The organism is Stappia indica (assembly GCF_001696535.1).
In the GTDB taxonomy this organism is placed as follows: Bacteria; Pseudomonadota; Alphaproteobacteria; order Rhizobiales; family Stappiaceae; genus Stappia; species Stappia indica.
This window is the reverse complement of sequence record NZ_MBQE01000005.1, coordinates 168,381-394,360: the sequence shown is the minus strand read 5'-3', so window position 1 is coordinate 394,360 and position 225,980 is coordinate 168,381. Positions and strand designations below refer to the sequence as shown.

Here is a 225,980-nt window from a genome sequence, read left to right as displayed (position 1 = left end):
ATCGTGCGCCAGCAGGACGCCTTCCTGGTGCACGGGGTCCAGCACCTGCGGCCGCTGAACCTGCGGACCATCGCCGAGGCGATCTCGATGCACGAGTCCACCGTCAGCCGCGTCACCTCGAACAAGTACATGGCGACGCCGCGCGGCATCTTCGAGCTGAAGTATTTCTTTTCCGCCGCCATCGCCTCCGCCGGAGGCGGCGATGCCCATTCCGCCGAAGCGGTGCGCCACCGCATCAAGGTCCTGATCGACGCGGAAAACCCCGACGACATCCTCTCCGATGACACGATCGTCAAAATGTTGAAGGACGAAGGGATCGACATTGCCCGCCGAACGGTTGCAAAATACCGGGAGTCCCTGCGCATCGCCTCCTCCGTCCAGAGACGGAGGGAGAAGAAGGCAGGCAGGGGCTGAAACCAGCGCGCACGCCGCAGCCGCGGCGTCGGGCCGGGGCGGCAGGGAAAGGCAGGGTGGCAATGAAACCCTTGTTTCTTCAGGCACTTGGAGAGGCCGTCGGCCTCCGGGCCGGCCACTGCCGCAGCTCCGTCAGCCGGACTCCATTTGACTTAACGCAGCCGCACGCTTATAGACCCGCGCTCATGCGTGCCGGAAACGGCAGGCATGGTCGTATCGCGCGCAAGGATGGCGTCTTCGACGCGATCCGGGCGCGAGAGGCGGCCGGCAGGCGACACGCCGCAAGGCATCGCTCTGCAGGCAGGACCCCGAACCGGGATGCAATAGGTCGGGTTGCGGATATCAATTCGGAGCCCGGTTTGTCACAGTGGGGTCGCCCATGATGAAACTGGCGGGAATCACGCCATATTCGGGCATGGGTCGGTACGACCAGAACAAGAAGAGGTTCTCATGACACTGCGGATATCGGGAAAGAACGTCGATGTCGGCGATGCTTTGCGGACGCATATCGAGGATCGCGTCGCTGAAGCCATCTCGAAATATTTCGACGGCGGCTATACCGGCCACGTGACGGTCGGACGCGAAGGATCCGGTTTCCGCTCCGAATGCCTGTTGCACCTCGACACCGGCATCGATCTGCAGGTGTCGGGCGACAGCCAGGACCCGCGCCAGAGCTTCGATGCCGCCGCGGAGCGGATCGAGAAGCGTCTGCGCCGCTACAAGCGCAAGCTCAAGGATCACCACGCCAATGGCGCCGCCAATGGCCGCGAGGTGTTCGAGGCGACCTCCTACGTCCTTGCTTCCTATGAGGAGGAAGAGGAGGTTCCGGCCGACTTCACCCCGCTGGTGATCGCAGAGACCGCCGCCAAGGTGAAGACCATGACCGTCGGCATGGCGGTCATGCAGCTCGATCTGGCGGAAGCACCCGTGGTGGTGTTCCGCAATGCCGGCAGCGGGACGGTGAACGTCGTCTACCGCCGCAAGGACGGCAATTACGGGTGGATCGACCCGGACAACGCAGCCCGATAGGCCATCAACGCAATCCGGCCCGCCGCATCCCCTCAGCGGGGTGCGGCGGCGCGCCGGTTGCTTTCCGTTTCTCGAACCAAGAGTCGCCTTATGGATCTCAACGATCTCATCACATCGAAAGCGATCGTTCCGAGCCTGAAAGCGAACAGCAAGAAGCAAGCGCTCCAGGAACTCGCCGCCAAGGCAGCGGCCGTCACCGGCCTGCCCGAACGGGATGTGTTCGACACGCTGTTGCAGCGTGAACGCCTCGGCTCGACCGGGGTCGGCAACGGCATCGCCATTCCCCACGGCAAGCTCGTCCGCCTGGACAAGCTCGTCGGCCTGTTTGCCCGTCTGGAGCGTCCCATCGATTTCGATGCGCTGGACGACCAGCCGGTCGACCTTGTGTTCGTCCTGCTCGCACCGGAAGGTGCCGGCGCCGACCACCTCAAGGCACTCGCCCGCATCGCCCGGCGCATGCGCGACCCCGGTACGGTCGCCAAGCTGCGCGCCACCAGCGATGCCGACGCGCTCTATTCCATTCTGACCCAGCCGGTCGCCTCCAACGCGGCCTGAGGGCCGCGAGAGCGCCTGCCATCCGGATATGAAAAGGCCCCGGTTCCGCCAAGGAGCCGGGGCCTTTCGCATCATGGGCCTTTCGCGTCATGGCTCACGCCAGGGCGGTGTCAGTGCAGCGCCACCGTGTGGAGCTGATGCTCGGCCGCGTTGGCCAGCGCCGTCTCGCGGCTGTCGGACAGCATGATCGGCGTTCCGTCGGCGTTGAGCAGCACCCACAGGTTCAGGCCCGGGCGCATGCGCGGCGCCTGCGGGAACAGCGTCGTCAGGTCGTCCGAGGTCATCGGCTTCACATAGGCGATCTCGCCGGTGCCGAGGGCCTGGAACTCGCCGGGCTTCATGGTGAAAGTCTGTTCGTCACACGTCATGGCATCGCTCCTTTCGCGTGGCCGGCAATGCGCCGCACCACCGCTCCGGTCCGTGCATCGTCGGGCTCGGTTGCGGGATCAGTCCCGCGCGTCGATCTCGATGCGGCGCACGATACGCTCGGGCTCCGGGCGGATGAGATCGATGGAAAGCAGGCCGTCCTTCAGTTCCGCGCCGAGGATCTCGATCCCTTCGGCAAGAACGAAGGCTCTTTGAAACTGCCGGGCCGCGATGCCGCGATGCAGGAACTGCCGCGTCTTGTCGTCTTCCTGCCGTCCGCGGATCACGAGCTGGCTCTCCTCGACGCTGACGTCGAGCTGGTCGCGGGTGAAGCCGGCGACCGCCAGGGTGATGCGGATGATCTCGCCGCGGGTCTCGGTCTTGGGCAGACGCTCGATATTGTACGGCGGGTAGCCGTCGTTCGAGCCCTTGCTGACCCTGTCGAGCATCCGTTCCAGATCCTCGAAGCCGAGAAGCAGGGGAGAGGAAAACGCAGACATGCGCGTCATATGTTCAAGCCCTTTTTCAAAGCGGCCCAATTCCAAACGATCCGTCCGCCGGCTGACCGGCCCGACCGGAGCGTCCAACACGCCGGACCCTGACGGCATCCGGCCGGAACACACGTTCCGTCTCGTCATATATGGCGAGACCGGCAGGCGAGTTCAAGAAAGGGCTTTCCGGGTCCGCGTGCCCGGAGACCGCAGACAGGCGCCCTGCGGCGGGCGCATGCGGGCGCGCGCAAGGCCGGAAACGGGCACGGAACGGGTGGTGGATGGGCAGCAGACGGGGCACCGCTGACGCCGCGTCGGCAGCCTGTGGAAGACCTGCAAACTGTCCCAAGGTCAGATCTTGCGAATCAATGCAACTTTTGAATTGCACAATTTCTGGGCAACAACCTGGCAAGTCATTGTTTCATTTATGCAAAAATAATAATGCACCACCTAAAGGTTCCTTTAACCCGGAAAGCGGAAGCCTGAGGCGATCCGATTGTGGACAGGAGCCCTTCATATGCGACGCCTTGCGGGAATTTTCTTGTTGTCGTCCCTCGCGGTGAGCGGACAGGCGGCGGCCGAGCCGCCGGTACCCGACATCAAGGCGCTGGTGGATGATGCCTTCATCGCCCAGACCCGCGAATGGCTCGCCAATCCGATCGTCCCGCTGTCCATCAACGCCCAGAACGAGCTGCGCGGCAATCTCAGCCAGGCGGAAATCGACGCGCTGGATCAGCAGTGGGTGACGGAGCGCGAGAGCAACGACAAGCCGCTGATCTCGGCGACGCTGTCGGCGCCGCTGTCGATCTACCTGCTCCGCGTCCAGGCCAAGACGCTCGGGCTCTACACCGAGATCTTCGTGATGGATGCCAACGGCCTCAATGTCGGCCAGAGCTCGATCACCGGCGACTACTGGCAGGGCGACGAGGCGAAGTTCCAGAAGACCTTCCCCAATGGCGCCAATGCCGTGTTCCTCGACGAGCCGGAGTGGGATGGCGACCGCAAGATCTGGGTCGCCCAGCTCAACCTGACGATCGCCGACGACACAGCCAAGCCGATCGGTGCCGCCACCGTCGAGGTCAACCTTACCGAGCTCGCGCGCCGCGCAGCTCCCGCCAGCTAAGTCCGGGACGGATCTCATGTTCGCCAAGCTTTCTGTTTCGACCAAGGGCGCAATCGCCTTCTCGTGCCTCGCGCTGATCGGCGCTGTCGGCGGCGCCATCACCTGGTCCAAGACCATTTCCGCCGCCGATGCGGTCACCCAGGCCGAACAGGTGACGGCGATCTCGCGCGATGCCGACGAACTGCGCGGGGCCGTTCTGGAGCAGGCCTTGTGGGTCAAGAACTTCCTGCTGACCGGCAACCGCGACTGGGTGGGCAAGGTCGAGGGACAGACCGATACGATTTCCGGCCGGATCGACGAGCTGAAGGCCGGTCTCGCCGCGCTCGACAGCGGACTTGCCGGCCAGGCCGACGCGATCCGATCCGCCTGGAGCACCTGGCATGACGACTTCGCCAGCGAACAGATCCGCCTGATGCGGGTGCCGGAGACGGTCGACCTCGCCCGTGCGATGGAACTCACCCCGACCGGTGCCGGCCTGCTCAGCGCCACGTTCGACGGCGTGACGCAGCTGCAGTCCTCGCTGCAGGCACGCGAAAGCGCGCTGCTGGCCGGCCAGCGCGCCGAGCTCGCCTCCGCGAAGATGATCGCGCTCGGCAGCGGCGTGCTGATCACGCTGTTCGCCGCCATCCTCGGCTATCTCAACTTCGCCATCGTCTCGCGGCCGCTGGCAAGGCTTGCCGACGTGGTCCGCAAGCTCGCCGACGGCGACACCAACGAGGAAATCGACCTGGGCAACCGGGCCGACGAGATCGGCCGCATGGGCAACGCGCTCGGCGTGTTCCGTGCGAACCTGATCCGCACCCGCGAGCTGGAAGCCGAGACCGAACAGGCCCGCCTGGACGCCGCCGAGCGCCGGCGCATCGAGATGGAGCGCGTTGCGGCGAGCTTCGAGGAAACGGTGATGACCATCACCCGCGAGATGATCGGCGGGCTGGAGACGCTGAACGGCACGGCCGGCGCGCTGGCCGACATCGCCGAGGGCACGACGCGCCAGGCGCTGTCGGTCTCCTCCGCCTCGCAGCAGGCGACGGAGAACGTCAACACCGTCGCCAGCGCGACCGAGGAGCTGTCCGCCTCCATCGCCGAGATCAACGAGCAGGTGCACGCCTCCTCCAAGGTGGTGAGCGAGGCCTCGACCGAGGTCGAGCGCTCCAACCAGGCCGTGAGCAAGCTGCAGCAGGTGGTGGCGCGGATCGGCGACGTGACGAAGCTGATCACCGACATCGCCGAGCAGACCAACCTGCTGGCGCTCAACGCCACCATCGAGGCCGCCCGCGCCGGCGAGGCGGGACGCGGCTTCGCGGTCGTTGCCTCCGAGGTCAAGGCGCTGGCCGAGCAGACCGCCAAGGCGACCGAGGAGATCGACACGCAGATTTCCGAGATGCGCCACGCGGCCGACGATTCCATCGTCGCCACCGGCTCGGTCGCCGAGATGGTCCAGACCATCCGTCAGCGCACCTCGGCGATGGCGGCCGCAACGGAGCAGCAGAACGCGGCCACCAACGAGATCGCCCGCAATGTCGCCGAGGCGGCCCAGGGCACGCGCAGCGTCAGCGGCTCGATCGTCGAGGTGAGCAACCAGGCGAACCAGACCGGCGAGCTCAGCAACGAGATGCGCGAGTCGATCCGCGACCTGCACGACCGCTCCACCCGGATGCAGGCGGCGATGAACGAGTTCCTGTCGACCATCCGCGCGGCCTGACCGGCCGGCGGCGGCAGACGCCGCAGCTTTCGAAAAACAAGACGCCCGCGAGGAAGCTCCTCGCGGGCGTCTGTCCATCCGGCGTCAGGCCGGGCACCGGACGCAGGACAATCCAGATCGGCGGCGGCTCAGCGCTCGATCAGCTCCAGCACGACCCCGTCGCCGGGATTGCGCAGGTAGGCGATGCGCTTGCCCTTGTTCGGGCCGGCGCTGACGACCACCACATCGCCGAGAAGGTCCAGCGACCACTCGGCGCAGCGCTTCAGCATCTCGTCCATGTCGTCGACATCGAAGCCGAGATGCAGCGAGCCGAGATCGCAGGGACGCGGACGGAAGTCACCGCGCTCCTGCGGCGCCGAGTAGCACAGCAGCTCCACCGTCGCGGTGCCGTTGCGCATGTAGGCGATCTCGACCTCGCAGCCGGCGACGCCGATCACCCGCGAGATGGTGTCCGGGTCGCGCGGCGCGCGCGAGATCGTCTCGAAGCCGAAGAGATCGCGGAACATCGCCTCGGACCGGTCGAGGTCGGCCACCGTGATGCCGGTGTGGTTTTGCGTGACGGACATGGATCCTCCCATAATGTCGTCAGTGGGCGAGATAGCCGCCGTCGACGGGCAGCACATGGCCGGTGACCATGGCCGCCGCCGGGGCGCACAGATAAAGCACGGCCGCGGCCGCGTCACGCAGGGTGGCGAAACGGCCGAGCGGCATGGACGCGAGCAGCGGTTCGGAAACGCCCGGCTGGTCGAGGAACGCCCGGTTGAAGTCGGTGCGGATCCAGGTCGGCGCAACCGCATTGACGCGGATGCCGAGCGGCCCCCACTCCATTGCCAGCCCGCGGGTCAGGTTGACCATCGCGCCCTTGGACGCGTGGTAGGAGGCGATGGGATAGAAGCCGCCGCCCGACAGCGCCATGATCGAGGCGATGTTGACGATGGCCCCACCGCCCTTCGCGGCCATGCCGGGCTGGACGAGACGGCTCAGCTCGAAGGCAGCGTCCAGATTGACCGCCATCGCCTGCCGCCACATGTCGGGCGTCAGCTCGGTCGCCGGCACGCGCTGCACCAGCGCGGCGTTGTTGACCAGGATGTCCGGCGCACCGGCCCAATCCGAGACTTCCTCGACCACGGCAGGCAGGCGCGCCGGCTCGGCAATGTCGGCGGTGACGGCAAGACAGCGCACGCCGCCGGCCCGAAGGTCGGCCGCGGCCGCCTCCAGCGCCTCCCCGTCCCGGTCGACAAGCGCCACGGCGGCGCCTGCCTCTGCAAGCAGCCGTGCGCTCTCCAGCCCGATGCCGCGCGCGCCGCCGGTGATCAGCGCGACGCGGCCGCCGAGGTCGAACAGTTCCTCCAGCATCGCCATCTCACGAGGCCAGCAGAAGCGGCGTCTCGATCAGCGTCTTGAGCTGCTGCAAGAGCTGCGCGCCCACCGCGCCGTCGATGGCGCGGTGGTCGACCGACAGCGTCAACCGCAAGCGCTGGACTTCGACCGCCTGGCCGTCGCGCAGCGCCAGCTCCGTCTCGGTGGTGCCGACCGCAAGGTTCATGCTCTGCGGCGGATTGATGATCGCCGAGAAGGCACTGACGCCGTACATGCCGAGATTGGACAGACCGGCAAGGCCGCCGGAATACTCCTCCGGCATCAGCCGGCCGGCACGGGCCCGGGCGATGGCATCGCGCGCGGCCTGCGACAGGGCGCCGGGCGACAGCCGCGCCGCATCGCGCAGGATCGGCGTGATCAGCCCGCCCTCGAGCGCCACGGCCAGGCCGATATCGACGCTGGTGTGACGCACCAGACCCGCCTCGCTCCAGGTCACCATGGCATCGGGCGTGCGGGCGATGGCCAGCGCATAGGCCTTCATCACCAGATCGTTGACCGTCAGCTTCGCATCCGACCCGGAAGCCGCCAGCGCGGCGTTCAGCTCCTTGCGCAGGGCCAGCAGGGCATCGGCCTCGCAGCGAACCTCCAGATAGAAGTGCGGGACGGTCTGCTTGGCCTCGACCAGCCGCTGGGCGATGGTCCGGCGCATCGCCGTGTGCGGCTCCACCTCGCCTCCAGGGACTGCCTGCGGAGCAGGCGTGGCAACAGGGGCAACGGCGGGTGCCGGCGCAGGTGCGGGTGCGGGCCGCTCGGCCGCCTCGCGGATGTCGGCGGCAAGGATCCTGCCCTTCGGGCCGGTGCCGCGCAGGCCGTCCGTCTCCACGCCCATCTCGCGCGCCAGACGGCGTGCCAGCGGCGAGATCCGCCGCGGCGGCGCATCAGGATCGACGGCCGGAGCAGCCGCCGCGGCCGCGGCCGGGGCCGGAGCCGGGGCAGCAACAGGAGCCGGTTCAGGGGCAACAACGGGAGCCGGCGCCTGAGCCGGTTCGACTGCCGGTTCGACTGCCGGCTCGGCCACGCCGCTGGCCAGGATCCCGATCGGGGTCTCCACCGGCACGTCCGCGGTACCGCCCGGCACGAGGATCGTCTCGAGCACGCCGTCGGCCGGGGCCTCGATGTCCATCGCCGCCTTGTCGGTCTCCAGCTCGGCGAGAATGTCGCCCTGCCGCACCCGGGTTCCGGGCTCGACATGCCAGCGCACCAGCTTGCCCGAGGTCATCGAGGGCGAGATGGCCGGCATCAGGATGTTGACGCTCATGGCTCAGGCCCCCGCAAGATCGCGGTGGCACATGCGGCGCACCGTTTCGGCGATGCCGGCGGCGCTCGGCATCACCTCGCGCTCGAGCCGGTCGTTATAGGGCATCGGCACCTCGGCCGAGCCCATGCGCTCCACCGGGGCATCGAGCCAGTCGAAGGCCTCCTCGGTGATCTGCGCGGCCATTTCCGCACCGAGGCCGCCGGTGCGCCAGGCCTCGTGCACGACGAGGCAGCGGCTGGTCTTCTTCACCGAGCGCACGAAGCAGTCCATGTCGAGCGGACGCAGGCTGCGCGGGTCGATCACCTCGACGCTGATGCCCTCGCGGGCCAGCGTGTCGGCCGCCGACAGGGCGCGCTCGACCATCGCCAGCGTCGCGATGACGGTCACATCCGTGCCCTCGCGCTTGATGTCGGCCTTGCCGATCTCGATCTCGTAGGGCGCTTCCGGCACCGGAGAAGCGCCGCCGAGATAGAGCAGCTTGTGCTCCAGGAAGACGACCGGGTTGTCGTCGCGGATCGCCGCCATCAGCAGGCCCTTGGCGTCATAGGGCGTGGACGGCGCCAGCACGGTGAGGCCGGGAATGTGGGCGAACCAGGCTTCCAGCGACTGCGAGTGCTGGGCCGCCAGGCGGATGCCGCCGCCCTGGGGACCGCGGAACACCACCGGCACCGAGGCCTTGCCGCCGAGCATGAAGCGCAGCTTGGCGGCCTGGTTGACGATGGGGTCCATCATGAAGGTGACGAAGTCGAAGATCTGGATCTCGGCGATGGGCCGGCGACCGGACAGGGCCGCACCGACGGCCGCGCCAGAGATCACGCCCTCGGAGATCGGCGTGTTCATGATGCGGTCGGGACCGAACTTGTCGAACAGGCCGCGGGTGACGCCGAAGGTGCCGCCGACCGGGCCGACATCCTCGCCCATCAGGAAGACGGTGTCATCGCCCTCGATGGACTGGGCGATGGCCTCGCGCACCGCCTCGGTATAGGTGATCGCGCGCGCGCCCGGCGCGGGCGGTGCCGGCGGGGTGCGGCGCGGCGCCAGCACCTTGTCGAACAGCATCGGCAGCTCGGGCTCGGGCAGGGTCTCGGCCTTGGTGATCGCCGTTTCGATCTCCTCGGACGCCTCCGCCTCGAGCGCGGCGAACTCCTTCGCATCGACGTCCCAGTCCTCGGCAAGGCGGCGGGCCAGCCGGGTCAGCGGGTCCTCGTCCAGCCACTTGCGGATCTCGTCGTCGGTCCGGTAGCCGAGCAGGTTGCCGCGCACGGAATGGTCGCCGTGGCGATAGGTCAGACCCTCGATCAGGGTCGGCCCCTCGCCGGCGCGCGCCCGGGCCAGGGCCTCGGAGACGGCCGCATAGACCTCGACCGGGTCGTTGCCGTCGATCCGCTCGCCGGGAATGCCGTAGGCCGCGGCGCGCGCCGCCACCGATCCGCCGGCCGTCGCCTGCTCGAAGGGCGTCGACATGCCGTAGAGATTGTTCTCGCAGAAGAAGACGATTGGCAGCTTCCACAGGGCCGCCAGGTTGAGCGCTTCGTGGAAGATGCCCTCGTTCGAGCCGCCGTCGCCGAAGAAGGCGATGCCCGCGTCGTCCGAGCCGCGCTGCTTGGCGGCGAGCGCCGCACCGACGCCGAGCCCCATCGAGGCGCCGACGATGCCGTTGGCGCCGAGGATGTTCAGCTCCACATCGGCGACATGCATCGAGCCGCCGATGCCCCCGCAGATGCCGCCGAGCTTGCCGCACAGCTCCGCCATCATGCCGTCGATGTCGGCGCCCTTGGCGATGCAGTGGCCGTGGCCGCGGTGATGGGTGGTGATGAAGTCGCTGCGGCGCAGCGGCAGGCAGGCACCGGCGGCAATCGCCTCCTGCCCAGCCGAGGAATGCGCGGTGCCCTTGATGACGCCGGTCTTGAACAGTTCCTCGGTGCGCGTCTCGAAGCGGCGGATCCGCAACATCGTGCGGGCGAGCGCCAGCATGTCGTCGCGGGTCGGCTCGGGAACGTTGCGATTGAGGCGCTTGGGCGTGTTCTTGCCGACAGGCAGGGTCAGGCTGCCGCCGGCGGCCGAACGGGCGTTTGTTGCCACGGATTTTTCCTCCCGGGATTGGCAGGCCGGCACCCGCGGGATGCGGCCTTTTCCGGGGAAAGCAAGCATGTTCGCGCGCACAGGACAAAATCAATGCGCATATGTCTGGAATAACCTGATGTTATGTCTGTGAATTCAAGATCAGTTTAATCTATGCCCAATGGCCGCCGACGCGGGGTCAGTCCGCAGAAATCCTCGCGTTTTGCGCGAAGTCAGTCCTCCGGGGGCAACTCGGCGGTGATCCAGACCCCGTCCGCCGCCAGCCGGCGGGCATGGCCGAGCAGAAGATCGGTGAAGACCCGCATGGCAGCGGTGCGCGGCCGGTCGCGCGAGGTCGCGATGACCCAAGGCCAGGTGACGCCGGCAACCGGGGCGATGGAAATCTCGCCCCGCGTATAGGCCTGATGGCAGGCGCTATAGGGCAGGATGCTGTGCAGACCGCCGCGCGAGACCAGATCGACGATGATCGAGTTGGTCTCCACGATCACCGGCGGATTGCGCAAGGTGGCCGACGGCGGCAACAGGTCCTCCACCACCCGGCGCAGGCCGTTTGGCGAGGGGGTCAGCACCAGATCGAGCCCGACCAGCGAGGTGCTGGGCACCGGCGCATCCATGCGCAGGCCCGCCGCAGGCGACGCGAGCAGCACCAGCCCTTCGGAGCACAGCGCCTGCCGGTTGAGCCCGCGCGAGGCGCCATGATCGGAATAGATGGCAAGGTCGACATGGCGCGTGACCAGCTCCTCGCGCACGTTGATCGACACGCCCTCGTGGATCTCCAGATTGACCTGCGGGTAGAGGCGGTGGAATTCGGCGACCACATCGGCGATCAGCAGCCCGCGCAGGGAATAGGCGGAGGAAATGCGCAAGGAGCCCGCCGGCATGGTCTCCGCCGCAATGATGTCTTCCTTAATAAGCTCGACATTCTGCATCAGGGCGCGCACATGATCGGCGAGCCGCTGGCCGGCCGGGGTCAGCGCCACGCCGCGCGGCCGGCGGTCGACGAGCCGGGTGCCCAGTTCCTCCTCCAGCAGCTGCACCTGGCGACTGAGAGCCGGCTGCGAGACATTCGCCCGCTCTGCCGCATGGGTGATGTTCAGCGTGTTCACCACATGCATGAAATACTCGAGTTGCCGGATTTTCATCGCCTTGCCTCCCCGCGTGCCGTCGGCGTGAAATGTCTTTTAATTATGGTTTGCATGTCAATTATCTATTTTACACATGCCTTGCGCATCCCTAGCGTTCGTCGGGCAACGGCTGGGGTCGCACCCGCGACACCCCGCCCAAGCCAAAGCGCAAGTTTCGGGAGCATCTGCGCACCCCCTCGCGACACAAGGCAATCCGCTCAAGGGCGGCAGGGAGCCGAGGACTTCCCGCCGGACCAGCCGATGCGCCTGCATGCTCGCGAGCCTGAAACGGGAGGAAACACGATGAATAAGGTTTATGGCCGCATGTTCGCCCTGATGGCGAGCACTGTGCTGACGATGCCTGCCCTCGCGGACGAGGACCAGGTCAAGATCGCCCTGATGACCGATCTGGCCGGCGCGACCGCCGACTACGGCGGCCAGGGCGCCATCGAAGCGGTGAAGATGGCGATCGAGGACTTCGGCGGCACGCTGAACGGCAAGCCGATCCACGCCGACTTCATCGACCACCAGAACAAGCCGGACATCGCCGTCACCAAGGCGCGCGAGGCGTTCGACAGCGGCACCGACATGGTGATCAACCTGTCGAACTCGGCCGCCGCGCTCGGCGTGATGGAGATCGCCCAGTCCAAGGACAAGGTGGTCGTGGTGACCGGCGCCGGTTCCGACCGCATCACGGGCGATGCCTGCTCGCCCAATGCCGTCCACTTTGCCTTCAATTCCTACTCGCTCGCCAACTCGCCGGTGAAGGCGCTGGCGGCGAACGGCGTCAACAACTGGTACCTGATCGTCTCCGACTTCGCCTACGGCCTGTCGGTCGAGGCGGCGGTGACCGGCGCCATCGAGTCGTCCGGCGGCACGCTGTCCGGCAGCGTCAAGCATCCCGCCTTCATGGCCAGCGACTTCTCGTCCTACGCCCTGCAGGCGATTTCGTCCGGCGCCCAGGCGATCGGCCTGTCGAACTCCTCGTCCGACACCACCAACAGCATCCGCGCGCTGAAGGAATTCGGCCTCGGCGGCGACCAGCAGATGGTGGCCTTCACCCTGCTGATCAACGAGATCCACGGCCTCGGCCTCGACCAGGCGTCCGGCCTGCTCTTCGCCGACGGCTTCTACTGGGATCGCACCGAGCAGACCCGCGAGTGGTCCAAGCGCTTCTATGAGCGTGTCGGCAAGATGCCGAACATGGTCAATGCCGGCGACTATTCCGGCACGCTGCACTATCTGCGCGCGGTCGAGGCGGCCGGCACCACCGATGCCAAGACGGTGCTCGCCAAGATGCGCGAAATGCCGATCAACGACATGTTCGCCGAGAACGGCAAGATCCGCGAAGACGGCATGATGGTGCACGACATGTATCTGGTGCAGGTCAAGACGCCAGAAGAGTCGCAGTACGACTGGGACTACCTGAAGGTGCTCGAGACCATCCCGGCGGAGGAAGCCTTCCTGCCGCTCGACCAGAGCAAGTGCTCGCTGGTCAACAAGGGCTGAGCATACAGTCCATGACCCACATCCTGGAAACGGTTGGACTCTGCAAGGAGTTCCGCGGGTTCCGGGCGGTCGATGACGTCTCCCTGCGGGTCCGGGAGGGCGATATCCACGCCCTCATCGGGCCCAACGGGGCCGGCAAGACGACCGTCTTCAACCTGCTGACGAAGTTCCTGTCGCCCAGCGCGGGCAGGATCGTATTCGATGGCCGGGACATTACCCGCGAGAAACCCGCCGCCCTCGCCCGCCAGGGCATGGTGCGCAGTTTCCAGATCTCGGCCACGTTCCCCCATCTGACTGTGCTGGAAAACGTGCGCGTGGCGCTGCAGCGGCGCCACGCGCCGACCTATGCGTTCTGGCTTCCCGGGAGCGTGCTGTCGCGCCTCGACGCCAGGGCGATGGACCTGCTGGAGCAGGTCGACATGCAGGACTTCGCCCAGACCAAGGCGGCCGACCTTCCCTACGGGCGCAAGCGCTCGGTGGAGATCGCAACGACCCTGGCGATGGAACCGCGGCTGATGCTGCTCGACGAGCCGACACAGGGCATGGGCCACGAGGACGTGGAACGTGTCACCCAGCTCATCAAGCGGGTCTCGGCGGGGCGGACGATCCTGATGGTGGAACACAACATGAAGGTCGTCGCCGGCATCTGCGACCGCATCTCGGTCCTGCAGCGCGGCGCGCTGCTCGCCGAGGGCACCTATGCCGAGGTCTCCGCCGACCCGCGGGTCCTGGAAGCCTACATGGGCAGCGAAACCGAGCTGGAGGGGGCACACTGATGGGCGAGACCGTCCTGTCCCTGACGGGAGTGAACGGCTGGTACGGCGAGAGCCACGTGCTGCATGGTGTCGACCTGTCGGTCCGCCGCGGCGAGGTGGTCAGCCTGATCGGCCGCAACGGTGCCGGCCGCACCACGATCCTGCGCGCCATCATGGGCCTTCTCGACCGGCGCGACGGCCGGCTGGAGATCCGCGGCCAGGACATGAGCACGACGCCGGCCTACCGCATCGCCAAGGCCGGGCTCGGCTACTGTCCGGAAGAACGCGGCATCTTCGCCTCGCTGAGCTGCGAGGAGAACCTGCTGCTGCCGCCGGTGACCCGGACCGACAGCGGCATGGCCATGTCGCTCGACGAGATCTACGCGATGTTCCCCAACCTGAAGGAACGCGCGCACAGCCCCGGCACCCGCCTGTCCGGCGGCGAGCAGCAGATGCTGGCGATCGCCCGCATCCTGCGCACCGGCGCCGACATCCTGCTGCTGGACGAGATCTCCGAAGGCCTTGCCCCGGTGATCGTGCAGACGCTCTCCAGGGTGATCCAGAATCTCAAGGCCCGCGGCTTCACCATCCTCATGGTCGAGCAGAACTTCCGCTTCGCGGCCCCGCTCGCCGACCGCTTCTTCATCATCGAGCACGGCCGTGTGGTCGAGGAGATCGCGCAAGCCGATCTTGCCGCCCGCGCCGACGACATCCGCACGTATCTGGGAGTGTGACCATGACCGAGATCTTCGGCGTTCCCGCCCCCGTGCTCTACGGCCAGCTGCTGCTGGGCCTCGTCAACGGCAGCTTCTACGCGCTGCTGTCGCTCGGCCTGTCGCTGATCTTCGGCCTGCTGAACATCGTCAACTTCGCTCATGGCACGATGTACATGCTGGGCGCGTTCCTCGCCTATCTGCTGCTGCAGCCGCTCGGCCTCGGCTACTGGTGGGCCGTGCTGCTGGTGCCGCTGATGGCGGCGGGCCTCGGCATCGTCATCGAGCGGACGATCCTCAAGCGCATCTACAAGCTCGACCACATCTACGGCCTGCTCGTCACCTTCGGCCTGACCATGGTGATCGAGGGCTTCGTGCGGGTCTATTTCGGCGTCTCGGGCCTGCGCTACGCGGTGCCGCCGTCGCTGCAGGGCATGGTCGACCTCGGCTTCATGCGCCTGCCGATCTACCGCATCTGGGTGATCGTCGCGGCGCTCGGCCTGTGCCTCATCACCTGGCTGGTGATCGAGCGGACCCGCCTCGGCGCGACCTTGCGGGCCGGCACGGAGAACCCGAGCCTGGTGCAGGCCTTCGGCGTCAACGTGCCGCTGTTGGTCACCCTGGTCTTCGGCTGGGGCGTCGGACTTGCCGCCTTTGCCGGCGTGCTCGCCGCGCCCCTGATGCAGCTCACCCCGCAGATCGGCCACTCCATCATCATCACCGTCTTCGGCGTGGTGGTGATCGGCGGCATGGGCTCGATCCTCGGCTCCATCCTCACCGGTCTCGGCCTCGGCCTGATCGAGGGGCTGGCGAAGGTCTATTACCCGGAGGCCTCGTCCACCGCGATCTTCGTCCTGATGATCCTGGTCCTGCTGGTTCGCCCGCACGGCCTGTTCGGAAAGCAGTGAGGACAGGCCATGCTCAACACCCGCACCCTCATGATCGTGCTGGCCGTCGCGGCGCTCGCCGTCGCACCGGCTTTCATCTACCCGATGCTGATCGTGAAGCTCCTGTGCTTCGCCATCTTCGCCTCGGCCTTCAACCTGATGCTCGGCTATACGGGGCTGCTGTCCTTCGGCCACGCGATGTTCTTCGGCTCGGCCGGCTATGCGCTCGGCGTGACGATGAAGCATCTCGGCTGGCCGCCGGAACTCGGCATCCTCGCCGGCGTCGCGGTGGCGGCCCTGATCGGCTTCCTCGCCGGCTCGGTGGCGATCCGCCGCCAGGGCATCTACTTCGCCATGATCACGCTGGCGATCTCGCAGCTGATCTACTTCGTCGCCATGCAGATGGAGTGGACGGGGCGCGACGACGGCTTCCACGGCATCCCGCGCGGCACGCTGTTCGGCATCATCGACCTGCAGGACGACATGGCCCTCTACGGCCTGGTCGCCGCCTGCTTCCTGCTGGCGCTGTTCGCGATCCACCGCATCGTCACCTCGCCTTTCGGCCAGGTGCTGACCGCGATCCGCGAGAACGAACCGCGCGCCATCTCGCTCGGCTACGACGTCGACCGCTACAAGGTGCTGGCCTTCACCCTGTCGGGGGCCCTGTCCGGGCTGGCCGGGGCGCTGAAGGCGCTGGCGCTGTCCTACGAGTCGCTCAACGACCTGCACTGGGCGCTGAGCGGCGAGGTGGTGATGATGTGCATCCTCGGCGGCCTCGGCACGCTGGGCGGCCCGGTGGCCGGCGCCTTCTTCGTGATCCTTCTGCAGAACTTCCTCGCCGACAAGGTGGGCGAGTGGCTGTCGGTGATCATCGGCGTCGTGTTCCTCACCTGCATCCTCGCCTTCCGCAAGGGCTTCGTCGGCGAGATCGGCGACTGGATCGAGAAGATGCGCGCCCGCAAGGGCGAGTCCGCCGCGAAGCAGGAGGGCAACCGATGAAGGGGCGTTCCGCCATCGTCACGGGTGCGGCCCGGGGCCTTGGCCAGGCCATCGCCCGCAAGCTGCTGGAGGAAGGCGCGCGCGTTGCGATCTGGGACCAGGACGGCGAGGCGGCGCAGGACAGTGCCGAGCAGCTCTCCGACATCGGCCCCACCCACTCCTGCGCCGTCGACATCACCTCGCCGGAGGAGGTGGCGACCGCGCTGGCCGCCACCCGCAAGATGCTCGGCGAGATCTCGATCCTGGTGTGCAACGCGGCCATCCCCGGCCCCAATGTGCCGGCGGCGGAACTCGCCAGCACGGACTGGGCGCGGGTGATGGAGGTCAACGTCACCGGCACGCTGCTGTGCTGCCAGGCGGTGATCCCGGACATGGTGTCGCGCGGCTACGGCCGGATCGTCACCATCGGCTCGGTTGCCGGCAAGGAGCCGGGCCCGCGCATCGCCGCCTATGCGGCGAGCAAGGCGGCGGTGATCTCGCTGACCAAGACGCTGGGGCGCGAACTCGCCACCACCGGCGTCACGGTGAACTGCGTCGCCCCCGGCGCGATCCGCACCCGCATCTTCGACGGCTGGCCGGAAAGCTATGTCCAGGAGCTGCTGGCGAAGATCCCGATGAACCGCTTCGGCACGCCGGAGGAACTGGCGGAAATCGTCGCCTTCGTCGCCTCGCGGCGGGCGTCCTTCTCCACCGGCGCGGTGTTCGACATGTCGGGAGGCCGGGCGGACTACTGACCGCCCGCAAAGGCTCACGCCTCGTGGAGCGCGGCGGCCGTCTCGAGGTCGCCGCCTCCCGCCATTCCTCGCATCGCCTCGATGGAGCGCGTGTCGAGGATGGAGGCAATCGCCTCGCGAACCTCCAGCATGGTCAGGCGGACGGAACAGGCGGTCTCGTCCGGACAGTCGCTGCACCGGTGATAGGCGGTGCGGCTGGCGCAAGGGATCGGCGCAAGCGGCCCGTCCAGAACCCGCAGCACATGGCCGACCATGATGTCCTCGCCCGGCCGGGCGAGGCAGTAGCCGCCGGCGCGACCCTTGCGGGCATGGACGAAGCCGGCATTGCGAAGGTCGGCGAGAATCGTGTCGAGGAACTTCTTCGAGATCGCGTTGGCCTCGGCGATCTCCGACGACTGCGCCATTTCGCCGGCCGGCAGTCCCGCCAGATGGCACATGGCCTTCAGCCCGTATTTGCCCTTCATGGATAGCATGGAAGCCCGGTCCCCGGCCTGTGCTGCGAACGATCGTCCACTTCGGCGCTTGCCCGGATAGACGATTTGCGGGACGCGCGCCAGCCGGAGGCAGGGGCGAACCTGCCCCCAGCAGATGATTTCAGGCTTCAATACCCCAATTGTATATTTGTCTGATATATTTATATGGCGAACCAGGACTGCCGCGCGGCCTGCCTCCGCAGACCATTCCCCCGGACGGCCGCTTGGCTTAGGGTCGCACCCAAGGTCGAACGACCGACCTCACAGGAGATCCGCGTGCTCTCGCAGAAGACCCAATATGCACTGAAGGCCGTGATCGCCCTTGCCCGGGCGACGCCGGACGAGGTGCGCATGACCTCCGAGATCGCCGAAGCCCAGAACATCCCGAAGAAGTTTCTCGAGCAGATCCTGCTCGACCTGAAGCATCACGGCATCGTCGTCAGCCGCCGCGGCAAGACCGGCGGCTACATGCTGCGCAAGTCGCCCGACCTCATCACCTTCGGCGAGATCCTGCGCATCATCGAAGGCCCGCTGGCGCCGCTGTCCTGCCTCAGCCGCACCGCCTATCGCCGCTGCGACGGCTGCACCGACGAGACGAGCTGCGAGATCCGGCGGGTCTTCGCACGGGTCGCGGAGGCCAATCGCGCCATCCTGGACACGACCACGATTGCCGACTGCCTCGCCCCCCAGGGACAGCTGCAAACCACCCTCGCATCCATTCCTGGATAATTTTTCTCCAAAGGAGCCTTTATTCCGCCTCTGGTTTGTTTTTAAACTCGACTAAATCGATAGAGATTAAAAACGTTGAAACCAGGAGGCATCCATGACCCGCATCCGAAGTCTGAAGACCGCCCTCGCGCTGTCCCTCGCCCTCGGCCTCACCGCCCCTGCCGGCGCGGCGGACATCACCATCCTCAACGTCAGCTACGATCCGACCCGCGAGCTCTACAAGGAGTTCAATCCGGCTTTCGCCGCCTTCTGGAAGGAAAAGACCGGCGACACCGTCACGATCCAGGTCTCCCATGGCGGCTCGGGCAAGCAGGCGCGCTCGGTCATCGACGGGCTGGAGGCCGACGTCCTGACGCTGGCGCTCGAAGCCGACATCAACGCCGTCGCCGAGGCGACCGGCAAGATCCCGGCGGACTGGCGCGGCAAGCTGGAAAACAACAGCGCTCCCTACGTCTCGACCATCGTCTTCCTCGTCCGCAAGGGCAATCCGAAGGCCATCGCCGATTGGAGCGACCTGGTGAAGGACGGGGTCGAGGTCATCACCCCGAATCCGAAGACCTCCGGCGGGGCGCGCTGGAACTTCCTCGCGGCCTGGGGCTGGGCCCTCAAGGAGTTCGGCGGCGACGAGGCGAAGGTGCGCGACTACGTCTCCGAGCTCTTCCGCCACGTTCCGGTGCTCGACACCGGCGCCCGCGGCTCCACCACCACCTTCGTCCAGCGCGGCATCGGCGACGTGCTGCTCGCCTGGGAGAACGAGGCCTTCCTCGCCCTGGAAGAGCTCGGCCCCGACCAGTTCGAGATCGTCGTGCCGGCCCTCTCGATCAAGGCCGAGCCGCCCGTCGCCCTGGTGGAAGAGAACGCCAGGGCCAAGGGAACCACGGAGGTCGCGAGCGCCTATCTCGACTTCCTCTATTCGGAGGTCGGCCAGTCGCTGGCCGCCAAACACTTCTACCGCCCGGCCCGCCCTGAACTGGCGAACGCGGAAGACCTGAAGCGCTTCCCGGATCTGGAGCTGGTCACCATCGACGACTTCGGCGGCTGGGCCAAGGTGCAGCCGGAGTTCTTCGGCGACGGCGGCGTCTTCGATCAGATCTACCAGCCGGCACGGTGATCCTCCCATGACCGCAGTCGCCTCTTCCGGCTGGCGGTTCCGGCAGCCGAGCGTGCTTCCCGGTTTCGGGCTCACGCTCGGCTACACGGTCGCCTACCTGACGCTGATCATCCTGATCCCGCTCGCCGGGCTGGCCTGGCGCTCCGCCGGGCTCGGGCTCGACGAGTTCCTGCGCATCGCCGGCGATCCGCGCACGCTCGGCGCGCTGCGCGTCAGCTTCGGCGCCGCCTTCGTCGCCGCCCTCGTCAACCTGGTGTTCGGCCTCGTCGTCGCCTGGGTGCTGGTCCGCTACCGGTTTCCGGGACGCCGCATCATCGATGCCGTCGTCGACCTGCCCTTCGCGCTGCCGACCGCCGTCGCCGGCATCGCCCTTACCGCCATCTACGCGCCCAACGGACCGCTGGGCAGCTGGTTCGCCGGACACGGCATCCGCATCGCCTACGCCTTTCCCGGCATCGTCATCGCGCTCGTCTTCATCGGCCTGCCCTTCGTCGTGCGCACGGTGCAGCCGGTGATGGAGGATCTCGACCGCGAGGTCGAGGAAGCGGCGGCAACGCTGGGTGCGGGGCGCTTCGCCACCGTGTTCCGCGTGCTGCTGCCCGCCTTGATGCCGGCGAGCCTCACCGGCTTCGCCCTCGCCTTCGCCCGGGGCGTCGGGGAATACGGCTCGGTGATCTTCATCGCCGGGAACATCCCCTTCGTCACCGAGATCGCACCGCTGCTCATCGTCATCCGGCTGGAGGAGTTCAACTACTCCGCCGCCACCGCCATCGGCGCGCTGATGCTGATGATCTCCTTCGCGATGCTGCTCGTCATCAATCTCATCCAGGCCTGGAGCCGCAGGAGGTACAGCAATGGCTGACGTTGCCCCGTTCCCGCGCCGGCTCACCCGCGCCAGCGCCACCAGCGAAAGCCCGCTGGCGCGCGCCCTGCTCATCGCGCTGGCGCTGGCGTTCCTGTCCGTCGTCCTGCTGCTGCCGCTGCTGGCCGTCTTCAGCGAGGCGCTACGCAACGGCGTCGCCGCCTGGGCGGCGGCGTTGATCGAGCCCGACGCCCTTGCCGCGGTCCGGCTGACGCTGATCGTCGCCGCCTTCGCGGTGCCGCTCAACCTCGTCTTCGGCGTTGTCGCCGCCTGGGCCATCGGCAAGTTCGAGTTCAAGGGCAAGGCCTTCCTGATCACCCTGATCGACCTGCCCTTCTCGGTCTCGCCGGTGATTTCGGGCCTCGTCTACGTGCTGCTGTTCGGCTCCGGCAGCCTGCTCGGCCCCTTTCTCAAGAGCCACGGGATCGAGGTGCTGTTCGCCGTGCCGGGCATCGTGCTCGCCACCGTCTTCGTCACCTTCCCCTTCGTGGCGCGCGAACTGATCCCCCTGATGCAGGAACAGGGCACCGCCGACGAGGAGGCGGCCCTGAGCCTCGGGGCCAGCGGCTGGCAGACCTTCTGGCACGTCACCCTGCCCAACATCCGCTGGGGCCTGCTCTACGGCGTGCTTCTCTGCAATGCCCGCGCGATGGGCGAATTCGGGGCGGTTTCCGTCGTCTCCGGCCATATCCGCGGCCTGACCAACACGATGCCGCTGCATATCGAGATCCTCTACAACGAGTACAATTTCGCTGCCGCCTTCGCCGTCGCCTCGCTGCTGGCCGCGCTCGCGCTCGTCACCCTCGTCCTCAAGACCGCAATCGAACTGCGCTACGCCGGCCAGATGGCGGCGGTGCGCGGACATTAGGAGATCCGTCCATGGAGCTATCCATCCGCAATGTCCGCAAGGACTTCGGCGCGACCCCGGCCCTGCACGAGGTTTCGCTCGACATCCGCTCCGGCGAGCTGATCGCCCTGCTCGGCCCGTCCGGCTCCGGCAAGACGACCCTGCTGCGCCTGATCGCCGGGCTGGAGGCGCCCAGCGCCGGCACCGTGTTCTTCGGCGAGGACGATGCCTCCCGCCGCTCCGTCCAGGAGCGCCAGGTCGGGTTCGTCTTCCAGCACTACGCCCTGTTCCGGCACATGACCGTGCTGGAAAACATCGGCTTCGGCCTGTCGGTCCGCCCGCGCGCCCAACGCCCGGCACGGGCGGAGATCCGGCGCCGGGCGGAGGAACTGCTCGACCTCGTCCAGCTCTCGGGCCTGGGCCAGCGCTATCCGGCCCAGCTTTCGGGCGGGCAGCGCCAGCGCGTCGCGCTGGCCCGGGCTCTGGCCATCGAGCCGCGGGTGCTGCTGCTGGACGAGCCGTTCGGCGCGCTCGACGCACAGGTGCGCAAGGATCTGCGCCGCTGGCTGCGCGAGATCCACGACCGCACCGGCCACACCACCGTCTTCGTCACCCATGACCAGGAAGAGGCGCTGGAACTCGCCGACCGGGTGGTGGTGATGAGCCAGGGCCGCATCGAGCAGGTCGGCACCCCGGACGAGGTCTACGACCGGCCGGCCGTGCCCTTCGTCCACCGCTTCATCGGGGAATCGTCGCAGGTGCCCGTGCGCATCGCCGACGGCCAGCTCTGGCTCGACGACCGGGCGCTCGGCCTGCCGGCCTCGGGCAGCGGCGAGGCGGTGCTGTTCTTCCGCCCGCATCAGGTCGAGGTGCTCTCGGGCTGCGGCGGTTGCCTTGCCGGCACGGTCACCGGCAGCCGACGGCTCGCCGGCACGCGGCGGCTGGAGCTGGAGCTGGGCGGCGGACGCCACCGGGTGGAGATCGACGTGCCGATCGAGCATCCGGCAGCGACCCGCAGCCAGATCTCGTTCCGCCCCAGAACCTGGCGGGTCTACCCCGCAGCCGGCGACGGGTCCGCCGCGACCGCCGCAACGCCTGCGCCCGAGCCGGAGCAGACGGCAATCGCGCCCCTTGCGCTCTACAGCATCCGCTGAGCAGCGCACGAAAGGACGCGGCCATGCAAGGGACCCCGCGGCAGGACAGGCACGCGACGGCCGAAAGCGGCCGACCGGCCGCCGTGCCGCGGGTTCTCGCGCTCGCCAGCACCAGCCCCTGGCAGCGAGAGCGCACGCCCGACACGCTGATCGGTGAGGTGCTGTCGGCCTTCCGGCATGGCGGCGGCCTCGTGCGGCTCGCCTCGCCGCGCAACTTCCTCATCTGGTACTCGTGCATTGCCCATGGCGACGTGCCGGGACTGGTCGTCCTGCCCAACACCGATTGCGGCCTGACCGCGCCCGAATGGGATGTCATCGCCTGCCATCTCGTCGCGGCAGCCACTCCGGCAGCGACCGAACCCGGCGCCGACACCTTCCCGCGTCCCCAGCCGGAGGAGATCGGGCCGATCCTTGCCAAGATCCGAAATGCCCTCGCCGGCAGCTGGGTCCGCGAGTAGGCTCCCGCACAGGGCTTGCGCCCGACGACACCGGCTCAAGAACAGCAGTCGAGGACCACGGCCGACGTGACGCTGGATCAGGCACTTCTTCTGGCATTGCTGGGCGGCCTGCTGGCCGTCTTCGCGCTCGACCGCTGGCGGATCGAGACGGTCGCGATTGCCGGACTGTCGCTCGCCTGCCTGCTCGGCCTCGTTCCCCTGCGCGACGCGCTGTCCGGCATCGTCCATCCGGCGGTGCTCACGGTCGGCGAGGTGCTGCTGATCGTGCAGGCGCTGCACGGCAGCCACGCGGTCGAGCGGATCGGCCGCTGGATGACGGCGCGCCGCCTGCACGACTGGCAGATCCTGTCCCTGCTCTGTCTGCTCGGCGCGGTCCTGTCGTCGGTGATCAACAATATCGGCGCGCTCGCCCTGCTGGTGCCGGTTGCCTTCGCCCTGTCGCGCAGCGCCGGTCTCGACCCGCGCGGGCTGCTGATGCCGCTCGCCTTCGCCACCCTGCTCGGCGGCCTGTGCACCGTGGTCGGAACGCCGGCCAATCTCATCGTCAGCTCCGCCCTTGCCGGCGCACGGGGCAGCGGTTTCGCGTTTCTCGACTTCCTGCCGACCGGCGCGCTGGTCGTCGTCGCCGGCATCGCCGCGCTCGTTTTGTGGAGCGGGCAGATCTTTCCCTTGCGCGCGGCGGATGCCGCCGGCGCCCCCTCCACCGGGGGCCCGCGCGAGCGGCTCATCTGCGAGGCGGTCGTCGCCGACACCCCGCCGAGCGTGAGCGACCTGGAAGAGCGCCTCGCCGGCCGGGTGGTCTCGGCCTGGCGCGGCGAGAAGCAGCTCTTCCCCCTGACAGACCGGACCATCTTGCAGCCCGGCGACCGGCTGCTGGTGGACGGCGGCGCGGAGGAGCTCGCCCGCCTTTTCGCCGGCGGGCAGCTTCGCGAGCACGAGACCCGGGAGGCGGCGGCCGCCGACAGCATCCGCGTGCGCGCAGCCGTGATGCCGCACAGCAGCCTGCTCGGCTCGCGCCTCGGATCCATCGGCGATGTGGAGGAGCTGTCCATCGACATCCGGGGCCTCACCACCCGCGCGGACCATCACGACAGCACCCTCGCCGACATCCGGCTCACGGCCGGCGACATCCTGCATCTCTCCGGCCGGGCGGAGGCGATCCGGATGCTGGTGGACGATCACGGGCTGCTGGCGATCTCGCAGGACCCGGCCGCAGCCCCGTCCGGTCACCCGGCCTCGGCCCCGACGCTCGCCATCATCCTGGCCGGCATCGGCATCGCCGCCCTCGGCCTGCTGCCGCCGGAGATCGCGCTCGGGGCGGCCGTCGCCGTTCTGGTGGTGACCGGCCGGCTGGACCTGCGGGCGGCGCTGCGCGATCTCAACTGGCCGATCGTGCTGGTGCTGGTGGCGACGCTGCCGCTCGGCACCGCGATCGAGACCACCGGCACGGCCGGGATGCTGGCAGGGGGGATCGCCTCACTGCTGACGCCCGGCGATACCATGACGGCGGCGGCTGTCCTGCTCGGCGCCGCGCTGGTGATGACACCGCTCGTCAACAATGCGACGACCGCGGTGGTGCTCGCCCCCATCGCCATCGAGACGGCGGGCGTGCTCGGCGTGGAGCCGACCGCGCTGCTGATGGCGGTGGCCATCGGCGCCTCGCTGGATTTCCTCACGCCCATCGGCCACCACAACAACACGCTGGCCTACGGGCTCGGCGGCTACCGCTTCATCGACTTCCTGCGCGTCGGCTGGCCGGTGACGCTGGCCACCGTCGGTGCCGGCCTTGCCGGCCTCGCCCTGTTCTGGACGTGACGGAGCGCGAGGTTCCCTTGCCGGGCGGCCTCAATCGGCTTCGCGCAGCCGGTAACCGACCCCCGTTTCCGTCGTGATGTATTGGGGCTCGTCGGAGCTCAGCTCGATCTTCTGGCGGAGTTGGCGGACATAGACGCGAAGGTACTGCACATCGGCGGATCCGCCCCAGACCTCCTCCAGCAAGTGCCGATGGGTGATGACCTTGCCGGCGTGCTGCACGAGAACGCGCAGGATGTCGTACTCCTTGGGCGAGAGCTTCACCTCGGTGTCGCCGACCCGGACGATCCGCTTGACCAGATCGACGGCGAGCGCGCCGGTCCGGAAGATCGGACGTTCCCCCTGTTGCTGGAGCTTGTGGCGCAGTGCGACGCGGATGCGCGCCACCAGTTCCTTCGTGCCGAAGGGCTTGGTGACATAGTCGTCGGCGCCGAGCTCGAGCGCCCGGACGATGCCGGCTTCGTCGGTCCGGCTCGACAGGATGATGATCGGCAACTCGACCTGTTCGTTGCGCCATCTGGCCAGGAGATCGTGCCCTGGAATGTCGGGAAGACCGAGGTCCAGGATGATCAAGTCCGGCTCGCCTGCCGCGACGCTCGCCATCGCCTCGCTGGCATTCATCGCCTCGACGACCCTGTATCCCTCGGCCGAGAGACCAACGCGCAGCAGCTTGCGGATCGGCACCTCGTCGTCGACGACGAGTATCCTGACGGCGGGGCTGGTCATCGTACGTCATCCAATCTTGGCAGGTCAGCGGGAACCGGCATCCGGATCGTGAAGACGGCGCCGCTGCGGTCGGCCCGGTTGGCAGCCGTGATCGTGCCCCCCATGGCCTCGACGAACCCCTTGCATATCGAGAGCCCGAGGCCCGTGCCGGCGAGGACGTGATCCCGCTTGCGGGCACGATGGAAGCTGTCGAAGACCCTTTCCAGATCGGCAGGGGGAATGCCCTGACCCTCGTCCAGTATCTGGATCATCACCCAGCGCCCATCCTCCCAGGCGCGGATCCGGACTGCGGTTTCCGGCGGCGCGTATTTCGCAGCATTGTCGAGGAGGTTGAAGATCACCTGCTCGAACAGGACAGGGTCCACCTTGAGCATCGGAAGGTCGGGAGGAACATCGGTCCGGACCTGATGGCGCGACAGGATCTTCTTCGCCCGGCGGAGCGCCGAGCCCACCATGTCGTCGAGATAATGCAGGGAGGCGTTGGGCTCCATCGCTCCGGTCTCGATCCGGGACATGTCGAGGAGATTGGCGATGAACCTGTTCAATCGCTCCGATTCATCGACGATGGTGGACAGCATCTCCGTACGGTCGGTTTCCGGAAGTGCCGTCGAATAGTCGCGAAGGTTCCCGGCCGCCCCGAGAATGGCCGCAAGCGGTGTCTTGAGATCGTGCGATATCGACGCAAGCAATGCGGAGCGCAGCTTGTCGGCTTCCGCGGCCAGCTTTGCCCGGTCGACATCCGCGACAAGCTGAATGCGCTCGATCGCGACGGCCGCCTGGTCGGCCAGCGCGTCCAGCAGACGCTGTTCCTCGGGCGTGAGCAGCGGGCCTTCCCTGTCGCTGTCCAGGCCGACGACACCCACCGGCGTCTCGCCCGTCGTGAGAGGAACATAGAGACGGGAAGCGCCCGGCAAGGTATCGGCGCCTCGCCCGGCCGGACGGTTGTTCTCCCAGGCCCACCGCGCGGCGGCGATATCGGCATCGACCAGCGTATCGTCGGGCGGCACACCCGCCCTGACGGCCACGGTGCCGTTCTCGGGCAGCAGGATGACGACATGCAACCTGAGCATCGACGCCATCTGGTGGGCCGACGCCCACAGCACGTCGTCCAGCGTACCGGCCCCGGCCAGCTTGCGGCTGAAGGAGTAGAGAGACTCGGTCGTTCGGGCCCGCGCCTTGGCGGCAACCGTCTGCGCTCGCGCGCGGGCGGCGACATTCGACACGATCACCGCCACGATCGTGAAGAAGACGACGGCGACGATCTCGCGCGGCCGTGAGATCAGGAACGTATGGTACGGGTCGGTGAAGAAGAAATTGTAGCAGGCAGCCGACAGAACGCTGGCGTAGAGCGACGGCAGCAGGCCGAACCAGACGGCCACGGTGACCACGCCCGTCAGGAATATCAGCGCGACGTGTTCGACGCCGAGCCAAGGCCAGAGCGCCATGCCGAAGCCGATCGCCGCGGCAACAACCATCGTCGACTTGAGATAGGCTTTCCAGTCCGGACGCCAACGCGCCTCCGCGGCGGCGACGGTGGCCCTCGACGCCAGGATCCGGGTCGGCTTGCTCCCGGCCACCACATGGACGCTGATGTCGCCGGCGTGACGGACGAGCTCGTGCACCACGGAGCCGTGCAGGATCTCGAACCAGCGGGACCGACGGCTCTTGCCGATGACGATATGCGTGATGTTGTTGGCGCGGGCATAGGCGACCACATCGGCCGAGATCCGGCCGTCGCCGCCGGGAACGGTTACGGCCTCCCCTTCCAGATGCTGCGCCAGCCGCAGCGCCTCGGCAATGCGGTCGCGGCCGTCGTCGTCCAGGCTCTGAGTGCGCCGCCCCTCGACATGCAAGGCAACCCAGGGCGCATGCAGCCGGTCCGCGAGCCTCTTGGCATACCGGACCAGCCCGGCCGACCGGGGATCCTCGCTCACGCAGACGAGAACGCGCTCGCCGGCCGGCCACGGCCCCTCGATGGCGCTCTGGCGCATCTGCGAGAGCAACTGCTGGTCGACCCGCTGGGCGGTCTGGCGCAATGCCAGTTCGCGCAGCGCCGTCAGGTTGCGCGGGGAAAAATAGTTTTCGATCGCGCGCTTGGCAGTCCTCGGCACATAGACCTTGCCCTCGTTCAGCCGTCTGATCAGATCGTCCGGCGTAATGTCGATGATCTCGACGTCGTCCGCCTTCTCGAAAACGGAGTCCGGCAACGTTTCCCGCACGCGGATGCGCGTGATCTGGGCGACGACGTCGTTGAGGCTTTCGAGGTGCTGGATATTGAGCGTCGTGTAAACGTCGATGCCCCGCTCGAGAAGTTCCAGGACATCGAGATAGCGCTTGGGGTGACGGCTGCCCGGCGCGTTGGTGTGGGCCAGTTCATCGACCAGCACCAGCGCCGGATTGCGTTCGAGCACCGCGTCGAGGTCCATCTCCTGAAGGACACGGCCCTTGTAGTCGATCCCGGTCCGCGGAACGACTTCGAGACCGCGCACCAGCGCCTCGGTTTCCTTCCGGCCGTGGGTCTCGACCACGCCTATGACGACATCGTCGCCGTCGGACTTGCGGGCGCGGCCGGACAGCAACATCTCGTAGGTCTTGCCGACCCCGGGCGCGGCGCCAAGGAAGATCTTGAGACGGCCGCGTGTCTCCTGCTCCGCTTTTTCCAGCAGCGCGTCGGGAGAGGGCCGTGATGTGTCGCGCGTCAAGTCTTCCGAACCCATGTCGCCATTTCCGCCATGCCGAGGCCATCAAAGGCAAGAGCCCGACAGTCCAATAGCCTATCGGCCGTTTCGCCGCTCGAATTCCCGATCCGGTCATCCTGCTCCGAAACACCGCCTCCGGGCCGGCAAAGCCTGCGCCGGAGGCGGCTGTCATGGATGGGGCGCCCGATGGGCACGGCCTCCTGGCTCATCGGCCAGACTGCTGCCCAATGAGCGCTTCCCCGTCAACGTCCTGACGTTCGCTCCATCGCGTCGAGCGCGAGGTTGAGCTCGAGGACATTGACGATGCGGCCCGGCGTCAGGACGCCGCCCGGCGAGACTGCCGCCCCACGGACGAGCTTCTCGACCGGCGCTGTCTCAAGGCCGCGTGCGGCAGCCACGCGGCCGGCCTGATAGAGTGCGCCCTCCTCGGAGATATGCGGGTCGAGACCTGCTCCGGACGCGGACACCAGATCGGCCGGGACCGGGTTGTCCAGCGTCGCGCCGTAGCGTTCCGCCAGCTCGCGGCCGCGGTTCGCGACCTCGGTGCTCGTCGGCGACTTGTTGCTGCCGCCGGCGCCCGCGCCATCATAATCGACGGCGGAGGGCCTCGGCCAGAAGTAGCGCGGTTCGGTGAAGGCCTGCGCCACCTGGCGACTGCCGACGACCGCACCGCCCTGTCCAACGATCAAAGACCCATTGGCCGTGTCCGGAGCGATGGCCTGGGCCAGGGCCCAGACGGCGGTTGCATACCCGGCGACGCAGATCAGCATGGTCGCTGCGGCGATGCGGATGCTTGAGACGAGAAGGTGCATCTTTCCAGACCCCATCAGTTCATGAACATGACGTGTTCGGCAATCGGGCCGAGCGTCGCTGCCGGGAAGAAGGTGAGCGCGCCGACCACGAAGATCGTCGAGGCGAGCATCGCGGCGAAGACGCCGCTTTCGACGCTGAGCGTGCCGCTCGACTCCGCGCTGCGGCGCTTCGACGACAGCGAGCCGACGATCGCGAGCGGCAGGATGATCGGAATGAACCGCGCGAGCAGCATCACGATCCCGGTTGCGATGTTCCAGGGCACGGTGTTGTCGCCGAGACCCTCGAAGCCGGACCCGTTGTTGGCGCTGGCCGAGGTGAACTCGTAGAGGATCTCGCTGAAGCCATGCGGCCCGACATTGTTGAGCGTGTCGGCGCCCCATGGCGTGGCCGCGAAGATCGCCGTGCCGCCCAGGATGAAGAGGCCGTGCGCCAGCAGCGCGAACAGGGCGAGCTTCACTTCCCGCGCTTCCACGCGCCAGCCGAGATATTCCGGCGTCCGGCCGATCATCATGCCGGCGATGAAGACGCCGACGACGATGTAGAGGAACATGTTGATCATGCCGACGCCGACGCCGCCGAAGGTGGAGTTGAGCCACATGCCGACCATCGGCATCAGGCCGGTCATCGGGTTGAGACTGTCGTGCATCGAACCGACCGAGCCGTTCGAGGTCGAGGTCGTCAGGATGGACCAGAGCGGCCCTCCGGTGGCGCCGAACCGGAGCTCCTTGCCCTCAAGATTTCCGACAGTGCGTTCGATCGGCAGATCGGCGAAAGCCTGAGTCGGAGCGGACTCGAAATAGACGGCCCCGGTGATCTTGACCGCGATGAAGCCCAGCATCACCGCGGAGATGACGCCGGCGTGGCGCAGGCGGCCGACAATCCGGCCGAACATCCACACGCACGCCATCGGGATGATGATGATGGCGAACATTTCGAGGATGTTGGTCCAGAAGCCGGGATTCTCCAGCGGATGGGTCGAGTTGGGACCGAAGAAGCCGCCACCGTTGGTGCCGAGCTGCTTGATCGAGACGAAGGCGGCGACCGGCCCGCGCGCGATGGTCTGCTGCACGCCTTCCAGCGTTGTGGCGAGGACCGCGCCTTCGAAGGTCATCGGCACACCGCCGAGGACCAGCAGGATCGCCACGATGAAGGCGACCGGAAGCAGCACGAGGAACGAGGCCCGCTGCACGTCCATGAAGAAGTTGCCCAGCGGACGCCCCGCCAGACCGCGGGCGAGCGCGGCGAGCGCGGCGATGCCGGTCGCCGCCGACACGAACTGCAGCCACATCAGCCCGGCAAGCTGCGACAGGTAGCTGAGCGACACCTCGCCCGAATAGTGCTGGAGGTTCGTGTTCGAGGTGAACGAGGCAGCCGTGTTGAAGATCAGGCTGCCCTCCAGGGCGCCCTTGCCGTCCGGGTTGAGCGGCAGGTGCTGCTGAAGCGCCAGAATGGCGTAGGTGACCAGGAACATGACCACGTTGAAGGCCAGCATGGCGAGCATGTAGCGCTTCCAGGTCTGGTCCGGCGCCGCGAGGGAACCGGCCACGATCCGCATGACGCGGGTATTCCAGCCGGCGAGACCGGCCGACGGATCGGCAGGGTCCATCGCCCATTTCATGTAGCGGCCGAGCGGCCAGGAGATGAGCGCCGTCCCTCCGACAACGAGGGCGACGAAGAGCAAGGATTGCATCAGCATCGAATTGGCTCCGAGATCGCTGGAAGGTCAGGCCCGGTCGACGGCATTGGTCATGACGAGCAGAAGCCCGAAGACCGCCAGGCCGAGAAGCAGACAGAAAACAGTCATGGGATGAGCTCCTGTCAGGCGAGGCCGATGGCGGTGATGGCGATGTCGATGGCCTTGATGCCGATGAAGGGCACGATCAGGCCGCCAAGCCCGTAGATGAGAAGATTGCGCTTCAGCAGCCCGTCCGCCCCGATGGCCTTGTAGGCGACGCCCTTCAGAGACAGCGGGATGAGCGCGATGATGATCAGCGCGTTGAAGATGATCGCCGACAGGATCGCGCTTTGCGGCGTCGCCAGCCCCATGACGTTGAGCACGCCCAGTTGCGGATAGAGCGCGACGAACATGGCCGGGACGATGGCGAAATACTTCGCGACGTCGTTGGCGATCGAGAAGGTGGTCAGCGCCCCGCGTGTCATCAGAAGCTGCTTTCCGATCCCGACGATCTCGATCAGCTTGGTCGGGTCGGAATCGAGATCGACCATGTTGCCGGCCTCGCGCGCGGCCACCGTGCCGGTGTTCATCGCCACCCCGACATCGGCCTGGGCCAGCGCGGGAGCGTCGTTCGTGCCGTCGCCGCACATGGCAACGAGCTTGCCCTTCGCCTGCTCCTCGCGGATCAGCGTGAGCTTGTTTTCCGGCGTGGCTTCGGCGAGGAAATCGTCGACGCCCGCCTCTGCCGCAATGGCTGCTGCCGTCATCGGGTTGTCGCCGGTGATCATCACGGTGCGGATGCCCATGCGGCGCAGCTCGGCGAAGCGCTCGCCAATGCCACCCTTGACGATGTCCTTGAGCTGGATGACGCCGAGCAGCCTTCCGTCCCTGACCACCGCCAGAGGCGTGCCGCCGCTCCTGGCGATGTCCCTGGCGATCGTGTCGAGTTCGCGTCTGCTCTCGGCGCTGGCGCGGATCGATCCGTTCGCGGCGGACGCCTGTTCGACATGCTTGAGGACTGCGTCGACCGCCCCCTTGCGGATGGACGACCCGTCGAGGTCGACGCCCGACATGCGGCTTTGCGCGGTGAACGGCACGAAGGTGGCGTGAAGCGATTGCATGTCCCGCCCGCGAATGCCGTATTTCTCCTTGGCGAGCACGACGATGGAGCGGCCTTCCGGCGTCTCGTCGGCAATCGAGGCAAGCTGAGCCGCGTCGGCCAGCTCGCGTTCGGTGACGCCTTTTACCGGACGGAATTCGGTCGCCTGGCGGTTGCCGAGCGTGATCGTGCCGGTCTTGTCGAGCAGCAGCGTGTCGACATCGCCGGCCGCTTCCACGGCGCGGCCGGACATGGCGAGCACGTTGAAGCGCACCAGACGGTCCATGCCGGCGATGCCGATCGCCGAAAGCAGCGCGCCGATGGTGGTCGGGATCAGCGTCACGAACAGCGCCACCAGGACGATGATCGGGATGGATCCGCCTGCATGGGCGGCGAAAGCGGGAATGGTGGCAGTCGCCATCACGAAGATCAGCGTCAGGCCGGCGAGCATGACGTTCAGCGCGATCTCGTTCGGCGTCTTCTGGCGCTCTGCGCCTTCGACCAGGGCGATCATGCGATCGATGAAGGTGGATCCGGCCTCGGCCGTGATCCTCACCTTGATCCAGTCCGACAGCACCTGCGTGCCCCCGGTGACCGCCGACCGGTCGCCGCCGGATTCGCGAATGACCGGCGCGGACTCGCCCGTGATCGCCGCCTCGTTGACCGAGGCGATCCCCTCGATGATCTCGCCGTCGGACGGGATGATATCCCCGGCTTCGACCAGCACCACGTCGCCCGTCTTCAGGCTGGTACCCGGCACGAGCTTCGCCTCCCTGCCTTCCGGGTCGGAAAGGAGCTTGGCTTGCGTCTGCGTGCGCGACCGGCGCAGCGCATCCGCCTGTGCCTTGCCGCGCCCTTCCGCGACCGCCTCGGCGAAGTTGGCAAAGAGGAGCGTGAACCAGAGCCAGAGGACGATCTGGAAGGAAAAGCCGAGATCTCCGGCGCCGGTCGCCGCGTCTTTCACGAAAAGCACCGTCGTCAGAACCGAGACGACGGCGACGACGAACATCACCGGATTTTTCGCCAGCGTGCGTGGATCGAGTTTCTTGAAGGCTCCCCCAAGTGCGGGGACGAGGATGCGAGCGTCGAACAGGCTCGCGGACTGTGACTGGCTCATGAGTGGCTCCAGTTTGTTGCCTGGTGGCACGGCTAGGCGCCCGGGACATGCCCGAAAGGCTGCATCGGAAGGCAAGCGACGCGCACAAGCGGCACCGCCCCCGATCATGGCGGGGAGGATTTGCGACGCCCGGAGCGGCTGCATGCCTTCGGGATTTCGGGATTTCGGGTCGCGGATGACGAATTGGCGGATCGGGCAGGACCGGGTTCCGCGAATTCAGAAGCGCTCCGGCCGAAGCAGCGCGTAGATCAGATAGGCGGCGACCAGCAGCGTCACCGCTCCGCCAAGAAAGTACTCAGCCGTCATTTGGCACCCCTTCTCACATGCGTGCGGGGCCTGTGCGTGCCCCGCGCAGTCCGATGCGGGTGATCGCCGGGCAGTCGGGGCTGTGCGAACGTCTGGCAGCCCCGTTTCCGCCCCGGGCGGTCACCGATGGTGCCGAGACTGTGGCGCGAAACCGCATAAGCGTTCGAGAGAGAGGGGAAGCCCAAGAAATAAAAATCTCATAGGAAAAACGTGCCGTTGCGGTCGCACGTGCCGCCTGCGTCGCGCACGCAAGCAACCGGTTCACAGGATGATCATGTCCTCCTTCGAGGTCAGGAACTCCCGCACCTCGAACGGGATCTGCGGATCATTGCGGTCCAGCACCGTCGAGCGCTTCAGGTCCTCGCGCTGCAGCAGCCCCTCGCCGCGATACTGCAGCACCACGCGGGTCGAGAACGGCTGGCGCAGCATCGTCGCGGCGATGCCGTTGGTCACGCCGAACAGGTAGCGCCGCGGCGAGCGGTCCTGCGAGGCGAAGATCGACATGGTCAGCTCGTTGCGCTGGGCGCTCTCGTAGTCGATCGCGAAGATGCGCCCCGCCAGCGGCATCGTCATCCCGTGATACTTGAAGACATAGTCGGCCTTGCCGGGCGTGTCGTAGGCGGGGAACCGCTCCACGTAGTAGTGCATCAGCAGCGAACCGTGCCGATAGATGCAGAAGGCCGCCCGCAGGATCCGGCCGGGATAGATGCTGGAGAAGTGATAGCGGTCGTACCGGCCCGGAAGGTCGCCGCCCTGCGCCCCGTCTCCCCTCACCGCGTGATCGAGAAAATCCATCGCCTTGGGGGCGCTGCGCAATTCGTCGAGCACACGGTGAGAGTTGCCGTCCATCAGCGAGACGAACTGCTCGTGCGGCATTTCCAGCATCGGCGGCGCCACGCCGAAATATTGCGCAATCCGACGCAGGTTCGCCGCGGACGGCCTGTGCTGCCCCGCCAGGTACTTGTTGAACTGTTGGCGGTTCACTCCCGTTGCGCGGCAAACATGCGAAACGGACCCCTTGCTGTCGCACAGGTAACGGAGGTTTCGAGGCAGTCCGTCCATCTTCCCGCCATCGCTCACGATGCCTCACCCCGCCGCTCGAGAATGCGTCACTTCGCGTCAGATTATCTGCAAGTGCGAAATTGTCGACAGGCCGGGCTGTCGGCACACTCGGCCGACGGGATGGATGCAGGCGGCCGCGGGGAGAGCAGATCCGATTGCGCGAGGCGGCCGACCACAGGAACGCTGACGGCGCCGCCGCCTGCCATCTCCTGAAAAAACGAATCTATCGCTTGAAACGAAGACGCTGATTTTGGGGAAGGAAACAGACATGAGCTTGCAGGACACCGGGCCCTCGCTGACCTGGCCGGAACCGTGCGACAGCGTGCAGACATGCGCACCGCTGCCCGGCTTCGAGAAAGGCTCCGCCTTCATCGACGGGCGCATCGTCCCCATCGAGGAGGCGCGGATCCCGCTGCTCGACTGGGGTTTCCTGCGCTCCGACGCGTTTCAGGAGACCGTTTCGGCGTGGAACGGCAAGGTGTTCCGCCTCGACGATCATCTCGCCCGCTTCCGCCGGTCCGGCGAGCGGTTGCGCATGCCGATCCGCTACGAGCCGGCGCAGATCCGCGAGATCATCCACGCGCTGGTGCGGGTCTGCGGCTACGACAAGGCCTATGTGCAGATCATCAACACGCGCGGGCGCCCGCCCATCGGCAGCCGCGACCTGCGCCTGTGCGAAAGCCGCTTCCAGGCGTTCTGCATGCCCTACATGTGGCTCAAGCCGCCGGAGTTGCAGTCGCTCGGCATGAGCCTGCACATTTCCTCGCGCCTGCGCGTTCCTCCCGCCTCCGCCGACCCGATGGTCAAGCACTATCACTGGCTCGATTTCGAGATGGGCCTGCTCGACGCCTATGACGCTGGGTGCGAGACCGTCGTCCTGACCGACAGCGACGGCAATGTGGCGGAGGGGCCGGGCTTCAACATCTTTGCCGCCGTCGACGGCACGCTGGTGACCCCGGCGCGCAACATGCTGGACGGCATGACCCGCCGCACGGTGCTGGAGCTGGCGCGCCGGCTCGGCCTCCCGGTCGAGGAGGCGCCGCTGTCGCCCGAGATGGTGCGCGGTGCCTCGGAAGTGTTCCTGACGACCACTGCCGGCGGCGTCGTTCCGGTGACCTCGGTCGACGGCAAGGCAGTTGCCAACGGGGCGCCGGGCAACTTCACCACCCGACTCCACGCCGCCTACTGGGCGCTGCGCGAGGAAGGAGCCATGGGCGACCCCATCGACTATTCGGCCGCAACACCCGAAGAGTGGCTCGGCTGAACATGACTTGCGGGGCGCGCGCCATGCCGCGCCCCGATCGCCGACGGCTGCGGGACGATTTCTCGGCGCGGCGAACGGGATCCCGACGGCGCAAACGGCGTGATCAGGCGAACAAGCGCCTGCGCCAACATATTCGATGTACGGGGATTTTCATCTGGAGGGGAAGACTGGTGGAGCCAAGGGGAGTCGAACCCCTGACCTCTTGAATGCCATTCAAGCGCTCTCCCAACTGAGCTATGGCCCCGTCTTCCAGTGTCTTGTCCGAAGATCCTGGCCCCGATTTTCCGGGACCGCTTCGCTTCGAACTGTCCGGCGACGCTTGGGTTCGTCTTGCCGGTGCGGGCGGAAAATACGTCTTCCGCCCCTCAAGTCAAGCGGAATAATCCGCTTTTCCCGACAGGCCCTGAGGAAAAGTTTCAGGGCCTGTGGACAACGCCGTTTTCAGCGGTCGGTATCCTCGTCGTCGCGCTCGAGCACGATGCCCGGCACGTCGTCGTCTTCCTCGTCTTCGTCGTCGATGAAGACGTCGTCGCTGTCGTCGTCGCCGATTTCCTCGTCGACTTCGTCATCGTCGATCGCGACGGCGCTCTCGCCCTCGGTCTCCGCGTCGGCTTCCTCGAGGCTCACCATCTCGGCGCCCTCGTCTTCCAGCTCGACGTCGTCCTCGTCCTCTTCGACCACCGCCGCAGCCTTGGCCGCGGTCTTCGCCCGCATCGCCTGGGCCACGATGAACACCGTACCGCACTTGGGGCAGGTGATCGGATCGCGATTGAGGTCGTAATATTTCGTGCCGCAACCGCCGCACAGCCGCTTGGTGCCAAGTTCGGGTTTTGCCACGTTTCCAACCCTTGTCTGCAGATAATCGGGCGTTCGCATAAAGGCTGCCCGGCTTCCTGTCAAAGCCTAATCCGCCCTGCTTCGTCAAACGCTTTATGGACCTGCCCCTTTGCCGTCTCCGGCATGTTCGCCGGGCCGCGTCCGACGGGGCCGCTACGGGACCTTCGCAGGACCCTCACAGGGGGCAACACCCACGGTGACGTATCGGTTCCAGCATGATACGAGGTGCAACGCAACAGTCGGCTTCAAGCTTTCGGAATCCAGCATGTCCCACTCCACCGCCGCAAGGCCGCTGACGGCCCGCTCCGGCGCCGCGCTCAAGGGCCGGGTCACCGTGCCCGGCGACAAGTCCATTTCCCACCGGGCCCTGATGCTCGGCGCGCTGGCCATCGGCCGGACCACGGTTTCGGGCCTGCTGGAATCGGAGGACGTGCTCAACACCGCCGCCGCCATGCGCGCCTTCGGTGCCCGCATCCAGCGCGACGCCAATGGCCTGTGGACAGTCGACGGCGCCGGTCTCGGCAGCCTGGTGGAACCGGAGACGGTGATCGACTACGGCAATGCCGGCACCGGCGTGCGCCTTGCCATGGGCATTGCCGGCACCCACCCGATCGCCGCCACCTTCACGGGCGATGCCTCGCTGGTGAAGCGGCCGATGGGCCGCGTGCTGGAGCCGCTCAGGATGATGGGCACGCGGGTGATCTCGCGCTCCGGCGACCGGTTGCCGCTGTCCATCCACGGCCCCGGCACCCCGGCGCCGATCAGCTACCGCGTCCCCGTGCCGTCGGCGCAGGTGAAGTCGGCGGTGCTGCTGGCCGGCCTCAACGCGCCGGGCCAGACCACCGTGATCGAGCCGATCCCCACCCGCGACCATACCGAGCGCATGCTGGCCGGCTTCGGCGCGACCATCCAGGTCGATCACGACGACAACGGCGGGCGGGTGATCACCGTCACCGGCCAGGGCGAGCTGCAGCCGCAGGACGTCACCGTGCCGGCGGACCCCTCCTCCGCCGCCTTCCCCATCGTCGCCGGCCTGATCGTGCCGGGCTCCGAGGTGATCGTCGCCGACGTGCTGCTCAACGAGCACCGCACCGGCCTGCTGACCACGCTGCAGGAGATGGGCGCGGATCTGGAGATCACCAACATTCGCGAGACCGGCGGCGAGCGCCTCGGCGATGTACGCGTGCGCCATTCGCAGCTGAGGGGCGTCGAGGTGCCGGCGGACCGCGCGCCCTCGATGATCGACGAATATCCGGTGCTGGCCGTCGCCGCTGCCTTCGCGCAGGGCACCACGACCATGCTCGGGGTGGAAGAGCTCAAGGTGAAGGAATCGGACCGGCTTGCGGCGGTCGCCGCGGGCCTGCGCGCCAACGGCATCGAGTGCGAGGAAGGCGAGAGCACCTTGCGGGTGCACGGGCGCAAGGGCCCGATCGGCGGCGGCACCGTCACCACCCATCTCGACCACCGCATCGCCATGACCTTCCTTGTGCTCGGCCTTGCCGCCGACCGGCCGGTCACGGTCGACGACGGCGGGGTGATCGCCACCAGCTTCCCGACCTTCGAGGCGCTGTTCGCGGAGCTCGGAGGCGACATCAGCGAAACGGGAGAGCAGGCCGCATGATCATCGCCATCGACGGGCCTGCGGCCTCGGGCAAGGGCACCCTGGCGCGCCGGCTGGCCGACCATTACGGACTGCGCCATCTCGACACCGGCCTCACCTATCGCGCGGTCGCCGCAGCCCTGCTCGCCCGCGGCCTGCCGCTCGGCGACGAAGCGGTGGCGGTGGCGACGGCGCGCAATCTCGACCTGTCCCGCCTCGACCGCGACGTGCTGTCGGCGCACGAGATCGGCGAGGCCGCCTCGCGGATCGCCGTGCTGCCGGGCCTGCGCGAGGAGCTGGTGCGGCTGCAGCGGCGCTTTGCCCAGGAGCCGCCGGGCGCCGTTCTGGACGGGCGCGACATCGGCACCGTGGTGTGCCCGGATGCGGACGTGAAGCTCTATGTGGTGGCAAGCGCTGCCGAGCGCGCGCGCCGGCGCACCCAGGAGCTCGTCTCCAAGGGACAGGACGCGGAATACGCTCGGGTGCTGGCCGATCTGGAACGCCGCGACCAGCGCGATGCGGGCCGCGCCGTGGCGCCGCTGAAACCGGCCGACGATGCGGACTTGCTCGATACGTCGGAAATGGATATAGAAACCGCGTTCAAGGCGGCTGTGGATATCGTCGATAGCGTGCACGCAAGGTAGCGGTCACGAGATCGGCGCTTTTTCGCATCGCGCCCGAGCCGGATGCCTGCCTTCGCGTGCCGACATCCGCGCCCATTGGCCTCATGGTCCGGCTCGCCCGCGACCGGCCGGGCGAAGACTGGCGGATCGCGGACATGTTTTTCCCCTTTCGGTGAAGAACGGCCACGCATTTCCCGCAAGACATGACTGAGCGTGCGGTTTCGCCTTCCGCCTCGCCGGCCTGCGCAATCCTGTTGCCAAAGGGCAGATGGAGCGCGCGGATGCAGCCCCCCAGACAAACGCGGGGTTGCCGGATGGAGGAGCCGCCAGGACCAACACAAACCCGCCGGCGACGAGCCAGACTTGGCTGCCAGGAGTTTCGATGAGCAGTTTGAACCCTACCCGCGATGAATTTGCCGCCCTTCTCGAGGAAAGCTTCGAGCAGCAGGAGCTGTACGAAGGTTCCGTCGTCACCGGCACCGTGATCGCCATCGAGAAGGATCTCGCGGTGATCGACGTCGGCCTGAAGGTCGAAGGCCGCATCGCGCTGAAGGAATTTGGCGTCAAGGGACGTGACGGCGACGACGCCGGCGTCTCGATCGGCGACAAGGTCGAGGTCTATCTGGAGCGTGTCGAGAACGCGCTCGGCGAGGCCGTCCTGTCGCGCGACAAGGCTCGCCGCGAAGAGAGCTGGGTCCGTCTCGAGGTCGCTTTCGAGGCGAACGAGAAGGTCACCGGCCAGATCTTCAACCAGGTCAAGGGCGGCTTCACCGTCGACCTCGACGGCGCCGTGGCCTTCCTGCCGCGTTCGCAGGTGGACATCCGTCCGGTGCGCGATGTCGCCCCGCTGATGCACACCCCGCAGCCGTTCCAGATCCTGAAGATGGACAAGCGCCGCGGCAACATCGTCGTGTCGCGCCGTGTCGTCCTCGAGGAGACCCGTGCCGAGCAGCGCTCGGAGCTGGTCCAGAGCCTCGAGGAAGGCCAGGTCATGGAAGGCGTGGTCAAGAACATCACCGACTACGGTGCGTTCGTCGACCTGGGCGGCATCGATGGCCTGCTGCACGTCACCGACATCGCGTGGCGCCGCATCAACCATCCGAGCGAGGTCCTGTCGATCGGTCAGACCGTCAAGGTCCAGATCATCCGCGTCAACCAGGACACGCACCGCATCTCGCTGGGCATGAAGCAGCTCGAGGCCGATCCGTGGGACGGCATCGAGGCCAAGTACCCGGTCGACGCCAAGTTCACGGGCCGCGTGACCAACATCACCGACTACGGTGCGTTCGTCGAGCTGGAGCCGGGCATCGAAGGCCTGATCCACGTGTCCGAGATGTCCTGGACCAAGAAGAACGTCCATCCGGGCAAGATCGTCTCCACCTCGCAGGAGGTTGAGGTGATGATCCTGGAAGTCGATCCGGTCAAGCGTCGTATCTCGCTCGGTCTCAAGCAGACCCTGCAGAACCCGTGGGAGGCCTTCGCCGAGAAGTTCCCGACCGGTACCGAGGTCGAGGGCGAGGTCAAGAACAAGACCGAGTTCGGTCTGTTCATCGGTCTCGACGGCGACGTCGACGGCATGGTCCACCTCTCCGACCTCGACTGGAACCGTCCGGGCGAGCAGGTCATCGAAGAGTACAAGAAGGGCGACATGGTTCGCGCCGTCGTGCTCGACGTCGACATGGAGAAGGAGCGTATTTCGCTCGGCATCAAGCAGCTCGGCGGCGATCCGTTCGACACTGCTGCGGCCGGCGAGCTGCGCAAGGGTGCGATCATCACCTGCGAAGTGGTCGAAGTGAAGGACGGCGGCCTCGAGGCCAAGATCGTCGACACCGACCTGACCACCTTCGTGCGTCGTGCGGACCTGTCCCGCGATCGTGCCGAGCAGCGCCCCGAGCGTTTCTCGGTCGGCGAGAAGTTCGACGCCCGCGTCACCCAGTTCGACAAGAAGACCCGCCGCGTGTCGGTCTCCATCAAGGCGCTGGAAATCGCCGAGGAGAAGGAAGCCGTTGCGCAGTACGGTTCGTCGGACTCGGGCGCTTCGCTCGGCGACATTCTCGGCGCGGCCCTCAAGGCCCGCGAGACCGACGACTGATCGCCAAAAGCGACATCGCGAAAAACAGAACCCCGGCCGAAAGGCCGGGGTTTTTTCGTTTCGGGGGCCTTGCGGCACCTCAGGCGATATCGGCGCCGCGTTCGGCCAATAGCTCGCGCAGCACCGAGCGATGGCAGCGCGCCTCGTCCTCGCAGTAGCAGCCGAGCGAAAACGCACCCGAATGCGACAGCACCGCCAGCGTGTCGAGCAGGTGCGAAGGTCCGGGCGCTGCCATCTCCTTGCGGAACGCCTTCACGAAAGCTGCCCACTCCGCCTCCGACTGCGCGGCCCGCGCGCTCGCCACCAGCTCCGCGCTCGGCGACAGCTCGGGCAGCCAGGTGTCGTACCAGTTGCCCGAGGCATAGTCCTCCTTGCGCACGCCGCGCGGCGGCCGGCGCACGGTGCCAAGCCTTGGCCCCTCGCCCGCACCGCGGTCTGTCCCCAGCCGCACGATCCGAACGCTCATCCCGCCCTCCTCGCAATGCCTGCTGCGATCCGTGCGCGAAGCATGGCACATCCGCTCCCCTCCCCGATAGCCGGCAGGCGGCCCCCTCGCTTGATGCAAGAGAGCGCGCAAGGCGCGGGAACGGACAGCGCCCGGCTGCGTTAACGGTCGGGCGCGGAGACTGAATCGGTGTTCGCGTCCAGCGTGTTAAGGGTGATTTGCGCGATGGTTCGTCAGTCTCCCGCAGACCTGTTATCCTGCACCGCAACACGACATGGCGTGCCCGCAAATGTCCGGGAGACGCGGCGTCGGGCGGAGCTGGAGCGGCGGTCCGGCCGGGCGTTTGCTGCAGTTCGGGCTTTTCAACCGGGGCGCTCCCATGTAGCGATAGGCCTCCCTAAAACGGGAAGAGCGAAAGGTTTGGCCCATGGCCCTTGATGCGGATGCGCTGGTCGACCGACGACGGCTGCGCCGGAAGGTGATGTTCTGGAGGGCGTTCGCCGTCCTGCTCGCGATCGTGGCGATCGGCGGGATGCTCGCCTGGGGCGGCGCATTCGGCTCGCTCGAACGGCGCGGCGATCACATCGCGCGACTGCCTGTCGGCGGGCTCATCGTCGACGACCGCGACAGGGTCAAGCTGATCAAGGCGCTCGCCGAGAACGACCGGGTCAAGGCGGTGATCGTCGACCTGAACTCGCCCGGCGGCACCACCGTGGGCGGCGAGACGCTCTACATGGCCCTGCGCGAGCTGGCCGAGAAGAAGCCCGTGGTCGGCCAGATCGGCACGTTGGCCGCCTCTGCCGGCTACATGACCGCCATCGCCACCGACCATATTGTCGCCCGGCACACCTCGATCACCGGCTCCATCGGCGTCTACATCCAGTACGGCAATTTCGGCGGCCTGCTCGACACGATCGGCGTCAAGTTCGACGTGGTCCGCTCCGGCCCGCTCAAGGCGGAGCCGAACTTCCATTCCGAGACGCCGCCGGCGGTGCGCGACAATCTGCAGGCGTTGATCAACGACAGCTACGAATGGTTCGTCGCCCGGGTGGCCGAGCGCCGCGGACTGGACACGGATGCCGTGCGCTCGGTGGCGCAGGGCGGCGTCTATTCCGGCGAGGCGGCGCGCGATCTCGGGCTGATCGACGATCTCGGCGGCGAGGAAGCCAGCCTGAAATGGCTGGAAACCGAGCGCGGCATTGCTCCCGACCTGCCGGTCCTGACCTGGCGGGTGCAGCGCGAGAGGGAGGGCGGCCTGCCCTTCATCGGCCGCATGGCCCACTGGTTCGGCTCCGGGGTCGCCAGCGGTGCGCTCGAGGCGGTGGCAGGTGCCGGCGCCATCATCCCGGACGGGCTCGCGCTTGACGGTCTTGTGTCCGTTTGGCACGCTCGCAACGCGGCGGAAAGTCTCGACCGAACAGGGGGACGCGAATGATCAAGTCGGAACTGGTGCAACGGATCGCCGAACAGAATCCGCATCTCTACCAGCGGGACGTGGAGAACATCGTCAACGCGATCCTCGACGAGATCACCGATGCCCTGCGCAGCGGCAACCGGGTCGAGCTTCGCGGCTTCGGCGCCTTCTCGGTGAAAAACCGGCCGGCGCGCACCGGGCGCAACCCGCGCACCGGGCAGAAGGTCGACGTGGAAGAGAAGTATGTTCCCTTCTTCAAGACCGGCAAGGAGATGCGCGAGCGGCTCAACGACGGGGACGGTTCGGAGGATCCCGACGACGACGATTGAGATGCCCCGAACGCCGTCCCGAACTCTGCCCCGGATCTTGTCCCGGCCGCTGACCTGACCGGCGCCGGGTGGCCGCGGGCGGATCGGACAGGACTTACGGGGCCCTTGGGGCTGCGCGCGGGCACGGCCCGTACAGGAGACTGGAATTGACGCGCTTTCTGAAGAACCTCGTGCTGGTGCCGATCGCCATCGTGCTGATCGCGCTGGCGGTCGCCAACCGGCATGTCGTGACGCTGTCGCTCGACCCGTTCAACCGTGTCGACCCGGCACTCAGCATCGACGCGCCGCTGTTCTGGATCCTGTTCGCGGCCGTCGCCTTCGGCGTCTTCATCGGCGGCGTCGCCTCCTGGGCCGCCCAGGGCAAGTGGCGCAAGGAAGCTCGCGTCAAGCGGCGCGAGGCCGACCGCTGGCATTCCGAGGCCGACCGGCTGAAGGCGCAGCAGGAGGGCAGCACCGGCGGCGGCAAGGCGATCACCTCCCGCTCGGCCGCCTGACCGACGCCAAGAATTCGACACTCCGGATTTCAGCCCGCCGCGTCGCTCGACGCGCGGGCCGTTTCGTTTCAGATGGTGTTTTCAGGCGGCCCTCAGGGCTTGTCGGATGGGGGCGTATCGGGCGGCGGCGTATAGGCCGGCAGGTTCCAGCCCCGGATGATCGCCCCGCCGCGCAGCACCAGCGCGGCCGCAGCCCCGGCCATCGCCGCTGGCCAGGCCGGAACGCCGCCGAAGGTGAACAGGCCGACATAGACACCCGCGCCGACAAAGGCCGGCGTCAGATAGAGCTCCGGCTTGACCAGTGCCGAGGGCTGGTCGGCAATCGTGTCGCGGATGATGCCGCCGAAGGTGGCGGTGGCGACGCCCATCAGCACCGCAACCGTCGGCGGATGGCCGAGGGCCAGCGTCTTCGCCGCGCCCATCACTGAATAGGCGGCAAGGCCCATCGCATCGGCCCAGCGCAGCGGCTTGCTCATCCGCTCCACCAGCGGCGTTGCGAACCACATCAGCGCGCCGATGGCGATGCAGACCACGAGATAGATCTCGTTCTCGACCCAGAAGACCGGCGCATCGAGCAGCAGGTCGCGCAGCGTGCCGCCGCCGACGCCGGTGAACACGGCGAAGAACACGAAGGCCAGGCAGTCGAGCCGCAGGCGCGAGGCGACGATGGCACCCGTCACCGCGAAGACGGCAACGCCGAGAAAATCGAGGATCTGGAGCATGGTCGCCATGCGGCGATGCTAGGCCGTAACCCGGCGCATCCGCAACGGCCGAAGTGGCGCGCGCGCCCGCTGTCCCCGGTGTTGCGGCAGGCGCCGAGGTCTTGACTTCGCGGGGCGCAGCTTTCCAATACCGGCATGACCCTGCCCAAAGCCCTTGCCGACTGCCTGATCATGAACACCGTGGCGACCTCGCGCGCGCTGCTGAAGCGCTGGGACGCAAGGCTCAAGCCCTATGGCGTCACGGTCCAGCAGTTCTTTCTTCTGGCGGCGATCCGCTACCTGCCCGGGCAGCCGGTCATGGGCCTTGCCGAGCGTATCGCCCTCGACCGCACCAGCCTGACGCGCAATCTCGACCTCCTTGCGAAGAAGGGACTTGTCCGGCGCGTTGCCGGCCTGCCGGGAAACCAGCGCGTCTGCGAGCTGACGGCGGAGGGCAATACCCTCCTCGATCCGATCCTGGAGGAGTGGCCCGGCGCCTATGCCTCGGTGATGAAGGACATCACGGAAGAGGAGGCGGCGATCTATCTCAGCGTCGCCCGGCGGCTGGCGGCGCCGTGAAAGCCGGATAGGCCCCCTTGTGCTCGCCTTCTTATGTGTATATGCACACTAAAGATCTTACCAAGGAGGCTTGCATGTCGGTTCCCATCGTCGTCACGGGTCTGGGGGCGGTATCGCCGCTGGGCGCCGGTATCGAGGCGAACTGGCGACGGCTGATCGCCGGTGAGAGCGGCATCGTCGCCAACACCCGCTTCGACACGGCCGGCTGGAAATGCGGCATCGCCGGGCTGGTTCCCTCCATCGCGGACGATGCGGACGGCTTCGATCCCGAGCGCTGCATGGATGCCCGCGACCGGCGGCGGAACGACCTGTTCATCCAGTATGCCATGGCCGCGGCCACCGAGGCGCTGGATCAGGCCGGCTGGCACCCGGAGGATCCCGCACAGCGGGCGCGCACCGCGACGCAGATCGGCACCGGCGTCGGCGGCGTTCCGGCGATCACCGCGGCCAGCGAGCTGGTGCGCACGGAGGGGCCGCGCCGGCTTTCACCCTTCGTCGTTCCCTCGTTCCTTCCCAATCTCGCGGCGGGCCAGGTGTCGATCCGCTTCGGCTTCAACGGGCCGGCCGGCTCTCCCACCACGGCCTGCGCCGCCTCGGCCCAGGCCATCGGCGATGCCATGCGGCTGATCCGCTCGGGCGAGGCGGATATCGCCCTGTGCGGCGGCGCGGAAGGCTGCGTCGATCCGGTCGCTATCGGCGGCTTCACCGCGGCCAAGGCGCTGTCCTTCGGCTACAACGACGATCCGCAGCGCGCCTCGCGCCCGTTCGATGCGGACCATGACGGCTTCGTCCTGTCGGAAGGCGCGGCGATGCTGGTGATCGAGCGGCTGGACCATGCCGAGCACCGCGGCGCCCGTCCCCTGGCGGTCCTCTCGGGCTACGGCACGACCACGGACGCCCATCACGTGACGGCCGGCTGGCCGGACGGCCGCGAGGCCGCGCGGGCGATGGAGATCGCCATCGCGATGGCCGAGATCGAGGCCGCGGAGATCGGCTATGTCAACGCGCATGCCACCTCGACGCCTGTCGGCGATGCGGCGGAGCTGGCAGCGCTGGAGCGGGTTCTCGGCGCTGCCCGCGGCCGCGTGCCGATCAGTTCCACCAAGTCGGCAACCGGTCACATGCTGGGGGCAGCAGGGGCCATCGAGGCGGTGTTCTCGGTTCTCGCGCTCCGTGACAACACCCTGCCGCCAAGCCTGAACATCGCCCGCCCGATGGCGGAGGCAGACGGCTTCGACCTGATTTCTGACGGTGCCCGGTCGGCGCCGGTCGACCATGTCCTGTCCAACGCCTTCGGCTTCGGCGGGGTGAATGCCGCGCTGGTCTTCAGCCGCTACAGCTGACCCGGGCACAAACACAAAAGGCGCGCCCCGGGGCGCGCCTTTTTCGCAAACCATAAGACCGGGCCTCGTCCGAGCCCCGGAAAGACGTCGTCAGGCGGTGCGGTCGACCGTCGAGCCGGGCTCGCCCGCCGGGGCCTCGCCCTCGGGCTCGCGCTCCTTCGGCCCGCCCTTCGACACGCCGACAAGCGCCGGACGCAGCACGCGGTCGCCGATCACGTAGCCGGCCTGCATCACCTGCACCACGGTGTTGTTCGGCACCTCGGTGTTCGGCACCTCGAACATCGCCTGATGGAAGTTCGGATCGAACTTCTCGCCGGCCGGGTCGATGCGGCGCACGCCATGCTTTTCGAGCTGGTTGAGCATCTCGCGCTCGGTCATCTCGACGCCCTCGATCAGGCCCCGCATGCTGTCGTTGGCCGCATCGCGCACCTCGGCGGAGATCGCCTCCAGCGCCCGGCGCAGGTTGTCGCCGACACCCAGCATGTCGCGCGCGAAGCTGGCCGCCGCGTACTGCTTGCTGTCGCGGATTTCCTTCTCGGTACGCCGGCGCAGGTTCTCCATCTCCGCCATGGTGCGGAGCATGCGATCCTTCAGCTCGGCGTTTTCCGCCAGCAGCGCCTCGGTCGGGTCGAGCGCGGCCTGCGCCTCGCCGCCGTTCTCGGCCTCATGACCGGAAACGGCATCCTCGGGGTTCATATTGGTCTTGTCGTTGCTGTCGTTCATGGTCTTCCCGGCAATGCTCGGCGTCTTCAGAAAAGGTCTGGTCCGACCGGCGGGCCCGTCCGCCTCCCCCGCAGGAGAGGCCCGGGTCTCGCCGGTGCGTCAATGCCGGCCGGACTGTCGTCCACCCGGCATCGCACGCAAGACGCACCGATCCGGCAAGCCTTCGAAGGCAAGCCGGACCGGCGTGATTCGGTTCAGGGTCCGCCCGGGACCGGACGGCGTCAGATCGCGGTCTGGATCCAGGCGGCCAGCTTGTTCTTCGGCGCGGCGCCAATCTGCGTGGAGACCGGCTGGCCGTCCTTGAACAGGATGAGCGTCGGGATGGAACGCACCCCGTACTTCATCGCCATGTTCTGGTTCTCGTCGATGTTGAGCTTGGTGATCTTCACCTGCCCGCTCATCTCTTCGGAGATTTCCTCAAGAGCCGGTGCGATCATCTTGCACGGACCGCACCACTCGGCCCAGAAATCCACCACGACGGTGCCGGACGCCTTCAGGACGTCGGTTTCGAAGCTCTCATCGGTCACGACTGAAGTGGCCATCTCATGCCCTTTCCAAAAGCTCGCGGATGCGACGCATCCTTTCGTTGCCCCGAACGTAGGAAGGCGACCCGCCCGCGTCAAGCAAGCGATCGTCCGCATCTCCCCTCACGCAGTCTCCGTCACGCGGGCGCAAGCGCGGCCACCGCCGCATCCATCGCCTCGCCCGGCAGCTCGACCAGCTTCGGCCCGGCCGTATAGACCAGCGCGGCCCGCACCGCGCGGCCCGGCCAGATGTCGGCGAGCAGCCGGCGATAGACCGCAAGCTGCACCACATAGGCCTCGCCGATCTCCTGCGGCCCCTCCGGCACCCGCCGATCGGTCTTGAAGTCGAGGATCCACACCGCGTCCTCGTCGACGCGCAGCCGGTCGATCTGGCCCGACACCTCGTAGGCCGAGCCGTCGGCAAGGCGCAGCGTGCCGGCCAGCGGCACTTCCGCGCGCGCATCGGCGGAGAAGACCGCGGCAAAGCCGGGATGTTCCAGCACGCCGAGCGCCTCGCTCAGGAGCTGCTCTCCCCGTGCCGCAAAGACCGGGGTCAGGGCATGGGCGAGATAGCGCGTCCCGGCGGCGCGGCGCTCGGCCGGCGGCAGCTCGGGCAGCAGCTGCAGCAGCCGGTGCAGGTGGCGGCCGCGTTCCAGCGCGAAGTCGGGCGCGGCCCGCGCTTCCGCCAGACGGTCGGTCGCCGGCACGGGTTCGGTTCCTTCCTTCGCCTCCATCTCGTCGAAGGCCTCGGACGGGCGCAGCCGGCGCGGCCGCTCCGGCGCGGCCACCGGGGCGAACAGCCAGGGCGGCGCGGGTGCGCCCTCTTCCTGTGCCGTCTCCTCTCCCATCCGGGCAAGGCGCGGTGCCGGCGCCGTGGTGCCGGGGCGCTGCCAGATGCGGCAGGGCCCGCCGTCTCCCGCTTCGCCGTCACGGGCGTCCGGCTCCAGCGCCCGCGCCACCAGCGCGTGCCAGCAGTCCTCCGACTGGCCGCGCGCCGGCATCCAGCCGCAGACGATCAGCCGGTCGCGGGCGCGCGTCATCGCCACATAGAGCAGGCGGCGATATTCGTCGGCCGCCGCCTGGCGCAGGGCATCCAGCCGCTCGCCGTGCCAGGGGCTGCGCTCGGCCTTGACCGGGTTCCAGACAAGGCCGGTAACCTCGCCGAGATTGCCCGGCATCGCCCGCTCGATGAACACCGGATCGTGATGAGCGCTGACGGGCGCTGCCCCCCCGTCGACCAGCACGACAAGCGGCGCTTCCAGCCCCTTCGCCCCGTGCACGGTCATGATCCGCACCACGCCACGCGCGGCGTTCAGCTCGCGCTTCACTTCCGTCGGCGCGGCCGCGAACCAGGCGAGGAAGCCCTCCAGCCCCGGCACGCCGGTCTGCTCGAAGGCCAGCGTCACCGCCAGAAACTCGTCCAGCACGTCATCGACTTCCGAGCCGAGGCGCGCGCGGAAGGCCCGGCGGCCCCCGTCGGCGCCCAGAAGGCGGGAGAAGAACTCGAAGGGCGGCATGAAGTCGGCGCGCGCGCGCCAGGTCTCGATCCGCTCGCGCGCCCGCTCGAACGCCGGATCGCCCTCCGCCTGCCGGCGCAGCGACTGCCACAGCGTGCCGGAGCGAAGGTTCGCCCCGTCCGGCCGGGCGAGGCGGAACAGCGCGTCATCGTCGAGGCCGATCAGCGGGCTCTTCAGCAGGCAGGCAAGCGACAGGTCGTCCTCGGGCAGCAGCAGGAAGCGGCCCAGCGCCAAGAGGTCCTCCACCGCGATATGCTGGTTGAGCACCAGCCGGTCGCTGCCGGCCACCGGCACGCCTTCGCGCTTCAGGGCTCGCGTCAGCGCATCGACGAAGGGCCCGCGCTTGCGCACAAGCACCAGCACGTCGCCGGGCGCGGCCTCGCCGGTCTTCCACCAGCTGCGCACCGAGCGCGCCAGCCGGTCGGCCAGCCGCAGCATCGGGCTGTCGGCACCGATGCGGTCGACCGGCGCGGTCCAGTCGTCCGGCACCTCCTGCTCCACCGGCTCCTCCGGCGGCCAGATCTCCACCATGCCGGGGTCGTTGCGCCGCACCGCTTCATGGATCGGCGCGCCTGCCTCCTGCGACAGGCCCGCATGCATGTCGGGCGCCTCGAACACGGTATCGACTGCCGAGAGCACATCGGGGCGCGAGCGGAAGGAGAGCGTCAGCTCGACCCGCGAGAAGTCCACCTCGGCCTCGCGGGCGCGCCGCTCGAAGTAGCGGCGCATATCGGCGAAATAGGCCGGCACCGCACCCTGAAACGAATAGATCGACTGCTTCTCGTCGCCGACGGCAAAGAGCGTGCGCACGCGCTCGTTCGCCGAGGCACCGGCGAAGAACTCCTCGGCCAGCGCCTGCACCACCCGCCACTGATGCGGGCTGGTGTCCTGCGCCTCGTCGACGAGGATATGGTCGAGCCCCTGGTCGAGCTTGTACTGCACCCACAAGGCCGCGTCCGCGCGCGACAGCAGCGTCGCCGTGCGCACGATCAGGTCCTCGAAGTCCATGAGCCCGCGCCGGGTCTTCTCGCGCTCGTAAATGTCGAGCATCGCATCGGCGAGCCGCAGCGCCGCCTCCGTACCGGCCAGCGCATAGGCGATCCGCCGCCGCTCGAGCAGCCCCAGGAGGCGCTCCTGCTCGGCGTAAAGCCGCTCGACCACTTGCGGAAAATTCTCTTCCACCTTCTTGGTGGCCAGCGCCTTGGTCGGCGCCAGGTCCTTGTTGAGGAAGACCCGGTGCCAGACCTCCCACCACTCGTCCGGCCTGTTGCCCGCGAGCCGGGCCGCCAAGCGCAGCCGCTCGGCCCGCTCGTTGTCGCGCGATCCGCCGCTCGCCAGCGCCTCGGCATATGCCAGCGCCTCCTGCGGCGAGATCGAGACCTCCTCGCGCAGAGCCGCATCGAGGCGCGCCAGCGTTTCGCCTTGCGAAAGGCCGAAGGCACGGGTCAGCTGCGCCAGCGCCGCATCCATCGACCCGGCATCCTGCAGCCAGCGGCGCAGCGTGTCGCGGCGGGCGATCAGGTCGGCCAGCGCCGCCTCCACCGTCTTGTCGGGGAGTTCCGAGACCAGATGCACCAGCGCCCGGCCCAGCGGGCTTTCCGGGTCGCTCTCGGCCAGCGACAGCACCCGCGCGCGCGCGCCGGCAAGCAGGTCCGCCGCCTGCCGGTCGTCCAGCACCTGGAAATGGCCGGCGACATTCGCCTCCAGCGGAAACTGGTGCAGGATCGCCTCGCAAAAGGCGTGGATCGTCTGGATCTTCAGCCCGCCCGGCGTTTCCAGCGCCACGGCGAAGAGATGGCGCGCCCGCGCCAGTCCGCGCGCGTCCGGCCGCCGTCCCTCGATGACCTCCAGCTCCTTCGCCAGCGCCTCGTCGGTCAGCGAGATCCACGAGCCCAGCGTCTCGAAGACGCGGGTCGCCATTTCCGAGGCCGCGGCCTTGGTGAAGGTCAGGCAGAGGATGCGCGAGGGCGCGGTGCCGGCGAGCAGCAGGCGGATCACCCGCCGCGCCAGCACGAAGGTCTTGCCGGAGCCGGCATTGGCGCTCACCCAGGCCGAGCGGCGCGGGTCGGCGGCCAGCGCCTGCTTCTCGCGCGTCGCCAGCGGGATCTCGAAGGTGCTCATTCCTCCTCCCCTCCGCTCAGCGCCCATTCTCGCACCCGCGCCAGATGGTCGTACGGGCCGGACATCTCCGCTTCCTTGCGCACCCTGGCGCGCGACAGATAGCCCTTTTGCGGATTTTCATAGCCGGCAAAGAGCTTCACCGTCCGGCCCAGCGCCTCGTCGGCAAGCTCGTCGACGCTGGTGTTCTTCGGCGTCCTGTCCTGCCACTCCAGCGGCGTCCGCCCGCCCGTCAGACGCATATAGGCGAGCGTTGCGACGGGCGCCGCCCGGTCCACCTCGCCAAAAGCACCGCGACCGATCATCGCCACTTCCAGCGGCAGCTGCGGCGCCAGCAGCGCGGCGACTTCCTTGTCGCTCGGCGCCTGCCCGGTCTTGTAGTCGATCACCGCGAGGCTCCCGTCGGCCATCGCGTCGATGCGGTCGGCGCGGGCCGACAGGGTGACGCGCCCGCCGGGGGCAAGATCGAGCTCCAGCGCCCCGGAAATCTCCAGATGGCGGCCGGCGATCAGATCGGCGCGCGCCGCCTCGTGGCGGATGAAGGCGGCGGCGATCCGCTCGAAGCGCAGCCACCACACCGCCCGGATCGCCGGGAAGGCATCGAGCGGGGCGAACTGCGCCCGGCCGATGGCGATGAGATGCGCCAGCGCCGCCTCATCGAACGGCCCGGTCCAGCTGTCCAGGAACTCGGCCAGGCAATCGTGGATCAGCGTGCCCTTTTCCGCCGCGCCCGGATCGCCGCCGATCGGCTCGACCGGGTCCAGCACCAGCACCTTGCGGGCATAGAGCGCGTAAGGGTCGCGGATCAGCAGCTCCACCTCGGTCACCGAGATCCGGCGCGGGCGGGCGGCTACGGGCGGCGCCGGTTCCGGCCTTGCGACCGGCGCAGCTCCTGCCTCGATCCGGTCGAGATGGGCGGCGAGGTCCAGCATCGTGCGGCCGCGCGCCTGCATTTCGGCGGTGACGTCCTCGCCCAGCAGCGTCGTCAGCCGCAGCAGCCAGCGCGAGGCGACGGCCGGCGCGCCGCCCGAGCGCTCGGCCCGCGACAGGATCACCCGGTCCGCGCCGAGCGCCTGCGAGAAATCGTGGGCGGCCGCGCCGATGCGACGCTCCGGCGGGTCGAGACCGAGCCCGCCCTTCATCGGCCGGTTGAGCCAGGGGTCGTTGCGCGTCGCCTGCGGCCAGTTGCCCTCGTTCAGCGCGCCCAGCACCAGGATGTCGAAATCCTGCAGCCGCGCTTCCATCGGGCCGAAGATCGCGATGCGCGGATCGCCGGGCAGGCAGCGGCGGACATTGAGGCCGGACACCAGCGCGATGAACATGTCCGGCCAGTCGGCGGGCGGCGCCTCCAGGCCGGAATCGCCCGCGGCGATCATCTCGGCAAAGGCGGCGGCCAGCCCCTCGCCGGCCTCGCCGGCATAGAGCTCGTCGGAGCTGCCGTCCTCGTCGCGGGCAAGGTTCAGCAGCACCGCCTCGTGATCGGCGACCAGCTGCACCACGTCCACCGGCGAGCGGGTCTCCGCATGGCGCTCCAGCGGCGCCAGCGCCTCGGCCAGCCTGTCGACGAGGTCGGCGACGTCGTCCCAGTCGTCCTCGTGGAGCTTTTGCCAGCGCGGCAGACGCGGCGGGGTCTCGCTCTCGGTCGCCAGATGCCGTGCAGCGGCAACTGCGTCGCGCAGGCCCTGCGTCCCGGCCCTTGCGCGCGGTCCGCGCAGCACGGCACGCTCCAGTGCGCGGGCGGCGGCGCGTATCTTGTTAGACGGCAAACCAAGCCGCGTCAGCGGGTGTTTCAGCAGCGCCAGCAGCGCCACCGGCTCCAGCCCGTCCAGCGCCAGCCGCGCAGCAAGCCGGGCCAGAACGCCGGGCGCCGTCTGGTCGAGCGGGCGTCCGGCGCTGTCGTCCGACTGCAGCCCCCAGCGCGACAGCTCGACGGCGACCCGGCGGGCCAGCGTCCTGTCCGGCGTCACGAGCGCCGCCGTCTTGCCCTCCTCGATGGCCGAGCGCAGGGCGGTGGCAACAGCCAGCGCCTCCTCCGCCTCGTTGCGCGCGACCATCATCGCGACATCGGCAAAGGCGCGGGCCCGCGCCTCCTGCGGGATCTCGCCAACGATCCTCGGCCACACATCCGTCGTCTCGGCCGGACGCAGAGCTTCCGCGACCAGCCTGTCGCGCAGCCGCAGGGTCTCGCTCGCGCCCATCGCCAGCGGCACCACCTCGTCGCGGGCGATCTTCAGCGCGCCGGCCAGCCGCGCCATGCCGTATTGCGGATGGCTGGGGCTCCCCGAAACGCCCTCGCCGCCAAGGATCGCCTGCCAGCTGCGCTCATCCATCCCCGCATCGAAGCCAGGCAGCACCACCGCGCCGCGCTCCAGCCCGGCAATCACGGCCAGCAATTCGGCAATCGCGGGAATGGAGCCGGTGGCACCGGCCGCGATCACCGGACCGCGCGGCGGGCTGTTGCGCAGCCGCTCCGCCTCGCGCCGCAGCAACATCGAGCGCCGCGCCTTCGGGTCGCTCGCCTCGCGGCTTGCCAGATAGGCCGGCCAGTGCTCCATGGCGATCTTCAGGAAATCCAGCGTGATCTGCCAGTAGCGGGCGTGGTCCTCCGGCACGAGACCGGCAAGGCCCGTCCACGGGATCTCCTCCGTCGCCATCTCGTCCATCAGGGCCAGCAGGTCGCCGGCCAGCCACGCGGCATCGGCGGCGGAGGCAGGCGAGCGCAGCACCGCACCGGCGGGCAGGCCCAGCACCTCGCGGCGCAGCGCGCCCTCCCAGGCCTGCACCAGCCGGGTCATGGCAAAGCGCCGCTCCATCTCCGGCAGCGCCGGCGGCAGCCCGTCGGCCCAGGCCTCGACCTGCAGCAGCTGCAGGTCCTCCTCGACATCGCCGAGCGGACGGATCGAGGGCAGCAGCACGGGCGCCCCGCCCAGCTTCTCGCGGATCAGCGGCGCGATGGAGCGGGCGGCGCGGCGGGTCGGCAGATAGAGCGTGAGATCGGCCAGCGCCAGCGGATCGGCGCGCGGGTCGAGCCCGGGCACCAGCCGCCCGTCGAACAGGGCATCGACCAGCGTCCTCAGAAACGGCGCCGAGGGCGGGATCGTATAGACTCGCGGGCTTGCCTGGCTCGTCTTGGCCTCCCCCGTCCTGGCCTCGCCCGTCATCGGTCTCCGCCTCCCCTTTTGCCGTCGGACCGCACGCGGTCAGGCAGCGCTGTCGCGGATGGCGCGCTCGGCAGCATCGATCGCCTCAGGCGTGCCGACATGCAGCCAGATGCCTTCCATCAGCACCCCGAACAGCGTGCCGCGCTCGATCGCCACGTCGAACAGACGGTTGAGCGAGAAGGCCCCTTCGGGCGCGCCGTCGAACAGCCGCGGATGCAGGATCGCGCCGCCGACATAGGCGAAGGGCGAGACCTCGCGCTCAGCCCTGCGCGCAAGGCGTCCGTCCGCATCCATCACGAAGTCGCCCTTGCCGTCATAGCCGACGGCGGAGACGAGACCGGACAGGAGCAGCAGGCCGTCCATCTTCTGCGGGTCGAAATGTCTTGCCAGATGCTCCAGGTTGGGCCGCACGCCCTCGATCCAGGTGCTGTCGGAGTTGAGCAGGTAGAAGGGCTCCTCGCCCAGCAGCGGCAGCGCCTTGACGACACCGCCGCCGGTTTCCAGCAGCTCGGCGCGCTCGTCGGAAATCAGCACCTTCGGCGGCGCCGGCCAGCGCAGGGCATGCGCCTCGACGAGGTCTGCAAGGTAGTGCACGTTGACGACGACGGTCTCGACGCCGGCGACCACCAGCTTGTCGAAGGCCCGGTCGAGCAGCGTCCGCCCGGCGACGGGGACCAGCGGCTTGGGCGTCGTCGCGGTGATCGGGCGCATGCGCTTGCCCATGCCGGCCGACAGCACGATGGCCGTCTTCGGTCCCTTTGCCCCTGCCCCGTTTTCCGTGTCTGCTCCTGCCTGCAAGTCCGCCTCTTTTCCGTTGGTTTGGCCGGTGTCCGGGCCCGCGCCGTCTATCCGGTCTCGCCGAGGCGGCCGTCGAACCAGCCGGCCAGTTCGGCCAGCTCCGGATGGCGCAGGCAGCGGGCCAGATACTCGCGCACGCGCGGCAGATGCACAAGGTAGCCGGGCTTTTCGTCCCGCACCGCAAGCCGGGTGAAGATGCCGAGGATCTTCGTCGCCCGCTGCGCGCCCATGATCGCGTAGTCGCGGCGGAACGCCGCCTCGTCGAAGCCCGGCGAAGTCTCGTGCCGCCGGGCGACATAATGCTCCAGCACCTGCCGCTCCAGTTCCTGCGGCACATCCACGCGCGCATCCATCGCCAGCGAGGCGACGTCGTAGGCGGCCGGGCCGATCATCGCGTCCTGGGTGTCGACCAGGGCGATGCGGTGATCGCCGCTCTCGCCCTCGCGCCAGATCAGGTTCGGCGAATGGTAGTCGCGCAGCACCCAGTTGCTGTCCTGCGCGGCGCGCTCGAACAGCGGCTGCCAGCACCCGGCGAAGGTTTCCGCCAGTCCGTCCGGCACCTCCCCGCCCATGCGCGGCAGATACCAGTGGAGGAACAGTTCGGCCTCCACCAGCATCGCCCGCGGGTCGAACCGCCACAGCCGGTAGCTGCCGCCGCCGCAGTCTTTCGGGATCGGCAGGTCCGCCTGCGGCGGGGCGCCGTGCAGCCGCGCCAGCACGCCGGCCGCGGCGAGATAGCGCTCCGCTACCGGCTGGCCGCCGTCCAGCACCTTGCCGCGTCCCAGATCCTCCTGCAGCACCAGCCCGCGCGCGATATCGGCGCCGTAGGTGCGCGGTGCGCAGATGCCGCGCGCCCGCAAGGCCTCGGTGACCGCGACGACCGCATCGACGCCGTCGGCCAGATGCACCAGCTGGCGGTAGGTCAGCCCGTCGCGCAGCACCGGCTGATGCTGCGGCGGCGGGGTGGAATCGATCAGGATCGCATCCGCGCCCGAGACCCGCACGGTCTCGAAGCGGCGGGCCGAGGCATCGCCCTGGAAGCGGCGGCGCAGAGCGCCTGCAAGCGCCGTGTCCTCGATCAGCCGGCGGATCGCCAGCGTGCGCTCAAGGCGGGCGCGCCAATCCTCGTCCGGCGGAAACAGGGCGATCTTGCGCGCCTGCGGCGTGTCGCCGGCGGTGATGCGCAGGACGAGGCGGTTTTCCGGCAGCCGCGAGGCGCCGCGCTCCGGCCATTCGATCAGCGCCGCGCCGCTTTCCAGGATCTCGTCGAGGCCGAGCTCGTCGAGCTCCTCCTCGTCCTCCAGCCGGTAGAGGTCGAAATGGGCGACCGGCATCGGCTCGAACGGGTAGGACTGGACGAGGGTGAAGGTCGGGCTCGGCACCTCGAGCTCCGGATCGTCGGCCAGCGCACGCAGCAGGGCCCGGGCAAAGGTCGACTTGCCGGCGCCCAGGTCCCCGACGAGGCACAGGCAGTCGCCGGGCTGGAGCATCACGGCGATGTCCTCGGCCAGGCGGACGGTCGCCGCCTCGTCAGGACAGTCGAGCGAAATTCCGCCGGCAAACGGCTCCGCATCCCGGGACGGCGATGCAGGGCTGGTGTCGCTCATGGGAGGTGCCGATCACTCGGCGGCGTGCTGGAGGGCGTCGGGTGCGAAGGGAAATCGGCAGACGACATAAGTGCCGACCCCCTCTTCCGATTCGATCGAGACCGTGCCGCCATGCAGCTCGACGAAGCTCTTGACGATGGACAGGCCGAGCCCGGCGCCGCGGCGGCGCTGGCCGGCATCGCGTCCGACGAAGCGGGCGAAGACCTGGTCGAGCATGTCCTCGGGAATGCCGCAGCCATGGTCGCGCACGTGGAACTCGATGGCATCCGCCGTGCGCAGGCAGCCGACGTCGATGGTGCCGCCGACATCGGAGAAGCGCAGCGCGTTGGAAATCAGGTTGAACAGCACCTGGCGCAGGCGCCGCTCGTCGGCCTGGATCACGCCGACATCCTCGGCCACCGTCAGCTTCAGCGCGATGCCGCTGTCGGCGAGGCGGTCCTTCAGCCCCTCCACCGCCGCCTGCACGGTCCTCGCCACGTCCACGGAGGAAATGTCGAGCTCCATGATGCCGGCATCGATGGTGGCGAGGTCGAGAATGTCGTTGATGATCGCCAGCAGCGCCGAGGAGGAGGAGAGGATGTAGTCGACATACTCTCCCTGCTTCTCGGTCAGCGGCCCGAACTTCGGGTCGGACAGCAGCTGGGCGAAGCCGATGATGTTGGTCAGCGGCGAGCGCAGCTCGTAGGAGACGTGCTGGATGAAGGCGTTCTTGAGCTGGTCGGCCTGTTCCAGCGCCTCGTTCTTGTCGAGCAGCGCGCGCTCGACATTCACCGAGTCCGTCACGTTGACGAAGGTCACCAAGGTGCCGCCGTCCGGTAGCGGCACGGTGGCGTAGTCGATCGCCTCGCCGCTCTCCCGGTCCAGCCGCCCGGACACCGGCTCGCGGTTGTCGGCCAGGCTGGTCACCGCCGTCACCAGCTGGCGCCAGGTCGCCGTCTCTTCCGGCTCCAGCATCTCCATGTCGACGATGCGGGTGATGTGCGGGCTGTCGCCCAGCCGGTCGTCGGCGAGGTCCCAGATGTTCTCGAAGGCCGGGTTCCACAGGCGCAACCGCCCGTCCGAGCCGAACACCGCCACCGCCTCGGACAGGTTGTCCAGCGTCTCGCCCTGGACGCGGATCAGCGAATTGTAGCGGCTTTCCAGGTCCAGCCGCTCGGTGACGTTCTCGTAGATATAGGTGACGCCGCCCTGCGGATGCGGGTTGGCGATGACGCGCAGCGTGCGCCCGTCCGGCAGGTGCCACCAGAATTCGCGCGCATCGAGCGAGGTGTAGGTTTCCAGCAGCTTGTTGCGCCAGCCGCGATAGTCGGCCTGCTCGGGCAGCTTGCGCGCGGCGCGCAAGGCATCGAGCAGCGCCCCGTCGCTCGGGTTGCTCTCTAGGAAGGAGGCGTCGAGATCCCACAGGGAGCGGAAGGCGGCGTTGTAGAACTGCAGCCGCCGGTCGGCGCCGAAGATCGCCACGGCGGTGGCCAGCTGGTCGAGCGTGCGGGCGTGGAAGTCGATGGTGCGGCCGAGTTCCTGGCGCACGTTTTCCAGCTCGCTGACATCGATGGCGATGCCGCCGGAGCCGGACTCCACGGAGATCTGGGTGACGTCGAAGATGCGCCGGGCGCCGGCCGCCACCGCCGGCAGGCGGGCGCGTGACTGGCCGCTCTCGTCGCGGCCGCGCTCCATCTGGCCGCGGCCCTTGGCGTCGAGGAACTCGACCCGCGCGTCGATGGCCGCCTGGCCGTTGTCGGTTTCCACCGCCCGCGCATAGGCGGCATTGACCCAGACCAACGCGCCTTCCTCGTCGCGCAGCCAGGCGGGCGAGGGCACGCCGTCGAGCAGCGCGCGCAGGGTCTGCAGCTCGCGGGTCATGGCGCTGTTGCGCTCGGCGGTGAGCGCCTGCGACTTGCGCTCGCCGGTGAGATCGCGCAGGCGCAGCACCGGCGCGCTGGCGGTCACCCGGCCGCAGATCTCGACCATGCCGCCGGTGCGGGTCGGCAGCGTCATGCGGAAGGCTTCGCCGTGCTGGCGCAGCCGGTCGACCGCCTGTTCCAGCGCGCCGGCCGCGCGTGCCTCCAGCCAGGTGCCGAAGGCCAGCAGACGGGCGGGCGAGCGCGGCACGCCGGAGCTTTCCTCCAGCATGCCGGCGACGAAGGGTTCGTCCTCTCCGGGCTGCCACATGACGATGCGCTGGTCGTCGGAGGCGACGAGGCTCTCCAGCCGGTCGAGCCGCGCGGCCAGCCGGGCGCTGGTCTCGGTCGCCGTGCTCAGCGTGCCGGAGCTGGCGCGCATGTTGCGGATGAGGGTGACGGCGGCGGTCACCGCGAAGGTCACGGCGCCGCCGACGGCGGCCATCCAGACGACCTTTTCAGGGGTGAACGTGCCGGAAAACAGCGGATGGGTGGCTCCGGGGACATCGTTGGCAAGGCACAGGCCGGTGGAGGCGACCCAGGCCAGCGGCGCGGTCGACAGACCGAGCCGAGCCTTGCGACTCACTCTCCGCCATGCGGCGCGGTCGCGCCCATGTTCCCAGCCGTCCGCCGGCATCCGCTCTTTCCCCTGTCGCCCTGTCCGGGGCACCCGCATCGGGGCGCCCGCATCAGGCTGCCGCACCGGGCCCGCCGCAACGCGCGGACCCTTAGGCAGTTCTGCCTTACGAACCGCCTGATTCGCAAAGACCATAACGCAAACGCGAATCGCGAAGAAGTGTCGGTTACCGAAAAGTAAACGGGGGCCGTGTCATCCACAGCCCCCGCTTCGGGATCGCTCTACGATCGTCATGCCGCGGTTTTCCGCCACTCTCCGGCAGGATCATGCCCGACGGAGAGCGGCCGGACCGGCGCAGCCGATCAGTAGCGGTAATGTTCCGGCTTGTACGGGCCGGTGGTCTCCACGCCGATATAGTCGGCCTGGGCCTTGGACAGCTCGGTCAGCTCGACGCCGAGCTTGGCCAGGTGCAGGCGGGCGACGCGCTCGTCGAGATGCTTCGGCAGGACGTAGACGTCCTTGTCGTAGGCGTCCGGACGGGTCCACAGCTCGATCTGCGCCAGCACCTGGTTGGTGAAGCTGGCGGACATCACGAAGCTCGGGTGACCGGTGGCGTTGCCGAGGTTCAGCAGGCGGCCTTCCGAGAGGAGGATCATCCGGTTGCCGCCCGGGAACTCGATCATGTCGACCTGCGGCTTGATGTTCGTCCACTTGAAGTTGCGCAGCGCCTCGACCTGGATCTCGTTGTCGAAGTGGCCGATGTTGCCGACGATCGCCATGTCCTTCAGCGAACGCATGTGCTCGATGGTCACCACGTCCTTGTTGCCGGTGGTGGTGATCACGATGTCGGCGGTCGGGGCGGCCTTCTCCAGGGTGACGACCTCGAAGCCGTCCATGGCGGCCTGCAGGGCGCAGATCGGGTCGATCTCGGTCACCTTGACGCGGGCGCCGGCGCCGCGAAGGCTGGCGGCCGAACCCTTGCCGACATCGCCATAGCCGCAGACGACGGCGGTCTTGCCGGCCATCATCACGTCGGTGCCGCGACGGATGCCGTCCACAAGGCTCTCCTTGCAGCCGTACTTGTTGTCGAACTTCGACTTGGTGACGCTGTCGTTGACGTTGATCGCCGGGAACGGCAGCAGGCCCTTGGCCTTGAGCTGGTACAGACGGTTGACGCCCGTGGTGGTCTCCTCGGAGACGCCGCGGATGTCGTCGCGCTGCTTGGTGAACCAGCCGGGGCTGGCGGCCATGCGCTTGCGGATCTGGGCGAAGAGGATCTTCTCCTCCTCCGAACCCGGGTTGGAGAGCACGTCCTCGCCGGCTTCGGCGCGGGCGCCGAGCAGGATGTACATGGTGGCGTCGCCGCCATCATCGAGGATCATGTTGGCCGTGCCTTCCGGGAAGAAGAAGATGCGGTCGCAATAATCCCAGTACTCTTCCAGGGTCTCGCCCTTCTCGGCGAAGACCGGGATGCCGGCGGCGGCGATGGCGGCAGCGGCGTGGTCTTGGGTCGAGAAGATGTTGCACGACGCCCAGCGGACCTCGGCGCCGAGCGCGACCAGCGTCTCGATCAGCACGGCGGTCTGGATGGTCATGTGCAGCGAGCCGGCGATGCGGGCGCCCTTGAGCGGCTTCTTCTCGCCGAACTCTTCGCGGCAGGCCATCAGGCCCGGCATTTCGGTCTCGGCGATGTCGATCTCCTTGCGGCCGTAGTCGGCCAGGGAGATGTCCTTGACGTAGTAATCGGTTGCGGTGGTCATGCGTATCGTCCGCTCGCTTTTCGTTTGGAACAGCACTCGCCCGTCCGGCACGGGTCCGGGACGGGAATTTCGCGAAAGGGCCGCCGGCAGTCTCCGGTCTCGCCCCCGACAGGGTCGCTTCTGCGGTGTCGTGTCTGGCGCCGGGTCGACCCTTTCGGCCCGCGTCCGGCGCGGATAACGGTTTGCGCCGGATGCAGGCACCCGGCGAATGCCCGGTTTATAGGCCGGAAACCGATACAAAGCAATAAGGATATAAAGATTTCTTTATGTCTCTTTCGGTCGAAACACCGTTGCTTCGGCGCTTCATCCTCTCCTCGCGTCGTTGCGGGCAAGACGACCCGAGAGGGAAGAGCAGCGTCGGCAGGTGGAGGCGAGGCAGCGCCACTTTCTCTGGGTGTCGTCCCGGTTTCGGCGCAGCCGAAGACCGGGAACCAGTACCCCCCGAACGGTTCGAGCGAGTCCCCAGCGCTGCCACCGAAACGCCGGTGGCTGCTCCCTGCGCGTGCCCTCTGCCCCGGCGGATACTGGACGCCTGCCTGCGCAGGCGTGACAGTCGAGAGCGGGGTGAGCGTCTTCCGCCTCACACCTGCCGAGGCGGAAGGTGCGGGCCACCCTCACGTCATTCCGGACGGCCTGCGGCGCAGCCGCATGGCCAGATCCGGAATCCAGCGCATCAGCCGCGCCGAAGGCGCACAACCTGTTTCCTGATCGGAAGCGCGGGCTACGCCCGCAACAGATATCTGGATGCCGGATCACGCCCGGATCACGCCCGGATCACGCGATGACGCTGCCGCGTCCCGCGGTCCGGCATGACGGGTGTGAGGGTAGCTCCTGCGCTCCGCCCTCCCCTTACGTCTTCCCGGACGAGGCCGAAGGCCGACGATCCGGGATCGGGGAGCCACGGCAGCTGCGGTGTCGGACGGGAGCGTGCCCCATAGGCCCTCGGCTCTCCGGTCCCGGGTCGCGCTTACGCTTGCCCGGGATGACGACCCGAGAGGGAAGAGCAACGTGAGCCGGAGGGGCCTATTGGCAACATGAGCGGTTGCGAGAAAAGCGCGGCAGCATGGCTGCGCGAGAGACGCCTCAGTCGGTCTCGCCGAAGCCGCTTTCCACCAGCTCGGCGATGGCGGCGAGGGCGTCTTCCGCCTCTGCGCCGGTCGCGGACACGCGGATCGAGCAGCCGGGGCTGGCCGCCAGCATCATCAGGCCCATGATGGAGTTGCCGCCGACCGACTGGCCGTCCTTCATCACCACCACCTCGGCGTCGAAGGTTTCGACCAGCTTCACCAGCTTGGCCGAGGCCCGGGCGTGCAGGCCGCGCCGGTTGACGATCTTCAGGTTGCGGGTCAGCCCGGCCGCTTGCATCTGGTCCATCATCCCGTCCCCGCTACCCTTGGCTCTCACCCCTGGCCCGACAGAACCTGGCTGGCAACGGAGATGTATTTCTGGCCGGCCTTGCGCGCCTCGTCCACCGCTTCCGCGATGGCGCTTTCGCCGCGCACGCTGGCCAGCTTGATCAGCATGGGCAGGTTGACGCCGGCGATCACCTCGATGCTGGTGCCGTCCATCACGGAGATGGCAAGGTTCGACGGGGTGCCGCCGAACATGTCCGTCAGCAGCACCACGCCGGAGCCGTCGTTGACGCTCTCGACGGCCGCCAGGATGTCCTGCCGGCGCTGCTCCATGTCGTCGTCGGGACCGATGCAGATCGTCGCCACCCGCTCCTGCGGGCCGACGACATGCTCCAGCGCCGACTTGAATTCTTCCGCCAATCGTCCGTGCGTAACAAGTACGAGACCGATCATGCCCTGTCCGTCGTTTGTCCGTCCGTCCGGTCCGCCTACGGCGTCCGGAATGATGCCTGTCGCAGCGGGTGCTTGCCGGATATCCACCGGTCCGACGACCGATGCCGATACCACTGCCCGTTGCGGCCTTGCACCGCTGCGACCCGCGAGCCGCACGCGACGGAACGCTCCCCGCCCCCGGTCGTTCGTTGCCGGGCGCCCAATGTCGGCAAGGTGACGCTGCAGCGCAAGAAAAATCGGACCCGGCCCCCGGCTTTTTCGCAAGGGCGCTTGCGGCAAGAAGCAGCAGCCGTGGCGCAATGCCGCGGCTCAAGCCCCGCCCGAGGCCCGGCCTTCCAGCACCGCCAGCACATCGAGCGTCGCAGCGCTCCCGCTCTCGCAGGGCACGGCCAGGCGTGCGATCTCGACACCGCACAGCTCGACCCGCATGGCGCCCGGCTCCGGCATCCGCTCCAGCTCGCCCCCGGGCACCAGGTCGACCACCAGCCGCACCACCGCGCGCGGCTCGGCCGCAACCGGCACGATCCCCTCGCCCCGCCGCTCCCAAAGGCCGAAAAGCTGCGCCGGGCAACTCGCGATCAGCCGGCCCGAGCGGGCGGCAAGCGCCACCCGGTCGTCGGCCACCGCCAGCGCCAGCAGCCCGCGCAGGCGCGCCTCGCCGAGGATCCGCTCGCCGAGGCGCGACTTGCCCGCGCCCGAGCGGCCGCGGATCAGGATGCCGGCGCTGCCGACCAGGATGCAGGAGGCATGGACCGTGTCGCCGCCGCTCATCCCCGGCTCTCGGCCGGCAGGCGCACGGTGAAGCGGGCGCCGTCGATACGGACCTCGCCGGTCTTGGCGTCCGTGGTCTCGCGGTTGGCGACCGAGATCGTGCCGCGATGCGCCTCGACGATCTGTCGCGAGATCGACAGGCCGAGGCCGGAATTGTTGCCGAAGCCCTCGGACTCCGGCCGGTCGGTATAGAAGCGCTCGAAGATGCGCTCGCGCAGCTCCGGGCGCACGCCCGGCCCGTCGTCGTCCACCGTGATCTCCACCATGTCGGCGGTGCGGTTCGCCGTCACCCGCACCGTTCCGCCGGGGGGCGAGAAGGAGCGGGCATTGTCGATCAGGTTGTTGACCACCTGACCGAGGCGGCTGTCATGGCCGAGCACCCGGTAGGGATGGTCGCGGCGCGAGGAATTGATATGCACCTCGACAGGCGCTTCGCCCGCTCCCGCCCGTTCGTTGGCCAGGTCGCACACGCCCAGCAGCAGCGTCGAGATGTCGATGGGCTCGGCATCGGCGCGGGCCAGTTCCGCATCCAGCCGCGAAGCGTCGGAAATGTCGGTGATCAGCCGGTCGAGCCGGCGCACGTCGTGCTGGATCACCTCCATCAGCCGCTCGCGCGCCTGCGGCTGCTTGGCCAGCGGCAATGTCTCCACCGCGCTGCGCAACGAGGTCAGCGGGTTCTTCAGCTCGTGCGCCACGTCCGCCGCGAAGGTCTCGATCGCGTCCATGCGGTTGTAGAGCGCGTTGGTCATGTCGCGCAGCGCGCTCGCCAGATGGCCGATCTCGTCGCGCCGCTCGGAGAATTGCGGGATCTCCTCGCGCGACTTGATGCCCCGGCGCACCCGTTCGGCCGCCGCCGCCAGCCGCCGCACCGGGCCGGCGATGGTGCCGGCCAAAAGGATCGACAGCACCATGGTCACCGTCGCGGCGACCAGGAACACGCGCACGATGCCGATGCGCTCGGCCCGCACGATGGCGTCGATGTCGCCGCCTTGCGTCGACAGTAGCAGCGAGCCCAGCACCGCGCGGAAGCGCTGCACCGGCACCGCGACCGAGACGATCAGCTCGCCGCGCGAGGACACGCGCACCACGCTGGCGGGCGAGCCGGCGAGCGCTGCCTCCACTTCCGGATAGGCCCGCCCGTTGCCCGCGCCGATCTCCTCGTAGAGCGGCAGGTCGCCGCGGCGGAACCACAGTTTCACGTCGGCCCAGATCTGGTCCCACAGGCCCGGTTCCTCGGTGGTCGGCGGCGGCAGGTCGAAGCGCAGGATCTGGCCGCGCGCGTAAAGATGCCGGGAATCGAGGATCAGGATGCCCTCGGGATCGTAGATCCGCGCCCGCGTGCGGGTCGGCGAGATCAGCCGGCGCAGCACCGGTGCGACGCGCTCGGGATTGATAGGAAAGTCGGTCAGCCGCGAGCCGTCGGTCGGCGACACGCTTTCGCCCGCCTGAAGCTGCAGCAGCTGTTCGGGATCGACCATCAGCCCGTCCGTCTCCACCGTCGCCGAGGCGGCGATGGCGCCGGCGATGATCTCGCCCTGGGTCAGAAGGCTCTGGACGCGGGCGTCGATCAGCCCGGCGCGGAACTGGTTGAGATACAGGATGCCGCCGACCAGCGCGCACAGGCCGGCAAGGTTCAGCACCAGGATGCGGCGGGTCAGCGAGGAGGTGAGATAGGGCGAGATCGAGCCGGCGATGCGCGACAGGATGCGCCTGCGGAAGCGGCGCTGGCTGTTGGGACCGCGGGCAGCAGCCGGCGCGCCCCCGGCTTCGGCCGGAGGAGACGTCCGCCGGTCGGCCTCATGCTCGGCACGCCCGTTCGTGTCCACCTCAATCGCCATTCGTCTTTCCCGGCCGGAGTTTCCGGCCACGCCTTTCCGGCACGCCGCCCCGCCTGCGTCGCGCATCGACCGGGCGGGCGCGGCGCTGCCGTCAGCCCTCGCGGAAGCGGTAGCCGACGCCGTACAGCGTCTCGATCATGTCGAAGCTGTCGTCGACCAGCTTGAACTTCTTCCGCAGCCGCTTGATATGGCTATCGATGGTGCGGTCGTCCACATAGACCTGGTCGTCATAGGCCGCATCCATCAGGGCGTTGCGGCTCTTGACCACGCCCGGACGATGGGCGAGCGCGTAAAGGATCAGGAATTCGGTGACGGTCAGCGTCACCGGCTGGCCCTTCCACATGGAGGTGTGGCGCTCCTGATCCATGATCAGGTCGCCGCGTTCCAGCAGCTTGTCGCTTTCCTGCTTGCTCGTCGCCGGGTCGCGCGGCTGCACGCGGCGCAGCACCGCCTTGACGCGCTCCACCAGCAGGCGCTGGGAGAACGGTTTGCGGATGAAGTCGTCGGCGCCCATCTTGAGACCGAACAGCTCGTCGATCTCGTCGTCCTTGCTGGTCAGGAAGATCACCGGCAGGTCCGACTTCTGGCGCAGGCGGCGCAGCAGCTCCATGCCGTCCATGCGCGGCATCTTGATGTCGAAGATGGCAAGATCCGGCGGATCGGTGATCAGCCGGTCGAGGGCCGAGGAGCCGTCCGTATAGGTATGGACCCTGTAACCTTCGCTCTCCAGTGCAATGGAGACCGAGGTCAGGATGTTGCGGTCGTCGTCTACGAGTGCGATCGTCGGCATGTTCGAAAGCCCTGAACCCGTTCTTCTTGTTCGCTCGTCTTGGTTTATCAGCCTTGCGGGTGCAAATGCGCATAAATTATGGCGATGGCGACCGGCAATCGCCAGCCGCTACAGCGGAACCACCGGCGCGAGGCGGTGCATCGCGCTCTGGCGCGCGAAGCGCCAGGACAGGCCGGCGAAGGAGACGAGGATGCCGGCGATCAGCCCGCCGATCAGTCCGCCCGCGCCCACCGCCAGCACGATCGCCATCACATAGGCGACCGGGATCGCCACCAGCCAGAACGCCCCGATCTGCCACAGGGTCGGCCACCACACGTCGCCGAGGCCCCGCAGGGCGCCGATGGTCACCGCCATCGACGCATCGATCGACAGCATGAAGCCGGCGACGAAGAGCGCCTGCGCCGCCGCCTCGACCGTGCGCGGGTCGGAGGTGACGGCCCGCGCCGCCGTTTCCGGCGAGATCAGGAACAGCAGCGCCACGGGCACCGGCCAGACCGCGCCGAGCGCGATACCGCTCCACCCGGCGCGTCCGACATTGGCCATGTCGCCCTCGCCGAAGGCCCGGCCCACCCGGATCGCCGTCGCCCCGCCGGTGCCGATGGCCATCATGAAGGTCAGCGTGACGAGGCTCATCGTCGTCTGGTAGGCGGCGAGCTGCGCGGTGCCGAGCCAGCCGGCCATCATCACCACCGTCGCGAAGGCGGCGCTTTCCACGCCCTGGGCAAGGCCCATCGGCAGGCCGAGCCGGCGCAGCAGGCGTGCGTCCGGGTCCGCCCACAGGCCGACCGCCGCCGCCCCGGCCGTGCGGCGCGGCAGGATGCGGAACGTGTCGTCGCGCCGGGCCTGCAGCGCCAGGATGGTCAGGATGCTGACCCCGGCCAGCGTGCGGGCGATGGTGCTCGCCAGCATGATGCCTTCCGCCCCGCCGGCGGCGAACCAGCCGCCCCAGCCGTAGCCGAGCAGCGCGTTCAGCGGCACGTTGACGAGGTTGGCGGCCAGCATGATCACCATGCCGGTCTTGGGCCGGCCGGTCGCCTCCATGAACAGGTTGCAGGCGACGAACATGAGGATGCCCGGCATGCCGAAACCGAAGGCGTGCGAGACGCGCGCGGCGCCGGCGGCGAGGTCCGCGTCCTGCCCCGTCGCCAGGAAGAACGGCTCCGCCAGCATCGACAGGAAGAGGCAGATCAGGCCGAGCGCCAGCGCATGGGCGAGCGAGGCGCGCAGCACCGCGCCGGCGCGCGGGGCATCGCCTGCGCCCAGCGCCTGCGAAGCCAGCACGGCGGTCGCCTGCAACGCGCCGACGGCCACCATCATCAGGGTCAGCTGCGGCGCGACGCCGAGACCGAAATAGGCAAGGTCGGCGGCGCTCGCCCGGCCCACCATCACCGTGTCGACGGTGAACATGACCACCAGCGCCGCGCGCGACACGATGATCGGCAGCGCCAGCGCCACGGTGGCGCGGAAATGATGTCCCACCGAGGCGGGAGCGGGACTGCGAGATGTCGACATCTTGGCCTGACGGATGGAGAGCAACGGGCGGGCGGCGGATGCGGCAATGCGCGATGCGCCGGGCAATGGGCCCCGACCATAGCCGAAAGCGCAGGGCCGGTCAGCCGCTACTCTGTCGTTGCCCTCTTCCCGTTGCGGCGAGGGGTTTTGCCGCAGTTCTGCACGGCTTCGAACGGATGATCCACGAATGATCTGATATGAAACGAGTATTCCACCGGCCCGGCCATCGGAACACGTATTATTTTTCCTTAAAAAATAATTATAACTGCAGAAACGGTGAATTAAATCGATTTAGCCTCAAGCCTGCCACCTTTGTTGCGCTTGTTGATTTGGGGGCCATCCACTAGGTTCGCTCTGCCAAAAGCGAAAAAGACAGCAGGGCCGGACCCGACATGGGGTCGACGGCCGTTCCGTGCGCCGGCACCAGGGCCGCCGGCAGTTCACACGCTACCGGACTCATATTGCGAAATCGCGACAGGACGCTTATCGCGGCAGCCGGCAGTCTCAGCGGTCCAGCAAGGACCGGCGAACCAAACACGATACAGGGATCTCGGAAACATGGCGGATCAGGGCGTAGGGCTTTCTTCCAAGGACGCTGGCATGTGCGGCTTGAAGGAGCTCGGCGGACTTCATCGCAACCTCACGGCACCGGCGCTCTATGAGCATGCGCTGCGCCGCGGTGAGGCCGTCGTCGCCGATGGCGGCGCGCTCGTTGCCGACACCGGCATCCACACGGGCCGCTCGCCGAAGGACAAGTTCATCGTCGTCGACGACACCACCCGCGACACCGTGTGGTGGGACAATTCCAATTCCATGAGCCCCGAGCAGTTCGCGGTGCTCCATGCCGACATGGTCGCCCATGCCAAGGGCATGTCGCTCTATGCGCAGGACCTGCATGGCGGCGCCGATCCGGCCCACCGCATCAAGGTGCGCGTCTTCACCGAATACGCCTGGCACTCCCTGTTCATCCGCAACCTGCTGATCCGTCCGGATGCGTCGGAGCTGGCGGATTTCGCGCCCGAAATGACGATCATCGACCTGCCGAGCTTCCGCGCCGATCCCGCGCGCCACGGCTGCCGCACCGAGACCGTCATCGCCTGCGACTTCACCAACCGCATCGTCCTGATCGGCGGCACCTCCTATGCCGGCGAGATGAAGAAGTCCGTCTTCTCGATGCTGAACTTCCTGCTGCCGGCCAGCCGCGTGATGCCGATGCACTGCTCGGCCAATGTCGGCGACGAGGGCGACACGGCCGTGTTCTTCGGCCTGTCCGGCACCGGCAAGACCACCCTGTCGGCCGATCCGACCCGCACGCTGGTCGGCGACGACGAGCACGGCTGGGGCCCGGACGGCATCTTCAACTTCGAGGGCGGCTGCTACGCCAAGACGATCAAGCTGTCGGCCGAGGCGGAGCCGGAGATCTACGCCACGACCCAGCGCTTCGGCACCGTGCTGGAGAATGTCGTGCTCCATCCGCACACGCGCGTCGCCGATTTCGACGACGGCTCGAAGACCGAGAACACCCGCTGCGCCTACCCGATCGACTTCATCTCCAATGCCAGCCCGACGGGCCGCGCGCCGCACCCCAAGAACATCATCATGCTGACGGCTGATGCCTTCGGCGTGCTGCCCCCGATCGCCCGGCTGACCCCGGCCCAGGCGATGTACCACTTCCTGTCCGGCTACACGGCCAAGGTTGCCGGGACCGAGAAGGGCGTGACGGAGCCGCAGGCGACGTTCTCCACCTGCTTCGGCGCGCCGTTCATGTCGCGTCATCCGTCCGAGTACGGCAACCTGCTGCGCTCGCTGATCGCCGATCACGAGGTCGACTGCTGGCTGGTCAACACCGGCTGGACGGGCGGCGCCTACGGCATCGGCAACCGCATGCCGATCCGTGCCACCCGCACGCTGCTCGCCTCCGCGCTGGACGGTTCGCTGCGTGACGTCGAGTGCCGCACGGACGCGAATTTCGGCTTCGCCGTTCCGGTCGAGGTTCCGGGCGTCGATCCGAAGATCCTCGACCCGCGCTCGACCTGGGCCGACAAGGACGCCTACGACGCGCAGGCCGCCAAGCTGGTGGACATGTTCGTCACCAACTTCGCCAAGTTCGAAAGCCATGTGGACGGCGCCATCCGCGCCGCCGCCCCGTCCTTCCGCGCCGCGGCCGAATAACGCCGCAGCGGACAGCTGACACGTCGAAGGGCGCCGCAGGCTTGCGGCGCCCTTTTTCGTTTGGGCGGCTGTGTGCGGGGAGCGGCAGGCTCCCGTCAGGCTGTCATCCCGGACGAGGCCGCAAGGCCGATGATCCGGGAACCAGTGGCACCCTCAGCAGGGGCGGGACGGAAACGCATCGCTATCTTCCACGGCTGTCACGCCTGCGCAGGCAGGCGTCCAGTATCCGCCGGAGCGAATGGTTGCGCGAAGCCAGCTGCGTTCCGGTGGCGGCGCCGAAGCTCAGGCTGAACCATCCGGGGTTACTGGATCCCGGTCTTCGGCTGCGCCGAAACCGGGACGACACCTTGAGAAAGTGGCACCACCTTCCCTCACCCGCCGACGTTGCTCCGCCTCTCCTTCGTCTTCCCGGGCAAGCGAAGCGCGACCCGGGACCGGAGAGCCGAGGGCGTTGCCGTAGCGCTCCGGGCCAAACCCGCACCCGATGTGGCTCGCCGGTCCCGGATCTTCGGCCTTGCGGCCTCCTCCGGGAAGACGCCGGGAGGGGTCCGCGCCCCACACACCCCCCCTTCCGACCAAAGGCCAGAGACGGGACGCCTGTGCAGGGCGCCGGGGTGAGCCTATATTCGGGGCAACGAAGGAGACGGACATGCAACAGGATGCAATCCGGACGGAGATCGATCCGCTGGTTCTGGCGGAAAGCTGGAGCCGCGACGGGCGCCGCGTCGCCCTTGCCACCGTGGTCGAGACCTGGGGCTCGGCGCCGCGCCCGGTCGGTGCCCATCTCGTCATCGATGCGGAGGGAAATTTCGAGGGCTCGGTGTCGGGCGGCTGCGTCGAGGGCGCGGTCGTCGCCGAGGCGGCCGAGGTGATCGAGACCGGCAAGCCCGCCATGCTGGAATTCGGCGTCGCCGACGAGACCGCCTGGCGCGTCGGCCTGTCCTGCGGCGGGCGCATCCGCGTCTATGTGGAGCCGGTGGCCCAGCCCGCCTGATCTCCTCCCCCGCCCGTCGCCCGCCTGCCTCAAGGCGCCGCACGCCGGCGCTGCCCCATTTTCAGGACCGCTCCTCATGGACCTTCAGCTTCTCGCCCGGTTCAACGCCGCCCGCAGCGGCCGCAAGCCCGCGATCCTCGTCACCGAGATCGGAAGCGGCGCCCAGCGCCTCGTCGCCCCAAGCGACATCCTGGACGCCGATCCGCTGGCGGCGGAGCTGCGCGCAAGGCTGAGGTCCGGCAAGTCCGGGCTGGTCGAGCTTGCAGACGGCGGCCAGGCCTTCCTGACCGTCAGCGTGCCGCCTCCGCGCATCGTTTTGATCGGCGCCGTCCATATCAGCCAGGCCTTGGTGCCGATGGCACAGATCGCCGGCTTCGACGTGACCGTCGTCGACCCGCGCACCGCCTTTGCCACGCCCGAACGGTTTCCGGACGGCACGCTGCTCGCCGAATGGCCGGCCGACGTGCTCGACCAGCTCGCGCTCGACCCCTACACCGCGCTCGCCGCACTCACCCATGACCCGAAGATCGACGACGTGCCGCTTGCCGCCGCGCTGTCGGCCGGGTGCTTCTATGTCGGCGCGCTCGGCAGCCGCAAGACCCACGGCAAGCGCCGCGAGCGCCTGCTGGAAGCCGGCGTGACGCCGGACGCGTTCGACAGTATCGATGCCCCGATCGGCGCCGATATCGGCGCGGCCTCGCCGGCCGAGATCGCCGTTGCGGTGCTCGCCAACATCATCGCCGCGCTTCGCAAGAGCCCCGAGTCCAAGAGCCACGAACCCAAGGGAGAGGGAGGCCGGCCGTGAAGTTCGGCCCGCTCGCTACGAACGACGCGGAAGGCGCCCTGCTCGCCCACACGCTGCGGCTTGCCGACGGCGCGCTGAAGAAGGGCCACCGGCTCACCGCCGGCGACATCGCACGGATCGCGGAGGCCGGCATCGCGGAGGTCGTTGCCGCCCGGCTCGGCCCGGACGATTGCCACGAGGACGAGGCGGCGAGCCGCATTGCCGAGGCCGCCTCCGGCGGCGGCATGACGCTGGAGCCACCGTTCACCGGCCGGGTCAACTTCCATGCCGATGCCGACGGGCTGCTGGTCGTCGACAAGGACGCCGTCGACAGGACCAACCGCATCGATCCGGCGATCACCCTGGCGACCCTCCCCGCCTTCGCCCGGATCACCCGCGGCCGCATGGTGGCCACCGCCAAGATCATTCCCTTCGCCGCGCCGCGCGCCGATGTGGATGCCGCCTGCCAGGCGGTGCGCGGGGCAGTGCGCGTCGCTCCGTTCCGCGCGCGCCCCGTCGGACTGGTCGCCACCCGGCTCGCCCATCTCAAGCCCGCCACCCTCGACAAGACCCGGCGGATCACCGAAAACCGCCTTGCCGTCTACGGATCGCAGCTCACCCGCGAGATCCGCGTCGCCCATGAGGCGCGCGAGACCGCCAAGGCCATCGCCGCGCTGATCGCGGACGGCGCGGAGCTGGTGCTGGTCTTCGGTGCCTCGGCCATCGTCGACCGGGACGACGTGATCCCGACCGCCATCCGGCAGGCCGGCGGCACGGTCACGCATTTCGGCATGCCTGTCGATCCGGGCAACCTGCTGCTTGTCGGCGAGGTCGGCGGCGTGCCGGTTCTGGGCGCGCCGGGCTGCGCCCGCAGCCCCAAGGAAAACGGCTTCGACTGGGTGCTCGACCGGCTAATGGCGGACCTGCCGGTCACGCCCCATGAGATCACCGGCATGGGCGTCGGGGGCCTGTTGATGGAGATCGGCACGCGGCCGCAGCCGCGCGAGGTGGGGCGCGAGGCCGCACAGGAGACGACACCGGACGCATCGCAAGCGGCACCGCGCAAGCGGCGGATCGAAGGCGTCCTGCTGGCCGCCGGCCAGTCGCGGCGGGCGGGCGGCGTCAACAAGCTGCTGGCCCGGATCGACGGCGAGCCGCTGGTTCGCATCGCCGCCAAAGCAGCGCTCGCCAGCGGGCTCTCCGGCCTCACCGTAGTGACCGGCCACATGGCGAGGGAAGTCGCCGCCGCGCTTTCCGGGCTCGACGTCGCGCTGGTGCAAAATCCCGACTATGCCGACGGCATGGCCGGCTCGATCCGCACCGGCGTCAAGGCGCTCGGACCGGACACGGATGCCGCGATGATCCTGCTCGCCGACATGCCCGGCATCACGGCGGCCGTGCTCGATCGGCTGATCGAGGCCTACCGGCCGCACGAGGGCGTCACCCTGGTGCTTGCCACCACCCACGGCAAGCGCGGCAATCCGGTGCTGTGGGACCGCAGCCATTTTGATGCGCTGGCGCGGCTGGAGGGCGACACGGGTGCCCGTCACCTGATCGGGCAGAACGCCTCGGCCATGCGCGAGGTGGAGATCGGCGAGGCCGCGCGCCTCGATCTCGACACGCGCGAGGCGCTGTCGGCGGCCGGCGCGGACTTCGGCGAAGCGCCTTCGTCGCCCCCGTCGCCGGTGCCGTCATCGAACTGAAAAACTTCGAAGGATTGACGTTTTCTCCGCGATGGACAGTAATAGGTCCGTTCCGCGCTCGCAGATACTGCCGAGCGCGGGGCGGACGCGGCTGCCCGTCAGGAGGAGGAGACGGCATGACGGCATCCATGACACGGCGCGCGCTGCTGGTCGGCGCCGGCGCACTGGCGACGAACATCTCGCTGCCCATCCCGGCATTCGCGTCCTCGAAATGGTTCGACGGAGCCGCCGAAGACAACGGTTTCCAGTACCGGCGCACCAATTTCGCGGTGATCAAGCCGCACTGGCGCCGGCAGATGGTCAAGTATTTCTCGCAAGAATCGCCCGGCACGGTGGTCGTCGATACACGCAACCACTTCCTTTACTGGATCTGGGAGAACAACACCGCGCTGCGTTACGGCGTCGGCGTCGGGCGCGAGGGCTTCCAGTGGTTCGGCCGGGCGCAGGTCCGCCGCAAGTCGCTGTGGCCGCGCTGGGTGCCGCCTCCGGAGATGCTCAAGCGCCAGCCCGACCTGCCGAAACTGGTCGAGGGCGGCGCGCCGAACAACCCGCTCGGGCCGCGCGCGCTCTACCTGCACCACGACGGCGGCGCCGACACCGGCTACCGGCTGCACGGCACGCTGGAGCCCTGGAGCATCGGCAGCGACGTCTCGTCGGGCTGCATCCGCATGTTCCCCGAAGACATCATCGACCTCTACCAGCGTTGCCCCGTCGGAACCCGCGTGTCGGTTCTGGAGCATCTGGGCGCCGGCACCCCGAAGGATCAGGAGCGCACGTGACCGCCTTTCCGATGCCCGAAACCGGCCGCCTCGTCGCGCGGCCGCGCGCCCCGCTCTCGCTCCCGCTGCTGGCCGGGCTCGCCGCCTGCGCGCTGCTCGCCGGCTGCAACACGGTCGAGAACGTCGCCTCGCCGGACGTGACCAACGCGCCGGTGCTCGGCTTCGCCAACATGGAGCCGGGCAGCGAGGAAGCCTTCATGCTCAATGTCGGGCGGCGGACCTATTTCACGCCCGGTTCGGCCGACATCGACGAAACCGCGCGCATGACGCTCGACAAGCAGGCCGAGTGGCTCAAGACCAACCGGACCTGGTACGCCAAGATCCAGGGCTTTGCGGACGATCCGGGCAGCACCGGCGACAACACCGCCCTGTCGACGCGCCGGGCCAATGCGGTCATGGCCTATCTGGTCGGCAAGGGCGTTGCGCCGAACCGCCTCTGGGCCAAGGGCTACGGCACCGAACGCAAGGTGCGCGACTGCGCCGAAGAAGAATGCAAGGCGCAGAACCGCCGCGTGGTCACCAATCTTCGCGAAGAACGCGAACGGTGAAGTAAGACTGCAACCGTTCGGCGTTAACCACATCGCTGCACTGCAATATAGACATGGCTCCCATGCTGGAGTCGCGTTTGGCCTTTGGCAGTGTGACACCTATATTACGGTCATCGGATCGACGCCGGGCTTCTCGCCCGGCTTTTTTGACGCGCAGCCGCTGGCAGGCGCTCCTGACACCGATACCCCGGCAAACCCCGTGGATCGCGCTTCGGAGTGCAAGGCGTCACAGACTGAAGGACATGACGATGACCGAACTTCGTTTGCCGCGCGCCGGCCAGTGCAAGTGGGCCGAAGGCACCGGCGGCAACTACACCTTCCCGTGCCGCAACCGCGTCGAGGCGGGGATTTCCTACTGCAGCGAGCATCACGCGCTGGTGTATATCTCTGCCGAGGAGCGTCGCCGCAACCGCGAGAACACCCCGGTCGCCTTCAAGGCGCAGCGCCGCATCGCCGCCTGACACCGACGCCGGCACTTGTCCCCGCTTCGCGCGGAGCGATATTGCGCGCGCCGTCGCAAAATTTGCGAAAATTGAGACGGGATTTTGCAAAATCCGTCTCGAAATTCGCAAAACCAGTTTGTTGAAGACGCCCGGCGGGACACCGACCGGGCGTCTTTCGTTTGTCCCCGCAGGCGGGACCGGGCACGCGGCACGCTGTCCCCGGCTGCCCTGATCCACGAGGGCGCAAGATCCGCGCAAGGCCGGGCTGCGTAACCGGGAAGAGCCCCTTCTCTCCCCGCAGCTGCCGCGTGCCATGACCAGACCTGTCCTCATCCCGATCCTCGGCGACCAGCTCTCCTTCGGCCTCTCGGCGCTGCAGGACGTCGACAAGAGCGATGCAAGGCTGCTGATGATGGAGGTGGCGCAGGAGACGACCTACGTCCCGCATCACCGCAAGAAGATCGCCTTCATCCTGGCGGCCATGCGCCATCACGCCGCCGCCCTGCGCGATGCCGGCTGGCAGGTCGATTATGTCGAGCTCGACGATCCGGACAATACCGGCAGCTTCGGCGGCGAGATCGGCCGCGCCGTGACACGGCACGATCCCTTGCGCATCCGGGTCACGGAGCCCGGCGAGTGGCGGGTGCTGGAGATCCTGCGCGGGCTCGAGGCCGAGCACAACCTGCCGCTCGATATCCTGCCCGACAGCCGTTTCCTGTGCAGCCACAAGGAGTTCGCCTCCTGGGCGGAGGGTCGAAAGCAGCTGCGGATGGAGTATTTCTACCGCGAGATGCGGCGCAAGACCGGGTTGCTGATGGAGGGCGACGAGCCCGCCGGCGGCCGCTGGAACTTCGACAGCGAGAACCGCAAGCCGGCGGAAACCGACCTCTTCATGCCGCGGCCGCTTGACGTCGAGCCGGACGCGACGACCCGGGCGGTGCTGGAACTGGTCGAGGCGCGCTTTCCGGACGGGTTCGGCACGCTCACACCGTTCCGCTTCGCCGTCACCACTGAGGACGCGGAGAAGGCGCTGGAGCGCTTCATCGACGAGGCCCTGCCCCGTTTCGGCGACTATCAGGACGCCATGCTGACCGGGGAAAAGTATCTCTACCACTCGGTGCTGTCGCCCTACATCAATGCCGGGCTGCTCGACCCCTTGCACGTCTGCCGCAAGGCGGAGCAAGCCTTTCTGGACGGCGACGTGCCCCTCAACTCGGCCGAGGGGTTCATCCGCCAGATCATCGGCTGGCGGGAATATGTGCGCGGCATCTACTGGCTGAAGATGCCGGACTATGCCGGCGCCAACCATTTCGGCGCGAGCCGGCCGCTGCCGGACTTCTACTGGAGCGCGGAGACGAAGATGGCCTGCCTGCGCGAGGTCGTCGGCCAGACCCGGGACGAGGCCTACGCGCATCACATCCAGCGGCTGATGGTGACCGGCAACTTCGCGCTGATCGCCGGCATCGACCCGTATCAGGTGCACGAATGGTACCTGTCGGTCTATGCGGACGCCTTCGAATGGGTGGAGCTGCCGAACACGGTCGGCATGAGCCAGTTCGCCGATGGCGGGCTGCTCGCCTCCAAGCCCTATGCGGCGAGCGGCAACTACATCAACAAGATGTCGGACCACTGCCGCAACTGCGCCTATGACGTGAAGGACCGCACCGGCGAAAACGCCTGTCCGTTCAACGCACTGTACTGGGACTTCCTGATCCGCAACCGGGAGAAGCTCGGCGCCAACCCGCGCCTTGCCCAGCCCTACCGGACCTGGGACCGCATGTCGGCGGAGACCCGCAAGGACTATCTCAACGCCGCCGCGCGCAGCCTGAAGCGGCTGGAGGCCGGCACGCTCTAGGTCGCGCGCCCCAAGCCCTGAAAAACCTAGAACCCAAAAACATCGAGGCCTCCCGGACGGGTGTCCGGAAGGCCTCGACAAGACAATTCCCTGCCGGGCGGGACCCGGCTGGAAGCAGCTTACTTCGGACGCTTGGAGCCGTAGAGCGAACGGCGCTTCTTACGGTCCTTGACGCCCTGGGTGTCGAGCACGCCGCGGATCACGCGGTAGCGGACGCCCGGAAGATCGTTCGGGCCGCCGCCGCGGACGAGCACCACGGAGTGCTCCTGCAGGTTGTGGCCCTCGCCCGGGATGTAGGCGGTGACTTCATTGCCATTGGTCATGCGAACACGCGCGACCTTACGAAGAGCCGAGTTCGGCTTGCGCGGCGTCGTCGTGTAGACGCGGGTGCAAACCGCGCGCTTCTGCGGGTTACCGCCCAGCGCGGGGGTCTTGGACTTCTTGACGGTCGGCTTACGGTTCAGGCGAACCAACTGGTTGATTGTCGGCATAGGTTGTTTGCAGCTTGTTTTTGAGGAATGTCTTGGCCGCCTCGTATAGGGGGGGCGGCCCGCTTTGTCAAAGGGAGAATCCCGCTTCCCGGCGTTTTCCGCCGCGTCGGAGTGCTGCCTGCGCGATTCCGGCTCTCGCCTTTCGCGCATTCGGCATTCCGGCGGGCGGGCCGGAGGTCGTCAGACGTCCAGGTTGGCGACCGCGAGGGCGTTCTCCTGGATGAAGGTGCGCCGCGGGTCGACATCGTCGCCCATCAGCTTGGTGAAGATGTCGTCGGCAGCATCCGCCTCGCGCACCTTCACCTGCAGCAGGGAACGCACGTTCGGATCGAGCGTGGTTTCCCAGAGCTGCTCGGCATTCATCTCGCCGAGGCCCTTGTAGCGCTGCATCGCGATGCCCTTGCGACCTTGCGCGAAGACCGCGTCGAGCAGCGCCCGCGGGCCGCGGATGGCCGCCTCGCTGCCCTTGCGGGCCAGCGTCGCGGCCTTGCCGTAGATCTCCTGCAGGTGCTGGGTGCGGGCGTCCAGCTTGCGGGCGTCGGCGGAGCCGAGCAGTGCCGCGTCGATGGTCGCGGCCTCCTTGACGCCGCGCACCGTGCGCTCGAACACCAGATCGCCGTTGTCGAGCACCTTGCCTTCCCAGCCGCGCTCGAACTCGTCGGCCAGAATGTCCAGCCGGCGGGCGATATAGGCTGCCGCCTCCGCCGCGCGCACCGGATCGTCGTGCACGTCCGGGTTCAGCGCGCCGGCAATCGCCGCCTGCTCGACCACGTCGCGGTCGTAGCGCGAATGCAACCCGTCGAGGATGCCGGCAACCGCCCGGGCCTTCTCGACCACGTCGCGCAGGTCGTGTCCGCTGCGCACCTCGCCGCTGGCAAGGGTCAGCGTGCAGTCCTCGAGACCGGTGTCGATCAGGTAGTTCTCGAGCGCTTCCTGGTCCTTCAGGTACTGCTCCGAATTGCCCCGCTTGACCTTGTAGAGCGGCGGCTGGGCGATATAGACGTGCCCCTGCTCGATCAGCTCCGGCATCTGCCGGAAGAAGAAGGTCAGCAGCAGCGTGCGGATGTGGGCGCCGTCGACGTCGGCGTCCGTCATGATGATGATCTTGTGGTAGCGCAGCTTGGCGAGGTTGAACTCTTCCTTGCCGATGCCGGTGCCGAGCGCGGTGATCAACGTGCCGATCTCATTCGACGACAGCATCTTGTCGAAGCGCGCCCGCTCCACGTTGAGGATCTTGCCGCGCAGCGGCAGGATCGCCTGATTCTCGCGGCTACGGCCCTGTTTTGCGGAGCCACCGGCCGAATCGCCCTCCACCAGGAAGAGCTCGGACTTGGCCGGGTCGCGTTCCTGGCAGTCGGCAAGCTTGCCGGGCAGCGAGGCAACGTCCAGCGCGCCCTTGCGCCGGGTCAGCTCGCGCGCCTTGCGCGCCGCCTCGCGCGCCGAGGCGGCCTCGACGATCTTCGAGACGAGCACACGCGCGGGCGCCGGGTTTTCTTCCAGCCACTCGGCGAGCGCGGCGCTGATGGCGTTCTCGACCACCGGGCGAACCTCGGACGAGACCAGCTTGTCCTTGGTCTGGGACGAGAATTTCGGGTCCGGCACCTTGACCGAGAGCACGCAGGTCAGCCCCTCGCGGCAGTCGTCGCCGGTGAGCGAGACCTTCTCCTTCTTGAGGATGCCCGACTGCTCCGCATAGCCGGTCATCTGCCGGGTCAGCGCGCCGCGGAAGCCGGCCAGATGGGTGCCGCCGTCGCGCTGCGGGATGTTGTTGGTGAAGCACAGCACCTGCTCGTGGTAGCTGTCGTTCCACCACATGGCCGCCTCGACCGTGATACCGTCCTTCTCGGTGCGCATGACGATCGGCGCCTCGATCAGCGGGTGCTTGGCCCGGTCGAGATAGCGCACGAAGGCCTCCAGGCCGCCCTCGTAGAACAGCTCGACGGCCTTCTCCTCGACGCCGCGGCGGTCGGTCAGCAGAATGCGCACGCCGGAATTCAGGAAGGCCAGTTCGCGCAGACGGTGCTCGAGCGTGCCGAAATCGAACTCGATGCGGGTGAAGGTCTCCGGCGAGGGCAGGAAGGTCACCTCGGTGCCCTTGCGTCCCTCCGCCGGGCCGACGACGGCCAGCGGCGCCTCGGCCTCGCCGTGGCGGAAGCGCATGCGATGCTCGTTGCCGGCACGCCAGATGCGCAGGTCGAGCCAGGTCGACAGGGCGTTCACCACGGAGACGCCGACGCCGTGCAGGCCGCCGGACACCTTGTAGGAATTCTGGTCGAACTTACCGCCGGCATGCAGCTGGGTCATGATGACCTCGGCCGCCGAAACACCCTCCTCGGAGTGCACGTCGGTGGGAATGCCGCGTCCGTTGTCGGTCACGGTGACCGAGCCGTCGGCGTTCAGCGTCACGGTGACGCGGTCGGCATGGCCGGCCAGGGCCTCGTCGATGGCGTTGTCGACCACCTCGTACACCATGTGGTGGAGGCCGGAACCGTCGTCGGTGTCGCCGATATACATGCCCGGGCGCTTGCGCACCGCGTCAAGGCCCTTGAGGACCTTGATCGAGTCGGCGCCGTAGTCGTCTGCGCCGTTGGTGACTTGCGGTTCGCTTTCGCTGCCCGTCGGAGTGTCGCTCATTCGAATCAAACGCTCGCTGGATCTTGTGTGTCGTTCAGTTATACGGGCTTGCAACAGGGGTTCAACCGGCTGCAGGCAAGCTTTCCGGCCGCTTTTGGCCGCTTGCGCACCGCCCCGACACGGGACTGGCGGCCGTCTTTCGGAAAGGGGCGCCGGCGCATCTATTTTCCCGTTTCAAGTCAATGCGTTACCTGCGGGCTTCGCCACTTGTTCGTCAGCGCGTGGCAACGGCGACCGCAGCTCCCGCCATGACGGAGCCCGCCACCCTGTTGAGAACTCGCAGCGCCCTCGGGCTCGCCAGCATCTTCCGTGCCCGCTCGGCCAGCAGGCAATAGGCACCCAGCACCACCGCGAGCACCGCGAAAGTGACCAGCGACAGTTCCGCGTAGCCGAGCACGGTCACCGTTTCGAGGGCGATGATGTTGGGCAGGAGCGCCAGATAGAAGACCATCACCTTGGGATTTCCCATGGTCACGGCAAGGCCGCCCATCGTCAGCGCAAAGCGGCTCTCCTTGCGCACCGGGCCAAGCGCCGCCAGGCCGCTGTCGGCGGGAGCCGTCCACATCTTCCAGGCGAGATAGGCCAGGTAGAGCGCGCCGGCATATTTCAGCACCAGGAACACCGTGCCGAAGGTCTTGGCCAGCACCGCAAGGCCCGCCACCGCAAAGCCCAGCCAGATCACGTCGCCGATGGCGATGCCGAGGCAGAAGGCGAAGGCCCCCTCGCGGCCGCGCGCCAGCACCCGGGCCACGATGGCGGCGATGCCGGGGCCGGGAATGGCGGCAGCGACGAACAGGGCCGCAGCGAAGACGAGCAGCGCGGAAATGTCCATGGAAAGCGTGATCCTGCAGAGGGCCGGGCGGGCAGCCGGTTGGCGGCACCGCAAGCGGCCGTTCAGTCCTTCATATAAGGCGAAATGGTCGATTGTGCGACCTTCAGTATCTGGCTGCCTTCGGGAAGGTCGACAAAAAGCTGGCTGTCGGTGCCGGTCATCAGCACCTGCAGCCCCAGCTCCGCCAGACGGGAGAACAGCGCCTTGCGCCGGCCGGGGTCGAGATGGGCGGCAACCTCGTCCAGCAGCAGCACCGGCGTCATGCCGGCGGTCTGCGACGTCACTTCCGCATGGGCCAGCACAAGACCGATCAGCAGCGCCTTCTGCTCGCCGGTGGAGGCAAGCGCTGCCGGCATGTCCTTGGCAAGGTGACGGACCGCAAGATCGCTGCGGTGGGGGCCGTAAAGGGTGCGCCCGGCGGCGCGGTCGCGCATGCGGGTCGCGGCAAGCTGCTCGCGGTACCGGTCCTCGATGTCGTAGGCGGGCACGCCCTCGCAGTCGCGCTCGAACTCGCCGGCAAGCTCCACCCCGGCCAGCGGGAAGGGAAGGCCGAGATCGCCCTGCTGGCGGATGCGTGCCTGCAGCAGCGCGACGGTCTCGCGCCGGGCGAAGCCCACGGCAACGGCCAGCGGGGCAAGCTGCGCCTCCACCGCATCGAGAAAGGCGGCCGACCCGCCCTCTTCCAGCAGGCGGTTGCGAGACCGCAGCGTCTTTTCCAGATCGGCGACCCGGCGGCCGTGGCCGGGGTCGATCGCCAGCACCAGCCGGTCGAGGAAGCGGCGGCGGTCGCCGGCAGCACCGGTGAACAGCCCGTCCATCGCTGGCAGCAGCCAGAGCACGCGCATATAGTCGAGCAATTGTTCGGAGGAACGGGCATCCGCGCCATCGATGCGCACGCGCCGCCCGGTCTCGCCGGGCGCATGGCCGACACCGATGCGCGTCTCGCCGGCCGCTCCTTCAACGCGGGCGGCAACGCTCCAGCCGGCGGCCGCGCCCTGCCGGCGGATGTCGTCGAGCTGGGCCCGGCGCAGCCCCCGCCCGGCGGTCAGCAGCGAGACGGCTTCCAGCAGGTTGGTCTTGCCCGAGCCGTTGTCGCCGACAAGCGCAACGAGGCGTGCGCCGAATGCGACGCTCGCCTGCTCGTAATTCCTGAAATCGGTGAGTGTCAGGCTGCTGAGGGCAACCTGGACCGGCTCGCCCATCCGGCCTCCATTACGGGTCGCGTGCCTGCGGCGCAGCCAGTGTGCCGTTCAGCACCAGATGTCGACCGCGGGCGAAAGCCCGGCTGCTGCTAGACGCGCATCGGCATCAGGACATAGAGCGCGTCTTCCACGCCCTTGTCCTGGATCAGCGTGGGTGCGCCGGCATCGGCCAGGCGGAAGCAGGCGGTGTCGCCGCGCAGCTGGCCGGTGATCTCCAGCAGGTAGCGGGAGTTGAAGCCGATCTCCAGCGGATCGCTGTCGTAGTCGATGGCCAGTTCCTCGGTCGCCGACCCGCTGTCCGGATTGACCACCGTCAGGATCATGCGGCCTTCGGAAATCGCCAGCTTCACGGCGCGGCCGCGCTCGGAGGAGATGGTGGAGACGCGGTCGACAGCGGCCTTGAACTCGTCGCGCTCGACCAGCATTTCCTTGTCGTTGTTCTGCGGGATCACCCGGCCGTAGTCCGGGAAGGTGCCGTCGATCAGCTTGGAGGTCAGGATCACATCGCCGGTGGTGATGCGGATCTTGGTCTCGGAAATCTCGATGGCGGCTTCCGCGTCCGGCGCTTCCAGCAGCTTCTGGATCTCGCCGACCGTCTTGCGCGGCACGATGATGCCCGGCATGCCGACGGAGCCGTTCGGCGCCGGGATCTCGGCCCGCGCCAGCCGGTGACCGTCGGTCGCCACCGCACGCAGGCGGTCGCCGCCGTCGGTCGCGACCGAATGCATGTAAATGCCGTTCAGATAGTAGCGGGTCTCCTCGGTGGAGATCGCGAACTGGGTGGCATCGATCAGCGAACGCAGCTCGCGCGAGGCAAGCGTGAAGCGGTGGGTGAACTCGCCCGCCGTGATGTCCGGGAAGTCGGTCTCGGGCAGCATCTGCAGCGCGAAGCGCGAGCGGCCGGCCCGGATCTCCAGCGTCGCATTGTCCGACGAGGTCTCCAGCGCCACCTGCGCGCCCTCGGGCAGCTTGCGGACGATGTCGTAGATCATGTGCGCCGGCACGGTGGTCGCACCGGGCTGCTCGACCAGCGCCGCGACCTTCTCCGAGATTTCCAGGTCGAGGTCGGTGGCCTTCAGCAGAAGCTGGCCGCCATCGGCGCGCAGCAGCACGTTCGACAGGATCGGGATGGTGTTGCGGCGCTCGACGACACGATGAACATGGGTCAGGGACTTCAGGAGATCGGTCCGCTCGAGGGTCACTTTCATTGTATCGTCCATTGTCGAAAATCGTGGGAACCGCGACGGTCAAATGGGCGAAGACACTGCCCTTTTGCGCTGCGAAAAGCAAGTGCCGGCGATCCTCGGGCCAAGGCCTTGCGGAAACGGCAAGCGGGCGGCCTCCCCCATCAGGAAGGCCGCCCGCAATGATTGCCGGATGAGGGTCAGGCGTCGAGCATCCGCTTCAGCAGATCCAGCTCCTGCGCGAGCGCGGTGTCGGAGCGCGCCAGGTCCTCGATCTTGCGAACCGCATGCAGCACGGTTGTGTGGTCGCGGTTGCCGAAGCGTCGGCCGATCTCGGGCAGCGAGCGCGGGGTCAGGGCCTTGGCGAGATACATGGCGATCTGCCGCGGGCGCACGATGGTGCGGGTGCGGCGGGCCGACAGGAGATCGGCCTTCGACACATTGTAGTGCTTGGAGACGATGCGCTGGATGTCTTCGATCTTCACCCGGCGCGGCTCGGCATTGCGTACCAGGTCGCGCAGCGTCGCCTCGGCCATCTCCTGCGTCACCGGCTGGTTGGTGAGCTGGTTGTGGGCGATCAGGCGGTTGAGCGCGCCCTCGAGGTCGCGGCCCGAATTGCCGACATGGCGGGCGACGTAATCGAGCACCGCTTCCGGCACGGCGAAGGTCGCATGCGAGCGGCGCACCGAATCGATGCGGTTGGTCAGGATCGCGCGGCGCAGGCCGAAATCGGGCTCGGAGATCGAGACCACGAGGCCGCCGGCCAGACGCGAGCGCATGCGATCGTCGAGCGTCTCGAGATCTGCGGGCGGACGGTCGGCCGCGACCACCACCTGGCGGGCGCCGTCGATCAGGGCATTGAGCGTGTGGCAGAATTCCTGCTGGACCTGCTTGCCGTGCAGGAACTGCATGTCGTCGATCAACAGCAGGTCGATGGTTCGCAGCGTGTCCTTGAAGGCAAGGGCCGACTGGGCCTTCAGCGCCGCGACGAAGCGGTACATGAAGTGCTCGGCCGTCAGGTAGAGCACGCGGCGGCCCGAAGCCTGCGCCGCCGAAGCGACGGCCTGCATCAGGTGCGTCTTGCCCAGGCCCACGGAGGCATGGATGTAGAGCGGGTTGAAGGTCACGGCCGCGGCGGTCGCGACCTGACGCGCGGCGGCCAGCGCCAGCGCGTTGGACTCGCCTTCCACGAAGGAGTCGAACGTGTATTTCGGGTCGAGCGAAGCGCCCTCCAGACCGTCGGACCCGTCGCGCGGGGTCGCGGCCGCGGGCCGCGCCACACCGGTAGAGACGGTCTCCGCGCGGGCGGCGACGGGGCTCTCGACGAGCTTGATCTGCTGCGCGGCACGCGGGGCTGCTGGCACGGGACGCGCCACGCCGCCAACCGCCGGGCGGGCCCGCACGGCGCCGCGCACGGTCAGCTCGATGCGATGGACGTCATCGCACTCGTGCTTCCAAAGGCCCATCAGGCGCTCGCGGTAATGGGACTGGATCCACTGCTTGAGGAACCGGGTCGGCACGGAGAGCCGCACGGTGCCGTCGGAATGGTCTTCCAGATCGACCCGCGCAAACCAGCTGGTGAAGACGTCTTCGCCGAGCTCGGCCCGCAGGCGCTTCTTGACGCGCGTCCAGTGATCAATTCCTGCGGTCTCTGATGCCGGCAGTTCCTGCAAGTTCATCGTGATCGCCTCCAAATGGTCAACGAGAAGCTCCGCCGCCGCAGAACCCGTTGCACTTGTTGTGTTTTTCGCCGTTTCGGCTCGGTCTTGTCGCAGGCCGTCATCGGCCCGCCAGGTGTCGCCAGAGCGACAGGTACCCTCACCGGGTGAGCGTTGCCCGCCCGGCTGAAAATCTCGTCTGCCCCTTGGGGCTTCCCGTTGCCTCAACCTCCTGCGGGTCACGTGGGCGATTGATCGGCCCCGGATACGGGCGGGTCGCTAGATGCGATGTGGCCGAGCGGCGCTTGCGCGCTCGTCGGCTCGCAGGGATGGATCAGGGCGAGATGCCATCAGATGGCAGCCACGCCGGAGCGGCACAGAAAGTAGATTGTGCAGTCATCGTCAAGCCCCTCTTTCCAGTCTTCGGCTTCCCTGGGCGCAACCGTCGCAGGCAGACCACACTGGCTGTCCGCGACAGGCGCCGATCCCCCGCCGTCTCCGCAAACGGCAGCCCGCAAGGCGCAGAAATCCCGTCTCGCCGAAAGGTTCGGCAAGTGAAAAACCTCAGCATCTTGCAGGGGGAGACAGTCCTTCCGACCTACGACTTCAGATACGCCAGCCGCTGGACCGGTACACTACTGGAATGCCGCCAGGAGAACGCGCGACTACCACTCAATGTATATTTTTCGCACAAATATAACATTGCTCTCCTGGAGGCCTCTGTCTTCTTAGTTTTGCGATTTTGCCCGGGCGAGCGCCCGATAACCAAGACCATACACAGCCCCCACAGGGCCCGCAACAGACTCGCCAGCCATTTCGATAGCGCGATGCGCAGGGGGTCGGCGCTGTCCGGAGGAAGAGGCGACGGATGCCATTTGGAATGCGTTTTGACTCAATGCGTTTTCGACGCAAACGCCCCGCCTGAACCGATTTTGCTGTGCACTAAAAAAAAATTCTCACCCTCAATCTTGACAGGCCGGAAACGGCGGAAGCCGATCGAGACATTCATCAACATGATCTTAACGCGTTGATTAACAAATGGTTTTCCTGCCACGCCGAAGGCGTCCGGAAGGACCCGAATCGCCCGTCTTGATTAGGCGGTTAGCGGCCTTCCGACGCGATGCCGGCAAAAGAAAAACCCGACCAAAAGGCCGGGTTCGAAGTCTTCAGCGATGATCGCAACGCTCAGGCGCCCAGCACCTTGATGCGGGAGCTCAGGCGGGAGATCTTCCGCGACGCCGTGTTGCGGTGGTAGACACCCTTGGTGACCGCCCGCATGAGTTCGGGCTGGGCCGCCTTGAGGGCGTCCGTCGCTGCCGCCTTGTCGCCGGAGGCGATCGCCTCCTCAACCTTGCGCAGCTGAGTGCGCACCCGGCTGCGGCGGGCCTTGTTGATGGCCGTGCGACGCTCGATCTTGCGCGCCGCCTTCTTGGCCGAAGGGGTGTTGGCCATGTTCTGTCCTGATGCGTTACGTGAACAATCCGACTCGTTCAAACCAGGGCGTCAAAGCCACCCGTGTCAAACGAAAGCGGCGGCGGAACGGGCCGCCACCGGTCGACCGCGTTATAGGCGGCCACCTGCCCGTCGTCAACGCGAAAGTCACGAAAAACTCGCAAAACTCCCGCGCTGGCGACCGGCCGGCCGACACCTAGCTGTTCTTGAACTGCGGTGCGCGCTTTTCGACGAAGGCATTCATGCCTTCCGTCTGGTCGTCGGTGGCGAACATCGAGTGGAAGACCCGGCGCTCGAACCGCACGCCCTCGGCCAGGGTGGTCTCATAGGCGCGGTTGACGCTTTCCTTGGTCATCATGGCGATGGGCAGCGAGAAATCGGCGATCTTCTCGGCCACGCGCATGGCTTCCTCGAGCAGTTCGTCGAGCGGCACCACCCGGCTGACAAGCCCGGAGCGCTCGGCCTCGGCCGCATCCATCATCCGGCCGGTCAGGCACATTTCCATGGCCTTCGACTTGCCGACGAAACGGGTCAGGCGCTGGGTGCCGCCGGCACCGGGCATGACGCCGAGCGTGATCTCGGGCTGGCCGAACTTGGCGTTTTCCGCCGCCAGGATGAAGTCGCACATCATCGCCAGCTCGCAGCCGCCGCCGAGCGCATAGCCCGCGACCGCCGCAACGATCGGCTTGCGGAACCGCGAAACCTGATCCCATGAGGTGATGAAGTCGGTCTTGTAGGCCTCGACGAAGGAGAGCGAGGACATCTCCTTGATGTCGGCGCCGGCCGCGAAGGCCTTTTCCGATCCGGTGAGGACAACGCAGCCGATCTTGTCGTCGCTCTCGAACAGCGCCAGCGCGGCGTTGAGCTCGGCGATCAGTTCGGAGTTGAGGGCATTCAGCGCCTTCGGACGGTTCAAGGTGACGAGGGCGACCCGCCCGCGCTTCTCGACCCGAATATTCTCGTATCCCATGGGACCTCCCGGAATGGGACGGCGCGTCGTCAGCCAGCGCCGCCTTCGCGGCTCAAGGGGTATCCGAAGGCCCCCGCCGCCGCAACCTTGCAGTTTCTCGCGAGCCGGGCCGCGAGCGGGCCCGCCTGTCGCCCCCTTCTACCGCTGACAGCGGGGGCAATGGAAAGTCGAACGACCCGACTGCACGATACGCTCGACCGTGCCGCCGCATGCAGGGCGCGGGCACGGTTCGCCCTCCCGCCCGTAAACGGCGAAGGAGTGCTGAAAATAGCCGAGCTCGCCGTCGGCCTGGCGGTGGTCGCGCAAGGTCGAGCCGCCGGCGACGATGGCCTCGGCGATCACTTCGCGAATGGCCTCGACAAGACGTTTCGCTCCCGCCGTCGGCGCTCCGGTCGCGGTGGCCAGCGTGCCGGCGCTGCGCAGCGGGCTGAGCTTTGCCCGGTGCAGCGCCTCGCAGACATAGATGTTGCCAAGCCCGGCAATGGCGCGCTGGTCGAGCAGCAGCGCCTTGAGCGGTGTCGCCCGGCCGGCCGCGACCCGCGCCAGATGGACGGCGTCCAGCGCATTGCCGGTCGGCTCAGGGCCGAGCGCGGCGAACCAGGGATGCTGCTCGACCTCGGCACGCGGGACGAGGCTCATGAAGCCAAACCTGCGCGGGTCGTTGTAGACGATGCGCAGCCGCTCGGCGCCGTCATGCTCGAGATGGAAGATGACGTGATCGTGCGCCCGGTTGACCGAGCGCGGGTAGTGGAACGCCTCGGCCGCGACCGGCTGCGGCCCGTCCTTGCCCACCTCTTCGATCCGGAAGGAGCCGGACATGCCCAGATGCATGACGAGGACGGTGCCGTCCTCCAGATCGCCCAGGAGATACTTGGCCCGCCGGCCGAGCGCGACCATCCGCTGGCCGCCGAGCCGCTCGCGGAAGTCGACCGGCAGCGGGAAGCGCAGATCCGCGCGGTTGAGCGTGACCTTGCGGATCATCGCACCGTCGAAGACGGGTGAAAGGCCCCGGCGGACGGTCTCGACTTCGGGCAATTCCGGCATGGGTCTCTCCGCGAGGCAGGTTGCGCGCGGCGAACGGTGTCGCGCAGTCCTTTGCATAAAGAAGACGGCGTCCCCGTCAATGCTCCAGTGAGGACGGAGCGAAGGGCGCCGGCAAGGCCGTCCGGCGTGCGGCGGATGGCGGCAGCAAGCAGCCGTGACCTCTTCGCCAAAATGCTGTAAGCCAAGCCTCGATCAGCACAAACACAGGCGCATGGAGAGCCTCATGGCGGCCAGCATGGACAGCGACCGGGGACGGACGAGCGGCCCGGAAATGGCGACGAGCTTCGGCTTTCGCAAGGTCGCCAGCGGCGAGAAGCAGCCCCTCGTCAACGAGGTGTTCCATCAGGTCGCGGACCGCTACGACCTCATGAACGACCTGATGTCGGGCGGCCTGCACCGGCTGTGGAAGGATGCGATGGTGTCGTCGCTGGCCCCGCCCCGCGCCGACCGGCGTGCCTTCCGCGTACTCGACGTTGCCGGCGGCACCGGCGACATCGCCACGCGCATCGTCGAGCGCGGCGGCAAGGCGACCAGCGCCATGGTCTGCGACATCAACGGCTCAATGCTGGAAGTCGGCAAGGCGCGCGCGGCCAAGGCCGGGCTTGGCGACCGCCTGAGCTTCGTCGAAGGCAATGCCGAGGACCTGCCCTTCCCCGACCGCTCGTTCGACGCCTACACGATCGCTTTCGGCATCCGCAACGTGCCGCGCATCGACAAGGCCTTGAGCGAGGCGCGCCGCGTGCTCAAGCGCGGCGGGCGCTTCATGTGCCTGGAATTCAGCCAGGTGGATGTCGCCGGGCTCGACAGGGTCTATGATTTCTTCTCCTTCAACGCGATCCCGGTCATGGGGCGGATGGTCACCGGCGACGGCGAGCCCTACCGCTATCTGGTGGAATCGATCCGCAAGTTCCCGAACCAGGAGCGCTTCGCCGACATGATCCGCGAGGCCGGGTTCTCCCGCGTCAGCTATCGGAACTATTCGGGCGGCATTGCCTGCCTGCATTCCGGCTGGGCGATCTGAGGAACCCATGCCGATAGCATCCCTCTTCCGGCTGGCCCGCGCCGGCTTCGTCATGGCGCGCGAGGGCGTCTTCGGCGTCGTCGACCTGCCCGACCTGCCGCCGGCACAGCGGCTGGCCCTGCGCACGATCCGCCTGCTGGAGCGGCGCGCGGTGCGCGACAAGGCGGCCGACAAGCGCCTGTCTGACGCGCTGACCCGGCTCGGCCCCTCCTATGTGAAACTCGGCCAGTTCCTGGCGACCCGGCCCGATGTGGTCGGCCGCGAAATCGCCACCGACCTCACCGCCCTGCAGGACCAGATCCCCTCCTTCGGGATGGAAGAGGCCAAGCGGGTGATCGAAAGCCATTTCGGCCGCCCGGTCGAGCAGCTGTTCGCGCGCTTCGACGAACCTGTCGCCGCGGCCTCCATCGCGCAGGTGCATCCGGCGGAGATCGAGGACCCGGACGGCACCCGCCGCAAGGTCGCCGTGAAGGTGCTGCGGCCGGGCGTCGCCGAGCGGTTCCGCCGCGACCTGAAGAGCTATTATCTGATGGCCCGGCTGATGGAGCGCTTCCATCCGCCGTCGCGCCGACTGCGCCCCGTCGCGGTGGTCGACACGCTGGCCCGCTCGGTCGAGCTGGAGATGGATTTCCGCCTGGAAGCGGCCGCCCTTTCCGAGATGGCGGAAAACACTCGCGACGACCCAGGCTTCCGGGTGCCGGAGGTCAACTGGACGCGCACGGCCAAGGCCGTGCTGACCATGGAGTGGATCTCCGGACGCAAGCTGTCCGACGTCGCCGGAATCGAGGCCGATGGCCACGACCTGCCGGCCATAGGCGCGCTGGTGATCCAGTCGTTCCTGCGCCATGCGGTGCGCGACGGCTTCTTCCATGCCGACATGCACCAGGGCAACCTCTTCCTCGACGAGGACGGCAACCTGGTCGCGGTCGATTTCGGCATCACCGGCCGGCTTGGCAAGGCGGAGCGGCGGTTCCTCGCCGAGATCCTGTTCGGGTTCATCACCCGCGACTATCGCCGGGTGGCGGAGGTGCATTTCGAGGCCGGTTACGTTCCATCGGATCAGGATGTCGACGTGTTCGCCCAGGCGATCCGCGCCATCGGCGAGCCGATCCACGGGCACGATGCCTCGGAGATCTCCATGGCGCGGCTGCTGACGCAGTTGCTGGAGGTGACCGAGCTGTTCAACATGCGCACCCAGACGCAGTTGATCATGCTGCAGAAGACGATGGTCGTGGTCGAGGGCGTCGCCCGGACGCTCGACCCGCATCTCGACATGTGGCGGACCGCCGAACCGGTGGTGCGCGGCTGGATCGAGCGCAATCTCGGACCGGCGGGACGCCTGCAGGACGCCGCCGGCGGTCTGGTTGCCCTCGGCCGGCTGGCCGCCGACCTGCCGATTCTCGCCGAGCGGGCCGGACGCCTGTCGGGCGAGCTGGAGACGATGGCGGAGAAGGGGCTGCGATTCGACGCGGCGACCGCCGAGGCCATCGGCCGCGCGGAGGCCCGGCACAGCCGCTCGGGCCGTATCGCGCTGTGGGTGATCGCCGCGCTGATCGCCGTCGCCGTCTTTACCTGACCGCGCCGGGGCAGCCCGGCGCACTCTCAGCCTGGAGTCACCCGCCTCAGGGTGAGATTGATGCGGCCGTCGTCGCGGACCAGCGTCGAAGTGCCCGGCACCAGCCGGTCGATCCCGTGATGGGCAAGGCGCGCTTCGCCGCCGAGCACCAGCACATCGCCCGAGGCAAGGCGGAACGAGCGGGTCGGATCCTTGCGGCTCCGGCCGCCGAGGCGGAAGAGCGCGGTCGCCCCCAGCGACACAGAGATCACCGGCGCCTCGAACGTCGCCTCGTCCTTGTCCTGATGCAGCCCCATGCGGGCCTTAGGTCCATAGAAGTTCACGAGACACGCCTCCGGCGGCGGCGCATCCGGCGCCAGCTCTTGCCAGAGATCCAGCAGTCGCGGCGGCATCGCCGGCCAGGCCTCGCCCGTCACCGGGTGCTCCGGCTGATAGCGATAGCCGGTCCTGTCCGACACCCAGCCGAGCGGGCCGCAATTGGTCATCCGCACCGAGAACGGCGTACCGGTGCGTGGCATCACCGGCGTGAAGAGGGGCGCGGCCGCGACGACCGCGCGGATCTCCTCGAGCAGCGCCTGCTGCATCGCCCGATCAAACCGTCCGGGCATCAGGCGAAACCCCGCCGGAGGGCTCGCCGCCGACCTGCTTCCGGTCTTCTGTGACTGATCGTCCTGCATGCGGGAAGTCTCGCCGCTATTGGCCCGTTATGTCCACCCGGAAGCGGAGCGATCAGCGGTACTGGTCACAGACGCAAAAAGGGCGCCCGTCGGGCGCCCTTCTCAATTCTTTGCGATGATGCCGGCCGGAACCGGACCTCGACGCGGGCGTCAGGCTGCCTTGAGAGCGGCCTGAACTTCGCGCAGGTGAGCGAGCGTTGCCGTCGCCCGTGCGCGCGTCTCGTCGTCGGAGGCGTCCGAAAGGTCTTCTTCCGCATCCTTGATCTGGCGGGCGATGTCTTCCGCCTTGAGATCGTTCAGCGACGTCGCGTGCTCGGCCAGCACCGTCAGGCCCTTCGGCCCCGCCTCGGCAAAGCCGCCGCGGACGAAGTAGACCTGATCCGCACCGGCCTCACGCGACACGCGCAGAAGGCCCGGACGCAGGGTCGACATCATCGGGGCATGTCCGGCCATCACGCCGAACTCGCCCTCGGAGCCCGGCACCACCACCATCGTGACTTCTTCCGAGAGAAGAAGCCGCTCCGGGGAAACGAGCTCGAACTGGAATGCTCCCGCCATGTCGTTCCTCGATCCTTCCCGTGCTTAGGCCGCTTCGGCGGCCAGGCGCTGTGCCTTCTCGACCGCCTCGTCGATCGAGCCGACCATGTAGAAGGCGGCCTCGGGCAGGTGGTCGTAGTCGCCGTTCACCAGGCCCTGGAAGCCCTTGATGGTGTCTTCGAGCGCGACGAGCTTGCCCGGCGAACCGGTGAAGATCTCGGCGACGAAGAACGGCTGCGACAGGAAGCGCTCGATCTTGCGGGCGCGGGCCACGGTGAGCTTGTCCTCTTCCGAGAGCTCGTCCATGCCGAGAATGGCGATGATGTCCTGGAGCGCCTTGTAGCGCTGCAGGGTCGCCTGCACGGCACGGGCCGTCTCGTAGTGCTCGTCGCCGATGATGCGCGGATCAAGGATACGCGAGGTCGAGTCGAGCGGATCCACGGCCGGGTAGATGCCCTTCTCGGCGATCGAGCGGTTAAGCACCGTCGTCGCGTCGAGGTGGGCGAAGGTCGAAGCCGGCGCCGGGTCGGTAAGGTCGTCGGCCGGCACGTACACGGCCTGCACCGAGGTGATCGACCCCTTGGTCGTGGTGGTGATGCGTTCCTGCATCGCACCCATGTCGGTGCCGAGCGTCGGCTGGTAGCCCACGGCCGAAGGAATACGGCCGAGAAGCGCCGACACTTCCGAACCCGCCTGCGTGAAGCGGAAGATGTTGTCGACGAAGAACAGCACGTCCTGGCCTTCGTCGCGGAAATGCTCGGCGACGGTCAGGCCGGTCAGCGCCACGCGGGCACGGGCTCCGGGGGGCTCGTTCATCTGGCCGTAGACCAGCGCGCACTTGGAACCCTCGGTCGAACCGCCGTGCTCCTTGGGATCGCGGTTCACGTTGGACTCGATCATCTCCCAGTAGAGATCGTTGCCCTCACGGGTACGCTCACCCACGCCGGCGAAGACGGAGTAGCCGCCGTGCGCCTTGGCGATGTTGTTGATGAGTTCCATGATCAGAACGGTCTTGCCGACGCCGGCGCCGCCGAACAGGCCGATCTTGCCGCCCTTGGCGTAAGGCGCGAGCAGGTCGACGACCTTGATGCCCGTCACGAGGATCTCGGCCTCGGTGGACTGCTCGGTGAAGCTCGGGGCTTCCTGGTGGATACCGCGCTTCGTCTCGTGGACGATCGGGCCAGCCTCGTCGACCGGCTCGCCGATGACGTTCATGATGCGGCCCAGGGTGCCGGCACCGACGGGAACCGAAATCGGCTCGTCCGTGTCGACGACCTTCTGGCCGCGAACGAGACCCTCGGTCGCATCCATGGCGATGGTGCGAACGGTGTTCTCGCCGAGGTGCTGAGCAACCTCGAGAACCAGGCGGTTGCCGTTGTTGTCGGTTTCAAGGGCGTTCAGAATCGCCGGCAGGTGATCGTCGAACTGAACGTCGACGACGGCGCCGATGACCTGAGTGATCCGCCCGACTGCTTTGTCAGCCATTTTGCTATCCTCGTCTCGATCCGGTCAGAGCGCCTCGGCGCCCGAAATGATTTCGATCAGCTCCTTGGTGATCTGAGCCTGCCGCTGACGGTTGTAGTTGAGCGTCAGCTTGTTGATCATGTCACCGGCGTTGCGCGTGGCGTTGTCCATCGCGGACATGCGCGCACCCTGCTCGGACGCTGCATTTTCCAGAAGCCCGCGGAAGATCTGCACCGAAATGTTGCGCGGCAGCAGATCCGCCAGGATCTCGCCCTCGTCCGGCTCGTACTCGTAGACCGCGTCGGTCTGGGCGGACTTCGCCGCCTCGCCGAAGGTCGCCGGGATGAGCTGCTGGGCGGTCGGGACCTGGCTGATCACCGACTGGAACCGCGCATAGAACAGGGTGCAGACGTCGAACTCGCCCGCGTCGAACATCTCGCGGATCAGAGTGCCGATCTCCTCGGCATTCTCGAACGCGACGCGCTTGACGTGCCGCAGCTCGATCGTCTTGACGATGTGCGAGCCGAGATCACGCTTCAGGGCGTCGAAGCCCTTCTTGCCGACGCAGACGATCTTCACCGTCTTACCCTGCGCGATCAGCGACTTCGCCCGCTCGCGCGCCAGCTTGGCGATCGACGAGTTGAAGCCGCCGCACAGGCCGCGCTCCGCGGTCGCGACCAGCAGGAGATGCACGTCATCCTTGCCGGTGCCGGCGAGGAGGCGCGGAGCATCGTCCCGGCCCTCAAAGGCGCTGGCGAGGTTGGCGAGGACGGCCTCCATGCGTTCCGCATAGGGCCGCGCGGCCTCGGCCGCCTCCTGGGCACGACGCAGCTTCGCCGCGGCCACCATCTGCATGGCCTTGGTGATCTTCTGCGTCGCCTTAACGGAGGCGATCCGGTTTCGTAAGTCCTTCAGGCTCGGCATGGCCGCCCCTTGTCCTGGATGCCGTCAGTCGCGTCAGGCGAAGTTCTTGGCGAAGGCCTCGATGGCCGCCTTGAGACGGGCCTCAAGGTCAGCGTCAAGCGCCTTCTTCTCCCAGATACCGTCCAGGAGATCCGCATGTTCGCCGCGCAGGTTCAGAAGCAGGCCCTCTTCAAAGTCCCGGACCTTGTTGACCGGCAGCTTGTCCAGGTAGCCGTTGACGCCGGCATAGATGACGGCGACCTGCTCCTGAGTCTTCAGCGGCTGGAACTGGCCCTGCTTCAGAAGCTCGGTCAGGCGCGCACCACGGTTCAGCAGGCGCTGGGTCGTGGCGTCGAGATCCGAACCGAACTGGGCGAAAGCCGCCATCTCGCGATACTGGGCGAGCTCGCCCTTGATCTTGCCGGCAACCTGCTTCATCGCCTTGATCTGGGCCGAGGAGCCCACGCGCGACACCGACAGACCGACGTTCACCGCCGGGCGGATGCCCTGGAAGAACAGATCCGTCTCGAGGAAGATCTGGCCGTCGGTGATCGAGATCACGTTGGTCGGAATGAAGGCCGACACGTCGTTGCCCTGGGTCTCGATGACCGGAAGGGCGGTCAGCGAACCGGAGCCGTTGGCCTCGTTGAGCTTGGCCGAACGCTCGAGCAGGCGAGAGTGGAGATAGAACACGTCGCCCGGGAAGGCTTCACGTCCCGGCGGACGACGGAGCAGCAGGGACATCTGGCGATAGGCCACGGCCTGCTTGGTCAGATCGTCATAACCGATCACGGCGTGCATGCCGTTGTCGCGGAAGAACTCGCCGATGGCGGTGCCGGAGAACGGCGCCAGGAACTGCAGCGGCGCCGGGTCGGACGCCGTCGCGGCGACGATCACCGAGTACTCGAGAGCACCCGATTCCTCGAGCTGCTTGACGAACTGGGCAACGGTCGAACGCTTCTGGCCGACGGCGACATAGATGCAATAGAGCTTCTCGCCCTCATTGTCCGTCGCGTGCATCGGCTTCTGGTTCAGGAACGTGTCCAGAATGATCGCCGTCTTGCCGGTCTGACGGTCGCCGATGACCAGCTCGCGCTGGCCGCGACCGACCGGGATCAGGGCGTCGATGGCCTTGAGGCCCGTCGACATCGGCTCGTGAACGCCCTTGCGCGGCAGGATGCCCGGCGCCTTGACGTCGACGCGGCGCATCTCGGAACCCTCGATCGGACCCTTGCCGTCGAGCGGGTTGCCGAGCGGGTCGACAACGCGGCCGAGCAGACCCTTGCCGACCGGGATCTCGACGATGGCGCCGGTCCGCTTGACCGTGTCGCCTTCCTTGATGTCACGGTCCGAGCCGAAGAGCACGACGCCGACATTGTCGGTTTCGAGGTTCAGCGCCATACCCCGGATACCGCCGGGGAACTCGACCATCTCGCCCGCCTGGACCTTGTCGAGGCCATAGACGCGCGCGATACCGTCACCTACCGAAAGAACCTGACCGACTTCGGTAACTTCGGCGTCCTGGCCGAAATTCTTGATCTGGTCCTTGAGGATGGCGGAGATTTCCGCTGCCCGAATATCCATCAGCCGACCTCTTTCATCGCGAACTTGAGGGAGTTGAGTTTTGTCTTGAGCGAAGTGTCGATCATCCGGCTGCCGACCTTGACCACCAGGCCACCGATCAGAGAAGGATCGACCTTCGAAGAAATCACCACCTTCTTGCCGGTCGTCGCATTGAGCGCGTCGGCGAGGGCGGAGAGCTGCGCATCCGAGAGCGGCGCCGCGGACACGACATCCGCCGGCACTTCGCCGCGGCGACGAGCCAGATCCGCGCGGAAGGCGCCGATCATGCCCGGGACGGCGAAGAGACGCCGATTCTTCGCGGCGAGCTTCAGGAAGTTGGCGGCCAGCCCCGTAACGCCGGCCTTGTCCAGGACTGCCGTCAGGGCCTTGAGCTGTTCATCGGCGGAAAACACCGGGCTTTCCACGAGGCGGCGCAGATCTGCGCTGTCCTGGAGCAGCTTGTCGAACGCCTCCAGCGCCTTCTCGACGTCCGCCACGGAGCCCTGCTCCTCTGACAAGTCGAGCAGTGCCGTCGCGTAACGGTGCGCCACACCTGAAATGAGAGATACGTTGTCGGTCACAGGGTCCGTGCTCTCTTAGGCAGGTTTGAGCCGATGCGCCCAGCTGGGCTGATCGCAAGGCTTTGGAAAATCTGAACTTTCTTTGGCACCGGAGTGCGCTTGGTCGCATATCCCCCGGAAAGCCGCGCTTCGATTAGCACAGGCTTCAATGCGGGGCAACATCGCCACGGGGTCCAAATGCCGCAATTCGGCCCGAAAATGGTCGAAGCAGGTGTCATCGGCCCGCAAACATGCCCGCGGACGGGGCCTTTACCCTGCTCAGAAGAAGCTCTGGGGATCGATATCCACCTGCAGGCGCACCCCGCCGGAGGGTTTGGGCAGGCGGGCAATCCACGACCGCATGAGGGCCTGCAGGTCGACATTGCGCGGCGCCATCGCCAGCAGACGGAATCGGTAGCGCCCCCGCACCAGCGCCAACGCGGCCTCCGCCGGACCGAGAACCGTGAGGCCGGGGCTCGCCGGCGACAGCCGCGCCACCTGCCGGGCATAGTCCTGCGCCCTCGCCCTGTCGGGCGCGGAGACGATGAGCGCCGCGAGCCGGCCGAACGGCGGCAGCCCGGCCGCCTTGCGGGCGGCGATCTCGGCCTCGTAGAAAGCCGTGCTGTCTCCCGAGGCCAGCGCCCGGATGACCGGATGCTCCGGCGCATAGGTCTGCAGCAGGCCGCGCCCGCCGCCGCCGATACGCCCCGCACGGCCCGTTACCTGCGCCAGAAGCTGGAAGGTCCGCTCGGCCGCCCGCGGATCGCCGTTGGCAAGGCCGAGATCGGCATCCACCACCCCGACCAGACGCATCAGCGGAAAATTGTGCCCCTTGGCGACGAGCTGCGTGCCGACGACGATATCGGCACCGCCCTCCTCGATGATCCGCATTTCCCGGCGCAGGCGGTCGGGTCCGCCTTGCAGGTCCGACGACAGGACCAGCACCCGCGACTGGGGAAACAGGTCCGCCGCCTCTTCGGCGATCCGCTCGACGCCGGGACCGCAAGCGACCAGCGACTGGGTGTCGCCGCAGGCCGGGCAATGATCGGGGCTCGGCTCCTCGTGGCCGCAGTGATGGCAGGACAGGCGACCACGAAAACGGTGCTCGACCAGCCATGTCGAACAGTTGGGACACTGGAAGCGATGGCCGCAGGAGCGGCACAGGGTGAGCGGCGCATAGCCGCGGCGATTGAGGAAAAGCAGCGCCTGACCGCCGCCGGAGAGCGTCTCGCCGATCGCGTGGCGCAACGTGGGCGCCAGCCACTGCCCGCGTTCCGGGCCGTCCTGGCGCATGTCGATGATCGAGATTTCCGGCATGGGCGCACCGGTGGCGCGCTCGGGCAATTCCAGGCGGACATAGCGGCCCTGGTCGGCATTGACCCGGCTTTCCACCGAGGGAGTCGCCGAGGCGAGAACCACGGGAAAGCGCGAAATATGCCCACGCACCACCGCCATGTCGCGGGCGTTGTAGGGCACCCGGTCGTCCTGCTTGTAGGCTCCGTCATGTTCCTCGTCGACGACGACGAGACCGAGTTCGCGGAATGGCAGGAACAGCGCCGAACGGGCGCCGACCACCACGCGCACATCGCCGCTGGCAACCCCGCGCCAGACCCGCGCGCGCTGTCGGGTGGCGATCTCCGAATGCCACTCGGCCGGCAGAACGGCAAAACGGCGCTCGAACCGCTGCAGGAAGGCGCTGGTGAGCGCGATCTCGGGAATGAGGACGAGCGCCTGGCGCCCCTGGCGCAGCGCCTCGGCCACCGCCTCGAAATAGACTTCCGTCTTGCCCGATCCGGTCACGCCGTCGATGAGGAAGGTGCGGAACCCCTGCCCCACGGCCGCGACCAGTTCTTTCGAGGCACGCGCCTGCGCGGGCGTCAGCCGAGGCGGCGACCAGTCCGGATCGGGCCTCGGCAAAGGCGGGACGGCCGGAAGCTCGATGCTTTCCAGAACGCCATGGGCCAGCAGCCCGTCGACCACGGATGAACTCACCCCGGCCGCGTGGGCAAGACCGCTGCGGGTAAAGCCCGCGCCGTCCTGAAGGACCTCCAGCACCCGCTGGCGCGCCGGGGTCATGCGCTCGGGCCGCGTGCCGGCGGACGACAGGCGCACACCGGCGAGCGGCGGCTCGCTCTCCAGGGCCTCTTCCGAGCGCAGGACCATGCGCAACACCATACCCGGCGCGGCGAGCGTCCAGTTGGCCACCCAGTCGACCAGCGTCCGCAGTTCCTCGTCGAGCGGCGGGGCATCGTCATAGACATGCAGAATGTTCTTCAGCCGGGACGGCGAAACGGACCCGGCAGCGGAGCCGCCCTCCGGTTCCAGCGACCACACGGCCCCCACCACCTCGCGCGGGCCGAGCGGCACACGGACGATGGAACCGGGCCGCACGCTCATCCCCGGCGGCACGCGGTAGCTGTAGGCCATGCCGATGGCGACCGGCAGCAGAACCTTGGCGACCGTCGCCGGCCGCACCTCGCCGCTATTGCCAAACAGATCGCTCACCCCCGTCCTCGTTCCTGCTCGGTTGCCGCCCGCTCCACGGGATGTTGCCCCCGCAATCCGGCCTGCTTCGGGCGAATCGGGGCTGTCACCGCGCGCCATCCTAAGGTATGCAGTCAGGCCCGGGCGAGGCAGATGCCCCGCCGACCCGAAACTCCGCAAAAGCCCGTTTCCGATAAGGAGCCAGAGCCGCCATGAAGTTCTTCGTCGACACCGCAGACACCGGGGAGATCCGGGATCTCGCCGCGACCGGCCTGCTCGATGGCGTCACCACCAATCCGTCGCTGATCCTCAAGTCCGGGCGCCCGATGAAGGACGTCATTGCAGAGATTTGCGACATCGTCGAGGGCCCCGTCTCCGCAGAGGTTACTGCGACCGATGCCGATGCGATGATCGCCGAGGGCCGCGCGCTGGCCGAGATCGCCGACAACATCGCGGTGAAGCTGCCGCTGACGCTCGACGGCCTGAAGGCCTGCCGCACCCTGACCGATGCCGGCCACATGGTGAACGTCACCCTGTGCTTCTCGTCGAACCAGGCGCTGCTCGCCGCCAAGGCCGGCGCGACGTTCATCTCGCCGTTCATCGGCCGCCTCGACGACATCAACATCGACGGCATGGACCTGATCCGCGAGATGCGGATCATCTACGACAATTACGGCTTCGAGACCGAGATCCTGGCCGCCTCGATCCGCACCGCCAACCATGTGCGCGAATGTGCGCTGGTCGGCGCGGATGTCGCGACCGTCCCGCCGGCCGTGCTCAAGGGCCTGGTCAAGCACCCGCTGACCGACAAGGGTCTCGAGCAGTTCCTGGCCGACTGGGCCAAGACCGGACAGAGCATCCTCTGAACTCACGCCAAGAGACCGGTCGGCCGCACCGCCGGCCGGTCCGCTTGCTCTACCCGCAGGCATGATAGGATCGCGCCATGAGCGATCCTGATTCCCTGCTGGTGTCGGCAAAAGCCGACGTGAACGCCGCCGTCGGAGACTGGCTCGACCATCTCGGTTCGGAACGGCGGCTCTCCGACCGGACGCTGGTCGCCTATGAGCGCGACGTCCGCCAGTTCCTGCGCTTCCTCACCAACCACCTTGCCGAACCGCCCGGACTGGAGGCCCTCAGGGAGCTGCGCCCTGCCGATTTCCGCGGCTTTCTCGCCTCGCGCCGGCAGACCGGTGCCGAGGGCCGGACGCTGGCACGCGGCCTTGCCGGCATCCGCTCGTTCCTGCGCTATCTGGAAACGCTCGGCCAGGTGAATGCCGCCGCCAGCGCCGCGATCCGACCGCCGCGCCAGAAGCGCTCGCTGCCCAAGCCCGTTTCGGCCGGCGATGCGATGACGCTTGTCGATGCGGATGCAGCGGACGACGCCGAGCCCTGGGTCGCGGCACGCAACGCCGCGGTGCTGACGCTGCTCTACGGCTGCGGGCTGCGTATCTCCGAGGCCTTGTCGCTGACCGGCCGCACGGCACCGCGCCATGGCACCAGAAGCCTGCGCGTCGTCGGCAAGGGCGGGCGCGAGCGCGTCGTGCCTGTGCTGCCGATCGTCTGCGATGCGGTGGAGGACTATCTGCGCCTTTGCCCATACGTGCCGCAGCCGGAGGGGCCGCTGTTTCTCGGCGTGCGCGGCGGGCCGCTCGGACCGCGAATCGTCCAGCTGGCGATGGCGAAGCTGCGCCGCGCGCTCGGCCTGCCCGAAAGCGCCACGCCCCACGCCCTGCGCCATTCCTTCGCGACCCATCTGCTGGCCGGCGGGGGCGACCTGAGGACCATCCAGGAGCTGCTTGGCCACGCCAGCCTCTCCACCACGCAGATCTACACGGAAGTGGATGCCGCACGGCTGCTGGACGCCTACGACCGCGCCCATCCGCGCAGCCGCAGGCCCGCATGAGGCTGTCGCCGTGCTTCGCGTGAGCCACGACGCATTGCAGCATCGAATTTCCTTGCGGCGGCATGCGCTGCGGACAAGAATCCGGCATGTGGAGCCTTCTGATTCCCTTCGTCGTCGCCCTGACGGTGATTGTCGCCGCTCCCCCCCCCGTCTTTGCTGAGAATCGCTGCCGCATCCCCGAAGCCGGGCGCTGGTACAATCCGCGCGCGGCAACGCAGCAAGTGCGCATCATCGAGATCGAAAGCCATTGCAGGGGCGGCCTGATCGTCTCGCGGATGCGCGTGTTCACGCGCTGTGCGCCGCGCGACTGCAAATGGGGCTGGACCGACGCCATCCGCCTGACCAACGGCCGGCTGCTCGCGCGCTTCCCCGGCCTTTTCGGCGCCCGCGAGGTGGAGATCATCCCGATGAATCACCGCATCGAGGCCCTGGTGAAGATCCAGTCGCATACGGCCGGCGTGCAGGACGGCTTCCACGCGGCGATCCTCGAGCGCGACTAAGCTCGTTCGGTTTCAACGCGGCGGAACTGGTCGCTTTGCCTGTTTCGCACTAGACTTTCCGTAGCGTCTCCTTGGCGACGCCCGGCATCTGTCGGGCAGGTCCGTCGTTGGAGATTGAGGCGTATCGTCCCGATACGCTGCCAGAACGGGAGAGTAGAATGCGCATTCTCGCAGGACTGACGGGGGTTGCCGCCCTCCTCGCCTTCTCCGCCGCACCGGCCATGGCCGAGTGCAACTGGTCCAAGATGTCGCAGAAGGCAACGCCGACAACGACGGCCGAGGCTCCGCAGAGCCCGACCACGACCACAGGGACCCTGGTGGTTGCGGACAACACGACCACGCAGACGGCAACGCAGAGCGCCGAGTAACCGCACCGCGCCGTGCAACACGCACGGGCGCGTGGCGGCCCCCGCGGCCAAGCAAAGAGCCCGCGCCGAGTATCCCGGCGCGGGCCCTTTTCATCTCGTCAGCCGGCGCTCATGCGCCGGGATTGTCAGCCGTCAGGCGTGGATCGGCTTGGCGAAGGCGGCCATTGCGGCTTCCTTGACGGCTTCGCTCATCGTCGGATGAGCATGGCAGGTGCGCGCCAGATCCTCGGCCGAGCCGCCGAACTCCATCAGCACCGCTGCCTCATGGATCATCTCGCCGGCGCCATGGCCGATGATGTGGACGCCGAGGACCTTGTCGGTCTCCGCATCGGCCAGCACCTTGACGAAGCCTTCGGTGTGATTGGTCGCCTTGGCGCGGCCATTGGCGATGAAGGCGAACTTGCCGACCTTGTAGGAGATTCCTTCAGCCTTCAGAGCCTCTTCGCTCTTGCCGACCTCGGCGACCTCGGGGCTGGTATAGACCACGCCCGGGATGACGCCGTAGTTCACGTGGCCAGCTTGCCCTGCAAGCATTTCGGCAAGGGCGACGCCCTCGTCCTCGGCCTTGTGGGCCAGCATCGGACCGACGATCACGTCGCCGATGGCATAGATGCCCGGCACGGTGGTCTGGTAGTGGCCGTCGGTCTTGACCCTGCCGCGCTCGTCGAGCGCAACGCCGACCTCCTCGAGGCCAAGGCCCGAAGTGTAGGGACGGCGGCCGATGGCGACGAGCACCACGTCGGCCTCCAGCGTCTTGGCGGCAGCCTCGCCGCCGCCCGCCGGCTCGACCGTGACAGCGAGCTGCTTGCCGGTCTTCTCGACGGCCGTGACCTTGGAGGACAGATGGAACTCGACGCCCTGCTTCTTCAGGATGCGCTGGAAGTTGCGGGAGATGTCCGCGTCCATCGGGCCGAGGATCTTGTCCATGAACTCGACGACCGTCACCTCGGAGCCGAGACGGCGCCAGACGGAGCCGAGCTCGAGGCCGATCACGCCGGCGCCGACGACGACCAGCTTGCCCGGCACCTTGTCGAGTTCCAGCGCACCGGTCGAGGAGACGATCTGCTTCTCGTCGATCTCGACACCGGGGAGCGGGGCCACGTCGGAGCCGGTGGCGATGACGATGGACTTCGCCTCGATCTCCTGCTTGGAGCCGTCCTCGGCGGTCACCTCGACCCGGCCGGCCGCAAGGATGCGGCCCGTGCCGTGGAACGGCGTCACCTTGTTCTTCTTGAACAGGAATTCGATGCCGCTGACATTGCCGTCGATGGTCTTCTGCTTGTGGCCCATCATCGCCTTGAGATCGAGCTTCGGCTTGCCGACCTTGATGCCGAAGTCCTCGAAATGCTCGGCCGCCTCCTCGAACAGCTCGGACGTGTGCAGCATCGCCTTGGAGGGGATGCAGCCGATGTTCAGGCAGGTGCCGCCATGGGTGGCGCGCTTCTCGACCACGGCCACCTTGAGACCGAGCTGGGCGGCCTTGATGGCGCAGACATAGCCGCCGGGGCCGGTGCCGATGACGACGAGATCAAACTGGGACATAGCATTCGCCTCTTGTTTCGTTCGTTCGGGCGGACATGCCGCCATGTTTCGGTATCAGGGGAGGATCGAGCGGCCGCCGGACACGTCGAGAATCGCGCCCGTCGTGTAGCTGGCGGCGTCCGACAGAAGCCAGGCGATCGCCTCGGCGCATTCCTCGGCCCGACCGGCGCGCAGCATCGGCAGATCGCCCGCAACCCGCCTCGCGCGGTCAGGATCTCCTCCCGAAGCGTGGATTTCCGTATCGATGATGCCGGGGCGCACGGCATTGACCCGCACCCCCTCGGCCGCCACTTCCTTGGCAAGACCGACGGTGAACGTGTCGACCGCCCCCTTGGCCGCCGCATAGTCGATATACTGCGCCGGCGAACCGATCTTGGCGGAGGCCGACGACACGTTGACGATGGCGCCGCCCTTGCCGCCATGGGCCGTCGACATCCGGCGCACGGCCTCGCGGGAGCACAGGATCGTGCCCAGCACGTTGATGTCGAAGATGCGCCGCAGCCGGTCGAAGGACATGTCCGTCAGCCGCGCCGCGACGTCGACCACGCCGGCATTGTTCACCAGTCCGGTCACGCGGCCGAGCCTGTCGGCCTCGGCAAAGGTCCTCAGGCAGTCGTCCTCGCTGGCGACATCGGCTTTCAGCGCCACCGCACGGTCGCCCTTGGCCTCGATCTGCGAGACGACCTCGTCGGCGCGCTCCGGGCTCGACACATAGGTCAGGAGGACCGTGGTACCCGGGCCCGCGAGGCGCAATGCCGCCGCAGCTCCGATGCCGCGGCTGCCGCCTGTCACGATCACGACATTCTCGGTCATGGGCTTCTCCGTTCAGGACATGTGCGGCGCAGGTCAGCGGTCGGCAAGCGCAAGCCTTGCGCCGAACCCGGCGAAGGCGAGCGCGACCGTCCGGCTCATCCAGGTCATGACCTGACGGCTGCGCAGGATGCGGGCACCGAGCGCAGCGGCGAAGACCCCGTAGCCGATGAACACAACCAGCGTCAGCCCCATGAACACGCTGCCCATTGCCAGGATCTGCAGGGACACGGCTCCCTCGCCCGGGACGATGAACTGCGGCAGGAAGGCAAGGAAGAACAGCGACAGCTTCGGGTTCAGGACGTTGATCAGGAAGCCGGTACGAGCCACGGCGACGAGGCTTGCCGGCGCCGCCTGACGGTCGAACGCCATCGGTCCGGCCTCGCGGAAGGCCTGCCAAGCCAGATAGAAGAGGTAGGCCGCACCGGCATATTTCAGAACCTGGAAGGCCAGCGCGCTGGCATGCAGCAGTGCGGCAAGGCCGAAGGTCGCCGCGATCAGTGCCGGCAGGATGCCGAGCGTGCATCCGAAGGCCGCGACGATGCCGGGAACCCGCCCGCGCGCCAGGCCGGTAGCCACCGTGTAGACGACGCCGGTTCCCGGAACGAGAACCACGACGAGAGCGGTGAGCAGAAAATCCAGTCCCATGGGAATCTCCCTCAGCTGGCTGCGAGGCGACGGCGAACACCGGCGACGATGGCACCATGCAAGGCGAGGACGAGAGCCAGCGACACGGCATGCTGGGCAGTGCTGGCCTGTGCGGCGATCTGCGAGAAGGCCATCAAACCCAAGGGCAGGAACAGCAGGATCGCCGTCCACAGCCCTGGATTGCTTCTGCGCAGGGCCAGGGCCTGGACAATGTGCAGCACCGCGTTGACCAGCAGCAGATAGACGCCGATGAGGCCCCATCCCACCGAGAGCGAGCGCATCAGCCAGAGCGTCAGCACCATCCCGCCCCAGACGCCGACGACGTTGATGACGAAGACGGCAGGTACGCTCAGAACGTCGCGGCCCTTGCCGATCACCTCGTTGACGAAGGCGCGGAACCGGTCGCCGTCATGCTCTTCCAGCTGGTGCAGCATGTAGACGGGAAGCGCGAGAAACACGAAGCGCTCGCCCCACGTCCAGTCGGCCGTCAGCAAGGGGCTCAGAGCCAGCAGCACCACACCCGAAAGTGTGCCGCCATAGACCCAGTTTTCCTGCAACCGCCGGACTGTCCCGCTCATCCTCCGCCTCCGCTGGGCACCTGCTGATCCCTGCCGCCTCTTTCGAACGGAAAGCACCGGCTCGCCACTCGCCGCCTGCAGCCAGTGCCGAGGCGACGGAGACCGATCCCGGGCGGATGACCCGCCCGGGACGGAATTGCTGCCGTCAGAGGTCGAGAACGAGACGCTGGACGTCCTCGAGGCTCTCCTTGACGCGCACGAGGAAGGTGACCGCCTCCTTGCCGTCGACGATCCGGTGATCGTAGGACAGGGCCAGATACATCATCGGCCGCGCCACGATCTGACCGTTCACGACCATCGGCCGCTCCTGGATCTTGTGCATGCCGAGGATGCCCGACTGCGGGGCATTGAGGATCGGCGAAGACATCAGCGAGCCGTACACACCGCCATTCGAGATGGTGAAGGTGCCGCCCTGCATCTCGTCCATGCCGAGCTTGCCGTCACGCGCCTTGCGGCCGAGCTCGGCGATCTTCTTCTCGATCTCCGCGATCGACATCTGGTCGGCATCGCGGACGACCGGAACCACCAGGCCCTTGTCGGTGCCGACGGCGACGCCGACATGGCAGTAGTTCTTGTAGATGATGTCGGTGCCGTCGATCTCGGCATTGACCGCCGGGATCTCCTTCAGCGCATGGCAGACCGCCTTGGTGAAGAAGCCCATGAAGCCCAGCTTCACGCCGTGCTTCTTCTCGAACAGGTCCTTGTAGCTGGAACGCAGATCCATCACCGGGCCCATGTCCACCTCGTTGTAGGTGGTCAGCATGGCGGCGGTGTTCTGGGCGTCCTTCAGGCGGCGCGCGATGGTCTGGCGCAGCTTGGTCATGCGCACCCGCTCCTCGCGGGCCGCATCCTCGGCACCCGACGGTGCACGCGCGGCGGCCGGGGCCGCGGAAGCGGAGGACTGCTGCGTCATGCCGGTGGCGACGGCGGCGATCACATCGCCCTTCAGCACCTGGCCGCGCTTGCCGGAACCGGCAACCTGGTCGACGGCAACGCCCTTCTCGGCCATCATCTTGGCAGCAGAGGGAGCCGGCGGCATGTCGGTGCCGGCCTTGGCAGCCGGAGCCGGCGTCTCGGCAGCAGGCGCCTTGGCAGGAGCGGCAGCGCCCGCGCCAGCGGCGATCTTCAGCAGCAGCTGGCCCGGAGTGACGGTGTCGCCGGTCTTGGCGGAGATCTCCACGACGGTGCCGGACACCGGCGCCGGGATCTCCTGGGCGGCCTTGTCGGTCTCCAGCTCGACGAGCACGTCGTCGGCCTTGACCTGATCGCCGACCTTGACGAACCACTCGCCGACATCGGCTTCGGTGACGCTTTCACCGGCAGACGGCACCACCACGTCGACGGTCTCAGCCGAGGCAGAGGCGGCCGGTGCGGACTTGGCGCTCTCGGCCTTCGGTGCGGAGGCCTTGGCGGGCGCTGCGGCAGCCGCGCCGGCGCCTTCGGAAATCTGTCCCAGCAGGGCGCCGACCTCGACGGTGTCGCCTTCCTTGACCAGGATGTCGGTCAGCGTGCCGGAGGCCGGGGCCGGAACCTCGACGGTCACCTTGTCCGTCTCCAGCTCGACGATGGGCTCGTCCGCATTCACCTTGTCGCCGGGCTTCTTGAACCACTGGGCGATGGTCGCCTCGGTCACGGATTCTCCGAGGGTGGGCACTCGAATTTCGGTCGCCATGATCAAAATCTCTTTCATCCGGTGGCTGCACGGAACCGCCTTCGGTTCCCCGCGCTAGCGATGGAGTCTTGCGTGTCCGGCACGTACAGGGCCGGGAATAGGCCGGCTCCCGGACCCGCGTCCGGGAGCCGCAAGGGCTAGTCGGCAAAGGCCTCGTCGAGGAAGGCCTGCAGCTGCGCCATGTGCTTCGACATCAGGCCCGTCGCCGTCGCCGCGGAGGCAGCGCGGCCGACATAGCGCGGACGCGGATGCTTGGCGTCGATCTGGCTCAGCACCCACTCCAGGTAGGACTGGACGAAGAACCAGGAGCCCATGTTCTTCGGCTCTTCCTGGCACCAGACGAAGTCGGCATCCTTGAACCGCGACAGCTCGGAGACGAGCGCCTTGGTCGGGAACGGATAAAGCTGTTCCACGCGCAGGAGATAGACATCGTCGATCCCTCGCTTCTCGCGCTCTTCGAACAGGTCGTAGTAGACCTTGCCCGAGCACAGCACGACACGACGGATCTTGTTGTCCGGCTTCAGCTTGATGTCGCTGTAGCCTTCCAGCTGCGCATCGTCCCACAGAAGACGGTGGAACGCCGAACCGTCCGAGAACTCGTCGAGGCGGCTGACCACGCGCTTGTGGCGCAGCAGCGACTTCGGCGTCATCAGGATCAGCGGCTTGCGGAAGTCGCGCTTCAGCTGACGGCGCAGGATGTGGAAGTAGTTCGCCGGCGTCGTGCAGTTGGCGACCTGCATGTTGTCTTCCGCGCACATCTGCAGGAAGCGCTCCAGGCGGGCGGAGGAGTGCTCCGGACCCTGGCCCTCATAGCCGTGCGGCAGCAGGCAGACGAGGCCCGACATGCGCAGCCACTTGCGCTCGCCCGACGACAGGAACTGGTCGAAGACCACCTGGGCGCCGTTGGCGAAGTCGCCGAACTGGGCTTCCCACAGGGTCAGCGCGTTCGGCTCCGTCAGCGTGTAGCCGTATTCGAAGCCGAGCACCGCCTCTTCCGAGAGCATCGAGTTGATGACCTCGTAGCGGGCCTGATCCTTGCGCAGGTTGTTGAGCGGGATGTAGCGCTGCTCGTCTTCCTGATCGTAGAGGACCGAGTGGCGCTGGGAGAACGTCCCGCGCTCGCAGTCCTGGCCCGACAGGCGGACGGCGTGGCCTTCCAGCAGCAGCGTCCCGAAGGCAAGCGCTTCCGCGGTCGCCCAGTCGATGCCCTGGCCGGTCTCGAACATCTTCTCGCGGTTGTCGAGGAAACGGCGGATCGTGCGGTGGACGTTGAAGCCGTCCGGCACGTCCGTCAGGGCCTTGCCGACAAGCTTCAGGTCTTCCATCGGCATGGCGGTCTGGCCGCGGCGCGGATCGTCGAGATCCTGCGCCTGCTTCAGGCCCGACCACTTGCCGTCCAGCCAGTCGGCCTTGTTCGGCTTGTAGGCCTGGCCTGCCTCGAACTCCTGATCGAGGCGGGCGCGCATCTCGCCGCGCATCCCCTCGAGCTCGTCGGAGGTGATGACACCTTCCTTGATCAGCTTCTCGGCATAGATCTGCAGCGTCGTCGGATGGCTGCGGATCTTGCGATACATGATCGGCTGCGTGAACGCCGGCTCATCGGACTCGTTGTGGCCGAAGCGGCGGTAGCAGATCATGTCGATCACCACCGGCTTGCCGAAGAGCTGACGGAACTCCGTCGCAACCTTCGCCGCATAGACCACCGCTTCCGGATCGTCGCCGTTCACGTGGAAGATCGGCGACTCGATCATCTTCGCCACATCGGACGGGTACGGCGAGGAGCGCGAGAAGCGCGGGTTCGTCGTGAAGCCGATCTGGTTGTTGATGATGAAATGGATCGATCCGCCGGTGCGGTGGCCGCGCAGCGCGGACAGGCCGAAGCACTCGGCAACGACACCCTGGCCGGCAAACGCCGCATCGCCGTGCAGCAGCAACGGCAGGACCTTGGAGCGATCGACTTCGGTCGTCTCGACCCAGCGGCCGTTCACGGCCGAGAGCTGGTCCTGCTTGGCGCGCGCCTTGCCGAGCACCACCGGATCGACGATCTCGAGGTGCGAGGGGTTGGCGGTCAGCGACAGGTGGACCTTGTTGCCGTCGAACTCGCGGTCAGAGGACGCGCCGAGGTGATACTTGACGTCGCCCGAGCCTTCCACGTCGTCGGGGGTGAACGACCCGCCCTTGAACTCGTGGAAGATCGCGCGCAGCGGCTTGCCCATGACCTGGGACAGCACGTTGAGGCGGCCGCGGTGGGCCATGCCGAAGACGATCTCCTGCACGCCGAGCGCGCCGCCGCGCTTGATGATCTGCTCCAGCGCGGGCAACAGGGCCTCGCCGCCGTCGAGACCGAAGCGCTTGGTGCCCGTGTACTTGACGTCGAGGAACTTCTCGAAGCCCTCGGCCTCGATCAGCTTGTTGAGGATCGCCTTCTTGCCCTTGGGCGTGAACTCGATCTCCTTGTCCGGACCCTCGATGCGCTCCTGGATCCACGCCTTCTCCGCCGGATTGGAGATGTGCATGAACTCGACGCCGAGCGTCGAGCAATAGGTGCGCTTGAGGATGTCGAGCATCTCGCGCAGCGTCGCGAACTCGAGGCCCAGCATGTAGTCGATGAAGATCTTGCGGTCCCAGTCGGCCTCGGTGAAGCCATAGGACGAGGGATGCAGCTCCTCGTGATCGATCTGCTCCTTGAGGTGCAGGGGATCGAGGTCCGCGTGCAGGTGACCGCGCATGCGGTAGGCGCGGATCATCATCAGCGCGCGAACCGAGTCGCGCGTCTGCTGCTGGACGTCGGCATCGGTCAGGGTCGCGCCCTTCTCCTCTGCCTTGGCCTTCAGCTTGTTGCCGATTGCCTTCTCCACCGGCGCCCAGTTGCCGTCGAAGGCATTGACCAGATCGCCGTTCGCGGAAACCGGCCAGTCGGCGCGCTTCCAGGATGCGCCACGCGCCTCCTTGAGGACGTCCGCCTTTTCGTCAGCCAGATTGGAGAAGAAGTCGCGCCACGTCTCGTCGAGAGAGCCGGGATCTTCCTTGTAGCGCGCGTAGAGATCTTCGATATACGCTGCGTTGCCGCCGTAAAGAAACGACGTCATCGCGAAGGCATTGTTCGCGTCCTGCCGAGCCATCACTATAGCGAGGTTGCCCCCGCCCGCCTGTTGAGGGGAGCCCTTTCACGCAGCGCCCCGTTTAAACGGATGTGGGATGAAGCAGCGCGATGCGTGTCCCGCGCCGCTCCTGTTCAAAGCGGTACACGGGAAACTTCCTTGAGGGAAGCTCCCGCGTTCCATATGTGGATGCGAACTCGGTAAAAAAACCGATAATCGCTAAAAATCAGCCCTTGAGGACCTCGAGCAGGGTCTCGCCCAGCTTGGCCGGCGAGGGAGAGACGCGGATGCCCGCCTCTTCCATCGCCGCGATCTTGTCCTCGGCGCCGCCCTTGCCGCCGGAGATGACCGCACCGGCATGACCCATGGTGCGACCCGGAGGCGCCGTGCGGCCCGCGATGAAGCCGGCCATCGGCTTCTTGCGGCCCTTCTTGGCCTCGTCCTTGAGGAACTGGGCGGCCTCTTCCTCGGCCGAACCGCCGATCTCGCCGATCATGATGATCGACTTGGTCGCGTCGTCGGCGAGGAACATCTCCAGGATGTCGATGAACTCGGTGCCCTTGACCGGATCGCCGCCGATGCCGACGGCCGTGGTCTGGCCGAGGCCCGCGTTCGAGGTCTGGAACACCGCCTCGTAGGTCAGCGTGCCGGAGCGCGAAACGACGCCGACGGAGCCCTTCTTGAAGATGGAGCCCGGCATGATGCCGATCTTGCACTCTTCCGGCGTCAGGACGCCCGGGCAGTTCGGGCCGAGCAGGCGCGACTTGGACTTCTCCAGCCGGGCCTTGACCTTCACCATGTCGGCGACCGGAATACCTTCCGTGATGCAGACGATGAGCGGCACCTCGGCCTCGATCGCCTCGATGATCGCGGCGCCCGCGCCTGCCGGCGGAACGTAGATCACCGACGCATCGGCGCCGGTCGCTTCCTTGGCCTCGCCGACGCTGGCGAAGATCGGCAGGGACGCGGCGGAGTCGAGACCGGAGGTCCAGCTCTCACCGCCCTTCTTGGGGTGCACGCCGGCCACCATCTGGGTGCCGTAGTAGGCCAGAGCCTGCTCCGTGTGGAACGTACCGGTCTTGCCGGTCAGGCCCTGGACGATGACCTTGGTGTCTTTGTTGACGAGAATGGACATCTAGCTGCCTTCCTTCATTTTCACGGCACGCCTGCGAAACCACATCCCAAACAATGCCATCAGGGCATTCATCAGGAAGACCACGGAAGCAAGGAACGCAAAGTAGGCAACAGCCATCGGCTGGAACCCGTTATCTGCATTGCTCGACAAGTAGCTGGCGAAAATCCAACAAGCGATGCAGATCGAGCCAGACAAGGCAACGGATGCCAGAGACACCCATTTCTCAAATCTCACCCAACCTGCCCAACGGCCCGCTGCAAACGAGAAGATGGTCAGCACGAACGATGCCAGAACCATTCCCACCAACGGACCGCCTATTGGAACCAAGCTCCTGTCGCCCCCCAACGTTTCCGTAGCCCTACGCGGTTTCAAGCGTGCGTGCGGCTCAACCCTTAACGGCCTTGACGATCTTCTGTGCGGCGTCGTCGAGATCATCGGCGGCGATCACGTTGAGACCGCTTTCGGAAATGATCTTCTTGCCGAGTTCGACATTGGTACCTTCGAGGCGAACGACGAGCGGCACCTGGAGGCCGACCTCCTTCACCGCAGCCAGCACGCCTTCCGCGATCACGTCGCAGCGCATGATGCCGCCGAAGATGTTGACCAGGATGCCCTTCACGTTCGGATCGGAAGTGATGATCTTGAACGCGGCCGTGACCTTCTCCTTGGAGGCGCCACCGCCGACATCGAGGAAGTTCGCCGGCTCGGCGCCGTAGAGCTTGATGATGTCCATGGTCGCCATGGCCAGACCGGCGCCGTTGACCATGCAGCCGATGTCGCCGTCGAGAGCCACATAGGCGAGGTCGTACTTGGAGGCCTCGATTTCCTTCTCGTCCTCCTCGGTGATGTCGCGAAGCTCGACGATCTCCGGGTGGCGGAAGAGAGCATTGCCGTCGAAGGACACCTTGGCGTCGAGGACGCGCAGGCGGCCGTCCTTCATGACGATCAGCGGGTTGACCTCGAGCAGGCTCATGTCCTTCTCGACGAAGGCCTTGTGCAGGATCGGGAACAGCTTCATGCCGTCCTCGCGCGCCGCACCGGTCAGCTCCAGCGCATCGCAGAGCTTGGCCGCATCGGCCTCGGTCACGCCCGTGTCCGGGTCGATCGGAACCGTGTGGATCTTCTCCGGCGTCTCCTCGGCCACGGCCTCGATGTCCATGCCGCCTTCGGTCGAAACGACGAAAGCCGGACGGCCGACGGTGCGGTCGACGAGGATGGAGAGATAGAGCTCACGCTCGATGTCGGCGCCGTCCTCGATATAGAGGCGGTTGACGACCTTGCCGGCCGCGCCGGTCTGCTTGGTCACCAGCGTGTTGCCGAGCATTTCGGCCGCGTGCGACTTCACCTCGTCCAGCGAGAAGGCGAGACGAACGCCGCCCTTTGCGTCGGGGCCGAGTTCCTTGAACTTGCCCTTGCCGCGACCGCCGGCATGGATCTGGGACTTCACGACCCAGAGCGGGCCGGGAAGCTGCTTGGCGGCGGCCTCGGCCTCGTCGGCCGTGAAGATGGCCACGCCCTTGGCAACCGGCGCGCCGTAGGCCTTGAGAACCTCTTTGGCCTGGTATTCGTGGATGTTCATGTGTCTATCCCCGGATGGTTTTGACAGAGCTCGCCCAATGCGAGACGGGAGGCCAGCGGCCTCCCGTGAAACTGTCCTCAGGCAAGCGCCGGCTGGATCTTCTTGCAGGCCTCGACCAGACCGTCGACAGACGCGACGGACTTGTCGAAGTTGGCCTTTTCCTCGCCCTCGAGAGAGATCTCGATGATGCGCTCGACACCGTCGGCGCCGATCACCACCGGAACGCCCACATAGGTGTCGTTGAGGCCGTACTGGCCGGTCAGATGCGCGGCGCAGGGCAGCACGCGCTTCTTGTCCTTGAGGTAGCTTTCGGCCATGGCGATGGCCGACGAAGCCGGAGCGTAGAACGCCGAGCCGGTCTTGAGCAGGCCGACGATCTCGGCGCCGCCGTCACGGGTGCGCTGGACGATCTCTTCCAGGCGCTCGGCCGTGCACCAGCCCATCTTGACCAGGTCCGGCAGCGGAATGCCGGCGACGGTGGAGTAGCGGGTCAGCGGCACCATGGTGTCGCCATGGCCGCCCAGCACGAAGGCCGTCACGTCCTCGACGGAGACGTTGAACTCCTCGGCGAGGAAGTAGCGGAAGCGGGCGGAGTCCAGCACGCCGGCCATGCCGACGACCTTGTTCGCCGGAAGACCGGAGAACTTCTGCAGGGCCCAGACCATCGCGTCGAGCGGGTTGGTGATGCAGATAACGAAAGCGTCCGGGGCATGCGCCTTGATGCCCGCGCCCACCTGCTCCATCACCTTCAGGTTGATCTCGAGCAGGTCGTCGCGGCTCATGCCGGGCTTGCGCGGCACGCCGGCGGTGACGATGACGACGTCGGCACCGGCGATCGCCTCGTAGGAGTTGGCGCCGGAGAGCTTGGCGTCGAAGCCGTCAACCGGGGAGGATTCGGCAAGGTCGAGCGCCTTGCCCTGGGGCGTACCTTCGGCGATGTCGAAGAGGACGATGTCGCCGAGTTCCTTCAGGCCGGCGAGGTGGGCGAGCGTGCCGCCAATCTGTCCTGAGCCGATCAGAGCGATCTTGTTCCGAGCCATATCCTGTTGCTTCCCTTTACGTAAAATGGAGCATTGGCCGTTCTCAACGGTCGCGCATGGCACTAAACCCTTTGGCGCGAGGGTGCAAGCTAATCGAAGGAATAGCGCGTGCGGGCGAGCCGGAATGCGGCGCCGGTTTTTCCTAGGCCGGATCGCTCAGCCAGGCTTGCGAGCGCATCTCGACAAGGCGTGAAACCGTACGCTGGAACTCGAAGGATTCCGTCCCGGATGTGGCGACATAGAGCCCATCCGGCTCCGCCTCTGCGGACACGATCAGCTTGTTGCGGTTGTTGTAGAGCGTATCCACCAGGTTGATGAAGCGCTTGGCCGCATTTCGTTGGGGCAGGTCCATCACCGGCACGCCTTCGACGATGAAGGTGTGATAGGACAGGGCCAGACGCTGATAATCCGCCGCGCCCAGCGGCTTTTCGCAAAGTTCCGCAAACGTGAAGCGGGCCACGCCGGCGGCCGTACGGGTAACCGGGATCTTGCGCCCCTTCATCTCCAGCACCTCTTCATGCGCCGGAAGTCCGTGCGTGAGCTTGCGCCAGAGATCGTCGACGGCGCGGTCCGTCTCGGGGCCGAGCGGCGACAGATAGAGCGGGGCGCCGGCGAGCTTCTCCATGCGGTAGTCGGTGCGGGCGTCGAGGCAGACCACGTCGACCCGGGTCTTGAGCAGCTCGACAAAGCCGAGGAAGTGCCCGCGGTTGAGGCCATCGCGATAGAGATCGTCGGGCGCAACGTTGGACGTGGCGACCACGACGACGCCCAGTTCGAACAGCCGCGTGAACAGCCGGCCGAGGATCATCGCATCGGCGATGTCGGTGACGGCGAACTCGTCGAAGCACAGGAGGCGGGTATCGGCGGCAAGGTCAGCGGCAACCGGCGGGATCGGATCGTCGCCGGAAATGCTGCCGTCGCGGATTGCCGCGCGCACCGCATGCACGCGCTCGTGCACATCGGCCATGAACTCGTGGAAATGCACCCGCCGCTTCTTCTTCATCACCGCGATGTCGAAGAACAGGTCCATGAGCATGGTCTTGCCGCGGCCGACCTTGCCCCAAACGTAAAGCCCCTTCACCGGCTCTTTGGCAGCGCCGCGCTTGCCGAACAGCCAGCCGAGCGCGCTCTTCTTTGACGCCGGGCCGGTTTCGGCCAGCGTCGCGTTGAGGCGGTCGAGAAGGGCGACAACCTCGGTCTGCGCCGGATCCCGCTCGATTTCCCCGGCCTCGACCAGCGCGTCGTAGCGCCCCGTGACCGTATGCGCGATCGGGATCGTCCGTCCTGCCGGGTGCGTCGAAGCCATCATCAAGTCCCTGAAAGAAGCGGGATCCCGGGGCCGGGTCCCGGAAAATGCAACCGTTGCCCGCAGGTTGCCTCCGCCTCGCTGGATAGCGCGAGCATGCGGGAAAGGGCAAGCGCTCTGGCTCCCGCTTTCCGGGCAGCCCTACTTTTTGGGAAGGAAGGCGTCGTCGACCGGCACTTGCAGGCCGGTCGCCAGGCGGTTTGTCTCGCTGGCCATGCCGACGACCGCCAGGAGTTCGCCGAGCTGCGCCTCGCTCATGCCCTTGGCTCGGGCCGCGGTCGTGTGCGAGCGGATGCAATATTCGCAGCCATTGGCGATTGACACCGCCACGTAGAGCATTTCCTTGACCAGCGGATCGAGAGCGCCGGGCGCCATCACATCCTTCAGGCTGGCCCAGGTGCGCTCCAGCAGGGCCGGATCATTGGCAAGGACCCGCCAGAAATTGTTGATGAAGTCCGTGTTCCGGATGGCGCGGATATCGGCGATCACCTCGGCAGCGCGGGGCGAGAGCTCACTGTCCTCAAGAACCGGCCACACCGACATCGTCTCGCCCCTTCCGCTCATCTTGCCAGCGCCCGCGACTGCGGGCGCTCACCGGTCGCCTTCCTTACCGATAGACCTGGATCGGAGAGCCGGAAGTCGTACGGCCGGAGAAGTTCTCGGCGCCGGTCGCGTAGAGCTCGGCCACCGTCGCGCCGCTGGCATCCTTCAGCAGCACCTGCTTGCCCTGCAGGTCCCAGGCCGAGATCGTCTGCATCTGCGGCGAGGCACAGCCGCGCGAGTTGGCGCGATAACCGCCGCTCCAGGTGGTCAGCGTCATGAACAGCTTGCAGTTGTCGGCGCCCGAGGCGATGGACCAGCCGCCCAGCATGTCGCTGCGGCCGATTTCGCGCGCGCCGGCGGGCGGACCGCTCGGAGCGGTGCCGGCGGACGGGTCGACAGCCGCGACATTGGTCTGCGCGCCATCCAGCGGAGCGCTCTGAATCGGCTGGCCGTCGGGGCCGAGCGTCGGGGACATCGGCTGCAACGGCTCGAGGGACTGGCTTGCAACGGGCGCGGTCGGGGTGGCCGGAAGCGGAGCGCTCTGGCTGCCGTATCCCAGGCGCTGGCAGCCAGCGAGTGCCACGGTCAGACCGAGCGCAGCGATCAGAGGCGCGCCATACCGGGAGGAACGGGTCATGATATATCTGTCCTTGCTCGTTCTATGCTTTGGACGGTCGGTACTCAGCTTCGCGATGCGGCAGGCTGTGCGCGCATCCGCGCTGCCCAAGCACCACAACTCCTGTCGCGGGCACGACGATCCTTCGACGCAACCGAATATCGCATGTCCGCCCGATTCTTGTCGGTTTTGGTGACCAAATAGTTGACGCGTTTTCAATGGGCGGGCAATTGGTCCAAATCATGACCCGACCGGCGTGATCGGCAATGATCGCGGCGGCCATGAATTCGCCTCGAACACTCTCCATAAAAATAACAGGTCTGGGGAGACCCGAGGAGCGGTGCTGTCCTCATCAGGAGCATCGCATGTCGTCTCGAACCGACAACAGGCCGGCAGCCGGCTATTACAGAAAGCTGACCTACAACGATATCGCGCAGTTTCGCGATCACCTCCTCCGTCTTGATCCGATCGCCCGCCGGGCACGCTTTGCCATGCCGGCGAGCGATGCCTTCCTGCGGTGCTATGCCGATACCAGCTTCACGCTGGGGACGGTCATTCACGGCTATTTCAGCGAGGGCGTTCTGCGCGCGGTCGCGGAACTGCGCCCGTTCGAGGACGGGGCCAGCGCCGAGGCCGCCTTCTCCGTGGAACCATGCTGCCAGCAGACCGGCATCGGCACACGGCTGATGGAGCTGACGCTGATCGCTGCGCGCAATCGCGGCTGCCAGCACATCTACATGAATTGCCTCGCCACCAACCGCGCCATGCAGCAGCTCGCCCGGAAATTCACCGCCGACCTCACGTTCGAGATGGGCGACATCATCGGCCGGATCGAGCCGCGCAATTTCTCCGCCTTCAGCCTGGTCCGCGAAGGCCTTGCCGACATGTTCGGAATGATCGGCGCATTGATGGATGGCCCCCGCAAGCCGATGGGAAGCTGACGGCGGCGCCTCCTTCAGGCGATCTGGCGCAGGGCGACCGGGCGGAACGCGCCCTCCTCCAGCGCCAGGTTGATGCGCCGGCGGAGTTCGTGGAATGCGTCGCGCAGGGCGTCGCGGCCGACCAGCCGCGTCGTGTGGGGGCCGACACACCAGTCGAGCAACCGCGCATGGGTCGGCCAGACCCGGCGCGTGGCGGCAAGAGCCGCCGCGCTGAGGCCGACCACGACATCGGGAACCGGCGCATGCGGCAGGGCGAAGAGCTGCCAGCTCTTCGGCTGCAACCCTTCCGCGACCAGGCCATGGGCAGCAAGAACACGCCCGACACCCTCGGCAAGCGCCGGCGCCGGCGACAGGCCTGCGGAGAATGCGCGAATGCTGCGTCCGTCGTCTGCATTGAGATAGGCCTCGGCCATGGGGCCGAGCCTGGCGTTGTCATCGCACAGGAACAGGACATTCACAGTCATCGTCACTCCTTGCTGCACGCAAGCTCTACCGGCAACCGCAGATAGGAACTGCGCGCACCGGTTTCCACCACCGGGCCCGAGGCCCGGCAGCGAAAGCGAATCGCGTTTCCGCCCCCGCGCAGGTGATACGGAAGATCGGAAACGCGAATATGACGAGCGGCGAGACTGTACAGGGCGAAAAGACGGCAATCGGAAGGCGCGCCAACCTGTCCGCCACAACCCCTGAGGATCACGCGAAAGCGTCGAAGGCCGCCAGAGCCTCGGCCCCGTAGATCATCGAGGGGCCGCCGCCCATGTAGACCGCAACGCCAACCGCCTCGATCACCTCCTCGCGCGTTGCGCCATATTTGGCGGCCGCCTTGGCGTGGTAGGCAAGGCACCCGTCGCAACGCGCAGCAATGCCGATGGCGAGCGCGATCAGCTCCTTGGTCTTGGAGTCGAGCGCGCCGGCTCCGATCGCGGCCTTCGCGACCTCATGGAAGCCCTTGGCAACGCCCGGCATCCCGCTGCGCAACTCGCCCATCCGGCGATCCGTCTGATCGAGAAAGGCAGTCCAGTCGGTCACGGCCATGATGCAAGGTTCCCTCGCTGGTTTCATTGACGCGAAACTAGCTATCTCCTGTCGGGCACTCCTTGCGCTGGATCAACCCGTCCATCGGTTCGCGCTTGACCCTCCGGGCGCATCCGGTCACCTCTTGCAAAAGCCCAACCAACCGGAACGCCCGTCCATGCCCTTTGCCATCTGGTGCATTCTTGCCGCCGCCGTCCTGCCGATCCTCTCCGCCTTTCCCGGCAAGCTCTCCAAGGACTTCAGCAATGCACGCCCGCGGGACCCGGACTACTGGAAAGAGGGTTTCCGCGCCCGTGCCGCCGCCGCCCAGGCCAACGGCTTCGAGGCCCTGCCGCTGTTCGCAGCTGCCGTCATCGTCGGGCTCTGGCAGGGCGGGGATGCCGAGTGGATCGACCGTCTGGCCGGCCTGTTCATCGGCGCGCGGCTGATCTTCATCTTCTGCTACTGGACCGACCGTGCGACGCCCCGCTCGCTCGCCTGGGCCGTCGGCTTCCTGTCCAGCATCGCGATCTTCACCAGCCCGGTCTGGAGCTGAGACATGCAAAAGGCCGCCCGGATCGCTCCGGACGGCCTTTCGAAACGCGGCGAAAGCTGAAGAGCGAGCGCGTCAGACGCGGCGCTCGACCATCATCTTCTTGATCTCGGCAATCGCCTTGGCCGGGTTCAAACCCTTCGGGCAGGCCTGCGAACAGTTCATGATCGTGTGGCAGCGATAAAGGCGGAACGGATCCTCGAGATTGTCGAGGCGCTCGCCCGTCGCTTCGTCGCGCGAATCGATCAGCCAGCGATAGGCCTGCAGCAGAATGGCCGGCCCAAGATAGCGGTCGCCGTTCCACCAGTAGCTGGGGCACGAGGTCGAGCAGCAGGCGCACAGGATGCACTCGTAGAGGCCGTCGAGCTTGGCGCGGTCCTCGTGGCTCTGGCGCCACTCTTTCTCCGGAGCCGGCGTCGTCGTCTGCAGCCAGGGCTCGATGGAGCGGTGCTGGGCGTAGAAGCGGGTCAGGTCCGGCACGAGATCCTTCACCACCGGCATGTGCGGCAGCGGATAGATCTTGACCGGGCCGTCGCCGATCTCCTCCATGCCGCGGGTGCAGGCGAGCGTGTTGGTCCCGTCGATGTTCATCGCGCAGGAGCCGCAGATGCCCTCGCGGCAGGACCGGCGGAAGGTCAGCGTCGGATCGATGTTGTTCTTGATGTAGATAAGCCCATCCAGAACCATCGGCCCGCAATCGTCGAGGTCGACGAAATAGGTATCGACGCGCGGGTTGCGGCCGTCATCCGGGTTCCAGCGATAGATGCGGTATTCCCGCAGGTTGGTGGCGCCGGCCGGCTTGTCCCAGACCTTGCCCTGGGTCACCTGGGAGTTCTTGGGAAGCGTCAGCTGTACCATGTCTCGTCGCTCCGCGTTTCGGTCGGCCGGATCGGGCCGGCCATCCATTCCGTTCACATTTACAGCCGCTCAGGCAAACCGCCTCAACAGCACATTGTCTTTCGTTTCGCCCTCGGCGAGGTAGCCGAAGGTGGCGAGCACGGCGAGACAGTCTTCCTGCCAGTGCTCGCGGCAGTTGGTTTCCAGCAGGATCGCGCCGGGATGATCGCTCCGGTCCGTCGCCCTGATATAGGGCAGCAGAACACGGTCCTCGTATCCCTCGACATCGACCTTCAGCACGTCGACGCGTTTCACGCCGTAGCCTGCCAGGATCTCCGCCAACGGCTGCACGCGAACCTGCCGCGCACGCCAGTCGCCTTGCCATTCTTCCGTCAGTTCCGGCACCAGGGTCGCAAAGCCGCAATTGCTCGGCTCGCTCCACAGATCCATCGTGCCGCAGCTCTCCCCGACCGCCACCGTCGCCACGTCGATGTCCGCCAGTCCGTTGGCGGCGATGTTGAACGCAAGGCGTCCGGCCGTCTCGGGATTGGCTTCCACCGCCAGAACGGCGGCGCCGCAACGCGCGGCGGCAAGGCTGTAGCTGCCGACATTGGCCCCGACATCGACGAAGACCGTGCCCTCGTGCAGGTGGGCGGCAAGGAAGCGCCGCTCGGCCCGCTCAGGCAGGCGCTGGCGCGCCAGGATCTTGCGGTCGTCGTAGTTGGAGCCGGGATAAAGCCGGAAACGAAGCCCCTCGACCTCGGTATCGAACGGCCCGGCGAAGAGCCGGGCGACGACCGCCCTTAGCTTCTTGCGCAAGGCCGGCGCGAGGTCGTGCCAGTCGGCCAGCCGCCACGCGAAACGCGCCAGTCCTCGGGTCCTGTAGGTCCCGAAGGGAGAGGTCGTATCGACAAGGGTGGCTGCCACCGTCATGTCCGCAGGGCTCCAGGCACACCGGCAAGGCCTTCAAGGCCCGGCCGGTGCGCGGTCTCCATCAGTAGACGCGCGCCTTCGGCGCGATCTTCTTCGGGTCGATGCCGCCTTCCTCGTAAGTGGTCAGCGGCTCGGTGATCACCGGGCGATACTTGAGCGTCACCTTGCCGGCCTCGTCGACCCAGGCCAGCGTGTGCTTGCGCCAGTTCTCGTCGTCGCGACCGCCCATCGGACCGTCCTTGTAGTCCTCGCGGGCATGGGCGCCACGGCTTTCCTTGCGCGCCTCGGCGCCGAAGACCGTGGTGATGGCGTTGGCCATCAGGTTCTCCAGCTCCAGCGTCTCCACCAGGTCGGAGTTCCAGATCATCGAGCGGTCGGTGACCTTGAGGTCGGCCATCTCGCCCCAGATCTGCGTCAGGCGCTGGCAACCCTGCTCCAGGCTCTCCTGGGTGCGGAAGACAGCCGCGTCTTCCTGCATGGCCCGCTGCATCTTCTCGCGCAACTGCGCGGTCGGGGTGCTGCCATTGGCGTGACGGATGCGGTCGAAATGCCCCATGATCCGGTCGCAGGAGGCTTCGTTCGGCGTCGGCACGGCCGACTTGCGATCGATCACCTCGCCCGCCTTGATCGCCGCCGCACGTCCGAAGACGACGAGGTCGATCAGCGAGTTGGACCCCAGGCGGTTGGCACCGTGCACCGAGGCGCAGCCGGCCTCGCCGACGGCCATCAGGCCCGGCTGGATCGCATGCGGGTCGTCCGCCGTCGGGTTCAGCACCTCGCCCCAGTAGTTCGTGGGAATGCCGCCCATGTTGTAGTGGACGGTCGGCAGGACCGGGATCGGCTCCTTGGTCACGTCGACGCCGGCGAAGATCTTCGCCGATTCGGAAATGCCCGGCAGGCGCTCGCCGAGGATGTCCGGATCGAGGTGATCGAGATGCAGGAAGATGTGATCCTTGTTCTTGCCCACACCGCGGCCTTCGCGGATCTCCATGGTCATGCAGCGCGAGACGACGTCACGCGAGGCAAGATCCTTGGCGGAGGGCGCATAGCGCTCCATGAAGCGCTCGCCCTCGGAGTTGACCAGATAGCCGCCCTCGCCGCGTGCGCCTTCGGTGATCAGGCAGCCCGCGCCGTAGATGCCGGTCGGATGGAACTGCACGAACTCCATGTCCTGCAGCGGCAGGCCGGCGCGCGCCACCATGCCGCCACCGTCGCCGGTGCAGGTATGAGCGGAAGTCGCCGAGAAATAGGCACGGCCGTAACCGCCGGTGGCCAGGACGACCATCTTGGCGGAGAAGCGGTGGATGGTGCCGTCGTCGAGGTTCCAGGCGATGACGCCCTGACAGACCCCGTCCTCGGACATGATCAGGTCGAGCGCGAAATACTCGATGAAGAACTCGGCATTGTTGCGCAGCGACTGGCCGTAGAGCGTGTGCAGGATCGCATGGCCGGTCCGGTCGGCCGCGGCGCAGGTGCGCTGCACGGGAGGACCGTCGCCGTAGTTCTGCATATGGCCGCCGAAGGGACGCTGGTAGATGCGACCGTCCTCGGTACGCGAGAAGGGCACACCGTAGTGCTCCAGCTCGTAGACCGCCTTCGGTGCTTCGCGGGCCAGATACTCCATGGCGTCGGTGTCGCCGAGCCAGTCGGAGCCCTTCACCGTGTCGTACATGTGCCACTGCCAGCAGTCGGGCGTCATGTTCTGGAGCGAGGCGGCGATGCCGCCCTGCGCCGCGACGGTGTGCGAGCGGGTCGGGAAGACCTTGGAGATGCAGGCGGTCCTGAGGCCCTGCTCGGCCATGCCGAGGGTCGCGCGCAGGCCGGCGCCGCCGGCTCCCACGACCACCACGTCGTAGCGGTGGTCGACGAAGGAATAGGCTTGTCCTGCCATGGTGTTCAGCCTCCGAAGCTGATCTTGAGGACAGCAAAGATCGACGCAAGGCCGATGAATGCCGAGAAGAAGGTGTTCGCCATCAGCGTCAGGAACTTCGGCAGCTCGTCGTGGACGTAGTCCTCGATGACGATCTGCATGCCGAGCTTCATGTGATAGACGCCGGAAACCACCACCATCAGCATGACGATCGCCACGAAGGGGTTGGCGAGAGCTGCTGTGACCGATTCGTAGTCGCCGCCCTGCAGCGAGATCACCAGGACCACGAAGAAGGTGATGAGGAAGACGTTGGCAACGGCGGTGACGCGCTGGCGCCAGAAATGGGTCGTGCCGTCCCGGGCCGAGCCGAGGCCGCGAACGCGTCCGAGCGGAGTGCGCATGTCAGTCATGGATCAAGCCTCCCTCAGCGAACCGCATATCCGACGACCCAAAGCAGGATCGTCAGGGACACGGAGCCGATCAGCGTGGCGCGTGCGAGCCACTCGCGCGCCTCGGGGCCAAAGCCGTATCCCATGTCCCAGATAAAGTGCCGCATTCCGCCCAGCATGTGATGGAGCAGCGCCCAGGTGAACCCGAACAGCACGAGCCGTCCGAGGATCGAGCCGTAAAGATCGTTGACGAAGTTGAAATAGTCCGGGCCCGCCGCTGCGGCCACCAGCCACCACACCATCAGGATCGTGCCGAAATACAATGCACAGCCGGTGATGCGGTGCACGATCGACATGACCATGGTGAAAATGGGTTTGTAGATCTGGAGATGCGGCGAAAGCGGCCGGCTGTTTCTCGTCCCGACGTCCGACATGGATTGTTCTCCCGTCTCCCTCATCGGCTGACGCTTACGTAAACGTTAGCTAAATCAGGGCCTTGTATACCCGCCTTCTAACTCCATCGGACGGGTACGTCAAAATATCCTGTCGGATAAGACGCAAGACAAATCGCGCCGCACCGCCAAAGGCGGGTGACTGCGGTCTTCGTGGTTTGCCGGCAACGGGTGACGCGCGAAGGCTTACCTATAGGTCAACCGCTTGTGCAGATGCACCATCATCACGGTTGCGAAGATCGGCGTCAGCAGGTTGAGCAGCGGCACGGCAAGAAAGCCGGCAATCGCCAGACCGGCCAGAAACACGGTGCCGGAGTGGGCGCGGCGCAGGGCGCGGGCCTCCTCCGGCGAGCGGAACCGGCTGGCGGCAAACTCGAAGAACTCGCGACCGAGCAGGTATCCGTTGACCACGAAGAAGGCGATCAGGTTGATGCCGGGTACCAGCAGCAGCAACAGGGCCAGCAGGTTGCCGGCAATGACGATGCCGGCGAATTTGATCGCCTGGGGCACTGCCACCGACAGGGGCAGCGCCTTGCCCGGCGGGTCGCCCGGATAGTCGCTGCTCTCCACGACCTCGGCGATGTCGTCCTGCAGCAGGCCGGCGATGATCGCCGTCACCGGCGCGACGAGAAAACCGAGCAGGAAGACCGCGCCGATGCCGGTCAGCAACGACAGAACCGTCTCCAGCCAGGGATAGGGCAGGCTGACAAAGGCTGCGACTGCCCCGTTCAGCCCGAGCCAGACGAGGAACAGCAGCACCAGCGTGTAGCCGAGCGTCTTCCAGAAGATCGCCCGCAAGGGGGGCTCGAAAATCTGGGGAAGCGCGCGCAATGCGGAAGAAATCATGTCGGGAACGCGGTCCTTGTCGCCGTCTGCCTTGCCTCACACTTAGGAAGCCGGCGGGGCGACCACAAGCTGGCCCGGCTTATCCGTCGATCGGTCTCCAGTCCACGCCGGTGGCGTTTCTCTCCCGCAGGGCGCCGCGCGAAAACGCATACCAGAAGCCGCCGCCGCCGGGTTGATCGTGGCGTCGGTCGATCGTCCAGCCCGCGAGATGGCACTTGAGCAATGTGCCGACAGCGCCGTGTCCGACGAAAAGCACGCGCGCGTCCTGCGGCATGCGCTCCAGATGCGCCTCGACCCGCCCGACGATCCGGGACTGAGCATCGCAAGCCCGCTCCCAGCCGCGTACGCTGGTCTGCGGCTGCGCAAAAAAGGCGTCGGCCACGCGCTCGAACTCGTCCGGCGGCAGGAAGCCGGTCGCCGACCGGTCATTCTCGTGCATCAACTCGTCCACGACGACCGGAAGGCCGAGTTGCGCGGCGACGATCTCGGCCGTTTCGACCGCTTTCGTCTCCGCGCTGGAAACGACATGGGTGAGGGACGCGAATTCGCCTCGCCCGGCTCCGGCCCGCGCGCGCCGCGCCCCTTCCTCCGACAGCCCCCATTGCGGCACGGGAACGGCCGGATCGATGCGCACCTGCGGATGGGTGAGATAGATGCAGTCGGCAGGCGCGAGGATCATGATCAGCTTCGCCCTTCGACCCAGCTGCGAATCAGCCAATGGGCGATGGAGAGCGGCGGCGGAACCTTGAGCCCGTCCGGATGCGTGTCCGCCATCATCGCGGTCACCTCCTCGCGGGAGAACCAGCGGCAGGCCTCGAGCTCGGCCTCGTCCATGGTGATGTCGCGGCTGATCGCCGTGCCGTGGCAGCCGATCATCAGCGAGGCCGGGAACGGCCAGGGCTGGCTCGCCATATAGCTGACAGTACCGACGCGGATGCCCGACTCCTCGAACACTTCCCGGCGCACTGCCTCCTCGATGGTCTCGCCGGGCTCGATGAAGCCGGCCAGCGTCGAGAATACGCCTTCCGGCAGGCGCGGCGGCCGGCCCATCAGGCAGGCATCGCCATCGGTCACCAGCATGATGGCCACCGGATCCGTGCGCGGGAAATGCAGCCCGCCGCAGGACGGGCAGTCGCGACGGTAGCCGCCCTGCGTCATCGTGCTGGGCGTGCCGCACCTGGAACAGAAGCGGTGGCTGACGTGCCAGTGGAGCAGGGAGCTGGCCTGGGCGAGCATGCCCATGTGGCCGGGAGGAAGCACACCTTGTAGGGCAAGGGATCGCAGGTCGATCAGCTTGCGCCCGTCAGCATCGATCCGCTCCGGGTCGGCGGCAAGCGTGGCAGCAAAGACAGGCGCCTCGGTCTCCGGCTGGAAGCCGAGCAGGACCACTTCCTCGCCGATGGGAGCGAGCGCGGCCCCTGCCTTCTCCTCCCAAAGGATCGAGAGCTGCGAACCGGATGTGTCGACCAGCGGCTTGCCCTCGCACAGGAACACAAACCGCGCAGCAGGCGCTGCCCGGTGCGCAGCCAACCAGTTCGCATCTCCCCTGTGCTCGGACAGGCGGTCCAGCGGATTGCCGTGATAGGAGAACCCGAAGGCGGTGTCGGGCGCGTGGGTCATGCTGGAGCGGTCCTTGTCTGATCAGGCACGTCTGGCGGAAAGGGGTCAGGCGATCTTCGGCAAGCGCTCGGCGATCCTCAGCGCAAGGGCTTCGGCCGCGCCGGCAGGGTAGGGCACGGCAGCGCCCGAGCCCCAGACGGGTCCCGGCCAAGCGGCGTCGCCGGAAAACCGCGCGATCACATGGACATGTAGCTGCGCAACGATATTGCCGAGCGCTCCGACATTGAGCTTGTCGCACCCCGTCTCCGCCTTGAGTATCTCGCCGACAAAGGCGATCTCGCGCATCAGCTGCGACCGCTCCTCTTCGGTCAGATCGAGAAGCTCGACGAGGTCCGGCTTGCGCGGGACCAGCATCAGCCAGGTGAACCGACTGTCGCGCATCAGGCGCAGGGACGACAGCGGCAGATCGGCGACGGCCAGGCTGTCGGCCGCAAGCCGCGGGTCGAGACTGAAAGGCTGCATGGAAGCTCCGTCGAAGGCGGGCGGGAATACAGAGTGCCGCACTATACCGGGAGCGCATGCGAGCGCCAGCCCCTCCCCCTTGCAGTTCACCCCACCATTTCCCGTTGACGGCCTTCCCCGCGGGAGGGCATGCCAGACAAGGGAAACGACGGGCCGGAAGCACCGGCACGAGGCATGACACCGGGGAGGACGCGGATGCTGCCTGAGGCAACGAGCTATGAGGACCTTGCCGCACGCTTCGTCTGGCAGGTGCCGGAGCGCTACAATATCGGCGTCGACATCTGCGACAAGTGGGCCGATGCCGACCCCGAGCGCACCGCGATCATCGCCATCTCCGAAGACGGCCGCCGCGAGGTCGTCAGCTTTGCCGACCTGAAGGCCCTGTCCAACCGCATCGCGAACCTTCTGGTGCGCGACGGCGTCCACCGGGGCGACCGGGTCGCTGTCCTGTTGCCGCAGGCCATCGAGACGGCTGCAACCCACATCGCCGCGCTCAAGATGGGCGCGATCACCATTCCGCTCTTCATGCTGTTCGGAGATGAGGCGCTGGCCTACCGGCTCGGCAATTCCGGCACCCGGGCAGTCGTGACCAATGCGGAGGGCGCGGGCAAGCTCGCGCGGATCCGCGACCAGCTGCCGGAGCTGGCCTCGATCTACACGATCGACGGCCCGGCACCTGGGGCCAGCGACCTTCACGCGGAGCTCGCCGGGCAATCCGAGGCGTTCGCGCCGGTCGATACGCTGGCCGAGGACCCGGCCATCATCATCTACACCTCCGGCACGACCGGCCAGCCCAAGGGCGCGCTGCATGCCCAGCGGGTCCTGCTCGGCCACCTGCCCGGCGTCGAGATGAGCCACGACCTGTTCCCCGCGCCGGGAGACCGGATCTGGACCCCCGCCGACTGGGCCTGGATCGGCGGGCTGCTGGACGTGCTGATGCCGGCACTGCATCACGGCATCACCGTCGTCGCCTGCCGCTTCCGCAAGTTCACGGCGGAAGCCGCCTTCGACCTCATCGCCCGCGAGAAGGTCCGCAACGCTTTCCTGCCGCCGACCGCGCTGAAGATGATGCGGGCGTATGGAGAACCGCCAGCGGATCTACGCCTCGACATGCGGACGGTCGCCAGCGGCGGCGAGACGCTGGGCGCGGAGCTCGTGGAATGGGGCCGGCGGGTGTTCGGCGTCACCATCAACGAGTTCTACGGCCAGACCGAGTGCAACATGATCGTCTCGTCCTGCGCCCGGCTCATGCCGGCGCGGCCAGGCATCATGGGCCGCGCGGTACCCGGCCACGACCTTGCCATCGTCGATTCCACGGGCACACCCGTCCCGGACGGGCAGCAAGGCAATATCGGCGTCCGGCGACCGGATCCGGTGATGTTTCTCGGCTATTGGAACAATCCGGAGGCGACGCAGGCGAAATTCGCCGGCGAATACCTTCTCACGGGCGACATGGGCGTGCGCGATGCCGATGGCTGGTTGCGCTTCATCGGCCGGGACGACGACGTCATCACTTCGGCCGGCTATCGCATCGGCCCGGGCGAGATCGAGGATTGCCTGATCGGGCACCCGGCCGTCGCCATGGCCGGCGTCGTCGGCAAGCCGGACCCGGCGCGCACCGAAATCGTCAAGGCCTATGTGGTGCTGGCGGACGGAAATGCCCCGTCGCAGGCGCTGGCGCGCGAGCTGCAGGACTTCGTCAAGTCGCGGCTCGCGGCGCACGAATACCCGCGCGAGATCGCCTTCGTGAATGCCCTGCCGATGACGACGACCGGCAAGATCATCCGCAAGGATCTGCGCGCCAGAGCCGCCCAGGAGACCGGGCAGAGCGAGAGCCACCGGTGATCTTTGCGGGATTTCCCCTTGCATCGGCGAGCGAAACTCACGATATAGGGCGCGGGAGGTTGGTGGTGGACGAGCCACTCGCCAACCGGGTCAGGTCCGGAAGGAAGCAGCCCCAACGAGTCGCGGCACGGGTCACCGTGCCAGCCTCCCACCCTTTCCCCTTCAGGTTCCGATCCGGCGCAGCTTGCGCCCAAGGGTGCGGTTGCGGCGGCGCAACGGCGCAAGACCGCGCGCTCCGCTCAGCGGCAGCGGGGAAATCCTGCCTGGTGCACCGAATAGGCCTCAACATCCGGCGGCCGCGCCGCTAAGCTTGGACCCATGGACGGTCTCATCCCCACTTCTTCCGACGACGCTCCCGGCGCGGGCAGCGGCAACGCCGCCTACCGGGTGCTCGCGCGCAAGTATCGCCCCCGCAGCTTCGACGATCTGGTCGGCCAGGAGCCGATGGTCCAGACCCTGCGCAATGCGTTCGAGACCGGGCGCATCGCCCAAGCCTGGATGCTGACCGGCGTGCGCGGTGTCGGCAAGACGACGACGGCCCGCATTCTCGCGCGCGGGCTCAACTACGAGGTCCCCGGCGAAGCCGACCGGCCGACGGTGAACCTCGAAAAGCTGGGCGTGCATTGCGAGGCGATCATGGATGGTCGCCATGTCGACGTGATCGAGATGGACGCCGCCTCGCATACCGGCATCGACGACATTCGCGAGATCACGGACGCGGCGCGCTACCGGCCGGCCTCTGCCCGCTACAAGGTCTACATCATCGACGAAGTGCACATGCTGTCGAAGTCGGCCTTCAACGGCCTGCTGAAGACGCTCGAGGAGCCGCCCGAGCATGTGAAGTTCATCTTCGCCACCACCGAAATCCGCAAAGTCCCGGTCACGGTCCTGTCGCGCTGCCAACGCTTCGATCTGCGCCGCATCGATGCCGACAAGATCGTCGGGCTGCTGCGCCGCATCTCGCAGGCCGAGGGTATCGCGGTCGCCGACGAGGCGCTGGCGCTGATCGCCCGGGCCGGCGAAGGTTCGGCGCGCGATTCCCTGTCGTTGCTCGATCAGGCCATCGCCCATGGCAGCATTTCCCAGGGCGGCAGCGATGCGATCGGCGCGGAGACGGTGCGTGCGATGCTCGGCCTTGCCGACCGCGCCCGCATCATCGACCTGTTCGAATACCTGATGCGGGGCGACGCGGCGGCGGCCATGGCCGAGTTCCGCCAGCAATACGATGTCGGCGCCGATCCGGTGGTCGTGCTGTCCGACCTTGCCGAGTTCACCCATCTGGTCACCCGGCTGAAGATCGTCCCCGACGCGGGCGACGATGCCTCTGTCACGGAGACCGAACGGGCCCGCGGTCGCGAGCTTGCCGGGCGCCTGTCGCTGCGCCTCCTGTCGCGTGCCTGGCAAATGCTCCTGAAGGGCATCGAGGAAGTCCAGGCCGCTCCCAAGCCGCATCTGGCCGCCGACATGGTCCTGGTGCGCCTTGCCTATGCTGCCGACCTGCCCGACCCGGAAGACGCCCTGCGCATGCTGCGCGACGGCAAGGCGGCCGCGCTCGGCTCCAGCCTGCCGGCACCCCCGTCCCGCCCGCAGGCATCCGGCGGGGAGACCTCCTTCGCCGGGCAGGCTGCAAGCGCGCCGCAGGCGCAGACCACTTCGTCCGGAGCCCCCTCCTCCGCCTCGACGAGCGAGCCCGTCGCCGTCTCCGCGCAGATGCGAACTTCTGCACAGGCCCTGCCGGGCGAGGCGCAGCACGCTCAGGCCGCCCCCAGTTCGCCGCCGCGCCTGCAGGCCCTGGCAGGGGGACTTGCCCCGGAGACGACCCGCGCCCAGCCCGCTGCCGACAGCCAGCCGGCGCCGTCCCACGGGCTTGCCTCGCTGGCCGACTGCGCCGCCCTTGCCGCGGAAAAACGCGACATTCGCCTGAAGGTCGAGATCGAGCGGCAGATGCGGCTCGTACGCTTCGAGCCGGGGCGAATCGAGTTTCAGCCGGTCGAAAACGCCGACCCGGATCTTGCCGGACGGCTCGGCCGCAAGCTTTCGGAATGGACCGGCACCCGCTGGATCGTCAGCGTCTCCCGTACCGAAGGACGGCCGACGCTGCACGAGGAGCGCGAGGCCAGCCAGCGCCAGCTCTTCTCCGATGCCAAGGCCGAGCCCACCGTGGCTGCCCTGCTTTCGGCCTTTCCCGGTGCCAAGGTCGTCGACGTGAGAATGACCGCCGTCGAGGACGCGCCCCTTGACATGGCCCCGGTCGAAGACGAAATCGACCCCGATACATGATCCGGCGGCGGGAGCCGGCACGGTCCGTCCTGCCGATCCGCAGGGACTGACCCGGCGCCCTTTCGCACCGCTCCCAAGGAGAGACCCATGGACTTCCTGAAGATGATGAAACAGGCGAAGCAGATGCAGGAGCAGATGGGCTCGCTGCAGGAAGAGATCGCCTCGGTCGCGGTGGAAGGCACCGCCGGCGGCGGCATGGTCACTCTGACCATGACCGGCAAGGGCGAGCTCAAGTCCATTCGCATCGACCCGTCCATGGCCAAGCCCGACGAGGTCGAGATCCTCGAGGACCTGATCCTTGCGGCTCACCAGGACGCCAAGGCCAAGGCCGAGGCCCTGCTGCAGCAGAAGACCCAGGAACTGATGGGCGGTCTCGGCCTGCCCGCCGGCTTCAAGCTGCCGTTCTGATCCCATGGCCAACCGGGCGGTCGCCGGACCCGAGGTCGAACGGCTGATCCAACTGCTCGCCAAGCTGCCGGGGCTGGGTCCCCGGTCGGCCCGGCGTGCGGCGCTGCACCTCATCAAGAAGAAGGACCAGCTGCTGGTCCCGCTGGCTCAGGCCATGGGCGTTGCCGTGGACCGGGTGACCGTGTGCAAGACCTGCGGCACCGTCGACACCTGCGATCCCTGCACCATCTGCTCCGATCCGCGCCGCGACACGGCGACCATCGTCGTGGTGGAAGACGTCTCGGACCTGTGGGCGCTGGAGCGTGCCGGGGCGCTGAACTGCCGCTATCACGTTCTCGGCGGCACCTTGTCGCCGCTCGACGGCATCGGGCCCGACGACCTGACCATCGACAAGCTGATCGAGCGTGTCGCTGCCGGCGATGTCACCGAGATCGTCCTGGCGGTGAATGCGACGGTCGAGGGACAGACCACGGCGCATTACATCACCGACCGCCTGCGCGGCATGGACGTGAAGGTCACGCGCCTCGCCCATGGCGTTCCGGTCGGCGGCGAGCTCGACTATCTCGACGAGGGGACGCTGGTCCAGGCGCTGAAGGCCCGTACGTCCTTCTGATCCCGCATATCGTCCCGCGCGGTGCACCGTGCTAGGCTCGGCGCAGCCAGCCACCCGCAACGGATCGTCATGCACCGCGCCCTGCCCGCCCTTCTCGCTTCGCTCGCAGTTCTGCTCGCAACGCTCTGCGCCCCGACCGCCCAGGCGCAGCAGGGGATGCAAGCCAAGTTCGACCGGTTCCTCGAAACGCGCATCATTCCGGCCGCCCGCGCGGCCGGAGTGCCGCAGGACGTGATCCGGCGGGAGCTCTCGGGCCTGTCGCCCGACACCTCACTACCGGGCCTCGGCGATCCCGACGGGCCGGAGCGGCCGCCCTCGGTCAACTATCAGTCCGAGTTCCGCGCCCCGGCCGGATATTTCCGCGACAACCAGTTCAACGCGCTGGCCGCACAGGGCCGCCGCCTGGCGCAGACGCATGCCGCGACCCTCTCGCGGATCGAGGCGCGTTACGGCGTCCCGTCACGGATCATCCTTGCGATCTGGGCTCGCGAGTCCGGCTATGGCGCGGCCCGTATCCCCTACGATGCGCTGCGAACCCTTGCGACCCGCGCCTTCATGGGAACCCGCCGCGACTTCTTCGCCGAGGAGACCGTCGCGGCCCTGCAGATCCTTGCGGACGGGCACATCACTCGTGCGGATCTGCGCAGCTCCTGGGGCGGTGCGCTCGGCCAACCGCAGTTCCTGCCCTCCAGTTTCCTCCGCCTTGCGGTGGATTTCGATGGTGACGGCAAGCGCGACATCTGGCGCTCGGTGCCGGACACGCTGGCCTCGATCGCCAACTATCTCGCCTGGCACGGCTGGGTGAAGGGGCGAGACTGGGGCTATGAGGCCGAGGTTCCCGCCTCCGTCTCCTGCTCGCGCGAGGGTCCCGACAAGGGCCAGCCGATCTCGGCCTGGGTCCGGGAAGGCGTCAGCCGGGTCAAGGACCGTCCGTTTCCGCAACACGAGCTGGCGCAGCCGGGCTTTCTCCTGATGCCGGCCGGGCGCAACGGCCCGGCCTTCATCGCCACCGACAATTTCTATGTGCTGAAGGCCTACAACGAATCCGACGTCTACGCGCTGTTCGTCGGCCATCTGGCGGACCGTTACGGCAACAATGCCGGCTTCGTGCAAGGCTGGAAGGACGTGAAGACCCGCTCGCGCGGCGCCGTGCGCGACCTGCAGCTTGACCTGGAGGCCAAGGGCCACGATGTCGGCGGGGCCGACGGGCTGATCGGCTTCAAGACCCGCCGCACCCTCGGCCTCGAACAGGAGAAGGCCGGACGGCGAGCGACATGCTGGCTGGAGTGATTGCCGAGAGGAATGACGAGCCTGTAACGCACCATTCCAATAGTCATCCATAGCAGGAGGATGGATGATGCCGGAACTGATTACACTCGATGACTTCCACCAAACAACCGTCGCTGGTGCAGCCGTTTGGGATTACACCAACACTGCCAAGCCCACGTTCTTCGGCGCAACCGATTCGACCGGTTCATTCAAGCCGACTACCCCTGTTCCCAAAAGTCTGCGGATCGTTGCTCGTGGCTATGTGCCTGTCGACCTTGTTCAGGGGCTCCGCTCGTCCACCCGGCCGAAAATGATCAAGCTTCACCCGGGCACTTATTCCGGCTTCATGCCCGATGCCGGGATGACGACATGGAAAGCCGACAACAAGCCGCTCCTGATACAGTTCACGGCCGCCGGCCTGACACGATCAGGACGCGATGTCCGCGACCTCAAGGCAAGTGAGTATTTTCAGTACAAATGCGTCGAGGATGAACAGTGGGCTGAACTCAAGACGCGCAGCAACACGTTCCCGACTTTCGGCAAGGAATTCACCACGCCGATCTACGACCTGAACATGCTGCGTTTTCCAGAACCCGGCATCATGCTTGCCCACATCGCCAACACCGGCGTCGAGGTGCGTTTCACCCGGTGCAACTGACAGAACTTTTCGGAGCGGCTCGCTCCTACTCGCTGACGATTCCGGTGTCCGCCGTTTCCATGCGGAAGGCGGCGGCCATAAGCGCCTTGGTGTAGTCGGTCTTCGGCGCGTCGAAGACATCGACGGCCGCTCCCGCCTCCACCACCTTGCCGGACCGCATGACGATCACCTCGTTGGCGAGCGCGCGCACCACCTTGAGATCGTGCGAGATGAAGAGATAGGCAAGGCCATGGCGCTTCTGCAGGTCGCGCAGCAGGTCGACCACCTGCGCCTGCACGCTCATGTCCAGCGCCGAAGTGGGCTCGTCGAGCATGACGAATTTCGGCTGCAGCACCATGGCGCGGGCGATGGAGATGCGCTGGCGCTGGCCGCCGGAGAACTCGTGCGGATAGCGGAAGCGGGTCTCGGCATCGAGCCCCACCTCGACCAGCGCAGCGGCGACCCTCGCGTCCCGCTCGTCCGCGGAGATGCCGGGGAAATGCACGGCCAGCCCCTCGCCGACGATGTCGGCCACCGACATGCGCGGGCTGAGCGAGCCGAACGGATCCTGGAAGACGATCTGCATGTCGCGGCGCAGCGGACGCATGTCTTTCCACGACAGCGTATCGATCTCGCGGGCCCCGAAGCGGATCTTGCCCGTGGAGGAAATCATCCGCAGCAGGGCGAGGCCGAGCGTCGTCTTGCCGGAGCCGCTTTCGCCGACGATGCCGAGCGTCTGGCCCTCGCGGACCGTCACGTCGATGCCGTCGACCGCCTTGATGTGGTCAACGGTCCGGCGCAGCAGGCCGCGCTTGACCGGGAACCACACCTTCACGTCGCGCGCTTCCACCACCACCGGCCGGCTCTCGTCCGTTACCGGCGGCTTACCCTTGGGCTCGGCTGCGATCAGGTGGCGGGTGTATTCATGCTGCGGATTCTCGAAGACCTCGCGCACGGTCCCGCTTTCGACGATCTTGCCTTTCGTCATCACGCAGACCCGGTCGGCCACCTTGCGCACGATGCCGAGGTCATGGGTGATGAAGAGCATCGCCATGCCGACGTCGCGCTGCAGCTCCTTGAGAAGCTTGAGGATCTGCGCCTGCACGGTGACATCGAGCGCGGTGGTCGGTTCGTCCGCGATGAGCAGATCCGGCTCGTTGGCGAGCGCCATGGCGATCATCACGCGCTGGCGCTGACCGCCGGAGAGCTGGTGCGGATAGCTCTGCAGTCGGCTCTCGGGATCGCGGATGCCGACTTGGTCGAGCAGTTGCACCACGCGCGCACGCGCCGCGGTCTCGCCCATGCCGCGATGCAGCTTCAAGACCTCGGCGATCTGCTTTTCCACCGTATGCAGCGGATTGAGCGAGGTCATCGGCTCCTGGAAGATCATCGAGATCTCGTTGCCGCGGATGCGCCGGAGCGCCGCCTCGTCGGCCTTGAGCACATCCTCGCCCTTGAACAGGATCTCGCCGGTCGGGTGCGAGGCCGAGGGATAGGGCAGCAGCTTCACCGCCGAAAGAGCGGAGACCGACTTGCCCGAGCCGGATTCGCCGACCAGCGCCACCGTTTCGCCGGGACCGATGTCGAAGGAGATGCGGTCGACCGCCGTCTGCGTGACGCCGTTCTGGGTGAAGGCGACCGAGAGCTCGCGGACGGAGAGCAGCGGCCGTTTGGTCTGTTCGCTGGTCATGGGGTCCTCACACGAAACTCTTGCGCGGGTCGAACGCGTCGCGCACCGCTTCGCCGATGAAAATCAGCAGGCTGAGCATGGTCGAGATGACGATGAAGCCGGTGATGCCGAGCCACGGCGCCTGCAGGTTGTTCTTGCCCTGCGCCAGCAATTCCCCGAGCGAGGCCGAGCCCGGCGGCAGGCCGAAGCCGAGGAAGTCCAGCGCCGTCAGGGTGGAGATCGAACCGTTCAGGATGAAGGGCATGAAGGTCAGCGTCGCCACCATCGCGTTGGGCAGCAGGTGCCGCCACATGATCGTGGCATTGCCGACGCCGAGCGCCTTCGCCGCCGTGACGTATTCGAAGTTTCGGGCGCGCAGGAACTCCGCCCGCACCACGCCCACCAGCGCCACCCAGGAGAAGGCGAGCAGGATGGTGAAGAGCGTCCAGAAACCCGGGATCAGCACCGACGAGACGATCAGGATCAGGTAGAGCGTCGGGATCGCCGTCCAGATCTCGATGAAGCGCTGGAACAGAAGGTCGACCCAGCCGCCGTAATAGCCCTGCACCGCGCCGGCCCCGATGCCGATCACCGAAGAGGCAAGCGTGAGAGCCAGGCCGAACAGGACGGAGATGCGGAAGCCGTAGACCAGCCGTGCGACGACATCGCGGCCCTGGTCGTCGGTGCCGAGCCAGTTCCAGTTGCCAAGCGTGCAGTTGGGGTCCTCGGCACCGAGCGGATAGCGGCTGCAGCGCTCCTGCTTGTCGAGCATCCACGAGGGCGGCGCGGGCGCCGGCACCGGAATCTCGTTGTTGACCGTGCGATAGGAGTAGCGGATCGGCGGCCACAGCATCCAGCCGTTGGCGTTGATCTCCTCCTGGATAAACGGGTCGCGATAGTCGGTCACCGCCAGGAAGCCGCCGAACTTCTCTTCCGGATAGTCGACGAAGATCGGCGCCAGGACCTCGTCCTTGTAGACGACGACGATCGGGCGGTCGTTGACGAGGAACTCGGCAACAAGCGACAGGCCGAACAGGACGAGGAAGATCCAGAACGACCAGTAGCCGCGCCGGTTGGCCTTGAAGTTGGTCAGACGGCGCCGGTTGATCGGCGACAGCCAGCCCTTCGGCCGGCCGGAGGGCGCGCCGGCCGCAGCGGTTGCGGTGGTGCCGGCAGTTTCTGTCCGCAGGTCCATGGCCTCAGACCTCCCGGCTCTCGAAATCGATCCGCGGATCGATCCAGGTGTAGGTCAGGTCGGAGACGAGGTTCACCAGCAGGCCCATCAGCGAGAAGATGTAGAGCGTCGCGAAAACGACCGCATAGTCGCGATTGATCACCGCCTCGAAGCCGAGCAGGCCCAGCCCGTCGAGCGAGAAGATCGTCTCGATCAGCAGCGAGCCGGCAAAGAAGGACGAGATGAAGGCGCCCGGGAAACCGGCGATCACGATCAGCATCGCGTTGCGGAAGACGTGACCGTAGAGCACCTGCCGCTCGTTCAGGCCCTTGGCGCGGGCCGTCTGGACATATTGCTTGCGGATCTCGTCGAGAAACGAGTTCTTGGTCAGCAGCGTCACCGTCGCGAAGGCGGACAGCACCATCGCGGTCAGCGGCAAGGCCAGGTGCCAGAAGTAGTCGACGATGCGCGCGGGCCAGGACAGCTGCTCCCAGTTCTCCGACGTGAGCCCCCGCAACGGGAACCAGTCGAGGAACGAACCGCCGGCGAACAGCACGATCAGGAGCACCGCGAAGAGGAAGCCGGGGATCGCATAGCCCACCACGATCACCGCGGAGGTCCACACGTCGAAGCGCGTGCCGTCGCGCACCGCCTTGCGGATGCCAAGCGGAATGGAGATCGCGTAGGAGATAAACGTCATCCAGAGCCCGAGCGAGATCGACACGGGCATCTTCTCGATGATCAGGTCGATCACCGAGATGTCGCGGAAGTAGCTCTCGCCGAAATCGAAGCGGGCATAGTCCCACAGCATCCCGGCAAACCGCTCGAGCGGCGGCTTGTCGAAGCCGAACTGACGTTCCAGCTCCTTGATGAATTCCGGATCGAGGCCCTGTGCGCCGCGATATCGCGAGCCGGCGGAGGCAGCGTCTCCGGCCGTATCGGCACCGCTGCCGGCAAAGTCGCCGCCGCCGCCCGAAATACGCGCGGTGGCGGACACATCGGTCCCCTGGAGCTGGGCGATGACCCGTTCCACCGGCCCGCCGGGGGCGAACTGGATGATGACGAAATTGATGGCCATGATGCCGACGAGGGTCGGTACGATCAGCAACAGCCGGCGCAGGATGTAGGCGCCCATCGTGTCAGCGATCCCTTTGTTGCCGGTCGCCGGCCAGCTCATCCGCCGGGCCGCGACCGCAATGTCTGGTGCGTTGGAGCATGCGGCTCATGTCAGCGCATGCCGATTCGCTCCGCGCTCTCCCGGTCGTACCACCAAAGGAGTTCGGGTGCGAAATCATGCGTGGGCGGAACTTCGGGGTGTCCGAACACATCCCACATGGCGACGGTGTGCACCGCCTTGTACCATTGCGGCACCCAGTAGTAGCCAGCACGCAGGATCCGATCCAGCGCACGGGCGGCCACCGTCATCTCCTCGCGGCTGGCGGCCGAGAGGATCTTGTCGATCATCGCGTCCACCGCCGGATCGGCGATGCCGGACAGATTGGTGGAGCCGGGCTGGCTCGCCGCCTCCGAGCCCCACATCTGGCGAATCTCCTCACCGAGCGTCGGCGCCAGGGCGTATCGCCGGGAGACGATGTCGAAATCGTAGTCGTTGATGCGCGACTGGTACTGCGCCGGATCGACCACGCGGAAGTTCGCCTTGATGCCGAGCCGTTCGAGATTGCCGATATAGGGCAGGGTCACGCGCTCGAAGGTCGTGGTGTTCGACAGGAATTCGAAGGTCAACGGCTCGCCGCTCGGCAATAGCAGGCGCGCCCCATCCCGCCGGCAGCCCGCCTCGCGCAAGAGCCTGTCGGCCTCGCGCAGCATGGATCGGTCCTGACCGGACCCGTCCGAGACCGGCGGCAGGATCGCCGGGCCGAACGCCTCGTCCGGGATCTTGCCGCGCCATGGCTCCAGCAACGCCAGTTCGGCCGCGTCGGGCTCGCCCTCCGCCAGCATCGGCGAATTCTGGAAGAACGAACTGGTGCGCTTGTAGGCGTCGAAAAACAGCAAGGTGTTGGTCCATTCGAAATCGAACACCAGGCCCAGCGCCCTGCGGACACGCGGATCGGAGAACTTGTCCCGGCGCAGGTTCATGAACCAGCCTTGCGCCCCGGCGGGACGCCCGTCGGGGATTTCCTCGCGGATCACCCGGCCGTCCTCGACAGCGGGGAAATTGTATTCCGTCGCCCAGGTGCGTGCGGTGAACTCCTCGCGGAAGGTCATCACGCCCTTCTTGAAGGCCTCGAAATCCACCTGACGATCGCGGAAGAACTCCAGACGGATACGGTCGAAATTGTAGTGGCCGCGGCTGACGGGCAGGTCGGCCGCCCACCAGGTCTTGACCCGGTCGTACTCGACGAAGCGCCCGACCTCGTGCCGGCCCACCTTGTAGGGACCGGAAGACAGCGGCGGCGTCAGGGTAGTCTGGGCGAAGTCGTAGCGGGAATAGTAGGCCTTCGAGAGGATCGGCATGCCCGCCGCGATCAACGGCACCTTGCGCGACTGCTTGCCGGAGAACACCAAGGCGATCCTGTGCGGCCCCTCGACACGAGCCTCGGTGAGTTCGCGCAGGACCTGGCGGATCGAGGGATGCCCGAGCTCCTTGAGCGTGACCAGCGAGAAGGCGACATCCTCCGCGGTCAGCGGGCTCTCGTCGTGGAACCGCGCCTCGGGCCGCAGGGTGAAGGTGTAGACATTTCCGTTCTGCGAGACCTCGACGCTCTCCGCGACGAGGCCATACATCGCATCCGGCTCGTCCAGCGCCCGCACCATCAGCGTGTCGAAGCACATCTCCATGCGCGGAGGCGCATCGCCCTTCAAGATCAAAGTGTTGAAACTGTTGAAGGTCTGCGGGTTCTGATTATAGGCCCAGGACGGCGCCGAGAAAATGATGCGGCCGTCCTTCGGCGCATCTGGCACGGCATAGTCGAAATGCGAGAAGTCCGCCGGATATTTCAGGTCGCCGAACACGGACAGTCCGTGGCGCGGCGCCGTTGCATCTGCGGCTTGGGTCTCCGTTGCAGCGCGTGGCGAACGACCGGTCAGCGGCAGCAGCGTCGCCGCACAGAAGGCCAGCGCGCCCCCAAGAACCTGTCGTCGATCCGGTCCCGCCGACGCAAGATCTGCAGCGGGGACCGTCTTGCGATCCTGCGTCATCACTGCGCCCCCCGAACAGCCGCTGCCTTTTCCGCATCCCACCACCAGATGGCCGGAAAGCCATGCGTGTATTCCGGCAGTTCCGCCGGGTGCGAGAACCTGTTCCAGCGGGCCGTGCGGTCGACGTCGGAATAAAACTGCGGCACCACATAATGGTTCCACAGCAGAACCCGGTCGAGCGCATGGGTGGCAGCGACCAGTTCGTCGCGATCCTTGGCGAAAATGACGCGCTCGATCAGCTTGTCGACGGCAGGATCCTTGATGCCGCCATAGTTGCGCGACTGCGGGCGGTCGGCGGCCTCCGAGCCCCAGAAATCGCGCTGCTCGTTGCCTGGCGACAGGGATTGCCCCCAGACCAGCGTGGCCATGTCGAAGTCGCGGTTCTGCACGCGGTTGATGTATTGCGGCACGTCGATGAGGCGAAGCACCGTCTTGACGCCGATATTTTCCAGATTCTTCGTATAGGGAAGAAGCCCCCGCTCGGCCGACCGGTCAAAGTAGATGAACTCGATGCTGAACTGTTCGCCGGTCTTCGCGTCGACCATGCGCCCACCGTCGAGCTTGTACCCCGCCTCGCGGAAAAGCCTCACGGCCTGACGCAGGTTCTCGCGCACGTTCTGCGGATTGCCGCCGACCGGGTTTTCAAAGGGCTTGGTGAATACCTCGGGCGGCACCTCGTCGCGCACGGTCTCCAGGATTTCCAGTTCCTTGCCGGTCGGCAGCCCCGAGGAGGCAAGCTCCGTGCCGGCGAAATAGGAGCCGATCCGCTTGTGCAACCCGGCCGAGACGACCGCATTGGTCGTCTCGAAATCATAGGCATAGTTGAGCGCTTCACGAATCCGCGGATCCTGAAACTTCTCGCGGCGCAGGTTGGGGACATAGGCCTGCATGCGGCCGCTGGCCTTGTTCGGGAATTCCTCCAGCACCACGCGCCCGTCGCGCACGGCGGGGAAATCATAGGCCTTGGACCAGACGTTGGCGCTCAGCTCTTCCCGAAAATCGTACTGATCGCCCTTGAAGGCCTCCAGCTCGACGGCGGAATCCAGAAACACATCGTATCGCACGACGTCGAAATTATACGACCCGATGCGCACCGGGTGCTCTTTCGCCCAGTAGTCCTCGACACGCTCGTAGACGATGTTGCGGCCGGGCTCGAAAGAGCGAATGCGATAGGGACCGGATCCGAGCGGCGGCTCCAGCGTCCCGCGCGCGATGTCGCGCGGCTTGCCGTCGGAACCGGTGCCTTCCCACCAGTGCTTGGGCAGGATGATCAACTGACCGACGATCTTGGGCAGCTCGCGGTTGCCGGCGGAATCGAAGGAAAAGCGGATGACGTTCTCGCCTGCCGGCTCGGCCTTCTCGACATGGCGATAGTAGAAGGCCTGGCTCGGGTTGACCTCCTTGATCTTTTCGAAGCTCCAGATCACGTCGTCGACGCTGATCGGCGTTCCGTCCTGCCAGCGCGCCTGCGGATTGAGACGGTACTCCACCCAGGAATAATCGGCCGGATAGCGCATCGCCTCGGCGATCAACCCGTACTCGGAATTGATGTTGATCTCGTCGAGAGCGGGCTCCAACAGCGAATCGTACATCAGCCCGAGACCCGGGGCCGGGTTGCCCTTGGACAGGACCGGATTGAGCGTGTCGAAACCTCGACTTTCACCGAGACGCACGATGCCGCCCTTCGGCGCATCGGGATTGACGTAATCGAAATGCTTGAAGTCGGCGGGGTATTTCGGCTCACCGGTCAGGGCGGACCCATGGCGCCATTGCGGCTCTTCCTGCGCCCACGCAGCCGAAAGTCCGGCCAGCACCAGACACAGCGCTACCAGAGGCAGGGTCAGGATCCACGGGACGGCGGGCTGCTGCCGGGTGTCGGCGCGCCCCTTGCTGGATGACTTGAGAAAAGTGCTCTGGCGGTCTGTCTGCATCATGGCGATTGAACGGATCCGTCTGTCTTGCGGCGCCACGCGCCTTCATGGCCACGCGGCTGCGCCGGCGTTGTTGCCCTGAAGACATATTAGGGAGTTGTGCCGCCCGCCGACAGACGTGAAACGCTTCATGACGAAAGTTTAATCGTGACGCACCGCCCCGGCGGGCTGCGTCCGGGTCAGGCGGCGGCGAGCTTTTCGCGGTACATGCGCTGATCGGCGAGCTCGAGAATCTCGGGGATCGTCGTCGCATCGTCCGGATAGACCGCCCACCCTACACTGGCGCGGATGGCGATGACATGGTCGCCGGTGCGAACCGGCTCACTGACCGCCTGGCGCAGCCGCTCCGCGATATTCGAGGTGCTCTGGTAATGAGTCATGCCCGGAACCACGACGACGAATTCGTCGCCGCCGATCCGCGCGATCGTGTCGGATTCCCGCGTTTCCTGGCGTAGCCGCTTGCCGACCTCGCGCAGGACCATATCGCCCACCGCATGACCGAACGTGTCGTTGATGGGCTTGAACGCGTTGAGGTCGACGAAGAAGACCTGGAAACCGAGCCCTGTCCTTTCGCTGAGCGCGGCCAGCTGCTCCAGCCGGTCCTCCAGCAGGCGACGGTTCGGCAGGCCGGTCAGGGCATCGTGCAGGGCCATGGACCGAGCCCGTTGCTGGGCGATCACCACCATTGCCGAAAGGAAGGCGATCGCGAAGGTGACGCCGAAGCCGACCAGCCGGGCGATGCGGACTTCCGGCGAGTTCGTCGTCCAGCCGCCGACCGGGCGGCTCGCCATCTGCCATGTGCCATTCGGCAGGTTGACCGGCAGGACCACCGCACCTCCTTCGAACAGCTCCGGATCGCCGAGAACCATCCCCCCGACGGGGCCGAGACCATCGGCGCCGCGGATCGCGAACTGATAACCGTTCATCTCCTGGCGGATGCCGGCATCCTCGAACAGCGCGTCCATGTCGATCACCACGGAGGCTATCCCCCAGTACCGGCGTTCGGCATTGCCCTCGTCCTCGTCGACAGGGATCAGCACCGGCGAGCGCGCGATCAGGGCGCGCCCGCCCTGCACCAGGTTGACCGGGCCGGCCACAACGGTGCGGCGCTCGTCCATCACCCGCTGCACGACCGGCCACTGCGCCTCGTTCTTGCTGTAGTCGAGACCGAGCGCCCGAAGATTGCCGAGCAGGGGATAGACGTAGCGAACCACGTTGTCCGGAGCCAGGGCAATGAGCTTCACATGATTGTTGAGCGAGGAAATCTCCTCTGCAAACCGGCGAAACTGACGCTGGGTGAGATCGCTGTTGATCGCCGTGAAGCTGACCAGCCCCTGGGAGATGTAAAGCGTCGCGCCGATTGTGCCCTCGAGCCTGGCTCGCGCCTCGGACAGGCGGGACAGCGTTTCGTTCTGCAAGCGCTTCTGGGCGTTTTCCGTCAGCAAGGAGGAGATGTAGCCCGTGAGCGCGACACCGAGGACACTGATGAATGCGACGACGGCAAAGGCGACCGCCCGATGCTTCCATCGGATCCGTGCCAGTTCCTTGCCACCGGACGCCTGCGTCATCGCCCCTCGCTCGCCAACACCACGCACATGGAGGCGGCCTGTCCGACCCGCGAGGCTCTCGCTGGGTCCGACGCCCCCATACCTGATAAAACTGCGTATCACGTACCGGTTAAAGAGGTATTTGCAGACGAATGGCGACCGCATCCTGGGGTCGACATCTGGACTCCCCCGCAAACCGCAAGGGTTATAGCCGAAAGTTGCCCGCCGTCACAGCAGGAACGCAGGGGAAATGAACTCTTGAAACCTTGCCGAATAACGCCTGAAAGAAACGGAAAACGAAAAAGGCCGGGCTTTCGCCCGGCCTCCTGAATTTCCCTCGAAAGCTGCGGCTTGAGCGCCGCCGCTTCTGCCTTACTGAGCCTGGGTGCCCTGTGCCGGGGTCTCGGCAGCCGGGGCCTCCGTCGCGGGAGCGTCGGCCGCCGGAGCCTCGGTGGCAGGCGCTTCAGTGGCAGGAGCCTCGGTTGCAGGAGCTTCAGCAGCCGGAGCTTCAGCCGCGGGCGTCTCGGCAGCCGCCGGAGCGTCAGCAGCGGGGGCCTCGGCAGCGGGAGCCTCAGCAGCCGGAGCTTCAGCCGCGGGCGGCTCCGGAAGCGGCTGCGGATTGTCCGACAGCGTGCGCAGATAGGCGATCAGGTTGGCGCGATCCTCGGGCTTGCGCATGCCGGCATAGCCCATCGACGTGCCCGAGACTTCCTGGCGCGGCGCGGTCAGGAAGTGATCGAGATTCTCGTAGGTCCAGGCTTCGTGCTCCTGGGCATAGGCCTGCATGCCGCTGGAGTAGCGGAACCCTTCGTGGGTCGCCGGCGCGCGGCCGACCACCTGCCAGAGGCCCGGGCCAACCTTGTTGGTGTTGGCGCTGGAAAAGTCGTGGCAGGACGCGCAAGCTCGGGTGAGCTTCTCGCCATCTTCTGCCGATGCGGTCTGCAGGCGAGCAGCGATCGGCTCGACCTGGGGAGCCTCCTCGGCCGGCGCCGAACCGGTGTCCGCCTCGGCCACGACGATCTCGTAGCCCGGCTTTTCCGGCGCATCCTGGTGGAACACGATTTCCGACACGATGCCGAGGCCCATCGTGAGGAGGAGGACGGACAGGATCGCACCCGCGATCATATTTAGCTTGGCAGAATTCATTCCCGCTGGCTCCAACTCCCTCGGTTGCTGCAAGGCCAATGCGAGAAGGCCCCGCGCAACGCGGCGCGTGGTGAAAAAGTCGCCGGAAACTACAAAGTTTTTGACGCTCGTGTCCATAGGTTTAAAAGGGCAGTCCATGATACAAATCATCGCACGTTGCCGCCGGGCGTGCCCCGCACCCTTCCGGCGCCCGAAAGGCCGCCCGTGACGACCCCTGCCTCCCTGTCCGCCCTGGTGGTGATCCCGGCGCGTATGGCGTCCACGCGGCTGCCCGACAAACCCCTCGCACTCATTGCCGGCAAGCCGATGATCGCTCACGTGATCGATCGCGGAATGGCGGCCGAGATCGGCCCTGTCGTCGTCGCCTGCGACCATCCGGACATCAAGGCCGCTGTCGAGGCCGCCGGCGGAACGGCGGTGATGACGGATCCCGACCTGCCGAGCGGCTCCGACCGGGTGCGGGCGGCTGCAGAAGCCGTCGACCCGCAACGCGCCTACGACATCGTGCTCAACCTGCAGGGCGATGTGCCGCTGATCGATCCGGAAGCGATCCGCGCCGCCTTCGATCCCCTGTCCGACCCGGCCGTCGACATCGGGACCATCGCCACGGAAATCCGCAGCGAGGACGGGCGAACGGATCCCAGCTTCGTCAAGACAGTGGGAACGCCGATCGGCGAGCGCCGGCTGCGCGCGCTCTATTTCACCCGGGCAACGGCTCCGACCGGCCCGGGGCCGCTCTACCAGCATATCGGCCTTTACGCCTATCGCCGCGCCGCGCTCGACCGTTTCGTGTCCCTGCCGCCGTCTTCTCTCGAAAAGCGCGAGAGCCTGGAGCAATTGCGGGCGCTCGAAGCCGGCATGCGCATTGATGTCGGGCTGATCGACAGCGTGCCGATGGACGTCAACACGCCCCGCGATCTCGAAGCCGTGCGGGCCATCTTCGCATCCCGCGTCTCAAACCCCAGCTGATAACCGGTCGAACATGACGAACAAGAAGCGCATCGTCTTTCAGGGCGAGTACGGGGCCAACTCGCATATGGCCTGCCACAATGTCTATCCCGACTACGAGGCCGTGCCCTGCGCCACGTTCGAGGATTGCTTTACCGCGCTGGAAAGCGGCGATGCCGACCTCGGCATGATCCCGGTCGAGAACTCCGTCGCCGGCCGCGTGGCCGATATCCACCACTTGCTGCCGCAGTCCTCGCTGCAGATCATCGGCGAGTATTTCCTGCCCATCCGCTTCCAGCTGATGGGCCTGCCCGGCGCCCGGATCGAGCAGCTGAAGAGCGTGCAGAGCCACGTCATGGCTCTCGGCCAGTGCCGCAAGATCATCCGCGAGCTCGGCCTGCGCGCCATCGTGGGGGCGGACACCGCCGGCTCCGCGCGGCAGATCGCCGAGGCCGGCGATCCGAGCGCGTCCGCCCTGGCGCCGCAAATGGCCGCCGAAGCCTACGGACTGGAGATCCTGCGGCGGGATGTGGAGGACGAGGCCCACAACACCACACGCTTCCTCATCCTGTCGCGCGATGCGGTGCGTGCGCAGAACACCGGCCAGCCGGTCATCACCACCTTCATCTTCCGCGTGCGCAACGTACCCGCCGCGCTTTACAAGGCGCTCGGCGGCTTCGCCACCAACGGCGTCAACATGACCAAGCTGGAATCCTACCAGCTGGAAGGCCAGTTCTTCGCCTCCATGTTCTATGCGGACGTGGAAGGCCATCCGGAGGACCGCAGCGTCTCGCTGGCGCTGGAGGAACTGGAGTTCTTCTCCGCCGAGCTCAAGCTGCTCGGCATCTATCCGGCCAGCACGTTCCGCGACAAGATCCGCGAGCCCGAGGCCAACCGCGCCTTGCGTCCCACGCCCGGCATCTGACGAGCGTTTTCGCCCGACACCAGATTGAGGACAGTTCCACGACCATGACCAGCCAGCGCTTCGACACCCTTTGCATCGGCAATGCCATTTGCGACGTCTTCGCCCATGTGGAGGAGGATTTCCTCGTCCATGAAAAGCTCGTGAAGGGCTCGATGAGGCTGATCGACACCGAGGAGGCGGTGCGCCTTTACGGCAAGATGGGACAGACCACCCGCATTTCCGGTGGCAGCGCCGGCAACACGGCAGCCGGCGTTGCCGTGCTCGGCGGCGGTTCCGCCTATTTCGGCAAGGTTGCGGAAGACGAGCTCGGCGGCGCATTTCGCCATGACATGCGCGGTATCGGCGTGCATTTCGAAACGCCCGTGCTCGTCGACGGTCCGCCCACGGCACGCTCGATGATCCTGATCACCCCGGATGGCGAGCGGACCATGAACACCTATCTGGGTGCTTGCGTCGAGCTGTCCGAGAAGGACATCGATGCGGACACGGTCGCGGCGTCGGCGATCACCTACATGGAAGGCTACCTGTGGGATCCGCCCGCAGCCAAGGCCGCCTTCCTGAAGGCTGCCGAGATCGCCCATGCGAACGGCCGCAAGGTCAGCCTGACCCTTTCCGACAGCTTCTGCGTCGACCGCTACCGCTCCGAGTTCCTCGGCCTGCTGCGCGACGGCACGGTCGATCTGCTGTTTGCCAACGAGCACGAGCTGAAGGCTCTGTACGAGACGGCGGATCTCGACACCGCGATTACGGCGGTCCGCGAGGACTGCGCGACCACGGCGCTGACCCTCGGCGCTCACGGCGCCATGGCGATCTCGCGCGAGGAAACGGTGCGGGTTCCCGCTGCCGCGGTGACGGACGTCGTCGATCTGACCGGCGCCGGCGACCTGTTCGCGTCCGGCTTCCTGCTCGGCCAGGCCCGCAATTACGATTTCACGACCTCTGCGGAGCTCGGCTGCCTGTGCGCGGCGGAAGTCATTGCCCATGTCGGCGCCCGCCCCGAGCGGTCCTTGAAGCAGCTTGCGGAGCAGCAGGGTTTCGCTCTCTGAGCACCTGACGCCCCTTCGCATCGACGCAAAACAAAACGGCCGCGCCTCAGGCGCGGCCGTTGCTGTTCCTGGCATTTCGCAGGGCGGTCTCAGTCGGCGAGATCCTGGACAGAGGCGACCTTGCCCTCGTCCGTCAGCCGGTAGACGATCGGCGCACCGGTCGCCAGCTCGCGCTTGAGAATCTCGTCCGGCGACAGGCCTTCCAGCTCCATCACCAATGCGCGCAGCGAATTGCCGTGGGCGGCCACGATGACGCGCTTGCCGGCGATCACCTGCGGCAGGATCTCGGAGCGATAGTAGGGCAGCACGCGCTCGGCAGTCATCTTGAGGCTCTCGCCGCCGGGCGGGGGAACGTCGAAGGAGCGGCGCCACACATGCACCTGCTCCTCGCCGAACTTCTCGCGCGCCTCGTCCTTGTTCATGCCCGTAAGATCGCCGTAATCGCGCTCGTTCAGCGCCTGATCGCGGATCGTCTCCAGGCCCTCCTGCCCCAGTTCCTCAAGGATCAGCTTGAGGGTGTTCTGGGCGCGGCTCAGGTCGGACGTGTAGGCCACGTCGAAGGCGAGCTTCAGGTCGCGAAGCTTGCCGCCGGCGGCGCGCGCTTCGGCAACGCCCTTCTCCGTCAGGCCGGGATCCTTCCAGCCGGTGAAAAGGTTCTTCAGGTTCCATTCGCTCTGCCCGTGACGCACGAGCACAAGAAGATGTTCCATTGCGAGACTGTCTCCAGGTCGGATGGCGGAGGGTGTGGCTCAGTCGCGCAGACCGAGCACATCCTCCATCGTGTAGAAGCCGGGCTTCCTGTCGCGAGCCCACAGGGCCGCCTTCACCGCGCCCCGGGCGAAGATCTGCCGATCCTGGGCGTGATGGGACAGGGTGATCGTTTCGAGAGGTCCGGCGAAGATCACGCTGTGATCGCCGATGACCGTGCCGCCGCGCAGAGTTGCAAAGCCGATATCGCCGCGCTGGCGCTCCCCGGTGAAGCCGTCGCGGCTGCGCACGCTGCGCTCGCCGAGATCGATGTCCCGTCCCGTCGCGGCTGCCTCTCCAAGCAGATAGGCGGTGCCGGAGGGCGCATCGACCTTGTGCCGGTGATGCATTTCCAGAACCTCGATGTCGAAATCCTCGTCCAGCGCCGCGGCCGCGCGGCGAACGAGCGCTGCCAGCAGATTGACGCCGAGGCTCATGTTGCCCGACTGGACCACGCGGGCATGGCGGGCGGCAGGACGAATGGCGGCAAGATCGTCCTCGCCAAGACCGGTGGTCCCGATCACATGGACGATCCGCGCCTGGGCGGCCAATTCGGCGAAGTGACGCGATGCGGCTGGTGCCGTGAAATCGAGCACGCCATCGGTCGCAGCGAAGGCCGCAAGCGCGTCGTCGGTGACCACGATGCCGTTTGCCTGCAGCCCTGCGAGAACGCCGCAGTCCTGCCCGATCGCCGGAGACCCTGCCCGTTCGACCGCAGCCGACAGCCGGACGCCCTCCATTTGTGAAATCGCACGGATCAGCGCTCCGCCCATGCGTCCGGCAGCCCCTACCACCGTCAGGCGCATTTCCGTCATGCCGCAACTCCGCTCGTGATCTTTTAGAACCCGTTCCGGTCCCTGCGCGCGGTATAGCAGGTTGACCGGCTCGCGCAACGCCGCAGGTCGCGCGGAAGGAACGGAGAGGCTCAGCAGCTCACGGGAAGGGCATTTCGCACCTGCACGGCACGCCACGCCGCTGTGCATGAAGCGCTGATTTTTCACGTTTTCTCAATCGTATGATGATTCCTTGCATGTGTCTGGCCAATCAGACAGACTTCTGGAATGTGCTGCCGTATCGGAATGCTACCGTGAGAAGAACGCGACTGCTCCTTCCGGTTCTTTTCCTCCTCATCTTGGCAATGCTCCCAAGCGGCATCGCCAGATCCGATTTCGGCCGCAGCTCTCTCGCCGAATTCTGGGAACTCCCCGAATTTTTTAAGGAATTTCCTGAAGAGCGCGAGCTCAGCGCACGATTCACCCAGCGGGTGCAGGACGCAGCATCCCCGCCCGCCGACACTCCCCCGACACCGGCGCGCATCGCCGTCATCTACCCGGCGATCCAGGCCTCGGACTATTGGCGACGCAGCATCGTGGCGCTGGAGCGCCGGCTGGACGAACTCGGCATCCGCTACGAGATGGCTTCCGAATTCACGCTGCCGGGGCAAGAAATCCGCGAGCAGACCCGGCAAATCGCCGAGATGCTGAAGTCCGATCCGGATTACCTGATCTTCACGCTGGACGCCCTGCGCCACAGGGTGCTGGTGGAGCGTCTCATCGCCCGCGGCCGCCCGAAGGTCATCCTGCAGAACATCACGACGCCGCTGCGCGCCTGGGGCCAGGACCAGCCGTTCCTGTATGTCGGCTTCGACCATGCCACCGGCGCTCGCCTGCTCGCCGATCATGTCGTGGAAACCCGGCCGCAGCCGGAAAGCTTCGCGATCTTCTATGGCCTCAAGGGGTATGTCAGCTATGCCCGGGGCGAACCGTTCCGGCTGGCGATGGCCGAGCAGCCAGGAAAGCGGCTGGTCGCCTCCTACTATGTCGGCTTCGATCGTGAAAAGGCCCGCGAAGCCGCGGCGGAGCTGTTGAAGCGGCACCCGAATCTCGGTTTCATCTATTCCTGCTCCACCGACATCGCACTCGGTGTCGCCGATGCCATAGAAGCCGCCGGCCTGACGGGCAAGGTTGCCACCAACGGCTGGGGCGGCGGCAGCGCCGAACTCGATTATCTGGCTCAGGGCCGCCTCGACGTGACCGCCATGCGCATCAATGACGACAACGGGGTAGCGATGGCCGAGGCCATCTCCCTCGACATCCAGGGGCGCACGGACGAGGTTCCGCTCGTCTTCGCCGGCTCCTTCGCTCTCGTGTCTTCCGATGACGCTCCCCAGCGTATCGAGGAGTTGAAACGGAGGGCGTTCCGCTACTCGCAATGACACGCAGGGCCGACTTCCGTTTCAACCGCTTCGTGCTCGGCCTCTTCGCAGTCGCGCTGCTGACGACCTCGGCCGTGCTCTTCGCGATCAGCTATGTCGGCAGCCTGTCCATCGCCGACCAGGAGCTGAAGCGCTTCGCCCACAAGGAAGCGACGCTTGCCCGCCTGGTCTTCGACCAGACCTTCAGCCGGCTCGATACCTACCTCAGGGCGCTGTCCGAGAACTCGGCTCTCCGGCGTGCCGTCTGGTCGCGCGACGAACGTCTCGTGATGCAGATCCTGTCGGACGCTGCTCGCCAGCCGATCGGTGCGCAGTTCGAGCTGCTCAAGGTCGACCAACCCGACGAAACGGACTGGGTGGATGCCGGGGCGTCCCTCTACGACCTCGACCAGATCCTGACCCCGGACCTGCGCGCACGCATGCCTGTCGGTCAATGGCACCTGTTTACCGGCGGCGAGACCAGCGCCAACGCCGCGCCGGTCCTGCTTGCCGCCCTCTCCGTTCCCTTGGTGGACGACATCGACGGCCGCGTACTCGGCCAGCTGACCGGCGGCTATGTCTTCAACGACAGCAAGTATCTGCTGGACGACCTGGCCAAGGCGCTGGACACGGACAGTCTTGCGCTGTTTCTCGACGACCGGGTGGTCTCTGCCAGCGGCGACATGCGGGAGGTTGTGCGTCGTGACGGCGCCGCTCTCAGGCGGTTTGGACAGCTTGACCATGTGCTCGCTGATGACCGGCTGCTGATCCGCTCCCAGTTGGAAGAAGCGCCGGCCAGCCGACCGCTCTACCTGGTCAGCGACCGGCCCGGCGAGACCATCGACAATATCGAGGCGACCTACCAGACCCTGTTCACGCCGTTCCTGCTCTATGTGCTGGCGGGGTCCGTGCTCAGTGCCTACATCCTGCACCGCTTCACCAGCCCGGCGCTTGAGCGCCTCGTCAAATACGCCGCTCGGATTCGCCAGGACACGTCCGACGTCACCTATCGTCCAGGCAAGATCCGCGAGTTCAACGCTCTCGGCGTAGCATTGCAGGAGGCGTTTCACGACCTGAAAGAGTCGGATGCCCAGTTCCGCGCGCTCATCGACGAGTCGCTGCAGGGTGTGTGCATCCACTCGAACCAGCGGATTCTCTATATCAACGACGCCCTGCTGCGGCTGCTGGGCCGGGAGAGCGAGGACCGTCACAGGGTCATCGGCCTGCAGGTGCTGGACCTGTTCGCGCCGGAAGAGCATGAACGGCTGAAGTCCTATGCGAGGGCCCGCGCGTCCGGCGCCTCGGCGCCCGATGTCTACGAGGCGCGGGCCCTGTCGCAGACCGGAGAGCGGGTGTGGGTGGAGCTGCACCTGCGCCAGACGCGCTGGAACGGCGCCAGCGCCTATCATGTCACCGTCACCGACATTTCCGAGCGCAAGCGCCAGGAAGAGCTGATCGTGCGCCAGGCCAATTTCGACGGATTGACCGGCCTGCCGAACCGAACCCTGTTCCGCGACCGTCTTGTCCAGGCCATGTCCCGCGCGCAATGGGACGGCAACATCGTCGCCTTGCTGTTCCTAGACCTCGACCGGTTCAAGAACATCAACGACAGCCTCGGACACAGTGTCGGCGATCAGCTGATCAGGGAGACGGCGGCCCGCATCGGCGCGGTGCTCGACGACCACGACACGGTGGCGCGGCTCGGCGGCGACGAGTTCGCCGTCATCCTCAGCAATGTCCGCAGCGTGATGGACGTGGAGATGGCAGCCGCTCGCCTGCTCGCCCATCTGGGCCGGCCCCTGATCGTCGGCAACGGCGTCGAAGTGTTCGCCACCGCCAGCATCGGCATCACCGTGTTTCCCAGCGACGGGCGCGACGACGAACTCCTGCTGCGCCAGGCCGACACGGCGATGTACCACGCCAAGGCAGACGGCGGAAACAAGCTGCGCTTCTTCTCAGCCCACATGAACGAGCAGGTGGCGCGGGCGCTGGAAACCGAAAGCGCCCTGCGCAAGGCGCTGGAACGGCGCCAGTTCACCCTGAATTATCAGCCGGTCGTCGATGTGGCGCACAACCGGATCGCCGGCTGCGAAGCCCTGCTGCGCTGGACCGACCCCGAACGCGGCGTGATCTCGCCGGCGGAGTTCATCCCCATTGCCGAGACCACCGGGCTGATCGTGCCGCTCGGCGCCTTCGTGCTGGAAGAGGCCTGCCTGTTCTTCCAGCGCTGCGCCGAGCAGGGGCTCGACCTGCCCGGCATCAGCGTCAATGTCTCGCCGCGCCAGTGCCGGGACGAAAACTTCATCCAGCTCGTTCGCGAAACGGTGGAACGCACCGGCATGCCGCCGGAGCGGCTGCATCTGGAGATCACCGAAAGCGTCATGTTCGACGAGACCGGCAGCGACCCGGTCGAGACGCTCAACGCCATCCGCCGGCTCGGCATCGGCCTGTCGCTCGACGACTTCGGCACCGGCTTCTCCTCGCTGAGCAACCTGAAGCGGTTTCCCATCGACGTGCTGAAGATCGACCGCTCGTTCATCCGCGACCTGGAAACCGACCGGGACGACCGCGCCTTGGTCGAAGCGATCCTGGCAATGGCCTCCAGCCTCGGCATCACCGTCGTCGCCGAGGGCGTCGAGACAGAGGGCCAATGCACGTTGCTGGGCCGGCTCGGCTGCACCCGGATCCAGGGCTTCTATCTTGGGCGGCCGATGCCCGACGACCGGTTCCGCGAGTATCTGGAGGCCCATGACGGCTCGTCCCGGCCGCGCAAAACCGGCACGGCCTGACGCTCTTCCGGTTTCCGCCGCCGCAGGCTTTCCAAAGGCCAGCGGATCGCCCAAACGAAAACGGGCCGGAATGATCCGGCCCGTTTCCTTAGTCACTTGCAGTCCAAGGCTTTCGCCGGGGGCATCAGGCCTCCGCGGCGATCTCCTTGCCGGTCTCCTGGTCGACGACCTTCATCGACAGGCGAACCTTGCCGCGCTCGTCGAAGCCCATCAGCTTCACCCAGACCTTGTCGCCTTCCTTGACGACGTCGGTGGTCTTGGCGACCTTCTGCGGGGCCAGCTGCGAGATGTGGACGAGGCCGTCCTTCGCGCCGAAGAAGTTGACGAAAGCACCGAAGTCCACGGTCTTGACGACGCGGCCCTCGTAGATCACGCCCACTTCCGGCTCGGCAGCGATGGAGTTGATCCAGTTGATCGCAGCCTTGATCGCCTTGCCGTCGGAGGAGGCGACCTTGACGGTGCCGTCGTCCTCGATGTTGACCTTGGCGCCGGTCTTCTCGACGATCTCGCGGATGACCTTGCCGCCGGAGCCGATGACTTCACGGATCTTGTCGACCGGGATCTTCAGGACCTCGATGCGCGGGGCATGCTCGCCGAGCTCGGCACGGGCCTCGGACAGGGCCTGCGACATCTCGCCGAGGATGTGGATGCGGCCGTCGCGCGCCTGGTCGAGCGCGACACGCATGATCTCCTCGGTGATGCCGTCGATCTTGATGTCCATCTGCAGCGAGGTGACGCCATTGGCGGTACCGGCCACCTTGAAGTCCATGTCGCCGAGGTGATCCTCGTCGCCGAGAATGTCGGAGAGAACCGCGAAGCGGTCGCCTTCCTTGATCAGGCCCATGGCGATACCCGCCACCGGCGCCTTCAGCGGCACGCCGGCATCCATCAGCGCCAGTGAGGTGCCGCAGACGGTCGCCATCGACGAGGAGCCGTTGGACTCGGTGACCTCGGACACGACACGCAGCGTGTACGGGAACTCGTGATGCGCCGGCAGGAGCGGGTGAACCGCGCGCCAGGCGAGCTTGCCGTGGCCGATCTCGCGGCGACCGGGCGAACCCATGCGGCCGGTCTCACCAACCGAGTAGGGCGGGAAGTTGTAGTGCAGCATGAAGGTGGACTTGTAGGTCCCCTCCAGGGCGTCGACGAACTGCTCGTCCTCGTTGGTGCCGAGGGTGGCGACCACGAGGGCCTGGGTCTCGCCGCGGGTGAACAGGGCGGAACCGTGGGTGCGCGGCAGGATGCCGGCCTCGGAGACGATCGGGCGGACCGTCTTCAGGTCACGGCCGTCGATGCGCTCGCCCTTGTCCAGGATCGCGCCGCGGACGATCTCCGCCTCCAGCTCCTTGAACAGGCCGCCGACGACGACCTTGTCGATGCCGGCGTCACCGGCCTCGGCGGCCAGCGTCTCGACCGTCTTGGCCTTGGCAGCGTCGATGGCGTTGCGGCGCTCGGTCTTCTCGCGGATGGCGTAAGCGGCCGTCAGGTCGCCGGCAGCCAGCTCCTTGATGCGGCCGGCCAGCGCGGAATGATCCGGCAGGTTCAGCGCGCGCGGCTCGCGGGCAGCGGTCTCGGCCAGCTTGATGATCGCCTCGATCACCGGCTGGAAGCCCTTGAAGCCGAACATGACGGCGCCGAGCATGAGGTCTTCGCTCAGCTCCTTGGCCTCGGACTCGACCATCAGCACAGCTTCGCCGGTGCCGGCGACGATCAGGTCGAGAGCCGAGTCCGACATGTCGTCGACCGCCGGGTTGAGGACGTACTCGCCGTTGATGTAGCCGACGCGGGCGCCGCCGATCGGGCCCATGAACGGCACGCCGGAGATGGTCAGCGCCGCGGAGGCGGCGACCATGCCGACGATGTCCGGAGCGTTTTCCATATCGTGCGACAGGACGGTGATGATCACCTGGGTGTCGCACTTGAAACCGTCGACGAAGAGCGGACGGATCGGACGGTCGATCAGGCGCGAGGTCAGCGTCTCGTGCTCGGACGGACGGCCTTCACGCTTGAAGTAGCCGCCCGGGATCTTGCCGGCCGCGAAGGCCTTTTCCTGGTAGTTCACGGTCAGCGGGAAGAAGTCCTGGCCCGGCTTCGGCTCACGGGCCGAAACGATGGTGGCCAGCACCTTGGTCTCGCCGTAGGTGGCGAGCACGGCACCGTCGGCCTGGCGAGCGATCTTGCCCGTCTCCAGCACCAGCGGACGACCGCCCCAATCGACTTCCACGCGATGAATATCGAACATGTTGTTATCCTATTTCGGTCACCCGGCCTGCATCAGATATGCAGCCCGGGGTGCTCCCATGGGCAGGCGCAGGCGGCATCGTGCCAGCTGCGCCATTGAAGTGACGCGCCATGGGCAAGACAGCAGGTGGCTCGTGCCCGCCCGGCATGCTGCCGGTGCGTTCAAGCCACCTGCTATCCTGCCCCATGACCGTCTTTCGCCGCCAGTCCGGCGGCAGATGCGCAAACGCGGCGCCCTTGCGGACGCCGCGTTGCCCGTACCGGTTAGCGGCGCAGGCCGAGGCGCTTGATCAGGTCCTGATAGCGGCCTTCTTCGGTCTTCTTCAGGTAGTCGAGAAGCGACCGGCGCTGGCTCACCATCTTCAGCAGGCCGCGGCGGGAATGGTTGTCCTTGCCGTGGCTCTTGAAGTGTTCCGTCAGGTTGGCGATCCGCTCGGAGAGAATGGCGATCTGCACATCGGCAGAGCCCGTGTCACCTTCCTTGATCGCGTATTCCTTGATCAGTTCCGCCTTGCGTTCAGCGGTAATCGACATCGGTCATGTCCTTTCAACGATAATCGCCCCGGATGTGTCCGGAGCGAGATTGAAGACGCGCCGCGGCAAGAGTTCCCCGCGCTCGATCTCGCCGATCGCCACCAGTTCTCCCTGAGTGGTCACTGACACGAGGCCCGAAAACGCCGGGGCATCCCGCCCGCGCAGCAAAACGCCCTGCCCCCTTCGGAGGCGGGCCGCATCCTGCCGGCTGACGGCCAGCGCCGGGATGTCGTCCAGCGCGGTCTCTACAGGCAGAATGAAGTCGGCATGAGCCTCGGTCAGGCCCATGCCGGGCGCACATTGCCCCAACTCCTCAAGAGTTTCCAGCGGAATCATGTCCTCCTCGTCGAAAGGACCGACGACAAGGCGCCGCAAGGCGGCCACGTGACCGCAGGTGCCGAGCCGCTCCGCGATGTCGCGGGCGAGCGCGCGCACATAGGTGCCCTTGCCGCATTCCGCCTCGAAGACCGCGTGGTCGCGGTCGAGGCATTCCACCAGCTCGAGCCGGTGAACATCGATCTCGCGCGCAGCGAGCTCGACCTCGTCGCCGCCGCGGGCGAGGTCATAGGCGCGCGCGCCATCCACCTTGATGGCGGAGTATTTCGGGGGAACCTGGCTGATCGTCCCGGTGAAATCGGGAAGTATCGCCGCGATCTCGCCTGCATCGGGGCGGGCGTCGCTGGTGGCGACCACCGGGCCTTCCGTATCGTCGGTCTCGGTCGCCTCGCCCCAGCGCACGGTGAAGCGGTAGACCTTGCGCCCGTCCATCGCGAAGGAGACGGTCTTCGTCGCCTCGCCGAACGCGACCGGCAGCAGGCCGGAGGCGAGCGGGTCGAGCGTGCCGGCATGGCCGACCTTCTCGGGATGCAGGATCTTCTTCAGCCGCGTCAGCGCATCGTTGGAGGTGATGCCGACCGGCTTGTCGAGCACCAGCCAACCGTCGATGCGGTTGCGGTTCGCCTTCTTGCGTCGTCCCATGCGCCTAGCGTCCACCCCGGTCCGGGGCGTCGTCGGAACGCTCGTCGCCCTCGTCCGCCTCGTCCTCGGACAGATCTCGGCGCACATCGTCGCGGGACAGAAGCGCGGTGATCCGGTCGTCGTCGTCGAAACGGGTGTCGAGAACGAAGCGCAGGTCGGGAAGGAACTTCATGGTCATCCGGCGCGCCAGTTCGCGGCGGATCGTGCGGGCGCTGCGATTGAGCGCCTCCACCACCCGGTCGGCATCGCGGCCGCCCAGCGGCATGACCAGGCAGCTGGCCAGACGCAGGTCGGGCGTCATGCGCACTTCCGGCACGGAGATGATCGTTCCGTCGAGCGCCGGGTCGGCCAACGTGCCGCGCGCCAGGATGTCGGAGACTTCCTTGCGCACCAGCTCGCCGACGCGCAGCTGACGCTGCGACGGCATTCCCACGGGATGTCTGTTGTTCGGAGCCATGGAACCGGTCCACATCTTGCCGGATCGCCAAAGGTAGCAAGCGGCGGTTTCCCGGCGCGCCCTGCCCTGCATCCGGACCAAACGGCAAACGCCGGCGGGACTGTCCCGCCGGCGCGCAATACGTGCGGCCGCAACCCCTTAGAGGGTGCGCGCCACTTCTTCCACCCGGTAGCACTCGATGACGTCGCCCGGGCGCATGTCCTGGTAGTTCTCGAAGTTCATGCCGCATTCCTGACCGGCATTCACTTCCTTCACCTCGTCCTTGAAGCGCTTCAGCGTACCGAGCTTGCCTTCGTGGATCACGACGTTGTCGCGGATCAGGCGAACCTGGGCGCCGCGCTCGACGATGCCCTCGGTCACGCGGCAACCGGCCACCTTGCCGACCTTGGTGATGTTGAAGATCTCGAGGATCTCCGCATTGCCAAGGAAGGTCTCGCGGCGCTCCGGAGACAGCAGGCCCGACATTGCCGCCTTAACGTCATCCACCAGGTTGTAGATGATGTTGTAGTAGCGGATCTCGATGCCCTCACGCTCGGCCGCATCGCGCGCCTGCTTGTTGGCGCGGACGTTGAAGCCGATGATCGGCGCGTTGGAGGCGGTTGCCAGCGTCACGTCGCTCTCGGTGATGCCGCCGACGCCCGCATGCAGGATGCGCGCCTTGACCTCGTCGGTGCCCAGCTGATCCAGCGCACCGGCAATGGCCTCGACCGAGCCCTGCACGTCGCCCTTGATGACCAGCGGGAACTCCTTGTGGCCGCTCTGCTGCAGACGGTTCATCATCTGCTCGAGCGAACCGCGGGCACCGCTGGCGAGGACCGACGCCTTGTCGCGCTTCTGGCGCTGGCGGTAGTCGACGATCTCGCGGGCACGCGCCTCGTTCTCGACGACGGCGACCATGTCGCCGGCAGCGGGCGTGCCGTTGAAGCCGAGGACCTCGACTGGCTTGGAGGGCGGAGCCTCCTTCACCTGCTGGCCGTTCTCGTCGAGCATGGCGCGCACGCGGCCCCACTCGGACCCGGCCACCAGGATGTCGCCGACCTTGAGCGTGCCCTTCTGGACAAGCACGGTCGCGACCGGGCCGCGGCCCTTGTCGAGCTGCGCCTCGATGACGATGCCTTCGGCGGTGCGGCTCGGGTTGGCCTTGAGCTCCAGAACCTCGGACTGCAGCAGGATCATCTCGAGCAGCTTGTCGAGATTGAGCCGCTTCAGCGCCGAGACCTCGACGTCGATCACGTCGCCGCCCATCGACTCCACCACGATATCCTCGCGCAGAAGGTCGGTGCGCACGCGGCTCGGATCGGCCGACGGCTTGTCGATCTTGTTGATCGCCACGATGATCGGGACGCCGGCCGCCTTCGCATGGGCGATGGCTTCCTTCGTCTGCGGCATGACGCCGTCATCGGCAGCCACCACCAGGATGACGATGTCCGTGGCCTTGGCGCCGCGGGCACGCATCTGGGTAAAGGCGGCGTGGCCCGGGGTGTCGATGAAGGTGATCTTGTGACCGCCCTGCTCGACCTGGTAGGCGCCGATGTGCTGGGTGATGCCACCGGCCTCGCCCTGCACCACGTTGGAGCGGCGCAGCGCGTCGAGCAGCGACGTCTTGCCATGGTCGACATGGCCCATGATCGTGACGACCGGCGGACGCGACTCGAGCGCATCGTCCGCATCGGCAGCCGAGAACAGGCCTTCCTCGACGTCGGATTCCGACACGCGCTTGACGGTGTGGCCCATCTCCGAGGCAATCAGCTCCGCCGTGTCGGCGTCGATCACATCGTTGATCTTGAGCATCTGGCCCTGCTTCATCAGCAGCTTGATCACGTCGACGGCACGCTCGGCCATGCGGTTCGCGAGCTCCTGGATGGTGATCGCCTCGGGCAGAATCACCTCGCGGGAAATCTTCTCGCGCACCACCTGCTGGCCGGCCCGACGCTCCTTCTCGCGGCGGCGACGCAGCGAAGCGAGCGAACGGCTGCGCCCCTCGTCGTCGCCGGTGGCGGAGGAGATGGTCAGCTTCGACCGGCGGCGGTCGTCGGCGCCGGGGGTCTTTGCCGGCGGACGTGCCGGCGCGACCTTGGCGCGCTTGACAGCCTTCACGCCGCCCTTGCGGGCGTCGTCGTCGTCTTCGCCGGCACGGCGCGCAGGAGCGGCCGCAGGCGCTGCGGCGGGCTTGCGGGCCGCGTCGTCGCGGGCAGCCGGCGCCGGTGCGGAGGTCGAAACCTCGCCGACGGCAGCCGCGATGGCGCTGGCCGCATCCGCAGCCGTGACCTTCTCGCGGGTGTCCTCGTCCTTCTTGCGCTCGGCCTCTTCGGCGGCGCGAAGGGCGGCCTCCTCGGCCTCCCGCTTGGCGCGTTCCGCCTCTTCGACCTTGCGGCGCTCTTCCTCGATGGCGCGCAGGCGCTCTTCTTCCTCGCGGCGCTTGCGGTCTTCCGCATCGCGGCGCTGTGCCTCGATCAGGGCCTGCTGACGGGCAGCGGCCTCATCTTCGGTGAGGGTGCGCAGGATGTTGCCGCCGCGCGGACGCTGCGGTGCCGGCTCGGCACGACGCTGCGGGACCGGCTGCGGCTCGACATCGGGCCGCCGCTGCTGCGGCGCCGGGGCGCGCGGTGCCTCGGCCTCGGCCTCGGGCTTGCCGCCCTCGCCCGGCAGGACGACGCGGCGCTTCTTCTTCTCCACCACGACCGCCTTGGTGCGGCCATGGGAGAAGCTCTGACGGACCGTGCCCTGTTCAACGCCGGAGCGTTTCAGGCCCAGTGTCTTGCGCTCCATGCTGATCGTCTTGTCGCCGGGGTTTTTCGTTTCGCTCATATCGCCTTCAGTCCTGGATCACCGCACTGCCCGCACCGTCGTTCGCAACCGGATCGCCGAGCGTTCCGGCGACAGGGTCGCTGCCGGAACCGGTACGGAAACGCTCCAGTTCCTCAACCCGGACGAGAGCGTTCTCGCCTGCCCGGCCTGCAAGCAGTGCAGCATGTATCACATTTGACCGACCCAATGCCAAATCCAATTGAGCCGATGTAAAACAGCCGATGAGCCGGCAACCGCCGGTATCGGCAAAGCGCGCCCGCGCGATTGCCGCGAGCTTTCTGGCCCCGTCGTCGCCGCCATCGCGCGCCTGGACGAGACCTATGACATCCTGCCCGCGCACCGCTGCCTCAACCTTTGCGAAGCCGCTGACGACCTCGCCGGCCTTTCGGGCCAGAGACAACGCATTGAGCGCGGACCGCTCGATGAGGGCATCGACCTGGTCTGCCAGGTCGCCCTCCACCCGCACGGACCCATCCTTGAGCGCGCGCGAAAACACTTTCTTCTTCTGGGCCTCGGCGACCGACTGGCGGCTCGCCGTGATCCAGACCCCCCGGCCCGGCAGCCTGCGCCGCAGGTCGGGGACGATGTTGCCGTCCGGGCCCGCGACGAAACGGATCATCTCGTCCACCGGACGCACCGCGCGGGTCAGCGCGCAGCTTCGTTCCAACGGCTCGTTTCGTCTCGGCACCCGTATCGCTCCGCCGGTCGTGTCGGCCCCGGCTCAGCCAGGGTCAGACCTCGTGCACCACGCCGGTCGCAACGACGCCCGACTCGTTCCCGTCCTCGCCATCCTCGGCTTCGGACGGCTCTTCTTCCGCGGCCAGATCGGCCTCGGTGATCCAGCCCGCCTCGATGCGCGCGGCCATGATCATTTCCTCGGCCTCGGCGCGGCTAATGTCGAACCCGGTCAGCGCACCTTCGTGGCGCGTGACCTCGCCATTGGCGCGTTCGGTCCATCCGACGAGATCGTCGGTGGCGCAGCCGGCCAGGTCCTCGACGGACTTGACGCCGTCCTTGCCAAGCGCGACCAGCATGGCCGTCGTCAGGCCGTTGATGTTGCGGAGGTCGTCGGAAACGCCAAGTTCGCGGCGCTCCTCGTCGAGCTTCGCCTCGATCTCCTCGAGATATTCGCGGGCACGTGCCTGGATCTCGTCGGCGGTCTCCTCATCGAAGCCCTCGATCGTGGCGACCTCTTCGCGCTCGACATACGCCACTTCTTCCACCGAGGCAAATCCTTCGGAGGCGAGAAGCTGGCCGACGACCTCGTCGACGTTCAGCGCTTCCATGAAGAGCTGCGTGCGATCGGTGAATTCCTTCTGGCGACGCTCGGACTCATCATGCTCGGTCATGATGTCGATCGCCCAGCCGGTCAGCTGGGACGCGAGGCGCACATTCTGGCCGCGGCGGCCGATGGCCAGCGACAGCTGCTCGTCCGGCACCACCACCTCGATACGCTCCGCATCCTCGTCGAGGACGACCTTGGCCACCTCGGCCGGCTGCAGCGCGTTGACGATGAAGGTCGCGTGATCCGGGTTCCACGGAATGATGTCGATCTTCTCGCCCTGCAGCTCGCCGACGACCGCCTGGACGCGGCTGCCGCGCATGCCGACGCAGGCGCCGACCGGATCGATGGAGCTGTCCTTGGAGATGACGGCGATCTTGGCGCGCGAGCCCGGATCGCGGGCGACCGCCCGGATCTCGATGACGCCGTCATAGATCTCCGGCACTTCCTGGGCGAACAGCTTCGCCATGAACTGCGGATGGGTGCGCGACAGGAAGATCTGCGGGCCGCGCTGCTCGCGCCGCACGTCGTAGACATAGGCACGGATGCGGTCGCCGTTGCGGAACAGCTCGCGCGGGATCAGTTCGTCGCGGCGCACGATCGCCTCGCCGCGGCCCAGATCGACGATCACGTTGCCGTATTCGACGCGCTTGACCACGCCGTTGACGATCTCGCCGATGCGATCCTTGAACTCGTCGTACTGGCGGTCGCGCTCGGCCTCGCGCACCTTCTGCACGATCACCTGCTTGGCCGACTGGGCGGCGATGCGGCCGAAGTCCAGCGGCGGCAGCGGCTCGGCGATGTAGTCGCCGATCTGCGCCATCGGGTTGCGGCGCAGGGCCTCTGCCTTGTCGATCTCGGTCGAGGAGTTCTCGACGCTGTCGACGACCAGCAGCAGGCGCTGCAGCTTGATCTCGCCGGTGCGCGGATTGATCTCGGCGCGCACTTCGGTCTCGGAACCGTAGCGCGAGCGCGCGGCCTTCTGGATCGCGTCTTCCATCGCAGCGATCACGATGCCGCGATCGATCGTCTTTTCGCGCGCGACCGCATCCGCGATCTGCAGCAGCTCCAGCCGGTTCGCACTGATTGCCATCTCAGTCCACTCCTCTCGCGCCGGTCTCGCCGGCGCTTCCTGTCATCTGGAAGGGCATGGCCGCTTCCCTCGGAATTCCGTTTCCTCTCGCCCGCAACGGCGGATCAGTCCTTGTCGGCCCCGTTGGCGGACGCCTTGCGGCGCGCCGCCTTGTCCGCCTTCAACGCCGCCTCGACGAGCTCGTCGGTCAGCACCAGGCGAGCCTCGGCGATGTCGGCGAGCGCAAGACGTACGTCCGGCTCGCCGTCGTCCGGCAGGTCCTCGAGACGCAGCACCAGATCGCCATCCTCGATGGCCCGGATCTCGCCGCGGAAGCGCTTGCGGCCGTCGCGCGGCACGGCAAGCTCCAGCTTGGCGAAATGCCCGCGCCAGCGCTCGAAATCCACGGCGCGCACCAGCGGCCGGTCGATACCGGGCGAGGAAATCTCCAGATTGTACTCGCGGTCGATCGGATCCTCGACGTCGAGAATCGGGGTGACCGCGCGGCTCACCGCCTCGCAATCGTCGACGGTCATCGTGCCGTCGGGACGCTCCGCCATGATCTGCAGGGTCATACCGTCGACGCCGGACAGCTTGACGCGCACGAGCTGGAATCCCAGATCGACGATCGCCGGCTCGAGCATGGCCGCGATGCGTGCCTCCAGTCCGTTTTCCCGGACGATCCGCGTTTCCTGGTCCAACTCTGCCTCCCCGTGGGGCCAAAGGGCATTCGCCAAAACAAAAAGAGCGGGCCCCCGGGAGGGCCCACTCTCATACTGCTCATGCGAGCCGCTAGAGAATTTAAGTAGGTTCACTATACGCGGATAGCGGCCAAACGCAAGAAAATTCGCCCGCCGACCGGATTCCGCACCCCTGCGCTACAGCCTTCGGAACTCGAGATAGTGGCCTTTGCGCCCCTCCCGATAGGCCTTCGCCTCGTAGCGCGTGCCCGACCAGGGCTGCCAGGGAACCAGCCAGTCGGACACCCCTTCCGCCGTCCATTCGAAGGCGGGATGGGCGAGCAGGCGGGCCAGCGTCCAGTCGACATAGGTGTCGATGTCGCTGGCGAACCGGTACAGCGCGCCGGGCTTCAGCACACGTGCCATGCGGTCGAGATTGACCGGATTGACGAAGCGCCGCTTCCAGTGCCGACGCTTGGGCCAAGGGTCCGGATAGAGCTGGTAGATGCCGTCGAGCGAGGCGTCCGGCAGCCAGTCCAGCAGCTTGATCGCATCGTCGCCATAGACCCGGACATTGGCGAGCTCCTGCGTCTCGATCTCGACAACGGCCTTGGCCAGGCTGCTGACGAAGGGTTCGACGCCGATGAACCCGGTCGTCGGCAGCCGCTGCGCCTCATGCAGCAGGTGCTCGCCGCCGCCGAAGCCGATCTCCATCCAGACCGTATCGACCTCGCCCGAAAACAGGTCGCGCGGGTCCTGCGGCGCGGGCAGCGCCAGATCCGGCTGCAGGCGCTGAAGCGCGGCCTCGAAGACCTCGCGCCGCTGCGCGCGCAGCGGCTTGCCGACGCGGCGGCCGAAGAAGGAGCCCTTGCTGTGGTCCGTCATGTGCGTGCAGGTCCGGCAACATACGTCCCGGCTGGCGCATCACGGCGCGCATCGGGGCGGCAGAAACGAAGTCCGCCCGGCACCTGGATGCCGGGCGGGATGGCTGGCCGGGGCCTTGCGGCCCGGCGCGATATCAGGCGACGGCGTCGCGCAGCGCGTGCACCAGGTCGATCTTCTCCCAGGAGAAGCCACCGTCCTCCTCCGGCTCGCGGCCGAAGTGGCCGTAGGCAGCCGTGCGGGCGTAGATCGGCCGGTTGAGCTGGAGGTGCTGGCGAATGCCGCGCGGGGTCAGGTGCATCACCTCGCGCAGGGCCTTCTCCAGCTTCGCTTCCTCGACCTTGCCGGTGCCGTGCAGGTCGACATAGACCGACAGCGGCTCGGCGACGCCGATGGCGTAGGAGAGCTGGATGGTGCAGCGGTCGGCAAGGTTCGCCGCGACCACGTTCTTGGCCAGATAGCGGGCCGCGTAGGCGGCCGAGCGGTCGACCTTGGTCGGATCCTTGCCCGAGAAGGCGCCGCCGCCATGGGGAGCGGCACCGCCATAGGTGTCGACGATGATCTTGCGGCCGGTCAGGCCGGCGTCGCCGTCGGGACCGCCGATGACGAAGGCACCGGTCGGGTTGACGTGCCAGGCCGTGTCCTTGGTCACCCAGCCGCCCGGCAGCGCCGTGACGATGTAGGGCTCGACGATGGCGCGGATGTCATGGGAGGTCAACTTAGGATCGAGGTGCTGGGTCGACAGCACGATCGAGGTGACGCCGACCGGCATGCCGTTCTCGTAGCGCACGGTGACCTGGCTCTTCGCGTCCGGCCCGAGCGCCGGCTCCTTGCCGGTCTTGCGGGCTTCGGCGAGCAGACGGAGGATCTTGTGCGAATAGTAGATCGGCGCCGGCATCAGCTCCGGCGTCTCGCGGCAGGCGTAACCGAACATGATGCCCTGGTCGCCAGCGCCTTCGTCCTTGTTGTCGGCAGCGTCGACGCCCTGGGCGATGTGGGCCGACTGGGCGTGCAGATGGACGGCGATGTCGCAGGCCTCCCAGTGGAAGCCCTCCTGCTCGTAGCCGATGTCGCGGATGGCCATGCGGGCCAGATGCGCGATGTATTCGTTGGTGATCGTCGCCGGACCACGGGTTTCACCCGCGATCACGACACGGTTGGTGGTTGCCAGCGTTTCGCAGGCAACGCGCGCTTCCGGCATCTCGGAGATGAAGGCATCGACGACCGTATCGGAGATGCGGTCGCAAACCTTGTCGGGATGGCCTTCCGACACGGATTCGGAAGTGAAGAGATAATCTTGACGAGCCACGTTCAACCGTCCTTCTGGGAAGAATAGAAAGAAGCGGCAGGGACCCCCGCCGCCACGCACGACACATGCCAGCGAAGACGACGGCTCGTCAAGCCATGCGGGCGCGCAACCCGCGGCGGCGCGCGTGCGCCGCAGGATCAAGCGGCCTTGCGGACGGACGAAGACGGCTGCGCCGGCCTGCCCGTCCGTGCGGCAGATCAGGGAGTGCTCAGACCTCTTCGCCGGCCAGCGCGCGAACGAGATCCACCACGCGGCGACGCACCTTGGCGTCTTCGATCCGCACGAAGGCCTTGTTCAGCGACAGGCCTTCCGAGGAGGACAGGAAGTCGACCACGTAGGATGCCGGCTTGGCCTCGCCGAAGCCGCTCGCGTCTTCCGGCGTGCCCGGTGCGTCCTCGAAGAAGAAGGCGACCGGCACCTTCAGGATCGTGGCAATGTGCTGCAACCGGCTGGCGCCGATGCGGTTGGTGCCTTTTTCATACTTCTGAATTTGCTGAAATGTGATACCAAGGCTCTCGCCAAGTTTTTCCTGGCTCATTCCAAGCATCATACGACGCAGTCGCACGCGGCTTCCAACATGCACGTCGATGGGGTTCGGTGCCTTCTTGCTGCTCATGTTCGTCTTCTTTCCGGCTCTTTCGAATGCTGTGACCATACTTACTTTACCCAGCGTTTCTTTATTCGATCCCAGACACTCTCGCCGGATACGTGTATCCGCACATCAGAACATCGAGAAAGAACCGACGCCGGTTCACAGGGTTGCAACCTGTTCTACGCAACAAGCTGCCCCGGTTGTTATGATGCCGTGCCGCCTGCCAGCCCGTCAATCATTACGCGCATATCCTAAGTAACGCGTTATCAGGAGGGTGCCAAGAAAAACTATCAGGAAAATTGACAATGCCGTCTCGCCATATAGTGCAAATGACCCTGCGGAAATCGCAGAAGGAAGGCGCGTGTCGATCGTCGCAGCTTCCATCAGCGGGCGCATGTCCAGCACGCGGCCATAGGCATCGACAACTCCTGATATGCCTGTGTTGGCGGCCCGCACAACCGGAAGCCCCTGCTCGACCGCGCGCATGCGCGCTTGCACGAAATGCTGGCGCGGCCCCGGCGTGTCGCCGAACCAGGCATCATTGGTAACATTGAGAAGAAAACCCGGCCGGCCATCGCGCGAGGTCGCGGCCTGCGGGAAGATGGCCTCGTAGCAGATCAACGGCAGGAATGCGGGGCCGGCGACCGGTTCCAGCGTGCGCTGACGGAAGCCGGCGCGGAAGGTTCCGGGCAGTTCCACCAGCTTGGTGAGGCCGACCGTCTCCAAGAGATCGCCAAACGGCAGGTATTCGCCGAAGGGCACCAGACGCACCTTGTCGTAGGCGTCGCGGATCGTGCCTTCCCCATCGATGACGAAGACCGAGTTGTAGAACACCCGCTTGCCGGCATCCTCGACACTGGCCCGGATCGCTCCGGTCACCAGCGTGTCCTCGCCGCGCAGCAGGTCGGCGATGGCGGCCAGCGCCTCCGGGGCTTCGGTCAAGAGGAAGGGCGGTGCGGATTCCGGCCAGATCACCAGGCGCGGCAAGCCGGCATCGGCTTCCTCGCCCTGCCAGGGGGCGCGGCTCGCCTCCAGATAGGTCTGGAAGACCCGTGCTCGGTTTTCCGGCTGCCACTTTTCTTCCTGCGGGATCGACGGCTGCACCACCCGGATGGCGATCTCCTCGCCTTGCGACACGGGCGCGAGCGACAGGCGCGCGGCACCATAGCCGGCAACTGCGGCCAGCAACGCCAGCGAGACGACACCCATGCGCCGCCCGCCGCGCGTGCCGTCGGCAAAGCCGGCGAGACCGCAGAAGATCGTCGCAACGAGGAGGCCGAGCCCGTAGACGCCGACCAGCGCCGCCGGCTGCATCAGGACGGTGTAGTCGCCGAAGGCATAGCCCCACAGGTTCCAGGGAAATCCGGTGAGCACATGGCCGCGCAGCCAGTCGGCGAGCGTCAGCACCAGCGCCAGAAGCAGCAGACGGTCCGGGCCGTCGCGCCAGGCGAGAGCCGCAAACAGCGTCGCAAGTCCGGTGAACAGCGCCAGGCCCGCCGGCAGCAGCACGACCGCGAAAGGGATCATCCAGGCAAAGACATCCGCCTCGACGAGGAATGCCCGGCCGATCCACCACAGGCCCGCCAGATGGAAGCCGAAGCCGAACCACCAGCCGATCGCAAGGCCCGGCCGCAGACGGCGTGACCAGCCCATCTCGTCCGAGATCGCGCCGTCCAGCAGCCAGACCAGCGCCGGCATCGACAGGGCAAGGACCGGAAACAACCCGAAGGGCGGCATGGCAAGGGCGGCGATGGCACCGGCGGATGCTGCCAGCAGCCAGCGTCGCCAGCCATGAGCGAGAAGGAAAACCTGTGCGAGGCGCAGCACGGTGTCGGCTCCTGCTTTGCGCATCGGGATGGTCCGCGATGCAACGGAAAGGCGAATCAGTCGCCCGTCACCGGACCATTCCCGGCGCCCCCGCGCCGGTCAAGTAACGCGAAGGCCGCGCCCTGCACCGGATGGCACATGGCGCGGCCTGCAAGGGATGAGGATCACGATCGCGTGTTCGCGGCCTAGTTGGCCGCCTCCGGCCGGCGCAGGCGCCGGCGCGTTTCCGTGAGGCGGGCCTCGGGACGCCGCGCCCGGATCCGCAGACGCTTGATGCGGCGCGGGTCGGCGTCGAGCACCTCGAACTCGTAACCGGGAAACTCGCGGGCGGCGAGCAGCTCGCCGCGCACCGGAACACGTCCGACCAGGGTGAAGACCAGACCGCCGAGCGTGTCGACCTCCTCGGCAAGATCGCCGAGCTGGAAGTCGGTCCCGACCGCCTCCTCGACTTCCTCGACCGGAACACGCGGATCCGCGACCCAGACGCCGTCGGCGACCTTCTGGATCATCGCCTCCTCGTCCTCGTCGTGTTCGTCCTCGATGTCTCCGACCACGGTCTCGACGATGTCTTCCAGCGAGACGAGGCCTTCGGTGCCGCCGTATTCGTCGATCACCAGCGCCATCTGCACGCGGTCCGCCTGCATCTTCGCCATCAGGTCGGTCGCCGGCATGGATGGCGGCACGAAGAGAACCGGACGGATCAGGTTGGCCTCGGCCAGCGGCAACGAAAGATCGACCCGCGTCAGGTCGAAGAGCTGCGGCTCGTTGCTCGCCGGCGCCTCGCTGGCGTCCGCCGTCTTGGCCTCGCCGTTGCGCTGGTCCTCGCGCTTGTCTTCAGGCGTCGCGCGGCCGACGAAATAGGCCATCAGGTCCTTTATGTGGACCATGCCGCGCGGGTCGTCGAGGCCGTCGTGATAGACCGGCATGCGGGAGTGGCCGCTCTCGCGGAACACGTCCATCAACCGGGACACGGTGACGGTGTCCTCCACCGCATCGATGTCGGCGCGCGGCACCATGACGTCCTCCACCCGCACCTCGCGCAGGCGCAGGATGTTGGACAGCAGGATACGCTCTTCGGGTGTGAAGCTCGCGCTGTCGTCGGCCTCGCGGGCCAGTTCGTCCTGGAGATTCTGGCGCAGCGTGCCCGCACCGTTGCCCGGTCGCCGCAGACCGGCAAACCGTTTCAGGGCATCGGACCACACGCTGCGCAGCGATCGCTGCGGTTCGCCGTCGGTCTGGGCGGCTTCTGCCGCCGCTCCTGCTGCCGCATTTTGCGACGCCGGAGTGTCGGTCGTACTTCGGACCTCTGTATCATTCATATCGGTTTTCACGCCCGCTCACACGGGCGTCTCGCTCTCCGTTTCGGTGCCGGACACCAGAGGGTCCCGGTAAGGGTCTGCAATACCCAGAACGGCCAGAATGCGCCGCTCCAGGGCTTCCATCTCCTCGGCTTCGTCCTCCATTTGGTGATCGTAACCGAAAAGGTGAAGGAATCCATGCGCAACAAGATGCGTCACGTGGTCGGAAAATGCGATCTCGAGCTCCCCGGCCTCGCGCGCAACCGTCTCGCGGGCCAGAATGATGTCGCCGAGAAGCGGACCGAACGGCGGCTCTTCCTCGTCTCCGCCCGGGAAGGACAGGACGTTGGTCGGCGCATCCTTGTCGCGCCAGTCGCGGTTGAGCTCGCGCACGCGCGCATCGTCGGCAAAGACGACCGAGAGCTCCGCGCCCTCGATCAGCTCCAGCTCCGCCTCGCGGCAGGCCACCTCGACGACCCGCGCGACAAGCGCTTCCAGCTCGTCTTCGCCCGGCCAGCCGTCGGCCTCGACGGCAACGTCGATCTCCGGCACCACGCCTTCGGCCTGGCTCATGTCGCCGGGCCCCGCCGCGGAGATCGCCGTGCCGCTTCGGCGGCAGCCTCGGCCGCATCGCGCTCGGCACTCGCCTCGCGGCCCGCATCGTCGTAAGCGCGCACGATACGGGCGACGAGCTCGTGGCGGACCACGTCGACCTCGGTGAAGCGCACCTGCGCCACGCCCTCGACGCCTTCCAGCAAGCCCAGCGCCTCGCGCAGGCCCGACTTCTGGCCCGGCGGCAGGTCGACCTGGCTCGGATCGCCGGTGACGATCATCCGCGAGTTCTCGCCAAGGCGCGTCAGGAACATCTTCATCTGCATCGTGGTGGTGTTCTGGGATTCGTCCAGAATCACAACCGCGTTGGAGAGGGTGCGCCCGCGCATGAAGGCGAGCGGCGCCACCTCGATCATGCCGGACTGCAGGCCGCGCTCGACCTTTTCCGCCGGCATCATCTCGTAAAGCGCGTCGTAGAGCGGGCGCAGATAGGGGTCGACCTTCTCCTTCATGTCGCCGGGCAGGAAGCCGAGCCGCTCGCCCGCCTCCACCGCCGGACGCGACAGGATCAGCCGGGCCACGTCGCCGCGCTCCAGCAGCGCTGCCGCATAGGCAACGGCAAGAAAGGTCTTGCCGGTACCGGCCGGCCCGACGCCGAAGGTAAGATCTGCCCGGTCCATCGCACGGATATAGGCATCCTGCGCCGGGGTGCGGGCCAGCACCGTCTTGCGGCGGGTCGAAACCTGGGCATAGGTCAGATGCGAGCGCGGCTCGATGGTCGGCAGGTCGAGTTGCGCTTCTTCCGCAGCGGCCATGCGCAATGCCCCTTCCACGTCGCCCGGATGCAGCTCGTAGCCTTGCTGCAGGCGTGCATAGAGCGATTCCAGCGCGCGGCGAGCCTGCTCGCAGCCGGAATGGCGCCCCTTGATGATCACCTGATTGCCCCGCGCCACCGCGTCGACGCCGAGGCGCTGCTCGATGAGTGCGAGATTCTGGTCGAACTGGCCGAAAAGATCGCCGACGAGCCTGTTGTCGTCGAAGGCCAGAACCACATGGGTCATGTCCGAAGCGGGGACCGCGGCGCGGTAACCGCCCCGGCCGGGTGTCCGGCTGGCGCCGTTCAAGCGGCTTCTCCTGGCATCATGCCTCCTGAAACCCCGTGTGCGGGCCTCACGCCTGGGCCCGCAAGGGACTTGCCTGCCCTTTATTGTGCCCCGGCGCGAGACGCGCGAACAGGGAATTCGCGCCGGTTCCGACGATTTCCACCGGCACGATCTCGCCGATCAGGCTTTCGTCCGCATCGAACTGCACCGGCTGCAGCCAGGGCGAACGGCCGTTCAGCTGGCCGGGATTGCGGCCATGCTTTTCGACCAGCACATCGCAGGTGCGCCCGACGAGGCTTTCGTTGAACCCCTTCTGCTGCCGCGCCACCAGAGCCTGTAGCTCCAGCAGCCGCTCGTTCATGACCTCTTCGGGCACATGATCGGCCATGGTCGCGCCGGGCGTGCCGGGACGCGGGCTGTACTTGAAGGAAAATGCCGAGGCGAAGCCGACCTGCTCGATCAGGTCCATCGTGTCGCGGAAATCCGCGTCCGTCTCGCCCGGGAAGCCGACAATGAAATCGCAGGACAGGGCAAGATCCGGCTGGGCCGCGCGGATGCGGTCGATCAGGCGGAAATAGTCGTCGCGCGTGTGCTTGCGGTTCATCGCCTTGAGAATGCGATCCGAGCCTGACTGCACCGGCAGATGCAGGTAGGGCATCACCTGCGGCAGGTCGCGATGGGCGGCGAGCAGCGCATCGTCCATGTCGCGCGGGTGGCTGGTCGTGTAGCGCAGCCGGTCGATCCCGTCGATGCGTGCCAGCCGCTCCAGCAGCTGACCGAGCCCCCAGGCACCGCCCTCCGGCCCCGCACCATGCCAGGCATTGACGTTCTGGCCGAGCAGCGTGACCTCGCGAATGCCGCGTGCGGCCAGCCGTTCGGCCTCGGCGACGATCTGCGCCACGTCGCGCGACACCTCGGCGCCGCGCGTGTAGGGCACCACGCAGAAGGTGCAGAACTTGTCGCACCCCTCCTGCACGGTCAGGAACGCAGTATAGCTGCGCGGCCGTCCGCTTGCCGTCGCCTTGGCCTCGGCCTGCGGCTTGGACAGATGGCGGAACTTTTCCTCGATCTCGAATTCGGTCTCGACGACGCTCTCGCCGGCCGCCGCACGGCTGACCAGTTCCGGCAGCCGGTGATAGGTCTGCGGACCGAAGACCAGATCGACGACGGGCGCGCGGCGGGCGATTTCCTCGCCCTCCGCCTGGGCGACGCAGCCGGCGACGCCGATCATCGTTTCGCGTCCCTGCTCGGCACGCTCGGCCTTCAGCTTGCGCAGCCGCCCGAGCTCCGAATAGACCTTCTCGGCCGCCTTTTCGCGGATATGGCAGGTGTTGAGGATGATCAGGTCGGCATCCTCGAGCGTCTGCGTGGCGCTGTAGCCCTGCGGCACCAGCGCGTCGGTCATCCGCTCGCTGTCATAGACGTTCATCTGGCAGCCATAGGTCTTGACGAAGACCCGGCGCGCAGGAGCCGTGCCGGCGGCGAGGCCGGCCGCCGGATTGCTGACGATGCCATCCCCTGCCGGGGCGTTGGTGGTCTCTTCGCTCATCCTGTCTCCGCGCGGGTCTTGCCGCGCCGCATGCCGTCCGGCAGCCAATGGCTGAAGTCTTGCCGACGGATTGTGTCAAGGGTGCGATAGCGGCGGCGCGCCTCGCGCGCCCGGCCGCTCGCCTGTCGTGCCTGCTTTAGCCGTTTTCGGCCGCCTTGAGAATAGCGGGTTCGTCCGCTTCGGCCGGCCCATCGGCCGCCGGGGCGGCGGGCGGCAGCTCGGGCCCCGCCGGGGGATGACCCGCGCGGACATTACCGGCGAGGCGGCGCACCTCGTCCTCCAGCAGCCGCGTCAGCGTCTTGCGGTCCATGTCGGGCCGCACCCGGATCGGCTCGCCCCAGACCACGGCGACATCGACCGCGCCCTGGCGGACCACGTTCATGAAATGCGGCACCATCTCCATGTCGCCGTACCAGGCGACGTGCGGTCGGAACTGGCGCCCCATCGGCAAGCCGTGCAGATGGGTATAGGCAAGCGCCAGCGGCTGGATCCACATCTCGCCATCGTCGCCGGCCAGCGCATGGCGCGCGGCGCCGATCAGCGCAGAGCGGAAGGGCAGCACCTCGTTGCCGCTGTTCGACGTGCCTTCCGCGAACAGAACCATTGCATCGCCCGAGGCAAGGCGCGTACCCAGTTCCTCGGCGGTGCGCCCGGTCGCGCTGCGCCGCTGCCGGTCGACGAAGACCGAGCGCTGCAGCTTGGCGAAAAGCCCGAAGACCGGCCAGGACGCGACCTCGGTCTTGGCGACGAAGGACAACGGCATGCGGCTGCCGAGAACGGTGATGTCGAGCCAGGACACGTGATTGGCGACGATCAGCAGCGGCCGCTCGCGCGCCGGCTTGCCGATCTCGCGCACGCGGATGCCGACGGTGCGGCAGGCGATGCGGTGCCAGACAACGGGCAGGGAGCGCTTCAGCCCGCCCTTCAGGCGCAGCGCCAGCCATTGCACGGGAATCAGCGGCAGCGTCACCACCGTCAGGGTCGCCAGGACGGTCGCGGCGCGCAGGCGCATCATCGGATCAGTCCTGGTCCTTCGGCGACAAGGGCACGCCGTAAAGCTCGAGCCGGTGATCGACCAGCCGGTAGCCGAGCTTGCGGGCGATGGCTTCCTGCAGCCGCTCGATCTCCTCGTTGCGGAACTCGATGACGTTGCCGCTCTTCAGGTCGATCAGGTGGTCGTGATGCTCTTCCGGCACGGTCTCGTAGCGGGCGCGCCCGTCGCGGAAATCGTGGCGCTCGATGATGCCGGCATCCTCGAACAGCTTCACTGTGCGATAGACTGTGGAAATGGAGATGCGCGGGTCGTTCTCGACGGCGCGGCGGTAGAGCTCCTCGACGTCGGGATGGTCGCTGGCGCCCTCGATGACCCGGGCGATGATCCGCCGCTGCTCGGTCATGCGCATGCCCTTGGCAACGCACTGCTCCTCCAGCGAGGCGGCCGGCTGTTCGGCCGCGGTCTCGGCGCCCTTGCGGCTGCCGGAATCGGTCATCTCGCCTCTCCTTCTCGCGCCACTGGCTCGCGCTCCCGGCTCGCGCCCGTCGACCGGTGCGCCGGCCGGCTCGCGGGCCTTGCGCTACCGCCAAGCCGATTACGCCAGATCGACCCGCATGACAAGCGCACCGCCGTCGCCCGCGCTGTCGCGATAATAGCCGCGCCGTTCGCCCACCTTGCGGAAGCCGAGACGGCGGTAAAGCGCCAGCGCCGGAGCATTGGCGGCATCGACCTCGAGAAACAGCGAGGCGATCCGGTCGGCATAGAGCCGCGAGAGGGCATGCCGCATCAAAAGCGCCCCGACGCCGCGCTGGCGCTGGCGCGGATCGACCGCGATCGTCAGCACCTCCGCCTCGTCGGCGGCAACCCGCAGGATCACGAAACCGAGGATGGAGCGGCTGCCGAGAAGGCTGGAGCGCCGGGCCTGCAGGATGGTGACGCCGGGCTGGCGCGCGAGCGCCGCCAGATCGTCCTCGCTCCAGCCGCTGGGGAACGAGCGCTCGTGGATCTCGGCAAGCACCGAATGGTCGGAGGGCGTCGCCTCCTCGACCACCGGCGGCGAGGGCAGGAACCACCAGTAGCTCATGCCAGCAACCGCAAGTCGCGCCGCGCGGGCGCCGCGTCGGGCGGGCGCAAGTAAAGCGGTTCGGGCGGATGGCTGCCGATTTCGGCGAGGGCACCGAGCCGCGCGACGGCGGCGATATCCGGCCAGCCGGGTTCGCCGAGGACCCTCAGATCTTCGCGTCCGCTCGCCGCCACCAGCTTCGCGGCACCGCTGCCGTATAGCGCGCTCCCCGATGGCAGCGCGGCGCCGTAGGCTGCGGCATCGACGACCTGCGGGGCATCCAGCGGCGTCCCGTCGGCGGCAAATCCTTGCGCGTAGATCTCGCCGCCCTTGGCCGCCAGCACCGCGTGGACGGGCTCGCCCGTCGACAAGGTGGCGGCAAGTGCTGCCAGGGTGCCGATGCCGACCGCCGGCGCCCCGACCACGAGGGCGATGCCGCGGGCGGCGGACAGGCCGACCCGGAGACCGGTGAAGGAACCGGGACCGACGGTGACGGCGATCCGGTCGAGCGCGGCAAAAGGCAGGCTCGCCTCGGCCATCACCTCGCCGATCATGCCCATCAGCCGCTCGGCATGGCCGCGGCCCAGCACCTCGCTGGCCGAGGTCAGGCGCAGCACATCGCCGCTGCCGTCATGGACGGCGACCGAGCAGGCGTCGAGCGCGGTATCGATGGCAAGCAGTCGCATGGGATCACTAAACCGTGGGCCGCGGGAGAAGTCGACAAAACCAAAGGCTAAGACGGCGAAACGGCGGGCCTGCTGCCGTCCCCGGGGAGGGGCCTTGCAGAAACGACGAGGGCGGCCCGGCCTGGCAGCCGGACCGCCCTTCGAACAGCCTTCAGGCTCAGATCGCGCGGACTTCCTCGACTTCCGGCACGAAATGCCGGAGCAGGTTCTGGATGCCGTGCTTCAGCGTCGCGGTCGAGGACGGGCAGCCCGAGCAGGCGCCGCGCATCGACAGGTAGACGATCCCGTCGCGGAAGCCGCGGAAGGTGATGTCGCCGCCATCCTGTGCCACGGCCGGACGCACGCGCGTCTCGATCAGCTCCTTGATGGTGTCGACGGTTTCCTCGTCGCCCTCCTCGAAGAACTCCTCGTCGCTCTCCTCGGACATCTCGCTGGCCACGACCGGCGCACCGGACATGAAATGCTCCATGATGGCCCCGAGGATCGCCGGCTTGATATGCTGCCAGTCGACATCGCCCTTGGTCACCGAGATGAAATCGTGGCCGAAGAAGATACCCTCGACGCCGTCCACCTGGAACAGCGTCTGGGCCAGCGGCGACGTTCCGGCGTCTTCGCTCTTGCGGAAGTCCATGGTGCCTTCCGGCAGGACGATCCGGCCGGGGAGGAACTTGAGGGTCGCCGGGTTCGGCGTCGCCTCGGTCTGAATGAACATGTCGGTCTTCCTTGTCCTGGCGGGCCCGGCGCTCGAGCGCGCGGCCGCAGGTCGTTACACGGTCTCGCGTCGCTTCGCATCAGCCACCATGGCCTGCATCGGCTGCGGTCTTGACCCCAATATACAGCGGCAGGGACCGTGTTTCCAGATTGGAATGGTTCCAGTCTGCGCTTTTGTTGCGCTCAGGCGAGCGCCGCGATCGATTCGTCGTCCAGCGTGCCCGGCACGATGGTCACGGGAATAGGGAAGCTGCCTGCCCCCTTGCCGGCGATGGCGGTGACGAGCGGGCCCGGCCCTTCCGAGCCGCTGCCGGCCGCCAGCACCAGGATGGCGATGTCCGCATCCTCTTCGATCAGCTGGAGGATCTCCTCCGAGCGGTTGCCCTCGCGCACCACCAGTTCCGGGGTCGTGCGGGCGACGGCCCGCACCCGGTCGGCAGCGCGGGAAAGACAGGCGTCCGCCTCCTCGCGCGCTTCGGCGCGCATGATGTCCTCCACGCCGATCCAGTGCTGGAAGTCGCCCGGCGCGATCACGTAGAGCAACGTGGCGACGCCGCCGGTGCGCTCCGCGCGCTTGGCGGCATAGACGATGGCCCGGTCGCACTCGGTCGTCTCGTCGACGACGACGAGAAACTTGCGCCTGTGGCCTTCCTCGAAACTCTTGCGGATCGCTACCATGCGCGCATGCTGCCATTGCCGCCGCAGCGCGGCAAGCGCCAAGCGGTCGCGAACAAAACCTTGCCGAGGCTCACAGGATGAACCTCGACAGGTCGACGTTCTTGGCGAGCTCGCCGATGTTCTCGCGCACATAGGCCGCGTCGATGGTCACCTTGCGGTCGGCCATGTCCGGCGCGATGAAGGACACCTCGTCGAGGATCCGCTCCATCACCGTCTGCAGCCGCCGCGCGCCGATGTTCTCGATGGTGGAGTTGAGGTCGACGGCGATGGAGGCGATCTCCTCGATGGAATCGTCGGTGAAGGTCAACTCGACCTCCTCCGTCGCCAGCAGGGCGACATACTGCTTGATCAGGCTGGCCTCGGTGTCGGTCAGGATCGCGCGGAAGTCGTCCTTGGTCAGTGCCTTCAGCTCGACGCGGATCGGCAGGCGGCCCTGAAGCTCCGGCAGCAGGTCCGACGGCTTGGCGACGTGGAAGGCGCCGGAGGCGATGAACAGGATATGGTCGGTCTTGACCGGCCCGTGCTTGGTGGAGACGACCGTGCCCTCGATCAGGGGCAGCAGGTCGCGCTGCACGCCTTCGCGCGAGACGTCGCCGCCCATGCGCTCGCCGCGGGCGCAGATCTTGTCGACCTCGTCGAGGAAGACGATGCCGGCATTCTCCACCAGATGGATGGCTTCCTCGACCACCTTGTCCTCGTCGAGCAGCGCATCGGCCTCCTGCTCAAGCAGGATCTGGTAGCTGTCGCGCACGGAGACGCGGCGCGGCTTGGTCTGGCCGCCGAACGCCTTGCCGAGCATGTCGGAGAGGTTCATCACCCCGACGCTGCCGCCGGGCATGCCGGGCATGTCGAAGCTCGGCATCTGCGGCGTCGCACGCACCTGGATCTCGATTTCCTTGTCGTCCAGCTCGCCCTCGCGCAGCTTCTTGCGGAAGCTGTCCTTGGTCGCCGGGCTCGCGCCCTTGCCGACCAGCGCCTCCAGCACGCGCTCCTCGGCCTGCAGATGGGCCTTGGCCTCGACCGCCTTACGCTTGGCGGTACGCACCAGCGCGATGCCGGCTTCCACCAGATCGCGGACGATCTGCTCCACATCGCGGCCGACATAGCCCACTTCCGTGAACTTGGTCGCCTCGACCTTGACGAAGGGCGCGTTCGCCAGCTTGGCAAGCCGGCGGGAGATCTCCGTCTTGCCGACGCCGGTGGGCCCGATCATCAGGATGTTCTTCGGCATCACCTCCTCGCGGAGGCTGTCGTCCAGCTGCTGGCGGCGCCAGCGGTTGCGCAAGGCGATGGCGACGGCGCGCTTGGCGTCCTTCTGGCCGACGATGTGGCGGTCCAGCTCGGAGACGATCTCGCGTGGGGACAAAGTGGTCATAGCCGTGTCTTTCTCTCGATGAAGCTCACTCGAAGGCCGGAATGATGCGGCTGACGGCCGTGCCGCGCAGGGGGCTGCAGAGCACCCGGCGCACCACCCGCCAGGCCGACCCCAGCAACAGGATGAAGCAGCCCAAAAGGATCAGCGTGATGGCGAGGCTGGTCTCGCCGGACACCTGCGCCTCGGTCATCAGGCGACCGATGGCGATGCCGAAATAGCCGAGCCCGGAGACCAGCAGCGCCCGCCGGTCCACGACGACGGCCACGAAGGCCAGCAGCATGAACAGAGCGATGGCGACCACCGCGTCTGTCGACCCTGTCACCTCCACGCCGCCGGTCGCCAGCAGCAGGACCGAATGGACGACCAGCGGGGCGGCGAGCAGGTGCAGCCAGAACGCCTTGTCGCTCGCCACTGTCACTCGGCGCGGATCGCGTGCGTCGTAGCGCATGGCGACCACGAAGGTCGCCAATCCCGCTGCAAGCGTGAACCATGCGCCCCCGGTCAGAAGAACGCCCGGCGCTGCCGTCTCGATGGTCAGCGCGGCCAGGAACAGCACGGTCCCGGCGACGATGGCAATGCCGACCGGCACCCGGAAGCGCCAGTAGTGCAGGGCGCCACCGGCGATGCCCAGCAATGTCGGTACGATCATGTAGAGCGGCAGGTCGTTGTCCACCACCCTGTGATCGAACAGCGGATCTCCCCCGGTGACGAAGCCGGTGCAGGCGATCAGCAGCAGCGGCGCGAAGGCCACCGTCAGCAGGAAGGACGGCAGCGCCAGACGCAAGCGCCGGGCAAAGATCTCGGACAGGGCCCAGACTGCCGCGGCCGCAACGCCCGTCACCAGATAGGGAGGCCCCTGGTCGCGCAGGCCGAAGACGAGGCCGAACAGGAACACGACGATGCCGATGGAGATGAAGATGTCGTGGAAGCCCCGCGCGAAGCGGACCTCTTCCGCATCCACATGGTCCACCCCGTCGGGAACATCGGCAGGTGCCTCCGCACTCACGTCCGAGCCAGCCGCCACCGGCAAAGGTTTGGCCCAGAACTCGGCGAGCCGGTCGGCCTGCGGCCGTGTCAGGATGCCGAGCCCGACCGCCGTCTCCAGCCTTGCAGGATCCAGCCGGGCGGTCACGGGCGGATCTCCCGGGTGCCGTCGACATATTCCATGATCAGCGCCTCGCCCGTGCGGCCGGCCAGATGCGCGACCGGGCGGAAGCCCGCCTTCTCATAAGCACGGCATGCCCGGACGTTTTCCGCATCCGGATCGATGACGATCCGCTGGTGGCCGCGGGCACGCAGCAGCGCGACGAAGGCCGTCAGCGCCGCCGAGCCGATGCCGCGGGAGAGATCCTCCTCGCGGCCGATGGACAGGTCGACACCGACCGCGTCGCTCGGCACTTCGGCCACCCAAGGCGTTTCGGCGATGACGTCCGCCGTGCGGTTGTCGTCCAGGTACCAGACCTGAATGTAGCCGGCCTCGCGGCCATCCAGCGTGAACAGCCAGGGTTCGGTCGTGTCCCGTCCCTCGATCATCTCGCGGATATAGCCGAGCTCGGTTGCCGGATCGCCCCACCACTGCCGCCAGTGCGGGGTTTCCATCCAGCCGGCCAGCAGCGGCAGGTCGGCAGCCTCGACCGGCCGAAAGCCGATGCGCTGCGGATCAATCGGCATCCAGCGTCTCGATGGTGAGGTTGCCGTTGGTGTAGACGCAGATATCCGCGGCGATCGCCATCGCCCGGCGGGCGATGGTCTCGGCATCCATGTCGGTATCGGCCAGCGCGCGGGCCGCGGCCAGCGCATAGTTGCCGCCCGAGCCGATGCCCATGACGCCGCCTTCCGGTTCCAGCACGTCGCCGGTTCCCGTCAGCACCAGCGACACCGACTTGTCGGCCACCAGCATCATCGCCTCCAGGCGGCGCAGGTAGCGGTCGGTGCGCCAGTCCTTGGCCAGCTCCACGCAGGCGCGCATCAGCTGTCCCGGATACTGTTCCAGCTTGGCTTCGAGGCGCTCGAACAGGGTGAAGGCGTCGGCGGTGGCGCCGGCGAACCCGGCGATGACCTCGCCCTTGGCGAGCGGGCGCACCTTGCGCGCCGTGTGCTTGATCACGGTCGGACCGAGGGAGACCTGGCCGTCGCCGGCGATGACCACCTTGCCGCCCTTGCGGACGCTGAGGATGGTGGTGCCGTGCCAGCCCGTGGGATCGTGCTGTGCCTGCATGCGCTGTCGTCTCCTGCCAGGTCGTTCGGGGCGCGGGGCACGAAAGGCCGGACCAGCCCGAAGGCCTGCCGGAGTGCCCCTCCGGACTGCCTATGTAAGCAGGCGGGCGGGGAATGCAAATCCCCCGCCCGTTCAACGCCGCTTACTGGCAACAGGAAAGTCGATGCGCCCGGCGCAGCCGCCTCAGAGCGGATTGACCAGCCGCACCGGCCGTCCCGGCGCCAGCTCGGATGCCGCCGCGACGATGGCATCTGCGTCGATGCCGAAGTGGTGGTAGAGGTCGGCGATGGTACCGGTCTGGCCGAAATGCTCGACGCCCAGCGCCGCCGTGCGATGACCGCAGACCGAACCGAGCCAGGCCAGCGTCGCCGGGTGGCCGTCGATCACCGTGATCATCGTGCAATGGGACGGCAGCGGCGACAGCAGCCGCTCGATATGGCTCATGGCGCCCCGGTGGCCGCGCTTGCGCATGCGCATCGCCGCGTGCCAGCCGGCGTTCAGCCGGTCGGCGGAGGTCACCGCCAGCACGCCGATGTCGCGGCGGTCGCCGCCGATGCGGCCCGCCGCCTCGATGGCTTCCGGACCGACTGTGCCCTGATAGGCGATCACCACCTCGCAGTTCGGGCCCGGCTCGCGCAGCCAGTAGGCGCCGTCGATGACGCCCCGGCGGAACGCCTCGTCCTCGCGGCGCTTCGGCTGCTCCAGCGCCCTTGTCGACAGGCGCAGATAGACCGAGCCGCCGGTCTCGTCGCGCAGCCAGGTGCGCTCGTCCGGGTCGCCCTCGCCGTCGCGCTGCAGGTAGTCGAAGCTCCAGTCCATGATCACCGACAGCTCGTCCAGCCAGGCCGGCTCAAACGAAGCGAGCCCGTCCTGGCTCATGCCGATCAGCGGCGTTGCGACCGACTGGTGCGCGCCGCCCTCCGGCGCCAGCGTCACGCCCGAGGGCGTCGCGACCAGCAGGAAGCGGGCATCCTGGTAGCAGGCATAGTTCAGCGCATCGAGGCCGCGGGAGATGAACGGATCGTAGAGCGTGCCGACCGGAATCAGCCGCTCGCCGAACAGCGAGTGCGACAGGCCTGCCGCGCCCAGGAGCAGGAACAGGTTCATCTCGGCGATGCCCAGCTCGATATGCTGGCCCTCCGGCGAGAAAGCCCATTTCTGCGCGGACGGGATCCGCTCGTCGCGGAACGTGTCGGCCACCGCGTCGCGGGCGAAGAGGCCGCGCCGGTTCACCCAGGGGCCGAGATTGGTGGAAACGGTCACGTCCGGCGAGGTCGTGACGATGCGCTCGGCAAGCTTGGAATCCGAGCGGGCGATCTGGTCGAGGATCTTGCCGAAGCCGGCCTGGGTCGACAGCACCTTGTCGTCGAGCGCGACCGGGCCGGTGGTCGCCACCGGCTCGGCATGGTGACGTCTGCGGCCGGCGGCGAAGAACGGCGTCGACAGCACCGCCTCGCGCAACGCCGCCTCGTCGATATCGAGGCCCTCGGCGAAGTCCCATTCGTGCCCTTCGCGCACCTTCATGGTGGCCCGGAACTCTTCCATCTGGCCAGGCGTCATCAGGCCGGCATGGTTGTCCTTGTGGCCGGCGAGCGGGGTGTTCCAGCCCTTGATCGTGTAGGCGACGAAGGCGGTCGGCCGGTCATGGCGCGCCTGCTCGGCGAAGGTCTCGCCCAGCGTCTCCAGGCAATGGCCGCCGAGATTGGTCATCAGCTCCTGCAGCTCGGCATCGCTCCGCCGCTCGATCAGGGCCGTGGCATCGCCCTGGTCGCCGATATCGTCGAGCAGGCGCTTGCGCCAGGCAGCGCCGCCCTGGAAGGCCAGCGCCGAGTAAAGCGCATTGGGGCAGCCGTCGATCCAGTTGCGCAGGGCCTCGCCGCCCGGCTCCTCGAAGGCCGCCTTCTGCAGCGCGCCGTATTTCAGCCGCACCACGTCCCAGCCGAAGGCGCCGAAGATCGCCTCGATCCGCCCGGCCAACCCCTCGCGCACGACGCCGTCGAGGCTCTGGCGATTGTAGTCGATGATCCACCAGGTGTTGCGCAGGCCGTGCTTCCACCCCTCCTGCAGCGCCTCGTAAATGTTGCCCTCGTCGAGCTCGGCATCGCCGACCAGCGCGATCATCCGTCCCTCGGGGCGCTTCGCGGCCCAGGGCTTGGCGGCGAGATAATCCTGCACCATCGAGGAGAAGGCGGTGATGGCGACACCGAGGCCGACCGAACCGGTGGAGAAGTCGACGTCGTCGATGTCCTTGGTCCGGCTGGGATAGGACTGCGCACCGCCATAGGCGCGGAACGCCTCCAGCTTCTCGCGCGTCTGGGTGCCGGCCAGATACTGCATGGCATGGAAGACCGGCGAGGCGTGCGGCTTCACCGCCACCCGGTCCTGCGGGCGAAGGCAGTCGAAATAGAGCGCCGTCATGATCGACACCATCGAGGCGCAGGAGGCCTGATGGCCGCCGACCTTCAGGCCGTCTCCCTTTTCCCTCAGATGGTTGGCGTTGTGGATCGTCCAGCAGGCGAGCCACAGGAGTTTCTTCTCGATGGCCTTCAACTCGGCCTTGCGGGTGCTGTCCATAACTGCCTTTGCCTTCGCGCGCTTCGTGCCGCAGGGACGACAACCATAAAGGCGGCATCCGGCGAATTTTGTTCGCTTTTTTCTTTTTTGCGCCAAAATCTTTCCGAAATTGATCTCCAGCAGACCAAAACCGATGCAAAAATTGCCCGGCCTGCCGGAGCTTCGCCTCCCGGAAGCGCCCGGTCAGGCGGCGACTCGCCAGACCTTGTCGAGCGCCTGGGCAAGGTCGCCGAGAATGTCCTCCGGCGTCTCCAGCCCGACCGACAGGCGGATCAGCCCGTCGGAAATGCCGTGTTCCTGCCGTTCCTGCGGCGTGTAGGTCGAGTGCGTCATGCTCGCCGGGTGCTGGACCAGCGTTTCGGCATCGCCGAGGCTGACCGCGCGGCGGGCAAGGTTCAGCGCATCCAGGAATTCGATGCCGGCGCGCATGCCGCCGACCAGTTCGAAGGCGATCATACCGCCGAAGCCCGGCATCTGGCGCGCGGCCAGCCCATGCTGGGCAAAGCTCGCCAGGCCCGGATAGTGGACGGCGGCGACCGCCGGGTGATCCTCCAGCAGCCGGGCGGCGGCCTGCGCGCTGGCGCAATGACGCTCCATCCGCAGCTCCAGCGTCTTCAGCCCGCGCATGATCAGATGCGCCGTCAGCGGCGCCATCACCGCGCCGGTCATGTCCTTCAGTCCGACGAGACGGACCTGATGCATGTCCTCGGCCGCACCGACGGCGATGCCGGCGATCAGGTCGCCATGGCCGCCGAGATACTTGGTGGCCGAATGAACGACGATGTCGGCGCCGAGCTCCAGCGGCCGGGTCAGCACCGGCGTCGCATAGGTGTTGTCGACCACGGTGCGGGCACCGGCCGCGCGGGCGATCCGCGAGACGGCGGCGATGTCGACGAGGCGCATGTTCGGGTTGGCCGGCGTCTCGAAATAGACGATGCGGGTGCGCGGCGAGATTGCGGCGGCAACGTTCTGCGGGTCGCGCATGTCCACATGCGTGACGGTGATGCCGAACTTCGCCAGCCCGTGGCGGAAGAAGGCGAAGGTGCAGCCGTAGAGCGTCTTGTCGACCAGGATCTCGTCGCCCGGCGACAGGAAGGTCCACATCACCGCGGTGATCGCGCCCATGCCGGAGGCGAAGGCGATGGCCGCCTCGCCGCCTTCCAGCACCGCCATGCGGTCTTCCAGCAGCGCCAGCGTCGGGTTGGAGATGCGCGTGTAGACATGGCCCACCCGCTCTCCGGCGAACATCTCGCCGCCCGCTTCGGCGGTCTCGAAGGCGAAGGTCGAGGTCATGTGCACCGGCGGCGTCAGCGCGCCCTCGTTGGCGAGCGGATCGTAGCCGTGATGGATGGCGCGGGTGGCAAAGCCGAGCGGACGGTTGCTGCGGGTCATGGCGAAGGCTCCTCTACCGGGTGCGGGCGGCGAGAGCGCGGGCTTCTCGCCCCGTTCCTCTCCCGAACTGCTGAGGGCAGTCTAGGGTTTCTCTGGGGGCGATTTCTGGCGTAGTTTGCCCCTCCAGCCCGTCAGATTGGCAGATCCTGCCAGCATGGAGCCGAAACATGGACGATATCGACCGCCGGATCTTGCGCGAATTGCAGAAGGACGGCCGCCTGACCAACCAGCAGCTTTCGGAAAGGGTGGGCCTGTCGCCCTCGCCCTGCCTGCGGCGGGTGCGGAACCTGGAAAAGACGGGCATCATTTCCGGCTATGCGGCGGTGGTCGACCCGCAGGCCTACGGGTTGCCGGTGACCGTGTTCCTGCAGGTGAAGCTCTCGCCGCACACCCAGGAAACGGTTGCGACCTTCGAGCAGGCGGTGGCCGGCATCGAGGAGATCATGGATTGCTACCTGCTGGCCGGCGACCGCGACTACCTGCTCAAGGTGGTGGTCGCCTCGCTCGCCGACTACGAGAGCTTCATCCGCCGGCGGATCCACAAGATCCCCTGCATCGCCTCGCTGGAATCGAGCTTCGCCTTCGGCACGGTCAAGCACTCGCAGGTGCTGCCGGGGTAGCCCCCCGATCCCGGGCTCACTCCAACCCCAGCTCCCGGCGCAGGGCGCGGGTCAGTTTCGCGGCGACCAGCCGGTGAGCTTCAACAAGATGGGCGCGGATGTCCTCCGCATCGAGTTCGGCGCCGGCGCGCACCTGCACCCAGGAGGCACGGGCGAGATAGGGCGCCGGCACCACGCCCGGCAGCTCGGTCAGGATGCGATAGGTCAGGTCGGAGCACTTGAAGGCGATGGCGTCATCCGCCCCCTCGCCCCAGGACGAGCAGATCGCGAAGATCTTGCTGCCGACCTTCCATACCGAGGCCCCGCCCCACTGCTCCACATGGGTCGTGGCCGGCAGGGCGGCGCATGCCGCGTCGAACTCGGCCCGGCTCAGTGCCATCATTGTTCGCCTCCCGCTTTCCGGGCCGCACTGGCCAGCGGCGCCTGCGACCATATATGCTCGGACGACAGGATGACCCGTGTGCGGGACACTATGCCAGCCGCGGGCCGCTCACCAGGAACACACCAAGGGGTATCGATGAAAGACGTCCGCATTCTCGTGCTGTCCGGTTCGATTCGCACCGGATCCTACAACACCCGGCTTGCCGCGCTGGTCGCCAAAACCGCGGCCATGGCCGATGCCAAGGTGACGCAGATCTCCCTCGCCGACTATCCGCTGCCGATCTACGACGGCGATCTGGAGGCCGAGAAGGGCGTGCCGGAGAATGCGCGCAAGCTGAAGGCGGTGTTCCAGCAGCACAACGGCGTCTTCATCGCCTCGCCGGAATACAACACCGCCGTGACGCCGCTGCTGAAGAACACGCTCGACTGGGTTTCGCGCCTGTCGGACGAGGGCGAGCCGCCGGCGGCCGCCTTCCGCAACCGGGTCTTCGCGCTCGGCGCCGCCTCCACCGGCGCGCTCGGCGGCATCCGCGGCCTGATGGGCCTGCGCACGATCATGGAGATCGGCCTCGGCGCGCTGGTCATTCCGAACATGGCGACCGTGCCCAATGGCGGCTCGGCCTTCGACGAGCATGGCGAGCTGACCAACGACCGCGCCGCCGGCATGGTCCAGGACATGGTCGACCGGCTGATCGAAGAGGTGAAGCTGCGCGGGTAATCCGCGCGGCCTTCCTCGGCGCCCGTCTTTCCTAGCGCCCGTCTTTCCTAGCGCCCGTCCTTCCCCTCGACCCAGACATCCTCCTGCGCCACCGCGACGGACTTGAGGATGGCATGGCAGGCAAGGCCGGGCGCAAGGCCCAGCGCATCGGCGGAGCGGCGGGTAATGCGGGCGAGCAGCCTGTCGCTGCCGCAGCGCAGCTGGACCACGACGCCCGGGCCGTCGCCCCGGCGCAGCGAGACGATCTCGACGGGCAGCTGGTTCAGCGCCGAGATGCCCTCCTGCGGCGTCAGCGACAGCATGATGTCGTGGGCGTGGATACGCACGCGCACCCTTGCTCCCTGCCCCGCCGCGATGCGCGGCAGCAGCAGCCGGCCGCCGGAGATCGCCAGCTCGCTCAGCCCGTCGGCGTGATGGGCGGTGACGCTGGCACCGATGACCGCACCGGCATCGCGGATGCCCAGCGTCGGCACGGCCTGCGGGTCGCTCAGAACCTCGGTCGGCGTGCCCGAGCGCACCACCCGTCCCTCGTCGATGGCGACCACCGTGGTGGCCAGCCGCGCGACCTCCGCGACCGAATGGCTGACATAAAGGATCGGCACCTTCGTCTCGCGGCTGAGCCGCTCCAGATAGGGCAGGATCTCGGTCTTGCGCGCCTCGTCCAGCGAGGCGAGCGGCTCGTCCATCAGAAGTAAGCGCGGGCCGCTGAGCAGAGCCCGGCCGATGGCGACGCGCTGACGCTCGCCGCCCGACAGGGTGCCCGGCCGGCGGGCCAGCAGCGCGCCGATGCCCAGCATCTCGACCACGCTCTCCATGTCGGCAACATCGGCCCCGTAGCGGCGGGCGAACCAGCGTCCGTAGCCGAGGTTCTGGCGCACGCTCATATGCGGGAAGAGCCGCGCCTCCTGGAAGACGTAGCCGATGCGGCGGCGATGCGGCGGCAGAAAAACACGCTCGCCCGTATCGAACAGCGTGTCGCCGTCGACCCTGGCATGGCCGGCATCGACCGCGATCAGTCCGGCCAGCGCGTTGACCACCGTGGTCTTTCCCGAGCCGGAGCGGCCGAACAGGGCGGTGACGCCGGCCGGCGCGTCGAAGGCGACGTCGAGCGAAAAGCCGGAAAAGGCGTGGCGGATGGCGACGGACAGGCTCATGCGCCGCGGATCCTGCGGGCGACGAGCCGGCTCACCCATTCCGACAGCAGCAGCGCAGCCATCGCCACGACGACCGAAACCATGACCAGCCGCGCGGCGGAGGCCTCGCCGCCGGGCACCTGCAGGAAGGCGTAGATCGCCGACGGCAGGGTCTGGGTCTCGCCGGGAATGTTGGAGACGAAGGTGATGGTGGCGCCGAACTCGCCCATCGCCTTGGCGAAGGCCAGCACCGAGCCGGCGATGATGCCGGGCAGGATCAGCGGCAGGGTGACGGTGGCGAAGACCATCGTCCGCGAGGCGCCGAGCGTTCCGGCGGCCTGTTCCAGCTTGGGATCGACCGCCTCGATGGCGAGGCGGATCGCCCGTACCATCAGCGGGAAGGCCATGACGCCGGCGGCAAGCGCCGCGCCGGTCCAGCGGAAGGCGAAGACGATGCCGAACGCATCATGCAGGAAGCTGCCGACGGGCGCGCGGCGGCCGAAGGTGGCAAGCAGAAGATAGCCTGTGACGACGGGCGGCAGGATCAGGGGCAGATGGACGATGCCGTTCAGCAGCTGCTTGCCGGGAAAGTCACCGCGGGCGAGCAGCATGGCGACGAGGATGCCGAGCGGCAGGCTGACCAGTGTTGCCCAGAAGGAGACGCGCAGGGACAGCGCGACGGCGCTCCATTCCTCCGGACTGAGATACTCCATGCGGCCCCGTTCCCGATCCTGTCCCGGTCAGCGAAGCGCCCGCGCCGGCATGCCGTCCGGGCGCGGGCGATACGTCGCGCAGAGCTCCGGGCCTACTCGCCCAGAACGACGAAGCCCTGCTTCTCGAAGGCGGCCCGGGCGTCCGGTCCGCGCAGATAGGCAAGGGCGCCCGCCGCGGCGGGCTTGCCGCTCTGCGCCATCACGGCCGCAGGATAGACGATCGGCGGGTGGCTGTCGGCGGGAAAGGTGCCGACGACCGTGACATCGTCCTCGGCGGCCGCGTCGGTCGCATAGACAATGCCGTAGGGCGCCTCGCCGGCGGCGACGAGGGCGAGCGCGGCGCGCACATTGTCGGCCTGCGCCACCTTCGGCGACACGCTCTCCCACAGGCCGAGGCTTTCCAGCGCCGCCTTGCCGTAGACGCCCGCGGGCACCGCGTCGACCAGCGCCATCGCCAGCCTGCCCTCCCCGACCAGGGCGCCGAGGTCGAGAGCGGGGGAGATCTCGACGGGGGAGGAGTCCTTGCCGTGGGCGATGAGCACGATGGAGTTGGCGAGCAGGTCGACGCGGGTCCCGGACTGCACGAGACCGTCGGCCTCGAGCGTGTCCATCCAGTTCTTGTTGGCGGAAATGAAGAGGTCTGCCGGGGCGCCGGCCTGGATCTGGCGCGCCAGCGCCGAAGAGCCGGCCAGCGACACCACCAGCCTGTCGCCGGTCGTCGCCTCGAAAGCCGGCGCGATCTCGTCCATGGCGTTCTTCAGGCTGGCGGCGGCGAAGACCAGCACGTCGTCCGCCCTCGCCGCGCCCGGACCGGCCGTCAGCGACAGCGTGGCGGCGAGCAGCAGGGCCGCGGGCCGCAGCAGCGACGTAACCGTATGGCGAAAGGCGAAAGTCATCGGCAGGTATCCCTCTCCCGTCCGTCGGAGGGGGCGCAAGCCGTCCTCGCAACAAGCGTTATGTTCGAACGGCAATATCGCTTGGCAGCATCGTACGCGCAAGCGTTATTTCCGCTCAAACATATCGAATCCTGCAAGGGGTCTAGCTGCCGGGCGCCTCGCGCAGCAGCGCGCGCAGGCCGGCGATCTCCTGCGCGCCGGCATCGCGCGCCTTGGCCTCCATCGCCCGGTAGAGGTCGAGAACCGCTTCTCCGCCTTCGGTCAGCCGCGCACCGCCGCCGCTCGCCCCGCCGCGCGAGCTTTCCACCAAGGGCGCTGCGAACATGGCGTTGAGCTGCTCGACCAGCATCCAGGCGCGCTTGTAGCTCATGCCCATGCGCCGGCCGGCGGCGGCGATGGAGCCGGTCGCGGCGATGCCCTCCAGAAGGTCCGCCTTGCCGGGACCGAAGGCCGCATCGGGTTCGAAGACGAGGCGCAGGCGCACCCCGACCGTCTGGTCATCCTTGCTCATGCGGGGAGCCTAGACGCTTTGCGGCAGGGAGGAAATCGGCGCGCGGGCGCAAGATCGGGGAAAACAAAAGAGGCGCGGCGGGCATCTCCTGCCCACCGCGCCTTGATCGGTGCCGGTTCGGCCGGCAGCCCCCGGCCTGATCAGCCGGCGGGTTCGAGAACCAGCGACGTGACGCCGAGCGTCAGGTTGGTGCCGGTCTGCGTTTCCACGCTCAAGGGATTGAGCGCGATGGATTCGTCGAGGCCGCCGAGCAGCGCGTTGGCCTTGATCCCGGCGCCGAGGCTGGCGCCGGCGGTCACGCCGGCATAGCTGCCGGCCAGCGCACCCGGATCGGTGTCGGCGGCGGGAGCGAACACGCCCCAGACGAGGGTCGCGTCGGTCAGCGAGCCGATGTTGAGGCCGAACTCGCGGCTCTCGCCGCGATAGAAGGTGGCAGGGCCGCCATCGGCCGGCTCGTAGGCGCAGGTGAGCTCGTTGGTGCCGCCGACGATGAAGCTACTGGTGCCCTGCACATCGCAGGTGAGCTTTCCGATCTCGACACCCGGGGCACTGTCCTGCGCGATTGCCATCGGGGTGGAGACAAGCAGGGTCAGAAGGGCGGTTCCGGTGAGGCGGATCATGCGGCGCACGGGTCTCTCCAGTCTAGGTGCGGCCGCTCGTCCCGGCGACCGCATCGGGTTGCTGGCGGGATAACGGCCGGGCCTGGAAAAGGTTCCGTGCTCTCTTCGCAGAAAGGGAGAAAATTCCGCTTACGGGTAGAGGCGCTGGGTCGCCCAGCTCCCCTCGGGCCGCTCGCGGCGGAAGACGTGGCGGTCGTGCAGGCGGAAAGGCCGGTCCATCCAGAACTCGATATAGACCGGGCGGATGCGGAAGCCGGTCCAGTAGTCCGGGCGCGGCACCTCGCCGATGGCAAAGCGCGCGGCCTGTTTCGCCACGGCCTTTTCCAGCGCGAAGCGGCTTTCCAGCGGCCGCGACTGCTGGCTCGCCCAGGCACCGATGCGGCTGTCGCGCGGACGGGAGGCGAAATAGGCGTCCGCCTCCTCGGCGGTCACGAGCTCGACCGGCCCGCGAAAGCGGACCTGGCGGCGCAGCGACTTCCAGTGCAGCACGCCGGCGGCCTGCATGTTCTCGGCCAGCTCGCCGCCCTTTTGCGACTGGGTGTTGGTGTAGAAGACGAAGCCGTTCTCGTCGAAGCCCTTGAGCAGGACCATGCGCACGTCCGGCAACCCGTCGGCGCCGGTGGTGGCCAGGGCCATGGCGTTCGGGTCGTTCGGCTCCTTGGTGCCGGCCAGCTTCAGCCACTCGCCGAACAGCGCGAAGGGATCGCCCGCCGCGACCTGCGCGTCCAGATCGTCCCGCCCTGCCGTTTCGCTCTCGCTGCTCATGGCCTCGTGCCTCTCCCTGTCAGGATCCGTCGGACAGCGGGACGTCCCGCCCTCGATGCCTTATATCGCAGCCCGGCGGCTTTTCCAGTCGTGCGAAAGGCTCCGACCCGCGGGCGCGACAGCGCATCGCAGGGACGCCGGAACAGGACGAGACAATTGACCTAGCGGAACAGCAGGACCGGGATCTTGCAGGAGCGGATCATCTCCGTCGTCGTCGAGCCGATGATCAGCGAGCGGATCCGCGAATGGCCGTAGGCACCCATCACCAGAAGATCAATGCCCTCGCGCTCCACCGCTTCCGAGATCACCGTCTCCGGCTGCCCGGACCGCATGCCGGCGGTGACGGCGAAGCCGCCGCCGCGCAGCATCGCCGTTGCCCCGTCCAGGCTGCGGCGCAGCTCGGGCGTCTCCTGCCCGACCATCAGCAGGTGGCAGTCGAGACCGGAAAGGATGGTGCTGCGGGCGATGTGGTCGACCGCCTTCAGCGCGCTGGTGCCGCCGTCATAGGCGATCAGCAGGCGCTTGATCGGGCGGAAGGCGCGCGCGGCCACCAGGATCGGCTTGCGGGCGCTGCGGGCGATCCGCTCCAGATTGGAGCCGAGATGCAGCTTGGCGAAATCAGCGGCCTCGCCGCGCTTGCCGATGACGACGAGATCGGCATCCGCCTCCATCTCGGCCAGCGTCTCGACCAGATCGCCGGAGCGCAGCCGCGTCGTCACGTCGGCCACGCCGGCCTCGTCCAGCACCTTCGCCGCATCGTCGAGGATCGCCCGGCCGCGGGCCTTGGCGAGCTTCGCTGCCTGGGCATCGAGCTCGGCCAGTTCGTTGAGCAGCGCCGTACGGGCGCCGAGCGCAATGTTGCCCGAGAGGTTCGCCGCCCCGCCCTCGGCCTGGCGCCGGCCGAGCACATGCAGCAGCTCGACGCGCGCGCCCTCGCCCGCACGCGCTGCAATCCAGGCGGCGTGCTCGCAGACGCTGCGGGAATAGACGGAGCCGTCCACCAGCGCGATCAGTTTCGTCATGGGGTGTCCTCCGCTCGGCTCAATGGCCCATCAGGCGTTCGAGCGCGCCCGGCTTGTCGTGGATGGCGAGCTGGTCGACGATGGTCTCGCTCGCCTCGTTGATGCCGACGATATCGACCTCGGCGCCCTCGCGGCGGAACTTCAGCACGACCATGTCGAGCGAGGCCACCGCCGAGATGTCCCAGATATGCGCCCGGCTGACATCGATGATCACCTTTTCCAGCACCTCGCGGAAGTCGAAGGCATTGGTAAAGGCCTCGGCCGAGGCGAAGAACACCTGCCCCTCGACCACATAGGTGCGGGTGCGCCCGTCTTCCGACAGGCTGGAGGTGACGCGGAAGATCTGCGCGATCTTCCAGGCGAAGAAGATGCCGGACAGCAGCACGCCGATCAGCACGCCGATGGCGAGATTGTGGGTCAGCACCACGCCGGCCACCGTCGCCACCATGACGATGGAGGAGGAGCGCGGATGGTCCTTGAGGTTGCGGATCGAGGACCAGCTGAACGTGCCGACGGACACCATGATCATGATCGCCACCAGCGCCGGCATCGGGATCCGCCCGACCCACTCGCCCAGCACGACGATCAGGAACAGCAGGATGGTGCCGGCCGCAAAGGTCGACAGGCGCCCGCGCCCGCCCGACTTCACGTTGATCATCGACTGGCCGATCATGGCGCAGCCGGCCATGCCGCCGATGAAGCCGGTCGCCGCATTGGCGATGCCCTGGCCGATGCATTCCTGGTTCTTGTCGCTCGGCGTGTCGGTGAGATCGTCGACGATGGCCGCCGTCATCAGCGATTCGAGCAGGCCGACCGCGGCCACGCCCGCCGAATAGGGCAGGATGATCAACAGCGTCTCGAGGGTCAGCGGGATGTCGGGGATCAGGAAGACCGGCAACGTATCCGGCAGCGCGCCCATGTCGCCGACCGTGCGCACGTCGAGCCCCAGCGCCAGGGTGATCGCAGTCAGCACCAGGATGCAGACCAGCGGCGAGGGAACCGCCGTCGTCAGGCGCGGAAACAGGTAGATGATGGCAAGACCGGCCGCGACCATCACATAGGTCAGCCAGGTGACGCCGATCAGCTCGGGCAGCTGCGCCATGAAGATCAGGATGGCGAGCGCGTTGACGAAACCGGTCATCACCGAGCGCGAGACGAAGCGCATCACCGCGCCGAGCCGCAGCAGGCCGGCGAGGATCTGCAGCAGGCCGGCCAGCACGGTTGCGGCGAGCAGGTATTGCAGGCCGTGCTCCTTGACCAGCGTCACCATCAGCACGGCGGTGGCGGCCGTTGCGGCGGAGATCATGCCGGGGCGGCCGCCGACGATGGCGGTGATCACCGCGATGGAGAAGGAGGCATAGAGGCCGACCTTGGGGTCGACACCGGCGATGATGGAAAAGGCGATCGCCTCGGGAATGAGGGCGAGTGCGACGACGAGGCCGGCCAAGAGGTCCTTGCGGACATTGCCGGTCCAGTCCTGCGCATAGGAGGACAGGGAAAACATCAGGCCATCCGGTCTGGTGCCGGGCAGCGCGCCGGGGCGCCGCCATGCAGACGGGTTCTGGTCGAGAAGGGGCGGGCGGCATCCGCAAGGGCGGCCAGTGAGGCGCGAGGGATGCAGGGCCACCCTTCGGCGGACTACGTAGCGGCACTTCTACGGAGGTTTGCGCTGCATTGCAATATCGGCCGAGAGGCGCCATTTCCCTGGAAGGCGCAGGCGACTCGCAGCCGGTGGGCGGCACGATGCAGGACGGATCTGCCCGGCGCGCCAGCCTTGCGATGCGCAAGCGCCCAACATATATAGCGGTCACGTTCTGCCGACGTGTTCCGACATGCGGGCCCGCCCCGCGGCCGGTCCGTCACCATGAACCGAAAAGAGGGGCCGGTCCGATGCCGTAACGGGTCCGACCGGCTTGCTGGAAAGAGAGGGTAATATGGCAAAGGTCATCGGTATCGACCTCGGCACGACCAACTCGTGCATCGCCGTCATGGACGGCAAGACTCCCAAGGTTATCGAGAATTCCGAAGGCGCGCGGACGACCCCGTCCATGGTCGCCTTCAACGACGACGGCGAGCGGCTCGTCGGCCAGCCGGCAAAGCGCCAGGCGGTCACGAACCCGACCGGCACGCTCTTCGCGGTGAAGCGCCTGATCGGCCGCCGCTACGAGGACCCGACCGTCGAGAAGGACAAGAAGCTCGTCCCGTACAACATCGTGCGCGCCGACAACGGCGATGCCTGGGTCGAGGCGAGCGGCGAGAAGTATTCTCCCTCGCAGGTGTCCGCCTTCATCCTGCAGAAGATGAAGGAAACCGCCGAGAGCTATCTCGGCGAGAAGGTCGAGCAGGCGGTCATCACCGTTCCGGCCTATTTCAACGACGCCCAGCGCCAGGCCACCAAGGATGCCGGCAAGATCGCCGGTCTGGAAGTGCTGCGCATCATCAACGAGCCGACGGCGGCAGCGCTCGCCTACGGTCTCGACAAGAACGACGGCAAGACGATCGCGGTCTATGACCTCGGCGGCGGCACGTTCGACGTGTCGATCTTGGAGATCGGCGACGGCGTCTTCGAGGTGAAGTCGACCAACGGCGACACGTTCCTCGGCGGCGAGGACTTCGACATGCGCCTCGTCGACTACTTCGCCTCGGAGTTCAAGAAGGACCAGGGCATCGACCTGAAGAACGACAAGCTCGCGCTTCAGCGCCTCAAGGAGGCGGCCGAGAAGGCCAAGATCGAGCTGTCCTCGTCTTCGCAGACCGAGATCAACCTGCCCTTCATCACCGCCGACGCCTCCGGGCCGAAGCACCTGACGATGAAGCTGACCCGTGCCAAGTTCGAGAGCCTTGTCGAGGATCTCGTCCAGCGCACGATCGAGCCGTGCAAGGCCGCGCTCAAGGATGCCGGCATCGCCGCGGGCCAGATCGACGAGGTCGTTCTCGTCGGCGGCATGACCCGCATGCCGAAGATCCAGGAGGTCGTGACCACCTTCTTCGGCAAGGAGCCGCACAAGGGCGTGAACCCGGACGAGGTCGTGGCCATGGGCGCGGCGATCCAGGCCGGCGTGCTGCAGGGCGACGTCAAGGACGTGCTGCTGCTCGACGTGACCCCGCTGTCGCTCGGCATCGAGACCCTGGGCGGCGTCTTCACCCGTCTGATCGATCGCAACACGACGATCCCGACCAAGAAGAGCCAGACCTTCTCCACCGCCGAGGACAACCAGACCGCAGTGACGATCCGGGTGTTCCAGGGTGAGCGCGAGATGGCGGCGGACAACAAGATGCTCGGCCAGTTCGACCTGGTCGGCATTCCGCCGGCGCCGCGCGGCGTGCCGCAGGTCGAGGTGACCTTCGACATCGACGCCAACGGCATCGTCAACGTGTCGGCGCGCGACAAGGGCACCGGCAAGGAGCAGCAGATCCGCATCCAGGCCTCGGGCGGCCTCAGCGACGCCGACATCGAGAAGATGGTGAAGGACGCCGAGGCGCATGCCGACGAGGACAAGAAGCGCAAGTCGCTCGTCGAGGCCAAGAACCAGGGCGAGGCGCTCGCCCACTCGACCGAGAAGTCGCTGAAGGACTACGGCGACAAGGTCTCGGCCGACGAGAAGGGTGCCATCGAGACGGCTCTGGCCGACCTCAAGACGGCGCTCGAGGGCGAAAACCTGGAGGATATCCAGGCCAAGACCCAGGCGCTGGCCGAAGCCTCGATGAAGCTCGGCGAGGCGATGTACAAGTCGGCGCAGGCGGCCGAGGAAGCCGGCGAGAACGCGTCCGGCGACGACGCCTCCAAGTCGGATGACGACGTGGTCGACGCGGACTTCGAGGAAGTGCGCGACGACGACGACAAGAAGTCCGCCTGACCTGACTGACCGGCGACGCGGTCTCCCTTCGCGGGACACGCCGCGCCGCCGGCCCGCCGGAGCGCCCATGTTCCGGCCGCCAAGAACTGCAGGTAAGGGCAGCGGGCCTTTCGTCCGGCTGCCCTTGCCCTTATTCAAGGGACGTTGATCCGGTCGCTCCCTGCGGCCGACCTTCCCGCCGCCGGGTCCTGCCGGCGCGACCAAGACGCTGGAGAGTGACATCCGGGCATGAGGCAGCCGACGCTCGAACCGCCATACGGCACCCATGCGTTGCCGCCGCTCGGCAGGGCAGCGCGCCGTCTTGCCGGCATGCTGCCGGGCAATCGGCTCGGCCGCATCGGCGTGTCGCTGCTGCGCCGGATCGTGACGCGCGGCAAGCCCGGCCCGTTCGACGTCGAGGTCTTCCCGCAGATCCGCGCCCGGCTCTACCCGGCCGGCAACCGCTGCGAAAAGCGCGCCGTCGCCGGCCCGCAGCTGTTCGACCGGGCCGAGCGCGAAGCGCTGCGCGAGGCGTTCGCAACCTCCCCCTCCAGCCCCTTCGTCTTCCTCGACCTCGGTGCCAATGTCGGCCTCTACAGCCTGTGGATGGTCAGCGTCGCGCGCGAGCTGTCGCGCGAGGTGGTGGTGCTGGCGGTGGAGCCGGATGCCGGCACGCGGTCGCGGCTGGAGGCCAATATCGCGGCCTCGGATGCCGGCGACAGCGTCATGGTGGCGGCCTGCGCCGTCGGCGAGCATGCCGGGCGCGGCGCCATGCTGGCGCATGAGGGCAATCGCGGCGAGCACCAGGTGCGCGCCGCCGGCGAGGGCGAGACCGACACGTTCGAGATCCTGCCGATCCACGAGATCTGCGCCCGGCGCGGCATCGTCCGCATCGACGCGATGAAAGTGGATCTGGAGGGCCACGACGAGGCGGCCTTGCACGGCCTGTTCGCGGCGGCGCCCGCCGGCCTGTGGCCGCGGATGATCGTGGTGGAAGCCGGCAAGCGCGAGGAGCTGCCCGCCGTCGTCCGCCTGTGCCTCGACAACGGATACGAACTTGCCAGCCGCACGCGGCTGAACGCCCTGCTGCGCCTTCGCGCGGGGCGAAGTGATGGGACATCCTGATGGAAAAGCGCGACTACTACGAGGTTCTGGGCGTTGCCCGCGACGCCGACGGAACGGTGCTGAAGAGCGCCTACCGCAAGCTCGCCATGCAGTATCACCCGGACCGCAATCCGGGAGACGCGGAGGCGGAGAACCGCTTCAAGGAAATCAGCGAAGCCTACGACACGCTGAAGGACGAGCAGAAGCGCGCCGCCTATGACCGCTTCGGCCATGCCGCCTTCGAAAACGGCGGCTTCGGCGGCGGGCGCGGCGGCGGCCCGGGCGACTTCGCCTCGGCCATGTCCGACATTTTCGACGAGTTCTTCGGCATGGCCGGCGGACGGCGCGGCGGGCGCGACCGGGGTGCGGACCTGCGCTACAATCTCGAGATCTCGCTGGAAGAGGCCTTCGCCGGCAAGACCGTGGAGATCGAGGTGCCGACCTCGATCACCTGCGAGACCTGCACCGGCTCCGGCGCCAAGCCCGGCAGCTCGCCGACCATCTGCCGCATGTGCGGGGGCTCGGGCCGGGTGCGCGCCTCCCAGGGCTTCTTCACGCTGGAGCGCACCTGCACCGCCTGCCAGGGCCGCGGCCAGGTGATCTCCGACCCCTGCCCCGACTGCCAGGGCGCCGGCCGCAAGACCGTCAACCGCACCCTGTCGGTGAACATTCCCGCCGGCATCGAGGACGGCACCCGCATCCGTCTCGGCGGCGAGGGCGAGGCCGGCCTGCGCGGCGGCCCGTCCGGAGATCTCTACATCTTCCTGTCGATCCGCCCGCACGCCTTCTTCCAGCGCGACGGCGCGGACCTTTACTGCCGCGTGCCGGTGTCGATGACGACCGCGGCGCTCGGCGGCCAGTTCGAGGTGCCGACGCTCAGTGGCGAGACCATGCGGGTCAAGGTGCCGGAGGGCACCCAGACCGGCAAGCAGTTCCGCCTCAAGGGCAAGGGCATGCCGGTCATGCGCTCGCAGCAGTTCGGCGACGCCTATATCCAGGTGACGGTGGAAACGCCGACCAACCTGACGCGCCGCCAGCGCGAGCTGCTGGCCGAGTTCGAGCAGGAATCCTCCGGCGAGACCCATCCCGAATCGAGCGGCTTCTTCTCCCGGGTGAAGGATTTCCTCGACACGCTCGGCAAGTGAGCGGGCCGATACGGCAACCGGGCAAGGCAAGGAGCCGGCGATGTTCTGCTATGCGACACTCGGTACCAGGGACCTTGCCCGGGCGATCCGCTTCTACGATGCGGTGATGGACATCCTCGGCGAACCTCGCTGCTGGAGCGGCGAGACCGGCGCCTCGTGGGGCTCCTTCGACGATCCGGCGCGCGGCGCGCTGGTGGTCGGTGCGCCGTTCGACGGCGCCCCCGCCTCGGTCGGCAACGGCGTGATGCTGGCCTTTCGCGCCTCATCCGAGAAGATGGTTGCAGACCTCCATGCCGCAGCGCTTGCCCATGGCGGCAGCGACGAGGGCGCGCCCGGACCGCGTCCGCAATACGGCCCCGCCTTCTTCGGCGGCTATGTGCGCGACCCCGACGGCAACAAGCTCGCCTTCGTCTTCATGCGGCCGGACAAGACGGGCGCCGATTAAAACCGGCCGAAGACGTTGGCCTTGCCTTGATTTCACCACGGGCACGGCCCACTTTCGCAGTCGAAGCAGGTTGCCGGCCAGCCTCTACGTTTCAAAAGGGATGGATTTCAGCATGCTCGACGTTTCCGCCCGCAAGGTCAAAGGCCTGTCGGCCAAGCTCGCCGACGAGTTCCGCTTCCTGCGCAACTGGGCGGAAAAGCCGCTGACCACCGGCGCCGTCAGCCCCTCCGGCCCCGACCTGTCCCGCCGCATGGCGAGCTTCGTGGAGATCGAGCGTCCCGGCCCGGTCCTGGAGCTCGGCCCCGGAACCGGCGTCGTCACCCATGCGATTCTCGAGCGCGGCATTCCGCAAAGCCGCGTCATCGCGCTGGAATACAGCGACGATTTCTGCCGCCTGCTGGCGCGCCGCTACGGCGACATGGCCATCGTCAAGGGCGATGCCTACCGGCTGCGCGACACGCTGGCCGATGTGGAGCCGGGCACGCTGGCGAGCGTCGTTTCCTCCATGCCGCTGTTCTCGCGGCCCAAGGAAGAGCGCCGCGCGCTGCTGATGCAGGCCTTCGAGCTGCTGCAGCCCGGCGCCCCGTTCATCCAGTTCTCCTATGCCCTGGTGCCGCCGGTCGCACCGGAGCCGGAGCTCTTCTCGGTGCAGCGCAGCGGCTGGATCCTCAAGAACCTGCCGCCCGCGCGCGTGTGGGTCTACCGCCGCACCTCCTGAGCGCTCGGCTCCGCCTGCAGCATCGCCAGCGCCGCCTCCACATCGGCGGCGAAGGTGACTTTCGGCGCCTGAACGCCCTGCGCCTCCAGTGGGCGGCGCAGGCTCTCCTCCAGACCGCACAGAACCACCGCAACGCCGCGGCGCGAGGCCTTGTCGACAAGGCCCGCGACCGTGTTCGCGCCGGTTGAATCGAGGAAGGGCACGGCCGAGAAATCGACCACCAGCGCCCGGTGCGTGTCGGAAATGCTTTCCAGCACCGAGCCGATGGACGAGGCCGCGCCGAAGAAGAACACCCCCGTGATGCGATAGACGATGATCTGCGGATCGGCCGCCGCCCCGTCATAGGGCAGGCCGCCATCGGCGCTGGTGTCCGCCCGGTCCTCCGAGACCAGCGGCAGACGGCGCACGCCGGCGATCTGCGACATGCGGTGGATGAACAGCACCGAGCCGAGCGCGAAGCCGGTGACGATGGCCTCGGTCAGGTCGCGAAAGATCGTCAGCAGGAAGGTCACCGCGAAGACCAGCGCATCGCCGCGCGAGGTGCGCAGCAGCACCGCAATGGCGTGGCGCTCGGCCATGTTCCAGGCGACGACAGCCAGCAGGCCGGCAAGGCTCGCCAGCGGAATGTAGGAGGCGAGCGGCGCGGCCAGCAGCATGAAGGCCAGCAGGAACAGGGCGTGCAGCATGCCGGCGACCGGGCCGATGGCGCCGGCGCGCACATTGGTCGCGGTGCGGGCGATGGTGCCGGTGACGCAGAAGCCGCCGAACAGCGCCGAGCCCATATTGGCGACGCCCTGCCCCACCAGCTCGCAATTGGAGCGGTGGCGGCGCCCGCTCATCCCGTCGGCGACCACCGCCGACAGCAGCGATTCGATGGCGCCGAGCAGCGCGAAGGAGACGGCCGCCGGCAGCACCGCGAGGATCTTCTCCATCGACAGGGCCGGCAGGGCCGGCACCGGCAGCCCGCTCGGGATGCCGCCGAAGCGCGAGCCGATGGTGGCGACCGGCAGACCGGCTGCCCAGGTCGCCAGGGAGGCGAGCACGATGGCGATCAGCAGGCCCGGCCAGTGCGGCCGCCAGCGCTTCAGCACGAGGATCACGGCGATGGTGCCGGCGGCGAGCAGCGCCGCCGCCGGGTCGAGGTCCGGCAGGGCCCGCCACAGCACCGGCAGCTTTTCCAGCAAGGGACCGGGCTCGGGCCCGTCCAGCGTCAGGCCCAGCAGATCCTTCACCTGCGAGGCGAGGATGATTACCGCGATGCCGGCGGTGAACCCGACGGTCACCGGCCAGGGAATGAACTTTATATAGGTGCCGAGCCGCAAGGCCCCGACGCCGACCAGGATCAGGCCCGACAGGAAGGTCGCCAGGATCAGCCCGTCGACGCCGTGCTGCATCACCGTCGCGGCGACAAGCACGATGAAGGCGCCCGCCGGCCCGCCGATCTGGAAGCGGCTGCCGCCCAGCGCCGAGACGAGGAACCCGCCGACGATGGCGGTGTAGAGCCCTTGCGCGGGCGTGACGCCGGAGGCGATGGCGATCGCCATCGACAGCGGCAGCGCGACGATGGCGACCGTCAGTCCGGCGACCGCGTCGGCGCGCAGCGCCGCAAGGCCGTAGCCTTCCCTCAGGACGGTGACGAGCTTGGGGGTGAACAGGGCGGCCGGGTCGAGGGCGGCCGAAGCGGATGCGGAACGGTGCGCCGCTTGGTTGCGCGCATCCTGTCCGGTGGCGGTCATCGCGGATCTCGTGTGTCGGGAGGCCCGCCCGCGCGGGCGTCTGGTTGGTTGCCCAAGCATCGGCCCTCGCCCGGTGACCACGCAATACGCACAATTGCTGAGCCGCAGGGCCGCCCATCCTGACCGGCAAGCGAAAGAACCTCACGGCCGGCTGAAGCGAAACCGCTTGGCCAGTCGGCACAGCCGTGCCATCCCTTGGCGGACGATGCTCCGCGCGCCAGCGGACGCCGCTTTCGCCAGGATGCTGCCGATGGATCCGCTTTCCGCCGTTCTCGCCTTTTCGCTCGCCGCCGCGCTGCTCACCCTGACGCCCGGCCTCGACACTGCGCTCGTGCTGCGCACGGCCGCCGTGGAGGGGCCGCGCCGCGCCATGCTGGCCGGCGCCGGGGTCTCCACCGGCGTGCTCGCCTGGGGGCTAATGGCCGCGCTCGGCCTCGGCGCGGTGCTGGCGGTCTCGGAAACCGCCTACACCGTGCTGCGGATCGCCGGCGCGCTCTACCTGCTGTGGCTCGGCTTCGGCATGCTGCGCGCCGCGCTTTCCGCGGAGCGGGCACAGAAGCTCGCGGCAGCGGCAAACGCGAAAGGCAAGGGCACCACCAGCGGCCGCGGCTGGTTCTGGCGCGGGCTGCTGACCAACCTGCTCAACCCCAAGGTCGGCGTGTTCTACATCAGCTTCCTGCCGCAGTTCACGGCAGAGGGCGTGCCGGTCGTCGCCTTCAGCGTCGGCCTTGCCGCGATCCACGCGACGATGGGCACCGCCTGGTTCGCGCTGCTGACGCTGGCAACGCGTCCCGTCGCCGGCCTGCTCAGGCGCCCGGCGGTCACCCGCACGCTGGACGGGCTGACCGGCGCGGTGCTGATCGGTTTCGGGCTGCGGCTGGCGCTGGAGCGGCGAGACTGACCCGCCGCCGCCCTCGCGGCTTACTCTTCCCCGTCCCAGTAGTCGACGGCGCTGTCGGTGCGAAGCGACAGCGCGACACGGCGCGCCGTCTTGTCGCCGCCGGGAGCCGCCCCGGCGAACACCGTGACCTTGCCGCTGTCGGGATATTCCATCACGTCAGGCTCGTTCATCGTGCTGACCGCGAGATAGCGCAGCGGCTCGTCCGCTCCGGCGATCAGCTGATGCGCGGTTTCCGGCCCGCCGGCCGGGCAGACGACGACATCGCCGCCGGCAACGGAATGGCGCTTGTCGCCATAGCGCAGCGTGCCGGAGCCCGACAGGATCACGAACATCTCATCGTTGGCGTGGTGGCAGTGGAACGGCCAGGCCTTCTTGCCGGCCGGCACTTCCACATAGCGCGCCCCGAGCCGGCGCGCGCCGAGCGGTGCCGCGATGGAGGCGAAATGCGCCTCGAACGTCTCGCCGTGGGCCTGGGCGACGCAGTCGAGATCGGCGAGCCGCAGGACGGGTGGGTGAACGGGCGTGTCGGCCATGGGCGAACCTCCGGATGCGATGGTGCGGGTCGGGGCGCTGCCGCCCCGACCCCCATCCATAGCCCCGCACGGGCGGTGCCGGAAAGCCCGCCCGCCTGCCCCGTCCGTCAGATGATGGCGTGGCGGACCTTGGCCGACACCCACTCGCTGAACACGACCGTCGCCAGGATGACCAGCAGGATCGTCGTCACCTGCGGCCAGGCCAGCACGGCGAGCGAGGCCTGCAGCTGCAGTCCCAGACCGCCGGCACCGACCAGGCCCAGCACCGCGCTCTCGCGGATGTTGATGTCCCAGCGGAACACCGAGATGCCCCAGAAGGCCGGCGCGATCTGCGGCCAGTAACCGTAGTTGAGCAGCTGCGCGCCGCTGGCGCCGGTCGCCTGCACCGCCTCGATCTGCGTCGCCTCCGTCTCCTCGATGGCTTCGTAGAGCAGCTTGCCGACGAAGCCGATGGAGCGCAGCGCGATGGCGATGATGCCGGCGAGAAGGCCCGGCCCCAGGATCGAGACCAGCAGCAGCGCCCAGATCAGCGAATTGATCGAGCGCGAGGCGACGATGATGAACAGCGCGATGGGCCGGGCGATCATCAGGCTCGGCGTCGTGTTGCGCGCGGCCAGGAAGGCGATGGGCGTGGCGATGGCGACACCGAGCATGGTGCCGAGCGTCGCCATGTTGATCGTGTCCCACAAGGGCCAGATCAGCTTCTCGATATAGCTCAGCCGCGGCGGGAACATGCGCGAGCCGATGTCGGCCGCCTGCTGCGGCGCGTCCGTGACGAAGTACCAGATCGTGTCCTTCGTCATCACTTGCCAGCACCAGACGGTGAGGGCGACGAACACGAACCATGCGGCCCACAGGCGCAAGGAGGCTTGCGGGGTGCGGCGGAGCCAGACCGGGCCGCTTTCGGTTTTGATCACCGGCATGTCACTGCACCCACTTGCGGATATAGCTGGAGGAGTATTCCGCGAACATCACCACGGCGATGATGATCAGCAGGATCGCTCCGGCGCTGTCGTATTCGTAGCGGTCGATGGCGGTGTTCAGCGTCGCGCCGATGCCGCCGGCGCCGACGATGCCGATCACCGCGCTCTCGCGGAAATTGATGTCGAAGCGGTAGAGCGTCAGGCCGATCAGGCGCGGCATCACCTGCGGCTGCACCGCGTAATTGACCAGCTGCCACCAGGACGCGCCGGTGGCGCGCACCGCCTCCGCCTGCGCCTCGTCGATGTCCTCGATGTCCTCGGCCAGCAGCTTGGCCAGGAAGCCGATGGTGGCGAAGGACAGGGTCAGGAAGCCGGCGAAGGGGCCGAAGCCGAACATGGCGACCAGCAGGATGGCGATGATGATTTCCTGCAGGGCGCGGCTCGCCGCGATGATGCCGCGGCAGATGTAGTAGACCGGGCGCGGGGCGATGTTGCGCGCCGCGCCGATGCCGATGGGCACGGAGATCAGCACGCCGGCGACCGTCGCCGTGACCGTCATGGTCAGGCTCTCGATCATGCCGGCGCTGATGTCCTTCCAGCGGCTGGTGAAGTCCGGCTGCAGGAAGCCCTGGACGAAGCGCCAGCCCCGGTCGAGACCGTCCCAGACGCGGGCCCAGTTGACGTCGACCGAGCCGATGGCCAGCACAAGATAGACGACGATGACGGTGTAGATCCCGTAGCGCCAGCGCGGGTCGGGGATCATCGTCGCCGGGCGGCGCCAGCGACGGGGATAGGCCTTTGCGGTCGCGCTCATGGCTCAGACCATCCCGGCCATGCGTTCGGCCGCGTCGCGCTCGGCGTGGTCGTCCTCTTCCGCCGCGCGGCGCATGGCTGTCCAGTCCTCCTCGCCGTAGATGCGGGTGAGCACGCCTTCGTCGAGCAGGTCCGGCGTGCCGTCGAAGACGATCTGGCCGGCCTGCAGGCCGATGATGCGCTGGGTGAACTGCTGGGCCAGCACCACGTCGTGGATGTTGATGATCGCCGGCAGGCCGCGCTCGGCACAGATCTCGACGATCAGGCGCATGATCTGGCGCGAGGTCTTGGGATCGAGCGAGGCGGTCGGCTCGTCGATCAGCAGCAGCTCGGGATCCTGGGCGAGCGCACGGGCGATGCCGACGCGCTGGCGCTGGCCGCCCGACAGCGCGTCGGCGCGCTTGTCGGCATGGTCGATCAGGCCGACGCGGTCGAGCAGGCGGAAGGCGTTCTCCACGTCCTCGCCGGGAAAGCGGCGCAGGAAGGAGCGCCAGAAGCCGACATAGCCGAGGCGTCCCGACAGCACGTTCTCCATCACCGACAGGCGTTCGACCAGGGCATATTCCTGGAAGATCATGCCGATCTGGCGGCGCGCCCGGCGCAGGCCGCCGGCCGGCAGGCCGGTAATGTCGAGATCGTTCAGCAGCACCCGCCCCTCGCTCGGCTCGACCAGGCGGTTGATGCAGCGGATGAGGGTCGACTTGCCGGCGCCGGACGGCCCGATCAGGCCGACGACCTGCCCCTTCGGCACGGTGAAACTGACCGACCGGAGGGCCTTGTCGCCGGTCTTGTAGGTCTTGGTAAGCGCTTCGACTGTCAGCATGCGGGGATCCGGGGAGAGAGGGCCTGTGCGGCCGGGTCTGCCGGGTCAGGGCAGCGCGCAAGGGGCACGGACGGGGCGCGGGAGAGGATCCCCCACACGCCCCGTCCGGCCGGTCACGGTGTTACCGTTCATGCCTTACTGGCAGTTGTAGGAAACGTCGTTCGCCTCGTCGATCTGACGGATGACGGACCAGTTGTCCTTGAAGGTGATCGGGATGAACTGCGCCTCGCCCGACTTGGAGAACTCCTTCTCCAGCGACGAGCCTTCCCACTTGAAGGTGGCGAAGCCTTCCTTGATCTTCTCCTGCAGCTCCGGCTTCAGGTTGTAGGCAACGCCGTAGCCGGTGGTCGGGAAGGTCTGCGACTTGTAGATGCTGACCACCTGCTCGGGCTTGATCACCTCGCGCTCGATCATGCGATGCATGACGGAGTTGGCGATGGCGGCCGCCGGATAGTCCTTGTTGGCGACGCCGAGCACCGAGTTGTCGTGCTTGCCGGAGAAGGCCGGCTCGTAGTCGGTGCCGGAGACGAGGCCGTACTCGGCCTTCAGCAGCGCGGACGGCGCCTTGAAGCCGGAATTCGAGGTCTCGGCGGTGAAGGCCAGGGTCTTGCCCTTGATGTCTTCCGGCTTCTCGATGCCCGAGCCCGGATAGGTGATGATTTCCATCTCGTAGCCGAAGCTGCCGTCGGCCTTGGCCATCATCGTGAAGGGGCGGAAGCCGGCGCAGGCGACGGCGAGCGGGTTGGATCCGGTGTTGAAGCCGGCGATGTGCAGGCGGCCGGCACGCATCGCCTCGATCTGGGCGGCGTTCGACTGGACCGGGAAGAACTGCACCTTCTTGCCGGTGACGCTTTCCATATGCGCCAGGAAGTCGGCCCAGGCCTCGGCATAGACGGCCGGGTCCTCGACCGGGGTATAGGCGAAGATCAGCGTCGAGGGATCGATCTGCTGCGCCGGATCGGTCGGGATGTCGGCGATCAGGTCGCCGTCGGCATCGGTGTAGCGGCTGTCGAGCTTGAATTCGGCCTGCGCGGGCGTGGCGGCGATCAGGCCGGCAAGCAAGGCGGCAACGCTCGCCGCACCGGCGAGCTTCGTCAGGTGAATGGTCATCTATGTTCCTCCACTGGGGCGCGATCTGCATCCGTTCTGGACCGGATGTCTGTTATGCGTCCTGCGTGAAGGCTGGATGACAATCTTAGCCGCGTCAAGACCTTGAGGCGGCGAAGTTTCCTGTAGGGGATGCACCTCGCGGCGACCGTCCGCAGCGCTGCCGCCGCACGCCGGGTTCCGCGCGCAAGGCCGGGCCGGAAAGCGGCCGGGACGATGCAGGACCCGAGGTCGGATTGCTTCGCCCTGCCGCGCACCGCACCCCGATCCCGGCACCCGGCCTCGCCTCAGGGCGCCGCATCGCGGGACACCTTCCCCTTGGGAATGCTGCAAGATAAGCCGGCAAAACTCCTTTGCGAGCCAACCTTCCTCTGGTGTGCGCAGATGCCGACGGCCCATTCCAAGGCCGCGGCGGAGCGACGCGGTCCGGCTGCGCGCCATCCTCTCCCGGCACACCCCGAATCGCTTCCAAAGCACATGCCCCCGTGAGGCCGATAATGGAATTCGGAATTCCGAACTGTTGACAGGCCGGGTTCCGTGAGGCAGGGTGGCGTCGTTGGAATTTGGAATTCCGAATTCCTGAACAGCCGAACCACTCCTCCCGACAGGGCAAAGATCCCGCGGGACCGGACACGCGAACAGCCAGAGACACCCGGCAGATCGGAGGTCCCGGGCACATCGGAACCCGGCACACCGGAGGTCGGCACATCTGATACCGCCGGATATCCGGCCCGAGACACCCGGCCTGAGGGCCCCATCGCCAGACCGCCGGCCCGAACGGCCTCAGCGGAGAGTACGGAGAGCTTGGCCGCATCCCGGCCAGGTCAGGGACAGGTCCGTCCCGGAACGCGCGTCACCGGGTGTGCCGAACAGGCCTCCCATGTCATACCTGCGGCGCATTGCGGTGACGCAGCCGTTCCTCCAGCCTGTCCCGGCACCGCGCCGGACAGGCCGCCAACCAGCCCCCGGGGATCCGCCCGGGTGCTCTCGCGCCGGCTGCGCTTCATTGCGATGTCCGCAAGGACCGTGAGGGGAAGGACGCAAGGCATGCCCATGAAACTCATCGACCAGAGCCCGATCCTGGTGGACCGCGTCTACGAGCGGCTGCGTCAGGCCATCGCGCTGGCCGACCTCGCGCCGGGCGAGCGCATCCGCCAGGCGGAGCTCGCCGAGCGGCTCGGCGTGTCGCGCCAGCCGGTCAGCCATGCGCTGCAGCTGCTCAAGCGCGACGGGCTGGTCGAGGAGACCGGGCGCAAGGGGCTCAAGGTCACCGAGATCGACCCGGCGCATCTTCGCGAGATCTACCAGGTCCGCGCCGCGCTGGACGGGCTGGCCGCCGGCCTTGCCGCCGCGCGGGTCGCCGAGGGCCGCATGCCGGAGGCCGAGCTGAAGAAGCTCGCCGCGATCCTGCACCAGGCCGACAGTTTCGGCGACGACACGCCCGTCGTGGAACGGATCGCGCTCGACGTCGACTTCCACAACCAGGTCATCGTCATGTCCGGCAACCGCCGGATCGCCGAGACGCTCGAGCCGCAGTTCTCGCACATGATGCGCTCCATGCGGCTGGTGCTGGACATCGGCGGCTTCCGCGAATCCGCCTGGGAGCACCACACCGAGATCGCCCGGCTCATCGCAGCCGGCGACGCAGCCGCGGAAGGCGCCGCCAGGGCCCACGCGGAAAATGCCGGCAAGGAGACGGAGGCCCGCCTCACCGCCAGGCAGTCTTTGAAGAACACGGCCTGAAGGCCGTGACCCAAGAGGAGGAACGCCACATGAAGCTGACGCAGGAACAACAGGACGAATTCAACCGCCACGGCTTTCTTTTCCTGCCCGAGGCGTTCTCGCCGGAAGAGGTCGAGGTGCTGCGCGAGGCGGCGTCCGGCATCTTCGACGAGGACCGCAAGGAGATCTGGCGCGAGAAGGACGGCACGCCGCGCACGGCCTTTGCCTGCCACACCTACAACGAGGCGTTCCGCCTGCTCGGCCGCCATCCCCGCCTCATCGAACCGGTGCGCCAGATCTTCGGCGAAGAGCTCTACATGCACCAGTTCAAGGTGAACGCGAAGGCCGCCTTCACCGGCGACGTCTGGCAGTGGCACCAGGACTTCCCGACCTGGCACAAGGATGACGGCATGCCCGAGCCGCGGGCGATGAACATCTCGGTGTTCCTCGACGACGTGCTGCCGATCAACGGCCCGCTCATGCTGATCGGCGGTTCGCACACCCACGGCCAGCTCAAGTCGGAATACGACACCACGACAACCAGCTATGGCCTTTGGACGCTCGACAACGACACCGTGACCGAGCTCGCCGCCAAGGGCGGCATCGTCGCCCCGACCGGCAAGGCCGGCGGCTTGCTGATCCACCACGGCAACCTGGTGCACGGCTCGTCGGGCAACATCACGCCCTACCCGCGCAAGATCGTCTACCTGACGCTCTCCACCGTTTCCAACGCGATCCGCAAGCCGACCCGGCCGGAATACATCGCCCATCGCGATTTCACGCCGATCGAGCCGGTCGAGGACGACGCGCTGCAGCGCTACGCAATGTCCATGCGCGAAGCGGCCGAGTAACCGCCGAACGTGACAGGCCGGAGCGGAGGCGATCCGCTCCGGCTTTTCCTTGCGATCCGGGACGGGCCGAGCCCGCCCCGGTCTTTTCGTGTCGGGACATCAGAACGGACGGTTTCCACATGACAGATACTTCGGCTGGCCGACTGGCCGGCAAGGTCGCCATCGTCGTCGGCGCCGGATCCTCGGGAGAGGGCTGGGGCAACGGCAAGGCGACAGCGGTCCTCTTCGCGCGCAGCGGCGCGCGCATCCTCGCCGTCGACCGCGATGAACGCGCGGCGGCCGAGACGCGCGACATCATCCGCTCCGAAGGCGGGACCTGCGAGACGGCGCAGGCGGACGTCTCCTCCTCCGCCGACATCGCGGCGATGGTCGAGGCCTGCCTTGCGCAGTTCGGCCGCATCGACATCCTGCACAACAATGTCGGCATCTCGGAGACCGGCGGCCCGGTGGAAGCCTCGGAGGAGAGCTGGAACCGGGTGATCGCGATCAACCAGACCAGCATCTTCCTCACCTGCAAGCATGTGCTGCCGGTGATGGAGCGCCAGCGCAGCGGCGCCATCGTCAACGTCGCCTCGATCGCCGCCTCCCGCTATATCGGCTTTCCCTATGCCGCCTATTCGGCGTCCAAGGCGGCGATCGTCGGGCTCACCCGCAACATCGCCCTGCAATATGCGCCGCTCGGCATCCGCGCCAACTGCGTCTCGCCGGGGCTGATGAACACGCCGATGATCCGCAAGCCGCTCGCCGCCTCCTATGGCGGGGAGGAGGAGATGATCGCTCGGCGCGATGCGCAGTGCCCGATGGGGCACATGGGCGATGCCTGGGATACGGCCAACGCGGCGCTGTTCCTCGCCTCGGACGAGGCCCGCTACATCACCGCCCAGGAGCTGGTGGTGGATGGCGGCCTGACCGCGACCTGCGTCTCGCCCTAAGGGGCTCCGCGGCAACCCCCCGGACTGTCGGGCGATAATCCCGGGGGACCATGCCTGCAGCCGCAGGTTTTACCGGCTTGCCCCGCTTCGCCGCCGCCCTCTACGATGGCGGCGGCCGCTTTTTTTCGGCGGCCTGTTTTCGCGACGTGGCACGCCAAGAGGTCCCCCCGATGTCCAGCACGCCGTTTTCCGCCCGCGCCCGCCGTCTCGGCCTGCGCCTGAGCGCGCGCGTGGCGCTCGCCGCGCTCCTCGCCACCGGGGGCGTTGCCCTTGCCGAGGCCTGCACCCGCCTCGTCTATCACGGCGCCGGTGACACGGTGGTCACCGCCCGCTCGATGGACTGGAAGAACGAGATCGCCACCAATCTGTGGGTGATGCCGCGCGGCATGGAGCGCAGCGGCGAGGCCGGGCCGAACTCGCTGAAATGGACCTCGAAATACGGCAGCGTCATCGCCTCGGGCTACGACGTGTCGACCACGGACGGGGTCAACGAGGAGGGCCTTGCGGTCAACCTGCTGTGGCTGGCCGAGTCCGAATATCCCGAGATGACCGGCAACCGGCCGGGCCTGACCATCGCCGCCTGGGGCCAGTATGTGCTCGACAATTTCGCCAGCGTGGCGGAGGCCGTCGCGGCGCTGGAGGCCGAGCCCTTCACCCTCGTCACCGACAGCGTGCCCGGCGAGGACCGGCTGACGACGCTGCACCTGTCCATGTCCGATGCCAGCGGCGACAGCGCCATCGTCGAGTATATCGAGGGCCGGCAGGTCATCCATCACAACCGCCGCTACACGGTGATGACCAACTCGCCGACCTTCGACGAGCAGCTGGCGCTCGCCGAATACTGGCGCGGCATCGGCGGCACCGTGTTCCTGCCCGGCACCAACCGCGCCGCCGACCGCTTCGCGCGGGCGAGCTTCTATGTGGAGGCGATCCCGCGGCCCGAGGACCCCAACCGGGCCATCGCCAGCGTCTTCAGCGTCATCCGCAACGTGTCCGTGCCCTTCGGCATCACCACGCCCGACCAGCCGAACATTTCCTCCACCCGCTGGCGCACGGTCGTCGACCACCAGCGGCGGCTCTACTTCTTCGAATCCGCCCTCACCCCGAACACGTTCTGGGTGGACCTGAAGCAGCTCGACTTCGCGAAGGGTGCGCCGGTGCGCAAGCTCGACCTCGGGCCGGACCAGGATCACATCTATTCCGGCAATGCGACCGCCTCCTTCGTCGAGGCCGAGCCCTTCCGCTTCCTCGGCCTGCCCGAATAGGCAGGGCTGCCAGGCGCCTAAGTACCGGGCGCCTAAGTACCGGGCGCGTCAGTACCAGGTGCCGAAGCGGGTCAGCCGGCGGCGCGGGGCTCCTGCATCGGGCACGGGCGAGCGTCCCGCCACATGCGGCATCGCGGCCGTGTCCAGCCAGCGCTCGGGCGAGGCCCGCAATTCGCGCAGCCGCTGCACCCGCTCGGCGGTCTGCGGGTGCGTGCGCAGCACCGACGGGTCGGGAATGCGCGCGCCCTGCGGCAGCGCCGCCTCCCACATGCGCCCCTGGATGCGCTCCAGCTTCATCAGCGCGCTGGCAAGCCCTTCCGGGTCGCCGGTCAGCGAGGCCGCGCCCAGATCCGCCTCGAACTCGCGGGTGCGCGACAGGGCCAGCTGCACCGCCGTTCCGATCGTCGGCGCCACGAGCAGCAGCAGCACCGCGCCCCAGGGCACGGCCGCCCCGCCGGCCAGCGCTTCCGGCAGGCTGATCAGCATCAGGATCAGGCCGAACACCGACATGATGCCGGTCATCCGCGCCACCACATCGGCCATCGCCATCACGTGGATGTCGCCATGCGCCACATGGGCGAGCTCATGCGCCATCACGCCGACGAACTCGCGCGGGGTCAGCCGGGCCAGCAGCCCTTCGGTGATGCAGATTGCGCTGTCCTCGCGCGTGCCGGTGGAAAAGGCGTTCACCATCCGGCTCGGCACCAGATAGAGCTTCGGCATGCGCGGCAGGCCGGCCCGCTCGGCCAACAGCCGCACGATCATGTGCGCCTCGGGAAAGGCGGCAGGCGTCACCTCGCGCGCGCCGTAGAGCTGCAGCACCAGCGCGGAGGAATAGCGCGCCGCCAGCATCACCGACAGTGAGCCGCCGATGGCCGCCCACAACACGCCCTGCGGCCCCGCCAGGGTCCACGCGGTCAGCGACAGCAGCAGCACCGCCCCGGCGGCGAGCGCCAGCGTGTGCAGCCGGTTGCGCCGGCGGTATCTGGCGCGAACCTGCGGGTCGATGGTGATGGCCGGGCCGATGCCGAGAGGGGTCATTGCCTGAATATGGGCTGCCGCCGGGCCGCTTGCAAAGCGGCAAGACGGCGCGCCTGCGCATACGAAAGGGCGCGCGGAACGGCCGTCCCGCGCGCCTCGTTCAATCGCGATGCCGCGCCCCGCCTCAGACGGTCAGGCCCGCCGGGCAGGCGACACCCGTGCCGCCGAGGCCGCAATAGCCGCCGGGGTTCTTGTCGAGATACTGCTGGTGGTACTCCTCGGCGAAGTAGAAGTCGCCCATCGGCTTGATCTCGGTCGTGATGGTGCGCGAGTGGCCGGCCGCCTTCAGCGCCGCCGCATAGGTCGCGCGCGAAGCGTCCACCGCCTCCGCCATCCCGCTGTCCGGGCGGAAATAGATCGCCGAGCGGTACTGGGTGCCGGTGTCGTTGCCCTGGCGCATGCCTTGGGTCGGGTCGTGGCCTTCCCAGAACGCCTTGAGCAGCTCCTCGCGCGGCAGGCGCGCGGTGTCGAAGACCACCCGCACCACTTCCGTGTGGCCGGTGCGGCCGGTGCAGACCTCGTGATAGGTCGGGTTCGGCGTGTGGCCGCCGGCATAGCCGACCGCCGTGACGACGACGCCCGGCATGGTCCAGAACAGCCGCTCGGCGCCCCAGAAGCAGCCGAGTCCGAACAGCACCTCTTCCTCGCCCGCGCCGGGGGCCAGGTCGAGCGGGCGGCCGAGCACCGTATGGATGCCCGGGGTGACGATCGGCTCGCTGCGGCCGGGCAGCGCCATGGCCGGGTCGACCAGCGAGAACTTGTTGCTGAGCATTGTCATGAACGACATGGATGCCTCCAAAGGGATGCGCGCCGGGGGAGGCCGGCGGGCAAGGGACTCAGACGGTTTCGGCGAGCCTGCGGCGGCGACGGCCGCGGCCGAGGTCGCCGATCCACAGGAGCAGGAAGCCGAGCGGTCCGACGATCACCCAGGCCGGCTGCACCAGGAGCTTGAGGGCAACCGGATCCCACAGGACCGGATTGACCTCGGCCTGGACGAAGGCCTGGGCGGCGGCGAGACTTTCGGGCGCGAAGTCGAACCAGTACTGGCCGAAGGACGTCGTCGACCAGCTTCCGGCGGCGATCGTCGACGTGGCGTCGATCACCAGCGCCACCAGCGCCAGCGCCACGAACCACAGACCGAGAAGCCGCAGGAGAAGTCTGAACATCGTTCCGTCCCGGATCCACCCAACACCAAGCCTGAAGGCATCGGGCCGGCCCGCGCCAGACTGCAAACATCGGCTGCAGGACGTCTGCAGGCAGACCTCTGCACCTTCCTGAACTCCGTACGGCGGAATTCGTTCACTCGAAATTTGCATACGCGGGCGGCCGCGGGCCGGACCATAGCCCGCCTCGGCCTTTCGGGCGACAGCAAAACGCGAGAAAACGGCGAGAATGGGCACGGCGCGCCATCGCCTTGCCTCTCCCGCCGGGCGCATCAGATAGGCTTGCTTTCGCAAAAGCGCAAGATGGACGAAAGGCGCTTCCGCAAGGCGTGAGAGCACGGGAGCGATCCGTGAGCCCGCGGGAGCAATCCGTGACCCCGCGTGGGGGCGGCCGCCCCCGCCGATCCGCCCGCACGCGGCCCCTCCCGGCTGCATGCGCCAGGCGCCCGCGCAAGCGCCCGTCCTCTGGCCTCAGCGGGCAGAACCCAATGTTTCCGCCGGCTTTCTCGCCCGTTGCCGGCTGGGTTTGCCCGCCCGTGTTGAAAAGCGCCGCAGGGCATGGATGAGTGCTTGAACTTGGCCGCATCGTCAGTATATTGCGCGACTTGCGGGCCGGGTCGGCCCGGCTTCGCGCCGCCCTGGTGCGAGCGCCGGACCCATCGCCTTCCCGCACGAGGACCGACGAAAGGCCTGCCCCGCAGGCCCACCGGACGGGCCGGCTGCGGAGAGGTGGCCGAGTGGTTTAAGGCGCACGCCTGGAACGCGTGTATACGGGAAACCGTATCGAGGGTTCGAATCCCTCTCTCTCCGCCATCATTCTTTCACCGGACAAAAAATCGCCTAACACCTTGAACGGCAAGGTGGTTTTCGGTGTTCGAAATCCTGTATCGCGGCGGTATTGCAGACGCTCCGCAAAGGCCAGTTTCAGGACGAGCTTTCGGGCGACCGGGTTTGGATTTTTCCAGATATTCAAAGGGCTTGCGAGGAAACTGCAGGCGTGTTCGAACATCTCCTCAAAGGTGCGCTTCGGACGACCGATGTTAGCCCGCCTTTCGGCGAGCAGCAGCTTGCCGCGTTCAAGTTCCGCGATACGCTTCTCATAGGCGGCGATGACGGACTCGGACAAGGCATCAACGATGCGGTCGAGCATCACGCCAATCTGCTTGTCGATCTTTGCCACCTCATTGTCATTGAACAGCTTCATCGCGCGCGCCTGATCGAGCCGCAGACTCCACGCCCGCTTGAACATCGCATGCGCGAGATCGAACAGGTTCTGCCGTGGTGTCATGCCGTCAAGCAGGTCAACAAACGCGCCTTCAATCACATCGCGGCGAATGGCCTTACCCTTGCGCTCACAACCTTTGGCGAAGCACATATAGTAAGGATGACGCGCGCCGGTCTTGCTCTTCGACCAGCAGGCCGTCAGCGGCTTGCCGCAGCACGCACAGGACACCGCGCCACGCAGCGGGAAGTCCTCGCTGATGTCGGCGCGCATCGGCGCGTAGGAGCCTTCCTTGAGACGCTTCTGGATGCGTTCAAACGTCTCGAAGCTGATTAGCCCCTCGTGTTTGCCCTTGCGCAGTTCCACGCCCCAGTCCGGGTTTTCGACATAGCCCGCGTAAAGCGGCTTCGTAAGGATGGTATTGGCAAGCTGATAGCGGACCTTGCCGCCAGCACTTTTCGGGAAGGCGTTATGCCTTTCCAGAAACCGCGCCACTTCCGCCTGAGAGCGAAAGCGGCCACAGGCATAACCTTCCATCGCTTCCTGAATGATCGAGGCCAAAGGTTCGTCGCGCACCAGCACGCGACCCTCGCCGGGCTTGCTGACATGCCGATACCCCATGCAGGCGATGAACGGCCAGTAGCCGTTCATCAGCCGGGAGCGCATCCGGTTGCGCGTCTGCTCCGCGTTCTTCTCGCGCTGATGCTGCGAGACGCTGGCCAGCAGGTTTTCCACGAGGATGGAATCGGAATCCTCGCCAAACTCGATGGACGGGCTTTCCAGACGCGCGCCCGTTTCCGCGATAGCGCTGCGCAACTCCAGATGAACTTGGATGGATCTTGCGATTCTCGAAATGTCATCCAGGAGGACAACAAAGCCGCCGCACTTACGGTTGGCGCGCAGGAAGGACAGCATCGCCTGCATGCCAGGCCGATTGATGAGGCCACCAGACACCGCCTCGTCGGTGAAGACCTGAACGACCTCATATCCCTTCATGCGCGCGAACTCGCGGCAGCGAGTTTCCTGCGAGGCAAGGCCATGGCCCTTCTGCATCTGCGCCGCGCTGGAAACACGGCAATAGATGACGGCACTCGTGGATTGAAGCGTGGTTGAGGATAAAGGTGCTGACTTGCTCATATCTGGACCCTCCGCGCTCCCATGAACAGAATCCGATCGGGTAGGACGATGCTTGCCACAGCCCGCGCATCGCAGAATTCAATTCGCGCGCCGGTGCCGCGAATTCTCGCGGATAGGTCGCGCATGACGCGGACATCGCGCGCCAGTCGCGCGCTATCCTCCATCATCACGATGGTGCCACGGTCGTGCATCGTCTCCAGATAGGCCAGCATCGCATTCAGACCGGGACGCTCGGCAATGCCGCCCGAAACGCCCGCGTCAATGAACACGCGGGCAACCGCGTATCCCTGCGCTGTCGCGTAGTCGCGGCAGCGTTGCTCCTGCATCGCAATTCTACCGTTACCGTCGCCCGGATCGACGCTCGCAACCCGAACGTAAATCACCGCTTGTGATTTGATTGGCTCCTTCGTTTCCATCATCATGAATCCTTCCTCCCCGCACGGCGCTTCGGGCGCGGCGCGGTCTTCTCTTTCGATCTGTTGTTGAATGTCTCCCTGTACGTTAGCACCAGCGCGGATTCATGATCCAGCGCGGGTTCAGGTTCCGCGCCGTCCTTCTTGAGCGTTTGTTGCGGGGGATGGATGCCAAAGCCCAGATCCACCCAGGTCACGACATAAACCCAGACCGTCGCCAGAAACTCATAAGCTTCGCCCTCGCTCAGATCGTGGTCCTTCACATATTGGATGAATTCGTCGGCATCGAAGCTAAGGGCGGCGTAGGTCGGGGCCTGGCTGTTCACCGGGGCCGCAAGATCGGGAGCATCATCCTGCGCGGCGGAGCGAGCGTTTGTAGGCTTGGTCTTGTCTGAAAGCAGTGCATCGTCTTGCATGACCTGTCCTTTCCGGCTCGTTTTTGGGTTTCTCCTTCTCACGGAAAGAACATAACAGGAACATACTAGGATTTTGGTCCTAGTTGTGCAAGTTTTTTCTTCCCGAACAGAGCCCCATGCGAGCCTCAATCGTCGGATCAAGGTCTTTGACATACGCGCGGCAGAGTTTGTTTTCCAGAGCCGCGTCGAAACGGATGGTTACCAAGTTGCCCTACTTTGCCTAAATAAATTCAAAGCGTTGCTTACTTAGCTATACTTACAGCATCAGGAAAAAGAGTGCAGAGTCCACCCGTCGGCGGAATCGATCATTTTTCGCGCATATAGCGGGCAAAGCCGATTGGATTATACCGCAACGGCAGCGTTATGGGAATCGGTGAGTGAAAGCGCGGCAGGGCAGTCATACCGACAGCGGTGATACCCCATGAGGAACGCGACGGCGGTTCATGAGACAAAACCGAACAAACAGCCGATAGGCCGCATTGATGGCGCTTCGCGCGGTACGCAAGATGTGTGCGGTCATACCGCACCATCTTGGCAAGGGAGGTCCGCTGCGCGCCTCCCGTTGCATCCCTCCCGGCCTGTGACACGTCTCCGGCGTTGAGCTTTGCCGTGCCAGTGAACCGTATCGCCGGTTCATCACTCATGGGGAGATTGCCGCTCTCCCCACACCCATCGGCATGAAGGGCGTATCGCCGCCCCTCATGGCTCCCACTCGCCAGGCCTGGAGCCTTCCCGCTCCACCAGCACCGGACCATGGAGGAACGTCCGCCGTTCCATCGCGCTCGGGGAGCCTCCGATCTCCCCAAGACCCCATGGCCAACCGTTCTTCGGTTGGATGCCGCCAGCATCACGCCGCTGGATTGTGCAGGCAGTGAACTCGGCATTCTCGCAGATCGAGCATATAATCTTCCAATCGACTTACGCTTTCAAAAGACAGACGGAAACGAAACCGATTGGATCATGCCCGTTCATCGTCGGCTTCACTTTGCCCAGGCCCACCTCCGACGAGCAGCCATCGACCATCTTCAGCTTTGCGATATAGCTGGCCTATCCCCCAGCCAATCCCGGCACCGTAGTAGATGGTACAGTCCGCGCACATATTGGCCCACATCGTGCCATCCTTCACACGTCCATCCGACATGAACACCTCGCCCGACAGCGGAATCGTACAAACGTCGCACTGTTCCGGAGGGCCAATGTAGACTTCGCCTCGGCCTGCAATTTCCGCATCCACCCTATCCTCCAGTTGACGTTCGGACAGGCTTCCGTCGCATATTCCAGGACCAATACGCGGTGATAGCTTGCGAACGATAATCTGGAGAAGCCGACTGTTTCGCTCAAGATAGCTTTTGAATTGACCGAATGGGACAACTTGCGCAGCTTTGCGCCACCTCCCATTCTTCATCCTGAAAAAATGCCGCGCATCACCCTCAGCATCACATCTGAACGATCCGTAGGTAAGGCCTAGGTCTTCCAGAATATCGATATCCCGCACCTCATATCCTCCCGATGTCATGGTCATCACCAGCGACCCGACATCTCCGCCATAGTATTCGTCCAGAACGTGTCTATATGCTTCGGGCGCAACTGGTGCTGTGTCCGAGGACTGTAGTTCACCAGCGTACATCCGTCGGACTTCGCCATCTGCTTCCACGGACAGGCTGTAGGTCGGAACAAAGAGAACGCCGTTCTCCTGCGTAACGGCAAAGTACAGCGTCAGAATCCCGGTTGATGGTGCGTAGATCGAGACATGCACTGTACCCTCTGGAAAGTCAGATCGCGCATCATCCAACTGATCGCGGATCATGCCCCGCCAAACCGGATTGTTGGGCAGGCATTCTGCGACATCTTTCATAAGCTGCGAGAGTTCAGCCCTGCTCGACAGTACCACTGAACGCTTAAGTCTCTGGCCGGATGTGCCAGCTTCCCCCGCTATTTCGCCCAGAACGGTTTCATCGGTGAGGTTCTGGTTTCGAGCGAACGCACCACGCCGAAGAATTTCCTCGATATTCCAACCCTCGCTATCCAATAGCTTGGCACGGAACTTCGCGGGATACCCGACCTCAAAATAGTCGCGGTCAACCTTCGGATCTGCAAAGAGTGCGTATTCCTGTAAGGATGCAAGAAGCTCTTCGCCCTCCATGTCGTCAGCGAATTCCATCACTTCCTGATAAAGGTCAGGGTCAGCCTGGATGATGCGCATATACTCATCCGCGGGCAGGAGCTGGGGTACGAAATAAATCAGATGCTCCAACCGCTTCATTTTTGCGGCTGTCTCAGCAATCTCATCCTGTGTCGGTTCACCCGCATCACCCTTTATTTCCCGCATTGCTCGTGCGGTCGCCTCAACCGATGCCTCATAGAAGCCGTCAGGGGCCTTCATCACCACCATGATGTAATCGGCGATGCCCTTCGCTTTGCAGCTTGCATCGTGGCTCGCAATTCCGGCAGCAAGGCGCTCCGCGCTCTCGTACAGGCTCATGTCATGCCACGGCGACAAGACGCGCCCCGATGTGATGGGCAGCGGTTCAATGGTCTGGGCGTAGATGTTCTTTGTCGCTTCATCAATGACAAGATTCATCCCGACTACCGAGATGGAAGTGTCATGCGTAAATCGGGAGAACGGACTCAGAAGTTCCGTCCAGTTCGTAGAGGCAACAATCGCGCGTATTTCATCGTCACGCGCGCCAAGATGCGCTTTGACGGCTTCGACATATTTGTAGATCTCGTGAATAGCCTCACGGGCAGCGGCATCACTTCTCTTGACTTCAATCAGCACCCAGCGCCCACGCTCATCCCGCGCCAGGATATCGATGAAGCTCCGCGTCCCTATTTTATTAGGGATATACTTCTCGATATCCAGAAGCGTTAGGCCGCTTTCCAGCACATCAAGCCGACTGGATAATAGATCGCGTAGCGGTGCCTCAAGCAAAGACAAACACTTTCATTGTGATAGCTTACACTTACCTAAACGGGAGCAGGACTTGCATCGCCCGAGCCGCCCGCATAGCGCGCGACCTTGATATCGCCCTCGCGCTTGCGCGCCTGGGCAATGTCGAAGCTGTTCTGCATGCGCATCAGCGTGTCCATGGACACGCCGAATGCCTTTTCGATGCGCAGCGCCATCTCCGGGGAAAGCGCCGCGCGCTCGTTCAACAGCGCCGACAGGGCAGGACGCGTAACGCCCAGAGCCTTGGCCGCGTCCGTGACAGACAGGTCCAGCGGCTCGATAATCTCGTGCTTCACGAACCCACCCGGATGGGCCGGGTTCTTTATGCGGATACCCATATTAGTGCTCATAGCTACCTCCTAGTGGTAATCCTCGTAATCGAGGTCGATGACCTCGATCTCGTTTTGGTCGATTTGAAACGTCAGCCGCCAGTTCTTGGTGACGAACAGGCTCCATGTCCCCTTGCGGTCGCCGGTCAGCCTGTGGGCTTTCCAGCTTGGCACGGTGCGAAGCTCGTCCTCGCGCTCCATGTCCTGGAGAAACGAAATCATGCGGCGCAGCTTCTCCGCCACCGCCGCCTGAACTCCGCTCGCATCATCATCCTCGATAAGGCGACGAAGCCCCTTATGCAGGACGTTCCGAATCTTCATGGACTAAGCATACAGAATCGAGCCGTTGCCTGTCAAGTTACACTTTACGAAACTGGCGCTGTATGAACCTATCGCGCAATCGTCATTAGCAACTCGTCCAGCTTCGCGACCATCAGGTTATTCGGGTCATCACCAGCGTCCCAACCGCGCAAAAGATCGCATAACTCTTTCAATGTGATGCACAAGATCAGCTTGCCATGCTCGCGCAACGCTCCTTGAATGGTCTTGTGGGCATTCTTGTCAGCGCCCTTGCGGGCGATGACTATGGCGACCGGTCGAAGTGCCGTGGCATACAAATATCGCTCGGTCGTAAATATCTCGGCCTGTGAAATGGCTGCAGAATAGTTCTTGAACTCAAACACGATGTATCGGGCGCGGAAATCATACGCGAGCGCCTCCCAGAACGGATTGGACGGTGTCAAGCGAGCTATAACGTCCAGACGCTGATATCCGCGTTCAATAGTATTTTGCTCCTTCCAGCCAGAAAAATCGGGCGCGAAAAGAAGCTTGAGCGCCTGGACGCATAATCGCTCAAACTGAACCGATGCCTTTTTCCCCCTACCGCTCGGGCACGCTTCAAGAGCTTTGGCGAGTTCTTCCCCGTCGGCTGACACCTTTGCGTCACCAGCATCGCTCAGCTCATAATACTCGGCGACTGACAACTTCGTGCGCTCAGTTCCGACCTGGGCCGCCTTAAGAAGGTCGGCCAATGCGGCACCGAGATCAGGGTCCTTGCCGGCTCTCGCTTTCAGATCTGTAAGATCCCAGCATTCAAGCCCATCGCCCTCTATGCGCTCACGCTGGGAAGGCGATATCGCGGAGGTAACGACTAGCAGGGAATGCGATGCTCCCTCCTTCGTTTGACTGGTTCGAACACGTTCTGCCGCCTGCAAGAGAAGCGGTGTCGGGGCCTTCTGCGTTCGGTACAGCTTGAATTCAACGACCGTCTTTCCGCGACCGCTCGGATTGCCGACAATAAGATCCGGCTCATATCGCCTAAAGCCGGGACCCGGATGGACAATCGCGTCCTCGGCTGAGAAGCCTTCGGCTGCCAGCAGGTCGCGCAGGAAGTGGAGAAAATCCACTTCGAGATTAGCAATATGAATGTAAAAATCGCCGCTGCGGCTCATAAAGACACCCCATAAAGAACTTATACTCGTGATCTGATTCATCCAAAGAGAACTATATGATCATGACCACCGAACAGATACTAGACGATATTACAGCCGCATACATTGACAGCGCCAGAGCGGACTCCTTCAATGGGTTGATCGCAGCAACCTTGCTGAACATCGAGAGCGATGAAGCCCGGTTAAGGTCGCACCTTAGCCAACTCATCTCAGAAGGACGCATTTCCTGCGTTTTCTCCCGCCACGACCAGAACATGCATATCAAGCGGTATCCTGACCTGCCGACCGGAAAACAGCTCGCGCTTCTCGACAGCGATTCACTCGATCAAGTTGCCATCTACCCGGTCGCGGATGAAATCGAGAAGCGTGTTGATGTCTCAAATTGGAATGACCGGCCTTTCACAAGGGCACTCGTCCTAGGCGAAGCGCAGCTCGCCTTTCGGGCGTTCGACATGGCGGCCCTGGAGCGTTACCGCAACGATCCGCGTTACCTTGTCCAATTCAACGACTATATGGGCCGAATGTCGATCCGCGATGATGCGTTCAGCGATGAACGATTCCCTGAGCGCGACAAGGTTTCGCTACAGACCTTCGGACTTGGTTTCCGTGACGAACTTGTACCGCATCTGGTCGTGTACCTGCGATACCTCTCGCGCCTTTCGCCCGAACACCAGCAGTACTGGAAGAGTTACGAGGTCCCGGACGGTGTCCGCATGTGCGAACAGTACTATCAGTCCAGCATCCTCGGCGAATTTTGGAAGAACCGCTCCATCCGCTACGCCATCGTCAAGGAAATGGACCTCATCAACAGAATGTCTCAGGCAATCTGGGGCACTGCGCTTTTCCGAGAATTGGCCGTTGCCGACGTACCGATTGATCTCACCACGTTCCTACGTCCCACCAGCGAAAACTATGATCGCTTCGTGATGGCACTGGACAAACTTCTTTCCGACAGCATCAATATCAAGTTCTTCGACGGAAAGGTCCCCCTTGAGACCGAATCTATCCGCGAGGACGGAAAGATTGAGGTACGCCGCAAGGGCTCGTTAAGTCTTCTCGAAGAGTGGCTGCTCCACGAAGTCATGTGGGAGGACAAGGATGCGTTTCGCGAAGTTATTATCGCTCCGCTGCGCAAGGTCCGTCGGGAACGTCAGGCACCGGCCCACACCTTCAGCACTGACAGGTTCTCAGCAGAGTACTATGCTACTCGCCGCTCTCTTCTTTGGTCGGTGTTCAATAGCTTATCGAACATCCGGCGCACCTTCGGAAAACATGAAAACGCCACAGGAATCCGGCCGGAGGTATGGCTTGACGAAGAGCGGATCGATGTTTTTTGAACGTCCTCAACCTATGTCACCTTGCCGGCATTAGAGCCCCCCAAGACGGTCCGCCAGCGCGACGCGTCCGAGTGTCAGGGCACCCGCTCGAATGGAATTCAATAAATTGGTCTTCTCCAATAGATGTCGAATTTCTTCCTGCGGGTTTTTCGCGGCAGCGTGTTCCCGTTGCTTCCTCCCAACCAATTCCTCGTAATACTCTGGAAAATTGCGGTCGCGTCCAAGGTAATAGACCGTTTCCAGATCGGCCAGCTTCTCCGGTGACAGCTGCTGTTCAAGCTCCTTGATGACATCGCGAAGTGTCGAGAGGTGATGTTCCATCGCCTCGAAGCGTTCGATCCTAAAGTAGTCAGTCCCCAGAACGCCACTCTGTGGCTGTTCCCGCTTTGGATGCAGATGCCGCCACTGCGTGATGACACCAACGATGTCGTCATCTGACAGGTGGAGGAGTGGACTCTCCATGCCCAATATGGCCCGCATCTCCCGGTTCTTCTGAATTTTATCGAGCGCGAGCGAGAACTGCCGGCTGCCAAGGCCGAAGCGCTGCATCACTTCTGCCTTTTGTTGATCGAACTCTGCTGTGTTCCACATCTCCCGGCGCGGCATGATCCGCGCGATGGCCAGCAAATCGCGCCTTGAGCAGCGGTTGGTGTGGGAACCAGTCTTATGCTCGTGGAGGAAATCCACCGTCCGATACTGCAAGTCATCGATAAGTGTTTTCAGTTCGGCCAGGCTGGCTTGAATGACTTTCAGATTGGCAAGCGCATAATCCGCCATGCTGCGATCGTCGTCACGGTTCTTGTGATAGCGCAGCTCCTGACCGTCTGAATCGATACGCGCAAGGCTTTCGATGAAAGGCCACAGGGCCGCAATGGTGTGCGAGAGCATCTCGTCGCCAATCGCAGCGCCGTGAAGCCGCTCCCAATAGGCCTTGATGTCGTGATCGCGCTTCCCGGCCGTGGGGACCAACCGCACCGCGACCAGCCTGTCAGTCGCGAACTTCAGCGCAAGCTCGATGGAATGCCGCGCATTGTAGAGGATCGGCAGGACAAGCGTGTCGCGCTTGCCGAACTGCTGCTTCTCGATGACCGCGCCAACAAGCTCTATCGCGGCTTCGATGTAGCCATCGACATAATTTTCTTCCTCACCCTGTCTGCCGATGCAGGCATTCCAGTCAGAATCGTCCACCATCTTGAAGAAGGGATCGTTTGCATACGGATCTTCATCTTTATTTGCTGCAGCGTCGTCCATCTTTGCCCCCGGTAAAGTCCTTGCATCATACGATCTTGGCGCAGAAGTCGGGAACCACAATAGCGCGTCGGTTTGCGCCGACCCGGCTGTCGTGAACGGAGCCGGCAGACCGTCTCCGCCGCAGCCTGCCCCTGCGGAGGCAGGGGGCTTCCATCCCTCGCGCATCATCACTGACAGCCTTTGGCTGACCTTCTTCTCGTTGATTGGGGACTGCGTCCCCCAGGCCGTCAAGGCTGAACCCTCCGCTTGGGCTTCGGGCGGAAACCGCCGGGCCGTGTAGTTCGCCTTCACTTCGTTCGGCTTCCGGCCCGCGCCATCCCTGCGGTTTCCGGCCTGTGACGGCCAACCCCCCGCTCATTGCCGCTTGGCTAGTCGGTTGCATGCGCAACCCACTATCAACTGGAGAAAAGGCAATGAAACCTGATGTTTATGAACGTGTGACTTCCTCAATCATCGCTGCCCTTGAGGCGGGCGTGAAGCCGTGGCACCAGCCTTGGAATGTCGAGCACGCAGCCGGGCGCATCACCCGGCCCTTGCGGGCGAATGGTGTGCCGTATCGCGGCGTCAATGTCCTGATGCTCTGGGGCGAAGCCGTCGCACGAGGTTATGTCGCGCCCGTCTGGATGACCTTCAAGCAGGCAAGAGAACTGGGCGGGCATGTGCGCAAGGGCGAGCATGGCAGTCTGGTCGTCTATGCCTCCACCCTGACCCGCACCGAGGAAGACGCATCGACCGGCGAGGAACTGGAACGGTCCATCCCCTTTATGAAGGGTTATACCGTGTTCAACGTCGAGCAGGTCGAAGGACTTCCCGCGCAGTATTACGCGCAGTCAGCGCCGCGTGAGGATGTCATTCGCCGCATCGCCCATGCCGATGCCTTTGTGAACGCAACCCGCGCCGATATCCACCACGGCGGCGGCATCGCGTCCTACAATGTCGGCAGTGATGTCGTGCGCATGCCGCCCTTCGAGGCGTTCCGCGACCCGGAAAGCTATTACGCCACCCTCATTCACGAGCTGTCCCACTGGACGCGGCACAAGTCGCGCCTCGACCGGGATCTTGGCCGCAAGCGTTGGGGTGACGCGGGCTATGCAATGGAGGAGCTGGTCGCCGAACTCGGCGCGGCCTTCGTGTTGGCGGGACTGGACATCGCGCCCAACCCGCGCGGCGAGCATGCCAGCTATATCGCCTCATGGCTGAAAGTCCTGAAAGAGGACAAGCGCGCGATATTCTCGGCGGCGGCACATGCACAGCGCGCGTCGGATTTCCTTGCCGGTCTGCAACCCGACAGCCAAGCGGAGGCCGCATGAACCCGCTGCAAACCTTCCGCGCCGAATGGCAGGGCATCGGTCTCACCATCACATGGCGTGACGGCCTCACCGATGACGACTTGCCCATCGGCCAGATGGAAGTCATGTCCGATAACCGCGTTCCGCTCCCCGTCAGCGAGACCGGCTACAAATCCGGTATCGCGCCCTGCGCCGATGTCGCGGCGATGGGCGGGCCGGTAGCGTTCGCCCTCGACTGGCTCGACTACGCCGCCGAAAGCCGCGAATGGAAAGCCTATGTCGAGAAATCCCGGCAGCTAACGCTGTTCTAGGAAAAATGCGGCGGCGCTGCGCGCCGCCCGCTCATTCTGAATCAGTGCCGCCATGCATCAGGCAGCGGAAGGAGCGTTGCGAAGCCCAGCACCACCCAGAGCCCCGCAAAAAGCACTGGCAAGTATCTTGGCAAAATGTATCCGGGCGGCGCGCTCCCATAGAATTTTCTGTAGACCGTGCTCTTCAACAGGTATTCTTGCTTCAACTGAATCACGCCGTTGATAATACGGCGATTCAAAAAAAGAAACGCCGCACAGGTGAGCAAGCCGGCCAGTACGACAATGGCCTTGAAATACCAGGATTGAGTCGGGTCTTTTGACAAGATGACGATCGTGAACAGCGCTCCAATCAGCGATGCCTCGAAAGTCACGAATGTCTGCATCCGAGCGTGAATAAGAGAATCCGCCTCCTTGTGCACGTTCCATACGAATTCTCTCGTTTGCTGAGAGAGAATCTCCCAAGAATCTGGAGCCTCTTCGACCTTCCCCTCCTCATCGCCAACCGTCATTATTTGACATCTCCATTATATATATTGCTAATATTCCTTAACCATTCGAGCAATCGAGGATAAATGGCAGATGTAATAAAAGAATTTACTACGCGATCCGGTAAATCTCTGACGGAAAAGGAGTATCGTTTCCGCGAAGAGTGTGCTGAACATCTTCTTGTCGCTTCGGTAATAGCCAGCGCTTACGCGACGGGCCTCCCGGCCTTGAGAGGCAGCGCCATCGCAGCGCATTTTGCCTCACAAGCTATGCCCGAATATGGCGGCGTAGCAAGCGCAGCTACGTTTATCCTGTGCGCTGGCGCGTTTACCGGTGCGATGTACAAATTGGGAGAACCAGCCGCCCGCGTATTGGGCAGGACCTCTCGCCGCGTGCTAAATCTTCCTCCAATAAATTGATGGCAATCAACCCAGGCCCGCGCTGAGGCCGCGCGTTCCCGGATTGCGGCTCGCTCACGCTCGCGCCTACAGCTTAGGTGTCGTGCCGGATTGGCTCGCCATCATCTTCTCGAACTCCGCCAGTGCCCACGCATCAGTGTCGCGGCGGTTTTTGTTATGACGCTCGTAATCGATCAGCCGGATGGAAACGCCGCGCATCAGGTCGGCCCGCGCGGGATGGTCAATCTGCACTTCAATGATGGGACCACAGCCGGGACCGCGCTCGTCACTGCCGTATTGATAGCCCAACGCCATGTTGACATCGTCAATGCAAACGGCGGCGGTGTCCTCGTGCTGGTGACGGACCTTGTGGCTGAACTCCGGTCGCGGCTCCTGCCGTGCGCCGTCAAACCACATCCAGTAAACGCGTGTGCCGAAGAAGTCCTCCCGCCATGACTGCGCACCGAATTTCCCGGTCAGGGCTGCGATGAACGCGTCAGCATCGCCAAGCTGGTCGCCAAGATACTGGACACGGCGTTCAATCCGAACGGCACGTGCTTCGTTGACATTCGTGGTGAAGGTCACGGTCACCTGCTCGCGCGAACCATCCGCCGCCGTGAACTCCGCCATGCGCCAGATATCGTATTTGAAGCGAAAGACATTGCCCCGGTTGTCGCCAACACCCGCGAGCGCGGAGTTTTCCTTGAGTGGTGTGCCCTGCGCCAGATCCGTGAGAATGGCGGTGGCCTCCTCAATCGACATGCCAAGGCTGAGACCAAGCGTGTCGAAGGACACGCCGTCGGGCAGAGTGGCGCTCGCATCCAGCGGCGCAAGCACCGGCGGATAATCCGGCTCGGCGGCGAATGCGGGCGGAACGGCGAGGTTCAGGGCCGCGAGTGCGGCTGCGAAGCGGGGATTCATCAGGGCGGCTCCCATGGTTGGACAAACGACCGCCCCGGCATGTCTGCCGGGGCGGGTTTCGTGGTCGGTTTGTCAGTTATTGCCGGATTGGCTTCGGCGATAGGCGAGTTCGGCGTTGTACGCCTCCCTCACGACCGAGCTGCTGATTTGCTGCTCGGTCGCAATCTGGGTCTGCTGATTGCGGCGATGGTCTTCTTCCGCCTGGCGGCGGGCTGCTTCCTGATCGGACATGGCGTTCTCCCTTATGTCCCGGCATCGGAATCAAAAGAGCCCCGGCGATTGGTTGCACGAGGCCCCGTTTTACTTTGGACATTCAATGAAACCGCGCGACTGACTTGCCTATTCTGTCGCGAATGGCGGAATTGGGCGGGTTTCGGGTTGCGCGATGCTTAAGAAATTGCTACGAATTCTAGCTATGGCCACGCGAAAGGGCAGGAATCCCAACACGTTGGCCGGACACTCAACGAAATAGGCAAAA

206 protein-coding genes, 2 tRNA genes, 1 other RNA gene and 1 pseudogene (1 of these 210 only partly in view) are annotated in these 225,980 nt (G+C 66.8%); 71 read left to right on the top strand and 139 right to left on the bottom strand.

Annotated features, from left to right (window positions below; translation table 11 throughout):
- The 3 genes from rpoN to ptsN all read left to right on the top strand — a co-directional run.
- On the top strand, positions 1-414 hold the final stretch of the coding sequence (rpoN, locus tag BBX35_RS19280) for an RNA polymerase factor sigma-54 (RefSeq protein WP_067223563.1). The gene continues 1,176 nt to the left of window position 1, outside the view; 414 of the gene's 1,590 nt are visible here — the last part of the coding sequence; the start codon falls outside the window, past its left edge; its stop codon occupies positions 412-414.
- A gap of 450 nt (positions 415-864) precedes the next feature.
- Positions 865-1,443: a ribosome hibernation-promoting factor, HPF/YfiA family gene (gene hpf, locus BBX35_RS19275; protein WP_067223560.1), complete on the top strand. Its 579-nt coding sequence runs from the start codon at positions 865-867 to the stop codon at positions 1,441-1,443.
- A gap of 90 nt (positions 1,444-1,533) precedes the next feature.
- Entirely contained in the window at positions 1,534-1,998 is a 465-nt protein-coding gene (gene ptsN, locus BBX35_RS19270) for a PTS IIA-like nitrogen regulatory protein PtsN (protein ID WP_067223557.1), read from the top strand.
- Positions 1,999-2,108: 110 nt separating this feature from the next.
- On the opposite strand, the gene BBX35_RS19265 is transcribed toward ptsN, so the two are convergent.
- Positions 2,109-2,366, bottom strand: a complete 258-nt coding sequence (locus tag BBX35_RS19265; protein WP_067223555.1) for a BQ00720 family protein — start codon at positions 2,364-2,366, stop codon at positions 2,109-2,111.
- 78 nt (positions 2,367-2,444) lie between these two features.
- Positions 2,445-2,873 carry an Hsp20 family protein gene (locus BBX35_RS19260; RefSeq protein ID WP_067223553.1) on the bottom strand — a complete coding sequence of 143 codons (429 nt, stop codon included), beginning with the start codon at positions 2,871-2,873 and terminating at the stop codon, positions 2,445-2,447.
- Between the two features lie 523 nt (positions 2,874-3,396).
- On the opposite strand from BBX35_RS19260, the gene BBX35_RS19255 reads away from it, so the two are divergent.
- Both BBX35_RS19255 and BBX35_RS19250 read left to right on the top strand, forming a co-directional pair.
- Positions 3,397-3,978, top strand: a complete 582-nt coding sequence (locus tag BBX35_RS19255; protein ID WP_244271669.1) for a hypothetical protein — start codon at positions 3,397-3,399, stop codon at positions 3,976-3,978.
- Positions 3,979-3,994: 16 nt separating this feature from the next.
- On the top strand, positions 3,995-5,680 hold the full coding sequence (locus BBX35_RS19250) for a methyl-accepting chemotaxis protein (protein WP_067223547.1): 1,686 nt from the start codon (positions 3,995-3,997) through the stop codon (positions 5,678-5,680).
- 128 nt (positions 5,681-5,808) lie between these two features.
- Here BBX35_RS19250 and BBX35_RS19245 read toward each other — a convergent pair whose 3' ends face one another.
- The 5 genes from BBX35_RS19245 to BBX35_RS19225 form a co-directional block, all read right to left on the bottom strand.
- A complete protein-coding gene (locus BBX35_RS19245; protein WP_171901495.1) occupies positions 5,809-6,246 on the bottom strand; it encodes a VOC family protein in 438 nt (145 codons plus the stop codon).
- A 19-nt stretch (positions 6,247-6,265) separates the two neighbouring features.
- Positions 6,266-7,036, bottom strand: coding sequence for an SDR family NAD(P)-dependent oxidoreductase (locus tag BBX35_RS19240; RefSeq protein ID WP_067224033.1), 771 nt, complete (start codon positions 7,034-7,036; stop codon positions 6,266-6,268).
- A 7-nt stretch (positions 7,037-7,043) separates the two neighbouring features.
- On the bottom strand, positions 7,044-8,318 hold the full coding sequence (locus BBX35_RS19235) for a dihydrolipoamide acetyltransferase family protein (RefSeq protein WP_067223543.1): 1,275 nt from the start codon (positions 8,316-8,318) through the stop codon (positions 7,044-7,046).
- 3 nt (positions 8,319-8,321) lie between these two features.
- Positions 8,322-10,400 (bottom strand): alpha-ketoacid dehydrogenase subunit alpha/beta, encoded by a 2,079-nt coding sequence (locus BBX35_RS19230; RefSeq protein WP_244271668.1) that lies wholly within the window; start codon positions 10,398-10,400, stop codon positions 8,322-8,324.
- 212 nt (positions 10,401-10,612) lie between these two features.
- A complete protein-coding gene (locus BBX35_RS19225; protein ID WP_067223540.1) occupies positions 10,613-11,542 on the bottom strand; it encodes a LysR family transcriptional regulator in 930 nt (309 codons plus the stop codon).
- 285 nt (positions 11,543-11,827) lie between these two features.
- Here BBX35_RS19225 and BBX35_RS23250 point away from each other — a divergent pair, with 285 nt between their 5' ends.
- The 6 genes from BBX35_RS23250 to BBX35_RS19195 are packed head-to-tail and all read left to right on the top strand — an operon-like array spanning position 11,828 to position 17,121.
- Positions 11,828-13,033, top strand: coding sequence for an ABC transporter substrate-binding protein (locus tag BBX35_RS23250; protein WP_083206439.1), 1,206 nt, complete (start codon positions 11,828-11,830; stop codon positions 13,031-13,033).
- Between the two features lie 11 nt (positions 13,034-13,044).
- Positions 13,045-13,809: an ABC transporter ATP-binding protein gene (locus BBX35_RS19215; RefSeq protein ID WP_067223537.1), complete on the top strand. Its 765-nt coding sequence runs from the start codon at positions 13,045-13,047 to the stop codon at positions 13,807-13,809.
- Entirely contained in the window at positions 13,809-14,522 is a 714-nt protein-coding gene (locus BBX35_RS19210) for an ABC transporter ATP-binding protein (protein WP_067223536.1), read from the top strand. The genes BBX35_RS19215 and BBX35_RS19210 overlap by 1 nt, the downstream gene beginning before the upstream one ends.
- Before the next feature lie 2 nt (positions 14,523-14,524).
- On the top strand, positions 14,525-15,409 hold the full coding sequence (locus BBX35_RS19205) for a branched-chain amino acid ABC transporter permease (RefSeq protein ID WP_067223533.1): 885 nt from the start codon (positions 14,525-14,527) through the stop codon (positions 15,407-15,409).
- Positions 15,410-15,418: 9 nt separating this feature from the next.
- A complete protein-coding gene (locus BBX35_RS19200; RefSeq protein WP_067223531.1) occupies positions 15,419-16,387 on the top strand; it encodes a branched-chain amino acid ABC transporter permease in 969 nt (322 codons plus the stop codon).
- The gene (locus BBX35_RS19195) at positions 16,384-17,121 is read left to right on the top strand and encodes an SDR family NAD(P)-dependent oxidoreductase (protein WP_067223529.1); all 738 of its coding nucleotides are present in this window, start codon (positions 16,384-16,386) and stop codon (positions 17,119-17,121) included. Before BBX35_RS19200 ends, BBX35_RS19195 begins: the two co-directional genes overlap by 4 nt.
- 14 nt (positions 17,122-17,135) lie before the next feature.
- Here BBX35_RS19195 and BBX35_RS19190 read toward each other — a convergent pair whose 3' ends face one another.
- Positions 17,136-17,594, bottom strand: coding sequence for an RrF2 family transcriptional regulator (locus tag BBX35_RS19190; RefSeq protein WP_067223527.1), 459 nt, complete (start codon positions 17,592-17,594; stop codon positions 17,136-17,138).
- A gap of 276 nt (positions 17,595-17,870) precedes the next feature.
- Between BBX35_RS19190 and BBX35_RS19185 the strand changes: the two genes are divergently transcribed.
- From BBX35_RS19185 to BBX35_RS19155, 7 genes are all read left to right on the top strand, one after another.
- Positions 17,871-18,323, top strand: coding sequence for an RrF2 family transcriptional regulator (locus BBX35_RS19185; protein ID WP_067223525.1), 453 nt, complete (start codon positions 17,871-17,873; stop codon positions 18,321-18,323).
- 94 nt (positions 18,324-18,417) lie between these two features.
- Entirely contained in the window at positions 18,418-19,434 is a 1,017-nt protein-coding gene (locus BBX35_RS19180) for a sulfate ABC transporter substrate-binding protein (protein ID WP_067223522.1), read from the top strand.
- 7 nt (positions 19,435-19,441) lie between these two features.
- Positions 19,442-20,296, top strand: coding sequence for a sulfate ABC transporter permease subunit CysT (gene cysT, locus BBX35_RS19175; protein WP_067223520.1), 855 nt, complete (start codon positions 19,442-19,444; stop codon positions 20,294-20,296).
- The gene (gene cysW / locus BBX35_RS19170) at positions 20,289-21,164 is read left to right on the top strand and encodes a sulfate ABC transporter permease subunit CysW (RefSeq protein ID WP_067223518.1); all 876 of its coding nucleotides are present in this window, start codon (positions 20,289-20,291) and stop codon (positions 21,162-21,164) included. Before cysT ends, cysW begins: the two co-directional genes overlap by 8 nt.
- Positions 21,165-21,175: 11 nt before the next feature.
- Entirely contained in the window at positions 21,176-22,297 is a 1,122-nt protein-coding gene (locus tag BBX35_RS19165) for a sulfate/molybdate ABC transporter ATP-binding protein (protein ID WP_067223515.1), read from the top strand.
- Positions 22,298-22,320: 23 nt separating this feature from the next.
- Positions 22,321-22,755, top strand: coding sequence for a hypothetical protein (locus BBX35_RS19160; protein WP_067223512.1), 435 nt, complete (start codon positions 22,321-22,323; stop codon positions 22,753-22,755).
- A 66-nt stretch (positions 22,756-22,821) separates the two neighbouring features.
- Positions 22,822-24,570: an SLC13 family permease gene (locus tag BBX35_RS19155; protein ID WP_067223510.1), complete on the top strand. Its 1,749-nt coding sequence runs from the start codon at positions 22,822-22,824 to the stop codon at positions 24,568-24,570.
- 30 nt (positions 24,571-24,600) lie between these two features.
- Here BBX35_RS19155 and BBX35_RS19150 read toward each other — a convergent pair whose 3' ends face one another.
- From BBX35_RS19150 to BBX35_RS19120, 7 genes are all read right to left on the bottom strand, one after another.
- The gene (locus tag BBX35_RS19150; RefSeq protein ID WP_067223508.1) at positions 24,601-25,293 is read right to left on the bottom strand and encodes a response regulator transcription factor; all 693 of its coding nucleotides are present in this window, start codon (positions 25,291-25,293) and stop codon (positions 24,601-24,603) included.
- Positions 25,290-28,010 (bottom strand): DUF4118 domain-containing protein, encoded by a 2,721-nt coding sequence (locus tag BBX35_RS19145; RefSeq protein WP_067223505.1) that lies wholly within the window; start codon positions 28,008-28,010, stop codon positions 25,290-25,292. The genes BBX35_RS19150 and BBX35_RS19145 overlap by 4 nt, the downstream gene beginning before the upstream one ends.
- A 224-nt stretch (positions 28,011-28,234) precedes the next feature.
- Positions 28,235-28,804, bottom strand: a complete 570-nt coding sequence (locus tag BBX35_RS19140) for a potassium-transporting ATPase subunit C (RefSeq protein ID WP_067223503.1) — start codon at positions 28,802-28,804, stop codon at positions 28,235-28,237.
- Positions 28,805-28,818: 14 nt separating this feature from the next.
- A complete protein-coding gene (gene kdpA / locus BBX35_RS19135; RefSeq protein WP_083206437.1) occupies positions 28,819-30,501 on the bottom strand; it encodes a potassium-transporting ATPase subunit KdpA in 1,683 nt (560 codons plus the stop codon).
- Between the two features lie 122 nt (positions 30,502-30,623).
- Positions 30,624-32,696, bottom strand: a complete 2,073-nt coding sequence (gene kdpB, locus BBX35_RS19130; protein ID WP_067223500.1) for a potassium-transporting ATPase subunit KdpB — start codon at positions 32,694-32,696, stop codon at positions 30,624-30,626.
- A 216-nt stretch (positions 32,697-32,912) separates the two neighbouring features.
- Positions 32,913-33,002 carry a K(+)-transporting ATPase subunit F gene (gene kdpF, locus BBX35_RS19125; protein ID WP_067223497.1) on the bottom strand — a complete coding sequence of 30 codons (90 nt, stop codon included), beginning with the start codon at positions 33,000-33,002 and terminating at the stop codon, positions 32,913-32,915.
- Positions 33,003-33,263: 261 nt separating this feature from the next.
- Entirely contained in the window at positions 33,264-33,986 is a 723-nt protein-coding gene (locus tag BBX35_RS19120; protein ID WP_244271667.1) for a helix-turn-helix domain-containing protein, read from the bottom strand.
- A gap of 346 nt (positions 33,987-34,332) precedes the next feature.
- Here BBX35_RS19120 and BBX35_RS19115 point away from each other — a divergent pair, with 346 nt between their 5' ends.
- Positions 34,333-35,328: an aminotransferase class IV gene (locus tag BBX35_RS19115; RefSeq protein ID WP_083206436.1), complete on the top strand. Its 996-nt coding sequence runs from the start codon at positions 34,333-34,335 to the stop codon at positions 35,326-35,328.
- 168 nt (positions 35,329-35,496) lie between these two features.
- Here BBX35_RS19115 and BBX35_RS19110 read toward each other — a convergent pair.
- Together BBX35_RS19110 and BBX35_RS19105 are read right to left on the bottom strand one after the other, a co-directional pair.
- Positions 35,497-35,572 (bottom strand) — tRNA-Ala (locus BBX35_RS19110).
- Positions 35,573-35,769: 197 nt separating this feature from the next.
- Positions 35,770-36,165, bottom strand: a complete 396-nt coding sequence (locus tag BBX35_RS19105; protein WP_067224021.1) for a TIGR02300 family protein — start codon at positions 36,163-36,165, stop codon at positions 35,770-35,772.
- Positions 36,166-36,430: 265 nt separating this feature from the next.
- Between BBX35_RS19105 and aroA the strand changes: the two genes are divergently transcribed.
- The 3 genes from aroA (at position 36,431) to rpsA (ending at position 40,480) form a co-directional block, all read left to right on the top strand.
- Complete coding sequence (aroA, locus tag BBX35_RS19100) at positions 36,431-37,786, top strand: 3-phosphoshikimate 1-carboxyvinyltransferase (RefSeq protein ID WP_088946121.1); 1,356 nt, start codon at positions 36,431-36,433, stop codon at positions 37,784-37,786.
- Positions 37,783-38,409 carry a (d)CMP kinase gene (gene cmk / locus BBX35_RS19095; RefSeq protein WP_067223492.1) on the top strand — a complete coding sequence of 209 codons (627 nt, stop codon included), beginning with the start codon at positions 37,783-37,785 and terminating at the stop codon, positions 38,407-38,409. The genes aroA and cmk overlap by 4 nt, the downstream gene beginning before the upstream one ends.
- Positions 38,410-38,770: 361 nt before the next feature.
- Positions 38,771-40,480 (top strand): 30S ribosomal protein S1, encoded by a 1,710-nt coding sequence (rpsA, locus tag BBX35_RS19090; protein WP_067223490.1) that lies wholly within the window; start codon positions 38,771-38,773, stop codon positions 40,478-40,480.
- A 79-nt stretch (positions 40,481-40,559) separates the two neighbouring features.
- Here the strand turns inward: rpsA and BBX35_RS19085 are convergent, their stop codons facing one another.
- Positions 40,560-40,946 carry a DUF488 domain-containing protein gene (locus BBX35_RS19085; RefSeq protein ID WP_067223488.1) on the bottom strand — a complete coding sequence of 129 codons (387 nt, stop codon included), beginning with the start codon at positions 40,944-40,946 and terminating at the stop codon, positions 40,560-40,562.
- 406 nt (positions 40,947-41,352) lie between these two features.
- On the opposite strand from BBX35_RS19085, the gene sppA reads away from it, so the two are divergent.
- The 3 genes from sppA (at position 41,353) to BBX35_RS19070 (ending at position 43,162) form a co-directional block, all read left to right on the top strand.
- Entirely contained in the window at positions 41,353-42,360 is a 1,008-nt protein-coding gene (gene sppA, locus BBX35_RS19080; RefSeq protein WP_067223486.1) for a signal peptide peptidase SppA, read from the top strand.
- On the top strand, positions 42,357-42,668 hold the full coding sequence (locus BBX35_RS19075) for an integration host factor subunit beta (protein ID WP_067223483.1): 312 nt from the start codon (positions 42,357-42,359) through the stop codon (positions 42,666-42,668). The genes sppA and BBX35_RS19075 overlap by 4 nt, the downstream gene beginning before the upstream one ends.
- A 146-nt stretch (positions 42,669-42,814) precedes the next feature.
- Entirely contained in the window at positions 42,815-43,162 is a 348-nt protein-coding gene (locus tag BBX35_RS19070; protein ID WP_067223481.1) for a LapA family protein, read from the top strand.
- A 92-nt stretch (positions 43,163-43,254) separates the two neighbouring features.
- Here the strand turns inward: BBX35_RS19070 and BBX35_RS19065 are convergent, their stop codons facing one another.
- Entirely contained in the window at positions 43,255-43,893 is a 639-nt protein-coding gene (locus BBX35_RS19065; protein WP_067223479.1) for a trimeric intracellular cation channel family protein, read from the bottom strand.
- A gap of 126 nt (positions 43,894-44,019) precedes the next feature.
- Between BBX35_RS19065 and BBX35_RS19060 the strand changes: the two genes are divergently transcribed.
- Entirely contained in the window at positions 44,020-44,442 is a 423-nt protein-coding gene (locus tag BBX35_RS19060; RefSeq protein WP_067223477.1) for a MarR family winged helix-turn-helix transcriptional regulator, read from the top strand.
- 74 nt (positions 44,443-44,516) lie between these two features.
- Positions 44,517-45,785 (top strand): beta-ketoacyl-ACP synthase II, encoded by a 1,269-nt coding sequence (gene fabF, locus BBX35_RS19055; protein ID WP_083206435.1) that lies wholly within the window; start codon positions 44,517-44,519, stop codon positions 45,783-45,785.
- Between the two features lie 90 nt (positions 45,786-45,875).
- On the opposite strand, the gene grpE is transcribed toward fabF, so the two are convergent.
- The 14 genes from grpE to BBX35_RS18985 all read right to left on the bottom strand — a co-directional run bounded on the left by grpE (position 45,876) and on the right by BBX35_RS18985 (position 67,184).
- Positions 45,876-46,508, bottom strand: a complete 633-nt coding sequence (gene grpE / locus BBX35_RS19050; RefSeq protein ID WP_067223474.1) for a nucleotide exchange factor GrpE — start codon at positions 46,506-46,508, stop codon at positions 45,876-45,878.
- Between the two features lie 221 nt (positions 46,509-46,729).
- Entirely contained in the window at positions 46,730-47,050 is a 321-nt protein-coding gene (gene trxA, locus BBX35_RS19045; protein WP_067223472.1) for a thioredoxin, read from the bottom strand.
- A 119-nt stretch (positions 47,051-47,169) separates the two neighbouring features.
- Entirely contained in the window at positions 47,170-50,670 is a 3,501-nt protein-coding gene (gene addA / locus BBX35_RS19040) for a double-strand break repair helicase AddA (RefSeq protein ID WP_067223469.1), read from the bottom strand.
- Complete coding sequence (gene addB / locus BBX35_RS19035) at positions 50,667-53,828, bottom strand: double-strand break repair protein AddB (protein ID WP_067223467.1); 3,162 nt, start codon at positions 53,826-53,828, stop codon at positions 50,667-50,669. Before addB ends, addA begins: the two co-directional genes overlap by 4 nt.
- 39 nt (positions 53,829-53,867) lie before the next feature.
- Entirely contained in the window at positions 53,868-54,626 is a 759-nt protein-coding gene (locus BBX35_RS19030; protein WP_279626387.1) for a nucleotidyltransferase family protein, read from the bottom strand.
- 47 nt (positions 54,627-54,673) lie between these two features.
- Complete coding sequence (tsaE, locus tag BBX35_RS19025) at positions 54,674-56,233, bottom strand: tRNA (adenosine(37)-N6)-threonylcarbamoyltransferase complex ATPase subunit type 1 TsaE (RefSeq protein ID WP_067223464.1); 1,560 nt, start codon at positions 56,231-56,233, stop codon at positions 54,674-54,676.
- A gap of 12 nt (positions 56,234-56,245) precedes the next feature.
- A complete protein-coding gene (locus BBX35_RS19020) occupies positions 56,246-58,717 on the bottom strand; it encodes a sensor histidine kinase (protein ID WP_208979878.1) in 2,472 nt (823 codons plus the stop codon).
- Between the two features lie 353 nt (positions 58,718-59,070).
- On the bottom strand, positions 59,071-60,468 hold the full coding sequence (ahcY, locus tag BBX35_RS19015; protein ID WP_067223460.1) for an adenosylhomocysteinase: 1,398 nt from the start codon (positions 60,466-60,468) through the stop codon (positions 59,071-59,073).
- Between the two features lie 1,083 nt (positions 60,469-61,551).
- On the bottom strand, positions 61,552-61,845 hold the full coding sequence (locus BBX35_RS19010; protein ID WP_067223459.1) for an HPr family phosphocarrier protein: 294 nt from the start codon (positions 61,843-61,845) through the stop codon (positions 61,552-61,554).
- A gap of 23 nt (positions 61,846-61,868) precedes the next feature.
- Complete coding sequence (locus tag BBX35_RS19005; protein ID WP_067223456.1) at positions 61,869-62,273, bottom strand: PTS sugar transporter subunit IIA; 405 nt, start codon at positions 62,271-62,273, stop codon at positions 61,869-61,871.
- A 309-nt stretch (positions 62,274-62,582) separates the two neighbouring features.
- Positions 62,583-63,044, bottom strand: coding sequence for an HPr kinase/phosphorylase (locus BBX35_RS19000; protein WP_067223454.1), 462 nt, complete (start codon positions 63,042-63,044; stop codon positions 62,583-62,585).
- Positions 63,041-64,882, bottom strand: a complete 1,842-nt coding sequence (locus BBX35_RS18995) for a stimulus-sensing domain-containing protein (RefSeq protein WP_067223452.1) — start codon at positions 64,880-64,882, stop codon at positions 63,041-63,043. The genes BBX35_RS19000 and BBX35_RS18995 overlap by 4 nt, the downstream gene beginning before the upstream one ends.
- A 91-nt stretch (positions 64,883-64,973) precedes the next feature.
- Complete coding sequence (locus tag BBX35_RS18990) at positions 64,974-65,672, bottom strand: response regulator transcription factor (RefSeq protein WP_067223449.1); 699 nt, start codon at positions 65,670-65,672, stop codon at positions 64,974-64,976.
- A 108-nt stretch (positions 65,673-65,780) separates the two neighbouring features.
- Positions 65,781-67,184 carry an MATE family efflux transporter gene (locus tag BBX35_RS18985; protein ID WP_083206434.1) on the bottom strand — a complete coding sequence of 468 codons (1,404 nt, stop codon included), beginning with the start codon at positions 67,182-67,184 and terminating at the stop codon, positions 65,781-65,783.
- Between the two features lie 558 nt (positions 67,185-67,742).
- On the opposite strand from BBX35_RS18985, the gene BBX35_RS18980 reads away from it, so the two are divergent.
- The 8 genes from BBX35_RS18980 (at position 67,743) to BBX35_RS18945 (ending at position 76,462) form a co-directional block, all read left to right on the top strand.
- The gene (locus BBX35_RS18980; RefSeq protein ID WP_067223444.1) at positions 67,743-69,356 is read left to right on the top strand and encodes a phosphoenolpyruvate carboxykinase; all 1,614 of its coding nucleotides are present in this window, start codon (positions 67,743-67,745) and stop codon (positions 69,354-69,356) included.
- Positions 69,357-70,005: 649 nt separating this feature from the next.
- Positions 70,006-70,350 carry an XdhC family protein gene (locus tag BBX35_RS18975; protein ID WP_067223442.1) on the top strand — a complete coding sequence of 115 codons (345 nt, stop codon included), beginning with the start codon at positions 70,006-70,008 and terminating at the stop codon, positions 70,348-70,350.
- Between the two features lie 76 nt (positions 70,351-70,426).
- Entirely contained in the window at positions 70,427-71,155 is a 729-nt protein-coding gene (locus tag BBX35_RS18970; RefSeq protein ID WP_067223439.1) for an XdhC family protein, read from the top strand.
- On the top strand, positions 71,152-72,837 hold the full coding sequence (locus tag BBX35_RS18965) for an NTP transferase domain-containing protein (protein ID WP_067223437.1): 1,686 nt from the start codon (positions 71,152-71,154) through the stop codon (positions 72,835-72,837). The genes BBX35_RS18970 and BBX35_RS18965 overlap by 4 nt, the downstream gene beginning before the upstream one ends.
- 116 nt (positions 72,838-72,953) lie before the next feature.
- Complete coding sequence (locus tag BBX35_RS18960) at positions 72,954-73,616, top strand: L,D-transpeptidase (protein WP_228189073.1); 663 nt, start codon at positions 72,954-72,956, stop codon at positions 73,614-73,616.
- The gene (locus tag BBX35_RS18955) at positions 73,613-74,164 is read left to right on the top strand and encodes an OmpA family protein (RefSeq protein WP_244271665.1); all 552 of its coding nucleotides are present in this window, start codon (positions 73,613-73,615) and stop codon (positions 74,162-74,164) included. The genes BBX35_RS18960 and BBX35_RS18955 overlap by 4 nt, the downstream gene beginning before the upstream one ends.
- A 248-nt stretch (positions 74,165-74,412) precedes the next feature.
- The gene (locus BBX35_RS18950; RefSeq protein ID WP_067223435.1) at positions 74,413-74,625 is read left to right on the top strand and encodes a hypothetical protein; all 213 of its coding nucleotides are present in this window, start codon (positions 74,413-74,415) and stop codon (positions 74,623-74,625) included.
- Between the two features lie 295 nt (positions 74,626-74,920).
- Positions 74,921-76,462 carry a cryptochrome/photolyase family protein gene (locus tag BBX35_RS18945; RefSeq protein WP_067223433.1) on the top strand — a complete coding sequence of 514 codons (1,542 nt, stop codon included), beginning with the start codon at positions 74,921-74,923 and terminating at the stop codon, positions 76,460-76,462.
- Between the two features lie 119 nt (positions 76,463-76,581).
- On the opposite strand, the gene rpsL is transcribed toward BBX35_RS18945, so the two are convergent.
- The 9 genes from rpsL to mutM all read right to left on the bottom strand — a co-directional run bounded on the left by rpsL (position 76,582) and on the right by mutM (position 87,929).
- Positions 76,582-76,953, bottom strand: a complete 372-nt coding sequence (gene rpsL / locus BBX35_RS18940) for a 30S ribosomal protein S12 (RefSeq protein WP_067223430.1) — start codon at positions 76,951-76,953, stop codon at positions 76,582-76,584.
- Positions 76,954-77,133: 180 nt separating this feature from the next.
- Complete coding sequence (gene gyrB / locus BBX35_RS18935) at positions 77,134-79,587, bottom strand: DNA topoisomerase (ATP-hydrolyzing) subunit B (protein ID WP_067223428.1); 2,454 nt, start codon at positions 79,585-79,587, stop codon at positions 77,134-77,136.
- Positions 79,588-79,801: 214 nt separating this feature from the next.
- The gene (locus BBX35_RS18930) at positions 79,802-80,419 is read right to left on the bottom strand and encodes a LysE family translocator (RefSeq protein ID WP_067223426.1); all 618 of its coding nucleotides are present in this window, start codon (positions 80,417-80,419) and stop codon (positions 79,802-79,804) included.
- 62 nt (positions 80,420-80,481) lie between these two features.
- Positions 80,482-81,621, bottom strand: a complete 1,140-nt coding sequence (gene recF, locus BBX35_RS18925; protein ID WP_067223424.1) for a DNA replication/repair protein RecF — start codon at positions 81,619-81,621, stop codon at positions 80,482-80,484.
- Positions 81,622-81,710: 89 nt separating this feature from the next.
- Entirely contained in the window at positions 81,711-82,829 is a 1,119-nt protein-coding gene (dnaN, locus tag BBX35_RS18920) for a DNA polymerase III subunit beta (protein ID WP_067223421.1), read from the bottom strand.
- Between the two features lie 176 nt (positions 82,830-83,005).
- Positions 83,006-84,484, bottom strand: coding sequence for a chromosomal replication initiator protein DnaA (gene dnaA / locus BBX35_RS18915; RefSeq protein ID WP_067224005.1), 1,479 nt, complete (start codon positions 84,482-84,484; stop codon positions 83,006-83,008).
- A gap of 1,164 nt (positions 84,485-85,648) precedes the next feature.
- The gene (gene rpsT, locus BBX35_RS18910) at positions 85,649-85,915 is read right to left on the bottom strand and encodes a 30S ribosomal protein S20 (RefSeq protein WP_067223418.1); all 267 of its coding nucleotides are present in this window, start codon (positions 85,913-85,915) and stop codon (positions 85,649-85,651) included.
- Positions 85,916-86,111: 196 nt separating this feature from the next.
- On the bottom strand, positions 86,112-86,885 hold the full coding sequence (locus BBX35_RS18905) for an enoyl-CoA hydratase (RefSeq protein WP_067223417.1): 774 nt from the start codon (positions 86,883-86,885) through the stop codon (positions 86,112-86,114).
- Between the two features lie 138 nt (positions 86,886-87,023).
- A complete protein-coding gene (gene mutM / locus BBX35_RS18900) occupies positions 87,024-87,929 on the bottom strand; it encodes a bifunctional DNA-formamidopyrimidine glycosylase/DNA-(apurinic or apyrimidinic site) lyase (RefSeq protein ID WP_067223414.1) in 906 nt (301 codons plus the stop codon).
- A gap of 223 nt (positions 87,930-88,152) precedes the next feature.
- Between mutM and ubiE the strand changes: the two genes are divergently transcribed.
- Positions 88,153-88,950 (top strand): bifunctional demethylmenaquinone methyltransferase/2-methoxy-6-polyprenyl-1,4-benzoquinol methylase UbiE, encoded by a 798-nt coding sequence (gene ubiE, locus BBX35_RS18895; protein ID WP_244271664.1) that lies wholly within the window; start codon positions 88,153-88,155, stop codon positions 88,948-88,950.
- Positions 88,951-88,957: 7 nt separating this feature from the next.
- Positions 88,958-90,526: a 2-polyprenylphenol 6-hydroxylase gene (gene ubiB, locus BBX35_RS18890; protein WP_067223412.1), complete on the top strand. Its 1,569-nt coding sequence runs from the start codon at positions 88,958-88,960 to the stop codon at positions 90,524-90,526.
- Between the two features lie 26 nt (positions 90,527-90,552).
- Here ubiB and BBX35_RS18885 read toward each other — a convergent pair whose 3' ends face one another.
- The 7 genes from BBX35_RS18885 to BBX35_RS18855 all read right to left on the bottom strand — a co-directional run bounded on the left by BBX35_RS18885 (position 90,553) and on the right by BBX35_RS18855 (position 98,735).
- Positions 90,553-91,134 carry an alpha-ketoglutarate-dependent dioxygenase AlkB family protein gene (locus BBX35_RS18885; protein ID WP_088946127.1) on the bottom strand — a complete coding sequence of 194 codons (582 nt, stop codon included), beginning with the start codon at positions 91,132-91,134 and terminating at the stop codon, positions 90,553-90,555.
- Positions 91,135-91,353: 219 nt separating this feature from the next.
- Complete coding sequence (locus BBX35_RS18880; protein WP_067223406.1) at positions 91,354-91,761, bottom strand: F0F1 ATP synthase subunit epsilon; 408 nt, start codon at positions 91,759-91,761, stop codon at positions 91,354-91,356.
- 24 nt (positions 91,762-91,785) lie between these two features.
- Entirely contained in the window at positions 91,786-93,225 is a 1,440-nt protein-coding gene (gene atpD, locus BBX35_RS18875) for a F0F1 ATP synthase subunit beta (RefSeq protein ID WP_067223405.1), read from the bottom strand.
- Positions 93,226-93,249: 24 nt separating this feature from the next.
- The gene (locus tag BBX35_RS18870) at positions 93,250-94,128 is read right to left on the bottom strand and encodes a F0F1 ATP synthase subunit gamma (RefSeq protein WP_067223402.1); all 879 of its coding nucleotides are present in this window, start codon (positions 94,126-94,128) and stop codon (positions 93,250-93,252) included.
- A gap of 33 nt (positions 94,129-94,161) precedes the next feature.
- Positions 94,162-95,691 (bottom strand): F0F1 ATP synthase subunit alpha, encoded by a 1,530-nt coding sequence (atpA, locus tag BBX35_RS18865; RefSeq protein WP_067223399.1) that lies wholly within the window; start codon positions 95,689-95,691, stop codon positions 94,162-94,164.
- On the bottom strand, positions 95,691-96,251 hold the full coding sequence (locus BBX35_RS18860) for a F0F1 ATP synthase subunit delta (RefSeq protein WP_067223397.1): 561 nt from the start codon (positions 96,249-96,251) through the stop codon (positions 95,691-95,693). Before BBX35_RS18860 ends, atpA begins: the two co-directional genes overlap by 1 nt.
- A gap of 258 nt (positions 96,252-96,509) precedes the next feature.
- Positions 96,510-98,735: a primosomal protein N' gene (locus BBX35_RS18855; RefSeq protein ID WP_279626385.1), complete on the bottom strand. Its 2,226-nt coding sequence runs from the start codon at positions 98,733-98,735 to the stop codon at positions 96,510-96,512.
- A 191-nt stretch (positions 98,736-98,926) separates the two neighbouring features.
- Between BBX35_RS18855 and fsa the strand changes: the two genes are divergently transcribed.
- The 4 genes from fsa (at position 98,927) to BBX35_RS18835 (ending at position 101,485) form a co-directional block, all read left to right on the top strand.
- Positions 98,927-99,580 carry a fructose-6-phosphate aldolase gene (gene fsa / locus BBX35_RS18850; RefSeq protein WP_067223394.1) on the top strand — a complete coding sequence of 218 codons (654 nt, stop codon included), beginning with the start codon at positions 98,927-98,929 and terminating at the stop codon, positions 99,578-99,580.
- Positions 99,581-99,657: 77 nt separating this feature from the next.
- Positions 99,658-100,617: a tyrosine recombinase XerC gene (locus BBX35_RS18845; protein WP_067223391.1), complete on the top strand. Its 960-nt coding sequence runs from the start codon at positions 99,658-99,660 to the stop codon at positions 100,615-100,617.
- Between the two features lie 86 nt (positions 100,618-100,703).
- On the top strand, positions 100,704-101,117 hold the full coding sequence (locus tag BBX35_RS18840; protein ID WP_067223389.1) for a hypothetical protein: 414 nt from the start codon (positions 100,704-100,706) through the stop codon (positions 101,115-101,117).
- 158 nt (positions 101,118-101,275) lie between these two features.
- Entirely contained in the window at positions 101,276-101,485 is a 210-nt protein-coding gene (locus BBX35_RS18835; protein WP_067223386.1) for a hypothetical protein, read from the top strand.
- A 132-nt stretch (positions 101,486-101,617) separates the two neighbouring features.
- On the opposite strand, the gene lpdA is transcribed toward BBX35_RS18835, so the two are convergent.
- The 13 genes from lpdA to BBX35_RS18770 all read right to left on the bottom strand — a co-directional run bounded on the left by lpdA (position 101,618) and on the right by BBX35_RS18770 (position 116,076).
- Positions 101,618-103,027: a dihydrolipoyl dehydrogenase gene (gene lpdA / locus BBX35_RS18830; protein WP_067223383.1), complete on the bottom strand. Its 1,410-nt coding sequence runs from the start codon at positions 103,025-103,027 to the stop codon at positions 101,618-101,620.
- 54 nt (positions 103,028-103,081) lie between these two features.
- Entirely contained in the window at positions 103,082-103,840 is a 759-nt protein-coding gene (locus tag BBX35_RS18825; RefSeq protein ID WP_067223380.1) for an SDR family oxidoreductase, read from the bottom strand.
- Positions 103,841-103,873: 33 nt separating this feature from the next.
- Positions 103,874-104,485: a LysE family translocator gene (locus BBX35_RS18820; RefSeq protein WP_067223377.1), complete on the bottom strand. Its 612-nt coding sequence runs from the start codon at positions 104,483-104,485 to the stop codon at positions 103,874-103,876.
- An 11-nt stretch (positions 104,486-104,496) separates the two neighbouring features.
- Entirely contained in the window at positions 104,497-105,063 is a 567-nt protein-coding gene (locus tag BBX35_RS18815; protein ID WP_067223374.1) for an HXXEE domain-containing protein, read from the bottom strand.
- A gap of 145 nt (positions 105,064-105,208) precedes the next feature.
- The gene (odhB, locus tag BBX35_RS18810; protein ID WP_067223999.1) at positions 105,209-106,735 is read right to left on the bottom strand and encodes a 2-oxoglutarate dehydrogenase complex dihydrolipoyllysine-residue succinyltransferase; all 1,527 of its coding nucleotides are present in this window, start codon (positions 106,733-106,735) and stop codon (positions 105,209-105,211) included.
- A 137-nt stretch (positions 106,736-106,872) separates the two neighbouring features.
- Positions 106,873-109,857 carry a 2-oxoglutarate dehydrogenase E1 component gene (locus BBX35_RS18805; RefSeq protein WP_067223371.1) on the bottom strand — a complete coding sequence of 995 codons (2,985 nt, stop codon included), beginning with the start codon at positions 109,855-109,857 and terminating at the stop codon, positions 106,873-106,875.
- A 205-nt stretch (positions 109,858-110,062) separates the two neighbouring features.
- Positions 110,063-110,971, bottom strand: coding sequence for a succinate--CoA ligase subunit alpha (gene sucD, locus BBX35_RS18800; RefSeq protein WP_067223369.1), 909 nt, complete (start codon positions 110,969-110,971; stop codon positions 110,063-110,065).
- On the bottom strand, positions 110,972-111,250 hold the full coding sequence (locus BBX35_RS18795; RefSeq protein ID WP_171901493.1) for a hypothetical protein: 279 nt from the start codon (positions 111,248-111,250) through the stop codon (positions 110,972-110,974).
- A gap of 106 nt (positions 111,251-111,356) precedes the next feature.
- Complete coding sequence (gene sucC, locus BBX35_RS18790) at positions 111,357-112,550, bottom strand: ADP-forming succinate--CoA ligase subunit beta (RefSeq protein ID WP_067223364.1); 1,194 nt, start codon at positions 112,548-112,550, stop codon at positions 111,357-111,359.
- A 77-nt stretch (positions 112,551-112,627) separates the two neighbouring features.
- Positions 112,628-113,590 (bottom strand): malate dehydrogenase, encoded by a 963-nt coding sequence (gene mdh, locus BBX35_RS18785; protein WP_067223361.1) that lies wholly within the window; start codon positions 113,588-113,590, stop codon positions 112,628-112,630.
- A gap of 142 nt (positions 113,591-113,732) precedes the next feature.
- Positions 113,733-114,896 carry a cell division protein ZapE gene (gene zapE, locus BBX35_RS18780; protein WP_067223358.1) on the bottom strand — a complete coding sequence of 388 codons (1,164 nt, stop codon included), beginning with the start codon at positions 114,894-114,896 and terminating at the stop codon, positions 113,733-113,735.
- A 141-nt stretch (positions 114,897-115,037) separates the two neighbouring features.
- Entirely contained in the window at positions 115,038-115,439 is a 402-nt protein-coding gene (locus tag BBX35_RS18775) for a carboxymuconolactone decarboxylase family protein (RefSeq protein WP_067223356.1), read from the bottom strand.
- A gap of 64 nt (positions 115,440-115,503) precedes the next feature.
- On the bottom strand, positions 115,504-116,076 hold the full coding sequence (locus tag BBX35_RS18770; protein WP_067223353.1) for an AprI/Inh family metalloprotease inhibitor: 573 nt from the start codon (positions 116,074-116,076) through the stop codon (positions 115,504-115,506).
- Positions 116,077-116,420: 344 nt separating this feature from the next.
- On the opposite strand from BBX35_RS18770, the gene BBX35_RS18765 reads away from it, so the two are divergent.
- Positions 116,421-116,996 carry a GNAT family N-acetyltransferase gene (locus BBX35_RS18765; RefSeq protein ID WP_067223350.1) on the top strand — a complete coding sequence of 192 codons (576 nt, stop codon included), beginning with the start codon at positions 116,421-116,423 and terminating at the stop codon, positions 116,994-116,996.
- Positions 116,997-117,010: 14 nt separating this feature from the next.
- Here the strand turns inward: BBX35_RS18765 and BBX35_RS18760 are convergent, their stop codons facing one another.
- Both BBX35_RS18760 and BBX35_RS18755 read right to left on the bottom strand, forming a co-directional pair.
- Positions 117,011-117,460: an arsenate-mycothiol transferase ArsC gene (locus BBX35_RS18760; protein ID WP_067223347.1), complete on the bottom strand. Its 450-nt coding sequence runs from the start codon at positions 117,458-117,460 to the stop codon at positions 117,011-117,013.
- Between the two features lie 229 nt (positions 117,461-117,689).
- Positions 117,690-118,031, bottom strand: a complete 342-nt coding sequence (locus BBX35_RS18755) for a carboxymuconolactone decarboxylase family protein (RefSeq protein WP_067223345.1) — start codon at positions 118,029-118,031, stop codon at positions 117,690-117,692.
- 157 nt (positions 118,032-118,188) lie between these two features.
- Here BBX35_RS18755 and BBX35_RS18750 point away from each other — a divergent pair, with 157 nt between their 5' ends.
- Positions 118,189-118,566, top strand: coding sequence for an MAPEG family protein (locus tag BBX35_RS18750; RefSeq protein WP_067223336.1), 378 nt, complete (start codon positions 118,189-118,191; stop codon positions 118,564-118,566).
- A gap of 72 nt (positions 118,567-118,638) precedes the next feature.
- Here the strand turns inward: BBX35_RS18750 and BBX35_RS18745 are convergent, their stop codons facing one another.
- The 9 genes from BBX35_RS18745 to BBX35_RS18705 form a co-directional block, all read right to left on the bottom strand.
- Positions 118,639-119,421: a succinate dehydrogenase iron-sulfur subunit gene (locus BBX35_RS18745; RefSeq protein ID WP_067223334.1), complete on the bottom strand. Its 783-nt coding sequence runs from the start codon at positions 119,419-119,421 to the stop codon at positions 118,639-118,641.
- Positions 119,422-119,490: 69 nt separating this feature from the next.
- Positions 119,491-120,333: an FkbM family methyltransferase gene (locus BBX35_RS18740; protein ID WP_067223331.1), complete on the bottom strand. Its 843-nt coding sequence runs from the start codon at positions 120,331-120,333 to the stop codon at positions 119,491-119,493.
- Positions 120,334-120,394: 61 nt separating this feature from the next.
- The gene (gene sdhA, locus BBX35_RS18735) at positions 120,395-122,224 is read right to left on the bottom strand and encodes a succinate dehydrogenase flavoprotein subunit (protein ID WP_067223328.1); all 1,830 of its coding nucleotides are present in this window, start codon (positions 122,222-122,224) and stop codon (positions 120,395-120,397) included.
- 5 nt (positions 122,225-122,229) lie between these two features.
- Positions 122,230-122,613 carry a succinate dehydrogenase, hydrophobic membrane anchor protein gene (gene sdhD, locus BBX35_RS18730; RefSeq protein WP_067223326.1) on the bottom strand — a complete coding sequence of 128 codons (384 nt, stop codon included), beginning with the start codon at positions 122,611-122,613 and terminating at the stop codon, positions 122,230-122,232.
- Positions 122,614-122,627: 14 nt separating this feature from the next.
- Complete coding sequence (gene sdhC / locus BBX35_RS18725) at positions 122,628-123,026, bottom strand: succinate dehydrogenase, cytochrome b556 subunit (protein ID WP_067223323.1); 399 nt, start codon at positions 123,024-123,026, stop codon at positions 122,628-122,630.
- A gap of 204 nt (positions 123,027-123,230) precedes the next feature.
- A complete protein-coding gene (locus BBX35_RS18720; protein WP_067223320.1) occupies positions 123,231-123,890 on the bottom strand; it encodes a sulfate transporter family protein in 660 nt (219 codons plus the stop codon).
- Positions 123,891-123,969: 79 nt separating this feature from the next.
- A complete protein-coding gene (locus BBX35_RS18715) occupies positions 123,970-124,569 on the bottom strand; it encodes a histidine phosphatase family protein (protein ID WP_067223317.1) in 600 nt (199 codons plus the stop codon).
- A 2-nt stretch (positions 124,570-124,571) separates the two neighbouring features.
- A complete protein-coding gene (gene nudC, locus BBX35_RS18710; RefSeq protein ID WP_067223312.1) occupies positions 124,572-125,510 on the bottom strand; it encodes an NAD(+) diphosphatase in 939 nt (312 codons plus the stop codon).
- A gap of 45 nt (positions 125,511-125,555) precedes the next feature.
- Complete coding sequence (locus BBX35_RS18705; RefSeq protein WP_067223309.1) at positions 125,556-125,972, bottom strand: HIT domain-containing protein; 417 nt, start codon at positions 125,970-125,972, stop codon at positions 125,556-125,558.
- A gap of 195 nt (positions 125,973-126,167) precedes the next feature.
- Here BBX35_RS18705 and BBX35_RS18700 point away from each other — a divergent pair, with 195 nt between their 5' ends.
- The 7 genes from BBX35_RS18700 to BBX35_RS23480 all read left to right on the top strand — a co-directional run bounded on the left by BBX35_RS18700 (position 126,168) and on the right by BBX35_RS23480 (position 133,045).
- Entirely contained in the window at positions 126,168-127,817 is a 1,650-nt protein-coding gene (locus tag BBX35_RS18700; protein ID WP_067223305.1) for an acyl-CoA synthetase, read from the top strand.
- 54 nt (positions 127,818-127,871) lie between these two features.
- Positions 127,872-127,969, top strand: an RNA gene (gene ffs, locus BBX35_RS18695) — signal recognition particle sRNA small type.
- A 166-nt stretch (positions 127,970-128,135) separates the two neighbouring features.
- On the top strand, positions 128,136-130,097 hold the full coding sequence (locus BBX35_RS18690) for a DNA polymerase III subunit gamma/tau (protein ID WP_067223302.1): 1,962 nt from the start codon (positions 128,136-128,138) through the stop codon (positions 130,095-130,097).
- A gap of 87 nt (positions 130,098-130,184) precedes the next feature.
- On the top strand, positions 130,185-130,505 hold the full coding sequence (locus tag BBX35_RS18685; protein WP_067223300.1) for a YbaB/EbfC family nucleoid-associated protein: 321 nt from the start codon (positions 130,185-130,187) through the stop codon (positions 130,503-130,505).
- 4 nt (positions 130,506-130,509) lie between these two features.
- Positions 130,510-131,118 (top strand): recombination mediator RecR, encoded by a 609-nt coding sequence (recR, locus tag BBX35_RS18680; protein ID WP_067223299.1) that lies wholly within the window; start codon positions 130,510-130,512, stop codon positions 131,116-131,118.
- Positions 131,119-131,187: 69 nt separating this feature from the next.
- Positions 131,188-132,408, top strand: a complete 1,221-nt coding sequence (locus tag BBX35_RS18675; RefSeq protein WP_067223297.1) for a lytic murein transglycosylase — start codon at positions 131,188-131,190, stop codon at positions 132,406-132,408.
- Between the two features lie 67 nt (positions 132,409-132,475).
- Complete coding sequence (locus BBX35_RS23480) at positions 132,476-133,045, top strand: hypothetical protein (RefSeq protein ID WP_141402605.1); 570 nt, start codon at positions 132,476-132,478, stop codon at positions 133,043-133,045.
- A 25-nt stretch (positions 133,046-133,070) separates the two neighbouring features.
- On the opposite strand, the gene BBX35_RS18665 is transcribed toward BBX35_RS23480, so the two are convergent.
- From BBX35_RS18665 to BBX35_RS18635, 7 genes are all read right to left on the bottom strand, one after another.
- A complete protein-coding gene (locus tag BBX35_RS18665; RefSeq protein ID WP_067223292.1) occupies positions 133,071-134,714 on the bottom strand; it encodes an ABC transporter ATP-binding protein in 1,644 nt (547 codons plus the stop codon).
- A 7-nt stretch (positions 134,715-134,721) separates the two neighbouring features.
- A complete protein-coding gene (locus BBX35_RS18660; protein ID WP_067223290.1) occupies positions 134,722-135,888 on the bottom strand; it encodes an ABC transporter permease in 1,167 nt (388 codons plus the stop codon).
- Positions 135,889-135,892: 4 nt separating this feature from the next.
- Positions 135,893-137,002 (bottom strand): microcin C ABC transporter permease YejB, encoded by a 1,110-nt coding sequence (locus BBX35_RS18655; RefSeq protein ID WP_067223996.1) that lies wholly within the window; start codon positions 137,000-137,002, stop codon positions 135,893-135,895.
- Positions 137,003-137,094: 92 nt separating this feature from the next.
- A complete protein-coding gene (locus tag BBX35_RS18650; protein ID WP_067223284.1) occupies positions 137,095-139,026 on the bottom strand; it encodes an extracellular solute-binding protein in 1,932 nt (643 codons plus the stop codon).
- A complete protein-coding gene (locus BBX35_RS18645) occupies positions 139,026-140,960 on the bottom strand; it encodes an extracellular solute-binding protein (protein WP_244271662.1) in 1,935 nt (644 codons plus the stop codon). The genes BBX35_RS18650 and BBX35_RS18645 overlap by 1 nt, the downstream gene beginning before the upstream one ends.
- 176 nt (positions 140,961-141,136) lie before the next feature.
- Positions 141,137-142,525 carry a diguanylate cyclase domain-containing protein gene (locus tag BBX35_RS18640; protein ID WP_067223281.1) on the bottom strand — a complete coding sequence of 463 codons (1,389 nt, stop codon included), beginning with the start codon at positions 142,523-142,525 and terminating at the stop codon, positions 141,137-141,139.
- Positions 142,526-142,876: 351 nt separating this feature from the next.
- On the bottom strand, positions 142,877-143,650 hold the full coding sequence (locus BBX35_RS18635; protein WP_067223278.1) for a c-type cytochrome: 774 nt from the start codon (positions 143,648-143,650) through the stop codon (positions 142,877-142,879).
- A 204-nt stretch (positions 143,651-143,854) separates the two neighbouring features.
- Here BBX35_RS18635 and BBX35_RS18630 point away from each other — a divergent pair, with 204 nt between their 5' ends.
- The 3 genes from BBX35_RS18630 to BBX35_RS18620 are packed head-to-tail and all read left to right on the top strand — an operon-like array spanning position 143,855 to position 146,569.
- On the top strand, positions 143,855-144,619 hold the full coding sequence (locus BBX35_RS18630; RefSeq protein WP_083206431.1) for a 3-deoxy-manno-octulosonate cytidylyltransferase: 765 nt from the start codon (positions 143,855-143,857) through the stop codon (positions 144,617-144,619).
- 13 nt (positions 144,620-144,632) lie between these two features.
- A complete protein-coding gene (locus BBX35_RS18625; RefSeq protein WP_067223276.1) occupies positions 144,633-145,523 on the top strand; it encodes a prephenate dehydratase in 891 nt (296 codons plus the stop codon).
- Between the two features lie 44 nt (positions 145,524-145,567).
- Positions 145,568-146,569 (top strand): adenosine kinase, encoded by a 1,002-nt coding sequence (locus BBX35_RS18620; RefSeq protein ID WP_067223273.1) that lies wholly within the window; start codon positions 145,568-145,570, stop codon positions 146,567-146,569.
- Positions 146,570-146,658: 89 nt separating this feature from the next.
- On the opposite strand, the gene BBX35_RS18615 is transcribed toward BBX35_RS18620, so the two are convergent.
- Positions 146,659-147,279, bottom strand: coding sequence for a 2,3-bisphosphoglycerate-dependent phosphoglycerate mutase (locus BBX35_RS18615; RefSeq protein WP_067223270.1), 621 nt, complete (start codon positions 147,277-147,279; stop codon positions 146,659-146,661).
- 39 nt (positions 147,280-147,318) lie between these two features.
- Entirely contained in the window at positions 147,319-148,122 is an 804-nt protein-coding gene (gene dapB, locus BBX35_RS18610; protein WP_067223988.1) for a 4-hydroxy-tetrahydrodipicolinate reductase, read from the bottom strand.
- Positions 148,123-148,346: 224 nt separating this feature from the next.
- Here dapB and BBX35_RS18605 point away from each other — a divergent pair, with 224 nt between their 5' ends.
- Positions 148,347-149,531 carry an autoinducer 2-binding periplasmic protein LuxP gene (locus BBX35_RS18605; protein ID WP_171901492.1) on the top strand — a complete coding sequence of 395 codons (1,185 nt, stop codon included), beginning with the start codon at positions 148,347-148,349 and terminating at the stop codon, positions 149,529-149,531.
- Positions 149,528-152,299, top strand: a complete 2,772-nt coding sequence (locus tag BBX35_RS18600) for an EAL domain-containing protein (protein ID WP_067223261.1) — start codon at positions 149,528-149,530, stop codon at positions 152,297-152,299. The genes BBX35_RS18605 and BBX35_RS18600 overlap by 4 nt, the downstream gene beginning before the upstream one ends.
- Positions 152,300-152,423: 124 nt before the next feature.
- Here the strand turns inward: BBX35_RS18600 and pnp are convergent, their stop codons facing one another.
- The 28 genes from pnp to BBX35_RS18460 form a co-directional block, all read right to left on the bottom strand.
- Positions 152,424-154,541 (bottom strand): polyribonucleotide nucleotidyltransferase, encoded by a 2,118-nt coding sequence (gene pnp, locus BBX35_RS18595; RefSeq protein ID WP_067223257.1) that lies wholly within the window; start codon positions 154,539-154,541, stop codon positions 152,424-152,426.
- Between the two features lie 263 nt (positions 154,542-154,804).
- A complete protein-coding gene (gene rpsO, locus BBX35_RS18590; protein ID WP_067223251.1) occupies positions 154,805-155,074 on the bottom strand; it encodes a 30S ribosomal protein S15 in 270 nt (89 codons plus the stop codon).
- 3 nt (positions 155,075-155,077) lie between these two features.
- Positions 155,078-156,052 (bottom strand): tRNA pseudouridine(55) synthase TruB, encoded by a 975-nt coding sequence (gene truB, locus BBX35_RS18585; protein WP_067223249.1) that lies wholly within the window; start codon positions 156,050-156,052, stop codon positions 155,078-155,080.
- A 4-nt stretch (positions 156,053-156,056) separates the two neighbouring features.
- On the bottom strand, positions 156,057-156,479 hold the full coding sequence (gene rbfA, locus BBX35_RS18580) for a 30S ribosome-binding factor RbfA (RefSeq protein ID WP_244271661.1): 423 nt from the start codon (positions 156,477-156,479) through the stop codon (positions 156,057-156,059).
- 168 nt (positions 156,480-156,647) lie between these two features.
- Positions 156,648-159,317: a translation initiation factor IF-2 gene (gene infB / locus BBX35_RS18575; RefSeq protein WP_067223245.1), complete on the bottom strand. Its 2,670-nt coding sequence runs from the start codon at positions 159,315-159,317 to the stop codon at positions 156,648-156,650.
- Between the two features lie 7 nt (positions 159,318-159,324).
- Positions 159,325-160,005, bottom strand: coding sequence for an RNA-binding protein (locus BBX35_RS18570; protein ID WP_083206429.1), 681 nt, complete (start codon positions 160,003-160,005; stop codon positions 159,325-159,327).
- Positions 160,006-160,048: 43 nt separating this feature from the next.
- On the bottom strand, positions 160,049-161,692 hold the full coding sequence (nusA, locus tag BBX35_RS18565; RefSeq protein WP_067223236.1) for a transcription termination factor NusA: 1,644 nt from the start codon (positions 161,690-161,692) through the stop codon (positions 160,049-160,051).
- A 104-nt stretch (positions 161,693-161,796) separates the two neighbouring features.
- On the bottom strand, positions 161,797-162,372 hold the full coding sequence (gene rimP / locus BBX35_RS18560; RefSeq protein ID WP_067223234.1) for a ribosome maturation factor RimP: 576 nt from the start codon (positions 162,370-162,372) through the stop codon (positions 161,797-161,799).
- A 177-nt stretch (positions 162,373-162,549) separates the two neighbouring features.
- Positions 162,550-163,236 carry a tRNA (guanine(46)-N(7))-methyltransferase TrmB gene (gene trmB / locus BBX35_RS18555; RefSeq protein ID WP_067223231.1) on the bottom strand — a complete coding sequence of 229 codons (687 nt, stop codon included), beginning with the start codon at positions 163,234-163,236 and terminating at the stop codon, positions 162,550-162,552.
- 133 nt (positions 163,237-163,369) lie between these two features.
- A complete protein-coding gene (metK, locus tag BBX35_RS18550; RefSeq protein ID WP_067223985.1) occupies positions 163,370-164,542 on the bottom strand; it encodes a methionine adenosyltransferase in 1,173 nt (390 codons plus the stop codon).
- A gap of 208 nt (positions 164,543-164,750) precedes the next feature.
- Positions 164,751-165,158, bottom strand: a complete 408-nt coding sequence (locus tag BBX35_RS18545) for a helix-turn-helix domain-containing protein (protein WP_067223230.1) — start codon at positions 165,156-165,158, stop codon at positions 164,751-164,753.
- Positions 165,159-165,365: 207 nt separating this feature from the next.
- Positions 165,366-166,985 (bottom strand): apolipoprotein N-acyltransferase, encoded by a 1,620-nt coding sequence (gene lnt, locus BBX35_RS18540; protein WP_067223227.1) that lies wholly within the window; start codon positions 166,983-166,985, stop codon positions 165,366-165,368.
- 161 nt (positions 166,986-167,146) lie between these two features.
- Positions 167,147-168,280 carry a hemolysin family protein gene (locus BBX35_RS18535; RefSeq protein ID WP_083206428.1) on the bottom strand — a complete coding sequence of 378 codons (1,134 nt, stop codon included), beginning with the start codon at positions 168,278-168,280 and terminating at the stop codon, positions 167,147-167,149.
- An 18-nt stretch (positions 168,281-168,298) separates the two neighbouring features.
- On the bottom strand, positions 168,299-168,832 hold the full coding sequence (gene ybeY / locus BBX35_RS18530) for an rRNA maturation RNase YbeY (RefSeq protein WP_067223224.1): 534 nt from the start codon (positions 168,830-168,832) through the stop codon (positions 168,299-168,301).
- Positions 168,829-169,872: a PhoH family protein gene (locus tag BBX35_RS18525; RefSeq protein WP_067223980.1), complete on the bottom strand. Its 1,044-nt coding sequence runs from the start codon at positions 169,870-169,872 to the stop codon at positions 168,829-168,831. The genes ybeY and BBX35_RS18525 overlap by 4 nt, the downstream gene beginning before the upstream one ends.
- A gap of 109 nt (positions 169,873-169,981) precedes the next feature.
- On the bottom strand, positions 169,982-171,463 hold the full coding sequence (gene miaB, locus BBX35_RS18520) for a tRNA (N6-isopentenyl adenosine(37)-C2)-methylthiotransferase MiaB (protein ID WP_083206427.1): 1,482 nt from the start codon (positions 171,461-171,463) through the stop codon (positions 169,982-169,984).
- Positions 171,464-171,599: 136 nt separating this feature from the next.
- The gene (gene olsA / locus BBX35_RS18515) at positions 171,600-172,478 is read right to left on the bottom strand and encodes a lyso-ornithine lipid O-acyltransferase (RefSeq protein ID WP_228188958.1); all 879 of its coding nucleotides are present in this window, start codon (positions 172,476-172,478) and stop codon (positions 171,600-171,602) included.
- A gap of 4 nt (positions 172,479-172,482) precedes the next feature.
- Positions 172,483-172,953, bottom strand: coding sequence for a Fur family transcriptional regulator (locus tag BBX35_RS18510; RefSeq protein ID WP_067223221.1), 471 nt, complete (start codon positions 172,951-172,953; stop codon positions 172,483-172,485).
- Between the two features lie 99 nt (positions 172,954-173,052).
- Complete coding sequence (rimI, locus tag BBX35_RS18505; RefSeq protein WP_067223218.1) at positions 173,053-173,541, bottom strand: ribosomal protein S18-alanine N-acetyltransferase; 489 nt, start codon at positions 173,539-173,541, stop codon at positions 173,053-173,055.
- Complete coding sequence (gene tsaB / locus BBX35_RS18500) at positions 173,538-174,206, bottom strand: tRNA (adenosine(37)-N6)-threonylcarbamoyltransferase complex dimerization subunit type 1 TsaB (protein WP_067223215.1); 669 nt, start codon at positions 174,204-174,206, stop codon at positions 173,538-173,540. Before tsaB ends, rimI begins: the two co-directional genes overlap by 4 nt.
- Before the next feature lie 157 nt (positions 174,207-174,363).
- Positions 174,364-174,918: a NifU family protein gene (locus BBX35_RS18495; protein ID WP_067223213.1), complete on the bottom strand. Its 555-nt coding sequence runs from the start codon at positions 174,916-174,918 to the stop codon at positions 174,364-174,366.
- Between the two features lie 182 nt (positions 174,919-175,100).
- A complete protein-coding gene (locus BBX35_RS18490; RefSeq protein WP_067223971.1) occupies positions 175,101-175,595 on the bottom strand; it encodes a universal stress protein in 495 nt (164 codons plus the stop codon).
- Positions 175,596-175,665: 70 nt separating this feature from the next.
- On the bottom strand, positions 175,666-176,970 hold the full coding sequence (hslU, locus tag BBX35_RS18485) for an ATP-dependent protease ATPase subunit HslU (protein ID WP_067223211.1): 1,305 nt from the start codon (positions 176,968-176,970) through the stop codon (positions 175,666-175,668).
- A 25-nt stretch (positions 176,971-176,995) separates the two neighbouring features.
- The gene (locus tag BBX35_RS18480; protein WP_067223208.1) at positions 176,996-178,102 is read right to left on the bottom strand and encodes a hypothetical protein; all 1,107 of its coding nucleotides are present in this window, start codon (positions 178,100-178,102) and stop codon (positions 176,996-176,998) included.
- On the bottom strand, positions 178,099-178,641 hold the full coding sequence (locus BBX35_RS18475; protein WP_067223207.1) for a GNAT family N-acetyltransferase: 543 nt from the start codon (positions 178,639-178,641) through the stop codon (positions 178,099-178,101). The genes BBX35_RS18480 and BBX35_RS18475 overlap by 4 nt, the downstream gene beginning before the upstream one ends.
- On the bottom strand, positions 178,631-179,188 hold the full coding sequence (hslV, locus tag BBX35_RS18470; RefSeq protein WP_067223204.1) for an ATP-dependent protease subunit HslV: 558 nt from the start codon (positions 179,186-179,188) through the stop codon (positions 178,631-178,633). The genes BBX35_RS18475 and hslV overlap by 11 nt, the downstream gene beginning before the upstream one ends.
- A gap of 183 nt (positions 179,189-179,371) precedes the next feature.
- Positions 179,372-181,762: a 1-deoxy-D-xylulose-5-phosphate synthase N-terminal domain-containing protein gene (locus BBX35_RS18465; RefSeq protein ID WP_067223202.1), complete on the bottom strand. Its 2,391-nt coding sequence runs from the start codon at positions 181,760-181,762 to the stop codon at positions 179,372-179,374.
- Positions 181,763-181,945: 183 nt separating this feature from the next.
- Positions 181,946-183,154, bottom strand: coding sequence for a methionine gamma-lyase (locus tag BBX35_RS18460; protein WP_067223199.1), 1,209 nt, complete (start codon positions 183,152-183,154; stop codon positions 181,946-181,948).
- A 167-nt stretch (positions 183,155-183,321) separates the two neighbouring features.
- Here BBX35_RS18460 and BBX35_RS18455 point away from each other — a divergent pair, with 167 nt between their 5' ends.
- Entirely contained in the window at positions 183,322-183,774 is a 453-nt protein-coding gene (locus tag BBX35_RS18455) for an Lrp/AsnC family transcriptional regulator (RefSeq protein ID WP_067223196.1), read from the top strand.
- A 16-nt stretch (positions 183,775-183,790) separates the two neighbouring features.
- Here BBX35_RS18455 and BBX35_RS18450 read toward each other — a convergent pair whose 3' ends face one another.
- Positions 183,791-184,156 carry an MmcQ/YjbR family DNA-binding protein gene (locus BBX35_RS18450; RefSeq protein ID WP_341871224.1) on the bottom strand — a complete coding sequence of 122 codons (366 nt, stop codon included), beginning with the start codon at positions 184,154-184,156 and terminating at the stop codon, positions 183,791-183,793.
- Positions 184,157-184,291: 135 nt separating this feature from the next.
- Here BBX35_RS18450 and BBX35_RS18445 point away from each other — a divergent pair, with 135 nt between their 5' ends.
- Positions 184,292-184,873, top strand: a complete 582-nt coding sequence (locus tag BBX35_RS18445; protein ID WP_067223193.1) for an NADPH-dependent FMN reductase — start codon at positions 184,292-184,294, stop codon at positions 184,871-184,873.
- Between the two features lie 47 nt (positions 184,874-184,920).
- Here BBX35_RS18445 and modC read toward each other — a convergent pair whose 3' ends face one another.
- The 8 genes from modC to BBX35_RS18405 form a co-directional block, all read right to left on the bottom strand.
- Positions 184,921-186,027: a molybdenum ABC transporter ATP-binding protein gene (gene modC, locus BBX35_RS18440; protein WP_067223191.1), complete on the bottom strand. Its 1,107-nt coding sequence runs from the start codon at positions 186,025-186,027 to the stop codon at positions 184,921-184,923.
- The gene (gene modB / locus BBX35_RS18435) at positions 186,024-186,719 is read right to left on the bottom strand and encodes a molybdate ABC transporter permease subunit (RefSeq protein ID WP_067223188.1); all 696 of its coding nucleotides are present in this window, start codon (positions 186,717-186,719) and stop codon (positions 186,024-186,026) included. The genes modC and modB overlap by 4 nt, the downstream gene beginning before the upstream one ends.
- A 92-nt stretch (positions 186,720-186,811) precedes the next feature.
- Positions 186,812-187,615 (bottom strand): molybdate ABC transporter substrate-binding protein, encoded by an 804-nt coding sequence (gene modA, locus BBX35_RS18430; RefSeq protein ID WP_067223186.1) that lies wholly within the window; start codon positions 187,613-187,615, stop codon positions 186,812-186,814.
- Positions 187,616-187,757: 142 nt separating this feature from the next.
- Positions 187,758-188,126: a winged helix-turn-helix domain-containing protein gene (locus BBX35_RS18425; protein WP_067223185.1), complete on the bottom strand. Its 369-nt coding sequence runs from the start codon at positions 188,124-188,126 to the stop codon at positions 187,758-187,760.
- 140 nt (positions 188,127-188,266) lie between these two features.
- Positions 188,267-188,746: a DUF992 domain-containing protein gene (locus tag BBX35_RS18420; protein ID WP_067223182.1), complete on the bottom strand. Its 480-nt coding sequence runs from the start codon at positions 188,744-188,746 to the stop codon at positions 188,267-188,269.
- A 129-nt stretch (positions 188,747-188,875) separates the two neighbouring features.
- Positions 188,876-189,511, bottom strand: a complete 636-nt coding sequence (gene pdxH / locus BBX35_RS18415; protein WP_067223181.1) for a pyridoxamine 5'-phosphate oxidase — start codon at positions 189,509-189,511, stop codon at positions 188,876-188,878.
- A 161-nt stretch (positions 189,512-189,672) separates the two neighbouring features.
- Entirely contained in the window at positions 189,673-190,533 is an 861-nt protein-coding gene (locus tag BBX35_RS18410; RefSeq protein ID WP_067223178.1) for a universal stress protein, read from the bottom strand.
- A gap of 19 nt (positions 190,534-190,552) precedes the next feature.
- The gene (locus tag BBX35_RS18405; protein ID WP_067223175.1) at positions 190,553-192,037 is read right to left on the bottom strand and encodes a SulP family inorganic anion transporter; all 1,485 of its coding nucleotides are present in this window, start codon (positions 192,035-192,037) and stop codon (positions 190,553-190,555) included.
- 430 nt (positions 192,038-192,467) lie between these two features.
- On the opposite strand from BBX35_RS18405, the gene dnaK reads away from it, so the two are divergent.
- The 5 genes from dnaK to BBX35_RS18380 all read left to right on the top strand — a co-directional run bounded on the left by dnaK (position 192,468) and on the right by BBX35_RS18380 (position 197,781).
- A complete protein-coding gene (gene dnaK / locus BBX35_RS18400; RefSeq protein ID WP_067223173.1) occupies positions 192,468-194,390 on the top strand; it encodes a molecular chaperone DnaK in 1,923 nt (640 codons plus the stop codon).
- A gap of 228 nt (positions 194,391-194,618) precedes the next feature.
- Positions 194,619-195,494 carry an FkbM family methyltransferase gene (locus tag BBX35_RS18395; protein ID WP_067223170.1) on the top strand — a complete coding sequence of 292 codons (876 nt, stop codon included), beginning with the start codon at positions 194,619-194,621 and terminating at the stop codon, positions 195,492-195,494.
- The gene (gene dnaJ / locus BBX35_RS18390) at positions 195,494-196,618 is read left to right on the top strand and encodes a molecular chaperone DnaJ (RefSeq protein WP_067223167.1); all 1,125 of its coding nucleotides are present in this window, start codon (positions 195,494-195,496) and stop codon (positions 196,616-196,618) included. The genes BBX35_RS18395 and dnaJ overlap by 1 nt, the downstream gene beginning before the upstream one ends.
- Before the next feature lie 40 nt (positions 196,619-196,658).
- On the top strand, positions 196,659-197,063 hold the full coding sequence (locus BBX35_RS18385; protein ID WP_067223165.1) for a VOC family protein: 405 nt from the start codon (positions 196,659-196,661) through the stop codon (positions 197,061-197,063).
- A 112-nt stretch (positions 197,064-197,175) separates the two neighbouring features.
- Positions 197,176-197,781: a class I SAM-dependent methyltransferase gene (locus BBX35_RS18380; protein ID WP_083206426.1), complete on the top strand. Its 606-nt coding sequence runs from the start codon at positions 197,176-197,178 to the stop codon at positions 197,779-197,781.
- Here BBX35_RS18380 and BBX35_RS18375 read toward each other — a convergent pair.
- Positions 197,763-199,517 (bottom strand): SulP family inorganic anion transporter, encoded by a 1,755-nt coding sequence (locus tag BBX35_RS18375; RefSeq protein ID WP_083206425.1) that lies wholly within the window; start codon positions 199,515-199,517, stop codon positions 197,763-197,765. The two genes, BBX35_RS18380 and BBX35_RS18375, sit on opposite strands and share 19 nt — an antisense overlap.
- Before the next feature lie 250 nt (positions 199,518-199,767).
- Here BBX35_RS18375 and BBX35_RS18370 point away from each other — a divergent pair, with 250 nt between their 5' ends.
- On the top strand, positions 199,768-200,418 hold the full coding sequence (locus BBX35_RS18370) for a LysE family translocator (protein ID WP_067223963.1): 651 nt from the start codon (positions 199,768-199,770) through the stop codon (positions 200,416-200,418).
- Positions 200,419-200,438: 20 nt separating this feature from the next.
- Here BBX35_RS18370 and BBX35_RS18365 read toward each other — a convergent pair whose 3' ends face one another.
- The 5 genes from BBX35_RS18365 to phnD all read right to left on the bottom strand — a co-directional run bounded on the left by BBX35_RS18365 (position 200,439) and on the right by phnD (position 204,620).
- On the bottom strand, positions 200,439-200,951 hold the full coding sequence (locus BBX35_RS18365; RefSeq protein WP_067223160.1) for a cupin domain-containing protein: 513 nt from the start codon (positions 200,949-200,951) through the stop codon (positions 200,439-200,441).
- A gap of 107 nt (positions 200,952-201,058) precedes the next feature.
- A complete protein-coding gene (gene phnE, locus BBX35_RS18360) occupies positions 201,059-201,874 on the bottom strand; it encodes a phosphonate ABC transporter, permease protein PhnE (RefSeq protein WP_067223159.1) in 816 nt (271 codons plus the stop codon).
- Between the two features lies 1 nt (position 201,875).
- Entirely contained in the window at positions 201,876-202,688 is an 813-nt protein-coding gene (phnE, locus tag BBX35_RS18355) for a phosphonate ABC transporter, permease protein PhnE (protein ID WP_067223156.1), read from the bottom strand.
- Positions 202,689-202,691: 3 nt separating this feature from the next.
- On the bottom strand, positions 202,692-203,510 hold the full coding sequence (phnC, locus tag BBX35_RS18350; protein ID WP_067223154.1) for a phosphonate ABC transporter ATP-binding protein: 819 nt from the start codon (positions 203,508-203,510) through the stop codon (positions 202,692-202,694).
- 135 nt (positions 203,511-203,645) lie between these two features.
- Positions 203,646-204,620 (bottom strand): phosphate/phosphite/phosphonate ABC transporter substrate-binding protein, encoded by a 975-nt coding sequence (gene phnD, locus BBX35_RS18345; protein ID WP_067223152.1) that lies wholly within the window; start codon positions 204,618-204,620, stop codon positions 203,646-203,648.
- A gap of 1,044 nt (positions 204,621-205,664) precedes the next feature.
- On the opposite strand from phnD, the gene BBX35_RS18340 reads away from it, so the two are divergent.
- The 4 genes from BBX35_RS18340 (at position 205,665) to BBX35_RS18325 (ending at position 209,387) form a co-directional block, all read left to right on the top strand.
- On the top strand, positions 205,665-206,360 hold the full coding sequence (locus BBX35_RS18340) for a GntR family transcriptional regulator (RefSeq protein ID WP_228188930.1): 696 nt from the start codon (positions 205,665-205,667) through the stop codon (positions 206,358-206,360).
- Between the two features lie 29 nt (positions 206,361-206,389).
- Positions 206,390-207,190: a phytanoyl-CoA dioxygenase family protein gene (locus BBX35_RS18335; RefSeq protein ID WP_067223149.1), complete on the top strand. Its 801-nt coding sequence runs from the start codon at positions 206,390-206,392 to the stop codon at positions 207,188-207,190.
- A gap of 119 nt (positions 207,191-207,309) precedes the next feature.
- Positions 207,310-208,122: an SDR family NAD(P)-dependent oxidoreductase gene (locus tag BBX35_RS18330; RefSeq protein WP_067223148.1), complete on the top strand. Its 813-nt coding sequence runs from the start codon at positions 207,310-207,312 to the stop codon at positions 208,120-208,122.
- A gap of 170 nt (positions 208,123-208,292) precedes the next feature.
- Complete coding sequence (locus BBX35_RS18325) at positions 208,293-209,387, top strand: linear amide C-N hydrolase (protein ID WP_083206424.1); 1,095 nt, start codon at positions 208,293-208,295, stop codon at positions 209,385-209,387.
- Between the two features lie 48 nt (positions 209,388-209,435).
- On the opposite strand, the gene BBX35_RS18320 is transcribed toward BBX35_RS18325, so the two are convergent.
- The 3 genes from BBX35_RS18320 to BBX35_RS18310 all read right to left on the bottom strand — a co-directional run bounded on the left by BBX35_RS18320 (position 209,436) and on the right by BBX35_RS18310 (position 211,594).
- Positions 209,436-210,428, bottom strand: a complete 993-nt coding sequence (locus BBX35_RS18320; RefSeq protein WP_067223145.1) for a zinc metalloprotease HtpX — start codon at positions 210,426-210,428, stop codon at positions 209,436-209,438.
- A gap of 124 nt (positions 210,429-210,552) precedes the next feature.
- On the bottom strand, positions 210,553-211,215 hold the full coding sequence (msrA, locus tag BBX35_RS18315; RefSeq protein ID WP_083206423.1) for a peptide-methionine (S)-S-oxide reductase MsrA: 663 nt from the start codon (positions 211,213-211,215) through the stop codon (positions 210,553-210,555).
- A 49-nt stretch (positions 211,216-211,264) separates the two neighbouring features.
- Complete coding sequence (locus BBX35_RS18310; RefSeq protein WP_067223142.1) at positions 211,265-211,594, bottom strand: hypothetical protein; 330 nt, start codon at positions 211,592-211,594, stop codon at positions 211,265-211,267.
- A 720-nt stretch (positions 211,595-212,314) separates the two neighbouring features.
- On the opposite strand from BBX35_RS18310, the gene BBX35_RS18305 reads away from it, so the two are divergent.
- A tRNA-Ser gene (locus BBX35_RS18305) sits at positions 212,315-212,404 on the top strand.
- Positions 212,405-212,945: 541 nt separating this feature from the next.
- On the opposite strand, the pseudogene BBX35_RS23950 reads toward BBX35_RS18305, so the two are convergent.
- From BBX35_RS23950 to BBX35_RS18270, 7 genes and pseudogenes are all read right to left on the bottom strand, one after another.
- Positions 212,946-213,866: pseudogene (locus BBX35_RS23950) on the bottom strand (recombinase family protein); the annotation flags it as partial.
- 80 nt (positions 213,867-213,946) lie between these two features.
- Positions 213,947-214,372 (bottom strand): recombinase family protein, encoded by a 426-nt coding sequence (locus BBX35_RS18295; RefSeq protein ID WP_067223139.1) that lies wholly within the window; start codon positions 214,370-214,372, stop codon positions 213,947-213,949.
- Complete coding sequence (locus BBX35_RS18290) at positions 214,369-214,779, bottom strand: hypothetical protein (RefSeq protein WP_067223138.1); 411 nt, start codon at positions 214,777-214,779, stop codon at positions 214,369-214,371. Before BBX35_RS18290 ends, BBX35_RS18295 begins: the two co-directional genes overlap by 4 nt.
- A gap of 958 nt (positions 214,780-215,737) precedes the next feature.
- Positions 215,738-217,711 (bottom strand): endonuclease NucS domain-containing protein, encoded by a 1,974-nt coding sequence (locus tag BBX35_RS18285; RefSeq protein ID WP_171901491.1) that lies wholly within the window; start codon positions 217,709-217,711, stop codon positions 215,738-215,740.
- A gap of 35 nt (positions 217,712-217,746) precedes the next feature.
- On the bottom strand, positions 217,747-218,079 hold the full coding sequence (locus tag BBX35_RS18280) for a HigA family addiction module antitoxin (protein ID WP_067223133.1): 333 nt from the start codon (positions 218,077-218,079) through the stop codon (positions 217,747-217,749).
- A 9-nt stretch (positions 218,080-218,088) separates the two neighbouring features.
- Positions 218,089-218,379, bottom strand: a complete 291-nt coding sequence (locus tag BBX35_RS18275; protein ID WP_067223131.1) for a type II toxin-antitoxin system RelE/ParE family toxin — start codon at positions 218,377-218,379, stop codon at positions 218,089-218,091.
- 68 nt (positions 218,380-218,447) lie between these two features.
- On the bottom strand, positions 218,448-219,509 hold the full coding sequence (locus BBX35_RS18270) for a restriction endonuclease (protein ID WP_141687896.1): 1,062 nt from the start codon (positions 219,507-219,509) through the stop codon (positions 218,448-218,450).
- Between the two features lie 56 nt (positions 219,510-219,565).
- Between BBX35_RS18270 and BBX35_RS18265 the strand changes: the two genes are divergently transcribed.
- Complete coding sequence (locus BBX35_RS18265) at positions 219,566-220,846, top strand: hypothetical protein (RefSeq protein WP_067223126.1); 1,281 nt, start codon at positions 219,566-219,568, stop codon at positions 220,844-220,846.
- Positions 220,847-220,876: 30 nt separating this feature from the next.
- Here the strand turns inward: BBX35_RS18265 and BBX35_RS18260 are convergent, their stop codons facing one another.
- Positions 220,877-222,097 (bottom strand): hypothetical protein, encoded by a 1,221-nt coding sequence (locus BBX35_RS18260; RefSeq protein ID WP_067223123.1) that lies wholly within the window; start codon positions 222,095-222,097, stop codon positions 220,877-220,879.
- 413 nt (positions 222,098-222,510) lie between these two features.
- Between BBX35_RS18260 and BBX35_RS18255 the strand changes: the two genes are divergently transcribed.
- Positions 222,511-223,407 carry an ArdC family protein gene (locus tag BBX35_RS18255; protein ID WP_067223121.1) on the top strand — a complete coding sequence of 299 codons (897 nt, stop codon included), beginning with the start codon at positions 222,511-222,513 and terminating at the stop codon, positions 223,405-223,407.
- Positions 223,404-223,697 carry a hypothetical protein gene (locus tag BBX35_RS18250; protein ID WP_067223119.1) on the top strand — a complete coding sequence of 98 codons (294 nt, stop codon included), beginning with the start codon at positions 223,404-223,406 and terminating at the stop codon, positions 223,695-223,697. The genes BBX35_RS18255 and BBX35_RS18250 overlap by 4 nt, the downstream gene beginning before the upstream one ends.
- A gap of 41 nt (positions 223,698-223,738) precedes the next feature.
- Here the strand turns inward: BBX35_RS18250 and BBX35_RS18245 are convergent, their stop codons facing one another.
- The 3 genes from BBX35_RS18245 to BBX35_RS23715 all read right to left on the bottom strand — a co-directional run bounded on the left by BBX35_RS18245 (position 223,739) and on the right by BBX35_RS23715 (position 225,733).
- Entirely contained in the window at positions 223,739-224,206 is a 468-nt protein-coding gene (locus BBX35_RS18245; RefSeq protein ID WP_067223117.1) for a hypothetical protein, read from the bottom strand.
- Positions 224,207-224,668: 462 nt separating this feature from the next.
- Positions 224,669-225,502, bottom strand: a complete 834-nt coding sequence (locus BBX35_RS18240; protein WP_141687895.1) for a hypothetical protein — start codon at positions 225,500-225,502, stop codon at positions 224,669-224,671.
- A gap of 72 nt (positions 225,503-225,574) precedes the next feature.
- Complete coding sequence (locus tag BBX35_RS23715; RefSeq protein ID WP_171901490.1) at positions 225,575-225,733, bottom strand: hypothetical protein; 159 nt, start codon at positions 225,731-225,733, stop codon at positions 225,575-225,577.
- Between the last annotated feature and the right edge of the window lie 247 nt (positions 225,734-225,980).

What these genes read in the sequence shown, in the direction of transcription:
- hpf (WP_067223560.1), top strand. Translation starts at nt 865, where the DNA reads ATGACACTGCGGATATCGGGAAAGAACGTCGATGTCGGCGATGCTTTG.
- ptsN (WP_067223557.1), top strand. Translation starts at nt 1,534, where the DNA reads ATGGATCTCAACGATCTCATCACATCGAAAGCGATCGTTCCGAGCCTG.
- BBX35_RS19265 (WP_067223555.1), bottom strand. Translation starts at nt 2,366, where the DNA reads ATGACGTGTGACGAACAGACTTTCACCATGAAGCCCGGCGAGTTCCAG.
- BBX35_RS19260 (WP_067223553.1), bottom strand. Translation starts at nt 2,873, where the DNA reads ATGACGCGCATGTCTGCGTTTTCCTCTCCCCTGCTTCTCGGCTTCGAG.
- BBX35_RS19250 (WP_067223547.1), top strand. Translation starts at nt 3,995, where the DNA reads ATGTTCGCCAAGCTTTCTGTTTCGACCAAGGGCGCAATCGCCTTCTCG.
- BBX35_RS19245 (WP_171901495.1), bottom strand. Translation starts at nt 6,246, where the DNA reads ATGTCCGTCACGCAAAACCACACCGGCATCACGGTGGCCGACCTCGAC.
- BBX35_RS19240 (WP_067224033.1), bottom strand. Translation starts at nt 7,036, where the DNA reads ATGCTGGAGGAACTGTTCGACCTCGGCGGCCGCGTCGCGCTGATCACC.
- BBX35_RS19235 (WP_067223543.1), bottom strand. Translation starts at nt 8,318, where the DNA reads ATGAGCGTCAACATCCTGATGCCGGCCATCTCGCCCTCGATGACCTCG.
- BBX35_RS19225 (WP_067223540.1), bottom strand. Translation starts at nt 11,542, where the DNA reads ATGAAAATCCGGCAACTCGAGTATTTCATGCATGTGGTGAACACGCTG.
- BBX35_RS23250 (WP_083206439.1), top strand. Translation starts at nt 11,828, where the DNA reads ATGAATAAGGTTTATGGCCGCATGTTCGCCCTGATGGCGAGCACTGTG.
- BBX35_RS19215 (WP_067223537.1), top strand. Translation starts at nt 13,045, where the DNA reads ATGACCCACATCCTGGAAACGGTTGGACTCTGCAAGGAGTTCCGCGGG.
- BBX35_RS19210 (WP_067223536.1), top strand. Translation starts at nt 13,809, where the DNA reads ATGGGCGAGACCGTCCTGTCCCTGACGGGAGTGAACGGCTGGTACGGC.
- BBX35_RS19205 (WP_067223533.1), top strand. Translation starts at nt 14,525, where the DNA reads ATGACCGAGATCTTCGGCGTTCCCGCCCCCGTGCTCTACGGCCAGCTG.
- BBX35_RS19200 (WP_067223531.1), top strand. Translation starts at nt 15,419, where the DNA reads ATGCTCAACACCCGCACCCTCATGATCGTGCTGGCCGTCGCGGCGCTC.
- BBX35_RS19195 (WP_067223529.1), top strand. Translation starts at nt 16,384, where the DNA reads ATGAAGGGGCGTTCCGCCATCGTCACGGGTGCGGCCCGGGGCCTTGGC.
- BBX35_RS19190 (WP_067223527.1), bottom strand. Translation starts at nt 17,594, where the DNA reads ATGCTATCCATGAAGGGCAAATACGGGCTGAAGGCCATGTGCCATCTG.
- BBX35_RS19180 (WP_067223522.1), top strand. Translation starts at nt 18,418, where the DNA reads ATGACCCGCATCCGAAGTCTGAAGACCGCCCTCGCGCTGTCCCTCGCC.
- cysT (WP_067223520.1), top strand. Translation starts at nt 19,442, where the DNA reads ATGACCGCAGTCGCCTCTTCCGGCTGGCGGTTCCGGCAGCCGAGCGTG.
- cysW (WP_067223518.1), top strand. Translation starts at nt 20,289, where the DNA reads ATGGCTGACGTTGCCCCGTTCCCGCGCCGGCTCACCCGCGCCAGCGCC.
- BBX35_RS19165 (WP_067223515.1), top strand. Translation starts at nt 21,176, where the DNA reads ATGGAGCTATCCATCCGCAATGTCCGCAAGGACTTCGGCGCGACCCCG.
- BBX35_RS19160 (WP_067223512.1), top strand. Translation starts at nt 22,321, where the DNA reads ATGCAAGGGACCCCGCGGCAGGACAGGCACGCGACGGCCGAAAGCGGC.
- BBX35_RS19150 (WP_067223508.1), bottom strand. Translation starts at nt 25,293, where the DNA reads ATGACCAGCCCCGCCGTCAGGATACTCGTCGTCGACGACGAGGTGCCG.
- BBX35_RS19145 (WP_067223505.1), bottom strand. Translation starts at nt 28,010, where the DNA reads ATGGGTTCGGAAGACTTGACGCGCGACACATCACGGCCCTCTCCCGAC.
- BBX35_RS19140 (WP_067223503.1), bottom strand. Translation starts at nt 28,804, where the DNA reads ATGCACCTTCTCGTCTCAAGCATCCGCATCGCCGCAGCGACCATGCTG.
- kdpA (WP_083206437.1), bottom strand. Translation starts at nt 30,501, where the DNA reads ATGCTGATGCAATCCTTGCTCTTCGTCGCCCTCGTTGTCGGAGGGACG.
- kdpB (WP_067223500.1), bottom strand. Translation starts at nt 32,696, where the DNA reads ATGAGCCAGTCACAGTCCGCGAGCCTGTTCGACGCTCGCATCCTCGTC.
- kdpF (WP_067223497.1), bottom strand. Translation starts at nt 33,002, where the DNA reads ATGACGGCTGAGTACTTTCTTGGCGGAGCGGTGACGCTGCTGGTCGCC.
- BBX35_RS19115 (WP_083206436.1), top strand. Translation starts at nt 34,333, where the DNA reads ATGAGCTTGCAGGACACCGGGCCCTCGCTGACCTGGCCGGAACCGTGC.
- aroA (WP_088946121.1), top strand. Translation starts at nt 36,431, where the DNA reads ATGTCCCACTCCACCGCCGCAAGGCCGCTGACGGCCCGCTCCGGCGCC.
- cmk (WP_067223492.1), top strand. Translation starts at nt 37,783, where the DNA reads ATGATCATCGCCATCGACGGGCCTGCGGCCTCGGGCAAGGGCACCCTG.
- rpsA (WP_067223490.1), top strand. Translation starts at nt 38,771, where the DNA reads ATGAGCAGTTTGAACCCTACCCGCGATGAATTTGCCGCCCTTCTCGAG.
- BBX35_RS19085 (WP_067223488.1), bottom strand. Translation starts at nt 40,946, where the DNA reads ATGAGCGTTCGGATCGTGCGGCTGGGGACAGACCGCGGTGCGGGCGAG.
- sppA (WP_067223486.1), top strand. Translation starts at nt 41,353, where the DNA reads ATGGCCCTTGATGCGGATGCGCTGGTCGACCGACGACGGCTGCGCCGG.
- BBX35_RS19075 (WP_067223483.1), top strand. Translation starts at nt 42,357, where the DNA reads ATGATCAAGTCGGAACTGGTGCAACGGATCGCCGAACAGAATCCGCAT.
- BBX35_RS19065 (WP_067223479.1), bottom strand. Translation starts at nt 43,893, where the DNA reads ATGGCGACCATGCTCCAGATCCTCGATTTTCTCGGCGTTGCCGTCTTC.
- BBX35_RS19060 (WP_067223477.1), top strand. Translation starts at nt 44,020, where the DNA reads ATGACCCTGCCCAAAGCCCTTGCCGACTGCCTGATCATGAACACCGTG.
- fabF (WP_083206435.1), top strand. Translation starts at nt 44,517, where the DNA reads ATGTCGGTTCCCATCGTCGTCACGGGTCTGGGGGCGGTATCGCCGCTG.
- grpE (WP_067223474.1), bottom strand. Translation starts at nt 46,508, where the DNA reads ATGAACGACAGCAACGACAAGACCAATATGAACCCCGAGGATGCCGTT.
- trxA (WP_067223472.1), bottom strand. Translation starts at nt 47,050, where the DNA reads ATGGCCACTTCAGTCGTGACCGATGAGAGCTTCGAAACCGACGTCCTG.
- addA (WP_067223469.1), bottom strand. Translation starts at nt 50,670, where the DNA reads ATGAGCACCTTCGAGATCCCGCTGGCGACGCGCGAGAAGCAGGCGCTG.
- addB (WP_067223467.1), bottom strand. Translation starts at nt 53,828, where the DNA reads ATGACGGGCGAGGCCAGGACGGGGGAGGCCAAGACGAGCCAGGCAAGC.
- tsaE (WP_067223464.1), bottom strand. Translation starts at nt 56,233, where the DNA reads ATGAGCGACACCAGCCCTGCATCGCCGTCCCGGGATGCGGAGCCGTTT.
- ahcY (WP_067223460.1), bottom strand. Translation starts at nt 60,468, where the DNA reads ATGACCACCGCAACCGATTACTACGTCAAGGACATCTCCCTGGCCGAC.
- BBX35_RS19010 (WP_067223459.1), bottom strand. Translation starts at nt 61,845, where the DNA reads ATGATGGACCAGATGCAAGCGGCCGGGCTGACCCGCAACCTGAAGATC.
- BBX35_RS19005 (WP_067223456.1), bottom strand. Translation starts at nt 62,273, where the DNA reads ATGATCGGTCTCGTACTTGTTACGCACGGACGATTGGCGGAAGAATTC.
- BBX35_RS19000 (WP_067223454.1), bottom strand. Translation starts at nt 63,044, where the DNA reads ATGAGCGGCGGCGACACGGTCCATGCCTCCTGCATCCTGGTCGGCAGC.
- BBX35_RS18995 (WP_067223452.1), bottom strand. Translation starts at nt 64,882, where the DNA reads ATGGCGATTGAGGTGGACACGAACGGGCGTGCCGAGCATGAGGCCGAC.
- BBX35_RS18990 (WP_067223449.1), bottom strand. Translation starts at nt 65,672, where the DNA reads ATGCCGACGATCGCACTCGTAGACGACGACCGCAACATCCTGACCTCG.
- BBX35_RS18985 (WP_083206434.1), bottom strand. Translation starts at nt 67,184, where the DNA reads ATGTCGACATCTCGCAGTCCCGCTCCCGCCTCGGTGGGACATCATTTC.
- BBX35_RS18980 (WP_067223444.1), top strand. Translation starts at nt 67,743, where the DNA reads ATGGCGGATCAGGGCGTAGGGCTTTCTTCCAAGGACGCTGGCATGTGC.
- BBX35_RS18975 (WP_067223442.1), top strand. Translation starts at nt 70,006, where the DNA reads ATGCAACAGGATGCAATCCGGACGGAGATCGATCCGCTGGTTCTGGCG.
- BBX35_RS18970 (WP_067223439.1), top strand. Translation starts at nt 70,427, where the DNA reads ATGGACCTTCAGCTTCTCGCCCGGTTCAACGCCGCCCGCAGCGGCCGC.
- BBX35_RS18960 (WP_228189073.1), top strand. Translation starts at nt 72,954, where the DNA reads ATGACGGCATCCATGACACGGCGCGCGCTGCTGGTCGGCGCCGGCGCA.
- BBX35_RS18950 (WP_067223435.1), top strand. Translation starts at nt 74,413, where the DNA reads ATGACCGAACTTCGTTTGCCGCGCGCCGGCCAGTGCAAGTGGGCCGAA.
- BBX35_RS18945 (WP_067223433.1), top strand. Translation starts at nt 74,921, where the DNA reads ATGACCAGACCTGTCCTCATCCCGATCCTCGGCGACCAGCTCTCCTTC.
- rpsL (WP_067223430.1), bottom strand. Translation starts at nt 76,953, where the DNA reads ATGCCGACAATCAACCAGTTGGTTCGCCTGAACCGTAAGCCGACCGTC.
- gyrB (WP_067223428.1), bottom strand. Translation starts at nt 79,587, where the DNA reads ATGAGCGACACTCCGACGGGCAGCGAAAGCGAACCGCAAGTCACCAAC.
- BBX35_RS18930 (WP_067223426.1), bottom strand. Translation starts at nt 80,419, where the DNA reads ATGGACATTTCCGCGCTGCTCGTCTTCGCTGCGGCCCTGTTCGTCGCT.
- recF (WP_067223424.1), bottom strand. Translation starts at nt 81,621, where the DNA reads ATGGGCGAGCCGGTCCAGGTTGCCCTCAGCAGCCTGACACTCACCGAT.
- dnaN (WP_067223421.1), bottom strand. Translation starts at nt 82,829, where the DNA reads ATGAAAGTGACCCTCGAGCGGACCGATCTCCTGAAGTCCCTGACCCAT.
- dnaA (WP_067224005.1), bottom strand. Translation starts at nt 84,484, where the DNA reads ATGAACTTGCAGGAACTGCCGGCATCAGAGACCGCAGGAATTGATCAC.
- rpsT (WP_067223418.1), bottom strand. Translation starts at nt 85,915, where the DNA reads ATGGCCAACACCCCTTCGGCCAAGAAGGCGGCGCGCAAGATCGAGCGT.
- BBX35_RS18905 (WP_067223417.1), bottom strand. Translation starts at nt 86,885, where the DNA reads ATGGGATACGAGAATATTCGGGTCGAGAAGCGCGGGCGGGTCGCCCTC.
- mutM (WP_067223414.1), bottom strand. Translation starts at nt 87,929, where the DNA reads ATGCCGGAATTGCCCGAAGTCGAGACCGTCCGCCGGGGCCTTTCACCC.
- ubiE (WP_244271664.1), top strand. Translation starts at nt 88,153, where the DNA reads ATGGCGGCCAGCATGGACAGCGACCGGGGACGGACGAGCGGCCCGGAA.
- ubiB (WP_067223412.1), top strand. Translation starts at nt 88,958, where the DNA reads ATGCCGATAGCATCCCTCTTCCGGCTGGCCCGCGCCGGCTTCGTCATG.
- BBX35_RS18885 (WP_088946127.1), bottom strand. Translation starts at nt 91,134, where the DNA reads ATGCCCGGACGGTTTGATCGGGCGATGCAGCAGGCGCTGCTCGAGGAG.
- BBX35_RS18880 (WP_067223406.1), bottom strand. Translation starts at nt 91,761, where the DNA reads ATGGCGGGAGCATTCCAGTTCGAGCTCGTTTCCCCGGAGCGGCTTCTT.
- atpD (WP_067223405.1), bottom strand. Translation starts at nt 93,225, where the DNA reads ATGGCTGACAAAGCAGTCGGGCGGATCACTCAGGTCATCGGCGCCGTC.
- BBX35_RS18870 (WP_067223402.1), bottom strand. Translation starts at nt 94,128, where the DNA reads ATGCCGAGCCTGAAGGACTTACGAAACCGGATCGCCTCCGTTAAGGCG.
- atpA (WP_067223399.1), bottom strand. Translation starts at nt 95,691, where the DNA reads ATGGATATTCGGGCAGCGGAAATCTCCGCCATCCTCAAGGACCAGATC.
- fsa (WP_067223394.1), top strand. Translation starts at nt 98,927, where the DNA reads ATGAAGTTCTTCGTCGACACCGCAGACACCGGGGAGATCCGGGATCTC.
- BBX35_RS18845 (WP_067223391.1), top strand. Translation starts at nt 99,658, where the DNA reads ATGAGCGATCCTGATTCCCTGCTGGTGTCGGCAAAAGCCGACGTGAAC.
- BBX35_RS18840 (WP_067223389.1), top strand. Translation starts at nt 100,704, where the DNA reads ATGTGGAGCCTTCTGATTCCCTTCGTCGTCGCCCTGACGGTGATTGTC.
- BBX35_RS18835 (WP_067223386.1), top strand. Translation starts at nt 101,276, where the DNA reads ATGCGCATTCTCGCAGGACTGACGGGGGTTGCCGCCCTCCTCGCCTTC.
- lpdA (WP_067223383.1), bottom strand. Translation starts at nt 103,027, where the DNA reads ATGTCCCAGTTTGATCTCGTCGTCATCGGCACCGGCCCCGGCGGCTAT.
- BBX35_RS18825 (WP_067223380.1), bottom strand. Translation starts at nt 103,840, where the DNA reads ATGACCGAGAATGTCGTGATCGTGACAGGCGGCAGCCGCGGCATCGGA.
- BBX35_RS18820 (WP_067223377.1), bottom strand. Translation starts at nt 104,485, where the DNA reads ATGGGACTGGATTTTCTGCTCACCGCTCTCGTCGTGGTTCTCGTTCCG.
- BBX35_RS18815 (WP_067223374.1), bottom strand. Translation starts at nt 105,063, where the DNA reads ATGAGCGGGACAGTCCGGCGGTTGCAGGAAAACTGGGTCTATGGCGGC.
- odhB (WP_067223999.1), bottom strand. Translation starts at nt 106,735, where the DNA reads ATGGCGACCGAAATTCGAGTGCCCACCCTCGGAGAATCCGTGACCGAG.
- BBX35_RS18805 (WP_067223371.1), bottom strand. Translation starts at nt 109,857, where the DNA reads ATGGCTCGGCAGGACGCGAACAATGCCTTCGCGATGACGTCGTTTCTT.
- sucD (WP_067223369.1), bottom strand. Translation starts at nt 110,971, where the DNA reads ATGTCCATTCTCGTCAACAAAGACACCAAGGTCATCGTCCAGGGCCTG.
- sucC (WP_067223364.1), bottom strand. Translation starts at nt 112,550, where the DNA reads ATGAACATCCACGAATACCAGGCCAAAGAGGTTCTCAAGGCCTACGGC.
- mdh (WP_067223361.1), bottom strand. Translation starts at nt 113,590, where the DNA reads ATGGCTCGGAACAAGATCGCTCTGATCGGCTCAGGACAGATTGGCGGC.
- zapE (WP_067223358.1), bottom strand. Translation starts at nt 114,896, where the DNA reads ATGGCTTCGACGCACCCGGCAGGACGGACGATCCCGATCGCGCATACG.
- BBX35_RS18775 (WP_067223356.1), bottom strand. Translation starts at nt 115,439, where the DNA reads ATGTCGGTGTGGCCGGTTCTTGAGGACAGTGAGCTCTCGCCCCGCGCT.
- BBX35_RS18770 (WP_067223353.1), bottom strand. Translation starts at nt 116,076, where the DNA reads ATGACCCGTTCCTCCCGGTATGGCGCGCCTCTGATCGCTGCGCTCGGT.
- BBX35_RS18765 (WP_067223350.1), top strand. Translation starts at nt 116,421, where the DNA reads ATGTCGTCTCGAACCGACAACAGGCCGGCAGCCGGCTATTACAGAAAG.
- BBX35_RS18760 (WP_067223347.1), bottom strand. Translation starts at nt 117,460, where the DNA reads ATGACTGTGAATGTCCTGTTCCTGTGCGATGACAACGCCAGGCTCGGC.
- BBX35_RS18755 (WP_067223345.1), bottom strand. Translation starts at nt 118,031, where the DNA reads ATGGCCGTGACCGACTGGACTGCCTTTCTCGATCAGACGGATCGCCGG.
- BBX35_RS18750 (WP_067223336.1), top strand. Translation starts at nt 118,189, where the DNA reads ATGCCCTTTGCCATCTGGTGCATTCTTGCCGCCGCCGTCCTGCCGATC.
- BBX35_RS18745 (WP_067223334.1), bottom strand. Translation starts at nt 119,421, where the DNA reads ATGGTACAGCTGACGCTTCCCAAGAACTCCCAGGTGACCCAGGGCAAG.
- BBX35_RS18740 (WP_067223331.1), bottom strand. Translation starts at nt 120,333, where the DNA reads ATGACGGTGGCAGCCACCCTTGTCGATACGACCTCTCCCTTCGGGACC.
- sdhA (WP_067223328.1), bottom strand. Translation starts at nt 122,224, where the DNA reads ATGGCAGGACAAGCCTATTCCTTCGTCGACCACCGCTACGACGTGGTG.
- sdhD (WP_067223326.1), bottom strand. Translation starts at nt 122,613, where the DNA reads ATGACTGACATGCGCACTCCGCTCGGACGCGTTCGCGGCCTCGGCTCG.
- sdhC (WP_067223323.1), bottom strand. Translation starts at nt 123,026, where the DNA reads ATGTCGGACGTCGGGACGAGAAACAGCCGGCCGCTTTCGCCGCATCTC.
- BBX35_RS18720 (WP_067223320.1), bottom strand. Translation starts at nt 123,890, where the DNA reads ATGATTTCTTCCGCATTGCGCGCGCTTCCCCAGATTTTCGAGCCCCCC.
- BBX35_RS18715 (WP_067223317.1), bottom strand. Translation starts at nt 124,569, where the DNA reads ATGATCCTCGCGCCTGCCGACTGCATCTATCTCACCCATCCGCAGGTG.
- nudC (WP_067223312.1), bottom strand. Translation starts at nt 125,510, where the DNA reads ATGACCCACGCGCCCGACACCGCCTTCGGGTTCTCCTATCACGGCAAT.
- BBX35_RS18705 (WP_067223309.1), bottom strand. Translation starts at nt 125,972, where the DNA reads ATGCAGCCTTTCAGTCTCGACCCGCGGCTTGCGGCCGACAGCCTGGCC.
- BBX35_RS18700 (WP_067223305.1), top strand. Translation starts at nt 126,168, where the DNA reads ATGCTGCCTGAGGCAACGAGCTATGAGGACCTTGCCGCACGCTTCGTC.
- BBX35_RS18690 (WP_067223302.1), top strand. Translation starts at nt 128,136, where the DNA reads ATGGACGGTCTCATCCCCACTTCTTCCGACGACGCTCCCGGCGCGGGC.
- BBX35_RS18685 (WP_067223300.1), top strand. Translation starts at nt 130,185, where the DNA reads ATGGACTTCCTGAAGATGATGAAACAGGCGAAGCAGATGCAGGAGCAG.
- recR (WP_067223299.1), top strand. Translation starts at nt 130,510, where the DNA reads ATGGCCAACCGGGCGGTCGCCGGACCCGAGGTCGAACGGCTGATCCAA.
- BBX35_RS18675 (WP_067223297.1), top strand. Translation starts at nt 131,188, where the DNA reads ATGCACCGCGCCCTGCCCGCCCTTCTCGCTTCGCTCGCAGTTCTGCTC.
- BBX35_RS23480 (WP_141402605.1), top strand. Translation starts at nt 132,476, where the DNA reads ATGCCGGAACTGATTACACTCGATGACTTCCACCAAACAACCGTCGCT.
- BBX35_RS18665 (WP_067223292.1), bottom strand. Translation starts at nt 134,714, where the DNA reads ATGACCAGCGAACAGACCAAACGGCCGCTGCTCTCCGTCCGCGAGCTC.
- BBX35_RS18660 (WP_067223290.1), bottom strand. Translation starts at nt 135,888, where the DNA reads ATGGACCTGCGGACAGAAACTGCCGGCACCACCGCAACCGCTGCGGCC.
- BBX35_RS18655 (WP_067223996.1), bottom strand. Translation starts at nt 137,002, where the DNA reads ATGGGCGCCTACATCCTGCGCCGGCTGTTGCTGATCGTACCGACCCTC.
- BBX35_RS18650 (WP_067223284.1), bottom strand. Translation starts at nt 139,026, where the DNA reads ATGACGCAGGATCGCAAGACGGTCCCCGCTGCAGATCTTGCGTCGGCG.
- BBX35_RS18645 (WP_244271662.1), bottom strand. Translation starts at nt 140,960, where the DNA reads ATGATGCAGACAGACCGCCAGAGCACTTTTCTCAAGTCATCCAGCAAG.
- BBX35_RS18640 (WP_067223281.1), bottom strand. Translation starts at nt 142,525, where the DNA reads ATGACGCAGGCGTCCGGTGGCAAGGAACTGGCACGGATCCGATGGAAG.
- BBX35_RS18635 (WP_067223278.1), bottom strand. Translation starts at nt 143,650, where the DNA reads ATGAATTCTGCCAAGCTAAATATGATCGCGGGTGCGATCCTGTCCGTC.
- BBX35_RS18625 (WP_067223276.1), top strand. Translation starts at nt 144,633, where the DNA reads ATGACGAACAAGAAGCGCATCGTCTTTCAGGGCGAGTACGGGGCCAAC.
- BBX35_RS18620 (WP_067223273.1), top strand. Translation starts at nt 145,568, where the DNA reads ATGACCAGCCAGCGCTTCGACACCCTTTGCATCGGCAATGCCATTTGC.
- BBX35_RS18615 (WP_067223270.1), bottom strand. Translation starts at nt 147,279, where the DNA reads ATGGAACATCTTCTTGTGCTCGTGCGTCACGGGCAGAGCGAATGGAAC.
- dapB (WP_067223988.1), bottom strand. Translation starts at nt 148,122, where the DNA reads ATGCGCCTGACGGTGGTAGGGGCTGCCGGACGCATGGGCGGAGCGCTG.
- BBX35_RS18605 (WP_171901492.1), top strand. Translation starts at nt 148,347, where the DNA reads ATGTGTCTGGCCAATCAGACAGACTTCTGGAATGTGCTGCCGTATCGG.
- BBX35_RS18600 (WP_067223261.1), top strand. Translation starts at nt 149,528, where the DNA reads ATGACACGCAGGGCCGACTTCCGTTTCAACCGCTTCGTGCTCGGCCTC.
- pnp (WP_067223257.1), bottom strand. Translation starts at nt 154,541, where the DNA reads ATGTTCGATATTCATCGCGTGGAAGTCGATTGGGGCGGTCGTCCGCTG.
- rpsO (WP_067223251.1), bottom strand. Translation starts at nt 155,074, where the DNA reads ATGTCGATTACCGCTGAACGCAAGGCGGAACTGATCAAGGAATACGCG.
- truB (WP_067223249.1), bottom strand. Translation starts at nt 156,052, where the DNA reads ATGGGACGACGCAAGAAGGCGAACCGCAACCGCATCGACGGTTGGCTG.
- rbfA (WP_244271661.1), bottom strand. Translation starts at nt 156,479, where the DNA reads ATGCCGTCGCAGCGTCAGCTGCGCGTCGGCGAGCTGGTGCGCAAGGAA.
- infB (WP_067223245.1), bottom strand. Translation starts at nt 159,317, where the DNA reads ATGAGCGAAACGAAAAACCCCGGCGACAAGACGATCAGCATGGAGCGC.
- nusA (WP_067223236.1), bottom strand. Translation starts at nt 161,692, where the DNA reads ATGGCAATCAGTGCGAACCGGCTGGAGCTGCTGCAGATCGCGGATGCG.
- trmB (WP_067223231.1), bottom strand. Translation starts at nt 163,236, where the DNA reads ATGACGGACCACAGCAAGGGCTCCTTCTTCGGCCGCCGCGTCGGCAAG.
- BBX35_RS18545 (WP_067223230.1), bottom strand. Translation starts at nt 165,158, where the DNA reads ATGAGCAGCAAGAAGGCACCGAACCCCATCGACGTGCATGTTGGAAGC.
- lnt (WP_067223227.1), bottom strand. Translation starts at nt 166,985, where the DNA reads ATGCGCAAAGCAGGAGCCGACACCGTGCTGCGCCTCGCACAGGTTTTC.
- BBX35_RS18535 (WP_083206428.1), bottom strand. Translation starts at nt 168,280, where the DNA reads ATGAATGATACAGAGGTCCGAAGTACGACCGACACTCCGGCGTCGCAA.
- ybeY (WP_067223224.1), bottom strand. Translation starts at nt 168,832, where the DNA reads ATGAGCCAGGCCGAAGGCGTGGTGCCGGAGATCGACGTTGCCGTCGAG.
- BBX35_RS18525 (WP_067223980.1), bottom strand. Translation starts at nt 169,872, where the DNA reads ATGACCCATGTGGTTCTGGCCTTCGACGACAACAGGCTCGTCGGCGAT.
- miaB (WP_083206427.1), bottom strand. Translation starts at nt 171,463, where the DNA reads ATGAGCGAAGAGACCACCAACGCCCCGGCAGGGGATGGCATCGTCAGC.
- olsA (WP_228188958.1), bottom strand. Translation starts at nt 172,478, where the DNA reads ATGATGCGCCTGCGCGCCGCGACCGTCCTGGCGACCCTGACGGTGGTG.
- BBX35_RS18510 (WP_067223221.1), bottom strand. Translation starts at nt 172,953, where the DNA reads ATGACCGATTCCGGCAGCCGCAAGGGCGCCGAGACCGCGGCCGAACAG.
- rimI (WP_067223218.1), bottom strand. Translation starts at nt 173,541, where the DNA reads ATGAGCTACTGGTGGTTCCTGCCCTCGCCGCCGGTGGTCGAGGAGGCG.
- tsaB (WP_067223215.1), bottom strand. Translation starts at nt 174,206, where the DNA reads ATGCGACTGCTTGCCATCGATACCGCGCTCGACGCCTGCTCGGTCGCC.
- BBX35_RS18495 (WP_067223213.1), bottom strand. Translation starts at nt 174,918, where the DNA reads ATGTTCATTCAGACCGAGGCGACGCCGAACCCGGCGACCCTCAAGTTC.
- BBX35_RS18490 (WP_067223971.1), bottom strand. Translation starts at nt 175,595, where the DNA reads ATGGTAGCGATCCGCAAGAGTTTCGAGGAAGGCCACAGGCGCAAGTTT.
- hslU (WP_067223211.1), bottom strand. Translation starts at nt 176,970, where the DNA reads ATGACCACTTTGTCCCCACGCGAGATCGTCTCCGAGCTGGACCGCCAC.
- BBX35_RS18475 (WP_067223207.1), bottom strand. Translation starts at nt 178,641, where the DNA reads ATGCCGATTGATCCGCAGCGCATCGGCTTTCGGCCGGTCGAGGCTGCC.
- hslV (WP_067223204.1), bottom strand. Translation starts at nt 179,188, where the DNA reads ATGCAGGCACAGCACGATCCCACGGGCTGGCACGGCACCACCATCCTC.
- BBX35_RS18465 (WP_067223202.1), bottom strand. Translation starts at nt 181,762, where the DNA reads ATGGACAGCACCCGCAAGGCCGAGTTGAAGGCCATCGAGAAGAAACTC.
- BBX35_RS18460 (WP_067223199.1), bottom strand. Translation starts at nt 183,154, where the DNA reads ATGACCCGCAGCAACCGTCCGCTCGGCTTTGCCACCCGCGCCATCCAT.
- BBX35_RS18455 (WP_067223196.1), top strand. Translation starts at nt 183,322, where the DNA reads ATGGACGATATCGACCGCCGGATCTTGCGCGAATTGCAGAAGGACGGC.
- BBX35_RS18450 (WP_341871224.1), bottom strand. Translation starts at nt 184,156, where the DNA reads ATGATGGCACTGAGCCGGGCCGAGTTCGACGCGGCATGCGCCGCCCTG.
- BBX35_RS18445 (WP_067223193.1), top strand. Translation starts at nt 184,292, where the DNA reads ATGAAAGACGTCCGCATTCTCGTGCTGTCCGGTTCGATTCGCACCGGA.
- modC (WP_067223191.1), bottom strand. Translation starts at nt 186,027, where the DNA reads ATGAGCCTGTCCGTCGCCATCCGCCACGCCTTTTCCGGCTTTTCGCTC.
- modB (WP_067223188.1), bottom strand. Translation starts at nt 186,719, where the DNA reads ATGGAGTATCTCAGTCCGGAGGAATGGAGCGCCGTCGCGCTGTCCCTG.
- modA (WP_067223186.1), bottom strand. Translation starts at nt 187,615, where the DNA reads ATGACTTTCGCCTTTCGCCATACGGTTACGTCGCTGCTGCGGCCCGCG.
- BBX35_RS18425 (WP_067223185.1), bottom strand. Translation starts at nt 188,126, where the DNA reads ATGAGCAAGGATGACCAGACGGTCGGGGTGCGCCTGCGCCTCGTCTTC.
- BBX35_RS18420 (WP_067223182.1), bottom strand. Translation starts at nt 188,746, where the DNA reads ATGATCCGCCTCACCGGAACCGCCCTTCTGACCCTGCTTGTCTCCACC.
- pdxH (WP_067223181.1), bottom strand. Translation starts at nt 189,511, where the DNA reads ATGAGCAGCGAGAGCGAAACGGCAGGGCGGGACGATCTGGACGCGCAG.
- BBX35_RS18410 (WP_067223178.1), bottom strand. Translation starts at nt 190,533, where the DNA reads ATGACGAAACTGATCGCGCTGGTGGACGGCTCCGTCTATTCCCGCAGC.
- BBX35_RS18405 (WP_067223175.1), bottom strand. Translation starts at nt 192,037, where the DNA reads ATGTTTTCCCTGTCCTCCTATGCGCAGGACTGGACCGGCAATGTCCGC.
- dnaK (WP_067223173.1), top strand. Translation starts at nt 192,468, where the DNA reads ATGGCAAAGGTCATCGGTATCGACCTCGGCACGACCAACTCGTGCATC.
- BBX35_RS18395 (WP_067223170.1), top strand. Translation starts at nt 194,619, where the DNA reads ATGAGGCAGCCGACGCTCGAACCGCCATACGGCACCCATGCGTTGCCG.
- dnaJ (WP_067223167.1), top strand. Translation starts at nt 195,494, where the DNA reads ATGGAAAAGCGCGACTACTACGAGGTTCTGGGCGTTGCCCGCGACGCC.
- BBX35_RS18385 (WP_067223165.1), top strand. Translation starts at nt 196,659, where the DNA reads ATGTTCTGCTATGCGACACTCGGTACCAGGGACCTTGCCCGGGCGATC.
- BBX35_RS18380 (WP_083206426.1), top strand. Translation starts at nt 197,176, where the DNA reads ATGCTCGACGTTTCCGCCCGCAAGGTCAAAGGCCTGTCGGCCAAGCTC.
- BBX35_RS18375 (WP_083206425.1), bottom strand. Translation starts at nt 199,517, where the DNA reads ATGACCGCCACCGGACAGGATGCGCGCAACCAAGCGGCGCACCGTTCC.
- BBX35_RS18370 (WP_067223963.1), top strand. Translation starts at nt 199,768, where the DNA reads ATGGATCCGCTTTCCGCCGTTCTCGCCTTTTCGCTCGCCGCCGCGCTG.
- BBX35_RS18365 (WP_067223160.1), bottom strand. Translation starts at nt 200,951, where the DNA reads ATGGCCGACACGCCCGTTCACCCACCCGTCCTGCGGCTCGCCGATCTC.
- phnE (WP_067223159.1), bottom strand. Translation starts at nt 201,874, where the DNA reads ATGCCGGTGATCAAAACCGAAAGCGGCCCGGTCTGGCTCCGCCGCACC.
- phnE (WP_067223156.1), bottom strand. Translation starts at nt 202,688, where the DNA reads ATGAGCGCGACCGCAAAGGCCTATCCCCGTCGCTGGCGCCGCCCGGCG.
- phnC (WP_067223154.1), bottom strand. Translation starts at nt 203,510, where the DNA reads ATGCTGACAGTCGAAGCGCTTACCAAGACCTACAAGACCGGCGACAAG.
- phnD (WP_067223152.1), bottom strand. Translation starts at nt 204,620, where the DNA reads ATGACCATTCACCTGACGAAGCTCGCCGGTGCGGCGAGCGTTGCCGCC.
- BBX35_RS18340 (WP_228188930.1), top strand. Translation starts at nt 205,665, where the DNA reads ATGCCCATGAAACTCATCGACCAGAGCCCGATCCTGGTGGACCGCGTC.
- BBX35_RS18335 (WP_067223149.1), top strand. Translation starts at nt 206,390, where the DNA reads ATGAAGCTGACGCAGGAACAACAGGACGAATTCAACCGCCACGGCTTT.
- BBX35_RS18330 (WP_067223148.1), top strand. Translation starts at nt 207,310, where the DNA reads ATGACAGATACTTCGGCTGGCCGACTGGCCGGCAAGGTCGCCATCGTC.
- BBX35_RS18325 (WP_083206424.1), top strand. Translation starts at nt 208,293, where the DNA reads ATGTCCAGCACGCCGTTTTCCGCCCGCGCCCGCCGTCTCGGCCTGCGC.
- BBX35_RS18320 (WP_067223145.1), bottom strand. Translation starts at nt 210,428, where the DNA reads ATGACCCCTCTCGGCATCGGCCCGGCCATCACCATCGACCCGCAGGTT.
- msrA (WP_083206423.1), bottom strand. Translation starts at nt 211,215, where the DNA reads ATGTCGTTCATGACAATGCTCAGCAACAAGTTCTCGCTGGTCGACCCG.
- BBX35_RS18310 (WP_067223142.1), bottom strand. Translation starts at nt 211,594, where the DNA reads ATGTTCAGACTTCTCCTGCGGCTTCTCGGTCTGTGGTTCGTGGCGCTG.
- BBX35_RS18295 (WP_067223139.1), bottom strand. Translation starts at nt 214,372, where the DNA reads ATGATGATGGAAACGAAGGAGCCAATCAAATCACAAGCGGTGATTTAC.
- BBX35_RS18290 (WP_067223138.1), bottom strand. Translation starts at nt 214,779, where the DNA reads ATGCAAGACGATGCACTGCTTTCAGACAAGACCAAGCCTACAAACGCT.
- BBX35_RS18280 (WP_067223133.1), bottom strand. Translation starts at nt 218,079, where the DNA reads ATGAGCACTAATATGGGTATCCGCATAAAGAACCCGGCCCATCCGGGT.
- BBX35_RS18275 (WP_067223131.1), bottom strand. Translation starts at nt 218,379, where the DNA reads ATGAAGATTCGGAACGTCCTGCATAAGGGGCTTCGTCGCCTTATCGAG.
- BBX35_RS18270 (WP_141687896.1), bottom strand. Translation starts at nt 219,509, where the DNA reads ATGAGCCGCAGCGGCGATTTTTACATTCATATTGCTAATCTCGAAGTG.
- BBX35_RS18265 (WP_067223126.1), top strand. Translation starts at nt 219,566, where the DNA reads ATGATCATGACCACCGAACAGATACTAGACGATATTACAGCCGCATAC.
- BBX35_RS18260 (WP_067223123.1), bottom strand. Translation starts at nt 222,097, where the DNA reads ATGGACGACGCTGCAGCAAATAAAGATGAAGATCCGTATGCAAACGAT.
- BBX35_RS18255 (WP_067223121.1), top strand. Translation starts at nt 222,511, where the DNA reads ATGAAACCTGATGTTTATGAACGTGTGACTTCCTCAATCATCGCTGCC.
- BBX35_RS18250 (WP_067223119.1), top strand. Translation starts at nt 223,404, where the DNA reads ATGAACCCGCTGCAAACCTTCCGCGCCGAATGGCAGGGCATCGGTCTC.
- BBX35_RS18245 (WP_067223117.1), bottom strand. Translation starts at nt 224,206, where the DNA reads ATGACGGTTGGCGATGAGGAGGGGAAGGTCGAAGAGGCTCCAGATTCT.
- BBX35_RS18240 (WP_141687895.1), bottom strand. Translation starts at nt 225,502, where the DNA reads ATGAATCCCCGCTTCGCAGCCGCACTCGCGGCCCTGAACCTCGCCGTT.
- BBX35_RS23715 (WP_171901490.1), bottom strand. Translation starts at nt 225,733, where the DNA reads ATGTCCGATCAGGAAGCAGCCCGCCGCCAGGCGGAAGAAGACCATCGC.